The sequence below is a fragment of the Paenibacillus xanthanilyticus genome (assembly GCF_042682185.1).
Lineage (GTDB): Bacteria > Bacillota > Bacilli > Paenibacillales > Paenibacillaceae > Paenibacillus_Z > Paenibacillus_Z xanthanilyticus.
Window position 1 is genome coordinate 2,591,626 of record NZ_JBHUHA010000001.1, and the last position, 230,686, is coordinate 2,822,311.

The 230,686-nt window shown below is 56.8% G+C and carries 198 protein-coding genes and 2 pseudogenes (1 of these 200 cut by a window edge); 59 read left to right on the forward strand and 141 right to left on the reverse strand.

Translation table 11 applies throughout. From position 1 onward, the window contains the following. Positions 1-10: 10 nt before the first annotated feature. The 10 genes from ACFSKT_RS10915 to ACFSKT_RS10960 form a co-directional block, all read right to left on the reverse strand. Positions 11-910, reverse strand: coding sequence for a carbohydrate ABC transporter permease (locus tag ACFSKT_RS10915; protein ID WP_377722763.1), 900 nt, complete (start codon positions 908-910; stop codon positions 11-13). 15 nt (positions 911-925) lie between these two features. Beyond that, the gene (locus tag ACFSKT_RS10920; protein WP_377722764.1) at positions 926-1,891 is read right to left on the reverse strand and encodes an ABC transporter permease; all 966 of its coding nucleotides are present in this window, start codon (positions 1,889-1,891) and stop codon (positions 926-928) included. 641 nt (positions 1,892-2,532) lie between these two features. After that, positions 2,533-4,833: a helix-turn-helix domain-containing protein gene (locus ACFSKT_RS10925; protein WP_377722765.1), complete on the reverse strand. Its 2,301-nt coding sequence runs from the start codon at positions 4,831-4,833 to the stop codon at positions 2,533-2,535. Positions 4,834-5,176: 343 nt separating this feature from the next. Further along, on the reverse strand, positions 5,177-5,611 hold the full coding sequence (locus tag ACFSKT_RS10930) for a helix-turn-helix domain-containing protein (protein ID WP_377722766.1): 435 nt from the start codon (positions 5,609-5,611) through the stop codon (positions 5,177-5,179). Further along, entirely contained in the window at positions 5,586-6,986 is a 1,401-nt protein-coding gene (gene allB, locus ACFSKT_RS10935) for an allantoinase AllB (RefSeq protein ID WP_377722767.1), read from the reverse strand. Before allB ends, ACFSKT_RS10930 begins: the two co-directional genes overlap by 26 nt. Before the next feature lie 60 nt (positions 6,987-7,046). Then, complete coding sequence (locus tag ACFSKT_RS10940; protein ID WP_377722768.1) at positions 7,047-8,090, reverse strand: DUF6282 family protein; 1,044 nt, start codon at positions 8,088-8,090, stop codon at positions 7,047-7,049. A gap of 55 nt (positions 8,091-8,145) precedes the next feature. Beyond that, positions 8,146-9,018, reverse strand: coding sequence for a carbohydrate ABC transporter permease (locus tag ACFSKT_RS10945; protein WP_377722769.1), 873 nt, complete (start codon positions 9,016-9,018; stop codon positions 8,146-8,148). Further along, a complete protein-coding gene (locus ACFSKT_RS10950; protein ID WP_377722770.1) occupies positions 9,018-9,917 on the reverse strand; it encodes a carbohydrate ABC transporter permease in 900 nt (299 codons plus the stop codon). Before ACFSKT_RS10950 ends, ACFSKT_RS10945 begins: the two co-directional genes overlap by 1 nt. Before the next feature lie 27 nt (positions 9,918-9,944). Next, positions 9,945-11,303: an extracellular solute-binding protein gene (locus ACFSKT_RS10955; protein ID WP_377722771.1), complete on the reverse strand. Its 1,359-nt coding sequence runs from the start codon at positions 11,301-11,303 to the stop codon at positions 9,945-9,947. An 89-nt stretch (positions 11,304-11,392) separates the two neighbouring features. Continuing rightward, on the reverse strand, positions 11,393-12,055 hold the full coding sequence (locus tag ACFSKT_RS10960) for a GntR family transcriptional regulator (protein WP_377722772.1): 663 nt from the start codon (positions 12,053-12,055) through the stop codon (positions 11,393-11,395). 231 nt (positions 12,056-12,286) lie between these two features. On the opposite strand from ACFSKT_RS10960, the gene ACFSKT_RS10965 reads away from it, so the two are divergent. Further along, positions 12,287-13,132 (forward strand): manganese catalase, encoded by an 846-nt coding sequence (locus tag ACFSKT_RS10965; RefSeq protein WP_377722773.1) that lies wholly within the window; start codon positions 12,287-12,289, stop codon positions 13,130-13,132. Positions 13,133-13,205: 73 nt separating this feature from the next. Here ACFSKT_RS10965 and ACFSKT_RS10970 read toward each other — a convergent pair whose 3' ends face one another. The 4 genes from ACFSKT_RS10970 to ACFSKT_RS10985 all read right to left on the reverse strand — a co-directional run bounded on the left by ACFSKT_RS10970 (position 13,206) and on the right by ACFSKT_RS10985 (position 16,307). After that, positions 13,206-14,285, reverse strand: a complete 1,080-nt coding sequence (locus tag ACFSKT_RS10970) for a YncE family protein (protein ID WP_377722774.1) — start codon at positions 14,283-14,285, stop codon at positions 13,206-13,208. A 236-nt stretch (positions 14,286-14,521) separates the two neighbouring features. After that, a complete protein-coding gene (locus tag ACFSKT_RS10975) occupies positions 14,522-14,938 on the reverse strand; it encodes a DUF1761 domain-containing protein (RefSeq protein WP_377722775.1) in 417 nt (138 codons plus the stop codon). A 53-nt stretch (positions 14,939-14,991) separates the two neighbouring features. Then, positions 14,992-15,357 carry a YciI family protein gene (locus tag ACFSKT_RS10980; protein ID WP_377722776.1) on the reverse strand — a complete coding sequence of 122 codons (366 nt, stop codon included), beginning with the start codon at positions 15,355-15,357 and terminating at the stop codon, positions 14,992-14,994. 125 nt (positions 15,358-15,482) lie between these two features. Next, complete coding sequence (locus ACFSKT_RS10985; protein ID WP_377722777.1) at positions 15,483-16,307, reverse strand: alpha/beta fold hydrolase; 825 nt, start codon at positions 16,305-16,307, stop codon at positions 15,483-15,485. Between the two features lie 157 nt (positions 16,308-16,464). Here ACFSKT_RS10985 and ACFSKT_RS10990 point away from each other — a divergent pair, with 157 nt between their 5' ends. Then, positions 16,465-16,950 (forward strand): Lrp/AsnC family transcriptional regulator, encoded by a 486-nt coding sequence (locus ACFSKT_RS10990; RefSeq protein WP_377722778.1) that lies wholly within the window; start codon positions 16,465-16,467, stop codon positions 16,948-16,950. Positions 16,951-17,028: 78 nt separating this feature from the next. Here the strand turns inward: ACFSKT_RS10990 and ACFSKT_RS10995 are convergent, their stop codons facing one another. Beyond that, entirely contained in the window at positions 17,029-17,667 is a 639-nt protein-coding gene (locus tag ACFSKT_RS10995) for a hypothetical protein (RefSeq protein WP_377722779.1), read from the reverse strand. Between the two features lie 282 nt (positions 17,668-17,949). Between ACFSKT_RS10995 and ACFSKT_RS11000 the strand changes: the two genes are divergently transcribed. Together ACFSKT_RS11000 and ACFSKT_RS11005 are read left to right on the forward strand one after the other, a co-directional pair. Then, positions 17,950-18,678 (forward strand): polysaccharide deacetylase family protein, encoded by a 729-nt coding sequence (locus ACFSKT_RS11000; RefSeq protein ID WP_377722780.1) that lies wholly within the window; start codon positions 17,950-17,952, stop codon positions 18,676-18,678. Positions 18,679-18,855: 177 nt separating this feature from the next. Then, positions 18,856-20,052 (forward strand): FAD-dependent monooxygenase, encoded by a 1,197-nt coding sequence (locus tag ACFSKT_RS11005; protein WP_377722781.1) that lies wholly within the window; start codon positions 18,856-18,858, stop codon positions 20,050-20,052. Positions 20,053-20,158: 106 nt separating this feature from the next. Here the strand turns inward: ACFSKT_RS11005 and ACFSKT_RS11010 are convergent, their stop codons facing one another. From ACFSKT_RS11010 to ACFSKT_RS11025, 4 genes are all read right to left on the reverse strand, one after another. Next, complete coding sequence (locus ACFSKT_RS11010; RefSeq protein WP_377722782.1) at positions 20,159-20,941, reverse strand: hypothetical protein; 783 nt, start codon at positions 20,939-20,941, stop codon at positions 20,159-20,161. 255 nt (positions 20,942-21,196) lie between these two features. Continuing rightward, complete coding sequence (locus ACFSKT_RS11015) at positions 21,197-21,418, reverse strand: helix-turn-helix domain-containing protein (RefSeq protein ID WP_377722783.1); 222 nt, start codon at positions 21,416-21,418, stop codon at positions 21,197-21,199. Positions 21,419-21,427: 9 nt separating this feature from the next. Then, positions 21,428-21,910, reverse strand: coding sequence for a DUF2975 domain-containing protein (locus ACFSKT_RS11020; protein WP_377722784.1), 483 nt, complete (start codon positions 21,908-21,910; stop codon positions 21,428-21,430). Between the two features lie 294 nt (positions 21,911-22,204). Continuing rightward, positions 22,205-22,528: a cupin domain-containing protein gene (locus tag ACFSKT_RS11025; protein ID WP_377722785.1), complete on the reverse strand. Its 324-nt coding sequence runs from the start codon at positions 22,526-22,528 to the stop codon at positions 22,205-22,207. Positions 22,529-22,739: 211 nt separating this feature from the next. Here ACFSKT_RS11025 and ACFSKT_RS11030 point away from each other — a divergent pair, with 211 nt between their 5' ends. The 5 genes from ACFSKT_RS11030 (at position 22,740) to ACFSKT_RS11050 (ending at position 28,595) form a co-directional block, all read left to right on the forward strand. Further along, positions 22,740-23,249: a TRAP transporter small permease gene (locus ACFSKT_RS11030; protein ID WP_377722786.1), complete on the forward strand. Its 510-nt coding sequence runs from the start codon at positions 22,740-22,742 to the stop codon at positions 23,247-23,249. Further along, positions 23,246-24,541, forward strand: coding sequence for a TRAP transporter large permease (locus tag ACFSKT_RS11035; protein WP_377722787.1), 1,296 nt, complete (start codon positions 23,246-23,248; stop codon positions 24,539-24,541). Before ACFSKT_RS11030 ends, ACFSKT_RS11035 begins: the two co-directional genes overlap by 4 nt. Positions 24,542-24,648: 107 nt before the next feature. Further along, entirely contained in the window at positions 24,649-25,689 is a 1,041-nt protein-coding gene (locus ACFSKT_RS11040) for a TRAP transporter substrate-binding protein (RefSeq protein WP_377722788.1), read from the forward strand. Positions 25,690-25,997: 308 nt separating this feature from the next. Next, the gene (locus ACFSKT_RS11045; protein ID WP_377722789.1) at positions 25,998-27,830 is read left to right on the forward strand and encodes a sensor histidine kinase; all 1,833 of its coding nucleotides are present in this window, start codon (positions 25,998-26,000) and stop codon (positions 27,828-27,830) included. Between the two features lie 21 nt (positions 27,831-27,851). Continuing rightward, positions 27,852-28,595 (forward strand): response regulator transcription factor, encoded by a 744-nt coding sequence (locus ACFSKT_RS11050; RefSeq protein ID WP_377722790.1) that lies wholly within the window; start codon positions 27,852-27,854, stop codon positions 28,593-28,595. A gap of 32 nt (positions 28,596-28,627) precedes the next feature. Here the strand turns inward: ACFSKT_RS11050 and ACFSKT_RS11055 are convergent, their stop codons facing one another. Further along, on the reverse strand, positions 28,628-29,101 hold the full coding sequence (locus ACFSKT_RS11055) for a hypothetical protein (protein WP_377722791.1): 474 nt from the start codon (positions 29,099-29,101) through the stop codon (positions 28,628-28,630). Between the two features lie 285 nt (positions 29,102-29,386). On the opposite strand from ACFSKT_RS11055, the gene ACFSKT_RS11060 reads away from it, so the two are divergent. Continuing rightward, complete coding sequence (locus tag ACFSKT_RS11060; protein ID WP_377722792.1) at positions 29,387-29,710, forward strand: ArsR/SmtB family transcription factor; 324 nt, start codon at positions 29,387-29,389, stop codon at positions 29,708-29,710. Positions 29,711-29,806: 96 nt separating this feature from the next. Further along, the gene (locus ACFSKT_RS11065; protein ID WP_377722793.1) at positions 29,807-30,838 is read left to right on the forward strand and encodes an NADP-dependent oxidoreductase; all 1,032 of its coding nucleotides are present in this window, start codon (positions 29,807-29,809) and stop codon (positions 30,836-30,838) included. 90 nt (positions 30,839-30,928) lie between these two features. On the opposite strand, the gene ACFSKT_RS11070 is transcribed toward ACFSKT_RS11065, so the two are convergent. Together ACFSKT_RS11070 and ACFSKT_RS11075 are read right to left on the reverse strand one after the other, a co-directional pair. Beyond that, positions 30,929-32,554: an extracellular solute-binding protein gene (locus ACFSKT_RS11070; RefSeq protein ID WP_377722794.1), complete on the reverse strand. Its 1,626-nt coding sequence runs from the start codon at positions 32,552-32,554 to the stop codon at positions 30,929-30,931. Continuing rightward, on the reverse strand, positions 32,551-34,932 hold the full coding sequence (locus ACFSKT_RS11075) for a helix-turn-helix domain-containing protein (protein ID WP_377722795.1): 2,382 nt from the start codon (positions 34,930-34,932) through the stop codon (positions 32,551-32,553). The genes ACFSKT_RS11070 and ACFSKT_RS11075 overlap by 4 nt, the downstream gene beginning before the upstream one ends. Positions 34,933-35,535: 603 nt before the next feature. Between ACFSKT_RS11075 and ACFSKT_RS11080 the strand changes: the two genes are divergently transcribed. Next, positions 35,536-36,882, forward strand: a complete 1,347-nt coding sequence (locus ACFSKT_RS11080; protein WP_377722796.1) for a jacalin-like lectin — start codon at positions 35,536-35,538, stop codon at positions 36,880-36,882. A 122-nt stretch (positions 36,883-37,004) separates the two neighbouring features. Beyond that, positions 37,005-40,061: an S-layer homology domain-containing protein gene (locus ACFSKT_RS11085; protein WP_377722797.1), complete on the forward strand. Its 3,057-nt coding sequence runs from the start codon at positions 37,005-37,007 to the stop codon at positions 40,059-40,061. Between the two features lie 153 nt (positions 40,062-40,214). Here ACFSKT_RS11085 and ACFSKT_RS11090 read toward each other — a convergent pair whose 3' ends face one another. The 8 genes from ACFSKT_RS11090 to ACFSKT_RS11125 form a co-directional block, all read right to left on the reverse strand. Further along, positions 40,215-40,730: a hypothetical protein gene (locus ACFSKT_RS11090; protein WP_377722798.1), complete on the reverse strand. Its 516-nt coding sequence runs from the start codon at positions 40,728-40,730 to the stop codon at positions 40,215-40,217. Between the two features lie 12 nt (positions 40,731-40,742). After that, positions 40,743-46,970 carry a S8 family serine peptidase gene (locus ACFSKT_RS11095; protein ID WP_377722799.1) on the reverse strand — a complete coding sequence of 2,076 codons (6,228 nt, stop codon included), beginning with the start codon at positions 46,968-46,970 and terminating at the stop codon, positions 40,743-40,745. Positions 46,971-47,014: 44 nt separating this feature from the next. Then, positions 47,015-48,826 carry a DNRLRE domain-containing protein gene (locus ACFSKT_RS11100; RefSeq protein ID WP_377776314.1) on the reverse strand — a complete coding sequence of 604 codons (1,812 nt, stop codon included), beginning with the start codon at positions 48,824-48,826 and terminating at the stop codon, positions 47,015-47,017. Between the two features lie 314 nt (positions 48,827-49,140). Further along, a complete protein-coding gene (locus tag ACFSKT_RS11105) occupies positions 49,141-49,503 on the reverse strand; it encodes a 4Fe-4S binding protein (protein WP_377722801.1) in 363 nt (120 codons plus the stop codon). After that, on the reverse strand, positions 49,500-51,167 hold the full coding sequence (locus ACFSKT_RS11110; RefSeq protein WP_377722802.1) for an FAD-dependent oxidoreductase: 1,668 nt from the start codon (positions 51,165-51,167) through the stop codon (positions 49,500-49,502). The genes ACFSKT_RS11105 and ACFSKT_RS11110 overlap by 4 nt, the downstream gene beginning before the upstream one ends. 42 nt (positions 51,168-51,209) lie before the next feature. Next, positions 51,210-52,970, reverse strand: a complete 1,761-nt coding sequence (locus ACFSKT_RS11115; protein WP_377722803.1) for an ABC transporter ATP-binding protein — start codon at positions 52,968-52,970, stop codon at positions 51,210-51,212. Beyond that, positions 52,963-54,693 carry an ABC transporter ATP-binding protein gene (locus tag ACFSKT_RS11120; protein WP_377722804.1) on the reverse strand — a complete coding sequence of 577 codons (1,731 nt, stop codon included), beginning with the start codon at positions 54,691-54,693 and terminating at the stop codon, positions 52,963-52,965. The genes ACFSKT_RS11115 and ACFSKT_RS11120 overlap by 8 nt, the downstream gene beginning before the upstream one ends. 54 nt (positions 54,694-54,747) lie before the next feature. After that, on the reverse strand, positions 54,748-55,380 hold the full coding sequence (locus ACFSKT_RS11125) for a nitroreductase family protein (protein WP_377722805.1): 633 nt from the start codon (positions 55,378-55,380) through the stop codon (positions 54,748-54,750). 486 nt (positions 55,381-55,866) lie between these two features. On the opposite strand from ACFSKT_RS11125, the gene ACFSKT_RS11130 reads away from it, so the two are divergent. Further along, positions 55,867-56,193 (forward strand): DUF2087 domain-containing protein, encoded by a 327-nt coding sequence (locus ACFSKT_RS11130; protein ID WP_377722806.1) that lies wholly within the window; start codon positions 55,867-55,869, stop codon positions 56,191-56,193. A gap of 635 nt (positions 56,194-56,828) precedes the next feature. On the opposite strand, the gene ACFSKT_RS11135 is transcribed toward ACFSKT_RS11130, so the two are convergent. The 11 genes and pseudogenes from ACFSKT_RS11135 to ACFSKT_RS11185 form a co-directional block, all read right to left on the reverse strand. After that, positions 56,829-56,999, reverse strand: coding sequence for a hypothetical protein (locus tag ACFSKT_RS11135; RefSeq protein ID WP_377722807.1), 171 nt, complete (start codon positions 56,997-56,999; stop codon positions 56,829-56,831). A gap of 216 nt (positions 57,000-57,215) precedes the next feature. Further along, entirely contained in the window at positions 57,216-57,605 is a 390-nt protein-coding gene (locus ACFSKT_RS11140) for a VOC family protein (protein WP_377722808.1), read from the reverse strand. 26 nt (positions 57,606-57,631) lie between these two features. Further along, the gene (locus ACFSKT_RS11145) at positions 57,632-58,033 is read right to left on the reverse strand and encodes a nuclear transport factor 2 family protein (protein ID WP_377722809.1); all 402 of its coding nucleotides are present in this window, start codon (positions 58,031-58,033) and stop codon (positions 57,632-57,634) included. 531 nt (positions 58,034-58,564) lie between these two features. Continuing rightward, positions 58,565-59,065 (reverse strand): DinB family protein, encoded by a 501-nt coding sequence (locus tag ACFSKT_RS11150; protein ID WP_377722810.1) that lies wholly within the window; start codon positions 59,063-59,065, stop codon positions 58,565-58,567. A gap of 162 nt (positions 59,066-59,227) precedes the next feature. Beyond that, positions 59,228-59,762: pseudogene (locus ACFSKT_RS11155) on the reverse strand (hypothetical protein). Between the two features lie 114 nt (positions 59,763-59,876). Further along, positions 59,877-60,395 carry a MepB family protein gene (locus ACFSKT_RS11160; RefSeq protein WP_377722811.1) on the reverse strand — a complete coding sequence of 173 codons (519 nt, stop codon included), beginning with the start codon at positions 60,393-60,395 and terminating at the stop codon, positions 59,877-59,879. Positions 60,396-60,483: 88 nt separating this feature from the next. Beyond that, positions 60,484-61,050 carry a GNAT family N-acetyltransferase gene (locus ACFSKT_RS11165; protein WP_377722812.1) on the reverse strand — a complete coding sequence of 189 codons (567 nt, stop codon included), beginning with the start codon at positions 61,048-61,050 and terminating at the stop codon, positions 60,484-60,486. 182 nt (positions 61,051-61,232) lie between these two features. Continuing rightward, positions 61,233-61,862: a DedA family protein gene (locus ACFSKT_RS11170; RefSeq protein WP_377722813.1), complete on the reverse strand. Its 630-nt coding sequence runs from the start codon at positions 61,860-61,862 to the stop codon at positions 61,233-61,235. 136 nt (positions 61,863-61,998) lie between these two features. Beyond that, positions 61,999-62,568 (reverse strand): GyrI-like domain-containing protein, encoded by a 570-nt coding sequence (locus ACFSKT_RS11175; RefSeq protein ID WP_377722814.1) that lies wholly within the window; start codon positions 62,566-62,568, stop codon positions 61,999-62,001. Positions 62,569-62,636: 68 nt separating this feature from the next. Continuing rightward, entirely contained in the window at positions 62,637-63,167 is a 531-nt protein-coding gene (locus ACFSKT_RS11180) for a dihydrofolate reductase family protein (protein WP_377722815.1), read from the reverse strand. A 165-nt stretch (positions 63,168-63,332) separates the two neighbouring features. Then, the gene (locus ACFSKT_RS11185; protein ID WP_377722816.1) at positions 63,333-63,683 is read right to left on the reverse strand and encodes a CHY zinc finger protein; all 351 of its coding nucleotides are present in this window, start codon (positions 63,681-63,683) and stop codon (positions 63,333-63,335) included. Positions 63,684-63,842: 159 nt separating this feature from the next. Here ACFSKT_RS11185 and ACFSKT_RS11190 point away from each other — a divergent pair, with 159 nt between their 5' ends. Then, entirely contained in the window at positions 63,843-64,805 is a 963-nt protein-coding gene (locus ACFSKT_RS11190) for an NAD(P)-dependent alcohol dehydrogenase (RefSeq protein WP_377722817.1), read from the forward strand. A gap of 40 nt (positions 64,806-64,845) precedes the next feature. Here ACFSKT_RS11190 and ACFSKT_RS11195 read toward each other — a convergent pair whose 3' ends face one another. Continuing rightward, on the reverse strand, positions 64,846-65,304 hold the full coding sequence (locus tag ACFSKT_RS11195) for a MerR family transcriptional regulator (protein WP_377722818.1): 459 nt from the start codon (positions 65,302-65,304) through the stop codon (positions 64,846-64,848). A 174-nt stretch (positions 65,305-65,478) separates the two neighbouring features. On the opposite strand from ACFSKT_RS11195, the gene ACFSKT_RS11200 reads away from it, so the two are divergent. Together ACFSKT_RS11200 and ACFSKT_RS11205 are read left to right on the forward strand one after the other, a co-directional pair. After that, on the forward strand, positions 65,479-66,345 hold the full coding sequence (locus ACFSKT_RS11200) for an SDR family NAD(P)-dependent oxidoreductase (RefSeq protein WP_377722819.1): 867 nt from the start codon (positions 65,479-65,481) through the stop codon (positions 66,343-66,345). Between the two features lie 119 nt (positions 66,346-66,464). Beyond that, complete coding sequence (locus ACFSKT_RS11205; protein ID WP_377722820.1) at positions 66,465-66,881, forward strand: VOC family protein; 417 nt, start codon at positions 66,465-66,467, stop codon at positions 66,879-66,881. Between the two features lie 80 nt (positions 66,882-66,961). Here the strand turns inward: ACFSKT_RS11205 and ACFSKT_RS11210 are convergent, their stop codons facing one another. From ACFSKT_RS11210 to ACFSKT_RS11220, 3 genes are all read right to left on the reverse strand, one after another. Continuing rightward, entirely contained in the window at positions 66,962-67,387 is a 426-nt protein-coding gene (locus ACFSKT_RS11210; RefSeq protein WP_377722821.1) for an SRPBCC family protein, read from the reverse strand. A 76-nt stretch (positions 67,388-67,463) separates the two neighbouring features. Then, on the reverse strand, positions 67,464-68,420 hold the full coding sequence (locus ACFSKT_RS11215) for a sigma-70 family RNA polymerase sigma factor (protein WP_377722822.1): 957 nt from the start codon (positions 68,418-68,420) through the stop codon (positions 67,464-67,466). Positions 68,421-68,926: 506 nt separating this feature from the next. Further along, a complete protein-coding gene (locus tag ACFSKT_RS11220; protein ID WP_377722823.1) occupies positions 68,927-69,619 on the reverse strand; it encodes a nuclease-related domain-containing protein in 693 nt (230 codons plus the stop codon). Positions 69,620-69,914: 295 nt separating this feature from the next. Between ACFSKT_RS11220 and ACFSKT_RS11225 the strand changes: the two genes are divergently transcribed. Then, positions 69,915-70,367 (forward strand): copper amine oxidase N-terminal domain-containing protein, encoded by a 453-nt coding sequence (locus tag ACFSKT_RS11225; protein ID WP_377722824.1) that lies wholly within the window; start codon positions 69,915-69,917, stop codon positions 70,365-70,367. A 21-nt stretch (positions 70,368-70,388) separates the two neighbouring features. Here the strand turns inward: ACFSKT_RS11225 and ACFSKT_RS11230 are convergent, their stop codons facing one another. From ACFSKT_RS11230 to ACFSKT_RS11250, 5 genes are all read right to left on the reverse strand, one after another. Beyond that, positions 70,389-70,916: an AAA family ATPase gene (locus tag ACFSKT_RS11230; protein WP_377722878.1), complete on the reverse strand. Its 528-nt coding sequence runs from the start codon at positions 70,914-70,916 to the stop codon at positions 70,389-70,391. A gap of 179 nt (positions 70,917-71,095) precedes the next feature. Next, positions 71,096-72,226 (reverse strand): YARHG domain-containing protein, encoded by a 1,131-nt coding sequence (locus ACFSKT_RS11235; protein ID WP_377722825.1) that lies wholly within the window; start codon positions 72,224-72,226, stop codon positions 71,096-71,098. A 57-nt stretch (positions 72,227-72,283) separates the two neighbouring features. Next, positions 72,284-72,850, reverse strand: a complete 567-nt coding sequence (locus ACFSKT_RS11240) for a histidine phosphatase family protein (protein ID WP_377722826.1) — start codon at positions 72,848-72,850, stop codon at positions 72,284-72,286. 212 nt (positions 72,851-73,062) lie between these two features. Next, complete coding sequence (locus tag ACFSKT_RS11245; protein ID WP_377722827.1) at positions 73,063-73,383, reverse strand: hypothetical protein; 321 nt, start codon at positions 73,381-73,383, stop codon at positions 73,063-73,065. 216 nt (positions 73,384-73,599) lie between these two features. Then, entirely contained in the window at positions 73,600-74,526 is a 927-nt protein-coding gene (locus tag ACFSKT_RS11250; protein ID WP_377722879.1) for an AraC family transcriptional regulator, read from the reverse strand. A 188-nt stretch (positions 74,527-74,714) separates the two neighbouring features. On the opposite strand from ACFSKT_RS11250, the gene ACFSKT_RS11255 reads away from it, so the two are divergent. The 4 genes from ACFSKT_RS11255 (at position 74,715) to ACFSKT_RS11270 (ending at position 77,521) form a co-directional block, all read left to right on the forward strand. Beyond that, complete coding sequence (locus tag ACFSKT_RS11255; RefSeq protein WP_377722828.1) at positions 74,715-75,458, forward strand: SDR family oxidoreductase; 744 nt, start codon at positions 74,715-74,717, stop codon at positions 75,456-75,458. A 210-nt stretch (positions 75,459-75,668) separates the two neighbouring features. Beyond that, a complete protein-coding gene (locus ACFSKT_RS11260) occupies positions 75,669-76,658 on the forward strand; it encodes a BadF/BadG/BcrA/BcrD ATPase family protein (RefSeq protein ID WP_377722829.1) in 990 nt (329 codons plus the stop codon). A 206-nt stretch (positions 76,659-76,864) separates the two neighbouring features. Continuing rightward, positions 76,865-77,170, forward strand: coding sequence for a hypothetical protein (locus ACFSKT_RS11265; RefSeq protein WP_377722880.1), 306 nt, complete (start codon positions 76,865-76,867; stop codon positions 77,168-77,170). Positions 77,171-77,230: 60 nt separating this feature from the next. Then, on the forward strand, positions 77,231-77,521 hold the full coding sequence (locus tag ACFSKT_RS11270; protein ID WP_377722830.1) for a transporter: 291 nt from the start codon (positions 77,231-77,233) through the stop codon (positions 77,519-77,521). Positions 77,522-77,632: 111 nt separating this feature from the next. Here the strand turns inward: ACFSKT_RS11270 and ACFSKT_RS11275 are convergent, their stop codons facing one another. Both ACFSKT_RS11275 and ACFSKT_RS11280 read right to left on the reverse strand, forming a co-directional pair. Continuing rightward, positions 77,633-78,196, reverse strand: coding sequence for a hypothetical protein (locus ACFSKT_RS11275; protein WP_377722831.1), 564 nt, complete (start codon positions 78,194-78,196; stop codon positions 77,633-77,635). A 63-nt stretch (positions 78,197-78,259) separates the two neighbouring features. Next, the gene (locus tag ACFSKT_RS11280) at positions 78,260-80,338 is read right to left on the reverse strand and encodes a beta-galactosidase (protein ID WP_377722832.1); all 2,079 of its coding nucleotides are present in this window, start codon (positions 80,336-80,338) and stop codon (positions 78,260-78,262) included. Positions 80,339-80,526: 188 nt separating this feature from the next. On the opposite strand from ACFSKT_RS11280, the gene ACFSKT_RS11285 reads away from it, so the two are divergent. Beyond that, positions 80,527-81,372, forward strand: coding sequence for a helix-turn-helix transcriptional regulator (locus ACFSKT_RS11285; RefSeq protein WP_377722833.1), 846 nt, complete (start codon positions 80,527-80,529; stop codon positions 81,370-81,372). Positions 81,373-81,428: 56 nt separating this feature from the next. On the opposite strand, the gene ACFSKT_RS11290 is transcribed toward ACFSKT_RS11285, so the two are convergent. Next, positions 81,429-81,845 carry a hypothetical protein gene (locus ACFSKT_RS11290; RefSeq protein WP_377722834.1) on the reverse strand — a complete coding sequence of 139 codons (417 nt, stop codon included), beginning with the start codon at positions 81,843-81,845 and terminating at the stop codon, positions 81,429-81,431. A gap of 182 nt (positions 81,846-82,027) precedes the next feature. Between ACFSKT_RS11290 and ACFSKT_RS11295 the strand changes: the two genes are divergently transcribed. Next, positions 82,028-82,876 (forward strand): LysR family transcriptional regulator, encoded by an 849-nt coding sequence (locus ACFSKT_RS11295; RefSeq protein WP_377722835.1) that lies wholly within the window; start codon positions 82,028-82,030, stop codon positions 82,874-82,876. Here ACFSKT_RS11295 and ACFSKT_RS11300 read toward each other — a convergent pair. Then, positions 82,873-83,529, reverse strand: a complete 657-nt coding sequence (locus tag ACFSKT_RS11300) for an NADPH-dependent F420 reductase (RefSeq protein ID WP_377722836.1) — start codon at positions 83,527-83,529, stop codon at positions 82,873-82,875. The genes ACFSKT_RS11295 and ACFSKT_RS11300 overlap by 4 nt on opposite strands. Before the next feature lie 106 nt (positions 83,530-83,635). Further along, positions 83,636-84,049, reverse strand: coding sequence for an Lrp/AsnC family transcriptional regulator (locus tag ACFSKT_RS11305; protein ID WP_377722837.1), 414 nt, complete (start codon positions 84,047-84,049; stop codon positions 83,636-83,638). A gap of 132 nt (positions 84,050-84,181) precedes the next feature. Between ACFSKT_RS11305 and ACFSKT_RS11310 the strand changes: the two genes are divergently transcribed. Further along, complete coding sequence (locus ACFSKT_RS11310) at positions 84,182-84,940, forward strand: MBL fold metallo-hydrolase (RefSeq protein ID WP_377722838.1); 759 nt, start codon at positions 84,182-84,184, stop codon at positions 84,938-84,940. 117 nt (positions 84,941-85,057) lie between these two features. On the opposite strand, the gene ACFSKT_RS11315 is transcribed toward ACFSKT_RS11310, so the two are convergent. The 11 genes from ACFSKT_RS11315 to ACFSKT_RS11365 form a co-directional block, all read right to left on the reverse strand. After that, positions 85,058-85,858, reverse strand: a complete 801-nt coding sequence (locus ACFSKT_RS11315) for a phosphotransferase family protein (protein ID WP_377722839.1) — start codon at positions 85,856-85,858, stop codon at positions 85,058-85,060. 127 nt (positions 85,859-85,985) lie between these two features. Continuing rightward, positions 85,986-87,113 (reverse strand): hypothetical protein, encoded by a 1,128-nt coding sequence (locus ACFSKT_RS11320; protein ID WP_377722840.1) that lies wholly within the window; start codon positions 87,111-87,113, stop codon positions 85,986-85,988. Between the two features lie 522 nt (positions 87,114-87,635). Continuing rightward, a complete protein-coding gene (locus ACFSKT_RS11325; RefSeq protein ID WP_377722841.1) occupies positions 87,636-88,496 on the reverse strand; it encodes a glycerophosphodiester phosphodiesterase in 861 nt (286 codons plus the stop codon). Between the two features lie 12 nt (positions 88,497-88,508). Next, a complete protein-coding gene (locus ACFSKT_RS11330; RefSeq protein WP_377722842.1) occupies positions 88,509-89,252 on the reverse strand; it encodes a glycerophosphodiester phosphodiesterase in 744 nt (247 codons plus the stop codon). Positions 89,253-89,279: 27 nt separating this feature from the next. Beyond that, positions 89,280-90,092: a carbohydrate ABC transporter permease gene (locus ACFSKT_RS11335; RefSeq protein ID WP_452473195.1), complete on the reverse strand. Its 813-nt coding sequence runs from the start codon at positions 90,090-90,092 to the stop codon at positions 89,280-89,282. Positions 90,093-90,215: 123 nt separating this feature from the next. Beyond that, the gene (locus ACFSKT_RS11340) at positions 90,216-91,088 is read right to left on the reverse strand and encodes a carbohydrate ABC transporter permease (RefSeq protein WP_377722843.1); all 873 of its coding nucleotides are present in this window, start codon (positions 91,086-91,088) and stop codon (positions 90,216-90,218) included. Position 91,089: 1 nt separating this feature from the next. Further along, entirely contained in the window at positions 91,090-92,160 is a 1,071-nt protein-coding gene (locus tag ACFSKT_RS11345; RefSeq protein ID WP_377722844.1) for an ABC transporter ATP-binding protein, read from the reverse strand. Then, positions 92,120-93,034 carry an HAD family hydrolase gene (locus ACFSKT_RS11350; RefSeq protein WP_377722845.1) on the reverse strand — a complete coding sequence of 305 codons (915 nt, stop codon included), beginning with the start codon at positions 93,032-93,034 and terminating at the stop codon, positions 92,120-92,122. Before ACFSKT_RS11350 ends, ACFSKT_RS11345 begins: the two co-directional genes overlap by 41 nt. A 105-nt stretch (positions 93,035-93,139) precedes the next feature. Beyond that, a complete protein-coding gene (locus ACFSKT_RS11355) occupies positions 93,140-94,495 on the reverse strand; it encodes an ABC transporter substrate-binding protein (protein WP_377722846.1) in 1,356 nt (451 codons plus the stop codon). A 405-nt stretch (positions 94,496-94,900) separates the two neighbouring features. Then, positions 94,901-95,578, reverse strand: coding sequence for a glycerol-3-phosphate responsive antiterminator (locus ACFSKT_RS11360; RefSeq protein ID WP_377722847.1), 678 nt, complete (start codon positions 95,576-95,578; stop codon positions 94,901-94,903). Further along, positions 95,539-96,381, reverse strand: coding sequence for a metallophosphoesterase family protein (locus ACFSKT_RS11365; RefSeq protein ID WP_377722848.1), 843 nt, complete (start codon positions 96,379-96,381; stop codon positions 95,539-95,541). The genes ACFSKT_RS11360 and ACFSKT_RS11365 overlap by 40 nt, the downstream gene beginning before the upstream one ends. Positions 96,382-96,642: 261 nt before the next feature. On the opposite strand from ACFSKT_RS11365, the gene ACFSKT_RS11370 reads away from it, so the two are divergent. Further along, positions 96,643-97,434: a DUF2935 domain-containing protein gene (locus ACFSKT_RS11370; RefSeq protein WP_377722849.1), complete on the forward strand. Its 792-nt coding sequence runs from the start codon at positions 96,643-96,645 to the stop codon at positions 97,432-97,434. Positions 97,435-97,799: 365 nt separating this feature from the next. Continuing rightward, positions 97,800-99,371: an IS1182 family transposase gene (locus ACFSKT_RS11375; protein ID WP_377776315.1), complete on the forward strand. Its 1,572-nt coding sequence runs from the start codon at positions 97,800-97,802 to the stop codon at positions 99,369-99,371. A gap of 301 nt (positions 99,372-99,672) precedes the next feature. On the opposite strand, the gene ACFSKT_RS11380 is transcribed toward ACFSKT_RS11375, so the two are convergent. Further along, positions 99,673-101,271: a xylulokinase gene (locus ACFSKT_RS11380; protein ID WP_377717376.1), complete on the reverse strand. Its 1,599-nt coding sequence runs from the start codon at positions 101,269-101,271 to the stop codon at positions 99,673-99,675. Between the two features lie 722 nt (positions 101,272-101,993). Between ACFSKT_RS11380 and ACFSKT_RS11385 the strand changes: the two genes are divergently transcribed. After that, positions 101,994-103,469 (forward strand): stalk domain-containing protein, encoded by a 1,476-nt coding sequence (locus tag ACFSKT_RS11385; protein ID WP_377717375.1) that lies wholly within the window; start codon positions 101,994-101,996, stop codon positions 103,467-103,469. Positions 103,470-103,537: 68 nt separating this feature from the next. Here ACFSKT_RS11385 and ACFSKT_RS11390 read toward each other — a convergent pair whose 3' ends face one another. Together ACFSKT_RS11390 and ACFSKT_RS11395 are read right to left on the reverse strand one after the other, a co-directional pair. Next, positions 103,538-103,927, reverse strand: coding sequence for a hypothetical protein (locus ACFSKT_RS11390; protein ID WP_377717374.1), 390 nt, complete (start codon positions 103,925-103,927; stop codon positions 103,538-103,540). Then, the gene (locus tag ACFSKT_RS11395) at positions 103,899-104,525 is read right to left on the reverse strand and encodes a hypothetical protein (protein WP_377717373.1); all 627 of its coding nucleotides are present in this window, start codon (positions 104,523-104,525) and stop codon (positions 103,899-103,901) included. Before ACFSKT_RS11395 ends, ACFSKT_RS11390 begins: the two co-directional genes overlap by 29 nt. 218 nt (positions 104,526-104,743) lie before the next feature. Between ACFSKT_RS11395 and ACFSKT_RS11400 the strand changes: the two genes are divergently transcribed. After that, positions 104,744-106,315: a trypsin-like peptidase domain-containing protein gene (locus tag ACFSKT_RS11400; protein WP_377717371.1), complete on the forward strand. Its 1,572-nt coding sequence runs from the start codon at positions 104,744-104,746 to the stop codon at positions 106,313-106,315. A gap of 77 nt (positions 106,316-106,392) precedes the next feature. Here the strand turns inward: ACFSKT_RS11400 and ACFSKT_RS11405 are convergent, their stop codons facing one another. From ACFSKT_RS11405 to ACFSKT_RS11415, 3 genes are all read right to left on the reverse strand, one after another. Then, the gene (locus ACFSKT_RS11405) at positions 106,393-107,148 is read right to left on the reverse strand and encodes a GNAT family N-acetyltransferase (RefSeq protein ID WP_377717370.1); all 756 of its coding nucleotides are present in this window, start codon (positions 107,146-107,148) and stop codon (positions 106,393-106,395) included. A 210-nt stretch (positions 107,149-107,358) separates the two neighbouring features. Next, positions 107,359-108,981, reverse strand: a complete 1,623-nt coding sequence (locus ACFSKT_RS11410) for a glycoside hydrolase family 5 protein (RefSeq protein ID WP_377717368.1) — start codon at positions 108,979-108,981, stop codon at positions 107,359-107,361. 459 nt (positions 108,982-109,440) lie between these two features. Beyond that, positions 109,441-110,469 (reverse strand): LacI family DNA-binding transcriptional regulator, encoded by a 1,029-nt coding sequence (locus ACFSKT_RS11415; protein WP_377717367.1) that lies wholly within the window; start codon positions 110,467-110,469, stop codon positions 109,441-109,443. Positions 110,470-110,584: 115 nt separating this feature from the next. On the opposite strand from ACFSKT_RS11415, the gene ACFSKT_RS11420 reads away from it, so the two are divergent. Both ACFSKT_RS11420 and manA read left to right on the forward strand, forming a co-directional pair. Further along, positions 110,585-111,502, forward strand: coding sequence for an ROK family protein (locus tag ACFSKT_RS11420; RefSeq protein WP_377717365.1), 918 nt, complete (start codon positions 110,585-110,587; stop codon positions 111,500-111,502). A gap of 22 nt (positions 111,503-111,524) precedes the next feature. After that, on the forward strand, positions 111,525-112,469 hold the full coding sequence (manA, locus tag ACFSKT_RS11425) for a mannose-6-phosphate isomerase, class I (protein ID WP_377717364.1): 945 nt from the start codon (positions 111,525-111,527) through the stop codon (positions 112,467-112,469). Between the two features lie 292 nt (positions 112,470-112,761). Here the strand turns inward: manA and ACFSKT_RS11430 are convergent, their stop codons facing one another. The 3 genes and pseudogenes from ACFSKT_RS11430 to ACFSKT_RS11435 all read right to left on the reverse strand — a co-directional run bounded on the left by ACFSKT_RS11430 (position 112,762) and on the right by ACFSKT_RS11435 (position 116,507). Further along, the gene (locus ACFSKT_RS11430) at positions 112,762-113,772 is read right to left on the reverse strand and encodes a transposase (protein ID WP_465263322.1); all 1,011 of its coding nucleotides are present in this window, start codon (positions 113,770-113,772) and stop codon (positions 112,762-112,764) included. Positions 113,773-113,795: 23 nt separating this feature from the next. Next, positions 113,796-114,238: pseudogene (locus ACFSKT_RS32660) on the reverse strand (transposase). Positions 114,239-114,542: 304 nt separating this feature from the next. Further along, positions 114,543-116,507 carry a copper amine oxidase N-terminal domain-containing protein gene (locus ACFSKT_RS11435; protein WP_377721137.1) on the reverse strand — a complete coding sequence of 655 codons (1,965 nt, stop codon included), beginning with the start codon at positions 116,505-116,507 and terminating at the stop codon, positions 114,543-114,545. A 428-nt stretch (positions 116,508-116,935) separates the two neighbouring features. Here ACFSKT_RS11435 and ACFSKT_RS11440 point away from each other — a divergent pair, with 428 nt between their 5' ends. The 3 genes from ACFSKT_RS11440 to ACFSKT_RS11450 all read left to right on the forward strand — a co-directional run bounded on the left by ACFSKT_RS11440 (position 116,936) and on the right by ACFSKT_RS11450 (position 120,725). Then, positions 116,936-117,319, forward strand: a complete 384-nt coding sequence (locus ACFSKT_RS11440; RefSeq protein ID WP_377721138.1) for a hypothetical protein — start codon at positions 116,936-116,938, stop codon at positions 117,317-117,319. 454 nt (positions 117,320-117,773) lie between these two features. After that, entirely contained in the window at positions 117,774-119,462 is a 1,689-nt protein-coding gene (locus ACFSKT_RS11445; RefSeq protein ID WP_377721139.1) for a methyl-accepting chemotaxis protein, read from the forward strand. A 24-nt stretch (positions 119,463-119,486) separates the two neighbouring features. Further along, a complete protein-coding gene (locus ACFSKT_RS11450) occupies positions 119,487-120,725 on the forward strand; it encodes an extracellular solute-binding protein (protein WP_377721140.1) in 1,239 nt (412 codons plus the stop codon). A 118-nt stretch (positions 120,726-120,843) separates the two neighbouring features. Here the strand turns inward: ACFSKT_RS11450 and ACFSKT_RS11455 are convergent, their stop codons facing one another. Beyond that, the gene (locus ACFSKT_RS11455) at positions 120,844-121,443 is read right to left on the reverse strand and encodes a TetR/AcrR family transcriptional regulator (RefSeq protein ID WP_377721141.1); all 600 of its coding nucleotides are present in this window, start codon (positions 121,441-121,443) and stop codon (positions 120,844-120,846) included. Between the two features lie 171 nt (positions 121,444-121,614). Here ACFSKT_RS11455 and ACFSKT_RS11460 point away from each other — a divergent pair, with 171 nt between their 5' ends. After that, the gene (locus tag ACFSKT_RS11460) at positions 121,615-122,031 is read left to right on the forward strand and encodes a VOC family protein (RefSeq protein WP_377721142.1); all 417 of its coding nucleotides are present in this window, start codon (positions 121,615-121,617) and stop codon (positions 122,029-122,031) included. 38 nt (positions 122,032-122,069) lie between these two features. Further along, the gene (locus ACFSKT_RS11465) at positions 122,070-122,408 is read left to right on the forward strand and encodes a DUF1801 domain-containing protein (RefSeq protein ID WP_377721143.1); all 339 of its coding nucleotides are present in this window, start codon (positions 122,070-122,072) and stop codon (positions 122,406-122,408) included. Between the two features lie 153 nt (positions 122,409-122,561). On the opposite strand, the gene ACFSKT_RS11470 is transcribed toward ACFSKT_RS11465, so the two are convergent. Together ACFSKT_RS11470 and ACFSKT_RS11475 are read right to left on the reverse strand one after the other, a co-directional pair. Then, the gene (locus ACFSKT_RS11470) at positions 122,562-122,759 is read right to left on the reverse strand and encodes a hypothetical protein (RefSeq protein ID WP_377721144.1); all 198 of its coding nucleotides are present in this window, start codon (positions 122,757-122,759) and stop codon (positions 122,562-122,564) included. 22 nt (positions 122,760-122,781) lie between these two features. Next, entirely contained in the window at positions 122,782-123,711 is a 930-nt protein-coding gene (locus tag ACFSKT_RS11475) for a methyl-accepting chemotaxis protein (protein ID WP_377721145.1), read from the reverse strand. A gap of 180 nt (positions 123,712-123,891) precedes the next feature. Here ACFSKT_RS11475 and ACFSKT_RS11480 point away from each other — a divergent pair, with 180 nt between their 5' ends. The 5 genes from ACFSKT_RS11480 (at position 123,892) to ACFSKT_RS11500 (ending at position 129,930) form a co-directional block, all read left to right on the forward strand. Continuing rightward, entirely contained in the window at positions 123,892-124,812 is a 921-nt protein-coding gene (locus ACFSKT_RS11480; protein WP_377721146.1) for a MerR family transcriptional regulator, read from the forward strand. A gap of 94 nt (positions 124,813-124,906) precedes the next feature. Beyond that, positions 124,907-125,899: a dimethylarginine dimethylaminohydrolase family protein gene (locus tag ACFSKT_RS11485; protein WP_377721147.1), complete on the forward strand. Its 993-nt coding sequence runs from the start codon at positions 124,907-124,909 to the stop codon at positions 125,897-125,899. Positions 125,900-126,129: 230 nt separating this feature from the next. Further along, entirely contained in the window at positions 126,130-126,648 is a 519-nt protein-coding gene (gene paiA, locus ACFSKT_RS11490; RefSeq protein WP_377721148.1) for a spermidine/spermine N(1)-acetyltransferase, read from the forward strand. Between the two features lie 212 nt (positions 126,649-126,860). Next, on the forward strand, positions 126,861-128,408 hold the full coding sequence (gene spoVB, locus ACFSKT_RS11495; RefSeq protein ID WP_377721149.1) for a stage V sporulation protein B: 1,548 nt from the start codon (positions 126,861-126,863) through the stop codon (positions 128,406-128,408). Between the two features lie 133 nt (positions 128,409-128,541). Further along, on the forward strand, positions 128,542-129,930 hold the full coding sequence (locus ACFSKT_RS11500; protein WP_377721150.1) for an MATE family efflux transporter: 1,389 nt from the start codon (positions 128,542-128,544) through the stop codon (positions 129,928-129,930). A gap of 15 nt (positions 129,931-129,945) precedes the next feature. Here ACFSKT_RS11500 and ACFSKT_RS11505 read toward each other — a convergent pair whose 3' ends face one another. The 3 genes from ACFSKT_RS11505 to ACFSKT_RS11515 all read right to left on the reverse strand — a co-directional run bounded on the left by ACFSKT_RS11505 (position 129,946) and on the right by ACFSKT_RS11515 (position 133,157). Further along, entirely contained in the window at positions 129,946-130,764 is an 819-nt protein-coding gene (locus ACFSKT_RS11505; protein WP_377721151.1) for a carbohydrate ABC transporter permease, read from the reverse strand. Next, positions 130,765-131,679 carry a carbohydrate ABC transporter permease gene (locus ACFSKT_RS11510; RefSeq protein WP_377721152.1) on the reverse strand — a complete coding sequence of 305 codons (915 nt, stop codon included), beginning with the start codon at positions 131,677-131,679 and terminating at the stop codon, positions 130,765-130,767. A 95-nt stretch (positions 131,680-131,774) separates the two neighbouring features. After that, a complete protein-coding gene (locus ACFSKT_RS11515) occupies positions 131,775-133,157 on the reverse strand; it encodes an ABC transporter substrate-binding protein (RefSeq protein ID WP_377721153.1) in 1,383 nt (460 codons plus the stop codon). Positions 133,158-133,326: 169 nt separating this feature from the next. Here ACFSKT_RS11515 and ACFSKT_RS11520 point away from each other — a divergent pair, with 169 nt between their 5' ends. Both ACFSKT_RS11520 and ACFSKT_RS11525 read left to right on the forward strand, forming a co-directional pair. Next, positions 133,327-134,877 carry a helix-turn-helix domain-containing protein gene (locus ACFSKT_RS11520; RefSeq protein WP_377721154.1) on the forward strand — a complete coding sequence of 517 codons (1,551 nt, stop codon included), beginning with the start codon at positions 133,327-133,329 and terminating at the stop codon, positions 134,875-134,877. Next, positions 134,874-136,484, forward strand: coding sequence for a sensor histidine kinase (locus ACFSKT_RS11525; RefSeq protein WP_377721155.1), 1,611 nt, complete (start codon positions 134,874-134,876; stop codon positions 136,482-136,484). Before ACFSKT_RS11520 ends, ACFSKT_RS11525 begins: the two co-directional genes overlap by 4 nt. Positions 136,485-136,736: 252 nt before the next feature. On the opposite strand, the gene ACFSKT_RS11530 is transcribed toward ACFSKT_RS11525, so the two are convergent. The 6 genes from ACFSKT_RS11530 to ACFSKT_RS11555 all read right to left on the reverse strand — a co-directional run bounded on the left by ACFSKT_RS11530 (position 136,737) and on the right by ACFSKT_RS11555 (position 144,260). Then, positions 136,737-137,306, reverse strand: coding sequence for a YdeI/OmpD-associated family protein (locus ACFSKT_RS11530; RefSeq protein ID WP_377776316.1), 570 nt, complete (start codon positions 137,304-137,306; stop codon positions 136,737-136,739). A gap of 60 nt (positions 137,307-137,366) precedes the next feature. After that, entirely contained in the window at positions 137,367-137,879 is a 513-nt protein-coding gene (locus ACFSKT_RS11535; RefSeq protein ID WP_377721965.1) for a DinB family protein, read from the reverse strand. Between the two features lie 81 nt (positions 137,880-137,960). Next, positions 137,961-138,878, reverse strand: coding sequence for a helix-turn-helix transcriptional regulator (locus ACFSKT_RS11540; protein ID WP_377721157.1), 918 nt, complete (start codon positions 138,876-138,878; stop codon positions 137,961-137,963). Positions 138,879-139,024: 146 nt separating this feature from the next. Next, positions 139,025-140,353, reverse strand: a complete 1,329-nt coding sequence (locus ACFSKT_RS11545) for a type 2 periplasmic-binding domain-containing protein (protein WP_377721158.1) — start codon at positions 140,351-140,353, stop codon at positions 139,025-139,027. A 444-nt stretch (positions 140,354-140,797) separates the two neighbouring features. Beyond that, on the reverse strand, positions 140,798-142,441 hold the full coding sequence (locus ACFSKT_RS11550) for a response regulator transcription factor (protein ID WP_377721159.1): 1,644 nt from the start codon (positions 142,439-142,441) through the stop codon (positions 140,798-140,800). Between the two features lie 7 nt (positions 142,442-142,448). Next, the gene (locus ACFSKT_RS11555; protein WP_377721160.1) at positions 142,449-144,260 is read right to left on the reverse strand and encodes a cache domain-containing sensor histidine kinase; all 1,812 of its coding nucleotides are present in this window, start codon (positions 144,258-144,260) and stop codon (positions 142,449-142,451) included. Positions 144,261-144,409: 149 nt separating this feature from the next. Here ACFSKT_RS11555 and ACFSKT_RS11560 point away from each other — a divergent pair, with 149 nt between their 5' ends. The 3 genes from ACFSKT_RS11560 (at position 144,410) to ACFSKT_RS11570 (ending at position 146,720) form a co-directional block, all read left to right on the forward strand. Further along, positions 144,410-145,297 (forward strand): carbohydrate ABC transporter permease, encoded by an 888-nt coding sequence (locus ACFSKT_RS11560; RefSeq protein ID WP_377721161.1) that lies wholly within the window; start codon positions 144,410-144,412, stop codon positions 145,295-145,297. Then, on the forward strand, positions 145,297-146,127 hold the full coding sequence (locus ACFSKT_RS11565; protein WP_377721162.1) for a carbohydrate ABC transporter permease: 831 nt from the start codon (positions 145,297-145,299) through the stop codon (positions 146,125-146,127). Before ACFSKT_RS11560 ends, ACFSKT_RS11565 begins: the two co-directional genes overlap by 1 nt. A 164-nt stretch (positions 146,128-146,291) precedes the next feature. Next, on the forward strand, positions 146,292-146,720 hold the full coding sequence (locus ACFSKT_RS11570; RefSeq protein WP_377721163.1) for a VOC family protein: 429 nt from the start codon (positions 146,292-146,294) through the stop codon (positions 146,718-146,720). Positions 146,721-146,754: 34 nt separating this feature from the next. Here the strand turns inward: ACFSKT_RS11570 and ACFSKT_RS11575 are convergent, their stop codons facing one another. Then, complete coding sequence (locus ACFSKT_RS11575; protein ID WP_377721164.1) at positions 146,755-147,696, reverse strand: helix-turn-helix transcriptional regulator; 942 nt, start codon at positions 147,694-147,696, stop codon at positions 146,755-146,757. A 1,050-nt stretch (positions 147,697-148,746) separates the two neighbouring features. Between ACFSKT_RS11575 and ACFSKT_RS11580 the strand changes: the two genes are divergently transcribed. Further along, a complete protein-coding gene (locus ACFSKT_RS11580) occupies positions 148,747-149,169 on the forward strand; it encodes a hypothetical protein (protein ID WP_377721165.1) in 423 nt (140 codons plus the stop codon). Between the two features lie 304 nt (positions 149,170-149,473). Continuing rightward, the gene (locus ACFSKT_RS11585; RefSeq protein WP_377721166.1) at positions 149,474-151,762 is read left to right on the forward strand and encodes a preprotein translocase subunit SecA; all 2,289 of its coding nucleotides are present in this window, start codon (positions 149,474-149,476) and stop codon (positions 151,760-151,762) included. Between the two features lie 38 nt (positions 151,763-151,800). On the opposite strand, the gene ACFSKT_RS11590 is transcribed toward ACFSKT_RS11585, so the two are convergent. Further along, the gene (locus tag ACFSKT_RS11590; protein WP_377721167.1) at positions 151,801-152,001 is read right to left on the reverse strand and encodes a hypothetical protein; all 201 of its coding nucleotides are present in this window, start codon (positions 151,999-152,001) and stop codon (positions 151,801-151,803) included. 368 nt (positions 152,002-152,369) lie between these two features. On the opposite strand from ACFSKT_RS11590, the gene ACFSKT_RS11595 reads away from it, so the two are divergent. Continuing rightward, entirely contained in the window at positions 152,370-153,770 is a 1,401-nt protein-coding gene (locus tag ACFSKT_RS11595; RefSeq protein WP_377721168.1) for a hypothetical protein, read from the forward strand. Positions 153,771-153,838: 68 nt separating this feature from the next. On the opposite strand, the gene ACFSKT_RS11600 is transcribed toward ACFSKT_RS11595, so the two are convergent. After that, positions 153,839-154,423 (reverse strand): TetR/AcrR family transcriptional regulator, encoded by a 585-nt coding sequence (locus ACFSKT_RS11600; RefSeq protein WP_377721169.1) that lies wholly within the window; start codon positions 154,421-154,423, stop codon positions 153,839-153,841. Positions 154,424-154,593: 170 nt separating this feature from the next. Here ACFSKT_RS11600 and ACFSKT_RS11605 point away from each other — a divergent pair, with 170 nt between their 5' ends. Next, positions 154,594-155,826: an MFS transporter gene (locus ACFSKT_RS11605; RefSeq protein ID WP_377721170.1), complete on the forward strand. Its 1,233-nt coding sequence runs from the start codon at positions 154,594-154,596 to the stop codon at positions 155,824-155,826. Positions 155,827-155,832: 6 nt separating this feature from the next. On the opposite strand, the gene ACFSKT_RS11610 is transcribed toward ACFSKT_RS11605, so the two are convergent. The 9 genes from ACFSKT_RS11610 to ACFSKT_RS11650 form a co-directional block, all read right to left on the reverse strand. Further along, positions 155,833-156,390 carry a CBO0543 family protein gene (locus ACFSKT_RS11610; RefSeq protein ID WP_377721171.1) on the reverse strand — a complete coding sequence of 186 codons (558 nt, stop codon included), beginning with the start codon at positions 156,388-156,390 and terminating at the stop codon, positions 155,833-155,835. 128 nt (positions 156,391-156,518) lie between these two features. Beyond that, positions 156,519-156,686, reverse strand: coding sequence for a hypothetical protein (locus ACFSKT_RS11615; RefSeq protein ID WP_377721172.1), 168 nt, complete (start codon positions 156,684-156,686; stop codon positions 156,519-156,521). Between the two features lie 263 nt (positions 156,687-156,949). Then, positions 156,950-157,780 carry a carbohydrate ABC transporter permease gene (locus ACFSKT_RS11620; RefSeq protein ID WP_377721173.1) on the reverse strand — a complete coding sequence of 277 codons (831 nt, stop codon included), beginning with the start codon at positions 157,778-157,780 and terminating at the stop codon, positions 156,950-156,952. Then, positions 157,777-158,643: a carbohydrate ABC transporter permease gene (locus tag ACFSKT_RS11625; protein ID WP_377721174.1), complete on the reverse strand. Its 867-nt coding sequence runs from the start codon at positions 158,641-158,643 to the stop codon at positions 157,777-157,779. Before ACFSKT_RS11625 ends, ACFSKT_RS11620 begins: the two co-directional genes overlap by 4 nt. Positions 158,644-158,720: 77 nt before the next feature. After that, positions 158,721-160,064, reverse strand: coding sequence for an ABC transporter substrate-binding protein (locus ACFSKT_RS11630; RefSeq protein ID WP_377721175.1), 1,344 nt, complete (start codon positions 160,062-160,064; stop codon positions 158,721-158,723). Positions 160,065-160,172: 108 nt separating this feature from the next. Beyond that, positions 160,173-161,684 (reverse strand): response regulator transcription factor, encoded by a 1,512-nt coding sequence (locus tag ACFSKT_RS11635; protein ID WP_377721176.1) that lies wholly within the window; start codon positions 161,682-161,684, stop codon positions 160,173-160,175. Then, the gene (locus ACFSKT_RS11640) at positions 161,677-163,446 is read right to left on the reverse strand and encodes a cache domain-containing sensor histidine kinase (protein WP_377721177.1); all 1,770 of its coding nucleotides are present in this window, start codon (positions 163,444-163,446) and stop codon (positions 161,677-161,679) included. Before ACFSKT_RS11640 ends, ACFSKT_RS11635 begins: the two co-directional genes overlap by 8 nt. A gap of 112 nt (positions 163,447-163,558) precedes the next feature. Continuing rightward, positions 163,559-165,139 (reverse strand): alpha-L-rhamnosidase-related protein, encoded by a 1,581-nt coding sequence (locus ACFSKT_RS11645; protein ID WP_377721178.1) that lies wholly within the window; start codon positions 165,137-165,139, stop codon positions 163,559-163,561. Next, a complete protein-coding gene (locus tag ACFSKT_RS11650) occupies positions 165,136-167,640 on the reverse strand; it encodes a beta-glucosidase (protein ID WP_377721179.1) in 2,505 nt (834 codons plus the stop codon). Before ACFSKT_RS11650 ends, ACFSKT_RS11645 begins: the two co-directional genes overlap by 4 nt. A 246-nt stretch (positions 167,641-167,886) precedes the next feature. Between ACFSKT_RS11650 and ACFSKT_RS11655 the strand changes: the two genes are divergently transcribed. Further along, entirely contained in the window at positions 167,887-168,897 is a 1,011-nt protein-coding gene (locus ACFSKT_RS11655; RefSeq protein WP_377721180.1) for an AraC family transcriptional regulator, read from the forward strand. 119 nt (positions 168,898-169,016) lie between these two features. On the opposite strand, the gene ACFSKT_RS11660 is transcribed toward ACFSKT_RS11655, so the two are convergent. From ACFSKT_RS11660 to ACFSKT_RS11720, 13 genes are all read right to left on the reverse strand, one after another. Then, positions 169,017-169,697, reverse strand: coding sequence for a hypothetical protein (locus ACFSKT_RS11660; protein ID WP_377721181.1), 681 nt, complete (start codon positions 169,695-169,697; stop codon positions 169,017-169,019). Between the two features lie 251 nt (positions 169,698-169,948). Beyond that, positions 169,949-171,538 (reverse strand): LuxR C-terminal-related transcriptional regulator, encoded by a 1,590-nt coding sequence (locus ACFSKT_RS11665; RefSeq protein ID WP_377776317.1) that lies wholly within the window; start codon positions 171,536-171,538, stop codon positions 169,949-169,951. A 90-nt stretch (positions 171,539-171,628) separates the two neighbouring features. After that, a complete protein-coding gene (locus ACFSKT_RS11670; RefSeq protein WP_377721183.1) occupies positions 171,629-172,675 on the reverse strand; it encodes a winged helix-turn-helix domain-containing protein in 1,047 nt (348 codons plus the stop codon). A 291-nt stretch (positions 172,676-172,966) separates the two neighbouring features. Next, positions 172,967-174,475 (reverse strand): sulfatase family protein, encoded by a 1,509-nt coding sequence (locus ACFSKT_RS11675; RefSeq protein ID WP_377721184.1) that lies wholly within the window; start codon positions 174,473-174,475, stop codon positions 172,967-172,969. Next, complete coding sequence (locus ACFSKT_RS11680) at positions 174,472-176,547, reverse strand: alpha-L-arabinofuranosidase C-terminal domain-containing protein (RefSeq protein WP_377721185.1); 2,076 nt, start codon at positions 176,545-176,547, stop codon at positions 174,472-174,474. The genes ACFSKT_RS11675 and ACFSKT_RS11680 overlap by 4 nt, the downstream gene beginning before the upstream one ends. A 23-nt stretch (positions 176,548-176,570) precedes the next feature. Continuing rightward, on the reverse strand, positions 176,571-177,464 hold the full coding sequence (locus ACFSKT_RS11685; protein WP_377721186.1) for a carbohydrate ABC transporter permease: 894 nt from the start codon (positions 177,462-177,464) through the stop codon (positions 176,571-176,573). Positions 177,465-177,478: 14 nt separating this feature from the next. After that, positions 177,479-178,441 (reverse strand): ABC transporter permease, encoded by a 963-nt coding sequence (locus ACFSKT_RS11690; RefSeq protein ID WP_377721187.1) that lies wholly within the window; start codon positions 178,439-178,441, stop codon positions 177,479-177,481. Positions 178,442-178,461: 20 nt separating this feature from the next. After that, positions 178,462-180,081 carry an extracellular solute-binding protein gene (locus ACFSKT_RS11695; protein ID WP_377721188.1) on the reverse strand — a complete coding sequence of 540 codons (1,620 nt, stop codon included), beginning with the start codon at positions 180,079-180,081 and terminating at the stop codon, positions 178,462-178,464. A gap of 106 nt (positions 180,082-180,187) precedes the next feature. Continuing rightward, positions 180,188-181,057 carry an AraC family transcriptional regulator gene (locus tag ACFSKT_RS11700; protein WP_377721189.1) on the reverse strand — a complete coding sequence of 290 codons (870 nt, stop codon included), beginning with the start codon at positions 181,055-181,057 and terminating at the stop codon, positions 180,188-180,190. Positions 181,058-181,531: 474 nt separating this feature from the next. Next, a complete protein-coding gene (locus tag ACFSKT_RS11705; protein WP_377721966.1) occupies positions 181,532-182,914 on the reverse strand; it encodes a sugar phosphate nucleotidyltransferase in 1,383 nt (460 codons plus the stop codon). 45 nt (positions 182,915-182,959) lie between these two features. Further along, positions 182,960-184,321: a glycosyltransferase gene (locus ACFSKT_RS11710; protein ID WP_377721190.1), complete on the reverse strand. Its 1,362-nt coding sequence runs from the start codon at positions 184,319-184,321 to the stop codon at positions 182,960-182,962. Between the two features lie 4 nt (positions 184,322-184,325). Then, a complete protein-coding gene (locus ACFSKT_RS11715) occupies positions 184,326-185,225 on the reverse strand; it encodes a DUF6492 family protein (protein WP_377721191.1) in 900 nt (299 codons plus the stop codon). Positions 185,226-185,452: 227 nt separating this feature from the next. Further along, complete coding sequence (locus tag ACFSKT_RS11720) at positions 185,453-186,679, reverse strand: multidrug effflux MFS transporter (RefSeq protein WP_377721192.1); 1,227 nt, start codon at positions 186,677-186,679, stop codon at positions 185,453-185,455. A gap of 372 nt (positions 186,680-187,051) precedes the next feature. Between ACFSKT_RS11720 and ACFSKT_RS11725 the strand changes: the two genes are divergently transcribed. Together ACFSKT_RS11725 and ACFSKT_RS11730 are read left to right on the forward strand one after the other, a co-directional pair. Further along, the gene (locus tag ACFSKT_RS11725) at positions 187,052-187,687 is read left to right on the forward strand and encodes a glycoside hydrolase family 11 protein (protein WP_377721967.1); all 636 of its coding nucleotides are present in this window, start codon (positions 187,052-187,054) and stop codon (positions 187,685-187,687) included. A gap of 141 nt (positions 187,688-187,828) precedes the next feature. Next, positions 187,829-188,740, forward strand: a complete 912-nt coding sequence (locus ACFSKT_RS11730; RefSeq protein ID WP_377721193.1) for a formylglycine-generating enzyme family protein — start codon at positions 187,829-187,831, stop codon at positions 188,738-188,740. 215 nt (positions 188,741-188,955) lie between these two features. Here ACFSKT_RS11730 and nudK read toward each other — a convergent pair whose 3' ends face one another. The 3 genes from nudK to ACFSKT_RS11745 form a co-directional block, all read right to left on the reverse strand. Then, positions 188,956-189,936, reverse strand: a complete 981-nt coding sequence (gene nudK / locus ACFSKT_RS11735) for a GDP-mannose pyrophosphatase NudK (protein WP_377721194.1) — start codon at positions 189,934-189,936, stop codon at positions 188,956-188,958. A gap of 4 nt (positions 189,937-189,940) precedes the next feature. Further along, complete coding sequence (locus ACFSKT_RS11740) at positions 189,941-191,134, reverse strand: MerR family transcriptional regulator (RefSeq protein ID WP_377721195.1); 1,194 nt, start codon at positions 191,132-191,134, stop codon at positions 189,941-189,943. Positions 191,135-191,433: 299 nt separating this feature from the next. Continuing rightward, on the reverse strand, positions 191,434-192,327 hold the full coding sequence (locus ACFSKT_RS11745; protein ID WP_377721196.1) for a LysR family transcriptional regulator: 894 nt from the start codon (positions 192,325-192,327) through the stop codon (positions 191,434-191,436). Positions 192,328-192,486: 159 nt separating this feature from the next. Here ACFSKT_RS11745 and ACFSKT_RS11750 point away from each other — a divergent pair, with 159 nt between their 5' ends. Further along, the gene (locus ACFSKT_RS11750) at positions 192,487-193,326 is read left to right on the forward strand and encodes an SDR family NAD(P)-dependent oxidoreductase (protein ID WP_377721197.1); all 840 of its coding nucleotides are present in this window, start codon (positions 192,487-192,489) and stop codon (positions 193,324-193,326) included. A 135-nt stretch (positions 193,327-193,461) separates the two neighbouring features. Here the strand turns inward: ACFSKT_RS11750 and ACFSKT_RS11755 are convergent, their stop codons facing one another. Together ACFSKT_RS11755 and ACFSKT_RS11760 are read right to left on the reverse strand one after the other, a co-directional pair. Next, complete coding sequence (locus ACFSKT_RS11755; RefSeq protein WP_377721198.1) at positions 193,462-194,037, reverse strand: dihydrofolate reductase family protein; 576 nt, start codon at positions 194,035-194,037, stop codon at positions 193,462-193,464. 166 nt (positions 194,038-194,203) lie between these two features. Next, positions 194,204-194,836, reverse strand: a complete 633-nt coding sequence (locus ACFSKT_RS11760; RefSeq protein ID WP_377721199.1) for an FMN-dependent NADH-azoreductase — start codon at positions 194,834-194,836, stop codon at positions 194,204-194,206. A 134-nt stretch (positions 194,837-194,970) separates the two neighbouring features. On the opposite strand from ACFSKT_RS11760, the gene ACFSKT_RS11765 reads away from it, so the two are divergent. Next, positions 194,971-195,330: a winged helix-turn-helix transcriptional regulator gene (locus ACFSKT_RS11765; RefSeq protein WP_377721200.1), complete on the forward strand. Its 360-nt coding sequence runs from the start codon at positions 194,971-194,973 to the stop codon at positions 195,328-195,330. A gap of 48 nt (positions 195,331-195,378) precedes the next feature. On the opposite strand, the gene ACFSKT_RS11770 is transcribed toward ACFSKT_RS11765, so the two are convergent. Beyond that, positions 195,379-197,499, reverse strand: coding sequence for a GMC family oxidoreductase (locus tag ACFSKT_RS11770; protein ID WP_377721201.1), 2,121 nt, complete (start codon positions 197,497-197,499; stop codon positions 195,379-195,381). Between the two features lie 240 nt (positions 197,500-197,739). Between ACFSKT_RS11770 and ACFSKT_RS11775 the strand changes: the two genes are divergently transcribed. Beyond that, complete coding sequence (locus ACFSKT_RS11775; protein ID WP_377721202.1) at positions 197,740-198,258, forward strand: hypothetical protein; 519 nt, start codon at positions 197,740-197,742, stop codon at positions 198,256-198,258. A gap of 295 nt (positions 198,259-198,553) precedes the next feature. Continuing rightward, positions 198,554-200,728 (forward strand): alpha-glucan family phosphorylase, encoded by a 2,175-nt coding sequence (gene glgP, locus ACFSKT_RS11780; protein ID WP_377721203.1) that lies wholly within the window; start codon positions 198,554-198,556, stop codon positions 200,726-200,728. A 138-nt stretch (positions 200,729-200,866) separates the two neighbouring features. On the opposite strand, the gene ACFSKT_RS11785 is transcribed toward glgP, so the two are convergent. The 13 genes from ACFSKT_RS11785 to dgoD form a co-directional block, all read right to left on the reverse strand. Continuing rightward, entirely contained in the window at positions 200,867-202,021 is a 1,155-nt protein-coding gene (locus ACFSKT_RS11785; RefSeq protein WP_377721204.1) for a family 43 glycosylhydrolase, read from the reverse strand. A gap of 38 nt (positions 202,022-202,059) precedes the next feature. Beyond that, positions 202,060-203,007 carry a glycoside hydrolase family 43 protein gene (locus ACFSKT_RS11790; protein WP_377721205.1) on the reverse strand — a complete coding sequence of 316 codons (948 nt, stop codon included), beginning with the start codon at positions 203,005-203,007 and terminating at the stop codon, positions 202,060-202,062. A gap of 53 nt (positions 203,008-203,060) precedes the next feature. After that, a complete protein-coding gene (locus ACFSKT_RS11795) occupies positions 203,061-204,008 on the reverse strand; it encodes a glycoside hydrolase family 43 protein (protein WP_377721206.1) in 948 nt (315 codons plus the stop codon). Positions 204,009-204,253: 245 nt separating this feature from the next. Next, positions 204,254-206,626 (reverse strand): glycoside hydrolase family 95 protein, encoded by a 2,373-nt coding sequence (locus ACFSKT_RS11800; protein ID WP_377721207.1) that lies wholly within the window; start codon positions 206,624-206,626, stop codon positions 204,254-204,256. Positions 206,627-206,845: 219 nt separating this feature from the next. Further along, positions 206,846-210,241 (reverse strand): cadherin-like beta sandwich domain-containing protein, encoded by a 3,396-nt coding sequence (locus ACFSKT_RS11805; RefSeq protein WP_377721208.1) that lies wholly within the window; start codon positions 210,239-210,241, stop codon positions 206,846-206,848. Positions 210,242-210,453: 212 nt separating this feature from the next. Beyond that, positions 210,454-211,767, reverse strand: coding sequence for an MFS transporter (locus tag ACFSKT_RS11810; protein ID WP_377721209.1), 1,314 nt, complete (start codon positions 211,765-211,767; stop codon positions 210,454-210,456). A gap of 104 nt (positions 211,768-211,871) precedes the next feature. After that, positions 211,872-213,260, reverse strand: coding sequence for an aminotransferase-like domain-containing protein (locus ACFSKT_RS11815; protein ID WP_377721210.1), 1,389 nt, complete (start codon positions 213,258-213,260; stop codon positions 211,872-211,874). A gap of 128 nt (positions 213,261-213,388) precedes the next feature. Then, complete coding sequence (locus ACFSKT_RS11820; RefSeq protein ID WP_377721211.1) at positions 213,389-215,035, reverse strand: GTP-binding protein; 1,647 nt, start codon at positions 215,033-215,035, stop codon at positions 213,389-213,391. 1 nt (position 215,036) lies between these two features. After that, complete coding sequence (cysD, locus tag ACFSKT_RS11825) at positions 215,037-215,960, reverse strand: sulfate adenylyltransferase subunit CysD (RefSeq protein ID WP_377721212.1); 924 nt, start codon at positions 215,958-215,960, stop codon at positions 215,037-215,039. 419 nt (positions 215,961-216,379) lie between these two features. Next, positions 216,380-218,146 carry a hypothetical protein gene (locus ACFSKT_RS11830; RefSeq protein WP_377721213.1) on the reverse strand — a complete coding sequence of 589 codons (1,767 nt, stop codon included), beginning with the start codon at positions 218,144-218,146 and terminating at the stop codon, positions 216,380-216,382. Between the two features lie 58 nt (positions 218,147-218,204). Next, on the reverse strand, positions 218,205-219,047 hold the full coding sequence (locus ACFSKT_RS11835) for an MBL fold metallo-hydrolase (RefSeq protein ID WP_377721214.1): 843 nt from the start codon (positions 219,045-219,047) through the stop codon (positions 218,205-218,207). After that, on the reverse strand, positions 219,044-219,814 hold the full coding sequence (locus ACFSKT_RS11840) for an SDR family NAD(P)-dependent oxidoreductase (protein WP_377721215.1): 771 nt from the start codon (positions 219,812-219,814) through the stop codon (positions 219,044-219,046). The genes ACFSKT_RS11835 and ACFSKT_RS11840 overlap by 4 nt, the downstream gene beginning before the upstream one ends. A gap of 85 nt (positions 219,815-219,899) precedes the next feature. Then, positions 219,900-221,048, reverse strand: a complete 1,149-nt coding sequence (gene dgoD / locus ACFSKT_RS11845; protein WP_377721216.1) for a galactonate dehydratase — start codon at positions 221,046-221,048, stop codon at positions 219,900-219,902. A gap of 240 nt (positions 221,049-221,288) precedes the next feature. Between dgoD and ACFSKT_RS11850 the strand changes: the two genes are divergently transcribed. Then, positions 221,289-221,978 (forward strand): hypothetical protein, encoded by a 690-nt coding sequence (locus ACFSKT_RS11850; RefSeq protein WP_377721217.1) that lies wholly within the window; start codon positions 221,289-221,291, stop codon positions 221,976-221,978. A 126-nt stretch (positions 221,979-222,104) separates the two neighbouring features. Here ACFSKT_RS11850 and ACFSKT_RS11855 read toward each other — a convergent pair whose 3' ends face one another. Together ACFSKT_RS11855 and ACFSKT_RS11860 are read right to left on the reverse strand one after the other, a co-directional pair. Continuing rightward, positions 222,105-223,310: a winged helix-turn-helix domain-containing protein gene (locus tag ACFSKT_RS11855; RefSeq protein WP_377721218.1), complete on the reverse strand. Its 1,206-nt coding sequence runs from the start codon at positions 223,308-223,310 to the stop codon at positions 222,105-222,107. Positions 223,311-223,517: 207 nt separating this feature from the next. Next, a complete protein-coding gene (locus ACFSKT_RS11860; protein WP_377721219.1) occupies positions 223,518-224,045 on the reverse strand; it encodes a histidine phosphatase family protein in 528 nt (175 codons plus the stop codon). Between the two features lie 292 nt (positions 224,046-224,337). Here ACFSKT_RS11860 and ACFSKT_RS11865 point away from each other — a divergent pair, with 292 nt between their 5' ends. After that, positions 224,338-224,964 carry a CBO0543 family protein gene (locus ACFSKT_RS11865; protein ID WP_377721220.1) on the forward strand — a complete coding sequence of 209 codons (627 nt, stop codon included), beginning with the start codon at positions 224,338-224,340 and terminating at the stop codon, positions 224,962-224,964. Between the two features lie 124 nt (positions 224,965-225,088). Here the strand turns inward: ACFSKT_RS11865 and ACFSKT_RS11870 are convergent, their stop codons facing one another. The 8 genes from ACFSKT_RS11870 to ACFSKT_RS11905 form a co-directional block, all read right to left on the reverse strand. Further along, on the reverse strand, positions 225,089-225,442 hold the full coding sequence (locus ACFSKT_RS11870) for a MerR family transcriptional regulator (RefSeq protein ID WP_377721221.1): 354 nt from the start codon (positions 225,440-225,442) through the stop codon (positions 225,089-225,091). 21 nt (positions 225,443-225,463) lie between these two features. Further along, positions 225,464-226,456: an aldo/keto reductase gene (locus ACFSKT_RS11875; RefSeq protein WP_377721222.1), complete on the reverse strand. Its 993-nt coding sequence runs from the start codon at positions 226,454-226,456 to the stop codon at positions 225,464-225,466. Between the two features lie 329 nt (positions 226,457-226,785). After that, the gene (locus tag ACFSKT_RS11880) at positions 226,786-227,367 is read right to left on the reverse strand and encodes a hypothetical protein (RefSeq protein WP_377721223.1); all 582 of its coding nucleotides are present in this window, start codon (positions 227,365-227,367) and stop codon (positions 226,786-226,788) included. Positions 227,368-227,863: 496 nt separating this feature from the next. Beyond that, positions 227,864-228,190: a hypothetical protein gene (locus tag ACFSKT_RS11885; RefSeq protein ID WP_377721224.1), complete on the reverse strand. Its 327-nt coding sequence runs from the start codon at positions 228,188-228,190 to the stop codon at positions 227,864-227,866. Between the two features lie 103 nt (positions 228,191-228,293). Continuing rightward, entirely contained in the window at positions 228,294-228,797 is a 504-nt protein-coding gene (locus ACFSKT_RS11890; RefSeq protein WP_377721225.1) for a DUF3600 domain-containing protein, read from the reverse strand. After that, entirely contained in the window at positions 228,787-229,350 is a 564-nt protein-coding gene (locus ACFSKT_RS11895) for a sigma-70 family RNA polymerase sigma factor (RefSeq protein ID WP_377721226.1), read from the reverse strand. The genes ACFSKT_RS11890 and ACFSKT_RS11895 overlap by 11 nt, the downstream gene beginning before the upstream one ends. A 413-nt stretch (positions 229,351-229,763) precedes the next feature. Then, complete coding sequence (locus ACFSKT_RS11900) at positions 229,764-229,982, reverse strand: hypothetical protein (protein ID WP_377721227.1); 219 nt, start codon at positions 229,980-229,982, stop codon at positions 229,764-229,766. A gap of 575 nt (positions 229,983-230,557) precedes the next feature. Then, on the reverse strand, positions 230,558-230,686 hold the 3' end of the coding sequence (locus tag ACFSKT_RS11905; protein ID WP_377721228.1) for an IS110 family RNA-guided transposase. 1,158 nt of this gene lie beyond the right edge of the window; only the last 129 of its 1,287 coding nucleotides appear in the window; the start codon falls outside the window, past its right edge — the gene reads right to left on this strand; the stop codon is at positions 230,558-230,560.

The following is a 230,686-nucleotide window of genomic DNA, read 5'->3' on the forward strand; positions in this document are numbered from 1 at the left end:
GATTGCCGCGTTACTCCTTGATCGCGCCCAGCATGACGCCCTGAACGAAGTACTTCTGAATGAACGGATAGATGCACAGGATCGGCACCGTCGCGAAGACGACGCACGACGCCTTCAGCACCTCCGGATTGCTCAGCGACACCTGCGTCGCCTCCAGCTGGAAGCTCTCGGTCGCTTGAATAACGAGGTAGTACAGCTTCAGCTGCAGCGGGCGCAGGTCGACGTTCTGCTTAATGTAGAACAGCGCGTCCATGTAGGCGTTCCACCGCCCCACCGCGAAGAACAGCGCGAGCGTCGCCATGATCGGCTTGGAGAGCGGCAGGACGACGCTCCACAGGATACGGAAGTGGCCGGCGCCGTCGATCCGCGCGGATTCCTCCAGGCTGACCGGAATGCTGTTGGTCAGCGCGCTTTTCATAATAAGGAGGTTGAACGAGCTGAACGCGAGCGGCAGGATGAGCGACCATATCGTATCCAGCATGCCGAGGCTGTTGATCAGCATGTACTCGGGAATGATCCCGCCGCTGAAGAAGAGCGGGAACGTGAAGATGATCGTCAGCGCCACGCGTCCTTTGAGCTGCTTGCGGGATAGCGGGTAGGCCGCGCAGATCGTCAGGATCATGCCGAGCAGGGTGAACAGCGCGGTGACGACGACCGACACGTAGAACGAGCGCAGAATGCTCGCGTCGGCGAAAATTTTGCCGTACGCCTCGGTCGTGAAGCCCGCCGGCCACAGAAACACTTTGTTCGCGATGACGTACGCGTCCTCGCTGAACGACTTGGAAACAACGTGCACGAACGGCAGCAGACAGGCTAGCGAAGCGATGATCAGAGTGAGGCGGATCAGCACATCCCATAGGTCGAAGCGCCGTCTGCGAGACGCGATTAACGCGCCGCCGGTTGCTTTCATGGTAACGCCTCCTCTCTAGATCAATCCGTCTTCGCCAAGCTTCTTGGCGATCCGGTCGGCGAGCAGCACGAGCGCAAGCCCGATGACCGCCTGGAATAGCCCAAGCGCCGTCGCGCGGCTGAAGTTGCCGCTCTCGATGCCCCACCGGTAGACAAGCACCGGAATCGTCGTGGTGTATTCCGTCGTGGCCTTGTTCTGCAGCGCGAACACCCGCTCGAACGAGCCGTCCATCACCTTGCCGAGGTTCATGATGAGCAGCGTCACGATGGTGAAGCGAATGGACGGGATCGTCACGTTCCACATTTTGCGCCACCTCCCTGCGCCGTCGACGGTCGCCGCCTCGTACAGGTCGGGGTTGACGCCGCTGATCGAAGCCAAGTAGATGATCGTGCCCCAGCCCATGCTATACCAGACGCCGATCGCCAAATAGCTGATGAGCCAGTTGGTATCGTCCTGCAGGAACGGAATGCGCGTGCCGCCCAATGCCTCGATCGCGTTGTTCACCATGCCGCTGCCCTCGCCGAGCAGCTGGTAGGCGATCGCGCCGATGATGATCCACGATAGAAAGTGCGGCAGGTACAGCAGCGTCTGGTTGACGCGCTTGAACCGGATGCTCTTGATCTCGTTGAGCAGCAGCGCGAGCACGATCGGCATCGTGAAGCTGAAGATCAGATCCAGGAAGTTCAGCAGCAGCGTGTTGCGGACCGCCTTGGCGAAATCGGGCTTGGCGAAAATATCCCGGAACACCTCGAAGCCGACCCATTCGCTGCCCCAGAATCCTTTGGCGATCTTATAATCCTTAAAGGCAAGGACAAGACCGGACATCGGAGCGTATTTGAACACAAGCACGAAGGACAGCGGCAGCAGCAGGAGCAAGTACAGCTGCCAATCTCGCCTTAGATAATGAGCGATCCCCTTGGATTCCTTTTTAGATGGTTTTAAAGCGGTTTCAAAATTCGCTGAAGCGCTTTCAACTTTCACGGACTCACCTCCCCCATCTCGTGCATCTAATCGTTCGCCGCCGAGCCAACAGGGCCGGCGGGTCATGTCTGCATCATAGCCGCTTCATTTCGTCCCCGACAATCGTGAGGTTTGATTCCGCTCGTCATTTTTGATTGCAAAGGCGGCATTTCGCGCATTGGTAAGGCTTACATAATCAATTTTGATGTCCCATAATCAATTTTGAAGCGCGTCTCTCCCTCCCCCTTCCCCCTCCGCCAATGCTGTCAAGTTAAGAGGGCTGCGCCCCGTTGACCCCACTTTTGTTGCTCCCTCCTCCCACCTCCTCCGCCGAGGAGGCTCCAAAGGGCTTTGCCCTCTGGACTCCCTTTTTCGTACTGCCTCAATTGTTCGCGGTCGGCGGGTTGCTTCGAGCCGGCACGCTCTTGTCCTGACGGACAAAGCTTCATGCGTTGGTGCCCTTCCCCTTCCCTGTCCACCACCGGGTGACAGAGCGCTCGGAGCGTCGGGGTAGAACTTTAAGCATGCCAATTAGAAGATATAAATTCTTTCATTTCAAGGCAAAACGGCTGTGGCCGTCTTTTGGCGGCGCATGCAATTAAAAGAAAAACGCCGTCCTTCGTGGCCCGATACGGACCGGAGAGACGGCGCAAGCGGCATGCTTATAGGTGCTCTTCCAATCCGTCTGCGGCCGGCATCGCGGCGGCGCCTCTTAACGCCTTGAAGCCGCTCGGCGGCATGCCCTCGAATTTGCGGAAGAAGCGGTTGAAGCTTTGGACGTTGCTGTACCCTACCTCCGCCGCGATCTGCGTCATGCTTAAGTTCGTCTCCAGCAGCAGCTGCTTCGCGCGCTCGATCCGCAGCGCGTTCACGTAATCGATCAAGCTCTTGCCGGTCACCTCGTACGCGATCTTGCGCATGTACGAATAGCTGATGCCGATTTCCTTCGCCATGTCCTCGTACACGATCTCTTCCCGGAAGTGGGCTTCCAAATAGCGAATAATCCGTTCGCCGTAATTGGCTTCGCCGGAGCTTCGCGCCAGATATTGCGTAATGTCGCGGAAGAAGCCGCGCAAGTAGTCTTCCAGCTCGTCAAGCGTATCGATGGACGCGATGGCGGAATAGACGTTGCCTCTGCCCGCGAATATGCGCGATGTGCTGATGTTGTTCTCCCTTAGATGCTTGATCGTGACGCCGACCAGCTGGTTGTAGATGAACAATATATTGTCGTACGAGATATATTCGGCCGATTCGATCTCGACGCGGATGCTCGCCAGTTCGTCCTCGATACTGCCCAGGTCGCCTTTATCCAGAAAATTAACGATGCGCCGTTCGCTGTTCGTCGGATACATGTACTTCTTGCCCCGGTCGGCCTGCTGCCCCCAGTAGAAAATGCCGCCGCTCCCCGCGATCATGCGATGCTTAATGGCCTCCATCGCTTCTATGGCAAGATCGGACAGTCTGACGCTGTCCTCGGCTTGGCTGCTAACGCCGATGGTGACCGTATGGCCGAGCAGCTCCGCGGCCGAATCCCGAATCGCGGCGAGCGCGTGGTCAATGGCGGCCGACGTCGCTTCCGGCTCTTCGTCGCTATAATTGAACACGATCACGAAGCAGCCGTCCCCTTGATAGACGCACCGCGCTCCGATCGTATCGGGGAACAAGCCGTCGCATTGGGAGATTAGTACGTAACGATGGTAGTTGCGCGTCTCCGGGTTGGCGTGGCTCACGTACCGCCGGTAGCGGTCGATGGAGACGACCGCCGCGCGGAAGCAGGACGCCGGGAACAGCTCGGCGATCTGCTTGGACACGTCGCCGCGCAGCAGGTTGTGGATCGCCAGGCTGCGGGTATCCTGCTCTCGTTCCTTCAGCAGCTGGTAGAGGCCCTCTTCCTCCTCCTGCATCCGCTTGAACGCCGCGTCCAGGAAGAGCAGCTCATTCTTGTTCGAGACGCCGATATGGCCGCGGGCGCTCACGGCCCGCACGAGCTGCCGCAGCGGCTTGGACAGCCACGTCGCCAGCAGGACGGTCAGCACCGCGCCGGCGAATATAATGACGATCGTCAGTCCGATCAAGCCGCGCTGCAGCATGCGTGCCTTGGTCATCAGCTCGTCCGTGGAATACAGGTTCACGTTCCACCAGCCGAGGAGCTCTGATTTGGACCACGTGTAGATCAGCCGCTCCCCTTCGACTTCCCGGAACGCGTAGCCCTCCTTCGAGCCCGCGTCCAGGATCTCCCGAATGTAGGGCTGCTCCCCGCCATCTGTCAGCAGGAGGCTCTTGTCGCTATGCGAAATGATCGTGCCGTCCGCTTCCAGCAGGAAGTAGCCGTGCTTGCCCGGCTCGCTGGAACGGAGATAGTCGCTGATCCGGCTCTCCTGCAAATTCACGACAATCGTCCCGCGCGTCGTGGTCGACAGCCGGTTGAGCGGCATCACGTAGGTCACGACGTTGACGCCCGACGACAGCTTGCGCGGCACCCACACGCCGCTGATTCCTCTTCTGCCTTCTAGCGCCTTCGCCATCCAATCGAGCGGCTCGTAGCGGTCCAGCCGCGTAATGCCTTTGTCCGTCGAGACGACGTAGTCCGAATCGCTTAAGTAGAACATGGACGAATACACGCCGTCGACGCGGTGGTTCAGGTTCTGCAGCTCCGACAGCACGACCAGCGTGCTGCTGACGTTGCCGTAGTTGGCGTTCGCCTCCGCGAACGTCTCGAAGCCGCGTATGCGGTCGAACACCTTGCTCGTGGCCAGACGCACGACGTCTTGGGCCATATTGCCCAGCGCGGTCTCGTTCAGCCGGCGGTTCGCGTTCAAGCCCGCCAGCGACGATTCGGCGATGGCGCTCTCCGAATGCTGCACGATCCGCGCGCTGCTGTACCACGTCAGGATGGCCATCGGAATGGCCATGACGCAGAACAAAATTAGCGTGAGCTGCAGCATCATCGGAAACCGTTTCATGAAACCTCTCCTCTCTACTGTTGGCTTTGCAGCCAAGCAAAACAGACCCCACCCCATAAGACAGCGCTTACATTTCAGTCCGTACCGATTTCTTCCTAGCCTCTGCCGCGTGGCCCCCGACGACTGAATAGGTTCCTGCAGAACGAGAGCCGAGGCGGATCATCGCGCGTTGAACGCTCGCATTCGTCGACTCTTGTCGAAAAATGGATTAATAGATAACGAAATCCAATAACATTATAATAAATCAGCTCGAGGAAATAGGGAAGGGTAAGTTTGGGAATTCAAACAGGCCGATGGTGTCCATCGGCCTGTCTCCCCATACTATGATTACGCGACATCCCTGTCACCGCTTGCCGTCCGCCCTTCTGTCATCCGCCTCTTCGGCGAGCAGCCGCCGAAAGACGAATGCGAGCTTAAGCCTTAGCAGGCTCTCCGTCTGCTTCAGCTGCATGCCGAGCAGCTTCTCCAGCTTCTCGATCCGGTAAGCAGCCGTATTGCGGTGAATGAACAATCGGCTGGACATCTCGGCGATTTGCCCGTCGCAGGCGATCAGCGTCTCGAGCGTAAGCAGCAGCTCCTCCCGCTGTCTGCGCTCATTGCGTTCGCGCAGCGATAATTTTGCTCGCGGATCGGCGGGCGGCAGTGGCCTCAGCGGTCCTAATACTTGCTCCACGTAGGCGCTCATGCTCGCGCGCGGCAGCTGCTCGAACAGCGCCGCCCATTCGCGGATGAGCTGCTCCTCTCCGGCTTCCTTATTCGAGACGGGTTCCAATCGCATCCTGCTCCCTCCCATTGCGTATCGGGGCGAATCCTTCCTGCTCGGCGTATACGATCGTACCCCGAAGCAGCGTCGCCACGACCGTGCAGCCAAATTCCCGGTCGAGGTAAGGGGTGTGCTTGTGCCTATGATGGAGCTGCTCGGCCGTCAAACGGTACTTCCGGTTCAGGTCGACCAGCGCCAGATCGGCGTCGATTCCGACTTTGACCGCGCCTTTGCGGCCGTCCAGCCCGAACCGCGCGGCCGGCGCGCCGGCGAGCAGGCGGCCGATGGCGTGAAGCGGCATGCCGCGCTTCAGATGCCCTTCGTCCACGAGCAGCGTAAGCGAGCTCTGCGCGCCGGCGATGCCGCCCCAAGCGGCGAACAGATCGGGCGATTGCTTCAGCTCGCCCGGGCAGGGCGAATGATCCGAGGCGATAAGATCGATCTCGCCGCGCTCGAGGCATTGCCACAGCTTCGCCTGCTCCCGCGGACTGCGCAGCGGCGGCGCGCATTTGGCGACGGGACCGAGCCTCGCGAGATCCGCATCCGTCAGCGCGAGATAATGCGGGCACGTCTCGAGCGAGACATCGACGCCCGTCCGCCTCGCCTCGCCGATCATCCGCACGGCCGCTTCGCTGCTGATATGGGCGAAATGCAGCCGGCAGCCGGTCTGCTTCGCATAGTCCAGCGCTTGGCCGACCGCCTCCGTCTCCGCGTCGATCGGGCGGGTGCCGGTGTAATCCGCCGCGGAATGCCGGCCTTCCGCGCGGGCGAGCGCGGTTAACCGGGCGACGATCGACTCCTCCTCCGCGTGGAGGACGAGAATCTTGCCCAGCTCGGCGATCCGTTTCATGCCCTCGAGCAGCGTCGCGTCGTCCGAACGCCGGAACGCGTCCGCATCCTCGTCGCCCGGCGACGACATGAACGCCTTGAAGCCGACGACCCCCGCCTGGGCGAGAGCGGGCAGCTCTCGGATGTAGCCCGGCATGAGGCCTCCCCAGAAGGCGTAATCGATCAAGGCGGAGCCCGCGGCCAGCTTGCGTTTGCGCGCGAGCGCCTCGACGGTTACCGTCGGCGGTATCCCGTTCAGCGGCATGTCGATGAAGGCCGTGCAGCCGCCCGCGGCCAGCGCGTTCGTGCCGGTGACGAAGCCTTCCCAGTGGCCGAGCCCCGGTTCATTCAGATGGACGTGCGCGTCGATCATCCCCGGCATGACGACGAGCCCGGCCGCATCGACGATCCGCGCGCCGCCTCGCTCGACGGATGGGGCAATCGCCGCGATGCGGCCGTCGCGGATGCCGATGTCCATCCCCGCGGTCCGATCCTCCAGCACGACCTCCCCGTTCGCGATCACGAGCTCATAAGGCTGCCCCGCAGCGCTTCTCTCTCTCATGCTGCCCTATCACTCCTATCCGGCTTCGACTTGCCTGCGCACCCCGATGTACCGGCCACGTTAATCGTCCAGGCCGATCAGCTTGGCCGGGTTGGTCGCCACCATATGGTAAATATCGTCCGGCGCAAATTGGTAATCGAGCATCGACGCAATCATCGTCCTCATGCCCTGAACCGGCGTGGACGCGGCGCGAATGCCGTAATCCGTGCCGAGCACGAAGCGATCGATGCCGACCTCCTTGATCGTCTTCATCCAGGCGACGGCGTTCGTATGGCGGCCAAGCTCGGCTCCCATATCCATATACTCGCGCTCCACGTAATAGTGGGTGCGCGGCACGTCCGGGTACAGCCAATCGACAAGGCACGCTTCCAGGAAAGCGCCTCGGGCCGCGGCCTCCTTCTGCTGCTCCACCGTCATCTTGCCTCGCACCGGGTGGGCGATGAGCACCTTCTTGATCCCGTATTGCTCCGCCAGGTCGAGCAGGCGCAGCGCCTCCGGAACAGACACATGCCCCGTGTTCAAATACACCTGCGGATGCTGGGCGATCATCGTGAGAATCTCGTCGAGCGCCTCCGGAATGGAGCCGTCGAGCGGCACGGACGTCGCGACCGGCAGCTCCTCCTTGGCGAATTTGGGGAACGCGTCCTTGAACGGAACGAGCTTGCCGTCGATCAAGGTGGACTCCCGCTCCGCGGAGTGGCGGGTACAGTGCGAGCCGAAGCTGATGAATCGGCAGCCTTCCTCCATGTGCAGCGCGGTGCGGATCGACCGCGGGTTAAGACCGCCGTGACAGGAGTTCATCAGATAGCCGCCGTACGTATGGATGCCGGGGACGTGGCGGTTGACGATCCACGCCATGCCCGACGCCCAGCCGAACACGTCGTAGTACACGATGCTGCGCATCCCGGCCGCGGCCGCTTCCTGCGCGACTTGGATCGGGTCCAGATGGCCGGGGTTCGAATTCAGCACCGGCCCTGCGTGTACATGGCTGTCGATCGCGCCGATCAGCAGCTCGTCGGGCAGCTCCATCGAGCGGCGGTAGAACGACTCGTTCCATTTGGACTTATCGGGCGTACGGACAATCGCTTGTTCTTGATTCAACATCTCTTCTTCCTCCTCTGAATGGGGGCTTCCTTGCCGGGGTCGCCGCGGTTTGCGGCTACCCTTTCACCGCGCCGGCCATGACGCCCGCGACGATACGCGAGCTGAACGCGAAATAGATAACGGCCACCGGCAAAATCGACAGCACCATGCCGGCCATCAGCTGCGGATAATTCGTGCTGTGCTGCGATTTGAAAACCGACATGCCGAGCGGCACCGTGCGCAGCGCTTCGTCCTTCAGCAGGACGAGCGCGAACGAGAACTCGTTCCAGCAGGAGAAAAACTGCAGGATCGCCACCGTCGTCAGCACGGGCATCGCCATCGGCAGAATGATGGTGAACATCGTCCGGCTGAAGCCGAGCCCGTCGATCGCCGCCGCTTCCTCGATTTCCTTCGGGATGCCGGTAATGTAGCTGGCGACGAGCAGAATCGGCATCGACAGATTGAACGCCACGTACGGGATGATCAGCGTGTGCCATTGATCGGCCAGCCCCGTTTCTTTAAAGAGCAGATACACGGGGACGAGCAGGGCGTGAATCGGGACGAGCAGGCCGAATAAGTAATAGATGACCATCAGCCGCTTGCCCTTGAACCCGACTCTGGCGATCAGATAACCGGTCACGAACGCGATCAGCACAATCGCCAGCACGGATACGGCGGTGACACGCGCGCTATTCCACGACAGCTGAAGCATGTTGGTCAGCTTGATCGCCTCCGCGTAATTGCTGAAGTGAAGCTTCTGCGGCAGGCTAATAATGCTGTTCGAGAACTCCGCTTGCGTCTTGAGCGACGAATAGCCGATCCAGATCAGCGGGAAAATGCAGCTGGCGCTAAACAGCAGCATGATGCCGTTGAGCAGCAGCTTCTTGATCAACCTGACGGGATTCGCGCTCCCGCGCTCGGCCGCGGCCATGTTCATCGCTTGCTCCATTAGTGCTCCACTCCTTCCGCGCCGCGCCTGCGCTGCAGCAGCGCCGTACTGATCAGAATAATGAGCAGCGTCAGCGCCATGATCATGATGGCGAGCGCCGAGCCGTACCCGTAGCGGAAGCGGAGGAACGACGTCTCGTAGGCGTACAGCGCCATGACCGACGACGCGTTCCCCGGACCGCCGCCCGTCATCGCGTAGATATGCTCGAACCCCCGCATGTTGTTGGCGATGCAGAGCAGCGAGGAGACGATCAGCGTCGGCTTGGCGAGCGGGATCATGACGTACCATGCTTTGCGGAAGCCCGTCGCGCCGTCCAGCTCCGCCACCTCCAGCACCTCTTTGTTGATGGCCGCAAGTCCCGCGAGCATGAGCAGCGTGTAGAACCCGATATTTTGCCAGGAGAGCGGAATGGAGACGAGGAGGACGATCGGGCCGGACAAATCCAGCCACGACTGGATCCACCGTTCAAGCCCGACGATCCGCAGGAACTCATTGAACAAGCCATAGTTGTAGTTGTAGATCAGCGTCCACAGGAAGGCGATGATGATCGGCGCCAAGGTCGACGGGAAGAAGCTGATCGTACGGTGGAATCCTTTCCACTTCACCGCCTTCGACATGAGGAACAGCGCGAAGATGAAGGCCAGCCCCACCTGCCCGACCAAGCCGTAAGCGGTCATGATTACGTTGTTCCAAAACGCGTGCCAGAACACCTCGTCGCGGAGGATCTCCGCGTAATTGTCCAGTCCGATATAGCTCTTCTTCGGTCCGCCCGTCCACGAGAAGAAGCTGTAGCGGAAAGCGGAGAGAATCGGCACGAGCACGACGAACGAATAGATTGCCAGACCCGGCAGGAGATACAGCAGCACCAGCCAGCCGGAAGGACGCAATGCTTTACCCATGCGGTCACCTCCCTCGTTCGAATTCCGTCATGGCTTGGCAAGAAAGGTTTCGTAGGCTTGCTGCGCCGCTTCGGCTAATTGCGCCGGGGTCTTCGCCCCGGACATGACGCCTTGGATCTCCGTATTGATGACTTCAACGATCGACGCATCGAACCAAAGGTCGAAAATCTTCGTCGCATCCGCAGCGGCGCTGGCTTCATAGGCGGCCAAGGCGACCGGGTGCAGCTTGTTCGTATCGAACTGCCCGGGGTCGTATGCCGGGAAGCCCCCGACCTCCGCCATCAGCTTGGCGCTCTGCGAGCCTGTCATATAATCGAGCAGCGTCATGATGGCGTCCAGCTTCGGCCCGGGCTCGATGCCCGCATGGACGCTGTAGTAGACGCCCGCGCCGCCGGAGGATGCGAGCGGATCGCCTTTGCCGCCCTCGACGCCCGGGAACACCGCGACCTTCGTCGCCTCCCGCACCGCTTCCGGCGCGTTGTTCACGACGTTCATCGCCGACCAGATGCCGCTGACGAACGCGGCCGAGCGGCCTTCGAAGTAGTAGGACACCATCGTGTCGCCGTCGACGGAGTTCATGTCTTTGTTCAGATAGCCGGCTTTGGACAGATCGGACATGATGGAGATGGCATTCACGAAGCCCGGATCGGTGAACGCCGCGCCGCCGCCGCTCAGAATCGACGCAGTCCATTCCGGTCCGGTATGGCGGTCGGTCAGGGCGCTAATCCAGCTGGACATCGCATAGCCTTTGGATTTGTCGCCGTAGGAGAACAGGTTGACGCCTTTGTCCGCAAGCTTGCGGCCGGCATCCATCACCTCGTCCCAGGTGGCGGGGAAATGGTCGTAGCCGATATCGGCGAACAGATCGGCATTGTAGTAGATGAGATGGGTCGGGCCGGCCGCGATCGGAATGCCGAACACCTTGCCATCGCGCGTGCCCGCGTCCAGCGTGCCGGCCCGGTAGCCGTCCCGCCATTCGGGCCGCTTATCCAGCTCCTCGCTCAGCGGCAGCACGATCTCGTTGTCCACGAAGTTCGTCATCCACGAGCCCGGCACGATGAATACGTCCGGCATGTCGTCCGCGGCGGCGAGCGCCTGCGCCTTGATCGCGTAATCCTCGTTCTGCAGCTGCTCCTCGACGATCTCGACGTCGGGAAAATCCTTCTTGAACCGCTCCACCCCGTCCAGCACCGCGGTGTCTTCCGGGCTCTTGCCGATATTCGACGCTTGATACCGGTGCATGAGCGTGATCGAGATTTTGCCCGCGCCTTCCGCTTCCCCTTCTCCGGACGACGCTTCATTCGTTGGCGCCGCCTCGTTCGAACAGGCGCTCAGCAGCAATGCCGCGGCAGCGCTTAATGCCAGTACAGCCGACCTTTTTTCCATAGTCCCCACTCCCCAATGGTTTCTCTCCCGCGATCCAACGGCTACAATTTGGCATCCGAAATTGGATACAATCTAGGGCAAAAAAAATGTTAACCTTGAAAAATTTCCGACAAATTGGCCACGCTGCCCGTCGCGATCGAGAAATCCAGCGACCGTTCGATCTGCAGCAGATGATCCGTCATGACGCGGGCGGCCAGATTGCCATCCTTCAGCATAATCGCCTCCACCAGCTCCTCGTGGTCCCCGCAGAATGCTTGGTTCGTGCCATAGAGCGCGATGATGACCGACGTCAGCGAGATGAGCTCCTCCAGGAACGTATAGTAGTAGGAGTTGTGCGCGAGCTCGGCGAGCTTCAAGTGGAAATCGACCGTCACGTCGAGCGCGCCGACGACGTCGCCCGCATGGCTCGCTTGATGCTCCTCCTGCAGCAGCACGCGCAGCTGGGCGATTTGCTCCGTCGAAGCCGCCGCGCATACCTTTCGCACCATGGAAGGTTCAATGACACGTCGCATCTCGAACACCGCTCTCGCGTCTTCCACGCTCGGACACGAGACGAACGAGCCCCGGTACGGAATGACCGTCACCAGCTTCTCCATCGCCAGGCGCCGCAGCACGTTGCGGATCGGCGTCCGGCTGACCCGAAAGGCTTCGGCCAGCGCGTCTTCAATGAGCTGCGTGTTCGGCAGCAGCTTGTGCTGCGTAATCGCCAGCTTGATTTCTCGATAAATTTCCTGTTCCCGTTTGTTGGACATGGCGTCCCTCCTCAGCTGTCGTGATGACCTGCTTGCGCGATTCATGTTAGCTATACTGACATTGTAGGTTTTAGCGTGCCCAGGGTCAATGCTGCAGGCGGTTTTTCGGCAGCGTGCATAAGAAAACGCTTTCACTGTGGAGCGCGCGGCGGCGTCATTACCAGGAAAGTTTTGGGGATTAGCGACAGGGGTAGAAAAAAGAGGACTTTCAAGCAAAAAGGAGGACATGCCATGTTTAGACATCAGAAGCAGCTGCAGTTCGAGGTCAAAGTTGAGCGTCCCGACCCTATGCTTGCCCGGCAGATCCAAGAAATACTGGGCGGACAATTCGGCGAGATGACCGTCATGATGCAGTATCTCTTCCAAGGGTTCAACTGCCGCGGAGAAGAGAAGTACAAGGATATGCTGATGGATATCGGCACGGAGGAGATCGGCCATGTCGAGATGCTCTGTTCGCTCATCAGCCAATTAATGGATGGGGCGTCGCCGGCCGCGCAAGCCGAGGCCGCCAAGGATCCTGCGATGGCCGCCATCATGGGCGGGATCAATCCGCAGCATCTGATCGTCAGCGGATTGGGCGCGCTCCCGACCAGCTCGACCGGCGTTCCTTGGAGCGGCGCGTATATCGTGGCCAGCGGCAACCTGCTCGCGGATATGCGCTCGAATCTGCATGCCGAGAGCCAAGGCCGTCTTCAGGTTGCCCGGCTCTACCATATGACGACCGATGAAGGCGTACGCGCCACATTACGCAAAATGCTGGCCCGCGACCGCTACCACCAATATCAATGGATGGCCGCGATCGCCGAGCTCGAAGAGAAGAACGGCGTCGTCGTGCCTGCGTCGTTCCCCGCCGAGGCCGAATTGGAAGCGCAGCCGCAGGCATACGCATTCTGGAACCTGTCCGAAGGCGTGGAATCCGCCAGCGGTCCGTGGGCGGCCGGGAATGCTCCCGACGGATCGGGCGAGTTCGTCTACATCGACGAGCCGCTGCCGGAAGGACAAGCTCCCGTTGCAAAGGTGCCGGCGCCGGAGCTGCACCATGACCTGGACTCGAGCAAAGTGCTGATCAATAAATAAATCCGCGGAAACGCGGTACCGGCGGCGGACGATGATATTGCTTCATCGTTCGCCGCCGTTCGTTTGCGCTGGCCTAGTTATCCTGAATGACGATCAGCGATTTTTCTCCGCCTTTATAGATGCGGTTCGTCCGCGCGTTGACGGCCGTGCCGCCCAGCCAATCTCGGGGCTCGAGCGCCGCGAGCCGCTTGAGGCTGCTGCCGTTATAGACGGTCAACGGGTCAGCCTCAAAGTCGACATCCCCGTTCAGGTACAGATGATTCGTCCTCGAATGAAGGAACATCCTCGTATACGTCGGAATCGTCTTCCTCCGGACAATGCGGTCCGTAGCTCCGTTAATAACGTACAGCCGTCCCGTGTCAGCCTCCTGTGCCGTCGTGAGATAAATCCGATTCGTCACCGGGTTAAGCGCGATCTCGCTTTGCAGTCGGCCGAGCTGCAGCTTGCGCATCGAACCCGTACGCGTATCCAATATGGAACAGTACCGGCTCAAATTATTGGGGATGTACAGCTGCTTCGTCTGCTTGTTCAAGACCGGCGTAACCACCGGATTGCTGCCTACTTTCCACGTTCGGATAATCTTCTGATTGCGGCCATCCAGCACGGAGACGGTATCCTTGCTCGTATTCGTGAAATAGATCCGATTCGTCTCCTCGTCCACCACGAGCGTAGAGAACCGGCCTTGGATGGAGAGGCGTTTGACGATGGCGTTCGTCTTGCCGTTGATCACGGTCAACCTGCCCATGCTCGACGAGAGCGTGATCGAAGCGACATAGATGAGATTGGTCGCTGGATTGACCGCAATGACGTCGCAGCGTTCGCCGATGGGGATCGTCTTGACGACCCGGTTCGTGCGGCCGTTGATGACCGTCAAGCTGCCATCCAGCCAGTTGGTCACATAGATGCGGTTGGTTCTGGCATTCACCGCCACGCTGTGCGGCATTTGGCCGGTTGGCACGGTGGTCACGATCTTGTTCGTCTTCCCGTCCAAGATGCCGAGCCCGCGTTCCTTCAATGCGAAGTACACCCGGTTCGTCACCGGATTCACCGCTATATCGCCCACTTGCCCGCTAATCGGAATGGTCGCGATGATGCGCGGCTTCGAAGGGGTGACGTTAACCCGCGCCCGTGCATTTAGTAAGGGTCTAGGCAAAGGATTCGCTCCTCCTTTTTATTAGGCATGCGTTCTTGGCATTATATTCGGCGGGCGTTGATCGGTAACCGGGCTGATTGGTTTGCGTACACGGTCGAAACCGGGGATGCAGCATTCAGCCGGTGCTCCGGAATAGGGCACGACCGCCCACATGGGAGGGGACAGGCTTATCCGCGAACGCAAAGAAGCTGCCGGTGCGGCGGCAGCTGAGTGGGGTTGTATTGGAGTGAAGTCCACTAGCTCATCCAGTACAGGATGGCCGCCGTCAGCATCATGCCCACGACATGGTAGCTCCCCGTTACGGCGCCATATAACAACGGCCGAGGGGTCTTGGGGTTAATCGCATTGTTGAACGAAATACTCATGGCATAGCCAACACCTACGATCAAGCCTAGCAGAAGCGCGTCCGACAAATGCACGATCTGAAGCGCATCGACGAATAAGGCGGTTGCGATCGAAGCGGCAAAAGCGCTAACGAGCGGACCGATGTAGTACAGCATGGGCCACTTCTGATTCGGGGATCGCTTGGTATCCAGCGCCTTGTCGTACAGAGCGCCGAACAACGGCGTAAACCATACCGCGCCAAGAACATAATACGCGAGAGCCGCTGCAATAATCGCCAACCCGTTCAGTTCGACGCCTCCATCAAACATGTAAATCCCCCTTTGCGTGGCAAGCGCTTCGCATATCGTCGATTACGCCTCCGTCAGCTCTCCGGATCCTCGAATACTTGACGCAGTTCTACCTGACCTTCCCCATGTCCTTGCGGGTCCGGCATCCGCATGGCCCACTCAATGGCTTCTTCCTTCGACTTCACCTCGATCAAAAAGAACCCGGCGATCAATTCGTTCGTCGCCGCGAAAGGGCCTTCCGTCACCACCGGCTTCTCCCCTGGTCGCACAAACGAGAAGCGCATCCCGCTTGAACTGGGATGAAGACCTTTCGCCGCAACCCGCACGCCTGCCCGCACGAGCTCCTCATTGTACTGCCTCATCGCTTCCATGAGCTCCGCGCTCGGGAGTTGGCCGGCTTCGGAATGGTTCGACGCTTTGATAATCATCATAAACAGCATCCATCTTCCTCCTTATTCTGGAGTCATCCCGAGTGGTTTGCTCCGCGGGCTTGCTGCCTTAACTATACGCTTCCGAGCGACCCATCATTTCTCCTCGATTGCTCTTTTGTCGAGATCGGCACCCCTTACTCTCCCTGCAAAAACGCAATCACGGCCTGCAGAAATTCAGCTTCAAGCTCCACGTTCGGCAAATGAACCGCCGGCAGGACGAGCAGCTTCGCGCCGGGGATGGTCGTGGCGAGGAGCTCGCCGTGCTCCGGCAGCGTGACCGTGTCATATTGCCCCGCGATGACGAGCGTCGGACGGTCGATGAGCGCGGTCGTCCGGCGCATATCCATGTCGCGGATCGCCGCCCAGCTGCCCGCGATGCCCTGCGGACGCGTCGCCAGCACCATCTCGCGAAATGCACCGACAATCGGATTGGCAGATGCCAGCATGTCCGCCGGGAACCAGTTCCGGATGAACCTATCGGCGAATTCCGGCAGCTTCCCCGGCTCCTGCACGCCAGCGATCAAGCCTTCCCATTGGTCCGCGGGCCCTAAGTACGATGAGGTATTGCTCAGAATGAGCCGGTCGACCCGCTCCGGCGCGTAGATCCCGAGCCATTGCGCAATGACGCCGCCGAGCGACAGCCCGAGCACATGCACGCGTTCGAGCTGAAGCGCGTCGAGCAGCTCGATGACATCCCGCCCCAGTCTATCGAACGAATACGGACCGTCCACCGTATCGGAGTCGCCATGTCCCCGATAATCGTAGCGAAGCACGCGGAAGTGTGGGGTAAGCTCGGCGATCTGTCCCGCCCACATGTCCATCGAGGTCGCAATCGAGTTCGCGAGCAGAAGCACCGGCTTCTCGGCCGATCCCTCGATCCGATAGGCAATGCGTACGCCATCGCCGGTCGTTACATAATCCTTCAAACCTTCGGCTTTCTTCGATTCATTCATGATCATGGTCCTCAGTCTCCCTCTCTCGTTCATTTCGTTTATAGTGACATTTTATGGAATGCCCCCTACAATTTGAATAAGAAGATGAAGGCGTTCGGGGCGCAAAACCTTATTTTCATCGCCGTTTCCGAAGCAAACTTTAACAAAATGAGGTGACCTGTTCATGGACCAGATCGACATGAAAATTTTATCCATTCTGCATGATCATGCGAGAATTACGGTCTCGGAGATGAGCCGCATGATCGCGATGTCGCAGCCGGCCGTGACCGAACGGCTTCGGAGATTGGAGGAACGGGAGGTCATCACGGGCTATCGCGCGCGGATCTCCCCGTCCAAGCTGGGCAAGTACACGACGGCGTTCATATTGTTCAAATCGAATGACTGCAAGGCATTCGAAGCGTTCAGCGAAGCAGCCCCCGAAATCGTCGACTTCTACCGCACGAGCGGCGAATACAATTATTTGCTGAAGGTGGTCACCGAGACCGGCGAGACGCTGGAAACCTTCTTGGAAGCGTGCAACGCCTACGGCTTCTCGACGACCCTTGTCGTGCTGTCCACGCGATTCGAGGACAAAAATCCATGGGCCGGCCGCGAAGCCTCGAACATCGTACCCCTGGTTCAGCCCGGGGAAAACGAGCGTAAGCGATGATGGCCGATATCCGAAGCAAACGAGGCTGCCGAGATAAATTCGCGCAGCCTCGTTTTATTTGAGGGCGGCGACCAATCATCAGTGACGCATAAGCCCCCATTCCTGATAGAGAACGCGAAGTTCCTCCGCAGTCCGTAACACAAACGCTTGGATCACGTCCTCTCTCAAGTAGGCAGGGGTGATCCGGGGTTCATGATCTTTATTGCGCAGCCAAGCTAGCTTAACGTCCCGGTACTGGCTCACTTCGTGATCGGTTAATAGCGGTTCGATCGTATAAGCGGCTGCGGTTTGCAGTCGGTTCAGCATGCCATCCGTCCATTCCGCTTCCCGCATAAGCTCGAATTCCACCTGATCCGACTCCGCGTTATAGGTCTTTCTAATCTGCTCGCGATCTCCCTGATACGCCTGCTCGAAGTCCGCGTACACCGTCTCCGTCCACCTGATGTCCGCATAGATATGCGCCAAATATCCGAGAACGTAGTCTTTCCAGCCCGGCTCATGGTGCAAGCTTACATAATGCAGGCACTTCTCCTTCAGCGTTTCAAGGGACGGGAATTGACCTTCATGCACGAAATGAGTTACGCCTTTCTCCTGTCTCGTCACCTGTCCTCGGACATGGACGGCATCCGGCGCAAGGCTTCCGATCAAGAAAGCAGGTGTCGGATTGCCCGAGCAGAGCGCTGAGGCGATTGCAAAATGAACCATGGGATAGGGCATCGATCAGACCTCCGCAGCTTTCTTTTCCTTCATTATCCAGTTATCTATCAGACGGCGGAATGCCTAAATAGTTGCATCACCGTCTGCAAGGACTTGGGGGTTTCCAGCTTTCTAATAACGCTACGATTCATGTCTCAACCTAAGCGTCAAGCTCCATCTCCTTTTTTGGGAAAAACCAGGAAATCACTGCTCCATCTGTACGGCAACGCTTTTCGAAACATCCTTTCAACCCCCGTTATCGTCAACCTATCAGAGAGACGACTACAGAAGAAGGTGAATCCCTTGCATAAACAAATCAGGTTGTTGCGAAGACTGCTGCTCATTACCCTCGGTACGGTCATGGGACTCGCGCTCATCGGCTATGGGCTGATAAAGTTGTCGGGGTCCCGCGAGTTTCAACTCTATGGCGGTATCGTTAACCACGTGGAGACGCCGGAGAAGGCGGTGGCGCTCACGTTCGACGACGGCCCTACCGGCAGGACGGAAGAGATACTCGCGATTCTCAACGAAGCGGATGTGAAGGCGACCTTTTTCTTGACCGGCTCGGAGATGGAGGCCAGCCCCGAGGCAACCAAGCGGCTGATCGAGGCGGGTCACGAGATCGGCAACCACTCGTATTCGCATACGCGCATGATGTTCAAATCTCCCTCGTTCGTCAAGGAGGAAATCGAGCAGACGGACGCTATTATCCGCTCGTACGGGTACGAAGGTCCGATCCCGTTCCGGCCGCCTTATGGGAAGAAGCTGCTGGTGCTGCCTCATTACTTGAAGGAACATGATCGCAAAACGATTCTATGGGATGTCGAGCCTGATTCGATCGGGGAGATCGCCGGCGATGCGCAGCGCATGATCGACCATACTATTCAGCACGCGAAGCCGGGTTCGATCATCCTCCTCCATGTCATGTACGAGAGCCGAACGCCGTCCATGCAGGCGGTGAAAGGCATTATTGACGGGCTTCAGGCGAAAGGGTATGCGTTTAAGACGGTGTCGGATTTGATGGGAAAATAATTTCCAGACTAGATGAAGAACGAGGCAAAGCACACGTACGAGATCACCCGTTATAAGCTGAGAATTCGCGCATAGATTGTATAGGTCTTATACGATGGATGGAACGGACATGAGAGAAACGCGCATCGATAGGACTCCTGATTGGATTTCACGAGAAGATAGGAGCGGTATCGCACAATGTCGATAAAAAAGCGAATTCTGATTTCCGGAGCAAGTATTGCGGGGCCGGCGCTCGCCTACTGGCTGCATCGTTACGGCTTTGAAGTGACGGTCGTGGAACGCGCCCCTGCCCTTCGGCGCGGCGGATACGGCGTGGATATGCGAGGCGCGGCGATTTCGGTACTGGAACGAATGGGGATTCTGCCTCAAGTCCAAGCGGCGGACACGAAGATAACCGGCGTTTATTTTGTCGATCGCAGCGGGAAGGTCAAAGGGCGCATCAGCGAAGCTAGCCTGGGTAACCAGCATGGCGTAGACATCGAAGTGATGCGCGACGATCTGACGGACATTTTGTACAAGGCGACCCAGGATTCGGTTCATTATATTTGGGGTGATTCGATATCCGCCATCGAGGAGTCGGAGGAAGGCGCATTCGTTCAATTCCTTCATGCCGAGCCGCAAAGGTTCGATATGGTGATTGGGGCGGATGGTCTTCATTCCCATGTGCGGAAGCTGACGTTCGGTGAAGAATCGCAGTTTAAACGGACGCTCGGCTGCTACATCTCGATATTCGCCGCTCCCAATTTCCTTAACCTCGACCATCATCAGCAGTTCTATGCCATTCCCGGCAAGACGGCGGGGATGTATAGTACGCAAGCGAACCGCGAAGCGAAGGGATTGTTCGTCTTCAAATCGGCGCCCTTGCCATACGACAGGCACGACATCGAAGCGCAAAAGAAACTCGTCGCCGATGTTTTCGGGAACGAAACGGGCTGGGAAACCCCGCGGCTTCTTCAGGCGATGAAGCAAACGGAAGATTTTTATTTTGACGAGATCTGCCAAATCCATATGCCCGCTTGGTCGAAAGGCCGAATCGCGCTTGTCGGCGATGCGGCGTATGGTCCTTCACCGCTCTCCGGCCAAGGCACGAGCCTCGCGCTCGTGGGCGCCTATGTGCTGGCTGGCGAGTTGAAGGCCGCCCAGGGCGATTATGCCAAGGCCTTCCGCGCCTATGAGAACGAGATGCGCACGTTCGTGGAGAAGAATCAGAAAATCGGGCAGTCTGCGGCCCAAGGCATGGTTGCGACCTCCCGGTTCAAGATTATGCTGCAAGACTGGATGTTCCGCGTACCGTTCCTGATGACCGCGACGTTCAACATGATCGGCAAGATGATCGAGAAGGCGGCTAATGGGATTGAGTTAAAGGCGTATTGAAGGCGGAATGATACAGAGAGCATTACCTTGAAGGTATGCTCTCTGATCTAGTTAACAACGTTAATTGAAGACGTGCGAACATCATACCGTCGAGCCTTGGAGCCCGTCACTCATGTCGTCCAGGCTGCGGCAGCTTCTCTCCCAGCTCTTGCACGCTGGCGAAGAGATAAGGCCAGTCGGAGTATCGATGGTCTCTAACGGTCTCAAACCTTGCCGTATCCGTTGTTCCAACGGCCCGCACCTGTTTCTTGAAGCGTCGAAAACCCTGGGAATAACACCACGAACTTAAGGGAACTGTTCGACCGTTCGGATAAGCGAACTGCATAATCGAAGCACTTGCGAAAATCGCCGCGGAAGGAGGTTCCGAACCGAAGTATTCAAGCGCCACCACGGCGTTTTTCCCGTATTCCGGATCCTTCTCATCCGTCTCGATCACGACGGCCGCCCCATATTTCGTCTCGCTTAGCTGCAAGGACAAACAATCCCCGTCTTGAAACAAAGGCTTGCGGATGACGAGTTTTGGAATTTTTTTCACCTTCGGGTTCGGCTGTCGACATTGCTCCAGGAACGTCTGGAGCGCCTGTTTACGCTTCAGCAGCGCTTTCTCCGATACGTCCTTCCAGCTGTCCAAGCCGTTCTCCTGTTCCAAATCCTGCTCGATCTGCGCGATAATCGATTCATCGACTTTGCCGTAACTCCACTGCGCCTTCGCGATGCCCAGCCATACGAGAGGCCCTTCGTCCTCGTCCTCCAATACGTCCCGGTAATTCTCCAAGCAAATACGCGTTGCTTCGGCGATATCCTGCGTATATTTCAAGATTTGCTGATAGGTTCCGATTACATCTAAAACCACATCGTCTTGCGCGATGCCTTCTCCCCAAGTGCCCATGCTATACGTCCTCTCTAACAGTCGACTTCATTTGCTAGGCCATTCTTATCGGCCTTGGATAACCGATATGATTATAGCAAACTACATAATTATCTCGCACTTGGCGATTTCAGGAGAAAGAGATTGCCGACGGTGAGATTGAAGAGCAAAACGATGCCCGAGATGATGAGAGGCCCAACACAAAACGGCAGCCGGTCCCTTGACCAGCTGCCGCATTCTTATCGCTGCGCAGGATTCCATGCCTCACGCCAGCCGTTAATCTCCGCCATTCTCGTCGCTTCGGTACTCCAGCAGATCCCCCGGCTGGCAGTCGAGCGCCTTGCAGATCGCCTCCAGCGTGGACAGCCGAACCGCCTTCGCCTTGCCGTTCTTGAGGATCGACAGGTTCGCCATCGTGATGCCGACCCGATCCGCCAGCTCGGTGACGCTCATTTTCCGTTTCGCCAACATTACGTCGATATTGATAATAATCGCCATGTTCTCACCTCAGACCGTCAAGTCGTTTTCGGATTTGATATCGATCGCTTCTTGCAGCAGCCGTCTAAGCACGGCGGCAAATACGGCAATGACCAGCGAGGCGAAGATCAGGACCATGCCGACGAGGATAACCCCCGGGGCATCGTCCCGCTCCGCGATCAGGTAGAAGAGCGGCAGGCCCGCCACGAAGATGCCGCTTATGGTCAGCGCGCAGTTGCGAATGTTCTTGAGCGCCAGCACGGACAGGTCCGAGAACGCTTGGTTCGTGTCGATGTACGTTAACAGCTTGAACGACTGGTACAGCGCGATGTAGAACGGAACCGCCGACCCGTAGAACATGAGATACACCAGGTATCGCAAATACCCATGATCCGGATACAATTCGACGATAAAATCCGCAATCTGCGGCACCAAGAAGATGCACAGCGCCAGCACCGGAATACCCATGAGAATGACGGCCGCCTTTAAAAAGAGCGTTGTTCCTCGTTTCATGAAAAGCCCCTCACTTTGCTTGAAGTTAATTTGACTTTACCACATCATTTATCGTTTTACAATAAAAAATTGCTGATGATAAATACATGTTTGCTGTTATAGGTTTATCCCACTTTTAACCGGATTATGCTTCTCCAACACGAAAAGACGCCCCCGCCGAAACGAGAGCGCCTTGCCGAATCTATGCCCAATCTTCATTCTCCGATCCAAATAGCATCTTGAACGATGCCGATCACCCGCGAACCGCCCTGGCGTCTTACTTATCAACTCACAAGCGCCGGAGCATCCTGTCCCTCATGCCCGTCCCAGCAAATCCAGCCGCAGCGGCGTGAACGTATCGAGCAGCTTGCTCGCCACGAGCGCCCGGCAGCCGTGCTTCGCCCCGCCCGGAATGAAGATCGTCTCCCCCTGCGCGATGACGGTCTTCTCGCCGTCTACCGTGAACTCGATCCGTCCCTCCAGACAATAGGAGAACTGCTCATGCGGGTGACTATGCTGATACCCTTCCGCCCCCGCCTCGAAGTGGACCTCCATCATCATGATCGACTCGCCCGGATTAAAAATTTTGCGCTTCACGCCCGGCTCCGCAGGCTCCCATACGTTCAATTCCTTCGCCATCTTCCACTTCCTCCCCTTCGCTTCATCTGCGAGATTATCATACCGTTCGCGCCCGTACCGCACCAGACACTTGGAACAGATCCTAAAAAAGTTACAAAAAAACCTAAAACCGGCCGCATTATCAAAACCGGCGTCCTCCCGTACACTTAGTTCATGTAAGCACTTACATTGAACAAAAGCAAATTGGGACTATCGCAAAGGGGGCATCCGGTTGAAAAAGACCATAAAACGAATAGCGCTGGCGATCGACTCGTTCTTTGAACATTTCGCGTTAATCGCCATCGTTGCTATGGTGGTCATCGTGACGATTCAGGTTATTACCCGCAAGCTGTTCAGCTTCGTCTTCTTCTGGTCGGAGGAGGTCACGCTGCTGCTCATGGTCTGGTTCTCCTTCATGGGCATCGCGATCGGGTTCCGCGAGAAGCTCCATCTCGCGATGGACAGCTTCACCAACCTGCTGCCGAAGAAGGTCAATTGGGTCATCGACAAGCTCATTCTGATCACGGTGTTCGGCTTCGGCCTCTATCTCGTGAAGAACGGTTGGGATTTCACCGTGCTCATGAACGAGTCCACCCTCGCCGCGACGAAGCTGCCGAACAGCGTCATGTATCTCGTCATGCCGATCACAGGCGTCATGATCTGCGTCTACACCCTGCTCCAGCTGATCGGCATCGAGACGATCCGCCATGAGAATATCGACGAGGAGGTGCCGAAAACGTGAACACGATCGCACTCATCATTCTGGCCAGCACGTTTGTCATCCTGCTCCTGCTGCGGTTCCCGATCTCGATTACGCTCGCCGGGTCGGCTCTCGTCACGATGATCTACCTCGACCTGCCGTGGGTCGTCGTCGGCCAGCGCATGATTCAAGGCATCAACTCGTTCTCGCTGCTGGCGATTCCGTTCTTCATCCTCGCCGGGCAGATCATGAGCGCCGGCGGCATGGCGATCCGGCTGGTCAACTTCGCCCAGCTGTTCGTCGGGGCGGTGCGCGGCGGGCTCGCGCTCGTCAACTGCGTCGCCTGCATGTTCTTCGGCAACATCTCCGGCTCGGCCGCGGCCGACGTGTCGTCGATCGGCTCCGTGCTCATCCCGGCGATGAAGAAGAAAGGCTACGACGCGGATTACGCCGTGGCGGTCACCACGTCGGCCTCGATTCAAGGCGTCATTTTCCCGCCGAGCCACAACTTGGTATTATTCTCGGTCGCGGCCGGCGGCGTGTCCGTCTCCAACCTGTTCCTAGGCGGCATCGTGCCGGGCCTGCTCCTCATGTTCACGCTCATGATCATCTCGTATTCGATCGCGGTGAAGCGGAACTATCCGAAGGGCGAGCCGATCAAATGGTCGCAGGTGCCGAAGATCATCGGCGACGGCTTCCTCTCGCTCATGACGGGCGTCATCATTCTCGGCGGCATCCTGAGCGGATGGTTCACGGCGACGGAAGCGGGCGCAATCGCATGCGTGTACGCCTTTATCCTGACGTTCTTCGTGTACCGCGACGTCCCGCTCCGCCATATCAGCATCGTGCTGAAACGGACGTTCCGCACCGTCGCGATGGTACTGTTCCTGATCGCCGCCTCCGACGCGTTCGGCTGGATTCTCGCCTACTTAAAGGTGCCGGTGCTCTTGACGGACATGTTCCTCAGCGTCTCGGATAACCCGTCCGTCATCCTGCTCATGATCAACGTCCTGCTGCTCCTGATCGGGTTCCCGATGGACATGGCGCCGATGATCCTCATCATGACGCCGATTCTGCTGCCGGTCGCCACGGCGCTGGGCATCGATCCGATTCACTTCGGCATCATCATGATCCTGAACTGCGGCATCGGGTTAATCACTCCGCCGGTTGGAACCGTCTTATTTATAGGCTGCGCGCTAGGCAAGGTACCGGTCAGTCAAGCGACCAAAGCCTCCTGGCCCTTCTTCTTCGCCATGTGCGTCGCCCTGCTGCTCGTCACGTATATCCCGGAAATTTCGTTATGGCTGCCGCATCTGGTCAATGGCGCGCCATAAACCGAGGCTTTTCTCTCTGAAATGTGTATCCGCTTTCATTAATATTGGCACCTGACACAGGAAGTTGGACGATGAACGACGAACGATAACTGAGGAGATGATGAACGATGAAGATGAAACGGTTCACTGGGGTCCTTACGGCTGTGCTCGTATCCGGCGCGATGCTCGCAGGGTGCAGCGGCGCGAATAACGCGAATGCTCCCGCTAACGAAGGCGCATCCTCCGGCGATGAAGGCAAGAAGCAGCCAACCTATACGTTCCGCCTCGCCGAATCCCATCCGGCGGATTACCCGACGACGCTGGCCGACAAGAAGTTCGCCGAGCTCGTGAGCGAGAAGTCCGATGGCCGGATCAAAATCGAAGTCTTCCCTTCCGCCCAGCTGGGCGAGGAGAAGGCGGTCATCGAGCAAGTGCAGCTCGGCGCGATCGAATTCACCCGCGTCAGCACCGGCCCGCTGGCGGAATTCAACAAGGCGTTCGGCGTGTTCAGCCTGCCGTATATTTTCGAGAACGAGGAGCATGAATGGAAGTTTCTGAACGGTCCGGAAGCGCAAAAAATGCTGGAAGACCTGAGCTCGTCGAAATTCATGGGGCTCGCCTACTACGACTCCGGCGCCCGCAGCTTCTATACCCGCGAGCCGGTGAAGAGCATCGAGGATCTGAAGGGCAAGAAAATCCGCGTCATCCAGAACAAGGTCAACATCGACCTGATGGACGCGCTCGGCGCCAGCGCCACCCCGATGCCGTACGGCGACGTGTTCAACGCGCTGCAGACCGGCGTCATCGACGGGGCGGAGAACAACTGGCCGAGTTACTACACCTCCAAACACTACGAGCAGGCGAAGCACATCATCGTCGACGGCCACCAGCGCGTGCCGGAAGTGCTCATGGCCAGCCAAGTGACCTGGGATAAACTGTCCGATGAAGACAAGAAGATCATCAAGGAAGCGGCAACCGAGTCCATCGCCTACCAGCGCGAGCAGTGGAAGCAGTTCGAGAAGGAATCCGAGGATAAAGTCCGCGCGGCGGGCGTCACCGTCACGGATGTCACCGACCTGAAGCCTTGGCAGGATGCCGTCAAGCCGATGATCGAAGAGTACCGCGCGGATTACAAAGACGTCCTGGCGGCGATCGAGGGCTCGAAGTAATCGGTTCATTCTCCAGCTCATCACGCATACGCAGCAGCTTCGCTATTCGATCATCGATTCCCCTTATAGCACAACCGTGAGCGGGAGGCCCATGCCTCCCTCTTTCCTTTCGCGCCGCCGCAACGCAAGCGGGTATCGCATCCGGCGCACGCTATTTCCCACCGCGGTCTGTTGCGGGAATTCCTGTCGGCCATGCATAATGAAGGAGAATCGTCACTTTGGCAGGAATGTATGGTGGATAGAATGCGAGTTCAACAAGTTGACCCTTGGCGACTTGTCGAACTTCCTCTTAAAGGAGAGCTGCCCGCATGGTCTGGAACAAAGCGCGCCATTGGTTCATGCACACGGTGTTTCTGCGCGATCATTCGCTCGGCGCGAGGCTGCTCGTCTTCTCCGCCGTGCTCGTCATCATCCCGATGCTCGTCGTCGGCCTCATCTCGTATCAGCGCTCGTCCGGCGTCCTGCAGCACGAAGCGCGGCAGTACAGCTGGCAGATCATCGAGCAGGTCAAATCCCACGTGGAGCATTACGTCCGGGATATCGAGATCATCGCGCTCAAGACGATCAATCACCCCGACATGGGCAAGCTGCTCAAGATGAACAGTCTCGAGGAAATCGAGCAGTCCCAGATTCGCCAGCCGATCATGCAGCTGCTGCGGGATTCCGGCTATTCGCGGTCGGATATCTCCAACATCAGCTTATTCTTAAGCAATATCCTCATTCTCGATCTGCGCGGAGACGACAGTATCGAGCCGCTGGCGCCGCTCATGGACGAATATTGGTATCAGCTCGCGCCAGCCAACGGGGAGCCGATGCTCGTCAGCCGCGTCATTAAGTGGAAGGATCGCGAGGAGCCGGTCATCTCCATCGTGAAGCGCCTCGTCAGCCCCCATACGCTCGAGCCGATCGGGATGCTGATTATCGACGTGAATTACAAGCGCTTTCAGGAGATCGCCGACCTCGTCACGATCGGCAAGACCGGCTATATGTTCATCCTGGATTCGCAGAGCCATTACGTGTACCATCCCGATCTGACGCAGCTGGGGAGCCGCGCGAGATTGGATGGACTGGATCAGATCCAACAGATGGAGAGCGGCTCGATCCTGTCCTCGGACGGGAAGCAAAATTTTCTCACCTTCAGCCACTCCTCCTTCCTCGGCTGGACGCTCGTCACGGCGGTGCCGTACAAGGAGCTGACGTCGGGCATCGGGTATATTGGCCGGACCATTCTATGGACGGTCATCATCACGCTCGGCGTCGCCTACTGTCTCGGGATCGGACTCGCGTCCAGCATTATCAATCCCGTCCGTCAGCTGCAGCGGCTCATGAAGCGCGTGGAGATGGGCGATTTCGAGAGCAAGGCGCACGTCACCTCCAGGGATGAGCTGGGCCTGCTTACACACGGCTTCAACAAGATGGTCGGGAATTTGAAGGAGCTGCTGGAGCAGATCTATTTCTCGAAGCTGAAAGAAACGGAGATGACGCTGCAGCAGAAGGAGATGGAGCTGAAGATGCTCATCGCGCAGATCAATCCGCATTTCCTGTACAACTCGCTGGAGACGATCCGCGGCATGGCGCTCGAGCAGGACATGGACGATATCGCCGACGTCGCGTCCGCCCTCTCCCGGCTGCTGCGCTACAATTTGCGCCATCCGTCGCCTTACGTGACCTTGCAGCAGGAATTAGATATTTGCGACATGTATCTGCGCATTATGAAATACCGGTTCGAAGACCGGCTCGCCTACGAGTTCCACGTGCCGGAGCTGCTCCGCGAGCAGCCCTTCGCCAAGTTCTCGCTCCAGCCGCTCGTGGAGAACTGCATCGTGCACGGCTTCGAAGCCGGCGGCGGCACGAGCCGCATCCGCATTATCGCCCGCGCGGAGATGGACGGGACATGGACGATTACGATCGAGGATTCGGGCGCCGGCATACCGGATGAGCGGCTGGCGGCCATTCAACAAAGCTTGCTGGAGATCGGCGCGTCGCACGATGGCAGCCACATCGGGCTGGCGAACGTGCATCGGCGCATCGTGCATTTGTTCGGAGAAGGGTACGGACTGTCGGTCGACAGCGCATGGGGCGAAGGGACGCGCGTGACGATGCGGTTGCCCTGCGGCCATGCCGAGCATCGGGCCGGTTAATACGACGGAGGGGGTAGCGTTATGCCAAGCATCGTGCTAGTGGATGATGAGCGTTGGGTACGGACCGCGCTAAGGAAGGTGATCGAGCGCAGCGATTCGCCCTATCAGGTCGTGAAGGAATGCGCGAACGGACAGGAAGCGCTGGACTGGCTGGACTACCATGAGGCGGACGTCGTCATGACGGACGTGAAAATGCCGGTGATGGACGGCTTGACGCTCGTGCAGCAGCTGCGCGAACGCCCAAAGCCGCCCGAGGTCGTCATGATCAGCGGGTATGACGATTTCCAATTCGTCCAATTCGCGCTGCGGGCGCAGGTCGTGGACTATCTGCTCAAGCCGGTGGAGGTCGACGACATGCGCAAGTGTTTGGAGACGATCCGCGCCCGCCGGTCGGCAGGCGGCATGAGCGAGGAGCCCGCCCCTGCCAAGGCGGAGAAGGAACGGGAAGAATCGCCGATCAAGCTAGCGGTCCGGTACATCCAGGAGGCGCTGCCCGGCGATGTGACGCTGCAGGAGGTCGCGGCCAAGGTGCACCTCAATCCCTCTTACTTGAGCCAGCTGTTCAAGCAGCAGATGAAGATGAATTTCATCGACTACGTCCTCGAGCAGCGCATGGAGCGCGCCAATCAGCTGCTGTCCCGCACGACGCTGCGCATCTCCGAGATCGCCGAGCGCGTCGGCTACTCGGACCTGGCGTACTTCAGCAACACGTACAAGCGGATCACGGGGATGACGCCGTCGGAGTATCGGAAGGGGCAGGGATGAGGCGGGAAAACCCTCGATGCCGGGAGGTTCATTCAACGACGACTCCCGCTTACCGCCAGCGCTGTCAGCGCCGCCAGAGACAGACCGAACAGAAAGGTGTAGGCGTTAAAATAGAGGGTGTTCGTGTATGGGTTCAACCAGCCGAAACGGTAGATGACCGAGTCGGGGTTGTCCGGACCTCCTCCCAAATGCCGGATTAGTCTGGCGACGAACGCATTTTCGCCGAGACCGCACAGGACGACGAGTATGAGCAGCGCAAATCCCGCTTCCCTCCTATACCGAGCATGGTCCGCGAAACGCCGGCTGATCCGATATGTAAAAATAACGGCTACCAGATAGACGGGGACCGCCGGGAAGACGAACAGAATCGCCGGGTTGCCGTTGCCGGAAACGCCGTGACCCGCCCCCCGATAAGTGAACGTGAGCATATACACAACCAAAAAGAATAGCGCGCTCAATATGGATGTTACCGCAAAGGCGATCAGGTCAACCTTCGTTCGAGACATATCGTGTTTCCCCCTATTCCGTATTCGGGCGATCAAACCAAGCCGTCAGCTCCACGGTGCTCGATGCGAACTACTATTACTATATATATCCTACCTTTCATCATTTTGGATAGTCATTAACCGTGACGCAATCGCCAACGACCGCCCTGCCAAGCCGGCAGGATGGTCGTTTTTTACTCGTTCGTCGTTTTAGTCTACGTAAGGGACAAGGCAGCTTGATTTTAGGAAGCTAATCCTTATAATTAGGTTCAAGAGATTAAACCAATGAACGAATAGGTGGAGGCTATGAACCAACATACCGAGTCCGTTATGCAGCAATTTAAAGATTGTATTCCGCTATTGGAAGTGCTGACGGATGAGAACCGTCAAGCTATTATTTTGCTATTGGCACAGAACAAGTCCGGTCTGAATGTGAATACAATAGCGGGCCATATGAATCTGTCTAGACCGGCTGTCTCCCATCATTTGAAGGTGTTGAAGCAGTCTGGCTATATTCAATCGGAGAAGAAAGGCGTAGAGAACTATTACGTCTTGACTGTCCGCAAACCGCTCGAACAACTCAAAACCTTAATTGCCGCCGTGGAATCCGCATGCAATTCGCCACAATGATCCCCTAAGATTTGAGGCTCGTCCCTCGGCGAGCAGTTTATTTTACGTAATTGGTTCGTTTGTTTAAACCAATAATCATAAATGGAGTGATACGAAATGAAGGCCATAACCATCGAGAAATACGGGAAACAGGTTCCGCTTGTGATGTCAGAACAACCCCTGCCCACGGTCGGAGAACATGATGTGCTTGTCGAAATCCATGCAGCCAGCTTAAATCCGATTGACTTCAAGATTAAGGAAGGCAAGATGAAATTTCTGTTGAATTACAAATTCCCGCTCATCTTAGGAAATGATTTTGCCGGTGTTGTCGTTAAAGTTGGGGATCAAGTGAATACATTCAAGCCCGGGGATGAAGTGTACGGGCGCCCCCGCAAAGACCGAATCGGCACATTAGCCGAATTCATCGCCGTGCACGAGGACGATATTTGGCTGAAGCCGCAGAATCTAACCTTCGAAGAGGCGGCTTCGATTCCGCTGATTGGCCTCACCACGTACCAGGCTTTCGTTGATCTTCTAGATCTCCGGAAGGGTCAAAAAATCTTGATTCATGCCGGTTCGGGAGGCGTCGGAACATTCGCCATCCAATTGGCCAAGTTGATGGGCGCTTTTGTCGCCACGACGGCAAGCGATAAGGGCTATGCATTGGTCCAATCGTTGGGGGCCGATCAGATTATTAATTATAAGGAAGAGCATTTCGAAGACATGCTTACCGGATTTGACGCCGTGTTTGATACTTTAGGCGGAGCAGCCTTGGACAAATCCTTCCGCATCCTGAAGCCAGGCGGACAAATCGTCTCCATCTCGGGCATCCCCAACGCCAGATTCGGCAAAGAAGCGAAATTGGGGTGGATGAAAACCTTCATCTTGTCCATGGCGAGCCGTAAGATCACCGCTCAGGAGAAGAAGAGCCGAACACGTTATCACTTCCTGTTTATGAAACCGAGCGGAGAACAATTGAAGATCTTAAAGGGATTTATGGAAGAGGGTCTTATTAAGCCCGTCGTTGATAAGGTATATCCGTTGAACGAGACCGAGCAAGCCTTTCAATACTTGGAAAGCGGACGCGCCAAAGGAAAGGTCGTCATTCAAATCAAGACGAAGGACTCCGCGACGAACTCAACCATCTAACCGATACCTCGTCTGCGAGATATAGGACAACCAAAGAAGCAGCCTTGGCTCTGAAGTTATTCAGAACCAAGGCCGCCAATGGGCGTACAATTAAGGCTTCAATTGTCCGCCATACCACGCATTCGCATCCGCCACCGCCTGCTTGCCGCCCGCCGCCAAGAACGACTGCACGAACGCGTCGAATGCCTCGACCGGCTGGTCGCCGGTAATAAACGCGATGTACGCCTTGTTGCGCAGCTTGATAAGCTCGGGACTGTTCTTGATCAGCGACGGGAAAGACACCTTGAGCGCATTATAAATGCCGTGCCGGTCGAGCCCCAGCGTAGCCGCCCACTGCTCTCTCCTGCTCGTCGGCGCGGCGGGCACCATCATGCCGATGTTGGCACCGATCTGATTCGTATAGTTCGGCTGCTCGTCGTAAGGCGGCAGCACGACGACATCGTCCTTCGATGCGCCTGGCCACGTCCAATGCTTGTCCTTCACCCCGTATTTCATCGTCATGCTCTCTTCCAGATTCGGATTGGCGCTGACGTAATCGAGGATCTCGAGGATGCGGGCAAGCTTGCCCGGTTCCTTCGCCGCATTCGCCCCGATCGCGGTGTAGCTCATGAGCAGATCGTAGGCTTTCGAGCCGCTCTGTCCGGTTGGTCCGGTGACCGGTGGCCCGAAGGCGATGCGCGCGCTGCCGTTCTTCTTCTTCAGCTCGAGCGCGTTGAACGCCGCTTCCACGGGCACTTCTTCGCCCTGCGCATTGATCGTCTTGTAGTCCCCTGCTTGAACCCAGTGATAATAGTTGCCCATCGAGGTCATGCCGATCCGGCCGTTAATGAAGGCGTGCGATAGATGCTTGTACCCGCCTTTGTTCTCGCCGGTGACGAACTCGGGATCGATGACGCCGTCCTTGTACCATTTCTGCAAATACCGAAGGGCGTCCTTCATCTCCGGCTCCAGCGCCCCGATGACGAGCCCGCCGTTCTTCTCTGCGAAATACAGCTGCTCGGTAAACACCATGTGGCCGAACGCGCCGAACACGACGTTCATCCCCTCGCTCGACAGCCCGTACGTATCGTCCTTGCCATTGCCGTCCGGATCGTTCTTGGCAAAGGCGTACATCACCCGCTCGAATTCGGCCAGCGTGGTCGGCACGGAAAGCCCGAGCGCTTGCAGCCAGTCCTCGCGGTAGACGACCGGCACCCGGAACTTGTTCGTCGCATTGACGACCGGGATGCCGTACTGCTTGCCATCCAGCTGACCGTAAGCGAGATAGCCTGGGGCGTTCTGCTGGAGCAGGCGATTCAGATTCGGCGCATAATGCTCCAGCACCCCGTCGGGAATGTCGGCGAGCACCTGCTGCTCCTGGTATTTGAGCAAATCCTGCGGCTGGCGGATGCGGAACAGATCGGGGATTTCCCCCTGTGCGAGTCTCAGATCGAGCAGCGCCTCGTAATTCGCATTCTCGAGGTTCCACACGTCCAGATCGACGTTGAACTTATCCTCCAGATAGCGGATCATCTCCGCGTCCGCCGGCACGTTCTCGTTCATGTGCATCGTCCACGAGATGGTGTATCGCTTTGCTTGCGCGTCGCCACCTGTACCCGTCGCGGTTGTGGCGGGCGCGCCGCTGCCTGTCTCCAATCCGCAGCCATTCAGGACGAGAAGCACCGTCATCATCAAGAGCGCGAAGGGACGATTGCCGTACCGTTGTTTGTTCTTCATAGGCGCATGACCTCTCCCGAAGCCTCGATGGGCTCCTCCTGCTTCAGCAGGGTGCGGACGTAATTTTTCGGCGTGGCGCCGTACGTTTCCTTGAACTTCTTAATGAAATAAGCCGGTGTGCCATAGCCGACGGCGCCCGCGATCTGCTCCACCGTCAGCTGGCTCGTCCGCACCAGCTCGAGCGCGCGCTCCATCCGCTTGCGGGTCACGTAATCCGTATAGCCGACGCCGGTCTCTTCCTTGAACATTTTGCTCAAGTATTTCGGGCTCAAATAGACGTGAGCGGCCACCGCATCCAGCGATAGATCCTCTCCCAAATGCGCGTGAACATAGGCCTTGACCGCTTCCACGCTATCCGTCGCCCGCTCGTCGCTGCGCTTCTCCATCAGCTCGAAGCACGCCGCGATCGATTGCACGAGCCATTCGCGGAAGCGATCGATGTCGTAAATCTCCTGATACTGCTTATACAGGTCGATCTTGAATTGGGCGGACTGCTTGAACCGCACGTTCTTCAGGAAATCCGAGTACAGCGAGATCAGCTTCATGAGCACGAACCTTCCGTATTCCGCCGTATACGACCCTTCCTTCACGTCGCGCAGCAGCTGGTCGGTCGCCGCGGTCACGCCCTCCAAGCTCCGGGCGTGCAGCTTCTCCGTCCACTTCGGCAGGACGGACGGCGGCAGCTCCAGCTGGCTCTGCTCCCGGTTCAGCAGGACGTAATCCTTCACGATTGGCGATTCGGGATAGAAGAAGCCGTATTGGATCAGCGTCTGCGCGGCCGCGAAGCTCCGATGCACGTCGAGGCGTTCCGGCACCCAAAGCCCGTAAGCAATGCGAACCTCAAGACTGAACTCCGCGCTCACCTCGGCAAGCACTAGATCCGCGATGGCGTCCAGCATCGCGTCGCCCGGCCGGTTCGTACCGACGATGACGGCGATTCGGCGATCCGGCAGCTCCTCCGCGATGAGGCAGGCCTCCTCCTGGACGGCCGCTTCGAGCTGATTGATCAGCTTGTAGATGACGTACTGACTCGTCTTGGGGCCGAGCGCCTTGAAGCCTTCGTTAACCGGATCGATGACCAGGCAGCAGTAGCCGGCGAACGCGAGCGGAAGGTCCAACAGCGCCAGCTGCTCGTACAGTTCGTCGGCGCCGTAGCGGTTGTGCAGCATGTTCAGCACGACGTTGTGCTTGATGACCGGCTTGTTCGCCTGCAGCGTCTCCTCAAGGGTGTCCACCTTGCTGCTCAGCTGATGGATGGCCGTATCGATGAGCTTGAATTCGTTATGCTTCCCTTCGGCGGGATCGTCGAACAATCCCTTGATCCGGCCCACCAAACGCTTGATCGGCTGATAGATGACCGCCGTGAAGATCCCGGACAGCACCAGTCCGACCACGATCGCGAGTCCGCAGATGGCGAGCATGATTTGCTGGAGCAGGATCGACTTCTGGTAGAAGCGACGCTCCGGAATGACATTGTACAGGCTCCATCCGTTCGCGGCGAGCTTGTTGCTCGATACGACGTAACCGGTGTTATCGATGTCCATGCTGAAGCTTTGCGCTTTGGCGTCGGAGGTGAGGAGGCTGTCAATATAAGGCGCTTGCGCCGGCCGTTTGCCCAGCAGCGTTTTGTCGGCCGCGGCAATCACGATGCCGCTTGCGTCGATGACGTAGGTGTTCGGATAGTCGGACGGCATCATTTGCCCGATCATCGCGCTCAAGGCGGACTCCTTCATGTCGATGCCGATGAGCAGATCGCTGTCCTTGCCAGGCGCATTGAACGGATAGCTGCGGGCGTACGTCATGAGCGGCAGCATCGCGTTGCTGCCCGATACGCTTGCGTAGATGTCCTTCGGGACCAGCCGCGGCGCCGTCCACAGCGACGTTTGTCGGCTTGTCCGCATGGCGTCGATCCAGTCCATCGCGCGCGGGGACGCCTCTTCCTTCGCGCCCGCCTCGTATTGCAGTCCATAAAGGGAAGAGATCATGACGCCGGACTTCGGATAGAACAAATGAATGGCGTGCACGAGATCCGCATGTTGAATAACCTCGCGTTTGAGCAGGTTCTGAATATCGATGATCGAACTGCGCTCTCCCTCGAACGCATCGCGCGTATGCAGCTCGACCTCGTTTTTTCGCTCCAAGGTCAGATCCAGATAGATTTGATTGATCCGCTCGACCACGTCGGATTCGATTCGCTGCGCCGCTTTGTCCAATACCATCGTATTGTTGGCCCGAATCTGTTCCTCGTAGTTCGCCGGCACGACCAGATAGAGAATGGAACAGAGCAAGAGCACGATCACGACGACAATCGTCACATACGATATGGCCAAATTGGCCAGCACCGGCTTCGGTCTTCTCATCGCCCTTAACGCGTTCATCGCATGTCCCCCTCCTTCCAATTCCCGATTATACAGCAAAGTTCGCGGCTATTTAGCCGATTAACGATAACTTAACATGGCGGTTCCAGGTGTTGGAAAAAAACGCGTTTGTTGATGTAAGCGCATGCAAAATTGGGGGGTGCCCCCTCGCCCCTTCCCCCTCCGCCGAGGGGAACCAAAGGACTGAGCATATGCTTCCGATGTCGTTTTCCAAACGGAAAACGTTTACCTCTGGACTCCCTTCTTCGTGCAACTTCAATTGTTCGCGGTCGGCGGGTAGCTTCGAGCTGGGCACGCTTTTGTCCTCGCGGACAAAGCTTCAGTGGATTTTGAAGTCTAGCCTAAGTCATAAGCCTGTCCACTTTAGGCCATGGGTGGCTTCATCGGACGCTTTTCCTTGACCTGACAACATTATCCTCTACCGTGGAGGCAAACCAATTGGCATGTAGCCAAATGCTGCCTCCCGTCACCTGGAGGCAAACCAATTGGCGTAGATCGTACCGTTTTCGTATGATCCGGAAATCGTTCTATAGAGCCGCCGCGGCTCGGATGATAGGCTGAGGTCGTAGTCCAAATCGGCATGAAGAAGGGTGATGGAAGAGAATGCGAAAAGGTAGAAAAGCGCTGAATCTGATGCTGGCGTGTACGTTAATGGTACCGCTGGGCGTGACGAGTCTCGTCGGATCGGCGAGCGCGGCGGCGGGCAGCTTCGATGTGCTGTCGTACAACATCGGCGGGCTGCCGGATATCCTCTCGAGCAGCGCGGACCCGGAAGCCTACACGCCGCAGATCGGCGCGAAGCTCGGCCCCTACGAATTGGTGAACGTGCAGGAGGATTTCAATTATCACGCGTCGCTGTACGCGAATGACGCCCATCCTTACCGCACCGCGACCTCCGGAGGCGCCGGCATCGGCAGCGGCCTGAACACGTTGTCCAACTACCCGATTAACGATTTGAAGCGAGTCACTTGGAACAAACGGTACGGACTCTTCGACAACGGTTCGGACGAGCTGACTCCGAAGGGCTTCACCTATTCGCAGGTCGAGGTGGCCGACGGCGCGTATATCGACATCTACAATCTTCATGCCGACGCGAACACGGATACGAAGTCGAACGAAGCCAGACGCGACAACCTAACCCAGCTGGCCGCTTACATCGAGGCGAACTCGCAGGGCCACGCCGTCATCGTGTTCGGCGATACGAACTGCCGGTACACGCGAGCAGAGGATAACTTGAAGGCGCTGTTCCTCGACCGGCTTGGGATGAAGGACGCTTGGATCGAGAAGATCCGCGGCGGCAGCTACCCGGCGATGGGGTCGGCTGCACTGCTCGGCACGCCTGGCGCGACCAGCCCGGACAATGAGGTGGTGGACAAAATTTTCTATCGCAGCGGCGCGGGCGTCACGCTGTCGGCGAATACGTACAAGGTCGAAAATACGTATTTCACCGATTCGGCCGGCAATCAGTTGTCTGACCATTTCGCCATTACGACCAACTTCTCCTTCTCGACGAGCGCAAGCGTTGCATACAGCGACTTCGTTGGCGGCGATGGCGGCACGGCGTTTAATTTCCTGGGAAATGCAGCCCTGGTCTCGAGCATGCCGACCTCCGTTACGCTGCGCGGCGCCAGCCGTCTTGACGCCGTATCGATGACGTACGCGAATGGCACGACGCTGACCAAAGGCGGCACAGGTGGCACGGCGGCGACGCTGACGCTGAATAGCGGCGAATATTTCACGAGCGCGCTCGTCTACCACAACACGTACAACGGCAGCGTCCGCGTGTTCTACGTCGAGCTGACGACGAATCAAGGTCGCAAAGTCGCAGCCGGCACGAAGAGCGGTACAGCTACCACGTTCACGGCTCCATCCGGTAAGTCGATCGCGGGCTTCTTCGGACGCGCCGGCGAGAATGTCGACAAATTAGGGGTCATCTACCGCTCCTTGTAAGGGACGACATTTGATCACGAAGCAGAGAAGCAATAAGCAGCTCGGCATCGAATGCGGCGTTCAAGCCACGCATTGAACGTGCCCTTCTACTAAAAAAGACACAGAGAGGAAGTCACATCCACATGACGATCAAACGTAATTTCGCAACTGCAACCGGACTTTTCCTACTAATGAATACGATGCTTGGCAGCTATGCCAGCGCCGAATCCCTCCCCTCCATCGAGGCGGCGCTTGCCGGTCCGGTGCCCGTTGAACTGCCGGCGGCGCCGGCGTGGGGCTATTTTGCCGATACGTACAAAACGAACCAAGCCGGCAACACCACGGTCGAGGGCAATGCCGCAATCGGCCTGCTGTCCGAGTTCTTGAAGCTGTGGACGCCGGGCAGCTCGTGGGATAACGGCACGAAGCTGAACAGCGCCGTGCTCGACGCCAACATCCAGAAGGTCGTCGATATCGCGAAGACGCGCACCCAAGCCGAAGCCGACCGCGCTTATTTCGACGACCGCCGCAAGCAAAGCTACGGGGCGGCCGAAGGGCTCGGCTCCCTCACGGAGGTGTACCGGACGAAAGCCGGCTCCACGACGACGATCAACGACATTCCAGCCGATGCCACGACGAAGAAATACGACGACGGCGGCACCGACGCGGGCGATCCGGCCTCCGAACTTGGCCGCATCGTGACCCTGGTCAAAACGCTGCGCGGCAACTATTCGTCCACGAATCCGGCAAAAAATTTCTACAGCTACATGCGTCCGTTCCGCTGGGCGAATGACACGTCGGTCATCGTACCGACGCTGGTCCCGGCGATGAGCGCGACGCCTGCGACGGACGGCGGTTTCCCGAGCGGTCATACGAACGCTTCGTACTTGAGCGCATACGCCATGGCCTATGCCGTGCCGGAGCGTTTCCAAGAGCTGCTGACGCGCGCATCGGAGATGGGCAACAGCCGCGTCGTCGCCGGCATGCATTCCCCGCTCGACGTCATCGGCGGACGCGTCATGGCGACGGCGCTGTCAGCGGCGATCCTCTCGGACCCGGACAACGCCGCCGTGAAGCAAGCGGCCTATGAAGAAGCGCGCACGAAGCTGTTGACGCAGACGGGTACGGCGGAAGACCGTTTCACGGATTACGCGAAGAACAAAGCGCAATTCACGGAGCGGCTGACGTACGGCTTCGCCCCGATCGGGGACACGACCAAAGCGATGACCGTGCCGAAAGGCGCCGAAGTGCTGCTCGAGACGCGCCTCCCTTATCTGGACGCCAACCAGCGCCGCGAGGTGCTCGCGACGACGGGTCTGCCTTCCGGCTATCCGGTGCTCGACGATCCCGAAGGCTGGGGACGCCTCAATCTGTTCGCGGCGGCGGACGGCTACGGCGCATTTAACGGCGACGTGACCGTGACGATGGATGCAGCGCTTGGCGGCTTCCATGCGCAGGATCACTGGAGGAACAACATCACCGGTACCGGCAAGCTGACCAAAGCCGGATCGGGTACGCTCGAGCTTCAGGGCAACAACACGTACACCGGCGGCACGGTCGTAAGCGGCGGTACGCTCGAAGGCGAATCCGCGACGGCTCTCGGTGCGGGCAATGTTGCCGTTACGGAAGGCACGCTGGTCGAGCAAGTCGCAGGCAAAATGACGATCGGCGGCAATTTCGAGCAAGCCGCGACCGGCACGCTCGAGTTGAACGTCGGCAGCGCCGGCGACGTGCTTGAGGTGAATGGCTCGGTCAAGGCAGACGGCAAGCTGCGTCTTAAATTCGCGTCGAGCTATGTGCCGGCTGAAGGCACGCTCGCGCTCATCACCCATGGCAGCGGTCAACGCACCGGCCAGTTCGCGGCCGTCGAGACGACCGGTTTGCCAAGCGGCTACACCGCGACGGTAAGCTACCAAGCGGACGGCATCAAAGTCGCGATCGACGACGGCGTCTCCGCGCCAGGCCCTAGCACGCCGACGACGCCGGTCGTCACGACGCCAGCAGCGGATTCGGCAATCGCGGGCGACGCGAATGGTCAGACACTGGCGGTGAAAGCGACTGCCGACGCAGCTGGCAAAGCAAGTGTCGACGTTCAAGACGCACAAGTGAACGCATTGTTGGATAAAGTGAATGCCCTGACGGGTTCCGATCTGACGGCGGAGCTGAGAGTCGAGGCTGCTGCAGAGGCAAAATCGGTCGGCCTCACCCTGTCCAAATCGGCAATCGGCAAGCTGGCCGACAGCAAAGCGAAGACGGTGGAAGTAACGACGCCGTTCGGCATCATCGCGCTGGACAAAGCGGTATTGGAAGGATTGGAGAAGACGACAGGAGACAAGATTCGGATCGAGTTGGCTGCAGCGGGAACAGCGACGCTTTCTTCCGAAGCGGCAAGCCTGATCGGCACGCGTCCTGTCGTAAACGTGTCCATCCAGTCGGGGTCGACGAACGTCACAAGCTTTGACGGCAGCAGCGTGGAAATCCGCATTCCGTACCAACCGACGCAAGACGAAGACATGAACGCGATCGTCGTCAGCTTCATCGACGCGAACGGCAAGCCGCAGATTCTCATGAATTCGAGCTACAACGCGGCCGCTGGACAGGTGATTTTCAGGACGAATCATCTCAGTACGTATGCAGTCAGCTATAACCACATGAGCTTCAGCGATACGACGAACCACTGGGCAAGCAGCTACATCACCTACCTGAGCGCACGCGGCATCGCATCCGGCTCCGGCAACGGCACGTTCGCGCCGAACGCGGACATCACGCGCGCCGAATTTGCCAAGATGCTGGCTGGCATTGCGAATGTGGATGTGAGTGGCTATACGTCTTCGACGTTCTCGGACGTTAAATCTGGCGACTGGCATCTGCCGTATGTTGCGTGGGCGGCGGAGAAAAGCATTGTCAAAGGCAACGAGAAGCAGCAGTTCCAGCCGAACGCGCGGATCAGCCGCGAGGAAATGGCCGTCATGCTGAAGCGGTTCGCGGATGCGACGGGCGTGGCCTTGCCGACTTCCGGCGGCGCGGCGAGTTTTGTGGATCAAGCGAAGATTAGCGCATGGGCGGCTGAGGCTGTGAGCGCGTTAAGTCAAGCGGGACTTCTTGCTGGCAAAGGCAATGGGGCGTTTGATCCGCAAGGCGGCGCGACTAGAGCGGAGGCTGCGAAGGTTGTGGCGGTGTTGGTTGAAAGTCAAGGCTAGGTGAAAGAATGCAAAACCACCTCCATAATTCCCTACAAAGGAATTATGGAGGTGCCACAAAAATTAAACTATTCCTCTGAATCCCAGACCTCGGTAAATAAGTAACCTTTCGCCATGCTTCTAATTCGAATGATATTAGATTTGCCTTTCTTACTAATTAAAAAGCGACCACCGCGGCACCAGTTTTCGTTCCCATTCTGTTAAGAATTTCTTATTCTCTCCTTTTCGTATGGGGTGTACATAAGATTTCCAAAAATCTTTGGCATTCCAAGATTCTGAATGCAAGACCATCTCCGGTAATGCATGAATGGCATCCACCATACCATAAGCGAGTTCAAAGTCTCCTTCTTCTAGCTTTAATATGATATCGCTTGTACCGTCCCTAATTACCTTCAGGTAATTATATACTTCCATTTGATTAATTGGTGTATGAAGCATTGTTACATTGTCAAATACAGATTTAACGGATAAGTTTAACGACTCCATAACGATAATATCTTTTTGTAATTGAGTTAGAATTAGCTCAACCTTATCCGGAGGCGAGTGAAGCATATCATCTAAGCTTTGGATTATTCGTCGAAGTATGCGGACACTTTGCGGATTTTTTATATCTGCTCGAATCAAAACCAGTAATCGGTGTAGTACAATGCAGAATTCCGAAATTCCCATATCAACCCTCCATTAATAACCAACCTGGATATCGACTGCCTTCCCTGTTTGCAAAGCGTACTTTAATCGATGGTGTCCATCAAGAACTCTTCCGCTCGAATCTACGATAATAGTCTTATCTCCTCCATATTGAACAGCATTTTTCAATCTTTGTGAATTTAGCGTGCTCAAGTCCTTAGTTGGCGTAAGCGTCCGAGGATCTATCCCCATCTGGACCTTAGGACCATTAGGATTAAATGGCTTTCCAATCGAGGTCAGACTTGACGCCCGCGTCGTTACTCTCTCTGCCACTATAGGGGCAAGATATAAAAGTTCTATCGCGGACAATCCAACAAATACACCTGAAGCAAATATGGTAAGACCATCTTCAAACACGGGGGCATATAACTTTTGTTTGACCAGAATTTCAATATCTCGGTCATTCTGCGTAACCGTCTTATCACCCATGACATACAGATAATAGAGATCATCGATTGTAACATTGACAACATTGTTAATTAACTCTAACCTTGCCCAACTAGCTTCCCCCCCTTGCCCGTCAACCGCGAGATTGAATAGATATAAGAATTGATTCTTATCGAAAGCACCGTAATATTTGACGCTTTGAGACAGTTCCTTAAGTGCCCAATCACGATTGCCCTCACTGGTACCAGCCGTATTCAATAAATAGTTGACCTGATTTTCATCAATTTCTTTATAGTGTCCCGTTGGATCGATGTAAGCTAATGGATTGTTTTCTACGTATGAATAAAGATTCATACTCAGTGGGTTCATTAATTCCCCTTCATACGTATCCTTATTAATAAACCTACCGACCGACGGGTCATACCAACGCGCCCGGAGATACTGTAATTTGCTGCTGTCATCCCAATATTCCCCGGCGTACTGGAACGGATTCTCGACATTCTCTAGCTTGCTGAGAACTTTACCCCACATGTCATAGTCATACTGGTTCAACACTTGCCCGCCGCTGCCGCGAAGTTCCACCGTATCCCCATGCCCGTTGGACAAGTAGTAAGCCATGGAACCATCCGCCGCCTTACGCGCCGCAAGACCAGTGCCCCTGTAATAACTGGCTTTATGGATTTCGACGCCACTTGCGATCTTACCCTCGGCAATTACTTGGTCGCCATCATAATAAAGGGTGGTCGTCACGCCGTTCTCGTTGCGACTAGTCAGCAGGTCATCTCCATTATAGGCATAGGTGACGATGCCTCCGTCCTTTTTCGTGACCTGGACGAGACGGTTCCACTCATCGTATTTATACTCGACAGGCGATATTTCCTGCGCTTGATCCGTTTTGAGACCGACCCGATTCCCCAATGCATCATAGGAGTAAACTTCGTTGAATTGGCTGTCCGTCTGAATTCGGTTCAATGCATCATACTGCGTGGTATAAGTGGTGCCTTTCGTCTGGTTGCTTCTTGTCAAAATATTGCGATTGGCATCATAGGTGTAACCATAACGATTCAATGCGGTACCTGCTGCATTCTTATGCGTAACCGCCTCAAGATTTAGCCCCTTGTACTGCATCGATTGCGTGATCCCATTCTTAAAGACGGAATCCATGAGTCTGCCATTCTTGTCGTACGTATAGGTCACTTCCCGCGCGGTCGCGGACGTGCCGACCGACTCAAGCAGCCTCCGCTGGCTATTGTACGTAAAATACTGTTGCTGACCGAACGGGTCGACCATGGTTTTTCGATCGCCTGAGTTATAGTAGGTATACGTGATCGTTCGTTTGTTCGGATAGGTTACTTTCTCCAACAACCCGGTCTCCTTGGCATACGCATACTCCGTTTTCCCCGTCTTGTCCGTCATCGACAGTCGACGGCCAGCCAAGTCGTACGCGTAACTGATCGTCTCGCTCGGGGAGATCCGATCCTTCAACTGATTCCGTACGTTGTATACATATCTTAAGTCCGTGCCATTCGCCTTGGTCTGCTTCTCCAAATTACCGTTAAGATCGTAAAACAGCTTCTCTACTTTGCCGGAAGCATCAATCTTCGTGATCACGCGGCCCAGCTCGTCATAGCCCATCGACTTAACGGAACCATCCGCGAACTTGATTTGCGTCAACGTGCCTTGCAAGCCGTACGTATAAGCCGTTTTTTCATTTAGCGGATTCGTCAGCTCGACCAAGCGGTTTAATCCGTCGTATTTGTACGTGGTTACCGCATTTTGGCTATCTTTGCTTTGAACGACATTGCCGACCTTGTCGTAAAGCAGGTCTGCCGCAAGCACCTCTTGAGCCGACTGGACCTCATATTGTTTGATCGTGCGGCCAAGCAGATCCGTCTCGACCTTCGTCACGTTCCCTTCGGGATCTGTCGACTTCTGGATGCGATTGACGTCGTCATACTCCACGGTGCTTACGCTCGGACCATAGGCGGTCTGCAGCAGTCTGCCCCACGCATCATACGTATAGTCCGTTAGACGGGAAGATGCGTCCTTCTCGTAGTCGAGCTGTCCGTATTGGTCGTAGAATAGGCTGCCAAGCGGGTTAAATGCGCCGGTGCTCGTCAGATTGCCTTGTTCGACAAGCCAGCCTAAGGCGTTATAACGCTTCTCCATTATAAGTCCGGTTTCATCCTTGACCCGGACCAGGTTCTGGGCATCCAGGTATTCCATGCTCTGCGAACTTAAATCCGGATGAATGACCTTCTTAATCCGGCCTAGCGAATCGTACTGGTATTCCGTCGCATTTCCTTTGCCGTCGATAAACTTGATCGGAAGTCCGGTAGATTTATCGTATTGGTATTGCACGCTTACAGGAACGGCGTTCCCGCTTGCGTCTTTGGCGGTAATCGTTTCTTTGGTCGGGAAGGCATAGTTGTATTCGGAACTATACTCCGTTACCTTGGTTATATTTCGGTTATTATCGCGTTGCGTCACGCTTAGAATATTGCCCGTATTTGGATCAATGCTGTCGACTTTCACGTCACTCAGCACTTTTCCGGTACTGCCTGTCATTTCTTTAACAATCGCCTGCGTTACGGTTCCTTTGTCGTTACGCGTATAGTCCGTGAAACGCGTCTTCTGGCTATCGATCGGCTGCGTGACCGTATCGAGAAGACCTTTGGCGTCGTAAGTCATCGTCGTTGTCGTCTGATAGGGATCGGTCGAAGTCAGGATATTCCCGTAATCATCGTACGTGACGTTCGTTACAACCGGCGTGCTCGACTGTCCATCTTTACTGGTTACGGTCGAGACCGAATGCGGAACGGGCATGCGTTTCGTTTCGTCATACGTTTGCGTTGTCGTTTGCTTAAGTCCTGCTCCCTCTTTAATGATTTGATCCGTATAATACGCATTCGGCGTCTCGTCATTCGTGTAGATTTTCCGGTTATGATAAGTCGTGGCGGTTCGTCCGTCGGAGATTTTGGTTTGGAATGTCTGCGTGAAGCCGGTCTCCAGCTCGGGTTGCGCATCCATATCCCCCGTATAAGTGAAATCCAGACGGTTGTATGTTTTCCCCGCGGCCAAATCATAGCGGGCTTTTGCTTTATAGACCTGCCTGAATGCCATCGCCGTCGTGAATCGAATTACCGGCCCTTCGTATTCATAGGCCGTGATCGCTCCGGTCGGGTACGTGATCGACTTAAGCAGCATATAGGGGTTGTATCCCGCCTCGTACGTAAACGTTACATAAGCATCTTTGACGTCATATTGGTAGGACGTCAGACGATTGCCGACATCCGTCACCGCGGCCAGCCTTTCCGTCGTTTGCGGAATCGGCACTTCTCTTAATTTCTGGTAGGTGTGGATGTCCTTATGGTAGACGACTTTGCGCGTCCCCTGCATCAAGACAACCTCTTTCTCCGAATACGTGATATCGATGGAATTCCCAATGCTGTCCTTCACGGATGTTAATACTTTCCCGTAGGTAGCATGCGTGGAATAATGAAAATCGATGGAGTTTTTGTACGGATCCGCGATTCGAATTAATTGCCCATCGCTGTCGAAGTAGTGGGTAATGCCTTTATTCGATATAAGCGTATCGCTGGAGTAACGTCCGTTCACGATCACGGAGGAGTCATAACCGATACTCAGGTCTTTCCAAGTGTAATCTTTTAGCTGCGTACCATTGATTTCGTAGATGGAGTTGCCGCCGATATTAATGTACTTCTTTCCCTCGACGGTCTTGATGTAAGGGATGTCCCAGGTCCATCCTTTGCCGAGCGGGAACCGTTTCTCCTCTTCCGTTTTGCCCGTGGAGATCGTTCTCATACCAATATAATAGGTGAAAGAAACATTGAATTGAAAAGTATCGGATGCGATTTCCTGATAGAATCGTCTAAAATAACCCGGTTCGCCTTCAACCGGCAACCATTCCGTTTGGAGATAATGCTTACCGTTCGACGCTACTTGCGAGCTAACATAGCTAGTCCATCTAGAGGCATCCATTAAATCACTCATAAAGTCGTAGTGATTCGCGTCATAACCCACGCTTGAATTACCTTTATAATCTAATGTTCGCGTTTCAGGGATTACGTTTCCTTGCGCATCCAACTTCGCCTTCTCGAACCAGTTGGTCGTGATGAACGAAATTGAGCAATTGCATAAAATATCCGGCTCCGTGCGCGTGTCATACAGGGAAGCCAACGAAGTATCGTAGATTCGGGTCAACGCGAACGACAATCCATTACGCCCCGGCAACGTGATATCCGTCGCCCGGGTCGTGAAATTCCCGCTTACCGTGGAGATTTGTTCCGACTCCGTGTTTACCGAGAACGGCGCTTCGTCCGACTTCACATTAATACTCCGAATGGCATTATCTACCGATGGATCCGTGCCGGCCAAGGCCATTACTTCGGAACCCTCAACTTTGGGCTTCCCCCGCGCCTCGGGATGTTGGGTTAGGAAGGTCTCTTCGTCGATCGGTGCGTCCAGTTCATAAGGCGGATACTGCGCAAACAAGCCGGTACCGGAAACATCCGTTGGCGGAATATTCGGTACGACGTCACCTTCCGTGGACTCTTCAATGGCAACGCCGACTTGTTGCAAGGCTCGTACGGCATTCAGCAAGCCGCTGCCGTACTGTTCTTCGCTCCCCAGATTGATTGCGCCGGCCTTCAATATCCCGGTCAGCTGTTCATTGGTAAGCTCTGATTTCGCTTGCTTGACCAACGCCGCGGCTCCAGTAACATAGGATACAGCGTACGATGTGCCGCTGCCCGTCACATAGCTTCCGCCGTTTGCGGACAAGCCTTGGATGTGCTCGCCCGGGGCGACGATGTCCACTTTGCCTCGGTTCGAGAAGTAAGACAGCTGTTTGTGCTCGTCTACCGACCCTACGGACAGGACTGCGTCATATTTGGCCGGATACCCTACGCTAGATGTTCCTTCGTTCCCGGCGGCGCTGACAAGCAGAATGCCATTGTCGTGCGCCAGTTCGACAGCTTCACGCAGCGCTTCCGATTCCGCCGTGCCGGTAAAACTCATGGCGACGATGTCGATGCCGTGTTCGATGCTCCACTCTAGCGCCTCGATTACGCCGCTGTATGTACCAAGGCCGTTCTGATTCAGCACTTTCACCGAATGAAGATTGACCCCGGGCGCCACGCCCACAAGCCCTCGGTCGTCTTGAGCGGCTGCCAGAATTCCGGCTACCATCGTCCCGTGGCCGTTCAGGTCGTCCGGGTCGACTTCTTCTTCTACGAAAGAGACGGCATTTTGAACCGAAACCTCCGTCGACTGCAAATCCACGCCCGTATCCAAAATCGCGACATCCACGCCTGCTCCGCCTAGTTTGAGCGCCAGCGCTTCGGAAGCATGAACTTGTTTTAACTGGGCGGAAATGATATCGCCGGCTTTGGTAATAGGTTGATCCGGCTCAATATACTGGATGTCCTTGTTCTTTTTCAATTCTTTCGCTTCATTCTCGGTCAAGTTCGCCCTGCTGAACTTCAAATGTTTGAATTCCTTCAATCGCTTCTTTTTCTTGTCTTTCATCAGCTTGTCCAGCTGTTTCTTGCCCTCTTGCCCGTCTTTAAACTTGATGATATAGTCAGTCTCTTCGCCTAGTGACAATTCAGACGGCGCTGCTGCCTTCGCTGTGCTCTCGGCCTCCTCAGAAGCGATGGGTTCGTTACCGGCGGATTTCTCAGGCTCCTCCGCGGTTGTCACAGTGTTTTCGTTCGTTACCGGGTTGTCTTGCTCCGCAAAGACCGGCGCGTTATTGAATAGCAAGCTAACACATAAAATAATAGCTAATAGGGATCGCATCCGTTTATTCAACTTTCTTCCTCCTCGAGCATAATTCGGCGATATGTGCCAAGGCACTATTCCATAGCAACCCGGACTAAATTGCCGTTCAGATCATAGTAATATTTGTACACCTTCCCTTTGGACACCACATAATCCACTTGATTATTCGCATCATAGGCGTAATGGGTAATATCGGCTACTTCGATATTCTTGACCGTGACCCAGTCGCTGTAGGACGACCCGTAATAGACGCGTATGGAAAACTGCCACTTGCCGGTTGGCAATATTCCGGTGGTAAACGTGTTTCGATTGATGTCGTAGGCGTACTGTTCGTACTCCGTCGTCTGCCAATTGTTCCGTGTCCCCCGAATATGGACATGTTGAGCTTTTTTGTTCGGATCTTCGGCGAACGCCCACGAGAACCGAAGTTTCGTTGCGGCCTTCTGGCCGTCTGTGTGCGATAGCAATTTGATGGTCGGAATCGAGCTCGGAACCGTGTACTGGACGGAAATCTTTGGCCGTTGATTCGCGATTGTGGTGGAGTTGGAGGCGAACCGCGCATCGATTAAGTAAGCGCCGTATGAACCTGTCGAGAGCAACGCGATTGGCATCGTCGTCCCGTATTTGCTGCGCTGGTTATTTATGAGCGAGGCATACGAGGTGATGTCCCATTCAAACGTCTGATTTTTGGCCGTATTCAGGATGATGGCATCGCTGCCCACAAAATCAGATGTCACTGTCGGGCGGCTCGTCCACGTAAAAGGTGTCCCTCCACGGCTAGGGTAAGTCGACCAAAGCTCGAAAGACTGAGGCCGAACATTAATTGATGCGGATTTGGCGCCCGGGATGCCGGTGTGGACAGTTGCGTCATACAGATACATAGACAACGTACTGCTTATGACGCTGCTGCCAAGGGGTAATTCAGGAAAATAAAAACGCATGAAGGTTTCTTGAACGCTGCCATAGCGGCCGTACGCTGCGCGAAGATCAAAATAACCGTCGGGGTAATTGTTCGGATAGCGAGAATCTACATAAAACGCATCTTTTGCATTAAAGCTGATGGTAGGATCGATGATGACGGGATACGCAAGACCGCTGTCATCCCATGATAGATCCAAGTACGTTCGCTTATTGGCCGTCCGTATGATGAGCGCGACATCCCGCTTCTCGCCTTTCGCATCCTCTAGCCAAGCCGGCCAAATCTGAATGTCATCGGTGAACAAAGAATCAGATAGAGGGCCTTGAACCTCGAAGGAAAACGAATTGGGGGCCTTGTCATTTTTCAAAATGATATTCTCTTTTATTCCATCCGGCATAACGATGAGCTCCAAATCGGTATTGGCCCAGACATTTTCGTAATATGCTTTGTCCCCCGTTATTTTGGCGATTGCCTTTGGGGAAGCGCTTACTGGTTTGAATACAAAGCTGTTCTGGCCGTAGGTAAGCTGGTAACCGTTGGCTATTTTCTTCGGAATGTCCGCATCGTACGGTACCTGTAGCGGAGTATAAGCCGTCGTCGAAACGTCCAATGTTTTATTTTGCTTCTGGCTCTTGATTTGATTTTTCAGTTTGTTGAATTTATTGGCTTTCGATTTGGGCAATGGCACCTGAACTTGATCCAGTTGATAGGTATCGTACAGACGCGTATCGATATCCTCTAGTTTCCCTGTTTCATCTTCATAATGAACTTCATTCAAAAAAACTTCCGCCAGCCTGGATCCGTCGCCCATTTCATAGTGTTTAACGTTTTTCCCTCTTAACTCCGCGATTTCCCGCTTAGCCGCCCTCGAAGCCTCTGCTCCACTAGCTTCCGCTGTTTGCGTGGTTGCCGCATAGCTTATTGGGGAGCCAACTGCCAAGATTACGGCCATCATCGCGACGATCATCGTTACTATACCGTTCCTGTTTTTCTTCATACCTAACTTCCTTTCGACTTATTTCTTTTAGTCCATCCTTCCTACGACAAACCCACCCAAATATCAACCTCATTTCCTATATATTTACACAAAATGTTAGCACACTGTTTTTGGATGTACATGCCATTTTTTTGTGGTACATGCCAATTTTTTTGCGTTTCCAACTGGAACTGTGTGATGGAATATATAAATAAGCGACAGGATAAAGGTAATAAAAAAACGCCCCACGCAACCCGTCTAGGTTGCATAGAACGCTTTTCGCAGACTCGCTATTCACTTCTACACTAACTCGACTTCCGCTCCGGAACAGCCGGGCGCGGCGGCAAGACCCGGTCGATGAACGGCGTCGTGTCGATCGCGGCCAGCGTCGTCCGGCCGCGGCCCCAGCCGATCGTCGCTCGCCAGCTGCCGAGCGCGCCCGCGGCGGCGAGCGCTTCTTCGTCGCACGCGACGGCCTGCTCGGCGTAGGGCGAGACGTAGAGCGCATCGACCGGGCAGTAGGCCTCGCAGATGAAGCACGTCTGGCAATCTTCCTGCCGGGCGATGACGGGCACCCCGTCCTCTCTCGTTTCGAACACGTTCGTCGGGCATACCTTCACGCACAAGCCGCACTGGACGCAGCGGTCCGAGCTGACCACTTCAATCATGGACGAGCCGCCTCCTTCTTGAAATCGGAATGTTGTTCAGGGCTACTCGTCGGCACAGGGTCCGCGGCGAATCCGCCGACGAGCTCCGGGCGCACCTGGATCATCTCCAGCCCGGACACCAGCAGCCGATATTGCTGCGCGGGGTCGGTCTGCGGATATTCGGCGAACGCATGCAAGCCTCTGGATTCCCGGCGGGCCAGCGCCGCCGTATACATCCACCTTGCCGTTGCCGTCATGGCCGCGGCTTCGCGCGCCCGGACACGCTCCCGGACGGACGCGCCTGTCGTCTGCCCCTTCAGCTGCTCCCACAGCCGATGCAGCCGATCCAGCGAAGCCGCCACGACCGGCTCGCTGCGGAAGTAGTTAATCTCAAGCGGGAACACCTCCCGCTGCACCGCCTCGATCAAGGCATCGGCTGGGAGTCCATCCCCGGCGTCCGCCGCTCCTCCGGCTGCCAGGCCGTAACGGCCGGCTGGCTTGAGATTCCGCTGCGCGGCCAACTTCTCTTGCGACAGCGCGAACTTCGCGGCGGCTTCGCCCGACCAGGTGCCCGACGAGATCGCCCACGAGGCATTGAACGCGCCGCCCCCGGATTTCGCGCCCGTAATCCGCTCACGCGTCGCCGCGTCGCCCGCGGCATACAGCCCGCCGACCGTCGTCGAGCAATCGTCGCCCGCCAGCCGGATTCCGCCGGTCCCCCGGACCGTCCCTTCGTAGCGAAGGGTCAGCTGGAACCGCTCGGTGAACGGATCGATGCCCGCGCGATCGTAAGGCAGGAAGAAGATCGCGTGCGAGTTGCGAAGGATCGTCCGCTTCTCCTCGGTATCCGCTTTGTCCAGCACCGCATAGACCGGACCTTGGCGAAGCATGCGCGGCAGGAAATCCCCGGCGCGCGGTCCGCCGGCATGCAGCACCTCGCCGCTTGCGTTCGTATACGTAGCCCAATTCAGCAGCCGACCGCGCGTCACGGACGCGAAGGAAGCGCTCGGCGCATACTGCCGGGTGAACTCCATGCCCGACAGATCGGCGCCAAGCTCGGCCGCCATGAGCAAGCCGTCCCCGGTCAGCACGTTGCAGCCGAGCCCCTTGCTCAAGAAGGCGCAGCCGCCCGTCGCGATGACGACCGCGTTCGCCCGCACCTCCCAGTCGCGGCCATCCAGCCGCGAGATGCCGCGGGCGCCTCCGACGCCGTGCTCATCCGCCAGCAGCTCCAGCGCCGGCGACTGGTCGAGAATCCGGACGCCCGCGCGGCTGACGGCGCGGCGCATGATGCGCATATATTCCGGCCCTTGGAGATGGTCGCGGAGCGGCGTTCCCGCTTCGTCCCGGCGGAACGGATAACCCCAGGACTCGACTAATTGCAAGCTTTCGTAGACTTGGTCCAACACGCGGTGGATCCAGGCCGGCTCGGCCAGATAGCCACTCTCGCGATAACGCTGCTGCACGGCGGCTTCGCGCTGCGCCGGGTTCGGCGGCAGATAGAGCAGATTGGTTCCGCCCGGCGCGGTCGCCCCGCTCGAGCCGAGGAATCCTTTGTCGGCCAGCACGACCTTCGCCCCTTGCTTGGCCGCGCTCCAGGCCGCCCAAGCGCCGGCCGGTCCTCCGCCAATGATCAGCACGTCGGCATCCAGCCGAATATGACTCTTCCCGCTCTCCACGCTCATCTCATTCCCCCTTGCCCTCTTCCGCTCGCAGCAGGACCGCTATCATCCCGGCTGCTTGGCGTGATGGAGATCATAATAGTACCCTCGTTTCCCGAGCAGCGCGGCGTGCGGCCCTTTCTCCGCGATGCGGCCTTGATGGAGCACGATAATTTGGTCGGCTTGGCGAATCGTGTTCAGCCGGTGCGCGATTACGATGCTCGTTCGCCCCCGCATCAGCTTCGACAGCGCGTCCTGAATGTGGATCTCCGTCACCGTATCCACGCTGCTCGTCGCCTCGTCCAAGATCAGAATCGCCGGGTTTAACAGCATCACGCGCGCGATCGCGATCAGCTGTTTCTGTCCTTCGCTGATACGCGTCCGGTCGTAGCTCACCTGCGTGTCGTAACCGTCCGGCAGCTTCGCGATGAACCCGTGCGCGTTGGCCATGGCCGCTGCGCGTTCGACCTCCTCATCCGAGGCGTCCGGACTGCCATACCGGATATTGTCCCGGATCGTGCCCTCGAACAGGAACGCCTCCTGCAGGACGAATCCCAGCTGGCGCCGGAGCTCGTTGCGTCGCAGCGAGCGGATATCCTGCCCATCGATTAGAATTGCTCCTTCGTCCGCATCGTAGAACCGACAGAGCAGCTGGACGATGGTCGATTTGCCCGCGCCCGTCTGCCCGACGAGCGCGACCGTCTCGCCCTCCGCGATGCGGAAATCGATATCGGCCAGAACGGGACTCCCTTCTCCGCTATAAGAGAACGAGACGCGCGAGAAGCGGATCTCGCCCCGCATGCTTGGCACGCCCCGCGCGTCCCGGCCATCGGTCTCGGCCTCCTCCGCAATCGTCTCGAAGACGCGCTCCGCCCCGGCTACCGCCGACAGCACCGTATTGAACTGGATCGCCAGATCGTTCAGCGGCCTGGCGAACTGCCGGGCATATTCCGTGAACGTCACGATGACGCCGATCGTCACCTGGCCATGCAGGGCAAGAAGTCCGCCAGCGGCGGCGATGATCGCGAAGCTCAGATTATTCAGGACGATCATGAACTTGGAGATGAAGCCCGAATAAGTCTGCGCCCAATAAGCCGATTGCTTATACTGCTCATTCCGCTCGCGGAACTGCTCGATCGCCTGCTGCTCGCGCGAATAGACGGTGATGATCCGCTGACCGCTCAACGTCTCGGCCATGAAGCCGTTCAGCTCCCCGACCCGGGCTTGCTGCTCCTTGAACAGCCGGCCCGTGCGGGCCGTAATCCATCTCATGCCGACATAGACGAGCGGCACGATAATCAGCGTGAGCAGCGTCAAGACCGGGCTCAGCCAGACCATCAATCCGAGCATGCCGGCGAAGGTCAGCAGGCTGCTGCTTAATTGGATGATCGAGGTGTTCAACGTCTGGCTGATGCTGTCGATATCGTTGGTCAGCCGGCTCAGGATATCGCCCTGCTGCCGCCGCGCGAAGAAAGCGATCGGCAGCTCTAGTAGTCTGCGGAACAGCGCGCCGCGGATCGAAGCGACCGTCTTCTGCGCGATGCCGATCATCAGCGTATTCTGAGCGATCGCGCTGACCGAGCCGAGTGCGTAGACGACAGCTAGGAGGATGACCATCCGGACAAGTCCGCTGCGGTCGCCCCCGGCCAGCTCGTGATCGATCGCATAGCCGATCAAATAAGGACCGAGCAAGCTGAGCGCCGAGCTCAGGACGACGAGCCCGACGACAACGGCGAGCAGCCGGCGGTATCCCGCCATGTAGCTCCAGATGCCGCGCAGCGCGCTCATGGACCGGCGAGCGTTCATGGACGGTTTCGGTTCAGGCATGGGCAGCCGCCTCCCCGCTCGCTTGGGAATCGGCGATTCGCCGGTACGCGGACGAGGCCGCCAGCAGCTCCGCGTGCGTGCCGAAACCTTGAATGCGGCCGTCCGCAAGGAGCAGAATACGGTCCGCCTCCCGCGCCGCGCCGACCTTCTGCGTAATGAATAACGTCGTGCACGGAAGCGCGCGCAGCACGTCCAACACCTTCCGCTCCGTCACGGCATCCAGGGCGCTGGTGCAATCGTCGAGCAGCAGCAGCTTCGGCTTGCGAAGCAGCGCCCTCGCAAGCGACAGCCGCTGCTTCTGTCCGCCGGACAGATTAACGCCCCGCTCGCCGAGCGCCGTGTCGTACCCGCTCTCCATCTTCGCGATCGTCTCGTGAATCTGGGCCAGCTTCGCCGCTTCCACGACGTCGGCTTCGCTGGCGTCTTCTTTACCGAACCGAAGATTGTCCAGGACCGTCCCCGAGAACAGCTGCACCTCTTGCGGCGCATAGCCGATCGCGCCCCGCAGATGACCGAAGCGCAGCCGCTTGATCTCGATGCCGTCGATTCGGATGCGCCCCTCGCCCGCGTCATACAGGCGGGGAATGAGCTGCAGCAGCGTTGATTTGCCGGAGCCGGTCGCCCCCATGATCGCGATCGTCTCGCCGGCCCTCGCCCGGAACGACACGTCCCGCAGCGCATGGCCCGAGGAGCCGGCATAGGCGAAGGAGACGCGGTCGAACTCGATTCTACCCGCCGTTATTCGCAGCGCATCATCCGCATCTCCCGCTTCGACGACATCGGGCCGAGCTTCCAGCACCTCCGCGATGCGCCCCGTCGCGGCCCGGGCCCGGGCCAAATTATTGATCATCATCGAGATCGGCGAGAATGCGGCCGTGATGCGGGCCGCGTAGTTGACCACGGCGACCACCTCGCCCATCGTCATGCCGCCGACGCTCATCTGCGCGCCGCCGAGCCATAGAATGGACAGCAAGCACAGGTTCATCGCCAACAGCAGCAGCGGCAGCACGAATTCGACCAGGCGCAGCGCGGCCGTCGTGCTCGCGGCCAACTCGCCATTCGCGTCGTCGAAGCGTGCCCGCTCCCGCTCGCTCCGAACGAACACCCGGATCAGGCGAATGCCCATGAGCGCTTCGCGGATCACGCCGTTCATCCGATCAAGCTTCCGCTGCGCGTGCTCGAACAGCCGCATCCCTTTCTTCAAGGTCAGGTACAAGCAGCCAAGCACGAGCGGCGTCGCGATCGCAAGCGCCAGCGCCAACCGGGCGTTAATCATGACGGCCAGCGCCAGGCTGCCGATAATGAGCAGCGGCGAACGCATATACACGCGCAAGCCGAGGAAGATCGCCATCTGAATTTGATTCATGTCGCTGGTCATCCGGGTCAGCAGCGTCTCGGTCGGGAAGCGGTCGAACGTGGAGAAGGAGAACGACTGGATTTTCTCGAACAACGCCTGCCTCGCGTCGTAACTAAACCCTTGGCTCGCCTTCGACGCATAGAAGGTATTCACGATGCCGCAGCCGAATCCCAGCAGCGCAAGCCCGATCATGACGCTTCCCCACACCGCGACCGTATGCAGATCGCGCGCCGCTACCCCTTCGTCGATGATTTTCGCCAATAACAGCGGATGATACAGCTCCACGAATAATTCGACCAACATCAGCACGAGCGCAATGGCCGATGGTACCCGATAGGGCTTGATGTAGGACAAAAGTTTGCCCATCTGCTCTGCCTCCTTGAATCAGCCCTATGAATGACAGTCCATTCCCTAGCAGGCTTACTCGGCGTCCGCAACCGGGATGGCCAGCAAGCTCTCCTGCAGCGGTCGGCGGGAGTTCGGCTTCTCGCGTTCCTTCTGCGACGGCTCCAGCTGCTCCGCGTCGCCACGATAACCGAGCGCGATAATCGCGTGCAGCTCCAGATCGTCCGGCACCTGGAGCGCCTCCCGGGCCAAAGCCCGATCATAACCGCCGACTGCGCGGGTCGATAAGCCCAATAGTCTGGCTTGCAGCGCGAGAATCGCCCATGCGGCGCCCGCGTCGAAGGCGTGCGCGCCGTTCGGATCGCCGTTTGCCTTCTCCTTCGCCGACACGATCAGCACGAGCACCGGCGCGTGATCGGTCCACAGCCGATTAGCCGGCTTGATGAATGCGCGGAAGGTCTCATGCTCCGCCTCGGTGCGGGCCACGTAGAACCGCCATGGCTGCTCGTTGCTCGACGACGGCGCCCACCGGGCCGCCTCCAAAATCGTGAACAGCGTCTCGTCGGTGACCGGCGTATTCGCATACGCGCGCGGGGACCATCGGTTCAAGATGAGCGGGTGAACCGGATAATCCGGCTTGCGGTGCTCCGCGACCTCGGATTCGTAGCCGTCCGTCAGGGACGTTGTCGGTTGAACGATTTGACTCATGGATATGACCACCTTCTCATAAAGTCGTCTCCCCTTCGTTAGAGGGAATCCGCATACAGTCGGACAGCCGCCGAAAGCTCGTGCTTTCGGCGGCTGCTCGCTTCCTTGCCCGAGTTTCGATGCCCGTCGTAAGCATAAAGCCGTACGCGTCGTCGAACCCGGTTCCTGCCGGTACAAATAAAAAAGGCTTTCGATCGGAACAAGCCATCGAAAGCCACCACAGGTATGGTAGACCAGTATTAAATTAATCCTATCTGATAAGTGTGATATGAGATTAGCATGCGAAATGTTTACCTGTCAAGCTTATTATGGAGACGAGACTCACAAAGGTGCGCACCTCCCTCATATGCGGACCCATGCAAGATTAACAGAGGCACACGCTATTCTTTGGACGCGGCGAGTTGGGTTAATGGGATGTTGACACCGTCACCAAATTTAACTAATATCTAATTAGATTAATATCTAATATCAAGGGAGCGAGTTATCATGTCCGAACCAAACACGCCCGCGCCGTCCAAGAACGATAAACTTCAGCAGTCGGTGCTTCGAAATTTCCTCACCAAGGAAGGCGCCATCACGCATCTTCCGTCCCAAATGAAGAAACGGATCATCGTCCTCGAATATCTCGCTGGCCGGCTGGATGCCGCCAGGACGTACACGGAACTCGAAATCAACGCCTTTCTCAAGCCGCTGAACGAGGACTACGCAACGATCCGACGGGAGCTGTATATCCACAGATTCGTCAATCGGGAAAATGACATTTACGAGGTGAACGAACCGGGAGAATGGCGAGATTGGCGAACGCTTGGGTAGAAATCGGGAGCGGAGGCCGGATAAAGTCGATAAAAAACTGCTTGTTTCAAAATCGCGACACAGATCTGCTGGACAACACAGTCTCGGGCGAGTTGTTTAGCAATTAGATAACGCTGGTATATGTAATTATTAATGTAAATCCGGCTCAGAACCTACCCTTGATTTATCAGAGGATTGAACAAACGATACTGAAAATGGGTAGTCACTGGGGGGAATCTAGGCTTGGTGTTGAGGCAAATACCGATCAATCGATACAGGTGAAGCTTGACTACTAACTGAGAACCGGAAAGGTTGGGCATCAGAATTATGAACAATGATTGGTTTAAATGGGCTACCACTATATTGCTGACAATTATCGCGGCTTGCTTGCTGTACCTTTGTACTAACATGGATGAGTTCATACACCTGATGGAATTAATATCCGAGGCGGTTGCAAACCAATAGTTTAATTACGGATCGTGTTCCGCCGGTTAACTCTATCTTGCGAAGCAATATGTAAATCAACATTCCTTTAAATCACAAATGGCAAGAAACCCATATCTTTTATGAGACACGGGTTTCTTCATGTTTCGATCCATCATTATTGGTAGTTTTGAAATTAAATGGTGGTCCTTCATCGATAGCAAACGTTGCCGTTACCGCTCCTTCAAGTGTTCGCGGTTGACCTGTTCGTTGCGGATCATCTGCTCCAGCTTCTCGATGATTGCGGCATGCTCCGGTGGCGTGCGGCGAAAACGGAGGAATGCCCAGCGGCGTTCCTTTTTCAACAGCTTAAGCAGGTATATTTTTTCTTTCCATGTGAACATAGGTGGGGCACCTCCGACGTCATTCACGACCACGATTATCATACCGGATTCCGTTCGGCGTGTGAATGACAAAGGGCCAACCGCTTGGTCGACCCTTTGTTCCTCTATTCGCTTCGATACGTATTCCCTGAACCCCTTAAAACCTTGCTTGTCATAGAAACGCTTTGAAGGCACCTTTCGAAGTCCTCCTATTGGAAATGGACAAAGAGGTGCTCGTTATTCTGCATAGATCGAATGGATGTTTCCTTCGGGATCGGCAAAAAAAGCGACGGTATGTCCCCATGGCATGAGCGCGGGTCCTTTTATGCCCGTACCGCCATTCGCAATAATGGTCTCATAATCGCTTTGAACCTGCTCGGGCGAATCACATGGAAAACACAGTTCCACGGCTTGTCCCCTAAGCGCTTCGGAATAAGAAGGATGATCATTCGTATTGACGGCCATTAATGGTCTGGCGCAAATGGACAAGCGTACGCCGCTATTGGCAAATTCCACATACTCCTCAGAGTCTACAAGGATGGGGAATCCAAGCACATCGCCATAAAATCGACGCATCTGGGGAATGTCATCGGTTAACAACGTAATCACGGTTACCTGCGCTTTCATAGACAAAACTTCCTCTCCGATATTTATTAACTAAACGCTTCTTCTAATGCAGCCGTATCTTCAAAGATTTGAAAAAATCGTATCTTCCCTTGCTCGACTTCGCAAACCATTGCCCAATCACTGTCGAATACTTTACCGGTTACGTTGACCTTGATGCGGAAATTCCCCCATGCACACGCGGCTTCCTGATTACCGATGAGTTTATACAGCGTAAACCGTTCGATTTGTTCTGTTTCTGCTAAGCGATTTAAATAGGTTCTAACCCCTTCTTTACCATAATAAGTACCGTATAAAGGGATCTTGTCGGAGGGCTCTTGTTTTAGAATAATAAATTTCGCTTCCTCATGAATCAAGTCGACCACTTTATCCATCTGTTTGCTTCCCAATGCTTGAAAATAACTGGTCAACACTTGTTGGGCACTCAGCATCGTCACTGCATCTCCTTTCGAAAATTCTCAAAGTTTATTAAATTATCCAACCAAGTAGTTCTTCGTTCGCTGAATCAAAAACTTAAGCTTCGTTTACATGCTGCCGAATGAGGGGTTCCCTACAAGTCGGTAGCGCAATAGAACCGCCCCTTTGGAGAATGTTCTTGACCCGGGAGATTGGATAACGCCATCCAAGGTCATGAACATATGCACAATGAGTTTTCCCACCTTGCTTATCATCCTTCCTGTTAAAGCGGTTTATGGGGGACCTATATTCCGCATTTTAGGATATTTCAGTTCGGCGTATTTCTTACAGCTTGCTAATCTAAACTGCCTGTTCGTTCCACGACGAACGGCAGCCGATCGTGATAGGCTCCCCCTTAATCATACAGAACGCATGTTCCGTTGTAAATATATACCTTTTCTTACTATCCCGCCCGTTGCTTCAATGAAAAAAGCAGCCGATCGTATGATCAACTGCCAAGGTTCAACATGATTTGCATGGAGTTATCGATCTTCGCTGCGCTAATTTTATACCAGAGGCTGCATTCCACGCTCCAGCCAATATTCTCGGGTCGGCCCATATATGCCCGGGACGGATAATCCCGCTTGGCGCATAAGGATAATCATCTCGCCCCGGTGATGAATTTCGTGCGAAATAAGAAAGCGAAGCGTGTGCGCGTTTACCCAAAGAGCGCCATACAGTTCAGAGCTTTCGGCGAGTGAAGCATCGGTCCACTGCGACTGGATGGCTGCCGCGAGTCCAGCGGAGGCGGTACGGTAGGTGTCCGCAATCGTCTTCGCGGAAGCAGGAGCGTATTCGTCACCTTCGGGCGCATCGAATTTGAGTCCGGTTTGCGAGAGCATCTCGTGGATCATGGTGGCTATATGCCAGGCGATTTGACCCATGGAACGAAAATCCGGTGCTACTCGCTGCTGGAGGGAAGCATCCGTAAGTGTGTCCAGTACGCGCTGGGTCGAAAGCGTTTCGTTGTTCCATTCTTCAAGAAAAGATGGAATGGTTGTAAACATGCGGGGGCCTCCTCAAGGATATGTGCTAGAGTAACTGTAGAGCGTTCTATTCCCGAGTATAGACCCGTGCAACTGACAACATAGTGTCAGTGTTCAGTTGCATATCATGTAGTTATTTGCGTCTACCTCTCTCATCCCAGCAAAGGTGCTGAAAATCCAAAATCAGTATTCGCGCGCCGCATCGAACCAGCGTAGAACCATTTCCTCTTGTATGGGCTGGCCGATCCTGTGATTGGACTGGCTGAGTTGCCATACTGCTTCACCGAGGTCTTCTCTTTCGGTGGTTTCGATCCCCTTGAGGGTGTTAAAGCGCGCGGTGAAGGCAGTAATAGCTGCCTCTGCCTCAGAAAGACTGCGGGCCTGTGCCAAGGAAGCCTCAGCAACATTGTAAGCTTCGTTAGCCAACCTGGTTGCGCGCCCATTCAAAGAAGCCCGCGTCACTGCCTGTATAATGCAGAAATCGCGGCCAGGGCGAGCCCGCCGGTGTGGCAAAGACATCGAATTCGGTCCAATCGATGCGTGCGTCGGATGCGACGATAAGATCTGCCTTTTTGACCAAGCTCGACGGTCCGATCGATAGGCTGCCCACACCAGGCTGAATGACAAGCGCGTGGCTGTGAGGACCCGTCAAATCGATTAGATAACGACCGGCTTCTCTAACAGAAGCTGAGAGGCGAGCATGTTTATCATCTCGCATTTCCGTCATCCTTTCTTCTGATGGTTTAGGGCTCCGCCAAGCAGCGACAAACGGCTCTTGGAAACAGGAAACTAACGTCTTCGTTAGTCGAGCGCCGAACATAATATTTATCGCTCATTGGCTATAGAGCATTGCTGCTCGATCAACGTTTATTGGTTCGTTGAGTGGGATTTCGAAAAAGTATTTTAACTGCCAATGCTGCGTTTTTAGAGCCTGATGGCTTGTTGGCATATCCCATGACGGATAAACTCGTATTCCACGCTTCCCGCCGCTCCCGTTCTCTGAAACAATATTGTGTTGTACTAGCGCATCTTTAGGAAAAACGAATTGACCAAACTTATGACCATCTCGCGTACTAATTACAAAGTAATCCACTTCCTCCGACACATCATACGGTCGGGTTGTACCATCCTCCATTCTTCGCCATAAGGTAACGAATTGCCCAACTTTTGCGGGCGTCACTTTTGCTGCGCGAAATCGAATCAAGCGTGCATTTACTTGAAACAAATAGGCTCCATATTCCGCATTTTGAACTTCTATGCATGGCTCGGAATAATCAAATTTACACACGGTATAAACTAAATCTTGCGTGGCAAGCAGATCATGATGTAAGACGCCTAACTTCCTATTCATTTGAATCACCTACTCTTCATTAATGCCCTGAGCTTAATAAAAGCAGGGAGGTTGTTACGGTCGGTCTTAGAATTGAAAGATGAATGTTTTAGGTAGAGTTCTTAAAGTAAATCAAATTATCCGTCCATTCGCCAAACTCAAATATGAATCCCTTTCGTATACATTCAAATTCCATTCCCACACTTTCCGCCAACTTAATTGAGGGGCCATTATCTACATTGATGTGCGCTTCAATTCTATGGAAACCAAGCTCATTGAATGCTACTTTTATTGCTTCTTTTACGGCTTCCTTTCCGTACCCATTATTCCAATGATGATTATGAATAGAATAACCAATTTTTCCCCACTGGAACACATCTCTCTCTATTGTAGAGAAGTCAATCATACCTAAATGTTTTCCGTCTTCCTTGCGAAAAACGCCGAATATATATGCTTTATCATTTACAGCTAATTCTTGATGGTAGTTAATGAAATCCGAAAACCATTCAACTGTACGTTCACTCATGTCGGAACTTCCTTCATCATATTGATGTTGTGAAGGAAGTCTGCTCTCACATTCACTCAACCAATTATTGTAATCCGCTTTTATCAGTGGCCTTACAACTAACCTTTCTGTTTCAGCAACAATATAGAAACTTTTGTTTCCGAAATCCAATTGCCATCTTCCTTTCAGAAACTGATTCTATTCTAACATATATTGGAAGCGTCCTGCCCGTTCGTTCAACGACAACCGGCAGCCGTCCATTAGCCGGCTGCCGCATGATCGTCACCGATCGCGTTATGATGCAGGTTCTATCCAGTCCCATTACTCGCATCTTTTCATACCCATCGACCCTTTTACGATCCCGGCTGGTCCTGCGCTTGCCGCACCTTCTCCCTAGAAGCTTGCCACGCTCGCTTGATCAGCACGAATGCCGCCAGCAGGCCGGCCATGCCGCACAACGCCCAGAAACCAAACTTCTCCAAGACATGCAGGACATCCTCCATCCGCTTGCCGAGCAATCTTCCCAGCCATACATAACCGGCGACCCACGCGACCGCCCCCGTATGGTTGAAGAGCAGAAACGTGCGGAAACGGAAACCCGTAATGCCGGACACGTAACCGGTGAAATGCCGGAAGCCTGGGATAAAATGGCTGATCAGCACGACGCCGCTCCCGTATCGTTCCATCCAGCTCCGAATTTTGTTAATCCGCTTAGGGTGCATCAGCATGTACTTCCCGTATTTCTCGAAGAAAGGCGCGCCGAGCTTCGCCCCCAGGGCATAGGAGAGCGTCGTTCCGATAATTGCGCCCAGATAAGACAGAAGCATCACGTGAAAGACCGACATTGTACCAAGCGAAGACATATACCCGCCAACGGCCATCGCCAGCTCGCCCGGGAAAGGAACGGCCAACGACTCCAAGAAGAGTCCGCCAAACAAAACAAAATCACCATACTGTTCAAACAGCTGACGCATCCACTCCATCGCTAAAACTCCTCACTCCATTAGTCCTTACATCCATGACGTAAGTGTATAGGAGCAGCAGCAACCGGATAATGGTCCGCAGCATGGTTTTGTTTCCAGACTTTGGTCGAGGCCTCGGGAGGGCTCGTGACGGAGTTCACTCTCCTGTCAAAATCGAGGTCTCAAGCTTCAAGCCGCCTCTCTCATTCTTGCTCACTACCCCATCCTGATCATCTGCGATCTTGATCGCCAGATCGACCTCCCATTTTGACTTTCGAGGCTCGATGTTGGGATTGGTGAGATAGGCTTCATATCGGCAGCGAAACGCGTCGCCTTTCGCATCATCCCAGCGATCCCATCGGATACCGTTTTCTCTGGCCCATCTAAGGAGCGCTTTGTTGCCGCTCATGCCAGAGCCGCGATAGATTAAGTTCGCATAATATCCCGCTTGAAGCACTCCTGGCGTGACGCGCAGATCACCAGGCAGGGTCTGGCTCATCTGAATGCCATATTCGATATCCATCTCCCCGGCCATATCGATGATATGATAACGCAGAAATGCGGGTCCTTCAGGCTCGACACCTTGTACCTTGAACCACGTATGCAGCTCCTTCCGGAGTTTGTCGATCTCGCCAAACATTCCTTTAAACGGTGTCTGTAGGCGTATGCCCATGTAATGCTTCTCGTCGCGATACGCAATGCGGGATTCACCAACTTCGAATGTCATGGGTTCTCCTCTTTTCCTACAGCACGCTGCTGACAGTGCTCTTTAGGCCGCCCGGGTCAACCGCACGACTAAACGGGGACGTAGGTCAATCTGATCACCTGCTCGCCAATTCGATCGCTTGCCACGAGGCGCAGCGGCGGCCGCGGACCGGCGAAGAACGGCTTGCCGTGACCGAGCACGACGGGATGGAGATAGAGGCGATACTCATCAACGAGACCGAGCTCCGTTAGACTGTGGGCCAACTCCGGCCCGGCAACCTCAATCTCGCCTTCATGCTGAGCCTTCAACTCACGTATGGCCGCTGCGAGGTCGCCCTCGATCAGCGAGGCGTTGGGACCGACGGACTTTAACGTCCTCGACACGACCCATTTCGGTTGGCTTCGCCACGCCGCTGCGTATTCTCGTTCCGATGCATCCCATTCCGCGTGGTCTTCGTCCCAATACCGCATAGTCTCGTACATACGGCGCCCATATACGCTTCCCGCCACGCCGCGCACGTCGTCGATGAAATGACGGAACAGCACAGCGTCTGGCACAAATGCCATGTGGTCGACGAATCCGTCCAGTGACTGGTTTAATGCGAAAATAATCTTTGCCATGCGCCTGGCTCTCCTCCCTGGTTTTCTCGCTCATTCATCATCAAGCGTAAACATTCTAGTTGCAGCCTCTTTTATATCTCTATTTTATCTTCCAACTGCATGACCGGTTTCTCATGGATTGCTCAAAAGTCCAGTTCTCGATGATTTCCCGAAATGGGGAAAGCGTCAAATTCGTTGGTTCCCGTCCTTGTCGCAGTCTTCCTCGAAATAAAGATCGTAATGAAGCCGACAACCCGGATTGAACGCCGCTTGGCACGACGGACAGCGGAAGCCGCTTCCCTTGTAAGCCTGAACGGTCATTTCATGACCGCAGGCGCCGCATAATACGGCAGGCTCGTCCGCGCGCGACCTCGGCCATGGCTTCGGCGGATGATCCGCTGCCTCCAGATGGCATTCATAGCATGGATAATAGCGTTCGCAGCACCCGAATTTGAGCGCGATAATGTCCAGATCGGAATGATAATGCTTACACCTCGTCGCCTCGTCGACGACGGGTCCGTAAACTTTGGGCCGCATATCAACCCTCCACCCGTGTGAATTTTACATCTATTTACATACAAGTAACGGTTTTTCTTTCAGAAGGTTGCTGTACTGATCCACGCTTGACTTAAGTCAATGTACGCTAACAACCTCATCGTTACAATGTAATCATAACGTAAACGAGAGGAGAAACCCATGAGAGCCATGGTTCAAATTGCGTATGGTTCACCGGAAGTGCTGGTCCCGCAGGAAATCGCGAAACCGTCGCCAGGACACACTGAAGTTCTCGTGCGTATCCATGCGGCCAAAGTAGGGCCGTCGGATTGCGCTTTTCGCAAGGGCGATCCGCGAATGATTCGATGGGTATACGGATGGTCCAGACCGAACTATGCAATCGGGGGAACCGAATTTGCCGGTGAGGTCGAAGCGGTCGGCAATGAAGTAAAGCATTTTAAAGTCGGGGATCGTGTTCTGGGAATGAGCGTCAAAAACTTCGGAGCGTACGCGGAATATAAGTGTCTTTCCGAAGAGAGCCCCCTTGCGGTTATTCCGGGCAACGTCACCTTCGAAGAAGCCGTCGGAGTCTGTGACGGGGGCGCCACGGCATTGACGTTTTTAAGAGATAAGGCGAAGCTCCGCAAGGGGCAGCATGTGCTGATTCATGGCGCTTCCGGGGCTGTAGGCATCTACGCCGTACAACTAGCCAAATACTATGGCGCGGAAGTAACCGGCGTTTGCTCGGCTGCCAACGAAGCGCTGGTAAGAAAAGCAGGCGCCGATCATGTGATGGATTACAACCAAGCGGATTTTACGAAAGGGGACAACGCGTATGATATCATCTTTGATGCGGTGGGCAAAAGCTCCTTTGTCGCCTGTAAGCGTGTACTTATGAAGAAAGGGATCTATCTGACTACCTCACCCAAGCTGTCGACCATTTTACACATGCTGTGGACGTCCCTCTTTAAAGGCAAACGGGCTATTTTCGCGACAGCCGGCCTTATGCAAAATAAAGCGAATTTGGCGTTTCTCTTGGAACTTACAAAAAATGAAGCGATCTACGCCGTAATCGATCGTCAATATCCGCTGGAGCTCCTCCCGGCCGCCCAGATGTATGTGGAGACCGAACGTAAAAGAGGTAACGTGATTGTGAAGATCTAACCAACTCTCTCACCCACCATAGAGACGAAAGCTTGGCGGGTCACTTGCTCGCTTTGGCCGATAGAGGAAAATAACGCATCTCGACAGGGGAGATAGGCTGCGAGCTCTCTTGCGCTTCATCCGAGCAGACCTGCCGGTATCGCCCCTCCTCCAACTTCATGTCGATAAAATCGACCACCTGCTGCAGCGAGGCGATTTGGCCGACAATATGTTCCCGATGGCTCCTTAAGCGTTCCACCAGTTCGGGATATTCCGCGGGATCGGCATCGGCCGAGACCGTCAAAAAAGGCCGCATTTCCTCAAGCGGCATCCCCGTCTTTTTGAGGCAGGCGATCAGCTGGATTGTAGTGATGTCCTCCCTTCGATAGATGCGGTGCCCGTTGTCCTTCCGCTCCGCACGCGGCAGCAGCGCGATCTTCTCATAGTAACGGATGGTATCCTCCGTAATTCCCGTTTGCTCGGCGGTTTGCTTGATTGTAAAGGATGGCTCTTCCTTCATTCCGTTCCCCTCCGCAGTTTGTTTTTTGCATTATACATCTTGGAGCTGGCTCCAAGTCAAGCGTCCGTTTCACTTGGAAAGTAACGTGTTTTCGCGTCTTGACTTGGAGTCGACTTCAAGTAATAAGATGTGCTCTACTCAGGCAATGCTGCCGTTAATAGGAGGAGAGACACAATGAACGAGAATTCGCATGAATCGATCGCATTCATTACAGGCGCCAGCGCCGGAATCGGGTTGGAATTGACCCGGAAATTGCTATCGGAGGGCTGGCAGGTGGTTGCGCTGAATCGATCAGACTTCCCGGCGGACGATGGGAACCTCCGCAGCGCGGTCAAGAAGGGATCGCTGCGTCCGTACAAAATCGATGATCTTGCCGATTATGCCAGCTTGAGAGGCGCGTTGGAAGAGATCAAACGCAGCGAGCGTCGGATTGATATTTTGTTCAATAACGCCGGAGGCTCCTTCTCCGAACTGAGCTATTCGAAGCAAGGACGCGAGCGGCATTACGAGCTGCTAACGGTCGTACCGTATATTATTCTGGCCGAGTTGAAGGAACTCCTCAAAAGCGGCCGCTTCAAAACGGTCATCAATACCTCGTCATCCGCGTTTAAATTCACGAAAGAGTTCTCGATCGACATCTTGGAGCGTCCCCAAACCTTCCGCAAGCTGCTTGGACCTTACGCCACCTCCAAGCTAGCTCTCTCGCTGTGGACGCAGGCGATCGCACCGCAGCTTGCCCAGGACGGCATCCTGATCCGAAGCGTTGACCCAGGCGGCAACAATACGCTGCGAAAAGGGAAACCATCCGGACTTCCTTTCTTGGTTGAAATCTTCATGAAGCTATTCTTCTCGCCGCCTTCCCACGGCGCCAACAAGCTGTATGAAGGCGCGCTCGGGGAACACCGGCATAAGACCGGCGTGTTTTTGCTGAAGGGGCAGGTGACGGAATTAAAGTTCAACGACCAGGCGATGAACGTGCTGGAGCGGATTCAAGCTATTTATGCGGACGAATTTTTGCAACGGCACGCTTTGCATTCGTGAATGAGGCTACAAGGCTATCTCGAAAACGTATGGGACCGATGAATTCACGGCTCGGCTGTCGTCCATATAAAGGAGGCATCAGTGAACACAAACTAATTTGACGAAGAGGTGTTTTGAAAATGGCATTATCGTCCGCATTCACGAGCATCAACCTGCCTGTAAAAAACGTAGAACAATCGAAAGCGTTCTTCACCGGACTCGGATTCGAGCTCAACCCGCAATTCCCCGACAACGAGCATTCGGCAGCGGTGGTGATTGGCGACAACCTGCAGGTCATGCTGATCAACCAAGCCTTCTTCAATACGCTCACGGAGAAGGAATCCGTCGATACGAGCAAGTATGCGCAGTTGACGATCGCATTGGCCTTCGAGAGCCGGGAAAAGGTCGATGAAATCGTGAATACCGCGGTCTCCTTGGGCGGGAAATTGCACGCTGAACCCGAAGATCATGGGTTCATGTATCATTGGGGCTTCGTGGACTTGGACGGCCATCTGTGGGCGATTAATTACATGAACATGGACGCGGCACAAGGTTAAGGCTAGCGGAGCGCGCGCCGCTCGTACTAGGGTTCACAAAGAAAGACGCCAGGTCTTCCCAGGCGTCTTCTTTGCGATGATTAATTTTGTTCGGTATAGGCTTTGAAATTGTCCAAGATCGCTTGCCAGCCTGCTTGCTGGAACTCCACGGGATTGGAGCTTTCCGCGTCGAACGTTTCCAAGACCTTCGTCTCATTCCCTTGATCGACGAAAGCAATATCCACTCTTCTTCCGTCTTCCATGGTGTAGCCGATCGCCTCATGCCGATTCACGACATCGTAGACGCCGCCAAAATCAAAGCCCATGCTGCCATCCTTCGCTTCCATCCGTGTCAGAAACTTGCCGCCGACCCGCAGATCGTTTTCGGCTCTCGGCGCATGCCACTCCTCGGTCGCTTGATTCCATTTCGTAATGTGATCCGGCTCGGTCCAATAGCGCCATACCTTCTCGACAGGGGCTTGAATGACGGCTTGCACGGTTACTTTCGTCGGTTGACTCGTTTCCATTTTAAATCGACACCTCTCTCATGATATTCGTCGTTTGGTTATTCTCGATCATATAGACGTAAGCCAATGACGAAATTCATCGGTCCATTCGCGCAGGCAGCCCAAATCGTGAAAATAATGGCGTATGAATGAAGTTTTGCACGTGCAGGATTTGATTTTCTTTGGTTTCGATGACATGGATGCCCCAGGGTACCAGGCCAGAGCCCTCTTTGTCCGGCATATACTGGGCCAACGCCGGATAACCGCCATTCACCGTAATGGGCACAAATCGCGAACCTTCGCAATGCCAGCGAGTAAGCGAATAGAAGGCGGACAAATCTTCCTTGCCGCGGATCCACATCTCGAAGGGCGGCATCGACATACAGCCTTCCTCGTGGAACAACGCGACGAGCGCAGCAATATCGAATCGCTCGAAGGCCTCCACATACCGGGACAGCAGCTCCTGCTCCGGTTGAACGTCCATGCTGCTGAGCTCATCCGAGCGAAGCTGCGCCCGGTCCATCGTGTCTCGGGCTCTTTGCAAGGCGCTGTTCACCGCTGCCGGCGACATCGCCAACGTTTCCGCGATTTGCTTGGAGGACCATTCAAATACATCCTTCAAAATGAGTACCGCGCGCTGCCGCGGAGGCAAGGTCTGCAGGAGCGCGATGAAGCACAGTTGAAGGGTATCTCTGCGGACGAGCCGATCCTCCGGATTGCCCCCAAAGTCGGGAGACGGCCAGATCCAGGCAGAATTCGGCCGCGTGTCGCGCGGCTCGACGATGGCGACGGCCGGGTCGAACAGGTCAACGGGAAGCGCCCGGCGTTTGGACTGTCTCAGCTTGTCCAAGCACAGGTTGGAGGCTATCCGATACACCCAGGTTTTGAACGAGGCATCCTGTCTGAACGTGCTCCAGCTCTGCCAGACCCGAATACTCGTCTCCTGCACGGCATCGTCCGCATCGTCCATGGAACCTAGCATTCGGTAACAGAACGAGGTTAAACCCGGCTTCAAGCTTGCAAATAATGGTTCGTCAAATGCGGTCTCGTTCATCGTGGCCTCCCTTAACGATCTCCCCGAAGGGTGGTACCTTCATTATAGGCAATGAAACGAACAGCCTCAATCCGAATAAATACCTCACGCCAGGACCTGAATACGGGAGCGATCCTGCACTTTCGTTCAACGAAAAAAGCCGATCGCGCAGACCGGCTGTCTTTATATCTTTATAGAACTATCGTTTTCCGTTCGTTTAATCGGCCTCTTTATCTTCTAAATCGTTTTTTGATTAACGCAATCGTAATAGCTCCGCCCAATATGGGAAATGTAAATATCAGAATTACGAAAAGAACGAAATGCTGCGATATCCATTCAGAGAATGCCACCATATACGGAATCACTCCCTCAATCACCTGTTACATTAGGTACGTTGGGTTACTTTATTAGATCCCAAATATCCAACAATGTTGTCCATTGATTAACAAACGGTAGCCTTTTGAGCTACCGTTTATGAGTGCTTGTAGAGCTATCGTTCTCTTAGTTTGATAATTGATTTGTGTTGTTTATTCCTTTCTTATCTTATCTACATGCTCTGATCTGAGGGCAGGATCAGTAATATTGGAGTTATGAATGATGTCTTGTATATTCTGCATCTCTACTTCGGTCAAGAGTTCCTTATCTGAAGTTGCTCTAATCCGATTTATCTTACGGTGAATAAACTCTGATAGTTCTGTATCGTAAACAATTAACTCATTAGACTCTATCTTCCTCAATTCTGGGTCAATACTAAAGCGACATCGCATAGTAAATGAGATCATTGAGATATAGAGTAAATCAGGGAATTCTGACAGTACACGTTCAAGTGCTTTAATATGTCCAAAGTTCTGTTTTAAAGGATTGAACATGTTAAATCTATTACTGACCCTCCAGTACTTATCGGATCGGCCCCCTTTAATTTCGCCGTTGTAATTCTTTGTTTCAATGACAAATAATCCGTACGGAGAAACGACAATGTGGTCAATTTGGGAATAACCTGTACGAGATTTGGGGTTTTTAATCATAATATCACTAAGATATTTTGTATCCTTTGGGAGTTGATCCAGTTGAATGTTTATTTTATATTCACCGAGTTCTCCAATCCTAGATGAATCAATTGTTCGTTTCTTAGTTGATTTTGGTGATGAGGATTTCCTAGAAGCCTTTTGGGGATCTTTGTCGTTGGATGACTTGAACCACGATAGTATTTTCTTAAACATCTCGAATAATCTCCTTTATTACGTAGTAACATGCAGTTTCACTTATTACTGCTAATTGTCTAAGCCTAAATACTTCTTAGGAATATTAGTATTTTATTGTTAGTTAATATTCCTAATTATTGTCGGACGTAAGAAAAGGCAACCGCTCATAGTCGGTTGCCTTCAGGTCATCATTAAGCTATAGTCTCCAGATAGAGCTTAAAGAAAGGGGGGGGGCCAAAACTATGCATTAATTGTGCAACCCAAGCGGACGTATAGTCGTCTGTACTTTTAAAAGAAAAAAGGAGAATAGGTAATGAAAAAAATTCTCTTGTCCATGATGGCCTTTGCCTCTATTTCACCTTTGACAGTCGTGTCAGCAGCGTACCCGGCCCCTCCTTTTATCCCTCCTATTAGTGTCGTTCTTAATGGCAGTCCTTTAGACTTTTCCCCCGCACCGTTTGCTCGTAGTGGTGTAACGGTAGTACCATTTCGTCAACTATTTGAGGCCTTGGATGCTGAAGTCGATTATATTGATGAAACACAAACCATTATCGCTAAAACAGAGACCACTACCATTAAACTTACTTTAGATTCTTTCGATGCCTATGTTAATGATCAGAAACATACATTAACGCGCACTCCGTTCTCCTTAAATGGAACTACCTATGTTGGTCTGCGATTTATTAGCGAGACCTTGGGTGGTAGTGTCGGCTTTATTAAAGGTTCAAAAGAAAATGTTATTACAATTGACTGGGGGCCTAGGTGAAGTCAGTCACTTCGACGAATTTCATTCATCATTGTTGTGTACTCTCTTCAAAATAAGATCTATAATTTCAGTGGGTTTTAAGTGATCCGTAATTACATGCTCTTGAAAAATGTCCTTCCTGAAAGCTTCGACACAGGTAGCTGTCCGTTGGAATGACCATCCTCCTACTTTGTCGCCGCGCTTGACTAATCTGTTATAAAGGGTGTTCTCTGAAGCGACCAAACAAAAATGATACAGTTCTTCATCCAGTTCTTTAAATCCATTGTAAATGTAATTGAAGTTTTCCTCTTTATATAGGGTCATGGGTACAATTAAGTGCTTTTGATACTTCTTCTTTATCTCTCCTGCCACCTGTACGGTCAACATTCTCCAAAGCTCAATATCCTGGAAATCATCCGTTAATTCATGGATGGGCCTCATGGATTCCGGTATCAATTTCCAAATCATAAGTCCAATTTCTTCAGGATCGAATATCATGCTATTGGCAACTAACGGTTGTAGCATTTGGGCTGTGGTAGTCTTACCTGAACCAAAAGCCCCGTTTATCATGATAATCACGTGATATCACTCCTCTTATTAAGTCTATTAATAAGCTGGGGCTGATTTCATCTAAGGTTATCGTTAGTTCCCTTCAGCTTGTTGCCCGTTTGTTAGGTGCTGACTGGTTTTCTCCAAGCAATCAGAAAAGCTGTTTCCGTTTGTCTAACTTTCACGCCATCATTTACCGTCTAGTCATATAAAATCAGCCCGTCAAAAAATCTACTATGTTCAACGTACTCATCGCCCATGGTGTACCAGACTTCTTTGCCTGTGCTCGTCTGGAGCATGATATGGCCGAGCTTGTCATCTCCTAGGAACATCACGTCTTCGCCGGGTTCCAGCGTAACGGCTCCGTCCGTGCTACCTTTACGAATCTGCACGGTAATTTCCTCTTTGATCGTCAAAGGCGTCGGTGGTTCCATCGGATAAAAATCCAGTTGTTCTTCATGGAGCGTATGGTCAGCATCTAGCTGGAACACGACGTCACGGAACCAGGTTTGGAAGTCCTTGCTTTCTTCTGCGCTAACAACGCGTCCATGACCGTCAAACATCGAACTGTGTGCCGAGAAATCGGGAAGCTCACCAATCTGCTTGAGGTTCTGGCCATCATAGGCATAGAAATACGTGGCTCGTAGAAAGTCCATTTGCGAGTTCATTTGAAGCGCAATCTCGAAATATGGATCGTCGATATTCAAATCCACAATATCAAGGTAAGGAAGAAGCTCGCTGGCCACCTCCAAACGAATGTCGTTCACTTTCAGCTCGAATGCGCCTAATTCCGTTAACGGCGGAATCAACTCGATCGCTTCATCACGGCCATCCCCGTTCAGATCCACTTTCACCTGTTTCTGTTTAAAGCTCGAATCACCAGTATAATGCCGCAAATGGACATCATCCGCATGGGCTGGATCGAGCTGATAGGCAGCATATTTGGCTTCGTAGGTGCGAAGGAGCGCAACGTTCTGCTTCTCCACCGCGTTGAGCTGTTCCCTATAGGCAGGATCTGCTTGATACCAGGGCTTGGCTGAAAAATAGTCCTTCAAATCCTTCCGCTTAAACACGTACCCGTGCCTCGCGTAAATCTCATTGCGCGCCAGCTCCAGAATACGGCTGTCCAGACTGCCGATCTGATCCGGGGTCAACACCGTTATTGAGCTGTCCTTCAGAATATGCTCCCGTAATGCAGCAGTGGAATGAACAGCGGCCGGCTTACTGGCTGCTCCATGATCGGCTTTCTCCTCTTCCGCTGACCCACAGCCAGAAATGATCAATGACAGGGCGATTCCCCCATAAACAAGCCGAACCTTCCGAAAACTCATCGTTCTGACACCCTCTACCCCATCTGAATCCCATTAGGTAAACGCGCATAAACCTAATCAAAAATCCCCGTTCCACAGTCTTATTACTTCTTTTAGTTCTAAATTTTCAAAACTTAATTTATAAATATCTGGTTTCTGCAGTTGGTTTAAAAAATCCAAACCATAACTTGAATCAAAATAATTCATCATCAACGTCATGACAAGTCCATGTGTTCCAATAGCTACTTTTTTCCCAGCGTGTTGTTTTAAAATGTTTTTTATCACGGATACCGATCTATCCTGGCATTCGAAATTAGACTCCCCACCCGGTAAAGAATAATCAAAATCATCAAATTTCTCACTAATGACGGACATTAAATTATCAATCATTTCTTCAGCAAAATGCCTTTCCCGGAGATCTTCAAATATTTCGATATCTAATCCCAGGTGTTGCGCCAATCCCTCAATACTCTGAATTGCTCGGTTATACGGGCTAGATACAAGGACATCAATTCCTTCTTCTTTAAGAATTTCTGTAACTTGTTTAACATCGCCCTTGCCCTTAGCGGTAAGTCCCCTTGTTCTTTCTGTTCCTTCATTGTAGGGTGATTCGGCATGCCTAACCATATAGATGATGGTGTTCATATAATCCTCCTTGCCGCGATGGCAAACTACTCCTGGCCGGCTCTGAACTTCAACTATCCTGCCCCGATTCCTTCATGCGAAAAGGGAGCAGTTGCACGGCAAACTGCTCCTTGAGCATAGAACTAAAGTTCCTAGATTGAATTCCTGTAAGAGGGAGCTTAATTCCAACTTATACCGATCTTTACCTTTTTGTCGGATTGATTCAACTTCAACTACTTGTACACGATACTAGATTTATCAAAAAAATGGTTGAAAACCCCGGTAGCGCGGACAGTATACGCCATGTTGTCGTCAGCGTATTTATCTTCAACCTGAATGTAGAACGGGAGGGTTCGAACGTGTTTGCTCTCCCATTCTATAGGAGCTTGACCTCGTGTACATAAACGAATTTGACTTGGACCGCCTACTTCACACGTAATACCATGCTCCTGTTCAAGCCATAATTTATAATCTTCCTCATCTGGACATGTGAAATAAAGCAAACCTAATACGAGCAACAGGATACCTGTTATTGCCTTTACGTAGCGTTTCACCTGGCCCTCCTCGACTAATCCTGAAGTGGAATTAAATAGTAAGCCAAGGTCCGACCCTCTAGCATCACCAAGAGTGATCCTTAGTTTCAATAGACCGCTATACGCTCACTATACCACATATTGGAACCACGCTTACTGGTCCCCTCATAATTGTGCGCGTACGTTATGTCGTCTAGACGTACCCTGATGTGCCAAAGTTACAGCTGCACGCCAAGTTCAGCCGCGCACATCGGAGCTTGCAATAGAAGCACGAAGCGTCTGTACGTCCTGCATCGGCGGCCGTCCATACATTCGCGCATATTCCCGGCTGAACTGGGACGGGCTTTCGTAACCGACTTGGAAAGCCGCATCTGCGGCTGGCAGGCTCTCTGCCAGCATGAGACGCCGGGCTTCCTGCAGCCGCACCGTCTTCTGGTATTGCAGCGGGCTCAGTGCCGTGACGCGCTTGAAGTGTTTGTGGAAGGCCGAGGTACTCATGCGGACGGACTTGGCCAGCTCCTCGACCGCAAGCGGCCGGTCGAATTGCCGGTTGATCGACTGGATCGCCTGCGCGATGGCGTTGGCTTGGCTGCCGTGAATCGCGAATGGATGAATGAGCGCGCCTTGTTCACTCTGCAGCACCCGGTACAAAATTTCGCGAATCGTCAGCGGCGCGAGCACCGGAACGTCGTCCGGCTCATCCAGCAATTGCATCAGCCGCACGATCGCTTCAAGCAAGGCGGGAGACGTCCGATGGACGGTTATTCCGCGCGGCATCTCCGTTGTCAGGGTGGGCGGCCGATTCGTCTCCCGGACGAGGTCCAGGATGACGTCGGCGTCGAAGCTCAGCTTCAAGCTCAAATACGGCACCTCGGGCGACGCCTCGACGATCCGGCCGATGATCGGCAGTTCGACCGAGGTGACCAGGTACGTCGAGGGATCGTAGCGGTACGTCTCGTCGGCCAACGCGGCTGTCTTGGCGCCTTGCGCCACAACGCAAATCGACGGCTTATACACCGATTCCAGCGGTTCCGACGTCCGATCGGCATGCATAAGGGACAATCCGGGCACAGCCGTCCGGTATGTGCCGGTTGAAGGCGCATGCCGACGGATCAGGCTCGTCATTTCCCGCAACACCCGGGACGGGTACCTGTCATCATCCATCATCTTTTCTTCCCTCCCCCGCAGTCATTCCATTTTACGCTTATCATAGCGGGCCTGAAGAGGATTAGGCAAGGATCGGAGAGATCTATTCTAACGGTCGGCCCCAGGCCTTCGGTAAGATAAAAGCACAAGGACCGGGCACACGAACGAACGACGGTTCCATTTCCAAAATAAAGGAGCGTATGTACATGAACACGAACTTACAGGGAAAAGCAGCCATCGTCACGGGAGCGTCGCGGGGCATCGGACGGCAGATCGCGATCCAATTGGCGCAATCCGGCGCCAAGGTCGCCGTCAATTACACGTCGAACCCGGCGAAAGCGGATGAGGTCGTCGAGGCGATCCGGAACGCTGGCGGAGAAGCCGCCGCCATCCGCGCGGACATCGGCCAAGTAAAGGAGGTCGAAGCGCTGTTCGCGGAGACGCTCGAACGATTCGGCGCCGTCGACATACTCGTCAACAACGCCGGAGTCATGACATGTACAGCCATCGCCGACGTGACCGAGGAGATCTTCGACCGCCAGTTCGCGATCAATGTGAAAGGGACGTACTTCGCCTGCCAGCAAGCGATGCGGCATATGTCGCCGGGCGGGACGATCATCAACTTCTCCACCTCCGTGTCGGGCGCGATGATCCCGACGTACAGCGTCTACGCGGCCACCAAAGGGGCCGTCGAACAGCTTACCCGCCAGTTGGCTAAGGAGTTTGGTCCCAAGGATATCATCATCAACTGCATCGCGCCGGGGCAAGTGGCGACCGAGTTATTTCTGACCGGCAAGTCGGAGGAGCTCGTGGATTCGTACCGCCGGATGAACGCGTTCGGGCGGCTGGGCGAAGCGGAGGATATCGCGAACGCGGTCGAGCTGCTCGTCAGCGGCCAAGCGCGCTGGATCACCGGCCAGACGATTCGGGTGAACGGCGGGTTTAATTAAACCAGGCCTCATAAAAATACGAAGGCAGCCGTTCGTCGCGATCGGCTGCCTTCTCTACGCCCTAGCGGTCAGGCGGACGAAAGATTCGTTTTGGCTTGAAATAATCGGCAGGAAAGTCGAGTCACGCTGCGAATATGGTTACCTGGTAGGTTCGATACGGTCAAGGAATGAAGAAACCGAATGACCAGAATGGAATGGAGGCGAGTTGGAGTGTCGAGCGGAAATCTAATCATCGGAATCGATGGAGGCGGGTCCAAGACTCGCGTAGCCATTGCGGACATGGCGGGCAGCCTTCTGCTTTATCATGAATATCCGCGAGCAGCTTCGCGTTATAAAGACCACGCGGCTCAAGAGAATGTTCATACCGCGATTCATGCTGCGCTAGCAAAGGCGGGCCGTTCGCTGTCCGACGTTGGCGGCATTGCGGCTGGGGTAGCCGGGTTCGATAAGGACGAGGATCTCGTGTGGGTGCAGGAACTCACGAACTTGCCCGGCCTCTCGTGTCCGCGGTGGCATGTGAACGACGCGATCGTCGCCCACTACGGAGCGCTTGTCGCCAAACCCGGAATCGTGGCCATTTCCGGTACCGGCTCGAACATTTTCAGCATCAATGAGTCCGGCGCCCATTTGCGTAATTACGACTACTATCATTACGCTCCCAGCGCAGCCCGATTTTTATCGTACGAGACGGTCTATGAAGTTCTCGCGGGCCATACCGACTCTTCTGACCAGCCGCTCATCGATGCCATGCTCAGGTACTGGGGCGCAGCGAGCCTAATGGAATTGAACCGGATCGGGCTGAATGGGTTTCGACTTGGCGAGCAAGAGCGAAATCGGGTATTCGCTTCCTTTGCCCCGACCGTGACGCAAGCCGCTTTGGAAGGCGGCTCGCTGGCGCAGCGCGTATGTAACCGCGCCATCCATCAGCTTCTCGTCGGCATCAAACTGCTTGCCCGCAATTTCTCGAGCGATCCCGTTCCGGTCGCCTGCATCGGGAGCGTCATCCTGAGTCCCTACTTTCAACATCGGCTCGTCGAACTTTCAGGCGATTCGGCAGACGCCGGCTTCGAAATCGTAACTACCCAATTCCCGCCCGCCATAGGCGCTATCCTCTATGCCATGGAGCAGCTTCAGATCCCGATAAACGACGAAGTCATAACCACACTTGAACAAGCCCGTAACCTATATGAGGAAGAATAACGTAATTACGCTGCACCGACGCATCAAACGACAATGGCGCGACAAGGTTCATTCCTTGCCGCGCCCTTTTTGCCGTTCGCCATCTATTGCGCTTCGCGAAATGCTCGCCTCTTTCCATAATAGGCACCTAACCAGCGCGCCGCTTAGGCTTCCGCATACAATGAGGTGTACCTTTAAATGAGAGATGGAGGGCGTTAGCTTTGAGCATGCATTCACCTGGTCTTCAAGAACAGACCATTTACCACGCGAATCCGAACGTAAACCCTACGTTGAAATCCATTCGGGATCATATCCACCACGTATGCAGACAGCATGTGAATCGTTATGTGCGCGTCGAGACGATGGATGGCGATGTGTTCGAAGGCATCATCGTTCATTGCGACAAGGGCATTCTGTACCTCAAGCAGCCGGGGAAAGGCATGGGGCGCAGCTTTTCGCAAAACTACTATAACGACGTCATTTTGCCGCTTGTCCTATACGAGCTTCTCGTCATTACGCTGATGCTGCTGTAACGGTTGTCCGCTACTACACGACTGATCGGAATTCGTGATCCTTACAAAGGAGTGGTTAACATGGCATTCATGCCGCCGCAAGGACCGCCGGGCATGCAGCAGGGGCCCACGGCTCCTCCCCCTCAGTTCGCGCCGCAGCAGCCGGCCGCCTCGACGTTCGCGGTCGATCCAGGCGCCATATCGGGCTGTTTATACCGGAATACCTACGTCTGGCCGAGATTCGGGAACGGATTTTGGTTCTACCCGACCTTCGTCGGCCGCACCTCCGTGTCCGGCTACCGATGGAATGGACGCTTCTGGGTGTACTCGGGCCTTAGCTTGAGAAGCATCGAATCCTTTACCTGCTTCTAGCCGCATAATCCCGCTCGGTGCCGAAGCTGCCCGCGTCGAACAGCAAAAGCCGCCAATTCGGCGGCTTTTGCTCATTGCATCTTGCTTCTTGTCGCGGCTCGGTCAATAAACCTACCGCAGCCGGATCGTCAATCTTGCGGCTACGCCCGCCGGATTGGCCGGCGTACGCGGAGCGCCGAAGTTGAACGCGATGATGACGATATCGTTGCTGCCTCTTCTCAAGAAGCTCGCGATGTTCAGGGACCGGCCCGGATTAAAGAAGGACGGCGTGTTCTGCGGCTGGTCGAATACGACGGCTCGCCCGTTGATGAAGACGGCCGCGTAGTTGTCTACGGACAGCAGCAAGCGTGCCGAGTTGATCCGTCTCGTAATCCGGAACGTATTCGATATGATCGCGGTCTGGCTCCCAAGATCGCGGGCATTCCACACGTAATTGGCGCCGGGAACCTCCACCCAAGCCGGGTCTCTCGTGATGACGGCGGCATTGAACCACGTGTCGTCCGTGCCGATGATCGTCGTCGTCTGGTTGACCTCGATCGGACGGGCCGCGCGAGCTGCCCGCAAACGGCTGACATGACGGCGGTACATGCCCATGATTTTGTTTTTCGCTTCCGCACTCCGCTTCAACTTCACGACCTTGCTGGGGATGGCTCTACTCTTCTTGACATTTGCCAATGCACTCAACTCCTTAAAGGGAAGATGGTAGCATTGTATGTCTGATCGAAGATTTCGAAAGTGCTAGTGTCTATGAAACTCTGAAACAGGCTTCTCCAACACCCACACCCCGAACGCCGGCAGCTCGACTTCGCCTTCCAGCCAAGCGCCTGTCAACACATCCTGCACCCGCTGCTTGAGCAAGGCCGCCACCGGACGATCCGAATAGTTCAGCAGGAACACGTATGCGCCCGCATCCGAAGCGCGAATGCCAAGCTCCACTTCGGCCGGCACGTCCAGCCAGTCCGCAACCGGGGAGACCAGTCCAAGCTCGTCGATCAGCGCATCCACCACTTGCTCGCTGTATGCCGCGCCATAGTACCAGGCTTCGCCGCTGCCCGCCTTGCGCCGGGTTAATGCCGGCTCGCCTTCATAGTATTCGCTCGCGTATTTCGCCACGACTTCCACGTCCGGATGGTCTACGCGCAGAATTTCGTTAAAGCCGACCGCTTTCGTGCCCGCGGCAAGACGACCATCGGCGCCCTTAATGTCCGCTGCCTTCGCCGTGCCTTTGATCATCGTGTAATCCTCGACCGTCACGCCGCACAGCTCCGCGACCGGACCCGGCAATGGACGCATGTTCACTTGGCCGGTCGGATTTTTGTACCCCGTGCGCGCGCCGAAGAAGAGCTTGCCGCCCTGCTCCACGTACCGCTGCAGCAGATCCGCCGTCTCCTCCGTCATGATCGCCGCATGCGGATAGACGATGACGTTATACTTCGCCAGATCCGCTAGCGTCGTCGCCGGACGCAGTGTGATGCGGTCTACCGGAATGTGCCGGTATTGCAGCTGTTTGAACCAAGCGCGCTGGCTCTGCCATTGGAACGGTCCGTGCCAGACGTCGAATTCGCCGTCCCAGTGGTTGTCGTAGTCCGACAGCAGCGCGATGTCCGCCTGGTACGTCGTCCCCGCGATCGCCCCGCCGATCTTGGCGAATTCCGCGCCTACCTGCCCGACCTCGCGCACTCTGCGGTTCGGCTGATTGTGGTGGTCGTTAATGCCGTGCCAGTAAATCTCGGTGCCCATCGTCGCCGTGCGCCAGCGGAAGTAGACGAGCAGGTCGCAGCCGTGCAGCACGGATTGGTATGACCAGAGCCGGATTTGACCCGGTCTCGGCGAGGCCATCTCCATCCGGTTCACCCAGCCGCCCGGGCCGGATTGCTGCTCCATGACGCAGAAGTTCGGCGAGATCGAGCGCACGTTCGCGAGGTTCATGCTCCACGCCCGGTCCTTGAGCGGCTTCTCGTCGTCTCCCTGGAAGATCGTCGAGAACTGCGGATATGAATCGTACGAGAAGAAGTCCAGCACCTCGTCCGTCATCGCATGGTTGTCCAGATGGCCGAACAGCCCGTTCGTCGTCACCCAATGCTGCGGCGCCAGCTCGCGGATAATGTCGCCCTGCAGCTTCGCGAACGAGATCGTGTTGTCCGAGATGAATCGCTTCTCGTCCAGCGCGAGATGCGGATTCGGCGACGGATTCGCCATTGGCCGCGTCAGGTAGACCTGCTCCCAATCCGAGTACGTCTGACTCCAGAACACCGTGCCCCATGCTTCATTCAGCTTCTCCAGCGTCCCGTAGCGCGCCTTCAGCCACTGCCGGAACGCGACATGGTCGGCCTCGGCATAATACACGTTCGATTCACAGTTGAACTCGTTGTCGATCTGCCAGCCGATGACGGCCGGATGGTCCTTGTACGCCTCGACCATGTTCCGCGTGATCCGCGCGCACAGCTCCCGGTATTTCGGACTGGAGTAGTTATAATGGCGGCGCATGCCGTGCCGGTGCAGCGTGCCGTCCACGTCCGCATTGAGCACCTCGGGATATTTGTGCGTGAGCCATGCGGGCGGCGTCGCCGTCGGCGTCCCCAGAATGACCTTCAATCCATATTGGTGCGCCAAGTCCATGACCCGCGTGAAAAAGCTGAAATCGAACCGCCCTTCCTCCGGCTCCATGATCGCCCACGCGAACTCGGCCATCCGCACGACCGAGATGTTCAGCTCCCGCATACGGCGAAAATCGTCCTCCCACAGCGCCTCCGGCCAATGCTCCGGATAATAACATACGCCTAACGTTAATTCGTCCACCTGTATCGATTTTGCCATCTGATGCGGCCTCCTTATCGGTTCTCGTACCTTCATTCTAGAGGACGCCCCTGTCGGATGGATATGACAAATTCATGCGAAAGATATGAAATTGTTGTCATGCATGATAGCGGAATGCTTGCTATAATGTCGGGTAGAGTGGTTATCGTTGAAAATTATTGCGTTTTCTTCTGGAGGTGCAGCACCGTATGAAAGAACACCTTTTCCTCCCCAAGCCGATCTTCCCGCGGCATGTCTGCTTCCCGGATTTCATCGGCGGGTACAGCGATTTTCCCGAGCATACCGTCCATCGGGAATTCGCGACCACGGACGTTAATTTGGACCGCTGCTATAACCTGCACATCGTGCTCGAAGGCAAAGGATATGTGCAGGAAGGCGGCACAACGTACGAGCTGACGCGCGGGCAAGGCTTCCTGTACGGTCCCGGCCTTCGGCAGCGGTATTACGCGGACGCGCGGGAGCCGTGGAACATTCGGTGGGTGCACTTCTATGGCTCCCGGGTGGAGGAATTGCTGAATGGCAAAGGGTTGGACGAGCCGTGGCTGTTCGGACTATCGGAGCTGGATCCGATCGCTTCGTCGGTCGAGCGGCTGCTCGAATTGGGGAGGACGTACGAGGTGGAGGACGAATACGCGGTCGCCGGGACGCTGTACGAGCTGCTCACCCGGCTGCAGGCGATGGCGACGCGGCTCAACGTCCCGGTTAATCTGGCCGCGGACAAAATCCGGGCGGCCGCCAACTACGTGCGCGCGCACTGCCATAAGCCGTTCACGCTCGAGGAGGCGGCGGCGATCGCCGGCTACAGCCCGCATTATTTCAGCCGCAAATTCAGCGCAACGTTCGGCATGTCGTTCCCCGATTTCGTGCTGGAAGCCCGCATTCTCCAGGCCAAGCGCCTGCTCGCCTCCACCCGCCTGTCCGTCAAGCAGATCGCGATGGAGACCGGCTTCTCGCAGACGAGCTACTTCAGCAAATGCTTCCGGCGCGCAGAGGGGATGACGCCGCTGGATTTTCGGAGGCTGCATCAGGAATAACGTGAAGGCACCCTGAAGGGAGATGCCCGATCAGAGTGCCTTGTCTCATCTCAACGTTATGGAGTCGCTTGTTCGTCGTCATAGCCGAGAATGATCTTGTTGATCGGATCGAAATAGATACCGATCGCGCCTTCCTCGTCGCCTTTCATCGACTTGAAGCTGACTTTATAAATGGGCTGCTCGGTTAAAATGCCCTTGATGCGGTCCGGGACCTCCGCCCATGAAATCACGGCAAGGTAAGCCCCTCCGCTTCCGCCGACGACCGTTTGCCGCTCTTCATCGGACAGCGATTCCCATGCCATCACCTTTAACTGTTCCGAAATTTGATAGAACTTTTCCTCCCAGTTGCCGTGCGCGAGTTGATAGAGCTCGGCTTGCGTTCGGCCCTTGGGCTCGCCTGAGGTGCAGCTGCTGGCGAGGAGACAAATAAGCAAGAGGAAACCGACCTTGTACCGTAGATTTACGCGTCGCATTTTATCCTCCCCGAGATTCAAGTAAAGTGATTTTTGCCCTTTCTTTTCCATGGTACAGCACTTAACCGATCATGTTAACGCGTGTCATCAACTCGTTTTTATATAAATCAATTCCTGTTCGCCCGCCACCGCACCGAGATTATGGTACGATAGCAATAAATGGATATCGGAGGCGCACGAACGTGAACACGGATTTTCTAATCGGTTTTATGGAGACGGCCCGCACCAAAAGCATCGCGAAAGCGAGCGAGGCGCTGCATCTGTCGCATACCGCGCTCAGCAAGCAGCTGCGCAGCTTGGAGCAGCAGTTCGACGTCCAGCTGTTCACCCGTTCTTCGCAAGGGGTGGAATTGACGGAGGCCGGGAAGGTCTTGTACGACTCCTCGACGGTACTGCTGGAGCAGCTGGCCGTCCTGACCAAGGCGCTGGAGCCCCATAAAGTGTGGAAGCAAATTCGGATCGGGACGGTGCCGGATATCGCTTCCCGGTATCTGTTGCCTTCGCTTCACAAATTGGAGGCGCATGGTCATCAAGCGGAGTTGGTCTATCGGCAGTCTACGGCGGAGGCCTATAAGATGTTGATGAACGGGGAAGTGGACTTGCTCGTGGCCGAACGCATCTCGATGCACCCGGCATTATGGATGGGGGATCTGGATCGGGAGCCGTTATTCGCGGTCGTGCCCAAGGCGCACCCTTTCGCAGCGCAAACCGCCGTCGAGTTGGACGAATTAAGCAGCGAGCCCCTCGTCCTGTACGCGGAAGGCTGCACCATTCGCGCCAAATTGACGGACTTATTCCTCACCCTGAATCTCCCCATGCACATCAAAACCGAGGTGAGCTTCAAAGAAGTCATCCTCGGTTATGTGGATCATGGCGCGGGACTGACCGTGCTGCCGGAGTCCCATATGAGCTCGCTGCCTGCGGAGCGATTAGTCGGCGTTCCGCTCGGTCATCCGGATGCCGTGCGCACGATCGCCGTGTTCAGCACGAACCGGCAGAAAGGCAAGAAGATGGTCCAGCTGCTCCGTTAAATCACGGGGACGGCTTCCGGAATCCCGAACACTTGGAGCGAAATGTATGGATACGTGCCATAGCGGACAGCCAGTTCGAGCTCCAGCAGCGTGAATCGTTCGATCGTCCGGTTGTTGGCGAGCGGTCCGGCATGCAGGAAACGGAACGGAAGCGGGTTGAACCGCTGGATGAACTGCTGCACTGCATCCTCGTCATCCCCGGTGACGAGCACGTCGCTTTGGCGATCCTGGAAGACGGGATTGTCGAAGACATGGAAGAACGTATTCTTGAAGGCGCCGATGACGATCGACTCCGGCAGCAGCGCCTGCAGCCGTTCGGCGGAGGACTCGCCCCATGCCGTCGTGAAGCCGCTGAAGTCGGCGTTGAACGGATTGGCGATATCGACGACGATTTTATCCTTCAGCCGATCTCGATTCGCTTGCGCCCATTCCATCATCGCCGCGGCCGGGAAAGCCGGAATGATGATGTCCGCCTGCAGCGCGTCCTCATACGTGCCGGTTACGATTCGTTCCTGCCGGAAGCTTTTGGCCAGCTCCCCCGCTTCTTCCGGATTGCGCGAACCCCAGAAGACTGTTCCTTCCAAATTCGCCGCCGCTTGTTTCACCAAAGCTTTGCCCATATTGCCTGTTCCCAGTACGCTGATTGTTTTCATGTTTATCACTCCTTCTCTGAATTGATTTCAGCTTATCAGAGAAAGAGAACCCTTCGAAGTTCCGCGATTTCGTACCCCTCCCACTTTTGGTTTCGGCGTCGCCTCCTCACTGCTTCTTAATCACCATCGAGATCTTATAATTCGCATACTCGTTAAGCCGCACCAGAAACTCATCCAGCACCTCGTTGGACGGAAACCGGCATTCCAGCAAATAGCAGCCGTCGCCGCTGATTTTATAGTTTCGCAGCACGTGAGCCTCTTGCGTCTTGATGAAGGAGAGGAACGGCTCGTGCTGTACGTTTTTGGTGAAGATCGTAATGAACGCGTGCATGAAACACCCGATCTTGGCTTGATTGACTTTAATCGTATACCCTTCGATAACCCCGTTATCCTCCAGCTTAGCCACGCGCGACGCGGCCGCTTGCCCCGTGAGATGAACCTTCTCACCCAACTCCTTCATCGTAATCCGGCTGTTCTTCGCCAGCTCTTCCAGAATGCGTCGATCGGTCTGATCTAACACGCCATCACGTCCTTATCTTGAATCGATACTTTCAAAAATCAAGCCAAATGCGCAAATGACTTGATTCGTGCTCTGTAACAGTCTGCCGTTCCTCGTGTACACTCTACATATAAAAATTCAGGAGCTGATAAAATGAAAGTAACCCAAGTGAGAAATGCCACGTTGATCGTCGAATATTCCGGAAAAACATTCCTCATCGACCCCTTCTTGGCGGAGAAAGGCGCCTATCCGCCAATTCCCAACTCGGTCCGTCAAGATCAACGGAATCCGTTGTTCGACCTGCCGCTTCCCATCGACACTATTATAAAGGCCGATGCCATCCTTGTAACCCATCTCCATCAAGACCATTTCGACGATGCGGCCAAAGCGGCGCTGCCCAAGGATATCAAGCTGTTCGTGCAAAGCGACGCGGATGCGGTTGAAGTTCGCAAAGCCGGTTTCCAGAACGTCGAGGTGCTCACGGCGAGTACGATTTTCGAGGATATCCAGCTTATTATAACGAAAGGCGAACACGGCAGAGGCGCGCTCGTCCAACTCGCCGGTCCCGTCAGCGGCGTCGTATTCAAGCACCCGAGCGAGAAAACGCTCTACGTCGCGGGCGATACGGTCTGGTATGAAGGCGTACAAGAGGAGATCGCCGCGCATAGGCCCGACGTCATCGCGGTCAACGGCGGCGACAATCAGTTTCTGCAGGGCGGCTCGCTCGTCATGGGCAAGGAGGATATTTACGAGGTTCACAAGGCTGCGCCCGAAGCGACGATTATCGCCACCCATATGGAAGCCGTCAATCATTGGACGTTGTCGAGAGCGGAATTAAGAGACTTCATCGCGGAGAAAGGCATGACATCGCGCGTGCTCGTGCCGGAAGACGGGGAGTCGTACGTGTTCTGAAAAATAGGTAGGGGCCATGCCGATCGTCATCGCCGATGACCCCGGTATGGCCCTTCCTGATTAGACGACAAGTAGCGTTCCTTGGTTAGCCGGACTTAATCCCGTCTCCATTAGCGCTCAGCTTGGATCGATCGCCGCTTGCAGCCGATTCACGATCTCGACTTGTTCCTCGCCACGCAATTCGCAGATCCGTGCCGCCAATGTCGGTGCCAGCCAATCATCGAGCAAGCTTCGATCGATCCCTGTCAGTCTGACATATTCGCTTACATACGCTTCAGCGAATAGGTCGCGCAGCGCCCGCTCCGTCAACCACACGGGAGCCTGCGGCGGCTGGGCGCTCGAGTTGATCATCATGTACGATCGGGCGACATCCGCGAGCGGATCGCCGACCAACGCGTTCATCCAATCGATGATGACCGGCCCGTTCGGGGACAGGATAATGTTGCCTGGATGGAGGTCATAATGGCAGAGCGCATTGCCATCGGGCAGCGACTCCAGCTTGCCGAGCACGACCGCTTTGTCCGGTTGGGCGATGCCCGCCTTATGGTGAATGCGCGCGGCCAATTCGAACTTTAAATTGGAGGAGATGTCCAGCTCTGCCGCATGCAATTCCGCCTGCAGCCGCGCCATTAGCCGGGCATATTCGGTCACGCCTGATTTCGTCGGCTGTATGCAGGCAAGCATCGTCGGCCCATCGATCTTCTCGTAGAGGAGACACGTCTTGCCCTCGTACTCTATCATTCCGGAGAACCGAGGCGCCTTGACGACAAGCCGGCTAACGAGCTCCGCATTTCGCGCTTCCTTCATCGCCTCTTCCCGTGAACCCTCCCGAAGATGAAATATTTTGATTACTTCGCTCGCGCCCCATTCATACACATGTGCCGTATTCCCGACGCCCAAGAGCTGACCTGTTCTCATCGCGAGGTCTCCTTTCCTGCAACTCTATCGCCGCATGCGATCGTCTTTGATTCATCATACCACATACTGGAAAGGAGCAGCCCGTTGCAGGCTGCTCCTTCTTTTCGATCCTCGGACATCGCTGTCGCTATTTCCCCGTATACGCATATTCAGCGTCGCTGATCATCAGGAACTCCACCAGACCGTCCCCGGATTCCGTGAACAGCGGGCTAATAATATAAGCGGGCTTGTTGTCCATCAGATTGAAAGGATCGGCGTCCCCTAGCGGAACCAGCTTGTCCCCTGCCCCTGGCGACGGAATAAGGACATACGTCAGACTAGAATCGTCGCTATGCTTGGGTTGACCGTAGAGCGCTTCGAAAACCGTTCGGCTCGTCAGCAACCCCGCTCCCCGCGGCGTCTTATACAGCGTCTTCGCCTCGGTCAGCTGCAGCATAAGCGCGACGACCCGGTCATTCCGGTAACCAATTCTAATGCCGTCGTACCATGTGCCGAACAGCGACTCGTCGGTAGGCTTGCCGATAATCGCCTCGGCTTCCTTCCTCGTCATCCCCAAGGACACGCGGGATTGCGTGCCTTCTTGTACCAAAGCGAGATCGGCCATCGTCATCGGCTTCGCGGCCTCTGTCGGCATTAACGCCTTATTGTTGCGTTCGATACGTGCTTTGGCCTTCGCTGTGTAATCGCTACGCGTGAGCTGAATGCCGTACAAGTTCCCTAGCCCATTCACGGACAGCTCGAGCAAATAAAAGTCCGATCGGCCCGCATATCGCTGCAGCTCCTGCGCCCCTTTCAGCAGTACGAGCGTCCCCAACTTCGCATCCCGACGGTAACCGTAGGTCAGCGTATTCGGAACGGAAGGCGCGCCAAGCTTCTGGGACGCGTTCGCCAGACTGGTGTTCACGCTCACGCCGCTTGCGAGCGACGACGCCTCACCCAGCGAGAACAGGGCCAACCGGCCGTTCATGTACCCCGCCATGACATCGCCATACATGTAATAGTCGCCGCCGTCCGGAGAACGGTACGCTTCCGGCTCGCCGAGGAGCCTGTCGACGCTCGCCTTGGTCATACCCATTCGGATGACCGCCGTTCGGCCGTCTACGCGATGCAGGACCGTCAGCTTCAGATCGCGCACCACCCTGCCGACTTGAGCTGGATGCATGCTCGGTTCGGCTGCAGTTTCCGGGGGCAAGTTAACGAATAACAACGCAGCTAGAATGGATAGGATGAACGTTCTTACGTTTACTCGTTTCACTACAGACCCTCGTTTCTACGAGAGGACTCTTCTTTTAATTGGGTTCTCGTCATGTATTCCTCGTACGCTTCTTCAACTTTTTCTTTACACACCTTTTGCCAAGTATCCTTAAGTTTGGCAACCAGTTGTTCATTATAGGGTTCTGGTTCCATATCACCGCCGAAACCGATCCAACAATCATGCCCGACTTCCCCATTTTCATGAGCGTAGGCAATTTCGTTTGGTGCAGGAACATGCCCTGCGAACTGACATTCATTTCCCAAGCAATGATAACCTGGTCTTTTTATACCGTATTCGCAGAATGCAGGGACAGGTTCTTTCTCCTCCGTGTCACCGATTCCATACAAACAATGCAGTTCAATAATCAGATGGGTGAACGCGATGAGAATCCCCTTCTTTCAAAATCAAGTCTTGCTCACAAGTGTAACATGAATACTTGAGTCTTTAACATGACCACGCCAAAACAAAAAAGGCGCCAGCCCCCTCCAGGCCCAACGCCGATCTTGCCAGATATTCGCTCTACTACTTCCCCTCATACCCCCACACCGGGTAATCCGTAATAATCCCGTCCACGCCCAGCCGCGCGATGCGCTCCATCTCCCGCTCGTCGCGGAGCGTCCACGCCATCACTTTACGGTCTAGCGCATGAATGTCCCGGATGAGCTTGCGGTCGAGCACCTCGAAATAGCAGTTGATATAATCCGCGTACGTCGCCAGGTCGGCCAGCGTGCTTGGCGAGAGCGGATGTTCATCTGGATGGATGAGCACCGCCCGCGGGATATCCGGCAGCCGCTTCGCCAGCAGCCGAACCGACTCCCGGTCGAACGACTGGATCATGATCGGCGACGCTTGCCCCGCTTGGAGCGCCCGTGCCGCAACGTCATAATCCTCGATCAGCTCCGCCAGCTTCTCCTCGATTCCCGGATAGAGCGCCGTCTTCTTCAGCTCGATCAAGATGCCGATCCGGCCCGCATAGCGGTCCAGCACCTCGCGCAGCAGCGGGATTCGTTCGCCCGCGTAGGCCGGATCGAATTTGCCCCCGGCATCGAGCGCGCTTAGCTCCGCCCACGTACGCTCCTTCACCATCCCGGCGCCGTCCGTCGTCCGCTCCAGCGTCTCGTCGTGCAGGACGACGAGCTCGCCGTCCTTGCTCAGGTGCACATCGAGCTCGAGATAGTCCGCCTTCATCTCCACGGCCAGCTCGAAGGCGGCCATCGTATTCTCCGGCGCGTACCCGGATGCGCCCCGATGCGCGATGACGGTCATCCCGTCGGACAGGCGCGGCGACAGCATGAACGAGGTTAAGACGAGCACGGCCGTCGCGGCCGCAAGCCCCGCCGCCCCCGCGCGCAGCAGCGACATCCGCTTCGCTCGGCGCGTCATGACCCGCCTCCGTTAGCGGACGCTCGCCGCTTGGGCGCCGATCGCCGCCAGCAGCCGGTCCGGATAGTTCGTCGTGATGCGCAGCTCCGGGTAGCGGCCGACCAGTTGGTTTAATTGATCCGGATCGTCCACGGTCCATACGCCGGTATCGATGCCGGCTTCGGTCATCTGCGCGAGCAGCTCCGGCGTCAAGAATCCATAGTGGATGGACAGGCTCGTCGCGCCGGTGAACGCGAGCTGCTCCAGCAGCAGCGTCGGCTTGCCGAGCATAATCAGCCCGGTCGTGATCTCGGGAGCAAGCTCATGGGCCAGCTTCATCGAATCGTGGTCGAAGGAAGAGAGCACGACTTGCTCCTGCATCCCATGCTGCCGGATGAGCGAGACGACTCTCTCCTCCAGCCCTCGGTTCAGCTCGCCCATCGTCTTCAGCTCGACAGCCAGGCGCACGCGTCCTTTGCACAGCTCCAGCACTTCTTCAAGCGTTGGAATCCGCTCCCCCGCGAATTCCGGCGCGTACCAGCTGCCGGCATCCAGCTGCGCAAGCTCCGCATACGAAGCTTCGCGCACGGGACCCGACCCGCTCGTCGTCCGGTTCAACGTATGATCGTGTATGACGACCGGCACGCCGTCCGCCGACAGGTGCACGTCCAGCTCGATGTAATCGATTTTCGGCTCCTTGAGCGCCAGCTCGAAAGCGGCCATTGTGTTCTCGGGCGCTGCGCCCGACCAGCCTCGATGCGCGACGATAACTGTCATGGTTCATCCAACCTTTCCGTTATGGAGTTATTTCACGCCGCTGTAGACGAAGGCGCGGATAATGTGACGCTGCGAGAAGAAGAACGCGACGAGAATCGGCGCCACCAGAATGAGATTGCCGGCCATGAGCACGTTCCACGTCGCGACGCCCTCGACCTCGCGAATCTTGGCGATGCCGAGCGGCAGCGTGCGGGCGGTCTCGTTCGTCGTCATGACGAGCGGCCAGAAGTAGTCGTTCCAATGCGCGATGAAGCTGAACAGCGCGAACGTGACGAGCACCGGCTTCACCAGCGGCACCATGAGCCGCACGATGATTTTCCACTCGCTCGCCTGGTCCAGCCGGGCCGCTTCGATCAGCTCCTCCGGCACCTGCATGAACCCTTGGCGCAAGAGGAAAATGCCGAAGGCGCTCGAGGCGAAAGGAAGGATGAGGCCGAGGTGCGTGTTAAGCAGCTTCAGGGCGCTGAGTTCCAGGTACACCGGCAGGAAGATGAGCTGCGCCGGAATCATGAGCGTGATCATGACGACGCCGAACAGCAGGTTCGAGCCGGCGAATTGGTAACGGGCGAACGCGTAAGCGGCCGGAATGATCGTCAGCGCCTGACAGACCAGAATGCCGATCGCCACGATGAAGCTGTTCATGAAATATTTCAGGAACGGGCCGGTCTTCCATGCCTCGGCGTAGTTCTGCCACACCGGCTCCTTCGGAATCCACGCCGGCGGGAAAATCATCGTCTCCGGCAGCGTCTTCAGCGACGTCGAGAGCATCCATCCGAACGGCATCGCGAACACGAGCACGAGCAGCAGCAAGCAGAGGACGTTGAGCACGCGCAGCGCCATGCGGCCGACTCGGGCCAGGCTAGCCGGGGTCTCTGCGCTTCGCTCCATGCTCCGAGTCAGCGCGGCGTCGCCGCTTTCGGCGAGAATGCCGGATTTGGTTGCTTTCACTTGATTCACCACTTTCTAACGGTAATGAACGCGGCTGGACAGCAGCCGGAAGTAGACGATGGTCAACAGCCCGACGATCGCCAGCAGAATGACGCCCGCCGCCGAGGCATAGCCAATCTTAAAGAAACGGAAGCCGTTCTCGTAAATGTAGTAGACGAGCGTGTTCGTCGAGTTGACCGGTCCGCCCTGCGTCATGATCGCGATCGTCTCGAACACCTGGAAGGAGCCGATCATGTTGATGATGACGAGGAAGAAGATCGTCGGCGACAGCATCGGCAGAATGATCCGGCGCAGCGTCGTCCACGGCTTAGATTGATCGAGCGCGGCCGCTTCGTAGATGTCGGCGGGGATGCTTTGCAAGCCCGCGATGAAGACGAGCGTGTTATAACCGATCCCTTTCCACACCGCCACGATGACGAGCGATACGAGCGATGTGCCCGGATGCGACAGCCACTGCAGCTTCTCGAAGCCGAACAGCCCGATCACCCAGTTGAGCAGCCCGTACTCCGGGTCCATCAGCCAGCTCCACAGGAGCGAGATGGAGACGAGCGAGATGATATGCGGACTGAAAATCGCGCCCTGCACGAACGCATGGAACACGCCTTTGCGGTTCAGCCACAGCGCCAGGAAGAGCGCAAGCCCGGTCGTAAGCGCCACGGTCATGAGCGTATAGAGCGTCGTGTTGGAGAGCACCTGACGGAAATCCTCGTCGGTCAGCAGATCCTTGAAGTTCTGCAGCCCGACGAACGTTTTGTCCGGACTGACGAAGTTCCAATCGTAGAAGCTCAGGTAAATCATGTAGAAAATCGGATAGATGAAGAACATGCCGAAAATAATGATCGACGGCGCAACCATGCCATACGGACGCAGCTTCTCCCAGACGGTCATCTTACACGCCTCCGGCCGCCGCGAGCTGCCGCTCGCGAATGCGCACGCCATACAGGCGCTTGCCCTCCGGCCCGAAGAAGTACAGCTGCTCGTACGGGACGACGACGCTGACGGTCTGCTCTTCGCGCAGCGGCTCAAGGAACGTCTTGACGAAGAATATGCCGCCGGACGCCTTGACCTGATAGATGTTCTCCGCGCCGAGGCTCTCTCGCGTCATGACCTCGCCCGTCAGCCGATAGCCCTCGTGCATGCCGCCCCAATCGAACACCGCCTGCTCAGGCCGGAACCCGATCTTCGCGACCGTGCTCTCGCTCTCGAGCGCAAGCCCTGCCGCGTCGCGCGTATCCAGCACGTTCATCGCCGGCGTGCCGATGAATTGCGCGGTGAACAGATTCGCCGGTTCGTGGTACAGCTTCATCGGCGTGTCGGCCTGCTGGATGACGCCCTTGTGCATGACGACGATCTCGTCGCCCATCGACATCGCTTCCACCTGATCGTGCGTCACATAGACGAACGTCGTGCCGAGGCGGCGGTGCAGCTGGATCAGCTCCGTCCGCATCTGGTTGCGCAGCTTCGCGTCGAGGTTGGAGAGCGGCTCGTCGAGAATGAACACCTTCGGCTTCTTCACCATCGCGCGGGCGAGCGCCACCCGCTGCCGCTGGCCGCCGGAGAGCTGCTGCGGCTTGCGGTCGAGCAGCTGGTCGAGGCCGACGATCTCGGCGATCTCGGCAATGAGCTTCTCCCGCTCCGCCTTCGCGACGCCCCGGTTCTTCAGCCCGAATTCGATGTTGCCGCGCACGGTCATCGTTGGGTAGAGCGCGTAATTCTGGAACACCATCGCCACGTCCCGGTGGCCGGGCGCCGTGTCGTTGACGCGCTTGCCGCCGATGCGAATCTCGCCGCCGGTCGCGGTCTCGAGGCCCGCGATCATGCGCAGCGTCGTCGATTTGCCGCAGCCGCTTGGGCCGACAAGCACGGTGAACGAGCCGTCTTTGATCGTCAGATTCAAATCGTCGATGACCGTCTCGTCTTTATATTTCTTGCAGATGTTGATCAGCTCGATTTTGGCCATGATCCGCCATCCTCCTTGTCGTTGCCTGTTGTACCTGGCGAAGCAGCTGTTCCAGCTCCTCCAGCTCGGTGAGACGAAGATCCCAACGCATGGACTCGGCGCTTGCGTACGGGGAGATCAGACAAGTGCGGCCGCCCAGCCGATGGACCGGCTCGAGATCGTTCCACGCGTTGTCGCCGACGGACAGAATTTCCTCGGGCTTATAGCCCTGCGCCAGCAGCTCCTTCATATATCGGGCAATGCCCTCGGGCTTCTCGGCCCCGCAGTATACCTCGTCGAACAGATGATGAATGTCCATGAAATGAAGGAACGCCAGCCCCGATTCGAGGTACGTATTCGTCATGACGACCTTCTTCTCGATCGCCGTCAGCGAGGCGAGCGCGTCGAACAGGCTGCGGCTGGTCGGGAAAATGTACGGCTCCCGCACCATCTCCTCGCGCACCCGCCGGAACGCTTCGAGCCGCTTCTGCTCCGGCAGCTTGTAGCGTCGGCCCATGATCGCCGCGATGCCCCACGGGTCGCCGAACGGGATCAGCTGCTCCGGCAGCGCCGTATCGCCGGCCGGCATGGCCGCCATCGCGGCGTCGATCGGCAGCGCCGCTCCGTCCCAATTCAACGCATGCACGAAGCGATCGGCTTCGCGCACAAGCACCAGATCCCGCGCTTCATCGTAGAAATAGCCGCATTGCACCGGATGCTCGCCGGCGAGAATCGCCATGCCCAACGAGACGGCCGCCTCGGTATGCGCATCGGCCTCGGTATCTTCCAATAGATAACGAATGTAGCGTTCCATGAACGTATGATCCTGGTACAGGGTGCCGTCCATATCGAAAATGATCACTTTGAGGTCGGACAACCAACGTTCCGGCTCCATCTGAGCACCCCCGTAAGATGTAGTGTGCAGCAGCGCGGCGGCCCCGAAGTCGAACAGCAACGACGGCGCCGCCCGCTTGCTTGCCTATTTCGAGCTTGCCTTGGCTTACTTGGACAGCAGCTTATTCGCTTTCTCGGCCGCTTCGTTCAAGGCGTCCTGCGGCGTTACCTTCGCGTCGAGGATCGCTTCTTCGATCGCCGTCTTCAGGATGCTGGCCACTTCCGGATAGGCCGTCTCCATCGGACGCGGTCTTGCGTATTCCAGCTGGTCTACGGCGACTTTGTATTGCGGGAATTGCTTGAAGTGCTCCTTCAGCTCATCCGTCTCGAGCGCAGACAGACGCGTTGGCAGGTAGCCGACATGCTTATGCTGGTAGATCGTGCTTTCCGCCGTCGTCATGAATTGGACGAACTCCCAAGCCGCTTCCTTCTGCGCGTCGTCCAGCTTCGAGGTGATGACCAGCTGACAGCCGCCCGTCGGCACGCCGTAGCTTTTGTTCGCCGGCATGAATGACGTCTCCATCTCGAAGTTGTTGCCTTTGGCGATCTCCAAGCTGCCGGATACGCCCGCCGTGGAGCCGAATTTGAACGCGGCCAGCTGGTTCGACCAATCCTTGTCCGCGGTCGCACCCGCTTCGTCGCCGACCGGAATTTTGATCAGCCCTTCGCTCGCGAGCTTCTTCCAGAATTCGACCGGCGCCACGCCCTCCGGCGAGTTGAACGCCGCCGACTTGCCGTCTTCGCTCAGCATCGTGCCGCCGCTTTGCGCCACGAGTCCCTCGTAGTACCAAATATCCGCCGGCATCGTCATGCCGACTTTGCCCTTCTCCTTCAGCGTGCGGGAATATTGCTCCAGTTCATCCCACGTCTTCGGACCGGCCGGGTCGAGCCCCGCTTCCTTGAGCATCGTCACGTTCTTGTACAGAATCGGCGTGCTGCGCATGAACGGAAGACCGTACAGCTTGCCGTCCACGTAGGCGTTGCCCATCAGCCCCGGGTTGAAATCGTCCAGCTTCAATTTGTCCTTGTCGCGCTCGGCGAGCTCGGTCAGCTCCTGGATCATGCCCGAGCGGGCGAATACACCGGTCGACGCGATTTCCAGGTCCGTGATGGCCGGCGCGTTGCCCGCCGCGAACGCCGCCTGTACCTTCGCGTGCAAATCTTCATAGCCGCCTTGATGCTCGGCGACGATCTCGATACGGTCCTGCGATTCGTTGAAGCGCTTGACGAGCTCCTTCTTTGCTTCCTCGATTTTGCCGCCGAACGCGTACCAATATTTGAGCGTGATTTTCTCGCCGCCCGCTTCCGTCTTCGCCGCATTGCCCGCCGCGCTTGCCGTCTCCGCGGCATTGCCCGCGCTGCCCGCATTCTCCGCGTTATTCGTGTTGCCGCCGCCTCCGCATGCCGCCAGCAGGACGGACATCGCTACCGGCAGTGTTACGCTTGCAATCTTCTTGTTCATCTTCTAAACCCTCCACATGGTCCAAATTGAGGTTTGGGGCGCAGCAAAAAGAAACCTGAATCAGAACTGCGGCGACAGCGCCTACAGCCCGATCAGGTTTCTCCGTGAACTCCAACCTTCATTGGTTATTTACTTGTCACCTTGAATACTACCGGACAACTATTAAACGAGCGTTACCGAATTGCGAAGAATATATGAACATGTGTCCCTCCCCCTTCCCCCTCCGCCGAGGGGAACCAAAGGACTCCGCCCTCTGGACTCCCCTTTTCGTGCTGGCACGTTTGTTCGCGGTCGGCGGGTGGCTTCGAGTTGGGCACGCTTTTGTCCTCGCGGACAAAGCTTCATTCGTATGGGGTGCTCTCTTGACAAGAAGCAAAGCAGATTGGTTTGCGTTCAGCAATCCCCCTACGCCATCTGTCTGACGTTGCGGCCGGCCCGCAGCTGATGGACCGCCGTCCACAGCTCCGGCTTGGACGCGGAGATCGCGGTCGCGCCATACCTTAAACATTGCTGCGCGTGCTCGGTTTCATATAACAGCCCGCCGGTAATGATCGGCAAGTCCGTGAAGCTCTTGACGAGCCCGATCATCTCCGGAATGCGCGCCGGCATCAGCTCGACGATGTCCGGCTCCGTCTGACTCAAGCTCTTGGCGATATTGTCCAATCCTTCCGAATCGACGAGGAAGAAGCGCTGAATCGTGATCAGCCCCATCTTCTTCGCGGTGCGCACGACGCTCGTCTTCGTCGTGATGATGCCGGCCGGTTTGATCGTCTTGGCCAAAAAGTCGAGACCGTGGTGGTCGGTGCTCAGTCCCCCGATTTTCTCCAGATGAAGGAAGACCGGCAGCCCGTGCTCATTGAACAGATCGACGTAGCCCTTCAGCACGCCGATGTGCCCGGTCAGCAGGAAGACGCCGCTCAGCATCTGCCGATGGCGGAGCGCCACCTCGATATGCTTCGGCTCCTTAATGGAAGCGATCATCCGGTTCGCGGCCAGCCGGTCGTAGAAGTCGGTCGGCATGGCAGGCTGCTTCATCCGCTGGCTCATTGCGCGTTCAGCGCGGGCGCGCACGCGATGAGGCATTCGCGCTCCTCCGCCTGCCCTCGCGCGTTCGGGTTGTGCCGGAAATGCGGCATATGGCCGTGCAGCGTCCGCGCATGGGCCGCCATGTCGGCATCATCGCAGTCGATCGCCGCGATGCGGATGTCCCGCTCGCCGAGCTCGACGACGCGGAAGCCGTGCTGATCGATGCAGGCCGACAGCTGCACGAACGTCCAATTCTCCTGCTGGACGATCGAGTCGACATGCGTATGGCCGTTGAAGTAAACGCCCGTTCCTTCCTTCTGTCTTAGGATGCGCCACATGTCGATGCTCGGGTGAATGGAGCCTTTGTCCGTCTCGGAGCGCGTCGTCGTTTGGTAGACCGGGTGGTGGCCGAAGACGAGCAGCGGCTTCGCGCCGGACGTCTGCACGATGCCCTCGAACCACTGCAGCTGCTCGTCGTCGAGCCAGCCGCCCCAATCCGCATGATCCATCTCTTTGGCGGTGTCCAGGAAGACGAGCATCGCTTCCTCCGTGTCGATCGCATGGTAGCGCCGGCCGCCCGTGATGGCCAGCACCTCGCCGCGGGTCTGCGCATATAGGTCGTGATTGCCCAGCACATGGATGAAATTGCGGTCCTTGCGGCGCAGAATCTCATACACTTCCGTCAGCTCCGAAGTCGTGCCGTAATTCGTCAAATCCCCCAGCGAGATATGGAAATCCGCATCAACCTCCAGGAACCGCCCCAGCACCGATTCATAAAAACCGGCCCGCGCTTCCCGCCAACCTTCGACCGACTCGTCGATGTCATGAAAATGCAAATCGCCCATCAACACCAATTTCATGCGTTCATCTCCCCTTTCGCTCACCGCGAATAAGATTGTCCACCGCCTATATTACCGGGAAAACGTCGTCGTTTCGTTAGATTGGTCCGAATATTTTGTAAAGCTGGGAACAAGCGGCACGACTACTGAGATTCAATTCCCTCATAGTCAAGCTCGCTCCTACCCGAACAACGTATATCCCCTGCGGCCTCTTCATAGTGTAGCTATGGAAACAACGGCGCGCCTCTCCATTCGAGAGGCGGCGAAAGGGGAGACAACCGATTGTCCAAGCAAGCATGGTTCGAGCATCGATTCTGGCTTCAAATTCTTGGCGATCATGCGCGGTTCATCCTTCAATCTCTGGCCCCGAACGAAAAGCCGGATATCGAGAGGGCCGAGGCGTTCAAAAAAAGTTTCGACGATCTCCTGGCCCAGTCGAGGCAAGGCGGCCTTCCGCTGGAAACCCTGAACGCCCAAGCGGACGAAGCCGTCACGGCTTTTCGCGCCTTCAAGCTGAATTTGCTGGACCGCCGGCTGCTGAACCGCATCCAGCTGGCGCTGACCCCCACCTTTCTCAACCACATGGTCAACGAGCTGGACGAATACGCGAAAATCCTGCAGGCGCTGCGAAGCGGCCAGGAGGTTCCGGTCTATCATCCGCTCCATTACGATCTCGTCTGGCTCCCGGATGCCGCAGGTCATGCGGGAGCGATCGCCAGCGACCTTGACGGCGTCGAGAAGCGGCTCATGAAGAAAAGCAAGGAATTCGAGAAGCATTTCGAGCAATTTTATTTGAAGGCCGTCGAACTGGCCGGCTATTTGCGGACGATGAGACAACACTATCCCGCCATCGCCAAATTTCACCGCGACGTGGATATGGAGATGAACGTCTTCAAGGGCTTTCTGCAAGAGATCGAGCAGCTCGACCTTAGCGCCGAGGTGCTCAGCCGCATCAACCCGCTCATGCCGGATCATATGTTTCGCGAAGAATGCTACTACTTGATGAAGCTCGCCCAAAGCGGAGCCGTCCCGCCGCCGTCCTGCGATCCTGCCAAGCCTCGAATCGAGGTTTGACCAATTTAAGGGCTTCGCCCTTTGAGAACCCATTCTTTTCACCCTCGCCCCTTCCCCCTCCATTGGAGGGGAACCAGAGGGTTTGCACCCTCTGGACTCCGCAATGAAGCGTGACTCGGTTCGCGGCCGTCTTCGATGTGTCCTTTCGGCGGGAGCCCGGGGGTGTCCCAAAAGTCATCAAAAGATGACCTTGGGATACCCCCGTTTTTTAAAAACAATGTCTGGGTTACCGCACCCACTGCGCGGTCACATGTTCTTCCGATCGCTGTTGTTCCCGGATTCCCTGAATGTAATGGGCGAAGGTAGGAATCCGCTCACAAAGGCGAACGCTGACGCTTCTCCAGAATCATGCGACCTGCTCCGTTTTGGCTAACCATTCATTAAAATTTCAAAACAAAAGAAGCCTGTCCTTGCCAATGGACTTGCAAGAAGATATCCCTCAAAACCATCTCGTTCGCATCGTCAATGATGCGGTCGACCGCTTAAATATGAACCTCTTCACTAAAGCCTATCCCGGCGGCGGTCGGGACAGCTACCACCCCAAAATGCTGACGAAGATCATCATCTACGCTTACACGCAGCAGATTTACTCCTCACGCCAAATTGCCAAAGCCGTTCGGGAGAACATCATGTTCATGTGGCTGGCTGCGCGGCAGCGCCCAGACTTCCGTACCATTAATCGCTTTCGTTCCGAGCGCATGAAAGACGTATTGGAATCCATTTTCACCGCCGTTCTTCAGTTTCTCATCGAAGCGAAGTACGTCAAACTCGAGCATTACTTCGTAGACGGGACCAAGATTGAAGCCAATGCGAACCGCTACACCTTCGTCTGGGGTAAGGCGGTCATTAAACACAAAATGAAACTGCAGGAGAAAGTACAGACCTTGTTCGCGACCATCGAAGAAGCGGAGAAGCAGGAAGATCAAGTCCTCCGCGGTCTGGATCTAAGTGAGCTTGGTGAAGCAGCAGACATGACGAGCGAAAAGCTGGAACATGCGGTGCAGCAGCTCGAACAACGACTCGAAGCGAAACCAAAGGACAAGCCGCTCAAGAAAACAGTTCGCATCCTTCGTAAAGACCTGCTGCCGCGACTCCAAAAGTACGAATCCCAGCAAACCATCTTGGGGAGCCGCAACAGTTTCAGCAAAACAGATCCAGACGCCACCTTCATGCGCATGAAAGAAGACCATATGCGAAATGGTCAGCTCAAACCCGGCTACAATGTACAGATCGGAACCGAGAACCAATTCATCCTAGGGTACAGCGTTCACCAGCGTCCAACGGACACCAGATGCCTGAAGCCGCATCTGGAGAAAGTGAAACACGCATTAGGTGTACTACCTGGCACGATCATCGCGGACGCCGGCTATGGCGGAGAAGAGAACTACGCGTACCTGGAGCAAGAAAACGTGGAAGCCATTGTGAAGTACGCAACGTACCATCGCGAGAACACCAAGGCTTGGCAGCAAGACGTGAGCAAACTAGATAACTGGACGTACACCGCTGAAGAGGACAGCTGGGTATGTGTGGCGGGACAAACGCTTACCTTCCGCAGAGAAAGCAAAGAACGTACGGAAAGCGGTTATGAACTTCGCCACCGTCATTACCGTAGTGCCAGCTGCGAAGGATGTCCGCTAAAAGTAAACTGCACAAAGGCAGCTGGTGACCGCGAGATTAAAGTGAGCTTGGATTATCTTCGCTACAAGCAACAGGCACGTGAGCGCTTGAAGAGCGAAGAAGGCTACGCACTCTCGGTTCGACGAATGCATGAACCCGAGAGCGTATTTGGACAGATGAAGAACAACCGGGGATTCCGAAGATTCCTGCTTCGGGGCTTGCCAAAAGTGAGCCTGGAGGTCGGGTGGCTTTCGCTCGCCCATAATTTGCTGAAGAAAGCCGCAATGGACCGAAAATGGCAAATGGCGTCACAGGCATAAGACCCTGTAACGCCATTTTTTGTGCAATTGGAGGCCATTCGCGAGTTAGGAGTCACTTACTTCAACCCTTTTGAGACGGCCTCTTCTGTTCTAGCTTCGTTCGAGACGGTTGGGCTTGGGGTGTAAACCTGTCGCTTCGAGCACGTGGCGGGACATCGTGCTGGCCTTCGCTTTCGTCCGCTCCGGCGGACACGCTTACGTTTTATTTCCTAAACAACTTAAAGCCCGAAGGAGCGTAACGATACGCTTCTCCGGGCTTTTAGCCATACTGTATGTTATCATTGCAACGCCGATGAACGTTCTACGCCAAATGCGTAACGGCCGCTCTCTCGATCGCGAGTCCTTGCTTGTAACGATCCATGAACACTTCGAAGCCTTCCACGTCCTTCGCGTCCGGCGCGATCTTCTCGCCCGTCTGACCCGCGAATACGCGCTCGTTCAGATATTGCTCCAGCGTCTCGCCCTCGCCTTTGTTGACCATGTACGAAGCCAGCAGGGCGATGCCCCAAGCGCCGCCTTCGCCGGCCGTCTCCATGACGGAGACCGGCACGTTCAGCGCGGCCGCCATGATGCGCTGGCCGACGCCCTTCGTCTTGAACAAGCCGCCGTGGCCGAGAATTTCATCCAGCTTGACCGCCTCTTGCTTGAGCAGAATATCCATGCCGATCTTGAGCGCGCCGAGCGCCGTGGACAAGTGCACGCGCATGAAGTTCGCCAGGTTGAAGCTGCTGCCCGAAGAACGCACGAACAGCGGACGGCCTTCTTCGAAATGCGTCATATGCTCGCCGGAGAGATAGCCGTACGCGAGCAGTCCGCCGCAATCCGGATCGCCTTGGAGCGCGAGGTTGTACAGCGTGCCGTACAGCTCGTTCTTGTCCAGGTTCATGCCCATCGCCTTGCCGAATTCCTCGAACAGCCCGACCCATGCGTTCAGGTCGGAGGAGCAGTTGTTGGAATGCGCCATTGCAACCAGGTTGCCGGTCGGCGTCGTCACGAGATCGATCTCGTCATACGCCTTGGACAGCTCCTTCTCCAGGACGACCATCGCGAATACCGACGTGCCTGCGGATACGTTGCCGGTCCGCTGCGCGATGCTGTTCGTCGCGACCATGCCCGTGCCCGCGTCGCCTTCCGGCGGACTGAGCGGAATGCCGGCTTGCAGCTCGCCCGACGGATCGAGCAGCTTCGCGCCTTCCGCCGTCAGCGCGCCCGCGCGCTCGCCCGCAGACAGCACCTGCGGCAGAATATCCTGCAGCTGCCAAGGCAGATTGCGGGAGGCGATCAGCTCGTTGAACTGATTGATCATCGCCGTGTTGAACGTCTTGGTATGAATATCGATCGGGAACATGCCGGATGCTTCGCCGACGCCGAGCACCTTCTCGCCCGTCAGCATCCAATGAATGTAGCCGGCCAGCGTCGTCTGGAAGCTGATGTTCGCGACGTGTTCTTCACCGTTCAGAATCGCCTGATACAGATGCGCGATGCTCCAGCGCTGCGGAATGTGGAAGTTAAACAGCTCGGTAAGCTCCGACGATGCCTGCTCTTGCAAATTGTTGCGCCACGTGCGGAACGGCACGAGCAGCTCGCCCGCTTGGTCGAACGCCATGTAGCCGTGCATCATGCCGCTGAAGCCAATCGCCCCGATCGTCTGGAGCGTGACGCCGTACTGCTGCTTCACCTCGGCGGCCATTTTGCGATAGCTGTCTTGAATGCCCTTCCAAATGTCCTCGACGCTATAAGTCCAGAAATTGTTGACGAGGCTATTCTCCCAGTCATGGCTGCCGGACGCGATCGACGTATGGTCCTCGCCGATGAGCACCGCTTTAATGCGCGTGGAGCCAAGCTCGATGCCAAGTACGGTTTTCCCGCTCAGAATGGCGTTTTTTACATCAAGACTCATGCCTAATCCCCCATCATCGTTCATGATTTCCAATCCAATTAACTGATTAATATATTAGCAAATATACAACTCATATTACCATAGAATCAGATTCTAGAAAATTGTATTTTTTTTCGATTTTGCGAGGATCATGGGCTATTCGACCTCTTACGCCGCTCTCGGCTGCCGCTCCTTCCTCGCCTGCCACAGCAGCGCAGGAACAAGAACGCGAACATCGCACATACTTATGCCACATGCGGTCTCCTACCATTCTACCTCGTTTGGAAGATGCTTGCTATTTCCGCGGCGCACTTCCTTACAATCGAATAAATGACGCTCGGGCTTGTTTCAACCTCAAGTGCCCGCGGTTAAAGATAACCATATTCGATCTTCGATGAAGGACTGATTCCGCCTATGCGAACAAACCAGAAGATACGCATTTTGGAGACGGTAGAAGACTCATTCTTGCAGCACCTGTTAACGCGCACCCTGCACAAAAAAACGCAGCCCGCGTTCCTGGCCATCATCCTCGAAGAGCTATATTATCGAGACATGACGCCCATGCACAGAACAAGCCTTGACTAAACTAGCACAGAGCAGCCTAAGCGGGCTGCTCTTTTTTCGCCATTAGGAGCAACAACTTTTTATGCGATTATCCTAGTGACTGGGAACCTTTTGACGGGTCGAAGCGTCTATTCGGTGTTCCCGTTATTCCCATGTACAGAAGGAGGACAATGTTTCCCATGAAAAAACGCATCTTTTCCCTTATAGCCACATCCGCGATCGCGCTTCAAGCCGCGGCATCCGTATCCGCTGCGCCCGCCGGCGGGACGATTCAAGATTACGAACCGAATGCCATCGTCAAGCATAACGGCACTTTCTGGAACTGGGGCGTCTGGGGTCTCGCGCAGCGCGCCGTGCCGACGCAGGTGAACGCGCTCTCCGGCGTGAAGAAAGCATTCCGGAACGGACTCGTCCTCAAGCAGGATAATACCGTATGGCACTGGACGATCGACCCGCGTACCGGTAAGATCGCCGTCTCCGAAGTCACGGGGGTGAGCGGCCTCACCCTCTCCATACGGTCAGGCGATCTCTTCTACGTCGTCGACGGCGCCGGAGCCGTCTATACGATGCCGCTCGATCCGGATACTTATGATCCGATTCCGTCGAAAGCCTCCAAAGTCGCTGGCCTTGAGGGCGTGACGGACATCAGCGTGTACAGCGAGAGCGACCCGGCGGAATGGCGCGAGCAGTGGCTGTTCTTGAAGAAGGGCGGCACCGTGCTGCGCAAGCTCAGAGAAGAGACGACCGCCAAACCGGTAGCCGGCTTAAGCGGCGTCGTCGACCTGCAAGATAACTTCGCGCTCAAGAACGACGGCACGGTTTGGCGCTTCGCGACCGAGGTGGCCAAGTCCGACGCGAAGCCGGAACAGGTCAAGGGCTTGTCCGACATTCGGTCCTTCAATGCCGCCGTGGCGATCGACGGCAAGTCCCAGCTGTGGTTCTGGGGTCAGACCCGAACCGGCTGGTCGGATGCGACGACCGTGCACAGCCAGGCGCCAGTTCGCATCACGTCGATCAACGACGTTAAGGCTGCTTTTGCCGTCGAGCGCGCGCTGCTCGTCCTGACGCATAGCGGCAAGCTGTACATGACGTCGGTCGAGACGGAGAAGCTGCCGGCCAACCCGTCCTTCAAACTGATCGCCTCGGACGTGGATTCCGCGGAAGCCACCCCCCGTCAGCTGTTTTTCCAGAAGACGGACGGCTCGCTGTGGGGCGTTGGCGTTAATAAAAGCTCCGAGCTCGGTTACGGCGATTACGAATTCGAGCATTGGACGCCCGTGCCGGTGCAAAAGCCAATCGAGGTTATTCTAAATGACGAAGCCGTGGAATTGACCAATGGCGTCGTCTCCCGGTCGAACCAGACGTTCGTGCCGCTCCGCTCGATCTTCGAGAAGCTCGGGGCGAAAGTGACATGGAACAACGACGAGAAGCAAGTCACCCTCCAGGGGGGGAATGAAGCGTCCGGCCCGCTAACCATCACGATTAACTATATGACGGGCGTTACGACGCTGAATGGCAAAGCAGTCGATACCGGCACGAAGCCGTTCGGCCTGGCCGGCACCTCGTACCTGCCGCTGCGCTTCGTCAGCGAGCAGCTGGGGGCCAAGGTGGATTGGAACCAGCAGGAAGAGAAGATTACGATTACGTATAAATAAGCAAACCGGTAAGCGGGGCAGATAAGCCTCGGCTTGCCGGTTTCTTTTTGATGGGGCGCGGCTTACCGTCATTCTAGCCAGGAAGGCACACATGTGATCAGCACAGTCCATGCCAGCGACGACAGCAACCACATTTTAGAGCGGGCGTTCTTTAGGACCATGGCTCCCAAGACAACCAGTAGCGCAGGCACGCCCCATAGGAAATGAACGAGGAAGGTCGTTCCGAAGCTCGGAAGCGAGGCGAACGTGTTCATGTAGATCGGAACCCCGAACAGCACCCGCAAAACGGCGCATGCACCTCCGATAAGCAAGCTTGGCAGATAAGCGTTTATCAAGGGTCTCACCTCAATCTGTTCCGTGTTCCGATCTTTATCGGCGAATTTGATGAAGAACTCCGTATCCATACCGCTACCTAGTATTTCAATGACTTCACCGGTCCCGCCTACCCAGATCATCATAACGAATCCAGCTCATTTCCTTCATATCAAGCAGTTCCTTAAACTCCCTCACCAGCTGACGATAGGAGCCCAGCGTCCTGTAGTAATCCGCATTCAAGATTGCCCGTAATTGCTCGATACCCGCGTCGTCCACTTCGAACCAACGGAACTGTTCCACGTTGCGATTGGCGAACTGGTTCGCTACCGCCTCTTCATACGACGGCCAACCATTGATCTCCTGCGCCAATTGGTTATACACCGTCTGACTAGGATCAACATAGACCCGTTCGAACAGATCTTCATCCGGATACCGCTCGGCGGCTAATTTTAGGATGAATTCGTCTTTTAATTCATACGAGACGTGAAGAGCGGCCAACTCCTCGCCTTGATTAACGATCCGATACCCCCACGCGTGATCCTCGAAATTGTAAAAGTAGAGCACGGGCATCGCGGCCGATAGCATCCGCACCTGTTCCGGCAGCTCTTCGCCGACCTCTGTATCTGCGGTCATAAAGAGCACCCATTTGTCGTTCAGGTCCCTTATATAGCCGGGGTTCAATTCGCCCAACTGCGTCTTATAACGCTGGATCGTCAAACTGCCTGCGGTAAACTCGCTCATCGTTTTGCTCCCCCTCGTCTTTTCGCACTCCCTACGTTTTCTAGCCATTTCCACATTTTCCTGCAAGCTTGCTCGACGCGCCTCCGCCGCCCTTAACAAAGCTTTTAGGTCCGCCCGGTTCGTCCGCGACGTCTAATCGGCCCGCGCCGATAATACAATCGTTCAGGACTGATTTCTGCCATCGGTTTCCACGCAGGAATAACGGAAGGAGGCGTTTTATGATGAATGTAACGATCAGGAACCCCGGGCTGTGGCGGTTCCTTCACCGTTTGCTCGTTATTGCCCTTGCCATCAGTCTGTGCGGTCTGCTGCAGAGCCCTGCGGCCGCGGCCGGCGAGCCCGTCGCGATGGACCCGCGCATCATCGCCGATACGAACAAGCCCGGCGTCGTGATGATCGCCACCCTCTATTCCGCGAACATCTCCATCCCGGATGTGACGATGTCGCAGGAGGCGCTAACCAAGCTGCAGAATAAGCTCGCGAACGATATCGTCAGCGGCGCGCTCGCCAACGATCCGAACGCCGTGATCGACGCGATCTTCAAGGAAATGTTCAAGGACCCGCTCCTCTACCTCATCCCGACCGATACGTACACGACCAAGGAGGTGCAGGCCGGCGCGACCGGCACGGGCTTCATCATTACGCCGGACGGCTATATTCTGACGAACGCCCACGTCGTCTACACGCCCGAGGACCAGCTGAAGGAGACGCTCATCACGACCGGTCTGCAGGAGCTGATCGAGCAGGACGTCACGGCCTTCATCGCGGAGGTCAAGGCCAGCAACTACACGCCGACCGAAGAAATATTGCGGCAGCTGCGGCAAGCGGCGGCGAGCTTCTACGTTCGTTACGCGAAGCTGAGCGAGGTGCAAACGCAAGTGTACACCGAGATGGGCGTGGCGATCCCGGGCGTGCAGACGATGCAGAAGGGCTTCGCCAGCGAGATCAAGAGCCGCGGCGAGCCGAGCCCAGGCAAGGACGTGGCGATTCTGAAGATCGACAAGGAGAATCTGCCGACCGTCCCGCTTGGCGACGACGGCGCGCTTCGGACCGGCGATCCGATCTACGTCATCGGCTATCCGGGCGCGGCGACCTTCAACCCGATGCTCGCGGAGGAGAGCGTCGTCGAATCGACGCTGACGTCCGGACTCATCAGCGCGCGCAAAACGATGCCCGGCGGTTGGGACATCATGCAGGTCGATGCCGCGATGACGCATGGCAATAGCGGCGGGCCCGTCTTCAACGACAAAGGGGAAGCGATCGGCATTGCGACCTTCGGCAGCATCGACTCCAGCGACGGCACCGCCGTGCAGGGCATGAACTTCGTCGTGCCGATCAGCATCGCCACGCAATTCCTGAACGAGCTGAATGTCACGCCGACCGAGAGCCAGCTGACGACGCTGTATAAGGAAGGCCTCACGCTCTATAATCAGGGGAAATACGCCAAAGCGCTCGATAAATTCCGCGAAGTGAACGAGCTGAATCCCGGCTATCCGTACATTCAGACGTTCATCTCCGACTCGCGGATGGCCGTGAACAACCAGCCCGCCGACTCCGGCATCAACTGGCAGCTGTACCTGATCATCGCCGGCGGTGTCCTGCTCTTGGCCATCCTGGTCGTGCTGCTCCTCCTGCTGCTGCGGAAATTCAACTTCAAGGTGGAGCGCAAGAGTTCCCCTCCCGCTCCCGAACCCGCTGCCCCGACTCCGGCCGCGAACCCGCCGCGCGTCGAAGGCGAGACGGCCGCGGAACCCGCCCAGCCAGACAATGGCGATCCATCCGACCGATAACATGCCAAAAAGGAGAGGGCCGCGCGCCCTCTCCTTTCGTGTTGCAGCCGGTACGCCACCCAGCGCTCGATCTATCGCTAATCGCCCGTCCCGCCGCCCGCGACTTCCACATGCAGCAGCCGAGTCTTGGTCACCATGCCGGCGCGCTCCAGCGTCCGCTTGGACGCCTCGTTGTAATACCAGCAGCCGCTGAGCGGACGTATGCCGTTCGCCCTGCACCAGCGCATCAGCTCCCGGATGACGGTCCGGCCGACTCCCTGCCGCCGGAATGCCTCGCTTGCGAACATCCCGATGCTGGCCGCGTCCTGAAGCAGGCCGGACCTCTCGACGATCCCGAGGCCGACCAGCATGCTGTCCCGCTCGTATACGAACAGCTCGCCGTCTCCGATCCGCCGCTCGTACGCGTCGAGGAAATCGCCGCACATCCGACGGATGCCGACCGCGTCCGCCATGACCGCCGGGCGGAACGTTTCGCCATCCGGCAGCCCTTCCCCATCGATCGCCGCGCCTGAATCCTGGAAGAAATACGCCTGCTTATGTATCGTCAAATCCCGGTCCAGCGCCATGCCGAGCAGCAGCTCGTCGCCGGTCTGCACGAATAAGGAGGCGACCGCATGTCGCTCCAGCACCTCCCCGAACACGCGCTGCGCGTGCATGAGGTACGCCGGTCTCATATAAAACTGCGTTAACCGTTCCTTGTCGTGAATCGCGTAATAACCCGCCTGTTCTCCGCTGTCGGCTTCGAGCACGTAGAACGCCGAATCCCGAATATACGATTCCAGGAACGAATCGAACGGCGAAGCTAGCCCTCCAACCCACTCATCGAGTAGCATACGCGCCTCTTCTAGCTTGCACGATATGGCCTGCATGCCGCGTCCCCGCCTTTCCTCTCCAAATTACCCAGCTCTCGCAACCCATCAAGCGCCGGTTTATCCGTCACGACGCATTGTCCCTATCATACGCATTCCCCCGGATAGCTGTAAACATCTCCCTCCGCGCGCAAAGGGAGCAAACTGCCGCGGCAGCCTGCTCCCTTTCCCTAACTAGTTAAAATGAATCCGCTCAAGCTGCACCGTACCGGACAGAACGGCAATTCGAACGGTCGATTCGCTGCGTGCCCGCAGCGGAATCGCGGCCGACCGCTGTTTGCCGTCGCCCGGTTCCAGCGTCAGCCTGCACAGCTCGCGGCCGTCCTGCGCCACCGCTACCTCCGCAGGCGTCAGGCAGCGGTAATCGAAGGCGACCGTGCTGTCCGCCGTCGTGTCGTTAATCGAATACGTCGCGAATTCCTCCGGCCCCATCTCCAGCAGGAACCGATCCCACAGCACGTCGAAGAAGAAGCGCTTCTCCAGCTGCTCGATCGGCGTGTCTTCCACGATGCGCATGCCGGTCTTCGACCGGTACCGGTACGGATTGCTTTCGGCGCGCAGCCCGCTGTAGGCTTCCCCTCGTCCCGGCAGCTCGTCGAAATCGGTCGCGCGGACGGTGCAGCCCGGCGTGCGGAAGACGGCCGAGGCGACTTCGGCGTTATAGACGCAATTCGCCAGCTTGATGTTCGCCAGGTAGTCGTCGAGAATCGCGCGCGCCTGCTCGTGCCCCGGATGGACGCCGCCTTTGGTATAGTCCATGATCTTATCCCAGCCGTCCGGCAGCGGAATCGAGTACGGCGAGTTGGCGCAGTTCATTTTCTTCCACGGCCACAGGTTGTACCCGATGTTCAGATCTGCGGCCAGCGGATACATCGCCGCGAACCACTCCGTCACGTTCTCGCCCGTCTCGCCGAGCCAGAGCGGCTGGTTCAGGCGCTCCGACAATGCGAGGAATTCCTCATAGGCGGAGATGTCGGGCAGACAGGCGTACCGGTGAAAATGAATGTGCATGTTATCGTCGTAGCGTTTGAAGAAGATGCTCGTATTCGTCGCCCAATGATGGCCTTCGATCGAGAGCATGTGCTTGGTATCGATGGCGCGAATGGCGGCGATCGCTTCCTCGTAGAATTGGATCAGCTTCGGCACGAGGTAATCGACGCTCTTCTCGCCGCCGTACGTCTGCTTGAGCGGCTCGTTGAGCAGGTCGTAACCGCCCACGATCCAGCGGTCCTTATAACGCTCGGCGAGCGCCTCCCACAGACGGATGCCCTTGTCCCAGCTGTCCGCATCAGTGAATAGACGCGGCACATCGTCGATCGAGTCGTCGATGTTCGCCCCGGTCTGCCCGCCCGGCGCGCCGTGCAGGTCCAGGAACGCGTACAGCTTGAATTCTTCGCACCAGTCGAGGCAGCGGTCGATCAGCAGGAAGCCTTCCTCCTTCCAGGCGATGCCTGGCTCATCCTCCATCAGAAGACGCCAATTGATCGGGATGCGGACCGAATTGTAGCCTTGCTCGGCCATCGCGCGTATATCTTCCCGGGTGACGTAATGCTCGCGGAATTCCGCCCAGAACCGCTCGGCGTAAGCGCTGCCCGTCAGCTCGCGGATGACGGCTTCCATGCGCCGCGGACGGTCGAACCGGCCGTTGTGCGCGGTCCACATATAGCCCTCCGGCAGCAGCCAGTTGCCCAAGCCCCAGCCCGCGAGCAGCACCTCCTCGCCGTCCTCGTTCACGATCGAGCGGCCTTCCGCCCGCAGAAATCCTTTCACTCTTGACCTGCTGAATTTCTCGTTCATCGTCTGATCACCCTTTATGCGAAATGAGTGGTTAGCGGGGTTGCTTTTGGTACATGCGCTTCGATTATATGACGGCGAGGACGGGACCGTAAGGGTGGGGATTTCAGGTAAGGTGCGATTATTTTGGATGCGGGCAAGCACAGGAAAGGCTCCGCAACCTGAAGGTCGCGGAGCCTTTGTTAGTGGGAAGCGCAATCAATGACGGCTTAACAAGCTATTGTCCAACTGCTAGGGTGCTTTACCGGAAAAGTATCGAAGAAATCTCGACCGTTTCGTCCTTCTTAATGTTGGGCTCATTGGAAATCAACAACCTTTCGGAATGACGCGAGGGTCATGTGCTCCTGACGGTGTTTCTTTAACCACTTCCCACTTGACTACTATTAACCCGGACGGACAAGCCCGAAACAGGCCGAGCCGGAAAATATTGCGAAACTTTCGTAAAGGCTGCCGCGGCCGTCACTAGCCGCCGATGCGCCGCACGGAATCGCGCTCCACCAGCTTCGGCTGCACGTATAAGCGCAGCATCTCCCGGCAGGGCTCCTTGAGCGACAGCAGCAGATCGGCGGCCGCTTCGCACATGCGCTCCTTGTCCACCCGCATCGTCGTCATCGCAACGCCGCCGTCTTCCTCGTAACGCAGATCGTCGAAGCCGACGATCGACACCTCCTCCGGAATCCGCAGCCGCCGCTTCCGGAGCTGTCTGGCCAGCAAATACGCGATCCGGTCGTTGCCGCAGAAGAACGCCGTCGGCAGCCCGCCCATGCGGTCCAAGAAATCCTCGATATCCCGCTCCGTGTCGCCGAAGCCCGCCGAACGGACCAGCACCTTATCCGGATCGATCGGCAGCCCGTGCTCCTGCATCGCGGCCCAGTAACCGAGCCAGCGTTCCTCGTGGCTGGTCGTCAAGTTAGCCGGACCGATGAAGCCGATGCTGCGGTGACCGTTACGGATGAGCGTCCGCACGGCTTCGCCTGCGCCTTCGACGTTGGCGGACGCCACGACCGGGCAAGGCAGCTCCCGGTGATAGGAGTCCAGCAGGACGAGCGGCGTATCGAGCTTCCAGACCTGCTCCGCGTAGGCTTTGTCCACGATGCCGAACAGAATGATGCCTTCGTACGCGATCTCCCGGCAATGCCGAGGCAGCTGAAGCGCGGCCTCCATCTCGGCGTCGATCGGCGCGATGACGGCATTGCGCCCCCGCTTGCGGATGCTCTTCTCCAGCCCCCAGATCATGTCGTGGAAGAACTGGAAGTGATCGTTGTCCTGGTAGCTCATGATCCGCTCCGGCACGAGGACGAGCACGTTCCCGCTAGACGCGGGCTTCTCCGCGTAGATGCCGTAACCTAGCTCCTTCGCCGTCTGCAGCACGCGGTAGCGCATTTCGTCGCCGATGCCCTTCTTGCCTTGCAGCGCCAGCGAGACGGCGTTCTTCGAGATGTTCAGCCGATCCGCGATATCTTGCATGGACACCTTTTTTTTGCGCGCCATTCGTCTTTTCATTCCTTCCGAACCGTGATAAACTTATCGTAATTTTACTTTACACAATTTAATTTTGTCAAGTTTGTCAAGTAATGACGGACTATTAGGAGGAGGAACTAGATTTATGACTACTGCCATCGGCATTGACATCGGCGGCACCAAGACCGCCATCGGCCTCGTCGCTTCGGACGGAGCGGTGCTCGCCAAAACTTCGCTGCCAACGGATCTTACCATCTCTCCCTATGACATGGTAGACCGGATCGCCGAAGCCGCTAACCGGCTCATGGCCGAGAAGGAGCTGCGTCCTTCCGACCTTCTAGGGATCGGCATCGGCGCCCCGGGACCGCTCAACACGAAGCTGGGCCAAATCGCCGAGCCGCCGAACCTCCGGGCATGGTGGGGCTTCCCGGTCGTGAACGCGTTCAAGCGCCATTACGACGCGCGAATCGTGCTTGAGAACGACGCGACGGCCGCGGCGCTCGCCGAGAAGCGGGCCGGAGCCGCCAAGGACGCGGAGCACTTCGTCTACGTCACGATCAGCACCGGCATCGGGGCGGGGATCTACAGCCATGGCCGGCTCATCACCGGGGCGACCGGCAATGCCGGCGACATCGGGCATATGGTCGTCGACCCGGCCGGCGGCGACTGCCCTTGCGGGCAGCGCGGATGCTTCGAGCACATCGCCTCCGGAACCGCGATCGCCAGGGAAGCAAGCGTCCTGCTCGGACGGCCGGTCTCCACGAAGGAAGCGTTCGAGCTGGCGTTCTCCGGGCAGGATGCCGCGATGGAGCAGCTGGTTCGTCGCGTCTTCCGCCACATCGGCGTCGGTTGTGTGACGCTGATCAACACGTTCGATCCCGAGCTTATCGTCATCGGCGGCGGCGTCTCCCAGGTGGGCGCGCCGCTCTTCGACGCGGTGAGCGGCTATATTCGGGACCACGCGCTCAATCCATCCGGGCGGCGCACGCCCGTCGTCCCCGCCGCGCTCCATCAGGACGCCGGCTTGATCGGCGCCGCCGCGCTCGTCTTGACCGACTATTAATCCGCCAAAGGAGCCATAAACCATGAATCAACCGATCTTTCTCCAGCCCGTCTTTCAAGAGCGAATCTGGGGCGGCACGAAATTAAGCGACCTGTTCGGCTATGCCATCCCGAGCGACCGTACCGGCGAATGCTGGGCCATCTCTGCGCATCCGAACGGCCAGAGCGTCGTGAAGGAAGGTCCGTATCAAGGCATGACGCTCGGCGAGCTCTGGACCTCGCATCCCGAGCTGTTCCGCTCCGCGTCCCCGGTGTTCCCGCTGCTTATCAAGCTGCTGGACGCCTCGGATGATCTGTCCGTTCAGGTGCATCCGGACGACGCCTACGCCGGCGAGCACGAGCAGGGCGAGCTGGGCAAGACGGAATGCTGGTACATCGTGGACGCCGAGCCGGGCGCTTCGATCATCTTCGGCCATGAAGCCGCCTCCAAGGAGGAGCTTGCGCGCATGATCGAAGGCGGCCAATGGGATGCGCTGCTCACGAAGATCCCCGTCAAGCCGGGCGACTTCTTCTACGTCCCGAGCGGCACGATCCACGCGCTGGGCCGAGGCATCGTCGTGCTGGAGACCCAACAAAGCTCCGATACGACGTACCGGGTGTACGACTATGACCGCCGGGACAAGGACGGCAACCTGCGCGAGCTGCACTTAGCGAAAGCGATCGACGTTACGACCGTCCCGCAAGCCTATGAACCCGCCGCCTTCGAGACGCGGACGCGCGATGGCTTGAACGTAACCTCGTTCGTGTCCAACTCGTTTTTCACCGTCGAGAAATGGGACGTGTCCGGCAGCGCGCAGCTGGCTGCGCATGAGCGCTACACGCTCGTTAGCGTCATCGCCGGCCGCGGTACGCTCCGCGCCGAGGGCAGCGAATATGCGCTGCGCATCGGCGACCACCTCATCCTGCCGGCCGGCTTCGGGCCTTATGAGCTGGACGGCGAGCTGGTGCTTATTACCTCGCACGAATAGACTTATCCCTCCCCCTTCCCCCTCCGCTGAGGGGAACCATAGGACTTTGCCCTCTGGACTCCCTTCTTCGTGCGAGCTCGATTGTTTGCGGTCGGCGGGTGGCTTCGAGCTTGGCGCGCTTTTGTCCGGACGGACAAAGCTTCATGCGTGCGGGGAACATCTAAAAAACGAGGCCGTCTCAAAAGGGTTGAGTAAGTGACCCCTACCTTGCGAATGGTCCCCCAATGCACAAAAATGGCGTTACAGGGTCTTATCCCTGTGACGCCATTTGCCATTTTCGGTCCATTGCGGTTTACTTCAGCAAATTATGGGCAAGCGAAAGCCACCCGACCTCCAGGCTCACTCTTGGCAAGCCCCGAAGCAGGAATCTTCGGAATCCCCGGTTGTTCTTCATCTGTCCAAATACGCTCTCGGGTTCATGCATTCGTCGAACCGAGAGCGCGTAGCCTTCTTCGCTCTTCAAGCGCTCACGTGCCTGTTGCTTGTAGCGAAGATAATCCAAGCTCACTTTAATCTCGCGGTCACCAGCTGCCTTTGTGCAGTTTACTTTTAGCGGACATCCTTCGCAGCTGGCACTACGGTAATGACGGTGGCGAAGTTCATAACCGCTTTCCGTACGTTCTTTGCTTTCTCTGCGGAAGGTAAGCGTTTGTCCCGCCACACATACCCAGCTGTCCTCTTCAGCGGTGTACGTCCAGTTATCTAGTTCGCTCACGTCTTGCTGCCAAGCCTTGGTGTTCTCGCGATGGTACGTTGCGTACTTCACAATGGCTTCCACGTTTTCTTGCTCCAGGTACGCGTAGTTCTCTTCTCCGCCATAGCCGGCGTCCGCGATGATCGTGCCAGGTAGTACACCTAATGCGTGTTTCACTTTCTCCAGATGCGGCTTCAGGCATCTGGTGTCCGTTGGACGCTGGTGAACGCTGTATCCTAGGATGAATTGGTTCTCGGTTCCGATCTGTACATTGTAGCCGGGTTTGAGCTGACCATTTCGCATATGGTCTTCTTTCATGCGCATGAAGGTGGCGTCTGGATCTGTTTTGCTGAAACTGTTGCGGCTCCCCAAGATGGTTTGCTGGGATTCGTACTTTTGGAGTCGCGGCAGCAGGTCTTTACGAAGGATGCGAACTGTTTTCTTGAGCGGCTTGTCCTTTGGTTTCGCTTCGAGTCGTTGTTCGAGCTGCTGCACGGCATGTTCCAGTTGCTCGCTCGTCATGTCTGCTGGTTCACCAAGCTCACTTAGATCCATGCCGCTTAGCGCATGATCTTCCTGCTTCTCGGCTTCTTCGATGGTCGCGAACAAGGTTTGCACTTTCTCCTGCAGCCTCATCTTGTGCTTGACGACTGCCTTACCCAGACAAAGGTGTAGCGGTTGGCATTGGCTTCAATCTTGGTTCCATCGACGAAGTAATGCTCGAGCTTGACGTACTTGGCTGCGACGAGAAACTGAAGAACAGCCGTGAAGATTGATTCGAGCACGTCTTTCATGCGCTCGGAACGAAACCGGTTAATGGTACGGAAATCTGGGCGCTGCCGCGCGGCCAGCCACATGAACATGATGTTCTCCCGAACCGCTTTGGCAATTTGGCGTAGGAGTAAATCTGCTGCGTGTAGGCGTAGATGATGATTTTCGTCAGCATTTTGGGATGGTAGCTGTCCCGACCGCCGCCGGGATAGGCTTTAGTGAAGAGGTTCATATTTAAGCGGTCGACCGCATCATTGACGATGCGAACGAGATGGTTTTGAGGGATATCTTCTTGCAAGTCCATTGGCAAGGACAGGCTTCTTTTGTTTTGAAATTTTAATGAATGGTTAGCCAAAACGGAGCAGGTCGCATGATTCTGGAGAAGCGTCAGCGTTCGCCTTTGTGAGCGGATTCCTACCTTCGCCCATTACATTCAGGGAATCCGGGAACAACAGCGATCGGAAGAACATGTGACCGCGCAGTGGGTGCGGTAACCCAGACATTGTTTTTAAAAAACGGGGGTATCCCAAGGTCATCTTTTGATGACTTTTGGGACACCCCCGTCTTTTTAACTTCAAATAATGGATAATTGCCTATAACCTGAATCGCTAGCTCTTGAGCGCCGGCATCGGCAGGAAGACCATCGCCAGCGGCAGGAAGCTGCCCGACGCAAGCGTGAATTTGATCTCGACCGATTCCTCGGTGCTGCCCGTGCGGTACAGGAAGCCCGCTTCGTTGTTGTTCAGCAGCACGGAGTTGTTCGTGACCGTAACCAACTGGCCGTTCACGAGGAACGCGCCCGTGTACATGCCGCCGCGCGGATTGAGCGCAATGACCGTATTGGGGGCGACCCGATCGAGCTTCATCGTATACATGACGCCGAAGTTGCCAAGGTTCAGCTCGTTCACGCCGCTCGAGTAGTCGTAGCCGAACAAGTACGGGTCCAGCTTGCCGTCGCCGAACGTCATTTTGGCCGGCTGCTCGCCCAGCAGCTCGCTCGTCTGAAGCGTCCGGTTCGCGTTATTGAACGTCCCGCGGACATGCTTGCCGTCGCGCGGCATCACAGGCAGCAGCGGCATCTCGGCCTTCGGATCCTTGTCCGCGGCCACGACGACGACGTAGTAATACAGCTCCTGGTCCGAGTAGAGATCCGCGTAAGCCGAGAAGACTTGGTTCGGCTTAATCGGATACTTGCTCAGCTCCGGCAGCACCTCGATCGTCTCGCCCGGCTTCACCGTCATCGCCTTCGGCGGCGCGCCGTCCTTGATCGCCTGCAGGTATCGGACCGCGGCCAGCTTGGCGGAGTTCGCCACGTATATGTCCGGACCGCCGTAACCGTAGGTGCTCGTGTTGACATTGACCGTCGTATTGCCCTTGTTCGTCGCCATCAAGTACATGCGCACCGGATAGCCGACCTGGTTGACGTTGTGGAACAAATACCGGACGCTGCCCGTCAGCTGCTCCTCGTACGCGACCCCTTCGCTCACGAACACCTCGGGGCTGTTGCTGCGGATCAGCTGCGCCGTATCCGATTCAATGTTGTATTTCATTTCCGGGTAATTGCGAATCTCCGCGCCGCTGACCGTGAACTTCTCGCCGGCGACCGAGAAGAGAAGGCCGTATTCCTCCTTCGTATAGAGCACCTCGCTCGTCACCGTAATCGTCTTCGTCACGGAAGCGGTCAAGCCGTGGCTGTCCGTCACTTCGAGCGTCACGGCATGCTCGCCCGCTTCGAAGAACGCGTCGCCTGCCGGACGTCCGGTGTATTTCGCCTTCGTGATCGCGTTCTCGTCATCCGTGCTCAGGTCGGTGAACGTAATCCGCTCGCCGATCCGATAGGCGTCGCGGTCCACCTGGAAGTTCGCCACGGGCGGCTGATTCGGCATAATGACCTCGACCGTGACGGAATACGGATCGCTCCATTGGCCCGCCGAATCCTGCACTTGCCGGGTTATCGTATACGTGCCGGGCTCGGCGAACATTTCCTGCCGGCCGGTCCATTGCTCGTTCACGAACGGCTCCCCCGTCTCGTTGGTCGAGCGGTCGGTATAGGTCACGAGCGTCTCGCCCGCATAAATCACGGCCGGCGTCACTTCGAACGTCGCCGTCGGCTTCGTGCCCCAGGCGAGCGTGATCGTCGTGCCCGTCAAAGTCAGCTTGCTATCCGTCATGTTCGACCATGTGCGAATCGGCACCATCATGGAGCCCTTCAGCGCGAACGGCGCGAGCGGGGCGCTCACCGCCTGGCCATCCCGCGTGATCGTCTTCCGGTCCGCCTTGAAGCGGAACTCGTGCTGCTCGTTCTTCACGACGGATTCCTTCGTCTTCGCGTCGAACGATACTTTATAACCGTATTGGTCGGCGACCGACTTGAGCGGAATGAACGACGTGCCGCTCTTCGCCGTGACCGGCTGCGCCGTCAGCGAGCTGACGCCGTTCTTGATCATGACGTTGCTGTTCAGCTGCAGCGTCAATTGATTCAGCGCTTCTTGCGCTCTTGCTTCGTTGGCGCCGATGCCCCCGATCGGGGCGGCTAACAGCGACAAACTCAGCACCCATTTCAAAGCTTTCATGTCTCGTCTCCTTCTGCTTCTGCTTCTGCTTGCGCGATCTGAAACTTTCCTTGCCTCTTGCCGGCGGGATGGCTGATCTCCGCCCGTTGAACCCACGCCATCTTAAACGCCTGCAATCGCGAAAAAGTTTCTCTGTCTTATCCAAAATTTATAAAATGCTGGAAGCCGACTAGGGGGCGGACTGCATGTAGAGGCGAATCCAAGCAGGGTCGGAACGATCCTCGTGAAGTGCCGGCGGAGCAGACGGACGCGCTGCAGGAGCGGAATCTTTAGGCAGAACGCTTGATTCCAGTAATCCCCTTTTATGTTAAAATGGAAGTGTTGAGGAGGTGTCGGAATTGGAAACGGCGAAGCACGCTATTAGGTATCCCTCTAGGGTCGGAGCTACAATCGGGGTGATGTTCTGCACGTTTTGGGTGTTGTTCTGGATGTTTATGTTTATACGCGGTGAAGTTCGCGCGGTAGGCGTTAGGGTGCTTCTGGTACTGGCGTTCGTTGCCATACTCGCCAACATTGTCCTATGGATCATCGCGCTATTCAGAACGTCCAAGTTGGGGGATAACCTCCTGTTCGACCGCGACCAGCTCGTCATCTATGACCGCACCGTCCGCCCGGAGGACATCAAGGCGATCATGATCAAAGGGTATTTCAACCCGATCGTCGGCTTATTGCCGCATGGCAAGAGGATCGTTCCCGTCGAGATGGTGTTTCGTTTCACGTCGGATGAAGACAAAGGCTTCGCGGACTTGAAGAACTGGGCGGAACGCAATCAGGTTCGCATCGTCCATCGATCGTTTCAACGATGGATTTAACGGGATTCCGTTATCCTTTCGGAAAGCTCGCAGCCAACGAATTCCGAGCAGCGGATATCGTTGGCTTGAATTTTTATCAGGCACGATCACTTCAGACGCGTTTTGCCACGGGAAATTGGGTCGTTTTTAAATGCAAACGTTTGCATTGTTTCTCCTCTCTATGATTCTCACCCTCCTTTCGCCGACTTCCCAAACCGTCCCAGTTAAATATTTGACAGCAGATGCCGATAACCAGAATATCACTTCATAGCGAGGGGAACCCCCGTCCGTACTAGACATTTGTTGGTATATCGGCTTCGGCGCGTCATGGATGCTCCGACTTCAACGTCTATTGCCGTTCAATACCTATTCATGTCTAATCCATGGCTATTTGCGCATACGTTTGCACAAATGACGATTGAACGGGATTCGCTCGCCATTCATCCATTTATTCCTACAACGAGGGGGCATCGCATTGGCACTCAAACTACGCACCAGATTGTTGTTCAGCTTTCTTATGATTATCACCGTATTCCTCGTCACCGTCACGGTAACGACGACCATGAGTCACCGCATTACCTCGCTTACGGACGACATTTTCGCCTCGCAGCAGCGGATGGAGGTCGTGCAGCGGCTGAACTTGTTTGCGCGAACGGCCAACGATAACGGGGCGCACTATTTGCTGGCGCCCAACCATTTGATGGGCAATTATAAAAGCCGTTTCGAGGAAACCGTCAAGTTCCTGGATGAAGAGCTCGCCAAGCTAAAAAGCATGACGACGGATCCGGAGAGCTTAAAGCAGCTGGAAGCCTTCAGCGCCCTATGGGCCGAGAACGTGGCGTATAAGACCAAGATCATGGAGCGGAAAGCCGCCGGGGAGATCATCCCCGCGCAAGAGCAGTACACCAAGGATTCGTTCGACCCGGTCGCGTTCGCGCTGCTCGCCTTTATGAAGGATGAGCAGGCCAAAATCGAAGCCTACAAGGCCGACATCACGACCAAAAATAAACAGGTAGCGCTGGTGAATTACTCGCTGGTCGGCATCGCGATTCTGCTCTCGCTCGTCATCGCTTTCATGCTCACCCGCTACTTGCTCAGCCGCACGAACAAATTGATTCAGTCCGCGAGGGCCGTATCGCAAGGGGATCTGCAAACCGAGCCGCTGGCGTTCAAGGGCAAGGATGAGCTTGCGGAGCTTGCTGCCGCGTTCAATACGATGACGCAGTCGCTCCGTTCGGTCATCGGCAGCGCCGACTCCGTGTCGCTTCAAGTCGCCGCTTCGTCAGCCCAGCTTCAGGCAAGCGCGGAACAAACAAGCCAGGCAACCGAATACATCGCCTCCATTATGCAGGACATCACCGAGGGCACGCAGCGTCAGGCGGAGCAGGTCGGGGAGAATATGACGACCATCACGCACCTGTCCGAGAAGGTCCGTGCTATCGCGAGCAACGGCGAAGCCGTCCTTCGCACCGTTACCCATACGTCCAACACCGCGGCGCAAGGGAAGCACGATTTGACCAACGCCATCCAGCAGGTCCGCATTATCGAGACCAGCACGGACAAGCTAGCCGGTGTGATCGAACAGTTGAAGCAGCAGGCCTTGCAGATCGGTCAAGCGATTCAGTTAATTACGGACATCGCGAGGCAGACCGACCTGCTCGCGCTGAACGCGGCTATCGAAGCGGCTAGAGCCGGGGAACAAGGGCGCGGGTTCTCGGTCGTCGCGCAAGAGGTCCGCAAGCTGGCAGAGCAATCGCGCGTATCCGCGGACCAAATTCACGGTCTAGTCGCGGGCATTCAACGGGAAGCTACGGTCGCCGCTTCCGAGATGGCAAGCGGAACGTTCGAGGTTCGGAAGGGCATTCAGCTGATCGAGGTGGCCGGCGAGTCGTTCGAAGGCATTATCGCGCTCATTCGCCAGGTTGAGGAGGACGTGCAGGGCGTGACCGAATCGACGACCAACATTCTGGCCGATACCGAGACCGTCGTGGACGGCATTACCGTCATCTCGGCGATCGCCGGCACGAATACGTCCGGCACGCAAAGCGTCGCGGCTTCTACCGAGCAGCAGCTTGCTTCCATGGAGGAGATCGCCGCATCCTCCAACGCGCTCGCCAATCTAGCGGACGAGCTCAAGACGCTTATCGGCAAATTTCGAGTATAATTCCTTGGCTAAGGGGGATAAAATGTGTTAAAGCAAATCCTATCCGTGTTCATGGTCATGTCCTTAACTGTCACGGCCGCATGCACCAAAGCAGAGAACGAAGATACGGTGACGTTAACCTTCGTGAGCACCTATGACGGCAAGGAGGCCGAGCTCATCAAAGCCCGCGTGAAGGCTTTCGAGCAAGAGAATCCGGGAATCAAGGTCAATGTCGAGGAAGTGGCCTTCGGTTCGGCGTCTAATTACTTCAAGACCGCCCTGCTCGGCGATCAGACGCTCGATGCATTCCGTTCCGATAACTCGTGGGTGCCTGAATTCGTCGAGCTGGGACTTCTCCAGCCGATCGACAGCCTGATTTCGCCCGAGGATGCGGCGGACTTCAATCCAACCGCGCTGCAATCCGTCACCATCGGCGATAAGCTCTACGGCATGCCTACGGTAATGGAAGCGCCGGCCCTTCTCTACAACAAGCGGCTTCTTCAGGAGAACGGATATGCCGCGCCGCCCAAGACGATGGACGAATTGATGGCCATGGCCAAGCAAATGACGGCTGGCGGGCGCTACGGCATTTATGTATCCGACAACTCTTACTTCGCGCTTCCTTACGTGTGGGCTTTCGGCGGCGACACGATGACCGACGAACGCAAATCGCATATTGCCTCCGCCGAGTCGGTACAAGGGCTGGCGTTCATGTATCAGCTGCGCAAGAGCGGCGCCGCGCAGCCTTATTCGGATTTCGCCGACGACTATAACCGGATGATGAACGACTTTAAGGAAGGCAAGAGCGCGATGATCGTGAACGGTCCATGGGCGGTAAGCGATCTGCTGAACGGGACCGAATTCAAGAATGCCGCGAACCTCGGCATCGCCGCCGTGCCTGCGGGCCCGGGCGGACAAGGCTCTCCGGCCGGTGGCCATAGTCTTGTCGTATCCAAGTACAGCAAGCACCCGAACGAGACGTACAAGCTGATTCACTATTTGACGAACACCGAGACCCAGACGAGCCAGGCGAAGGAGCTCAAGACCTTGCCGAGCCGGCTGAGCGTCTATGAAGATTCCGCGCTCGCCTCCGATGCGATCGTGCAGGACTTCAAGAACGTGCTCGAATTGGCCAAGCCGCGTCCGCGTATTTCCGAGGGGGCTCAAATGTTCGACGACTTCTCGCCCAACCTGGGACAGATGCTGCTAGGTAAGATCACGCCTCAGCAAGCCGCGAGCAACATCGATGCCGCGTGGCGGGGGTTATTGAAGCTGGACCGTTGACGACAACTACGCCGCACATCGCGGCACGGCGGCGGAATGCCCCCTGTTGTCTCTAGTATGCGAAAGAACCCGGAACATCAAACGTTCCGGGTTCTTTTGCGCATCTAGATCCACTTCCTTATGGCCGATGCTCGAACAGCCGCTCGCTGATCAAGCGCAGGAATTGCCCCCACTTTGCTTGAAATTCCGGCTCCTCGGCGGCATGTCCCGTAATCATGCGCGTCACATTGCTGTACAGCAGCGGATAGATCGTCAGACTCGAGATCATCAATGTGATCAGAGCAGGATCCAGCTCCTTCGGCACCAAGCCCTTCTCCTGCTTCTCCTGCATATCCGCCACATACGACTGGAGAATCGCTTTCCTTCGCTCCTCGCCGTTGCTGTTCTCCGGCACTTGATCGATCGCTTCCCAAGCGGTGAACTTCAGAAACTCCGTCAGATGCTCCAGATTGACCTTGTACCGGAAATCCGCGATATGGGCCGGGTCCGCCGGCAGGACGAAATTGCCCGACGGCAGCGAAGAGATGAAGCTGTCGATCACTTCGTTGATCAGCGAATCTTTGCCTTTGAAGTAATGGTAGATCAGCTGTTTGTTGATGCCTGCCCGCTTCGCGATCGATTCGATGCGCGCGCCCGTGTAGCCCTTCTCGAAGAACTCTTCCTTCGCCGCCTGGAGTATCGTATTCCGCGTGCGTTCCGCATTTCGTATTTCACCCATGCATGACCCTCCGGCTTATCGTTAGATTATATGGTAGTTGGAGATGGCGTCGAAGTCAATTTTAATGCGACGGAACCGTTGATACAACTTGACAGTTGGTAAGTTAGAATTTATAGTAATCTCAATAACTTTATACTTGTAAAGTTAATTTTCGATCGAGGTGACTTTCATATGGCGCTCCAACTCGGCAAAACGTTCATTAATCTGCCCGTCAAAGATTTGCAGAAATCGATGGACTTCTTCTCCGCAATCGGCTTTGAATTCAATAAGCAATTCACCGACGATAAAGCCACCTGTATGATTATCAACGAGCATTGCTATGCCATGCTGCTCGTGGAGCCCTTCTTCCAATCCTTCACCTCCAAGTCGCTGGCCGATACGACGCGCAGCACGGAGGTTATCGTGGCGCTGGCGGCTGACAGCCGCGAGCAGGTGGACGAGATCGCCGACAAAGCGATGGCGGCGGGCGGCCTCCATTCCAATGATCCGCAGGATCTGGGGTTCATGTATACCCGCAGCTTCCAGGACATTAACGGCCACCTATGGGAAGTCTTCTACATGGCGGACCCGGAATCCCATCAAGCCTAGTTCGCGCACGAAACAGCCCGAGAGAGGAGTTTCATCCTATGAGTCAGGAAGTCGCCGCTTACCTGGACGCTTTGCAAGAGCCCTGGCAGCGGGAGCTTGCCGCGGACCTGCGCGCGCTCATCCACCGGACGATCCCGGAGGTTCAAGAGCGGCTGCAATACAAGAAGCCGCATTTTTTGAAGAACGGCAAATACGCCGCCGTCGTCTCCGTCTCGAAGGACGCGGTCAGCCTCACCCTATTTAACACGGCCGACCTCGCGTTGCCGGAAACGTTCGACGGGCCGCCGGAGCGAAAGACGCTTAAGCTGCGCAAGGGCGATGCCTATGATGCGGACGCGCTTGCCGCTTGGCTGCGGGAGGCATCGGCCTCGCTATAATGGGCGGCAGCTCCGACAGGGCAACGCATATACGACGAACAGACTGCTCATCGCGAGCAGTCTGTTTTGCATGCTAACTCCATACCGGGGAGACGGCGAGACGCTGTCTCTTGTCCCCTCAGATGCGTACAATTCAGTCTTCCGCAGGCCCGGTCATCTCTTTCCGATCATCATCGCCTCAATTTGACTGTATGTCCGCCGCACGTGCTCGTCCTCCATGACGGCAGCGCCGAATTGACCTTTCAGATGAGCCAGCAATTCCCGATAATGACGATCTTTCTCCGTAGGTTCAAAACTTGAGCGGCTTACGGCCAGCGCATCTTGAATGTATTGTTGAAGCGTCCTTCTCACAACGAGCGCTCCCCTTTCGCGATTACAGGATTTCGGCAACCTTCCTGGCCTGCCGCTCCAGCTCGCGGGCGGCGAGGCCGATATCCGAAAATTCATCGACCGCCTGCCGTATCCGCTGCTGACTTCCCGTAATCGCGGACTGCGACCGCTTCGCGCGGCTGGCGATCTTCTCCGTCTGTTCGGTAATGCCGGCCAAGTGCGTCCGTACCTTCCTGGTCGATTCCTCGGCCTGCTTGGCGAGCTTGCGCACCTCCGCTGCCACCACGCCGAAGCCTAATCCATGCTCTCCCGCATGCGCGGCTTCGATCGCCGCATTAAGCGAGAGCAGGTTCGTTTGCGAAGCGACCTCGCGGATCGTGGCCATAAGCTCGCGGGCCACGCCGGCATTCTGCTCCAGCGTGGACAGAACCTTGATATTCTCATCCATGTCGGCCACCAAGCCGTTGATCGCCGCTTCAATCGCTTGACTGCTCGCAATGCCGCCTTCGGCGCGCGTCAGCAGGCTCTCCGCCATGGCTTGCAGGCGGCCGATCACCTCGACCGCCGCCTCTTCTCTCGCCGTAATATCGGTCGCCACTTTAATAATGCCTTGCACGCGGCCGGATTCATCGAATACCGGCGAATAAGTCGCCTCGAACCATAATACCCGCCCATCCTTCGCGACGCGCATCACTTTCTCCTGAAACGAACGTCCGCTGTTCAGCTCCTGCCACAGCTTCCCGTATGCCGGGCTGTTCGCGTATTCTGGCGTGCAAAATTGACGGTGCTTCATGCCCGGCAGCTCGGAAGGCGAGTACCCCATCGCCCGCGCGAAGTTCGCGTTCGCCCAGAGTACGTTTCCTTGATGATCGAACTCAATCATGGCAAGGGTATGTTCGACCGCCGCCATGGCCGCGCCGAGATCGAATACCTGCGTGCTGACATGCGGTTTGGGATGGATTAGACCCAACATGGTGCATCTCCTCTTAATTTAAGCAATTTTGTATAGATTGTGTATAGTATTTTGTGTAAAATTATACGTAAAGGCCTTTCGTTTAGCAAGCATTTCTTGTCTTCGATCGTTTAAAATGGCTCATTTGTGGGGAGACCGGATTTGCGAAGTTTAGGTATAATAGCATGGAGGTGAACGTGCATGTACAGCATCAAGAAGGTGTCGGAATTGACGGACATTCCGATCGTCACCATCCGGGCATGGGAGAATCGATATCAGATCGTTACCCCTTTGCGTACCGGCGGGGGACACCGTTTATATAGCGAGGCCGATATCGAGACCTTGAAGTGGATCAAAGCCCAGATGGAGCTCCATCAGCTCAAAATCAGCGAGATTGCGTTCCAGCTCAAAAATAACAAGACGGCTGCGACGACCGCGGATTTCGGCGTTCAAGCGGAACCCGGGATGGGATCGTCCTATTCGGAGCTCGGCGAACGGCTTTACCAGGAGCTGACCGCGCTCGACGCGGTTCAAGCCCATCGCACGATCGACTTCGCGTTCTCGATTTCTCCCTTCGAGGATGTGTTCCATCGCTTGTTGGCTCCGGTTCTGTACCGCATCGGCGATGCTTGGGAGAGCGGGCTGATCACGGTCGCGCAGGAGCATTTCGCCTCGCAGCTCGTCATGGAGCGATTCAACCAGTTTCACCGGATTCTGCCCGTGCAGGCGCACTTGCCGGCGGCGATCGCGTTCTGCCCGGAGGGCGAGCATCATCATATGGGGCTCATGCTCTTCAGCCTGTTCATGCGCCGCAAGGGGCTCGACGTCGCGTACTTAGGTCCGAATACGCCGCTCGCCGGACTATCCCAGCTCATTGCGTTGAAGCGCGCATCGATCGTCGCGGTGTCGGTCAGCGACCCGCGTCTGCTGGCGAAGCTGGAGGCATGGATCGAAGCCTGCCGGGCCGAGCATCCCGGCATCGCGTTCGTCTTGGGCGGGCAAGCGTTCCGCGATTGTCCGCCTTCGCTTGCCGAATACGCGCGATCCGGCGATCCGGCGGATTGGGAATCCTGGTACCAATCGACCGTGCTCCCGATTCGGCAGCGGGATGTTCGGGTGTAACAGACGCCGCGAATTTATTTCGCGAATTTATTTTATGAAATCGGGCTCCCCGTGGAAACCTTTACTAACGTCGTTGGCAAAGGAGAGCCGGAGCATGTCCCATTCTTATCCGCATCTATCCCGCAAACTCGTGAAGGAAGCCTTCCATGATTCGTGGCTGCAGCAGTCGATATGGGGTCAGCGCTGGGGCATCGACAACCCCGTCGGCCAAATCCAGCGGGTGCTCATGCATAAACCAGGGAAAGAACTTGCGGTCTTGCACGAGGCGGCTGATAAAATTGAAGCCGGTCCTCTGCTGCTCAACCGGATGAAACGCAACTCCGCTTCCGACCGGCCGTCCCCCTTGCCCGATCTCGAACGGGTGCACGCGCAGCATGCCGCCCTCGTTCGGGCGCTGGAGCAGAACGGCGCGACGGTCGATTTCGCGGACGCCGCAGATCGTACCGACTGGCCGGAGCGGATCTTCACGCGAGATTGGGGGATGATCGTCCCGGGCGGCGTTATCCTCTCCCGGTTCGCGCTGTACATTCGTCACGGTGAGACGCCAATAGCGGCGCAAGCTTTTGCCGGAATCGGCATCCCGATGATCGGGATGGTACAAGGACATGGTTTCGCCGAAGGCGGCAGCTTTATTATGCTGGAACCCGCCACGGCCGTCATCGGACGCTCCGAGCGCGTCAACCCCGAGGGCATCCATCAGATCCGGCAGCTGCTGGCGTTCCAAGGCATCGAGCTCATCGTCGTCGATCTCCCCGCATCGATCATTCATCTGGACGAAGCCTTCCTGATGATCGATCGGCATCGTGCGCTCGTGAACATCGCCCTGCTCCCCTTCTGGTTTCTCGAGGAGCTTGATCGCCGCGGCATCGAGATGCTGCACGTCGATCCGAGAGATCCGCCTTTGACGATCAACGGTCTGGCCGTAGCGCCCGGCCGCGTCTTGTTCGCCGAAGGGGGTGCCTACACGATGGACCTGCTGGCCCGCAATAACGTCGAGGTCATTCCCGTGGACGTGAGCGAGATTCAGAAATTAGGCGGCGGCATCCACTGCTGCACGCTTCCGCTGAAGCGGGCGGCGCTGCAGTAGCGGGTGCGGCCCGAACCAGCCCGCTCGGATGACGCGCAGCAACCCGGAACGCAGACGCGTACCGGGTTGTTTGACGTTGGGCCGAATCGATGCTCGCTTGACTGCGCATCACAAGCTTAGCGCATTTTTTTGTTGTAAATGCAACAATAATCGGGTATGATTTTTTAACCGCCGCTGAGGCTGAGTCTATCTATTTTCAAGAATACGCAACGACATGGAGGCCACAAATCGTGACGATTCACATCCAAGCATGCACCTTATCCGATCTTCGCTTGCTTCAAAATATCAGCATCGAGACCTTCCGCGACACGTTCCAGCACCAGAATTCGCCCGACACTATGCAGGCCTATTTGGATCGAGCCTTTAACGACAACCAGTTGGAGCACGAGCTGCGCCAGCCTTCTTCGGCCTTCCATCTGATTTACGCCGATGACGATATCGCCGGATATATGAAGATCAATCTCGACGCGGCGCAAACCGAAAACATGGGTTCTGACGCGCTTGAGATCGAACGGATTTATATCCGGAAGCAGCATCACGGTCAAGGGCTTGGCAAGCACCTCATCCATTATGCGACCGACATCGCCAGAGCACGGGGCAAAGCGAAAATCTGGCTCGGCGTGTGGGAGCACAACGAGCGCGCGATTGCCTTTTATAAGAAAATGGGCTTCGAACAAACGGGCGCTCATACGTTCCTCATGGGCGATGATGAACAACTGGACTTGATTATGACCAAGACGCTGGAATAGAACTGCGAGGGCGCTAGCGTCGAGCTGCCGGGTAGGTTTGCGTGCGAAAGTCACCGGAAGCATTTGGCTTTTCTGGCTTTTGGCCAATGCATTCACATAAGGGGATAGCTTCCGATCCGATACCGTTCTTCAGGGGGAGAAAAGGGATGTCCGCATGTTCGCCCAAGCCCGCGAATACAATGAAGTATTTGATCATCGGGAGGGTATGCCTAATGCCGCAGCCGTCGTCATCCTTCATCCAAGGAACGTTCGTGTTGTCCGTCGCCGCGTTCATCAACCGCATACTCGGGTTCGTCAGCGGGATGTATGTCGCCCGCCTGTTGGGCGCGGAGGGAATCGGTCTGCTCATGATCGCCCATCCGCTCGTGCCGCTCGTCATCACCCTTACGGAGCTCGGCCTGCCGGTCGCGATCTCCAAGCTCGTCGCCGAAGCCGACGCGCGCGGCGAGCACGCGAAGGTGAGACGAATACTGCGCGTCTCCCTCGCCGTCACCGGCTTCTTGAGCCTGACGCTGACGACGATTTCCCTGCTCGGGTCCGAATGGATCGCCTCCATCCTGCTGAGCGACCAGCGCGCTTATTACGCCATGCTCGCGATTACGCCGATCGCGCCGGTCGTCGCCGTGTCCGCCGTGCTTAAGGGCTACTTCCGCGGCAAACAGCGGATGCAGACCATCGCCGTGTCCGACGTGCTGGAGTATACCGTGCAGATCGCGTGCGTGCTCGCCTTGGTTCACCTGCTGATGCCGTACGGCATCGCCTACGCCGCGGCCGGCGCGATGGCCGCTTCGGTCATCAGCGAAGCGTTCAGCTTGCTGTTCCTCCTCGCGAGCTACAGACTCAGACGCGATGCCCCTTCGCCCGGCGAGACGTGGTCGAGCCATCTCAAGCAGGGCCGCCCCACGCTCTCGGAGCTGCTTCGCATCGGCCTGCCGACGACCGGGCACGGGGTCGTCCAATCGCTGTACGGCGCCTTTCAGCCGCTGCTGATTACGACCAGCCTGGCGCTCGCCGGGATCGGCACGGCGATGGCGACCCAGCAGTTCGGCATGCTCGCCGGCTTCGCGTTCCCGCTGCTCTTCATGCCGAGCTTCATTACGCATTCCTTGTCCACGGCCCTCATTCCCGCTATCAGCGAAGCGGCCGCGAACAAGAACAAGCTGCTCATGCATGAGCGAATGGAGCAGGCGATGCGTCTGGGCCTCCTAATCGGAGCGCCGGCGACCGTCATCCTATTCGTCTGGGCCACGCCGCTCACCACCCTCATCTACCATGCGCCGGAGGCCGGACCGCTGCTCCGCATCCTAGCGCCGATGTTCTTCCTGCACTATTTCGATGCGCCGCTGCACGCCATTCTGCTGGGTCTGGGCCGCGCCAACGCGTCGTTATGGAACTTCGTTATCGCCACGGCCTTCAAGACGGCCGCCATCTTCGTGCTGGGCAGCAAGCTCGGCATCGAAGGCGTCGCCTACGGGCTGGGCATCGGCATCGTGGTGCAGACCATCCTGAATTTCTTCTCCATATCCGGCGCGATCGGGTTCTATTGGAATATCCGTCCTTATTTCCGCGTCGGCCTCTGCATGATCGTCATGGCGCTGTGCGGCCAGGCGGGCATGCGTTATCTGGGGAATCTGGGACTGCCCATGCTGTGGTGCGTCATCGGTTCGATCGCGCTCTCGCTGCTCGTCTATCTCGTCGCCCTGTTCTTCTCGGATCCGCCGGAGCGCAATCGCAAGGCGCAATTCTCGTGGGGCGGATAAACGCTCTCTCCGAACCCGATCGGCAAAAGATCTAAACAATCTACCGGAACATCTTTAGTTCTTCCCTTCGATCGGGGCAGCGGACCTGTTAGTATAACGGGTAAATCCGATCGTGAGGTAAAGGAACCCAACCATGACCGCTCTCACCGAACAACGCCACGCCCGCATGTCGACTCTATTCGCCTTGACTTGGCCGATCTTGATCGAGCTGGCTCTGCATATGCTGATGGGCATCGTCGATACGTATATGCTCGGCCAATTCAGCGACCAAGCCGTCGCGGCCGTCGGCGTCGTGAACCAGCTCAACAATACGATGAATCTGCTGTTTACTGTTGTCGCGGCAGGAACGACGATCGTCATCGCGCGCCGCATCGGGGCCGGCGAACGCGCCGGCATTCCCCGGTTTGCGGCGGCGGCGCTGACGATGAACCTTGTATTCGGCCTCATCATCAGCCTGCTGCTGCTGGGCGCCGGAGGTTTCTTGCTCCGTCTGATGGGGCTGCAAGAGGAGCTAATGCCCTACGCGATGCCGTATTTGAACCTCACCGGCGGGTTTATTTTCGTGCAAGCCTTGCTGCTGACCGCCTCGGCCGGACTCAAGAGCCATGGCATGACGCGGCACGTCATGTACGTCTCGATCGCGATGAACGCGATCCATATCGCGGGCAACTATATCGCGCTGAACGCTCCTTTCGGCCTTCCGGTGTACGGCGTGCACGGCGTAGCGGTATCGACGGTCGGCAGCCGCGCGATCGGATTGGCGATCATGCTCGTCTTGCTGCTGCGGGCGCTCGATCGGCTGCCGGACTGGTCCGATTTCGTGAAGCTGCGCATGGAGCCGATCAAACAATTGCTCGGCATCGGCATCCCCTCGGCCGGCGAACAGCTATCGTACAACGTCTCGCAGCTCGTCATCACGGGGTTCATCGCCACGCTTGGCGTGACGGCGATGGTCACGCGCGTGTATACGTTCCATATTATCTATCTGATCACGCTGTTCTCGCTGGCGATCGCGCAAGGGACGCAAATTTTGGTCGCCCGGCTCATCGGCGCTCGCGATCATGGCGGCGCGTACCGGGTCGGCTTACGCAGCCTCGCGTGCGGCATCGGGATTAGCGTCCTGATGGCCGGCTTCTATAATCTGATCGGCGGCTTCCTGCTCGGCTTGTTCACGAACGATCCCGAGGTGATCGCGCTCGGGCGCAAGCTGCTGCTGCTCGCGTTCCTCCTGGAGCCCGGGCGCGCCTTCAACCTGATTCTGATCAGCGCGCTTCGCGCCGCGGGCGATGTCCGGTATCCGGTCTATGTCGGCATTATCTTCATGTGGGGCCTTGCGGTCCCTTCCGCTTATTTCTTCGGGATCCATATGGGCCTCGGACTGCCGGGCATCCTAGCCGCCTTCGTCGTGGATGAATGGACGCGGGGTCTGATGATGGCGTATCGCTGGCGGAAGAGGAAGTGGGCCGACCGGCTAACAGTACGGGCGGCCCTACCAGCGAGCAGACGAACAATCGAACGTTGATGCCGTGCCCGTGTCTTACCCTTTGACCGAACCGGCCGTCAAGCCCCGGATGAAGCTTTTCGACCCGAGCGCGAACAAGACGAGCACCGGCAGCGTGCCGATCGACAGGCCCAGTATTTGCGCCGCAAGGTCGGTTCGGTACGCGGAGCCCAGCGTCGTGATGCCGAGCGGGATCGTGTACATTTCCGGCTTGTTGATGATGATGAGCGGCAGCAGATAGTTATTCCACGACCAGAGGAAGACGAGCAGCGACAGCGTCGTGACCGCGGGGAATATAAAGGCCAGCACGATCCGGAAAAAGATCCCGAGATCCGAACAGCCGTCGATGCGCGCGCTCTCCATCACCTCCGCCGGAACCGCGCCGCGGATGAACTGCGTCATCCAGTACACGCCGAACGCGTTCGCCACCCAAGGCAGGATAAGCGGCATCAGCGTGCCGGAAAGGTTGAGGTAACGCATCTCGATGACATAGGCGACGAGGCCGAGCTGCCCCGGAATCATCATCGTCAGCAGCACCGCCGCGAAAATTTTGGACTTGTACCGGAATTCGTACTTCGCGAACGCGAATCCGGCGAACGCGCTGACGAACACCGACAGCACCGTGCTGGCGGCCGAGACGACGATACTGTTCCAGTAGGCCAGATCGAAGCGGCTCGCCATGACCGTCTTCAGGTTCTCCATCAGGTAGTTGCCCGGGATGAGCACGATTTGCGCGAAGAGATCCTCGTTCCGGTACGTGCCCATGACGACCATAATATAGAAAGGCAGCAGCGCGATAACCGACAACAGCGCAATGCCGGTCGTCGCGATCAACGTGCGCGATCGTATGCTCATTTACGACTCCTCCTTGTAAAACTTGGTGCCGAGAAACGAAAACGCCGCGATAATGACGCACAAGCCATAAGCGATCGCCGAACCAAGCCCGTAACGGGTCGTGCTGCCGAACGCCGTGTCGTACATGTTCCAGACGGTCGTCAGACAGCAGCGCTCCGGGCCGCCGATGACCGCGGAAGCCGAGCCCATGCCCGCGCCGCCGAGCAGCAGCATCGGCTCCTCGAGCAGTTGAAATCCTCCGATAATGCCTGTGATGGCCACGAAGGTCGTGACCGGACGAAGCAGCGGCAGCGTAATGGTCCAGAACGCTTTCATGCCGGTCGCCCCGTCGACGGCCGCCGCCTCGTGCAAATCTTTCGAGATATTGGCCAGACCCGCCAGGTAAAAGATCATCGTGTAGCCGAACCCTTTCCAAAACAGCATCAGCACGATGACGATGCGCGCATAGAGGGGCTCGCCGAGCCAATAAATGCCTTCGTCGATAAGGCCGAATTCGAGCAGCACCTTGTTGACGAACCCCGCTTGCCAGTCGAACAGCAGGTTGAACATGAGGCCGACCGCGACCGGCGTCACGATGTAAGGCAAGAAGTTGACGAGCTGGAAGAAGGCTCTCCACTTCACGAATTTGCTGTAGAGCAGCGCGGCGAGCGCCAGGCCGAACGCCATCTGCAGCGGCAGCGACACCGCCACGAACAGCAGCGTGTTCCCGACCGATTGGAAGAAATAAGAATCGGGGTTGAATAGGAACGCGTAATTATCCAGCCCGACGAACGTCTTCTCGCCGATTCCGTCCCAGCTCGTCAGACTCACGTAGAACGAGAACAGGATGGGAATCAGGCCGAAGGCCACATAGAACAGCATGTACGGCGACAGAAACAGGTAGGGCACCCATCTTCGCTTCGCGGCATTCATCATTCCCCACTCCGATCATTTGTTTGTTCGTTGGAAGCTGCGCCAAAGAGCGGCCGCCCGGCCGCTCCCAGCGTCTCCTTTGTGTATATGGTTCGCCGTTATTCGAACGCGATATCCGGCGCTTTCGCTTTCAGCTCTTTTTGGATCCGCTCCATCGCCTGCTCCGCGCCGAATTTCTTGTCCTTCGCGAGCGTCTGCAGCACGATGTTCATCGCTTCGTCGAGCACCTGGTCGTTCACGTTCTCGGCCACGTCGGTCGTAACCGCGGAGATGTCGTTGAAGAATTTCTCCCCGATATCCTGGCTGCCGAAGTTCGCCCACGTCCAATTCGAGAACGCCGGATCTTGGTACGCCGCCTTGAAGTGGGTGAATACGCCGTCTTTCTTCTGCGCTTCCGCGCCTTTCTGGGTCATCGAAGTGAATTCAATCCACTTCCATGCAAGCTGGGCGTTCTTCGCGCCTTTCGGAATGCCGTGCGACGAGCCGCCGCGGATGTAGCCGCCTTCGGGAGCGACCATGAGCGCCCAACGGTCCGGCTTCTTGTCGTTCGGACTGATCACGTATTGCGGCATCCAGACGGGGCTCGGCGTAAACATGTATTTGTCGCCGCCGAACGACGCGTTCCAGGCCGGCGTCCATTGATCGAGCTTGTCGACGATTCCCGCGTCGCGGAACTGAACGAGCCGCGTCACGATTTGCTGCAGCTGCGGGACGTTCAGCTTGTTGCCGTCGAAGTACGACGCGTCCCGCTGGCCTTTCAGAATATCGTAGACGCCACCGAGGCTCGGGAACATCATGACCTTGCCGCCGCTCTTCTCCAGCACTTCCTTGCCCTTGCCGATGAATACGTCCCAATCCGTCAAGAGCGCTTCCAGCTCCTCGGGATTGTCGGTGCCCAGGTACTCCTTCGCCAGCGTCTTGACGTAGGCTAGACCGGCGACGCTCATATCGTCCGGAATGGCGACCAGGTGGTCGTCCACCGCGAATACCGGCGCGTCGTATTCGAACAGCAGGTTCCGGTCGGCCTTATACGGCTCGGCTTCCAGGTTCTCGAGAATATCCATATTGAAAATCTTGGCCTTCTGGCCGCGCTCGATCCGGATCGCGTCCGGCAGCTCGCCGCCCGAGGCGATCGTCGTCTGCAGCTTCTGCGGCACGTCCGCCGCTTCGACCTGCACCCGCTTGATCTTGATGCCCGGATACTGCTCCTGGAATGCGGCCAGCGCGGTCGGATGTTCCGGTTCCCACGTCCAGAGCACGAATTCCCCGGACAGCTCGTTCCCGCCGGCTTCCGCCCCGCCGTTATTCGCGCCCTCCGCCGCCGGCGCGTCAGTCCCCGCGTTGCCGCCATTGCCTCCGTTATGGCCTCCATTATTGGCGGCATTCCCGCCGCTATTGCCCGCGCATGCGGCAAGCAAGCCGGCAAGCATCAACACGGCGATGGCCAGCGCCATGCCCCTGCCCCATTTCGATTTACGCATCCCCAATCCTCCCCGCAGCTTTTGGTTACGTTTACAAGCATACCGGAACCGTCATGAAAGCGTAAACATTGCAAACCTGCACTTTTGGTCGAGATCCTGCACTTTGCTTCAACGCCCTAAGCCGCTGCGGTATAATCAACCTACATGCTGACGCGGGAGGTCGTAATAGATGAAGGTCGTATTGGTGGATGACGAACGCATCGCGCTGGATCACATGCGAACGCTGATTCCGTGGGAAGACATCGGCTACGAAATCGCGGCGGCGGCCACGAACGGCCGCAGCGCCTTGCGGCTCTGCGAAGAGCATCGGCCCCAGATCATGGTCGTGGACATCCGAATGCCGGTCATGGACGGGCTCGAGCTGATCCAGGCGGTAGCCGAGCGCGGCTGGGGCGTCAAATTCATCGTGATGAGCGCTTACGAGGATTTCAATTACGCCCGGCAGGCGATTTCGCTCGGCTGCGTCTCAAGCTATCTCGTCAAGCACGAGGTCGATCGCGAGAAGCTCGTGCGCGAGCTTGCGAAAGCCAAGCACGCTTGGGAGCTCGACGAGCGGCAGCGGCAGCTCGCCCGCTCCGAGCAGCTCAAGGAAGCGTTCCTCCGCGGCGGCCGCGCATCCCGCGAACCGTTCGGTAGACCGCCGCTGTGCGCGCTGTTCCTGCAGGCGGACGCGCCGTTCGCGCCGATTCCAACCGCCGCCGAACCGCAGGACGCCGGCGGAACCATCGGCTGGACGGAAGCATGCAGGCAGATGGCGGAGCAGAGCGGCTGGGCGCGGATCGGGGAATTCTCGCACGGGGCAGGCCGGTTAGTCGCGCTGTTCGAACAGCACGACAGAGGCGCCCCGCTGCAGCGAGACGCCTTCCGCGCGTTCGCCTCGGCGCTGCAGCGCAAACTCTGCGACCTGCATAGCCGCACCATATCGCTCTACTATGCGTTCGAATGCGCCGACGGCGCGCACCTGCCCGAAGCGATGCGGAAGGCGGAATACGCGGCGCGGCACGCCGTCTTCGCCGGCCGGGGCGCCCTTGCGTGCGCAGACGATCTGCCGCTGCCAAGCGCCGCGACGGCCATGGACGTTCATGGTCGCAGCCGCTGGCTCGACGAGTCGGCCTCCTGCCTCAAGCAAGACGATTTCGTCGGTTTTGAAACCGCTGTCACGAAACTGTTCGACGACCTTGCGCGGCCGGTATGGGACCTGCCCGGCCTGTACGAAGCCGTCGGCGCGCTGAGCGTCTTGTACCGCGATCGGCTGGCGGCCGCCGGACTGCCGGAAGCCGATCCGCTCGATCCTCGGGTCGCCGGCCCCCTGTACGACGCGGCCGCGATCCGAGAACGGCTTATCCAAGCGTTCGGCGCGCTGCGCGAGCAGGGCACGGCGGCCCTCAGGCGGTTGTCGCCGAAGCTGCTGCAGGCGCTGCGCTTCCTCCATGCCCACTTCCAAGACGACATCGGGATCGAGGACGTCGCGCAGGCGAGCGGGATCAGCGTAAGGTATGTGCACGATCTGTTCAAACGCGAGCTGTGCCGCACGTTCCTCGACTATCTGACCGAATACCGTGTCAAGCAGGCCAAGCTGATCCTCATGCGCGAGGACGCCAAAATGACGGAAGTGTCCGCCCGCGTCGGCTACCGTTCGCCCCAGCATTTCAGCCAGGTGTTCAAGCGGCTGACCGGTATGCTCCCCCATCAGTTCCGCGCGGAGGAGCGTGCCCGATGACCCGGCTGCGGACCGTCATCTTCCGCCGTATCGTGCTCGTCGCGGCCATCAGCTTCCTGCTCTCGGCAGGTTTCACGTATTACTACTACAATCATATTCTGATCGGCCAGATGATGCAGGAGGACAAGGCGAAGCTCAGCCAGACCGTCCGCCAGCTCGACTATATGTCCGATGACATCTCGAATTTCACGCTGACGCTGATCATCGCCGAACGGGTGCAGCAATTCTACAAAACGTACGATCGTCTCGACACGTTCGATCAGTTCAAGTCGCTGCAGGACACGTTCACGTTCGTGGACGGCTACAAGGGGCTGCGCAAGGAAGTAACGAGCTATGCGCTCGTGCTCCCGGACGGGCGCGCGTTCTGGAACGTGGCGGGCAACGACGGTTATTTCGGCGAGCGCTTGAAGGAGCCGTGGTACTTGAATTTCATCCGCTCCGACGCCGAGTTCGGCTTCACGCGGCCGCACCGGATGCTCGCGGACCAGACGCCCGATTCCGACACGGCCATCATCAGCTATGTCGTGACAGTACGCGACATCGAGAAGCCCGGCCGGACGATCGGCCGGTTCATCGTCAATCTCGATTACAGCCACTTTCAGGCGCTGCTCGACTTTAGCCCGTTCGGCAACCTCGCCTGGCTTGACGAATCCGGCGGCGAGCTGTACGCCAAGCCGAGCCGCGGCGAACCTTCGGCCGTCGATCTCGTGCGCGAGCTGGGGGACGCCGCCGAGAAGGAAGGCGCCTTCCGCGTGAGCAACGGCTATCTGCTCGTCGAGCGATTCGAATCGACCGACTGGCGGCTGGCCACGTTCATCTCGCAATCGTCGTTGTTCGATCGGGCCAAGATCGTCTTGTACCTGCTCGCCTTCTTTACCTTGGTCAGCACCTCGCTCATCCTGGCGCTCATGATGCCGGCGATCTTCCGCATCACGCGGCCGATCATGCGGCTGTATCATGCGATGAACGCCGTGTCGAGCGGCAACCTGCAGACGTTCGTGCGGATCGAGACCGGGGACGAGCTGGAGAAGCTCGGCACCGGGTTCAACCGGATGACGAGCCAGCTGCGGACGCATATCGAGGAGTCGATCCGCCACGAGAAAGACAAGCGCGAGCTCGAGATGGAGCTGCTGCTGTCGCAGCTCAATCCGCATTTCGTGTACAACACGCTGAACGCCGTCATTTACATGGCCCAGAAGCAAGGCAACGCGGACATCGCCCGCATGGTCTCCGCTTTCATTCGCGTGCTGCAGGACGCCGTGAAAATAGGCGGCGATCAGTCGCTCGTCCCGCTGAGCGAAGAAGTCGCGCTGCTGCGGAGCTACATCGAGATCCAATCGTTCCGGTACGCCGACATGTTCCGGGTGGAGTGGGCCTTGGAAGAGCGCTCGCTCGATTGTCTCGTGCCGCGCGTCCTGATCCAGCCGTTCGTCGAAAACGCCATTTTTCACGGCATCTGTCCAAAGGATGAGCCGGGCACGATCCGAATATTCGCTTCGGAGGCGGATGGGGCGCTGCTGATTCGGATCGAAGATGACGGCATCGGCATCGAGCCGGATCGGCTGCATACGATCTGGGAACCGCGCGAGAAGAAGGGCAGCCCCTGATTAAGGCACATCGGCCTCGGCCACACGAAGAAGCGGCTGGAGCATTGGTTCGGCAGCCAGGCGTCCGTCCAGATCGAGAGCGCCATGGGTCAAGGCACCTGCATCATGATCCGGCTTCCGAAGCGGAGCGACGGCATAACGGCATAAAACGGGATATGGAAGTGTGAACCCCCGAATCGGCGGCCATCATGCCCAAAGAGGCGTCGCGAACATCATCCGAGATGATGTTCGCGACGCCTCTTCTATTGCGCCTCAATAATCGAGAAGCCGCCCAGAATCGTGCCATTGACCAACCATTTTATTAACCTTCGTATTCGCGATCAATTTGTCCAGCCGCCGCTGGAATACATCCGGCTCGTGCTTCATGCTTTGGATCGTGTCGATCCGAACGCGTCGATAGAGCGCGGGGAAGGCAGAGAAATTCGCATAAACCTGCCGGTCCTCTTTCAGCCTCTGTTCGATCACCCGATCGATTTCGAACGATTCGAGGCGCATGTCGGGAAGAACCTTTCTTCCTGCATCGGTCATATGCCCCAGCTTCTCGAGACGGCGGACGCGTTCTTTATTCAATTCCGTCCACGAGCTTCTCTTGCTCCTCGGAGACAGCCTCTGCGCGGTCTGCCCGCCCGGCAGCTTCTTCTTGACGCTATCGATCCATCCGAAGCACAACGCTTCTTCGACCGCGTCCAAGTAGAGCAGCGTCTGCGGGCTTGGCGTCATGCGAACGGCGACCCAGCAGCATGCGGCGGTCCGGCTGTTCGCCTGCAGCCAGTTCCGCAACTCTTCTCTCGACGCGACGGTCAGCAGCGGATCCGTTTCCATTTGCGCGCATCTCCTCTCTAGGCTTGGCGTATCCTTGCTGCCCTCTTCCGGCACCCTCGACTAGATGGACCGCGCAGGCTCCTGATACCAGAAAAGCGCATAGTCGTGCATAACGGAGGCATGGCCGAGCTGGCGCAGCATGGTCGACACGTTGCCTCTATGGTAGGTCCCGTGATTGACCAGATGCAGCACGATCTCCGATAAACGCGTCTGGCGCAGACCGGCGAATGGATTGTCCAGCAGGATCGTTCGTTCCAGATCGGCCTCGCTTTCGAACCATGCGCCGAATTGTTCCGATAACCGGGCGAAGAGATCGACGTATTCGTCTACCGTATGCAGGATGTTCGCATTTAGCGGCATGCCGGTTTGCACCGCCTCTGGCATGCCCATGCCCGTTAACACCAGATACCATGTACGATCGACCGCATAAATATGGGAGAGCGCGTGGGCAATGGTAGGAAACGAGCTGTTCACCTCTTGACTTAGCACGGAGGACGGGAGTTCCTTGAGTCTCTCCAAGATCGTTTGGTTGGCCCATGCGTGATAGCGATACATTTCCGCGGGATGATTCATCATTTGGTAACCTCTCCTTTTGACTTGCGCTGAATTTGCTCTACGTGATCATTATAAAAAAAGAAGTATGACAACAGACTGTCATACTTCTTCGTAATGTTTCAGCGCGGACTGCAGCCGTTCTTTCAAGATGCCGCGCAGCGCACGAGGCTCGAGCACTTCGGCATCGCCGCCGAAGCTGAGCAGGATGGACCAGAGCCATCGTGCCTGCAAAGGCTGGTATACGGGAATCCGTATCGTCATGCCGCCATCGGCATGGAATTGCTTATCCGCCCGGGAGAACTGATCCATCGCTTCCGCCAACCCTTCGGGTCCCACCCGGATGACGACGCTCTCCACCTTCTCTTGCCATGCCCCATCCGTCCATGCGGTCTCGTTCGGCGCCTCTTGATGCGGCTGGAACGTATCCGGCGTCGGCGCCAAATGCAGCATCCGGGATAGCCGGAACTCCCGGTAATCCCGCCGCGCTCGGCAATACCCATATACGTACCACTCGCGATGCTTAAAAAGAAGCCGCACCGGTTCCATCTCGCGCGAGGTTCGCTCATTCTTCGCATTGATGTAATCGAACCGGACGACCGTCCGCTCGGCAATGGCCGCCCGCAGCCGAGGCAGCGCGCCCGGCTCCGTGCGACGGGTCTCCAGATCCACCGCCAGACCGGGAATCCGGTGCTCCGTCTCGATCGCCTGCAGCCGATCGATCGTGCCCTGCGCGCGCTCGTCTTCAAACACGGAAGAGAGGCTGCCGAGCACGGTGACCAGGGAAGCGACATCATACGAACCGAGCAAGCTGCGGTCCATTTTGAACCCGTCCATCATGCCGTACCCGCCATTCATCCCTTGATACGAGACGATCGGGAAACCCGCGGCGCAGATGACATCGATATCCCGGTAGATCGTTCGGGGCGACACGTGAAACTCTTCGGCCAGCGCGGTGGCCGAGACGACTTCGCGGTTCAACAGCTTGTAGATAATCGAGATCAATCGTTCCAATTTCATGCGCATCCCCGCCCATTCACCCGTTATAGCTCACTCGCCCTATAATAGCACAGGCTAGTCGGGGGATGCTCCCCTGCTTCTTGCCATGTCCCAACGGCAAAACACTCCAGCCCGTGACTCGGGCAGGAGTGTGTGCTCATCGCTTGCTATTGCGCGGAACCCAGCTGAATCCACGCTTGCTGGATTTCCTCGACCGCTTGATCCTTCGTCTTCGACTTGCCGATATAGGCTTGCATGATCTCGCCGAATTTCTGATGGAACGTATCGAGCGAGTAGTTGACGGACAGATCGCCGGACTTCTCGGTCTTCAGAATCTCGTCCATTTGCTTCGGCATGTCGAGCTCCGGCAGCGGCGCGTCCTTGATCGGCGGGATGACCTTCGCCACTGTGGAGAACCAGCCTTTGCCATAGTCGGACGTGTACAGCCAGTTGAAGAATTCGATCGTCTCTTTGGCTACCGCCGAATCCTTGTTGATGCGAAGCGCTTGGTCCGCGCCGGTAATGATCTGCGCCTGCTCCGCCTTGTCGCTGACCGGATAGCCCATGATGCCGAGCTCGAAATCCGGCGTGATTTTCTTGATCGCTTCTTCGTCCCATGCGCCCTTGCCCGTCAGGATCGCGGCTTTGCCGGCCGCGAAGTCGCTCACCTGGGCGTTGCTGTCGCGCTCAAGCGGCTTCGGCGTGCCGTGCGCCACCGTCGTGTCGATGAAGCTGAAGAAGTTGTTGTAGAGCAGCGGATGATCCTGGAACTTCGCTTCGCCGGCGATGAACGCCTTCACGAGCTCCTGCGCGCTTTGGCCCGCGTCCTGCGCGGCCGCGTCGACGTAGTGCTGGAAGATGTGCTTCCATACCCACCACTCTTTGTAGGCATTCGCGAACGGCGTGACGCCTTTGGCTTCGAGCTTCGCGATCGCGTCCTCCAGCTCGGCGGTCGTCTTCGGCGGCGCCGCGATGCCCGCGTCGGCGAACAGCTTCTTGTTGTAGATCAAGGTGAACAGATTGCCCTTCACCGGCAGGCCGAGCACTTTGCCGTCCGTGGACGTCATATTCGCACGCACCGCGTCCGTCATCGCCGCAGCCAGCGGCTCGTTCGTCAGGTCGGCGCTGTATTCGGCGAACGTATCGATGTCGCCCCCGGCCGTCGTCTGGAACACGTCCGGCGTGCTGCCGGCCGCGATTTTGGATTTCAGCACCGTATTGTAGTCGGCCTGCATGATCTCCAGGTTGATCGTCACGTTCGGTTTGACTTTCTTATATTCCTCGATGTAAGCGTTGAAGGCCTGCGTATATTCCGGCGATGCGGTAAACATATTGATCGTGACCGGCTTGGACGCGTCCGCCGCTTCGCCCGCATTGGCACCCGCATTCCCGTTCGCGCCCGCCGCGTTGCCGCCGTTATTATTGCCGCCGCAAGCGGACAGCAACGCCATCGTCATCGCCATGCTCAATGACAGCGCCATCATTTTGTTCTTCATGTCTACGCCCCACTTTCGTTATCGGTTGAACCTCTCGATGCCTATTCTAAAGAAAGCGGCGCGCGATCGAAATGCACATAAGTGAAGTGTTAAGGGTAAAAAAGTGTTCTCCCTCTTCCGCCCTCGGCTTAGCCGTCAGGTTAAGTAGGGCTCCGCCCCTTTGACCCCCCTTTTGGTGCTCCCTCCCCCTTCCCCCTCCGCTGAGGGTAACCAAAGGACTAAGCGTAAGCTTCCGAAGCAGTTTTCCTCCGGAAAACTTTTACCTCTGGACTCCCTATTTCGTGCTTGCACGTTTGTTCGCGGTTGGCGGGTAGGCTTGATCGAGGCACGCTTTTGTCCTGTCGGACAAAGCTTCAGTGGGGTTTTAAGGCAATTATTAGACATAAACCTGTCACGGATGGCTTCACCCGACTTTTTCCTTAACCTGACAGCATTGCTCTCGGCTTAGCCGTCGCAATGGGCGGCCCGGTAGTCGGACGGCGAAAGTCCGAAGTAATTGCGGAACGCCTTGCTGAAATAATTCTTGTCCTTGTAGCCCAGCATCTCGGAAATCTCCTGGATCTTCAGCGCGGGATCGCCCAGCAGCTCCTTCGCCTTGTCCATCCGCACCTTCTGCATATATTCGTGAATGCCGACCCCGTACTGCTGCTTGAACAGCTTCATGAGGTATTCGCGGCTGAGGTAATATTTCTCGGTGAACATGGAGATCTTGATATCCTCGAAATAATACCGGTCGATATAGTCCCGCACGTCCGCGATCTGAAAAGGCCGGCTGCCGGACGTCCGCGCCAGAATGCGCTCCCCGTACTGCCGAAGCAGCTCCGACATGGCTTCCTCGTATTGCGCGAAATCCGCGAAGTCCGGTCCGCCGCCGCCTTCGGCGCGGCCGCCGGCTCCCGTCCCCGGCAGCGGCTCCGACCCCGCGCCGAGCTCGGCGGCCAGATCGGCGAGCAGCACCCGGAACTCGCGGAGCCGCACATCCGCCTCGGCCAAGGGGAACGATGCGGCTTGCCGCAGCTGCCCGAGATAATCGGCCAGCACGCTTCGCGCCTGCGGCAGGTTGCCCGACTCCAGCGCGCCGCAGATTTGGCTCATCCGGCTCGCGAGTCCCAGCGTCGCGCCTCGAGCCTCTCTCTCGGCGGCCCCGCCGACCGCTTCCGCGACCGCGACGGGCTTCAGCAGATTGATCCGATTCAGCGCGGATTTGGCTTCTTCATAGGAACCGGCGAGCTCTGGCACCTCCGTACAAGGCGAGCCGAGCCCGGCGGCGACCTGCATCCCGAATAGAGCGGCAAGCGTCGCGACGGCCTTCTTCGCCAGAATGCCCGCCGTGAAGGCCAGCTCGTCCGCGTAGCCGCCATCGGCGGAATAGACGACGATCATCTCCCGCGCGAACGCCGGGTCGGCGAAGCTGAACGCCTGCAGCCGCTCGCCGCCTACGTCGCTCAGCACGTTGGCGACGGCGAACTGCAGCAGCGCGTTCTCCTTGTTGAAGCGCCTCGCGCACACCTCGTCGAAGTTCATCACCCGAAGCACCGCGGCCATATGGCGACCGTTCGTCTTGTCCGCGCCGATGAGCGGCAGGAACGCCTCGTTCGGCTGCCGCTTGAAGCTGCGCTCGAAGATCGACAGATACAGCTTCTCCTTTAGCTTCGGCAGCGACATATTGAGCGTAATGTTGCGATTGACCAGCTCGCTCTGGCGCTCGCGCCTGGCTTCGAGCACCTGTACCGCCTTGCGCAGCGCCTGATTGAGATCCGCGCGATTCACCGGCTTGAGCAAATAATCGGCGACCTTCGAGCGTATCGCCTGACGCGTAAACTCGAAATCGTCGTAGCCGCTGATGACGATCGTCAGCAGCTCCGGATAGTCCCGCTCCACCTCCCGAAGAAACTCGACTCCGTTCATCTCCGGCATCTTCATATCCACCATGACCACGTCCGGCTTATGCGCCGCCAGCATGGCGAGCGCGCTTCTGCCGTCCGCCGCTTCTAGTATCCGCTCGACGCCCAGGCCCTTCCAATCTCCGAGGATGCGGATCGCTTCCCGGACGTGCTCCTCGTCGTCGATGATCAAGACCGTTACCATCTCGTTGTCAGCCTCCTATCGGCAGCGTCATCGTCATGCGGACGCCGCTCTCTGTTGCTTCGATCGTCAAATCCGCCGCCTCGCCGTACAGCAGCTTCAAGCGCATATGCAAATTGTGCAGGCCGATGCTGTCGCTCTCCCGCTCGTCCCAATCGGCCGCGAGCAGCCGCCGGACTTCCTCCAGCCGCTCCGGCGTAATGCCGGGGCCGTCGTCTTCCACGACGATGACGGCTTGCTCGTCCGCAAGTTCCGCGCGGATGACGACGGTTACGGGCCGGGATACGCGCTCGACGCCGTGCTTGATAGCGTTCTCCACGAGCGTCTGCAGCGACAGCTTCGGCATCCGCAGCTCCTTCAAGACCGGCTCCCATTCCGTCGCGACGAGCAGCCGGCTGCCGAACCGCGCTTTCTGCAGCGACAGATACCGTTCCATATGCCGCAGCTCCTCTTCGGCGAGGACGATATCTTTGCCGCTAATGCAGTACCGCAGCGTCAGCGCGAGCGCGTCGACCATATCCGCCACGTCGTCCGTGCCTTGCTTCAGCGCCTTGGTCGAGATCGCCTGCAGCGCATTATACAGAAAGTGGGGATTGATCTCCGCCTCGAGCGCCTTGAGCATGGCGTTCTTCTCCACCAGCTTCATCCGGAACCGCTCATTGATCAGCTCGTTCGTCCGCACGACCATCTGATTGAAGCGCCGGGTCAGGAACGCGATCTCGTCCCGGCCCTTCACCTGCGCGGCCGCGTCGAACGTGCCTTCGCCGAATTTGCGCATCTGCACCGACAGCTTCTTCAGCGGCAGCGTGATGGCGTTCGCAGTCAAGGCGACGAGAATGACGGCGATGACGAGGAAAATCAGACCGATCATATAACTGACATTGCGCGTGGTCGTCGCCGCCGCGTAGATCTCGCGGTACGGGATCGGCTTGACCAGCGACCAGCCCTCCACCTGTCCGGCATTGTGGACGACCATATACGGGTCATCCGCCCCGTCCCAATCGAACTGGCCGTCGCCGCTGCCGGGCAGACGATCCGTCAATCCTTCCTCGCGCGCTTGCCGATAGAACAACGCGTCGTCGACGTAGAAGGGCGTCCGCGACGGATCGAGCAGCATGACATGCTCGCCCTCGCCGAGCGGCACGTCCTTCATCGTCTCCGCGATTGATTTATCGTTGAAGTAGAATGACAGCACCGCCTGCGGCTCGCGGCTGGCGATCGAGCGCAGCACTTTGTGGAACGCCATGAACACTTTGTCGGTATGGACGTCGTAGCCGGTCGTCTCGCCGGGCAGCACGAACGACTGGAACGCGCGGTTCTGCTTGCTCGCCATCATCTGCTTGTACCAGCGCTGCCCCTCGATCGACGCATCCGTGCCGGTCCGGCTCGAGATCGTGTACGTCTCCCGGTAGATCGCATAATATTTGCCTTCTTCCACGAGATAGAGATAGATCGCCTCCAGATCGTTCCGGGAGAAGAACAGGTCGCGCAGGTAGTTCTCCAAATACTGCCTCGACGCATAATTCTCGGCTTCGTTCTTGATCGCATGCACGATCTCGTCGTAGCGCAGCTGCGGCTGGGATAGCGCTTCCATTCCAGCGAGATAGCCCTCGATGTTTTTGTTCACCAGATATAGATTGTTCGTCGTGCTGGCGATGCTGCTCTCGACCGACTCCCGCTGGATCATCTGGTACGAAATGACGGTCAGGCAGCCGACGACGAGGATAATAATGCTCGTAAACAGCAATATCAGCTTGTTGACGAGTCGACGTGTCGCCCGGTCGACAACAGCTGTCAGGCCTCTTTTGATGCGGTCGATCACTCGCTTCGCCCCTCTCATTGCCCGTTCGCACAGTTCACCTTTTTACCCTTAACAGTCCCCTTTCCTCCATTCTGCGCGCCCGGCCCCCTAATTTATAATCCATTATAACGAAATCCATCCCGAAGCAAAGACAAAAAAAGAGGTGCTCTATGCGCAGACTAGGTAGAAAATGGGGCGACAAGCTCGAATTCGGCATCTTCACGCTGCCCGTGCTAATATGCGTGGCCATCGCGTTCTACATTCCGTTCGCCATGACGGTGCGCTACTCGCTCACCAAGTGGAACGGGATTTCCAAGCACCCGAAATTCGTCGGTCTGGACAATTTCAAGCAAATTTTCCTGCACGACGCGAACTTCGCCAACGCAGCCTGGTTCACGGTCAAATACGCGGTGCTGTACATCGTGCTCGTCAACGTGCTGGCGATTCTCTTGGCGCTCGTGCTCGATATGAAGCTGAAGTCGTCGACATGGCTGCGGATGGCGTTCTTCACGCCATATATTCTCAGCTTGGTCATCGTCGGCTTCATCTGGAAATTCATCTTCATGCAGGGCTTCGAGTCGCTCGGCGCCAGCACCGGATGGGGCATCTTCGGCCTCAGCTGGCTGGGGGAGCCGGGACTTGCCTTCGTCTCCATCCTCGGCGTATCCATCTGGCAGTCGATCGGCTTCTATATGGTCATCTACATCGCGGGTCTCCAATCCGTGCCGGACGATCTGAAGGAAGCGGCGGTCATGGACGGCGCCGGCCCGATCCGGCGGTTCTTCAGCATCACGCTGCCGCTGCTCGCCCCGTCGATCACGATCTCGGTGTTCATGGCGCTGACGAACTCGATCAAGATCTTCGACGTCATTCTGTCGCTGACCGGCGGCGGACCGGGCGGCACCACGTACAGCGTCGCCTACGACATCTACCGCGACACGTTCCAGAACAATCTGTACGGCTACGGCACGGCGAAGGCGCTCATTCTGTTCGTGGCGGTGCTGCTCATTACGATCGTCCAATTAACCATCTTCAAACGCAGGGAGGTTGAAGCCTAATGAAGCGCAATAGAACCGGACGTCTCCTACTCGAAGTCTTCATGGTCCTCCTGTCGCTCGTCTTTATTTATCCGCTCTTGCTGACGATCATCAACGCGTTCAAAAGCTTCCAGGAGGTCATGACCGACGTCATTGCCCTGCCGAAGAAGCTGTCGTTCGCGAACTACGCGTACGTCTGGGACTTCATCGATTATCCGCGGCTGTTCCTGAACAATACGATCATTACCGTGCTCGGCTTGGCCGGCATCGTCCTCGTCTCGTCGATCGCCGCCTACAAGCTCGGCCGGACGAAGACGCGGATCAGCGCGTTGATCTACATGCTCTGCATCATGCCGATGCTCATTCCGTTCCAATCGATCATGCTCACCGTGCTGCAGCTGGCCAAAGACCTGCATCTGTCGGAGAGCACGTGGGGGCTCGGCCTGCTGTACTGGGGCTTCGGCGCGCCGCTGGCCGTATTCATCTATCACGGCTTCGTCAAAGGCATCCCGCTGGAAATCGACGAGAGCGCCAAGATCGACGGCGCTTCCGGCTTCCGCCTGTTCTTCAGCGTCATCTTCCCGCTGCTGAAGTCGGTGACGACGACGATCATCATCATCGACGTCATGTGGATCTGGAACGATTTCCTGCTGCCGCTGCTCATGGTCAACGGCTCCCCGTCCACGAAGACGCTGACGCTGGCTGCCTACACGTTCGTCGGACAATACACCTCGGATTGGCAGTACGCGATGACGGCCATGGTGATGGCGGTCCTCCCGTCCATCGTCGTGTTCATGCTGCTGCAGAAGTATATCGTCAAGGGCGTTGTAGCCGGGGCCGTGAAGGGGTAAGTCTATGACGCAGAAAAAGGATCCGAACGTCATCTTGGATGACGTTCGGATCCTTTTCTCTTTTAAAAGTCTATGACAAGAGCTGTCACCATTAGCGGATACAATAGACCTCGAGCCCGGCATAATGGTCCGAGCAAAACGAATCAAGAGGAGTTGTTGTGAGGATGACGTTTCAGGTTACGCCTTTCATTACGCTGAACGGAACGGCCAGGGAAGCGATTCGATTTTACGAATCCGCGCTGGAGGCCCGCGTTGTATTCCTGCAGACGTACGGAGAAGGACCCGAGGATCCGGCGCACCCGCTGCCGCCGCACGCCAAGGACCGGGTAGCGCACTCGGTATTACGGATCGGAGAGGCGGAATTATTCGTGGCGGATTCGATCTCGGACGAGCCGAATGCAGCCGGCGACCGCCTGCAGATCTGCATCACGACCCCCGATACCGCCACATCGGACCGCTTCTTTAAGGCGCTCTCGGAGGGGGGCCAAGTCGTCATGCCTTTGCAAGAAATCTACTTTAGCCCGGCTTTCGGCGTCCTAACAGACCGGTTCGGCATCACGATCCAGATCTTTACCCCAAGAGAACAAGCATAGGACCGGGCGGTACGATAAGGACCACCGCCCGTCTTCATTCCGGATAGCTCTCAAGCAGCTCGAGCAGCCTTCTGCGGATGGAAGCTCTCAATTCCGCCGGCTCGTACAGCTTGACCTCGTCTCCCAAGGAGATGAAAAAATCGGCGTAAAACGGAATATCGCTCCGGTCGACGTCCGCATCAATCGCTGCAGTCCCGTCCTCGCGCACCTGAAGCAAAGGGGAGAGCCAGAGCTCGGCTTCGCAGCGCTGGGTGCCGGTGCGGGTCAGCTCGGCGCTCAACCTTACGGCATCCGCCGGCGACGCCGCCTCGTGCCGGATCAGGCGGATATCGCTCAGCTTGAGCGGCTCGGTCGGATCGTCGGCCGCGTCGCGAATCCGGTCGCAGCGGAAGGTGCGGTAGTCCTGGCGCATAAAACAATAAGCCGTACAGTACCAGAGACCGTTGTGCGCATACAGGAATACCGGCTGAATCCGGCGACTGGCCGCGCCCTCTTCCTTCGTCTCATATAAGACAGCCAGCACCTTCTGCTTCACGGCGGCATCCAGCAGGGCGGCCAGGAACGGGGCATCGGACCGCCGCGTCGGCGTTATGAAATCAACCCGCTCCTTCATGCCGTCGATCTGGTCCCGAACGTCGCCGGGCATGTGCAGGTAAAATTTGCTCAAGGCCGAGGCGGATTCCGCATCGAACGGCAGCGAGGAATAGTGGCGAAGGGCATGCACGGCAAAAAACATGGCGCTGGCCTCCCCTTCCGTGAACGCGATCGGCGGGAGCACCCGTTCCCTCACCACCTGATACCCGCCGTGCGGCCCCACCTCCGAATACAGCGGCACGCCAAGCTCGCTCAGTTCCTGCAAATCCCGCAAAATCGTCCGCGCGGAGACGCCAAATTCGTCCGCCAGTTCTTGAACCTTGAAGCGCCGTTTACGGTTCACCGTCATCATGAGCTCCATGAGCCGTCTCGACTTGGGCATCGCTGCACTTCCCTTCGTTGCGTAAATTGTCTGCGTAACGTATTCGCCAGATGAAGGAAACGAACCTGCCGGAAGCATCCTTCTTGATTCAGGATTCAACTATCTCTCCTTTGCATGAAGGTAGAGTTGCAAACTATTAAAATATGTCATCTCAAATGAAAGAGTGTGGGATATCGTGATAGAACACCCCCCTAGCATAAACCCAATTTCCAATAATTAGTTATCGGTCTAGCCGATGACGAGCTATTCGTCCATGCTTAAAAAAAGCGACTCGCGTACACTGAACCATCTTATGGGGAGGTGTCGTAGTTGAGTTGTCCCGATATAAAAAAACGGTGTAAAAAGAAAACCATAATTGTGTGTCGTCCAAAAAGAAAAAAAAGGAAGCTTCGTGTTCGGGTGATTAAGAAGATTATTTATAAAAAGTGCCCCCCTCCTAACGGACGGCAGCTCCTTCGAGGACTTGCGGGTGCAATTGCAGAAGCCGGACCTCGGGGACTCGCAGGCGCGCTTGGGCCGCAAGGGCTAACTGGGCTTGTGGGCGCGATTGGCGCGCTTGGACCCCAAGGCATCGCAGGCGCGCTTGGTCCTCAAGGAGCAGCAGGCCTTCTAGGAGCGATTGGCGCGCTTGGACCCCAAGGCATCGCGGGCGCGCTTGGTCCTCAAGGAGCAGCAGGGCTTCTAGGAGCGATTGGCGCGCTTGGACCCCAAGGCATCGCAGGCGCGCTTGGTCCTCAAGGGTTAACTGGGCTTGTGGGCGCGATTGGTGCGCTTGGACCCCAAGGCATCGCGGGCGCGATTGGTCCTCAAGGTGCAGCAGGGCTTCTAGGAGCGATTGGCGCGCTTGGACCCCAAGGCATCGCGGGCGCGCTTGGTCCTCAAGGAGTCGCAGGACTCGCAGGAGCAATTGGCGCAACTGGACTGACGGGACCAGCTGGACCAGCTGGACCAACCGGACCAACCGGACCAACCGGGCCAACCGGGCCAACCGGACCAGCTGGACCAGCAGGGGATGTGGGGCCAGCAGGACCGATTGGGCCGGCAGGCGGCGTGTTAAGCTTTGCGGATTTCTTTGCTTTGATGCCTCCTGATAATGCAGCCACCGTTGCTCCCAATACGGACGTAAGTTTTCCGCAAGATGGTCTAATTAGCGGGACTGCCATTACCCGTTTAACTGCAAGCTCTTTTAACTTGGCTGAAATTGGCGCTTACCAAGTATTGTTTCAGGTCAATGTAAGCGAAGCGGGCCAATTGATCTTAACGCTAAATGGCGCCGACCTGGCCTATACGGTGGTCGGGCGTGCAACGGGAACCTCTCAGATCGTAGGAATGGCGCTTGTGCAAACAACGGCCATTAACTCAGTACTCACGGTTCGAAATCCTGCGGGCAATTCCACGGCGCTCACCATCACCCCATTAGCTGGAGGAACACGGGCAGATTCCGCGCACCTTGTTATTATGCAGATCGCATAGAGGGGATACAATTATCTGAACGTGGTCCTCGGTTACTGACCATGGCCGCTGGCGGTATTCATCTACCACGGCTTCGTCAAAGGCATCCCGCTGTCGATTTGGGCATCTGTCATCCTCATACAGGCAACGAAATGAAGCCGGTTTCTCCGCGTTGGAGATGACCGGCTCTTCGCGTTGACGTCGAAGCCTTTCAAACCGAGTAATTATAAAAGTTTCCTACAATACAAAATATTGGATCTGAGTGTTATACTAAAAAACAGTAGAGAGAATCTTCGCGTTGCTATCGAGGAGGGATCAGATTCCGATGAAATTTGCAAGCCAGTTGCTGCATAGATTCAAAGACCGCGATTACCAGAATAAGCTCAACGACTATCGAAACAAAACGGAGCTCATCAAGAAACGGAATTTGGAAGCAAGGGACGACGGGCAGCTTCGAGCGGAATCCCTTCGGCTGCGAAAAGAAGCAAAATCGGGCACGTCCTTGGATGAGCTCCTTATCGATGCGTATGCGTTAGTCTGCGAAGCGGCGAAGAGAACGCTCGGATTACAGCCTTACGATGTCCAGATCATGGCGGCCATCGCGCTGCACGAGCGATTCTTGATCGAGCAGCATACGGGCGAAGGAAAAACGCTCTCCGCCGTTATGCCCGCTTATCTGAATGCGCTGACCGGCGAAGGCGTCCACGTGCTGACGTTTAACGATTATTTGGCCAAGCGGGATGCGGAGTGGATGGGTCCGATCTATCGTTTCCTCGGGCTGACGGTTCACGCGGTTCAATCGGGCATGAGCCTGATCGACAAACGGGAAGCGTACGACAAGGATGTAACCTACGTGACGGCCAAAGAGGCGGGATTCGATTATTTGCGCGATACGATCGCGCTCAACGAAGCCGATACCGTGCATCGCCCTTTCCACTACGTCCTCGTCGACGAAGCGGACTCGCTGCTGCTCGATGAAGCGCGGGTGCCGCTAGTCATCACCGGCGAGTCGGACTCTTCCGGCCACGACGGCATCCGTTTCGCGGATGTGGCTCGGCAACTAGAGCCGGCTCTGCACTACGACTTCGACGAGTTCCGGCGCAACGTGTACTTGAATGAAGCAGGGGCGCTGAAAGCGGAGTCGCTGCTGGGATGCGGCAATTTGTACGATAGCCAGAACAGTCATTTGTTAACGTCGCTGAATTGCGCGCTGCATGTGGAATCGTTATTGAAGAAAGACGTCGATTACCTCGTCCGGGACGGCAGCATCGAGCTGATCGAAGAATATACCGGCCGCGTGGCGGAGAACAAGTATTTGCCGGACGGGCTGCAAGCCGCGCTTGCGGCCAAAGAAGGACTGCAGTCGACGGCCGGCGGGAAAATTCTCGGGACGATCACCCTGCAGCACTTCATTCGCCTGTATCCGGGGATTTGCGGAATGACGGCTACGGCGCTCGCTTCCGCGATGGAATTCGAGGCTATTTATGAACTGCAGGTCATCCCAATCCCGCCTCACCGGCCGAATATACGGATCGACCATCCGCACCGCATTTTTACCCATCAAGAAGCCAAGCTTACAGCGCTTGTACACGAAATCACGTCCGTCCATGCGACGGGACGACCGATTCTGATTGGCACGTCAAGCGTCGAGGAGTCTGACAGACTGGCTGCGGCGCTTGCGGCTGCCGACGTCCCTTGCCAGGTTCTGAATGCGAAAAACGACGCAAGAGAAGCCGAGATTATCGCCAGAGCGGGAGAAATCGGCGCCGTCACGGTGTCTACGAACATGGCGGGACGCGGCGTCGACATTCGGCTCGGCGGCGGCAATCCCGCTCAAGCCGAGGCCGTCGCCAAGTTGTGCGGGTTGTACGTCATTGGAACGCATGTGAATGAAAGCGTGCGGATCGATGACCAACTGCGCGGGCGTTCCGGCCGCCAAGGCGACCCGGGAGCTTCCGTCTTTTTCGTAAGCTTGGAGGATGAGCTGATGATTCGGTTCGGCATCCATAACCTGGTTCGCGCTTCTAGGCAGCAGGAGGCTCTCGAAGATTCGGCGCTCCGCGGCAAAATCGCGCATATTCAGCGCGTTATGATGGGTCAGAACTTCCAGCTCCGCCAGGAACTGCACCGTTATTCGGATATGGTCGAGGATCAGAGGCGAATTCTATACGAGGAGCGGCTCGGCATTCTGAAAGGCGCGCAGCCGATGAGCCCGTCGGAGCAGCGGGTACGGCTTTTTTATATCGACGAGTTCTGGGCCGACCATCTGGCATACGTGTCTTACCTTCGCGAAGGCATTCACCTGGAGAGCCTGGCGAGCCGAAGTCCGATCGACGAATTCCATGTGCAAATCACCGAAGCCTTCGAGCAGCTTCCGGATCGTATAAATCGGGCATCGACGCTTATGCTTGCAAGGCTAGGTGGTTCAAATGATCCGGCGCAGTGGGAAACGTTCGGTCTGAAGAGTCCTACGTCCACTCGGACCTATATCATCAACGATCAATACATCCAGAACAAGCGCAGCTCGTGGACCGCGGAAACCGTAATGGCGTATTGGATTCGCAAGCTGTTGAGACTGGCTTTGCGGCCGGTATTCAAGCTGTCGAAATTTTGATGCGGCGTATTGTTACAAAGAGGAACGAACCGTGGATGTCACCGAGCAGCAGCCGCTAGCATTTGGAGCTGGTAGAGGCGGTCGTCGGCCGCGGCGATGCTCTGCTGGAGCGCCTGCTGCCGGATTTGGCCCGCTTGGCTGATGATCGTCTTCTGTGCGAAATAATACCCCGCCCAGCCGATCAACTGCATCGGCACGATGCCGACGACCAGCAGCACCAGAATAAACTTTGCCCGCAACGTAAGCTTCCTCGCATATCGCATCCTCATGCCCATGCCGCGCTCGCCTCCATGTTCGCCAGACACCTGTTCAGGCGTCGCTATTGTGTTGGGACTAATTGTACTGAGAATTAATAGATTCGGCTAGGCGTTTGTGGGGACGCAGCTCAGAGTAGGGGCAATCAAAAGAACCCGCATGGAGTGGTGTGCTCACATGCGGGTTAAAGGTCATGTCTATCGATTGTGGCTGGTCTTTCCCCGGAAACAGCCGGTACTTAGTCAAGCTATGATCAATTTATATTGACAACCATTTTTGACCAGTGATAGAATGCTAGCAACAAATTCCTACATTTTTAGTCGGAATAATAAACGCTCAGGAGGCATGTCCGATGGTCCATCCGTTCATTCGTTCGAAGAAAGCGCTCGCCGCCGCTCTTTCGCTCTCCCTGGTTGCCGCGCTTCCCGCGCAAGCCCTGGCAGCCGAAGCTGCCGCAAAGCCAATCTCATCTCCATCCGCAGCAGCCCATCCTTCCAGCTCCAAAGCCGCATTGACCGAGAACTATGCACTGTTTCTGCAGGACAAGTTCGGCATTCAATTCGATTCGAGCCCAACGCGCGGCAGCTTCATCCTTGCCCTTGTAACCGCCCTGGAGCTGACGGCGAAGAGCGAAGATGCAGCAGCCGACACCGATGAAAGCCGCCTAGCTTCGGCCATCGAAGCGCTTCGTAAGAACGGGATCGTCAGCACGACGGACATTCAAGCCGATCAAGCGCTGACTTCCTTGCAGGCCGTATTTCTAGCCGTCAAAGCCGCGGAGCTGAAGGAGTTAGCCTACACGTATCCGAAGGAGAAAGCAGCCGCCTCGCTGAAGCGCGCTAAGCTCAACCTCGCGCAGTTCGGCACGCTCACGGCTGCTCAGGAAGTCGCGGCCGCGATCGATACGGGACTCGTCGACCCTGCATTCTACAACCAGCTGTCGCCGGGGACGAAGGCTTCCGCCGCTTTCTCCGCAGCGCTGCTCGGCCGCGTGCTTGAAGCGAAAGGCTTGTACAAGCACTACCTCGGCGAGACGTCCGATTACGATATTTATGCGAAGCTGACCGATGCGTACCGCACGTCCGACATCCTGGATGGCGGCGAACTCGAGGAGATCGCAAGCGGCGCTCTCAAGCAAGGACTCGTTACGGGTTATAACCTGAAGGACAGCCGCTACGACGCGAATTTCGTGGATGCGCTGTCGCTGACGTACGGGCATTCCGATCTCAAGCATGCGATCCAGCTGATCGGTCTGCTGCGCAGCGAAGGCATCGATGCGAAGGTGCAGTTCGAGCCGAAAACCTCCGCGTTCGTCCATCTCATCGAATGGGGCGAGCCTCAGCCGTCGGAGGATTACCAGTACGAGAAGCTGGATAACGGCAACTATATCGCCTCTGCCAAGGAATACGATATCGCCTTCGAATTCGAAACAGCCGCGGATAAGGAACGCTTCCAGCCGGTTATTTTGAAGTATGCGAAGAAGAACAGCGAAGACGCGCAAGGGCTCATCAGCGGGTCCTGGTGGCAGCCGCTCTACTACTCCCATACAAAGCTGGCCGACTACGACGTCATCACGAATAACAAGCTGCTGGGCGACGGGTATGTGTATGCCCAATCGTTCTCGCTGAACAAAGATTCCGCGGCCGTCATCGCCGGTTTCAAAAAGCTGAATCCAAACGCGAACGTCATCTCCTACGAGTTCTGGGTCGACCATCCGTTCCATAACTATCTGACAGGCGAATCCCATCTGTAAACGAAAAAGGCATGTGTTCTGCCAGCCGGGCAGCATACATGCCTTTTTCCCTTTCCACGAATCGGGCTTCACTTAGCCCGCGCTTGAATTCCCTCGAGCACATGCGTCACCAACTGCTTCACGTAAGCATCGTCTACCGGGTCGCCCGATACCAACAGCCGGTAGAAGATCGAGCCGTAGATCATATCGGTAATCAAGGCCGCGTCGAGGCTGGCCGGCAGCTCCCCGCGCTGCATCCCCTTCTCCAGTATGCCGCGAAACTCCAGCCGGCGCGGTTGGATGTATCGGGTTCGTAACGCTTCCGCCAAGGAAGCGTCGATCTGTCCTTCCCCGATGATCTCCAGCAGCACAACGCCTTCCCGGCTTCTCGTGAATCGGGCCGTGTTGGTCGCATGGGCCAGCACGTCGCCGCTGACCGACCCCGTATCCGGCACGGGCAATCGCGCGGTCGCCGCGAATAGGAAGCCGTCCATGACGACCGCCGCCTTGTTCGGCCACCATTTATAAATCGTCGCCTTGCTCACCTTAGCCCGCTCGGCGATCTTCTCGACCGTAACCTCTCCAAAACCGCTTTCGAGCAATAGATCGTAGGACGCGGTTAGAATCGCGTCGTGCGTGTCCATATTGCGAGGTCGTCCTCTTTTCGCCTGCACTGCTAGTCCTCCCTGCTTCATTCCGTCTGCTCTTCATCTAAACGATACGTTTAGTATACGAAAGACAAGCAGCGAAAAAAAGCCTATTTACAAAACGATACGTTCAGTATATTGTTTAGAACAAAGAATTACTGAACACTGCGTTCAGTATATTGCGGAGGTAGATGAGAATGCGAAACGAATCCGGAAATCAAGAACGTCGCATTTCGAAATGGATGGTGCTGCTGCTGGCGGCCGCGTGCGGACTGATCGCCGCCAATCTGTATTACGCGCAGACGCTGGTTGGACCGATTCGCGATGCGATCGGCCTGTCTTCTACGGCTGCGGGACTCATCGTGACCGTGACCCAGATCGGGTACGTCATCGGTCTGCTGTTCATCGTGCCGATCAGCGACATCGTGGAGAATCGGCGTCTCTCGGTCGCGATGCTGCTTATCGCTGCGCTTGCGCTATTAACGACCGCTTTCGCCGCCACCGCGCCGCTGTTTCTCCTCGCCGCGCTCATCATTGGCGTAGGCTCGGTAGTAGCGCAAATTCTCGTCCCGCTGGCCGCCTCCTTGGCGGCGGAGGAACAGCGCGGACGTGTCGTCGGCAGCGTCATGAGCGGTCTCTTGCTCGGCATTATGCTCGCCCGGCCGGCCGCCAGCTTCGTCGCCGACTTATGGGGTTGGCGCGCCATCTTCGTGCTGTCCGCCGCCGTAATCCTCCTGTTAACCGTTCTGCTCGCTTACACGCTGCCGGCGCGCAAGCCGACCAAGTCCGTTCGTTACGGCAAGCTGATTGTCTCCCTGGGGGCCATCTGGCGGCAGACGCCCGTGCTGCGCCGCCGCGCGTTGTATCAGGCGTCCATGTTCGGGGCGTTCAGCTTGTTCTGGACCGTCGTGCCGCTGCATCTGGCCGACCGGTTCGGCATGTCCCAGCAGGGCATCGCCTGGTTCGCGCTCGTCGGGGTCGGCGGCGCGATCGCCGCGCCGATCGCGGGACGATTGGCGGATCGCGGCTGGAGCAAGGCGATGACGGGGAGCGCGATGGTCGTGGCCGTCCTTTCGTTTTTGGCGATTCATCTGTTCGACCGTCACGCTACACCGGCGCTCATCCTTCTCTTCATCTCGGCCTTTACGCTCGACATGGCCGTATCCGGCAACCTGGTCGTCGGACAGCGCGCGATTTATACCTTGGGCCATGAAGCGAGAGGACGTCTGAACGGCCTGTTCATGTCGGTGTTCTTCACGGGCGGCGCGATCGGATCTTCCGTAGGCGGGTGGGCGTATGAACAAGGGGGCTGGGCGCTCGCTTCGTTGATCGGAACGGCGCTGCCGCTGATGGCGTTGGGGTACTTTCTGACGGAGAGCCGGATCACGACGAACAGCGAGGCAGCCAAAGGCATCTCTTCCGCCGGCTAACCCCGCTCAACTTATCTTATCGAACTCGTTTCTCTTCGACATATAGTGCGCCGCTAGATAAAGGACAAACTGAATGGGCACGGAATAGGTGTATCTCCAATTCACAGGGTTATAGACTAAGAGCCATTTAAAAAAGGGCTCGGCCACATAAGAAGTTAATAAAGCAAATACCGCCGCTTTAAGGTAAGGGCTCACGCTTGGTTTGAATTGAATAAGCCAAATAATGGTAACGGGCATCAAAGTAAAGTCCCAAGGTAAATAGGTAGGCACCACAGGAATGACGTTAAACCGGTAGTGCCAAAAGCCAAACTGATCGCCAACTAAATCTAAGGCAACTGCTACAAGGGAAGCAAAGAATCCGGCATAGAGCAATCGATCCGTGCTGCTCTTTTTGCGGTAGAGTATCCAAATTACCCAAGGGATAATCGACAAGATTACGCCCATCCACCATAGATTCGAGAATACAACCTGATCAGTCCATATTTCTATTTTTTCTTTTATTAGTTTAGAAATCTGGTTCACATTCTCGTCGATTAATCGCGCGGTTTCCTTTTTATCATTCATGATCGTCGGCCTCGAAAGTTTTTTCTTTAATTTTCCCTGACGATTGGATTTTATTCCTAACTTAATCGTGCCAGCAGGGAAGAACGAAGGCGCTGAAAATAAAAAAGAAGAGGATGCTCGTCCTCTTCTTAGGCTCCTCTACCGCGGGAAGCTCTCGATTTGCTAAAGTCTTGGCCCTTGGTCACGACGCGGCCGCCCTGCACATCTTCCATTTCATTCTCCGAAAGCTCTTGGGAAATATCTTCAATCTCTGTCGTGCTTGGCTGCTGTTCTTCATGTTTTTGACTATCAGTCATGACGGTGCCTCCGTTAAAGTTAAGATTCTATGAGGCCATTCTACCATGATTCCATACGCAAAATGTATACCCCGAAGGGGTGATCCATTAGGCCGGAGCTGCGGCTTAACCGCCAACCGAAGCCCGCTAACCAATGTGCCGCGCTTGTAAGCTGGCTGCCCTTTGATCGGAATGCGATCCCCGCACATAGGCAAAGACCGAGGTGGCTTTCCCTTCGGTCTTCTGCTTTCTTGCCATCGCTTCAGCAGACGGATTGGTTGCGTTTAGCCCTTCACGGATCCGGCTGTCATGCCCTCTACGATTCGCTTATTAAAGATAACGAACAGGATCAGCATCGGCAGCGTAATGACGAGAATATTCGTGAACAGTAGGTTCCACTGCGTGACGAACTGACTCTGAAAGTTGTACAGCGTCAGCTGTACGGTGGCGTTTTTCGCGCCCGGGAAGAAGTAGAGCGGATTCGTGAAGTCATTAAAAATGAATACGGATTGGGTAATGACGATCGTCGCCGTCACCGGCTTCAACAGCGGAAGAATCATCCGATAGAACAGTCCGAAGCCGGAGCAGCCGTCCATGATGGCCGCTTCGTCGATCTCCCGGGGAATGGTCGCCATGAAGCCTTTGTAGAGCAGCACGCAGAACGGGAAGCCGAGCGCGACCTCAACCGCTACTAGCCCCGTCATCGTCTTGAATAGGCCGAGGCCGTCCAACACCCAGATCGTCGGCACGATCGCCGGCGGAATAATGAGACCGGACAGCACGAGGAAGTTCAGCCATGGCGTCGCTTTGCCCGTACGGCGCTGCAGGATGAAGCCGGCCATGGCGCAGATAACGATGAGCACCACGATCGAGAAGACGGTAATCAGCGTGCTGTTATAGAAGGCGCGCAGCAGCATGTAATCTCTCGCTTCGATCACCGTCTTCATGTTCGCCCACAGGTGGATCGTCGACGGCCATCTCAGATTGAGCAGCGAGGATTCCTTCTCGTCCTTGATGGCGTTCACGATAATGAAGTAGAACGGAATCCAGAAAATAACGACGGACAGCAATATGGCAGCGGCTTCGACGGTAAACTGCCGGATTCCCTTCTTCATAGGTCAACCTCTTTTCTGTTCAGGAACATATACAGCGGGAAGGCCAGCACGCTCACGAACAAGAACAGGATGACGTTGCCCGCCGTCGCCAAGCCGTAGAATCCGCCTTGGTATTGCTTATAAATAATCGAGGCAATGAGGTCCGTCGTAAATCCGGGCCCCCCCTTGGTCATCGCCCAAACCAAATCGAAGGAACGCAAACCGCCGATGAATGCAAGAATAATAACCGAGTTCGTCGCCGGACGGCTTAGCGGCACAATGATGTTCCAGAACTTCCGGAACGCATTGCCCCCGTCGATTTGAAGCGCCTCGTAGTATTCAGCCGGAATGGATAAAATGCCCGCCATATAGATGACGGTCGCAAAACCGACGCCTTTCCAAACATCGACGAACGCAACGGAGAGAAGCGCAATGCTTGGATCGCCTAACCAGTCCGGACCATTGATGCCCAACCAAGCAAGCGTCGTGTTAATCAAACCTTGAGAAGGATGCATCATCATGCTGAACGCGAGTCCGACCGCAATCGTACTGACAAGCGTCGGGAAGAAAATAACCGACCGCAGGTAACCTTTCGATCTGATCTTGGAAGTCAGAAATACGCCCAACAGAAGACCAAGCACGACTTTCAGCACGCACGTCACCGCCGCATAAATAAACGTATTCTTGAAGCCGATAATCAGCGATGGCTCCTCGAAGAACATGCGGAAATTCTCAAGGCCGATGAAATCCCATTCTTGAAGCGACCATCTCGTCATGCTGAAGAAGAAGGACATGACGGTCGGCACCAGGAAGATGATCGTATAAATGATGGCTGCCGGCAGCAGGAAGTAATACGAGTATGTGTTCTTGAAAATTTTTGTCATGGTTTAACCTCCATCCCACCAATGAAACTCGGCCGGCCCTTCGTTGGTTTGCTAGGGCCGGCCGGTTCCGTTTCTATTTACCAGCCGGCAAGACCCAACTGTTTGGCCTGTTTCTCGACGTCTTTGTCGTATTGCCCGGCACCCTCTTGGGCGGATTTAAAGCCAAGACCGACTTCGGCCGTAATCTGCGGCAGGCTTGGACCTTTGATCGGCGAGAGGAATTCCAGCGCCGCTGCCGTGTTGTTCTGATCGAAATACGGCATCATGTCTTTCACGGCTGGCGCTACATTGTCCGGAAGCGAAGCGTCTTTGATCACATACGGACCGCTCGGCGTCGAAGCCGTCGAGATCGCTTCCGTACCTTCTACCGATGCCATAAACGCTAGAAATTGCTTCGCTTCTTCAACATGCTCGGTATTTTTATTAATATAGGCTGCTGCAGGCATCCACACGGTCAGACCGTTTTGATCCGCGCCGTCGCCTGGCTGCGGGAAGAAGCCGATATCGTTCAGTTGATCCGGATAGTTCTGCGCCCAAGCCGGGATGGCGAACGTCAGCATCGGATAGTGCGCGCCTTTGCCTTCGGCAAGCATCTTCATGCCCGCATCATAGGTCGTAGCCGTCGCGTCTTCGTTCATGTAGCCTTTGGCTTGAATTTCGGCGAGCTTCTCGAAGCTGCGAAGCGCTGCCGGGGTCGTCGCGTATTTCGCTTTGCCTGCCGTGTAGTCGTCCGCGAACGTAGGGACTTGCGCCTGCACGTTATAGTAGTCCGCCAGCACGATGAGCTGGGACGTCCAATCGTCTTTATAAGAGCCGATAACCGGCGTAATGTTCGCCGCTTTGATTTTCTCGTTGTTTGCCAGCAGCTCGGCCCATGTTTTCGGCACGGACAGCCCGAGATCGGCATAGACTTTTTTGTTGTAGAACCAGCCGCCCGCCATCGAGGATGCCGCCGGCGCGCCATATACTTTGCCGTTAAAGGAAACGGTCGGTTTGTACGAATCGAGGATATTGCTCATGAACGACTCGTTCGTCAGGTCAACCAGGTTTTGCTCCGGGTTAAGCGCTTGCATAAGCGAGCCGGAATTGTAGAAGAATACGTCGGTCATATCGCCGGTCGACAAGCGCGTCTTCACGAGGTTGTCGCCTTCCGCGCCGCCCGGACGGGTTTCCGTCTCGATGTGAATGTTCGGATTTTGCTTCTCGAATGCTTCCGTCAGCGCCTTGGCGATATTGACCGAATCCTGCGTGTTGTCGACGAGCAGGGAAAGCGTGACTTTTTCGGCCGTCGCGTTGGTGTTCGCATTGCCGGACTGATTCGTGTTATTGCCCTCGTTTGCGCCGCCGCATGCGGATACAACGCTTGCCAAGAGTACGCAGCATGACAGAACGGAAATCTTTTTTGCGTGTCGTTTCCTCATCTTTTATGCCCCCTATTTGCTTTCCTCGTGTGCAGGACCGGTCCCTGTGCTTTTATTGTAAGCGTTTCAAGTTGCTTGCGGCAGTGCGTCATTTTTTTGATTCGCGTCTTAATTTTTTGGGTCGGGTGACTGTTCCTTGTACTGCCCCGGGCTTACGCCGGTATATTTCTTGAACACATCCGAGAAATGCCGATAGTTCACATAGCCGGTTTTCTCGCTGACCTCGTTGACTTTCATCCCCCTGGCCAGCAGCGTCTTGGCCTTTTCCATCCGCAGGCGGGTCAAATACTTGATGTAGGATTGTCCGACGACGTCCTTGAATAACACGCTTAAGTAGGTCGCATTCATCCCGACATGATCGGCCACCTCTTGCAGCGAGAGATCTCTTCCCCCGTTCTTCTCGATATAGAGCAACGCTTGCTCGACCGCCGCGTGCCGCGACGGCTCCATTCGCTCGATAGCCCAATTCGATAGCTGTTTCGCGCTGTCGCGGAACCAGTCGAACAACCGCCCTTTAGCCGCCGCTTCCCTGACCTCGACATGGGGAAGCAGATGCGCGTTCTCCATCTCCGCGAGGAGCTTGTCCGAGCCGGCTTGTCTGAACCCCTCGACGATCAAATAAAAGACGCGGAGCACTTCGCGCTCCGCCACCTCGGGCTCGAGCTTGCAGCATTGCAGCCACGCGATCGTTCGCTCGACCTGCTCCAGCAGACTCGCTTGGCTGCCCGAGCGAATGCTGAGCAGAATCCCTTCTTCGTATTCGGACATGCCCGTCGCCGCCGTGGCCAGGTCGCCTAATTCTTCGTAGCGCACGATTCCTTTTTGCCCGAGGTATTCACCGACCTTCAAGGCACGCTTGGCCTCGACGAAGCTAAGCTTCGCATCCGTTAATTGACGGGTCATGCCTGCTCCGATCGTGCGTGCCGCGCTATCAAGTTCGCTCTCGATAAACGCCCACAGATCGGAAGTCGGCGTTTCTTTGTAGTAGACGACAAGCACGAACAGCTCCTCGATCTGAATGTGCACCTGTTGGATAGCGGCATGCAGGGGCAGGCTATATACGCCTTTATCCCAAGATACGAGTATGGTCACGCCTTTATTTTTCGCCGCCTCTTCGCCAAACGTCCCTTCCCATTTGGGCAAAGCCGCTTCGCCGCCCATAAGGAGCAGATCCATGGCAGCTTTCTCCAACAGATCCTGCCGGTTCTTCACCCACTTCTGCCCTAAGCTTTGCATATCGCGAATTTTCTGAAGACGCTCCGCCATTTTCCGGATCGCGTTCTCGATCGCGTCGATCGTGATGGGCTTCTCCAAATAATCCGACACGCCTAATTCTATCGCGCGCTTGACGTACTCGAATTCGTTGAACCCGCTGAACACGATGCAGTACGTGCTCGGCGCCTCCTTCAGCACTTGCTCGATCAGCTGTAGGCCGTCCATGCCGGGCATCCGAATATCCGTTAAGATCAAATCCGGCTGAGTCTGACGAAATAGCTCCAGCGCCGATAGGCCGTCCGATGCCGTCCCGGCAATCTCGATGCCGAATTGGGTCCAGTCGATCATTCGTTGAAGACCTTCGAGCACGATGTATTCATCATCGAAAATCAAGGCTTTAAGCATGCTTATCCTCCCTTATCGGCTGCGGGCGAAACCGAATCACGATCCGGGTTCCCTTATTCACTTCGCTGAACACTTCGAAGTAACTGGACGGGCCGTAAAAGAGGTGCAGACGCTCGCGAACATTACGCAGCCCGTAGCCGCGCTCCAATGCGGACATGTCGGCGATGCCCACCCCATCATCCTCGACGATGAATTGAATGAATTCACCCTCTCGCATACCCGTAAGCCGGATCGTGCCCTTCCCGACCTTCTTCTCGAGACCATGATAGATCGAATTCTCGACTAATGGCTGCAGCAGCAGCTTCATGATTTCCACGCTCTTGATGGCCGGATCCACCTCCTCGATGTAGGCGAACCGGTCTTTGAACCGGATGTTCTGAATCGTCATATAATGCTCGATATGCTTCAGTTCCTTGTACACCGGGATCTCCTCCCGCCCTTTGTTCAAGCTCAGCTTGAAGCTCTCCGAGAGGGCGACGGCCATTCGCGCGATCTCCTGGTTGTTCTGTATGGCGGCCATCCAATAGATCGAATCCAGCGTGTTATATAGAAAATGCGGCTTGATCTGCGCTTGCAGCGCCCGCAGCTCCGCTTCTCGCTCCTTCAATTCAGATCGAAGCAGCCGCTCGACGAGCTCCTCGTTCTCCGCCGCCACCCGCTTGAACGTCTCGCCGATGACGCCAACCTCATCCGGACCGAACGTCTCCTCGAAGTTGCGATTCCCTTTCGTCCACTCCACCATCATCTTTTTCAAGCGCAGCAAAGGACGCGTGATCCCGCCCGAGACGATGTAGGAGATGAGCAGCGCCACGAAAGCAATCGTCGAGGCGATGACGGTCGTGGCCGTTCCGATGCGGTTCGACTGCTTGAGGAGCGTCTTCTCCTGAACGGTATGGACGAATACCCAATGCGTGGTTGGATTGCGATAACGCGAAACCAGGTAACCTTCGTCCTTCAGCGACTGGGCGAAACCCGATTCATTCTCGTAAGCTTCGGTATGGATGCCTTTGCGCGCGAAGACGCTTTCCATGGGCGATCGCGAATCGTTCAACACGAGGAATTCCCCGCTGTTATCGCTCTCGCTGAAGATGTTATCGAATATCGTTTTATTAATATTGATGATCAATACGCCGATGGCCTCGCCGGCCGCGGTCTCCGAATTGCGAAACAGCTTGATCGTGGAGAAGGATTTTTTTGCGGGCTCCAGCACGTTATGACCATAGAAAATGACGCGTCCTTGGGCAGCGACCGTTTTCTTGTACCAATCCGATTGTTCGATAGCCTGATGCTTCTGCTCTCCCTCGTAGATGCCCGCATTGTCCGATCTCCCAATACAGTAGGGCGTGAATGCAATGTCCAGTAGACAGACGGAATCAATATGCCTTAGGTCCAACAGGTTATGATTAATAATCGACTTCAGCCGGTTAATCGTACGCGCCCGGACTTCCGCTTCGTTCCGCACCGCGTTCAACGAACTATCCATTAGATCCTTGCGGACGTCTTCGTTCAGCACGAGCGACCGGCTTAAGCTGGTAATATTCCGAAATAACAAGTCCGCGACTTCGCTTGAGGTTTGCAGATGGTCCCGATACACATTCGAATTGGTTTCGGTTAATGTCTCCTTCGAAATATTGAACGACACATAGCCCAGTATAAAAAGCGGCGGCAGGGAGAGGGCAATCATCATCGCGAAGATGCGCGTTCGTAATTTGCGAAAGCGAAAGCGCGTCAACCAGCCCTTGACCTTGGGAGACTTGTTCATGAGAGCTTGCCCTCCTTATGAATGAATGATTGATTGCGTATCGGTAACGCCTCGCGATAGCAAAAAACAATGGCTGACGAGCAGCCATTGTCTAATGCGCGATTGCGAACCGCTATAACCCATATCGCCGGATCAAGTACGTCGGCGTGCAGCTCCAGGCATGGCAGTAGCTGTTGATCAGCGGGCTGCCGTAAGGCGAGAAGCTCTTGTCGTTCGGATCATACAGCTCCCAGAACGTATCCGCCCCGTCCTGCGCCATCTCGCCCCAGTACGCTTTCATCTGCGCGATCGCCTCCTCCTTGCAACCGGCGATCAAGAGCGCCTCGACGAAATGGTGCACCATGTACGGCGTCGTCATCCCGACCTCCGGATTCGCGGCTTGCAGCCGCAGCAGCAGGTCGCGGTTGTCCGCAGGAGGGAGAATTTCGGCCAACGCCAGCCATACTTGACCCGCCCACGACACTTGGCGCAGCGCGCCGCTGACGAAGAATTGCTGCTCCGCGTCCCATAATTCTCGCAGCGTGGCCGCCGTCAGCGCGGCGATGGTCTCCGTGAGCTGCGCCGCGATGCTCGGCTCGCCGACGGCTTCCGCCAGCAGAACCGCGCGCTTCAACGTATAGAGCAGCACGCCCTGGGAAGGCGCTTGTTTGTTCAATTGGTCATGCCAATCGATGAACGACCACCATGTCTCGTCGTCGCGGACAATCCCCGTCTCATCCACCCGCTCGAGCGCCAGCTCCACCTGCCTGTACGCGGTCGGCCACAGCTCGCGAAGCGTCTGCCGGTCGTTCGTGGCGGCGAAGTAATCGTACAAGCTCGCGGCGAAGAACAGCGAATAATCGAACAAGTACGTGTCGTCCGCGATGACCGTCGGCTGGATGAACAGGTTGGCCGATACGCGGCCCTTCTCGTCCGGCACGCCGGCGAACAGATATAGGCACCGCTTCACCAGCTCATTCTGATTGAACGTCTCGTAGTTCGCCAGCGCCTGCAGCCGAAGATCCCCTAACCATAGTCTGCGGTCCCGCTTCGGTCCGTCCTCGAACACGTCCTGCATGCAATCCTCCAGCGTCCGAATGCTGATCCGGTCGAGCTGCTCCAGCACCGGGTCTGCATGCTGCAGCGGGGTCAATTGACCGCTGTCGGCGGAAGTAACCGTCCGGCACGCGAAGTCATGGAACGAGACGGCGTACTTCTGCGAGGTAGCCAGCACCTCCACTTTCACATATCGGAAGCTATAGCGGCGGGGCAGCTCGACGCGATGCGGCATGACGTCGACGAATAACGTCTCCTCCTGCAGCCAAGCGCTGCTAATCCATCCGTCATAGGTTTCGAAAGGCACCGCGACCTCGACCGGCATTTCGCCGAAGGTCAGCTTGACCTTGAGCGGGGCGTCGGGCGGGCTGCCGACCGTGCGGATCGCGAAGGAAAGATAGCCGACCCGATGATCGCCAAAGTCGAGAATGAACGATTCCCCTCTGCCGAAGCTGCGTTCTTCCAGTTCGGCGGCATCCGCGACCGGCCTGCTGCGGTACCCATGCACGGCGGTCGAATCCTCTTCAACCTGGACGAGCTGCCCCGGCCGAACGGCTTTCTCGCGCAGCTCCGGCTTTAAGCGGTCCGCTTCTGCCAGAAAAGCTTCGTTACGTACGATAATGGCGGTTGCGGTTTGCATTTTGGCCTGATCGGTCACGGCGCGCTCACTTCCTTCTCCATCGATTGCGCTGTTCCATCCAGCACGGTATCGCATTGATTAGCGGCTTCCCTTATGGCAAGGGACGGGACGATCTCGGCTTCCAACGCGAACTTCTCGGACGACTCTCCCACCAGAATGCGGAACGCGCCTGCCGGGACGACCCATTGGTCCGTCGACGTATCCCAAACGCTGAACGCTCTTGCGTTCAAAATCAAGTCCACGGTCACCGTCTGACCGGACGCCACCGACACTTTCGCGTAATTTTTGAGCTGCGCCGGCGGCTCGCCAGTCTCGGAAGGGAAGGCGACGTATAGCTGCGGCACTGCCTTGCCGTCTCGCTCGCCATCATTGTTGACATCGAAGCTCACTTGCAGACTTGGCAGCCCCTTGATGCTCGTCTCCCGCACCTGCAGGTTGCCGTAACGGAAATCCGTATACGACAGGCCGTGTCCGAACGGGAACAGCGGCCGCTCGCCATTGGCGGCGAACCACCGGTAGCCGACCTGCAGCTTCTCCGTGTATGCCGTATCCTGTCCAATGCCGGGATATTGCCCCGTCGTCTTCACGGGACCTTGACGCTCCGACCGCGGGAAGCTCATCGGCAGACGCCCGGACGGATTCGTCTCGCCGAACAGCGCCTTGGCGATCGCTTCGCCGCCCTGCGCCCCCGGATACCACGCTTGGACGACGGCCGTCACGCTGTCCAGCCAAGGCATGACCACCGGTCCGCCGGTATTGAGCACGACGATCGTCTGCTTATTGGCCGCGGCTACCGCTTCGATGAGTCGGTTCTGCGAACCCGGCAAGTCCAGGTGCGGTTTATCGAAATTCTCGGTCATATAGTCGTTCGCGAACACGACCGCGATATCGGCCTGCGAAGCCATCTCGACGGCTTGCGCGATGAGCGCTTCGTCCTCGCCGGCGAACCATTCCAGGGCGATCGACGGCAGCTGGGCTTCGCCGCCGCCGGATGCGTAATGCACTTCGATCGCGACCGGCCGCCCGGCTTCAAGCCGCTTGACCCCCGTCTTGTAGAGCGAGCGCGATTCCCAATTTTCGATGACCAGCTCCCCGTCTATCCAAAGGCGGGACGCGCCGGAAGTCGGCAGGTAGAACGTATGCACACCCGTCTCTCGCGGAAGGAGCGTCCCGGTCCACTTGGCGGAGACAGGATGCGGTACCCCGGCGAACTGCCAGTTGATGTTCAAATTCGACACGGTATCGACGCGAACCGGCTCGCCGCTCAGATCGGGCGTATCGTACGATTCGGCGAGCAGTCCGTGCTCGAACGCTTCAGCCGGTACGGTGAGGAATGCGAGCGGCGAAGGATAAATAAAAGACGGACCCGTCGGGACCGGAGCCGTGCCCGGCGCGTACTGCGCCTTCGCGCGGCGTTCGATTCCCTGCAGCGGCGTCACGACGGCGCTGCAGGGAACATGCGCGCTGCCGCCTCCGGACGCGATGGGATTGACCGCCGCTTGCCCGATTACGGCAAGGGTCGGCTCGGCGCCGAGCGGGAGCAATCCTTCGTCATTCTTCAGCAGCACGATAGATTCTTCAGCCAGGCGCAGCGCTTCCTCGTCGCGCGATTGCAGCTGCCCGGCCGGCACGATCCCTTCGCCCGGCGCGCGGTCGAACAAGCCGATGCGGAACATTTCCTTCAAGATGCGGCCTGCGCTCGCGTCGATCATCGGCTCCGGCACGAGGCCGCCGGCGACGGCTTCCTTGAGCGGCTGGCCATAATAGCGCTTGAACGGGATCGTCAGCTCGTAATCCAATCCCGAATGAATCGATTTCACCGTGCTTTGCGTGGCGAGGAAGTCGGAGACGACGAACCCTTCGAAGCCCCAATTGTCCTTCAGAATCCGCGTCAGCAGCGGCTGGTTCTCCGCGCCGTGCGTGCCGTTGATCTTGTTGTAGGACGCCATGACCGAAGCTGCGCCGCCTACCTTCACCGCCGCTTCGAAGGCAGGCAGATACATTTCGCGCAGGGTCCGCTCGTCGATAATGCTGTTCTGCGTGAAGCGGTCGGCCTCCTGATTGTTCGCCGCGTAGTGTTTCACGCACGCCATGACGCCCTGCTCCTGGATGCCCCGGATGACCGCCGTCCCCGTCGCGGCCGACAAATACGGATCCTCGCCATACCCTTCGAACGTCCGGCCGTTCAGCGGCGTGCGCGCGATATTGACCGTCGGTCCGAGCAGCAGCGTGGTTCCTCGCTCCCGCGATTCTTTGCCGACGATCTCGCCATATCGATAGGCGGCGTCCTGATCGAATGCGGCGCCCAGCGCGATCGGCGCCGGGAGCTGCGTGCCCGCCGTTTCCTGCGGACCGGTTACGCCGCCGGGACCGTCGTTCAGCTTGAGCGCCGGGATGCCGAGCGCGGCATCCGGCGTGCCTCCGTGCATCAACGCCAGCTTATCCTCTAACGTCATGGCCTCCAGCAGCAGCTGCACCCGCTCATCCAATGACAGTAACGCGTTCATCCAAGGCTTCATGCTTCATCCACCCTTTCTCTATTGACGACTTCTCTGTTTACAGTCTTGCAACAAACCTTTCTATTCACATGAACGCTTCAACCGTTCAAAGGTCATTCCATAACTCCGCTTACGGTTGTTGCAAGCGTCGACTGTTTTTGTTAGTATCGCGGTATCTTTATTAAAACGCTTTCGCGCGCGGACCACAATTCCGCTTCTACGGCTTTCATTCTTCTTTTTACAGATTCGTTGGGACGGAGGATATTCGTGGATCACGACATGCTGGATCAGTATTTGAGGGAAATCAACGAGACCGAAGCCGAGCAGCTTGCCAGCGGGGAGAACGTGAACGACCTGCCGTTCCCGAATCGGCCGGGTGACGGAGAAGCTTATTTTCGCATGCCGGATACGCCCTTCTTTCAGAACGGGCCGATCCATGTACGCAAGCACAACCGCTTCGCGCCGATGCCGCCGCACTATCACAGCTTCATTGAACTGAACTATATTTATTCGGGGACATGCGTGCAGCACATTAACGGGGAGAAGGTCGTCTTGCGGGAAGGACAGGTGTGCCTGCTGGATTCCGAGGTCGTCCATAGCATCGAACCGATGGGCCAAGGCGACATTCTGATCAACATCATTATGAAGAAGAGCACGTTCCTGTCCTCCTTCCTCAGCCGCTTCGGCTCGCGCGGGATCGTCTCCGATTTCCTGGCGAACGCCATCGCGGCGAATACGAACCACAACCGCTATATCGTGTTCGAGTCCGAGCAGCACGCCGATCTGCAGCTGTTCATGCGCCACATGATGTGCGAGGCGTTCGGCAGCCGCGCCTATGCCCAGGAGATGATCTACAACTACATGATGCTGATCTACACCGAGCTCATGCGGGTCTATACGTACCGGTCGAACGACGAGCACCGGCAGCGCCACTCGCGGTCGGACCTGATTCAGATCCTCGACTACATCGAGAAACACCATCAGACCTGCACGCTCACCGAACTGGCGAACGCCTTCAACTTCAACGCCAACTATCTGGGCAATCTGCTGAAGAAACGAACGGGCAAGACGTTCATGGAGCTCGTGAAGACGCAGCGGATGATTCACGCCGCCGGTCTGTTGGCCAATACCGAACAGTCCGTCGCCGATATCGCGCATGCGGTGGGCTATCAGAGCATGGGGTTCTTCTACCAGACGTTCGCGGACCACTACCGCATGACGCCGTTGGCTTATCGGAACCAGAACCAGCTGGCGGGGCAGCGGGAAGGCGAGCGTTAGGGGGCGGCAGAATACGCGAGCTTAGCGCCCATTGCTTCTAAACCAAAAAAACACCAACAAAGAGGTTGTTGGTGTTTGGTCGCCCGGTCGAATACGCTGTCCATGAACGGATGAGGTTATTAGGCGTTGCGCTTCGCGGCGCCTCTTGCGGTTCCTGCCCGGTAAGGGGAACGCGCATGGCTTGACCGCCCCGACCAAAGCGCATAGCCGAGCCATGCCAACGCCAATCCCATCGGCACCGCCAATAACCGGTCGAGCGGGTGCGGAATGAGCGAGGAGGCGAGCGTCGACGCGGCGGCGGCGGCAAGGAGAGCGCCAGCCCCGCGAGGCAGGACGCCGGCGCGGAGCGTCGCGACGCCGAACAGCAGACCGCCCAGAATGTAGACGACGCCTGCCAAAGGAGCGATCGCCGGCAGGACGCCAAGATTCGCCTCGCCCGTTCCTCCGCTGAAGATGCCCAAGTAGCCCATTACGAATTCAGGCGCATCGCTGGCCAGCAGCGGCAAAATAAACGCTTCGACGAAGGTAAAGGCAATCGTGGCGATCCAGAAGAGGCTGAGTAGGGAAAAGCCGGCCAAACCAAGCCATCCGGCCTCCTTCGCTTGCTTGGCATAGAGCCCCGTTATGCCGATCAACCCGAAGATCGCCATGGCGATGGTCAAGTAATGAACGACGGCCCACGTACCGGTCGTGACGGACGAAATGGTTTCGGGCGGATGGACCGCCTGGATGCCGATGAAGAGGATTCCGGCCGACATGGCGGCTATTCCCGCCAAGCGGGCGAAATTCGAAGTTTTCATTGTGATTCGCTCCTTAATGTCCCTTGACCCAAATTTCGTACGCCCTTGAAGCGTGCATGTCTCTCATTCCGAGCCTCCGAATCCGGCCGTTCTCGGGCTCAACTTCCTTTGCTTAATTCGAAGATACACGAGCAGGTGGGGAGCTGGCATCACCATATGTGGTGATTTAGGCGGTGATCATTCATTCCGGCGGCGTTCGTTCGGAAGATAAAAAGCCCCTGCACGGTCGTTAAACCTGCAGGGGCGGGGCGCTATTCGATGGGGGGTACGGCTTGCCGCAGCAGACCGAGTTCCTCGGCCACGCGGACCGCCGCGCGCCGGTTGTTCACCCCAAGCTTGTCGTAGATGTTCTTGGTGTGCGTCCGCAAGGTGTTCAAGGACACATGCAGCCGGCGGGCAAGCTCCGGGCCGCTCATATCGGTCTCGAGCAGCTGAAGCACCTCGCGTTCTCGTTCGCTCAACTGCTCGATCGGCGTTGGGCTGGCGGCCGCCCGGGTGTCGGCCTTGCCGAAAGCGGCCAGAAGTCTGCGGATATAGCTCGGCGCGATCCCCTGTTTGGCGGCCGCGTCGAGGAGCATGGCAATAGGCCGGCCTTCGTCCGCGAACGCGCGAACGCAGCCTTCCGGCTCGGCCAGCGCCAGCGCGCGCTTCAGCGGGGCGAGCGAAGCCGGGACGTCGCCTCGCGCATGATGAGCCAGCGCCTGAACGATAAGGATATCGAGTACGCTTCCCATTCTCCCGCCTTCTTCGGCTGCCTGGAGGAGACGCGCCGCGAATCCCAAAGCTTCCCGCATTCCGCCCTCCTCCCCATCGCGCCGGTACCGGGCTATCAGTACTCTGGCGAACGTCATGTGCTCGTATTCTCGCAGGTAAGATAGGTCATCGCGGACGGATAGGCTCCGCTCGCGCGCCCAGTCGAGCGCTTCGTCCAGCCTGCCCTGCGCGAGCCACGCGCGGGCCTTCAAAGCCGCGGCCGGACGCGCATTCGGGAAGAGGCCTCCGGCATAACGGCGTTCGGCTTGATCAAGAAGGTCGAGCGCGCCGCCCAGATTTCCTTCCGCTTGCCGAAGGCGAGCCATAGCGACGAGCCAGCGATACCGGACTTCGCCCTTCTCACGGCTTCTCGACAGAAGGTCCATGGCGGCCGTCCGATCGTCGCGTTCCCGATAGAGCTCGCTCATGCCTGCGTAAATGTCCGCCGTTTCGTGGAATACTTGCCCGTCATGCTCCTCCGCAAGTTCCAATCCGCGCTCGTAGGTGCGCATCGCCTGGCGAAGCAAGCCTTGCGTGATCCGGATATCGGCCAACGCGGCGACGCCTCCGATAGCGTCGCGGATATTGCCGGCCATCCGTACGCCGGCGATGCCATCGGAGAACGTGCGGTGCGCCGCTTCGAGATCCCCGCTCGTCCAAGCCGCGAGCCCCAGCAGCGCATTCGCCGCTCCGCGCCGAAGATGGTCGTCTTCGGGCACAAGTTCGAGCGCCAGACGCGCGTGGCGCACGGCGGCAGGGATGTCCCCCCTCGCCTGGGCCAGCGCGGCGCGATAGCCGGCTATCGTGCCCGGGAGACGAAGGAATTCCTCTTCGTCCGCGACAATCATTTCGCCCGATAGGTCGCTTGGCCCTGCTGTCGGGCCCTGCTTCGCGGCCAGCCATCGCTCGGCGTCCCGCAACCGGTCCTGAGCGGCTTGAAGATCGCCGCCGGCCATCAACGCCCAAGCGTATGCGGCGCCGAGCACGGGTCTGCGGCGGACAAGCTCGTCCGGGAGCGGCTTCAGCCAGCCCAGCATCGCCGCCCCCCGCTTCCCTCTGCGCATGACAGGCCACGCCAGCTCGGCCAAGTCTGCCGCCCGCGCGTAATCCGCTCCGGCCAGCGCGTGACGGATCGCTTCGTCGCCCGAGCCGTGGCGTTCGTGCCACGCGCTCGCGCGTCAATGTAGCTCGGCTGCCCGCTCGGGCCGGTCCGCCTTCAAATGCGCGGAGAGCACCTCGGCGAAAAGATGATGGTAGCGATACCATTGCCGCGCGTCGTCCAGCGCGACGACAAAGAAGTTTCCCTCCTCCAGATGCCGGAGCCTCGCGCTTCCGCCTTCCTGCCCGGTAACGGCATCGCACAGCGGGCCGTGCAGCCGATCGAGGATCGAGGTGTGAAGCAGAAAATCCCGCATCTCTTCGGGCAAGCGCTCCAGAACCTCTTCGACGAGATAGTCCACGATGTAGCGGTTGTCCCCGGCGAAGGCCCGAATGAAGGCGGTAATGTCCTCGCGTCCCCGCATCGAGAGCGCCGCCAGCTGAAGACCCGCGATCCAGCCTTCGGTTCGGCTTTCCAGCGAGGCGATTTGTCCGGCCGTAAGGCTGAAGCCCACCATCTCCCGCAAGAACTCGGCCGCCTCTTCCCGCGTGAAGCACAAATCGGCGGCGCGCAGCTCGGTCAAGTGCCCCCGGGCGCGCAGCCGTCCTAACGGGAACGGCGGATTTTCACGCGTGACGATGACCAGATGCATCGACAGCGGCGCATGCTCAAGCAGAACATTCATGCATTCGGTGACCGGCCGCGCGCTTAGGACGTGATAATCGTCCAGCACGAGCACGAAGGGAAACGCAAGGCGAGACAGGTCGTTCAGCACCATGGCGAGCATCGATTCGGCCGAAGGCGGCCGCTCCGATTGGAGCAGGCGCAGGACGTCGTCTCCGATTGGCTCCGAGATCGTCTTCAGCGCGGCGACCACGTGGGTCAAGAAACGCGAAACCTCGTTGTCTCCTTCGTCCAGCGTCAGCCAGGCGAGCGGCCGCGGACAGCCGGCGGCCCACGCGCCGGCCAGCGTCGTCTTGCCGAAACCGGCGGAGGCCGAGATCAGGGTCAGCTTGCGATCCAGCCCTTCGTTCAATCGTTCGATCAAACGCGGTCTATGGACGGCCTTCACCCTTGGCGAGGGAATATAAAGTTTCGCGGCCATTACTGGAGTTGGCGGGTTCATCGCGTCGCACCCCCATGTAGACCGCGTTTTCCGGCATTTACAAGCATCGCTGACGGCTCCATTCCATGAGATTCTAATTCTCATGATAACGGCCGTTTTTACTTTTCACCACTGCGATTTGGTTGAATGGCCCACACGGGGCTGTAGGACGCTTACGTCTGCTTCATCGCCGTCCCTCTTGTCATTTGCCCGCAAAATGATGGCCGTATGGCCAAAGAGGCCGTCCAAAGCGTGCTTGGCGACCTCTTGAAAAAGCGCTAACCCTTGACTGCTCTAGTCTGTCCCCCCCGCCTACGCATGCCAAATGCGCGGCATCGGCATCGCTTCCTTGCCAAGCTCCGCCCAGGCGTATTTTAGCAGCAGCTCCGACTTCAGCGCGGCGTAATCCGGATCGTCCCACCGGTTGCGGAGCTCGCCCGGGTCCTCTTGCAGATCGAACAGCTCGCCATACGTCTGGCGGTAGTAGACCGTCAGCTTATAGCGGGCGTCGACGTACGTCTTCTGATGAATCGTCGTCGGCTCGTGTCGGAATTCGCACAGCACGTGGTCGCGCGCCGACGATTGGAACCCCCGCCACACGGCGCTCTGATCGACGCCGGTCATGCCGGGCGGCGGCTGTATGCCGCACAGCGACAGGAAGGTCGGCGCCAGATCGACCAGCGACTGGATCGCCGGATTACGGGCGCCCGCCGGCACCTGTCCGGGATACCGCACGAGGAACGGCAGCCGGATCAAATCCTCGTAATGAAACCCGCCTTTGTGCTGAAGCCCGTGCTGGCCGAAGAAATGACCGTGATCGGTCGTAAAGACGACGATGGTATTGTCGGCGAGTCCCAGCTCATCGAGCTTGTCGAGAATCTTCCCGATATATTTGTCCATCAGGCTGATCATGCCATAGTAGGTGGCGACCAGCTGCTTGGCTTCGTCCTCGGGCACCAGATGCGAGCGGTAGCCGTGGATGCCGTGCCCGGTCTCCTTCAAGTGGTCGAAGTCCGGCTCCGACTCCTGCGTCATCCGAAAATGCGGCGGATTCCGGTCATGCTCGCCGTCCGAGACCGCGGGGATCGTCAGCGCATTCGGATCGTACAGCTTATCCCAAGGCTCGGGGACCAAATAATCGGGGTGCGGATCGAAGAAGCTCGCCCACAGGAAGAACGGCTCCTCTTGATCGCGATAATGCTCCAGCCGAGCGTTCGTGCGCTCCGCGATCCACGTATCGTAATGGTACGCCTCCGGTATCGCCCACGTGTGCGTCACGGAAGGATCCATCGTGCCGGTCGGCGGCAGGAAATAATCCCGCCAATTCGTACAGCCCTTCTCCTCCATCCAAAGGGCGTAATGCTGGCCGACATGCGCTTCGTTCGTATGATTGCGCGCCAGCTCCACATGATCGAAGCCATAGTATGGCCCGTGGAAGGAGCGCCAGAATTCCAAATCCTGCAGCAGCGGATACGCTTCCAGCGACGGATATTCATCGGTCCCCATGAGCGGCTGAAAATGTGCCTTCCCGATCAGCGCGGTCCGGTAGCCGCTGGCCTGCAAGTCCTCGCCTACCGTATGACGGTCCTCGAGCAGCTTCGTTCCGAGCGTCCACGCGCCGTGCTGGCTCGGATACATGCCCGTAATGATCGACGACCGGCTGGGCGTGCAGACCGGGCTCGGACAATACGCCCGGTCGAACGTCGTCCCTTCCCGGGCCAACCGATCCAAATTCGGCGTCCGCAGCTCCGGATTGAATGCGCCGATCGTATTCCAATGCTGCTGATCGCTTGTGATCAACAGAATATTCGGTTTGCTCATGCTTGTGTCCCCCTCCGTTCGCGCGTTCCTCTCCGCCATTCCTCCGCATCTCCTCCCCCGTTCTTCGCTCTAAGCTCGAGCGCATACACCGAGGCGGGGCGCAGCGGGTATCCGCCGCGCGTCCAGGTCTCTACCGACACGACGCGTTCCCGCGCATGGATGCGATCGGGGGCGAAGACGGAGTTGATGTCGTCGACGGACTCGCCCGTTATCTCATGCAGCACCGCGTCGGCCTCGGGCTCGAGGCCGCGCAAGCTCAGCTCGGCCGTCACCTCCCGCAGGCTGCGGTTGACGATGAAGACGGTGACGACGCGTCCGTCCTCGCTCGCGCAGGCGGCGACGTCCAGATCGGGCAGCGCGTCCAATGCGACCGGCGCCGGCTTGGCGGTCTGGACCGCGAACGTGCCGCAGTCGGCTTCGGCGTGCAGCATCCGCCGGATGTCCCGGCCCGCATACAGCTTCAGCACTTCATAGGTAGGCGTCCCGTATACGGTCAGCGGATGGCCGCTCCACCCCGGCACTTTGCCGCAGTATTGATCCGCATAATAGTCGCCTACCCGAATACAGCCTCCGAGCCAACCGTTCACGAGATCGGAGAAGCTGCCGATGTCGACGATGTCGCTGCATCGCAGCATCTCGTTCAAATTCGCCGCGTTCGCGACCGCGGCTCCCAGCGTGTGCTCGTCCGGCAGCCCCTTGCGGATCGTGTTCGGATAATACATCGTGTTGTACTCGGTAATAGCCAGCTTCACGTGACGGTGCTTGGCATGCGCGCGAATCTGCGTCTGCGTCTGGCGAATGTTGTCCCGGGTCCATTCCGGATAGGACGCGATCGCCTTGTACCGCTCCTCCGCGTCGGCGTCCCGGTTCATCCCGAACCGTCCGTAGCCGTGGTACAGATGCAAGGTCAAATAATCCATATACTCGCCGGCGATGTCGAGCAACGTCCGGTTCCACGCCTGGTCGGTGTGCCCGCAAGCGAGCAGAATAACCGAAGGGTCTGCCGCCTTCATGGCCTGCGCGAACGAGAGATAGCGTTCCGCGAATACCTCCGCGGAACATGTCCCGACCTGCCACTCTCCCCACACTTCGTTGCCGATCTCCCAATACCGGACGTTGTACGGCTCGGGATGCCCGTTCGCCGCGCGGCGCGCGCCCATCGGGGTATCGGCGCCGCCGTTGCAGTATTCGACCCACCGGGCTGCTTCCTCCGGCGTACCGGAGCCGTCATTCACGCAGATGAGCGGCTCGACGCCAAGCACGCGGCAGAACCGGATGAATTCGTCCGTGCCGAAATATTTGCTCGCCCATCCGCCCCACGCTTCGTTGTAATTGACAGGCCGCTCCAGCACGGGACCTACGCCATCCTCCCAATGGTAGGCGCTGATGTAATTCCCCGCGAGCCGCATCATGCCCGCGTTCAGCGGCCGGGCCATCTCGACGACCTCGCGCTTCACCTCGCCGACGTGATCCTCGGGCAGCAGCGACACATGGTCGAGCCAGAGCATGCCGGTCGACACGTGATCGCGCCACCTCGGGTGCTCGGCCGGCACATAGACGCGGAGCTCGGCATCGGCACAGGCGCGGACGATGTCCAGCCTAGCCTCGTATGTCCGCCAATTATGGCTGCCCAGGTCGATGCGGACCAAGCCGAGCTGCTCCTCCGAGCGCCGGTCGACCGCTTCGACGAGCACATAGCGGAGCTCGATCGAAGCTCGCGCGACCAAGCGTACCTCGTAGGCGAGCGGCCCCTTAAGCGCGACGCGCTGCGCCAGGCCGGCATACGCCTCGTCGTCGCTTCGGATGTGAATGCGCTGGGCGCGGCCCGAATGCCGAGGGGCCGGCGATTCGAGGGCATAGCGCGTATTCCGTCCGTTCGTATAGGCGCTCCAGCTGCCGGATACCAAGGCCCCCGCGCGGGCTTCGCTTTCGAAATCCATATCCTGGAGCGGATAAGCGAGCATCGCGTCCATATGGTCGCGAATATCTTCCACGAAGTGGCCGAACAAGAACGGGTTGATCGTATGCCCGCTCCTGGCCCCGCCGTCGATCGTAATTCTCGCGTTCGTCATGAACCTCTACCTCCCGAAATGTGTTAGCCTTTGACCGACCCGATCATGACGCCTTTGACGAAGTGGCGCTGCACGAACGGATACATCAGCCAGACCGGCAGGCTGGAGATGATGATGACCGCGTATTTGATGCTTTCGGCCAGCAAAATTTTGTCCTCCAGCCCGACGTTGCCGTCGATGGCGTCGGATTGGCTGATCATCAAGATTTCGCGCAAAATGAGCTGCAGCGGATATAACGATTCATTGCGAATGTAGATCAGCGCGTTGAAGAACGAATTCCAATGGCCGACCGCATAGAACAGCGCCATGACGGCGATAATCGGCTTGGACAGCGGCAGGATGATGTTCCACAGCAGCCGCCAGTTCGTGCAGCCGTCGATGAGCGCCGCTTCCTGCAGCTCCCACGGGATGCTCGACTGAAAATACGTGCGCATGACGATCAGATTGTACGTCGAGATCGCGCCGGGGACGATGAGCGCCCACATCGTATCGACCATGCCGAGCGACTTGACGAGCAAGTAAGTCGGGATGAGCCCGCCGCCGAAGAACATGGTGAGCGTAATGAACAGCATGAGCGCCTTGCGCCCCGGCAGATCCGGCCGCGACAGCGGATAAGCCGCCAAGATCGTCATGATCAGGTTGATGGCCGTGCCGACCGAAGCGTAGAGGATCGAATTGCGATAGCCGATCCACAATTTCTCGTTCTGCAAAATATTCGTATATGCCTCCACCGAGACGCCCTTCGGGAGCAGCCAGACCTCCCCGGCGAGCACCTTCGCCGGATCGCTGAACGAGGCGCTGACGACGAACAACAGCGGGTACAGCACGACGGCGATAATGATGCATGCGACGGCATACACCGCCGCGTTGAATATCCGCTCCTCCGACTGGCGGCGGACCGCAGTTGGCTTAGGCATGGGGTCGCCTCCTTTTACCACAGACTCGTCTCGGACGTCTTGCGCGCAAATCGGTTCACCAGCAGCAGCAGCGCGAGATTAATGACCGAATTGAACAGTCCGATCGCCGCCGTATAGCTGTATTCCCCTTTGAGAATGCCCGTCGTGTACACGAACGTCGAGATGACGTCGCTCGATTCGAGATTCAAATTGTTTTGCATGAGCAGCACCTTCTCGAAGCCGATATTCATGAAGTGGCCGATGTCTAGGATGAGCAGAATGACGATGACCGGCACGATTCCGGGCAGCGAGACGTGCCAGATGCGCCGCAGCCGGGAGGCTCCGTCCATCTTGGCCGCCTCGTACAGCTGCGGATTGACGCCGCTGAGCGCCGCGATATAAATAATCGACTGCCACCCCATGTTCTGCCAGATGTTCGAGCCGATGAAGATCGTCTTGAACCAGCCCGCTTCCTCCAGAAAGCGGATCGGCTCGCCCCCGAACGTCTCGATGAGCCCGTTGACCGGCCCGCCCTTGGGCGAGAGGAACAGCGTCAGCATGCCGACGATGACGACGATCGAGATGAAGTGCGGGAGGTAGGTGATATTTTGCAGCCACTTGCCGAACGCCTTGCTCGGAATTTCGTTGATCAGCAGAGCGAGGAAGATCGGGATCGGGAAGGCGATCAGCAGCGAGAACAGGTTGATGGAGAGCGTATTCCACAGCAGCCGCCAGAAGTAATACGAGTTAAAGAACCGTTCGAAGTGCTCGAAGCCCGCCCAGTCGCTGCCCATGATTCCTTTCGCCGGATTGAAATGCTTGAACGCGATCTGCAGCCCGTACAGCGGCCCGTAATGAAAGATCACGTACCAGGCGACCGGCAGCAGAAGCATCAGGTAGAGATCGTATCGCTTGGCCGCCTGCTTGAGCAGCCGCGGAGCGGATCGCGAACGGGATGGTGCGGCGGCGGTTGCCCGCCCGGCCTGCGCCGTCTTCATAGGCTTGCTCCTCCCGTGGTCTATTTCTTCATGGCGTCAAAGGCCGTCTGGTAAAGCTGCTCCAGCTCGTCGAGGTTCATCTTGGCAAGCGTCGCCTCGAATTTGTCCCATTCGTCGAAGCTGATGGCGCCCGCGATGAATTTGGTGCTTTGCTCCTCGTAATACTTATCGATGTCGGTGCGGAGCACGTCGACCTTCCGGGCCGTCTCTTCGTCGAACATCGGGGCGGCGTAGCGGATCTTCGGCATGTACGGGTCCAGCTTCTTCTGCGCTTCCTGCACCTGCGGCGGGTTAATGAAGGACGCGACCTTCTCGCTGATCAGATGCGGCGCCCCGCCGCCGGCATACGGCGTGATTTTCGCCTGGTTGCCCGACTTGAGGAACTCCTCTTTGTAGTACGGCATGCCGTTCTTCAGCTCGTAATGCTCGCCCTCCCGCCCGAACCGGAGCAGCGTCGAGCCCTCGTCGCTATAGAAATAATCGACCCAGCGCAGCGCGGCTTCCGGCGTCTTGTTGACCGAGGTGATCGCGAACGAGCCGAAGTCCCGCGGCACCGGCGCGCCTTGGCTCTGCAGCCGGTCCCCGTGCGGACCCTCGAGCGGCGCGATGCCCGTATATTGATCGGCGATTTCGAGGAACGGATTGTTCGTCTGGTCGAAGAAGAAGCCCGCGTTGCCCGATCCTTGCTTGGCGAGATAATCCGCTTCCTTATGCGAGAACACCTCGGGATCGAGCAGCTTCTCGCTGTAGAGCTTGTTCAAATATTGCAGCAGCTCCTTGTTGCGCTCGCTGCCCATCCAGATGTCCACCTTGCCGTCCGTCAGGTTGATGTTGTAGCCGAGCTGATTGTCCAGGCCGAACGATCCGCTCATCATGGCGACGACCGGCAGACCAAGCCCCGGCCCGCCGCTCGCGCGCGCCGTCATCGGAATTTCGTCCGGCTTGCCGTTGCCGTTCGGATCGCCGTCCCGGAACGCGACGAGCACGTTGTACAGATCCTCCGTCGTCTCGGGCTCCTTCAGGTTCAGCTTCTTCAGCCAAGCCTGATTGATCCACTTCTTGTCCGTCCGCGCCGCGCCGAGCGTCACGATCGTCGGGAGCGAATAAATATGGCCTTCCGGCGTCGTAATGGCGGAGCGGATCTCCGGATATTGGTCCATCAATTTCTTGAAATTCGGCGCGTAATCGTCGATCAGCGTCTCCAGCGGAATGAGCTGGCCGGCCGTGCCGTAACGGATCGTCTCGAGCGGCGTCAATCCGGCGCGGAACAGGACATCCGGGAGCTCGTTGGCGGCGAACAATAAATTCTTCTTCTCCTGAAAACCGTCCGTCGGCACCTCGGTGAAGTCCGCCTGCACGTAGCTCAGCTTCTCATAATCTTGGAAAACGGGCATATCCTTGAACGGACCGTTCACCGGCGCGATTCGGGCGAACATCTTCTGCACGATCGGCTGCGCGACGATCGGGAAGCCCGTTTTGCTCACGTCCACCGCCGCCTCTCCCTTAGGCTTGTTCTCCCCGTTCGCATTCGCATTCGCATCCGCCTTCGCGTCCGTGTTCGACTCCGAACTGCACCCCGCAAGCACGACACCGAATGCGATCACCGCGCCTAACGTCGTTTTTCTCCAATGGCTGCTCATCTACTGCCGCCTCCCCAATATCATAGTATTCTAAGTTATATAGTAGGTTTTAAGTACTATATTTAGCATAATGTACCGGGCGGTAAATAGAAATGACATTTCGTTGTCACTCATTTAGCATTTTGTTCGGTTGGAAGAGCTGTGCGCGGTATTTCGAAGGCGACATCCCGTAGTACGTGCCGAACGCCCTTGAGAACGTATACAAATCCGTATAGCCGAGCGAATGCGAGATTTCGGTGACGGACAGCGTCCGGCTCCGCAGCATGTCGCCCGCGCGCTCCATCCGCAGCTTGATCAAATAATCCCGCGGGCTCATGCCGACGCTGTCCTTGAACCGGCTGGACAGATGAGAGCGGTTCATCCGGGCGAATTGCGCGACGTCCGCGACCGTGATGCCTTCGGCGTAATGCGTCTCCATGTGCCGCAAGCAAGCGTGCAGCCAATCCTTGTCCTCTACCGCATGCGGGAGCGGCCGCGACAGCAGCTCGAACAGCCGGTACAGCATGATCTGCAGCTGCAAATCCCCTTCGTTCTGCGCGCTGTTCATCCGCTGCATGCAGCTCTCCAAGAGCTCGGCCAGCTCGGCCGTGAGCTTGCTGCGCATATACGGCTTGCGCTCCGTCAGCCCGATTCGCCTCACCAATAGCTCCGCCTGCGCGCCCGTGAACGCCAGCCAGCGCAGCCGCAGCGGCTGTTCGGCGTCGTATCGCGACACCCAGTAGCTGTGCTTCACGTCCGGGAAGAGGCAGAACATGCTGTCCTTCGTCAAGGTGACGGTCTCTCCCGCCGTGGACAGCGTAACCGCGCCGCTCAGCACGAAATGAAAGGAAAAACATTCGATTACCCTCGGCCCCACGCTGTAGTTGGCCTTTGCCACGTTGTGCCCGGTGCGAAGCGGCCACAGGCCGCCCAGCTTCTCAAACTCGCTCGGCGTGTAGAATAGAATATCTGCGTATTCGTGACCTAGATCCTTCATGCTTTTTCTCGCTCCCCCTTTGATCCCACTTTTGTTGCTCCCTCCCCCTTCCCCCTCCGCTGCAATGCTGTCAGGTTAAGAGGGCTCCGCCCCTTTGATCCCACTTTTGTTGCTCCCTCCTCCCACCTCCTCCGCCGAGGAGGCTCCAAAGGGCTTTGCCCTCTGGACTCCCTATTTCGTGCTTTCACATTTGTTCGCGGTTGGCGGTGGCGTCCGTGTTGGCACGCTTTTGTCCTAGCGGACAAAGCTTCAATGGGGTTTGAAGTAGTTACGTTCAGCCTTGGGATGGTATCATGCAGGTTGTCCGCTTGCGCGGACACGCTTTACGTTTTCCACTTATCTAAATCAATCATAGTTACTTAAACAATGAAAAAAGACATGGCAGAATAGACCTGCCATGTCTCTAGTTTTCTAGTCGACACTTGGAAGCGATGGAGCTAGCTCGATCGATATGCTTGTATTATATCTCGACCTCTACCAGGTCGTCGACAGCCGCACGATGTCCGTGTCGTCCCGCACCTGGCCGATCTCGACCTGCACGCACAGCAGCGCCGTGTCCGCCTGTACGCCATGGCGCGCGCCGGGCGGGAATCGCATGACGTCGCCCGGGCCTACCGCGTGGATTCGATCCTCCAGGATGTAGCGCCCCTGCCCGGACAGCACCGTCCACACTTCCTCTTTCCCCGCATGCGAATGGTAGCTGGTCCGGCCGCCCGGATGCAGCTCGACCCGCCGCGTGAGCACGCCGCCCTGCGCCGTCTCGACGTAATCGAGCGTCCGGCAGACGCCCCATCGTTTCTCCTCGTACATGGGCATGCGCGCTTCCTCGCCCAACAGCGATTTGACGAGATTGGCGTCGCTCTTGCTCGCGACGAGAATGCCGTCCGGACTTGCCGCGACGATGGCGTCCGGCACCCCGACGACATAGATCGGACGATCGAGCTCATTGACCAGGTGCGTATTCGGCGAATTCTCGCCGACGTGTCCCGGGCCGATCCGCCGCGCCTCCATCTGCCGCGCGAACGTCTCCCAGCTGCCGAGATCCTGCCATGGCCCCTCATAGACCAGCGCGATTCTGCGCGCGGATCGCTCGACGACTTTCTCGTCGAAGCTCGCCTCGGGCAGGCCGGCGTACTTGTCCGCCCACTCCCCCGGCGCCGTCGGCAGTCCTTCCCCTCGCATTCGCTCCAACATATGCTCTAACCGAAAGGCGAACACACCGCAATTCCAGAGCGCGCCCTGCTTCATCAGCTTGGCGGCGGCAGGCGGTTCGGGCTTCTCGGTGAACCGCTCGATCCCGATCCAGCTTAGCGCGTCCGTACTGCCCGCTCCGGAGGACGCGGGGACGGTACGCCCCCTGCGTCCGGAAGCCGATCTGCGCTTCGGCACCATGTAGCCGTATTGGCTTGAAGGATGGGAAGGCGGGGTGCCGATCAGCCCGATGTCGGCATCCGCCTGCCGCAGCGCTTCCGGAAGCTGGCTCAGCACGCGGAAGAAGGACGGCTCCACGAACAGATCGACCGGCAGCACGAGAATCGTCTCGTCCGGCGCGGCATTCATCTTAGCCGATAGATACGAACAGGCCAGCGCGATAGCTGCATACGTCCCCCGCTTGAGCGGCTCCTCGATAATCGGGATGTCTGCCCCGGCGTGTCCGCGCGTGATCTCCGTCTGGCTGCGATGGGTCACGATGACGGCCCGCTCGAGCAGACCGGCCGCCGCAAGCTGACGGCAGACGCGCTGCATCATTGATTCCGCCTGGCCATCCTCGCCCGGCAGCAGCTTCAAGAACAACTTGGACCGAATTTCGTTGGACAGCGGCCACAGCCGCTTGCCCGATCCTCCGGATAACAGCACGATCCGCAACGTTATGCCACGCCTCCTTTCTCTACCTGACCGCGCCTAGCGGGGGGACTGCCTGAAGCGGCTGCCCATCCACGGGCGGCGGTGCTGTGCCGGCTCCCCTGCGCGATCTCGCCCGGCCCTTACTGCGTTCGGCACGGCCGTCTTCTTCCTGGCCTGCCGCTTCCGCGCCGTCCCGTCGGCCAGAGGCGCCTCCCGCCGACTGACGGCACCCGCCGCGACCCGGTCCAGCGCGGATGCCATGGCGCGCCCGGCCGCTTTCCAGCCAAGGGCCTTCATGTCCCGGCGCGCCAGCCTTCCCTTCTCCCGGCAGAGCGAAGGATTCGCATAGGCGCGGCGCATTTGCATCTTCAGCATGCCAAGGTCGGCCTCGGCCCACAGCTGATCCTTCTCCGCGAATATTTCGCGGAAGGAACGGGAAATCGCGGACCGCTTGCCCATGGAGACCGCGGGCCGTTCAAGCCGGTAAGGGACGAGGAAGGCATTCGATGGCGTCAAGAAGTCCATCTGCCCGCCCCATGCGGTCGCGACCGCTGGAATGCCGCTCGCCATCGCTTCCATGAACGGCATGCCGACACCCTCGCCCCGGGTAGGGAGCACGAATGCATGCGCCGCGGTATAGAGACCTTTGAGCTCCCGGCTGTCCAGATGACGGGTCAAGAGCAGCAGCGGCGCCGTGCGATGGGGTATCGAAAGCGAAGCACGGTAACGGCTGATCCGGCTCCGGATCCATGTGCCGTCCTCGCCGGGGCCGCACCCGTTCGTCTTGATAACTAGCAGCACGTTGTCCGCCTCCGTAAATTCCTCCCAGTACGCGCGGAGCAGCGCTTCCGGATTTTTGCGATGCTGGAAGCCGAAGACGGAGAGGAACACGAACCGCCCCCTGCCGCCGGGCAGTCGGGCAGGCGGATTGGAGGGGCGATAGGCCCGGGTATTTACGCCGTGCGGCGCCACATACACGGGTACTTTGACGCCGCTGTCCTGCATCGCCCTCAAGTTATGGCGACTCGGCACCAGCACGGCGTCATAGCGGTTCATCGCTTGGCGCCAGCGGGCTGGAATCCGCGTCGTCTCCCACACCGTGTTCAGCACGACCTTATTGTAGCCAAGCCCCTTCGCGCGCGCGGGGTTCATCGTATGCGGCGGATAGTGATAGACCAGCACGCGCTTCCCGCGATCGGCGGCGATCGGCCGCTTCACTTTCCGGGATGAGCTGGCGCGAACCGGTATGCCTTGCCGTCGAAGCGCCCGCGCATAAGCCTTGCTGGCTCCGCCCAGCCCTCCTTTGCGGTGAAGGGGGCCGTGCCAGTACACCCGGTAGCGCGGCGATCGCCCGGAACCGCCCGACTCCGCCACGCCGCTGCCTGCCACTCTCGCTTTGCCAGGTTTGTTCGTCGCCATCCGCTCAGCCCCTGCGCGCGGCTGCCGGCTTGGCCGTCTTGCCGCGCATCGCCCGGATTGCGCTCTGAGGTCGTGGGCGAGCCGCGGTACGGGACTCCGCGCTCCGGACATAGCCTTTACGCTCATGGAAGCTGACAGATCGATACCGCGCCGCCAGTTTCTTATAGCGCCGATCCGTCATCCGGTCCACGCGGGCTTCAAGCGCGCGGTTGCGGGCCGGAAGCAAGCGGACGCGATCCGGATAACGGGTATACACGTAGTTGCCGTAAGTCTCGTATTCGCTGAAGCCGAATTGCTTAGTCCGGTCGATGCTGTCGATGATGGCTCTGTACCAGGGCGCGCCGTGTCTGGCTTCGATGATGCGCTTCAGCTCGCGCAGCTTGCTTTTCTCGAACAGCATGTAATGGGTGACCAAGGACCGCGGCGACGAAGCCTCTCTTCCCATCAGCTTCCGGTAGGTGCGGAAATATTCCGGCTGGCTCCAGCCCCGCGTGTAGAACGTCGTGCGGCCTCCAGTATGGAATCGGTGCGGCCTGATCAGCACCGTGTCCGCGTCGATGACGAGAAAATGCTCCGATTGCACAAGCTTATCGCCGCTTAGCTTCAGCAGCTGCTGGAAGAGCCAGCCCGAGCGCTCCCAGCGTGCCGAACGGTAGTGAATGTGCTTCTTCGTAATCGGCAGCACCGTATTCTCGTCCACGAATCGCCATCCGTGAGCGCGGCAGGCGGACACGATGGATTCCTCGCGCGGCGCGACGATGACGACCTCGCCGATCGGATGACGCGCGTGGCGGCGCACCGCCTCCACGACGTGCGGCAGCGTCTTCAGATCTTTGCTAATCGCAGGAATAAGAACGTCGATCCGGATGCCTGACGCACCGGCTCCCTCTGATTGATTCGGCATGCTGTCATCTCCATTGGTCTATGAATGTATGAATCTTCCTATCTCTGTCACTAGCATATGCCAGAGACGGAGAGGCGATTGGGCCAACCCCGGGAAGGGGCAGACGTTCCCTTCAGGAAGAATCCGACACCTACCTCTAGCCGCTCGATAACGCAAAAAAAGAGACCGCCCTCAAAACGAGGTCGATCTCTCACGCCGATCGGCGAATTGCCGCCTTCATGAAACGGCTATGCCACCGCTTGCTCCTTCGCAGCCTTCACGGTCGCCTTCCCGGCCAAGCCGAAGAACGCGAGCAGCGCGAGCACGCTCGTGCACACGATGATGACGCCCATCGGCACGGCGGAATACTCGCCCGCGACGCCGACGAGCGGCGACGTGATGGAGCCGATGACGAAAGGCAGCAGCCCCAGCAGCGCGGAGGCGCTGCCCGCCCGTTCGCTCTGCGAGCCCATCGCCAGCACGAACGAAGCGGTCGCCGTCATCCCGATCGAGGCGACGAAGAAGAACAGCGGGATGACGAGCGCGAACAAAGGCCCCTGCAGCAAAATGACGAGCAAGGCCGTCAAGCTGGCCGCGCAGGACATCAGCAGGCCGAGAATGACGAAATTCCGCTCCGAGAACGCCCGGCTGAACCGCCCGACCACCTGCGAACCGATAATCAGGCTGATGCCGTTGGAGGCGAACAGCAGCGCGAAGAGCTGCGGCGACGCGCCGTAAATATTCTGATACACGAACGGCGTCCCGGATACGTACGCGAATACGCCCCCGATCATAATCCCCTGCGCGAGCGCGCAGCCGATGAAATGCCGGTCTTTGATCAGCTGCCGAATACCGCTCACCAATTCGCCGAAATTGCCGGATACCCGTTTCTCCACCGGCAAGGTTTCCTTCAAGTTCGTCGTGGCCAGAATCGTAAGCCCCAGTCCGACGACGCTCAGCACGATAAACACGCCGACCCACGTCGTAAACGAGATGACGCCGCTGCCGGCCATCGGGGCGATCATCGGGAACAGATTGTTGACCAGCATCAGCATGGAGAAGAACTTCGTCAACTCCGTCCCGCTGTACAAGTCGCGCACGATCGCTCTCGAGATGACGATGCCCGCGGAGGCCGCGAACCCTTGCAGGAATCGCGCCGCGATGAAGAAGTAAATGTTCGGCGAGATCGCGCAGAGGAATGATGCGATCAGGTAGATCGCAAGCGAAATAATGACGGGCTTGCGTCTGCCGTGCACGTCGCTCAGCGGCCCCATAATGATTTGTCCTAAGCCCAGCCCGATCAGACAGGCCGTCAAGCTAAGCTGCACGAGCGAAGCCTGCGTCCCGAAATCGGCCGTAATCTCCGGGAACGACGGCAAATACATGTCGATCGTCAGCGGGCCGAGCGCCGAGAAAGCGCCTAATAACAACACTAACCGCAAGCGGTCCAGCTTGCTTGATTTTGCCACAGTCATGGTTTTCTCCTCGTCTCCAATATCCACCTACTATAGCAGAATTAAGTTAGAAATGAACTAAACAAAACTAACTAAATTTTCATAAGGCTCATACCTGCCAGGCGCAGCTCTCGCCCCATAAGCTCCTTTTTATGTCTACGACTCCCCCCTACCCGATCCCATGATCTGTAAAAACTTAAATAAGTATAGGTTAATCTTTAATTTCTCAAGTTCAACTGTATGCGCTTTCTTTTATCATTTTCCTAGCGAGGAGGTGATCGTAACCGGCGACGGACGCCGGCGCAAGGTTCACATGTATTGCAGCGCGAATCGGCAGATGAATCGAAAGCAGGCATGTTGTTCCAACCCAACCATATTAGGAGGTTATTGATGATGATGAAAATGAACAAGAAAATGTTGACGGGCATTATGGCGGCTTCCATCGGGTTTAGCGCGTTCGCGGCTTCCGCGAGCGCTGCGACGGACTACTGGCAGAACTGGACGGATGGCGGCGGCACGGTCAACGCGGTCAATGGATCCGGCGGCAACTACAGCGTCAACTGGTCGAACACGGGCAATTTCGTCGTCGGCAAAGGCTGGAATGCCGGGACGCCGAACCGCGTGGTCAACTACAACGCGGGCGTATGGGCTCCAAGCGGCAACGGGTATTTGACGTTCTACGGCTGGACACGCAATTCGCTCATCGAATACTACGTCGTCGACAGCTGGGGCACGTATCGACCAACGGGCACGTACAAAGGCACCGTCACGAGCGACGGCGGCACGTACGACATCTACACGACGATGCGCTACAACGCCCCTTCCATCGACGGCACGCAAACGTTCCCTCAGTACTGGAGCGTCCGTCAATCGAAGCGGCCGACCGGCAGCAACGTGGCCATTACGTTCGCCAACCACGTGAACGCTTGGAAGAGCAAAGGCATGAACCTCGGCAGCAGCTGGTCGTACCAGGTATTGGCGACGGAAGGCTATCAGAGCAGCGGCAGCTCGAACGTCACGGTGTGGTAATCGACCGCTATCCGCAAGCTTGGTAACCACACCGGCGACGGAAGGTCCGTTTTCGGGAAAGGGAGATCGAGCGCGTCTTCAGGTATAGGCTGTCATGGCCTATACCTTTTCCCATCCGTACGAAAGGAGGGCGATCCATTCATGAGAGGGCAAATTCTGTTGGTTCTCGCCGCGACGACGATAGTCGCCAGCGCCTGCTCGTCCAGTAAAGCCGCGCAGACGCCCGTCCCCCCGCCGCAGACCGAACAGACGCACGTGGAACCAACGTCAAAAGCGCTGGTCAAGGCGGACAGCATGGTCCTCGTCGAAGGCGGCGCCTTCAAGCATGCGAAGTCCGAGCACTATGGCAAAGCAACGAAAATAGCGAGCTTTTATATCGGGAAATACGAAGTCACGCAGCAAGAATGGACGGCGGTCATGGGCGGCAATCCTTCCGCCTTCAAGGGCGACGATTTGCCGGTCGAGATGGTCAGCTGGTACGACGTCGTGGAATACTGCAATAAGCGGAGTCTGCAGGAAGGCCTGCAGCCTTATTATCAGATCGACAAGACGAAGACAGATCCGAATAACAAGAGCGAGCACGATGTGTTGAAGTGGACCGTCACGATCCAGGCGGACGCGAACGGCTACCGCCTGCCGACCGAAGCCGAGTGGGCGTACGCCGCTGGCGGCGGGCAGCTCAGCAAGAGCTATACGTACAGCGGAGGCAACCATGTCGACGAAGTCGCCTGGTACTGGCGCAATGCCGGCGATAAGTACTTATCCGGCGACTGGAGCTGGCCGATCATCGAGAGTAACCACGGCCGAACGCACGCCGTCGGCGGCAAGAAGCCGAACGAGCTGGGCCTCTACGATATGTCTGGCAATGTGCGGGAATGGTGCTGGGATTGGTATGCGGAGACGGGTGCCTCTGCCAGCGACGGCTCCCGGCGCGTGAATAAGGGCGGCGGCTGGATCGGCGACGTCAAGAGCAGCGAGCTCGCGTACCGCGGCAAGTTCGAAGCCAACGGCTTTGGCCCGGACCAGGGGTTCCGCGTGAGCCGGAATGCTTAGATGGGCGTAGGCATGGTGAACGTAGGCGAGAAGCGAATAACCCACATCCTGGAGAGGAGTGGGTTATTTGGCATAATCAGCGATAGATGTCGTCGCCTGATTCCTTTTTGAAAGGCGTATCCACGGTGACCGTATCCCGCTTGGGTATGTACTCATTCGGCCACCCTATCGCGCCGATTAATACGACCAGCATAAGCAACGATATCGGGCATCACTCATGCGTGCAGCTTCGGGATGTCCTCCAGCTTTTCGAAGACGCGCTTCCCCATCTTCTTCGCGGCATTCACCATGTCATCCGCTCCCGAAGACGGACCGCCTACTCTCACGACGGCGTCGCAATGCCGGAGCAGTCTTTCGGACGACGGGTGGAAGATGCGATTGAAGATCTCGTCCCCTATTCCGGCCGAACCAGCAGTCGCGATGAGCGGCAAGGCATACCATTCCCCTAATACCGGCATATGACCCGCTTCGTAAAGCTGCAGGGCGATTCGGTTCATGAACCGGACGTTCTGCTCGATCTTCGCCGGATCGTCGCCGGTTCCCGATCGGTAAGGTCCCGCGACGAGAATATGCAGCGGTTCGCCGGCCGCTTCATCCGGTATTTCCTCCCGTTCCAGCAGCCCTTGAATCTTGGCGTATTGCAGCAGCAGGATGGTCTTCCCGTCTCGGATTTCGCCGGTCCGGATCATCTCCAGCGCCTGGTCGAATGGCAGCTCCAGCACCTCGATGTTTTCCTGCTCCTCGTCGAGTCCCCCGCCTTTACCCGAGGCCATCGTGTCGTCGTACTCGCCGACGTAGAAATGAACGATCTCCGTTACCGACCCTGGAGACATATAGGCTTCGCCGACTTTGTGCACCTTCGCGAGCTTGTAGCCCGTCTCTTCTTCCGTCTCGCGAATGATGCTGACTTCCGGCGTCTCTTGATCCAGCAAGCCCGCGCACGTTTCGATCAGCATCCCGGATGAATTTTGGTTTTTGTACGTCGGCATCCGGAACTGGCGTGTCAGCACGACCGTTCGTTTGTTTCGATTATAGAGCAGAATGGTCGCGCCGTTGCCGCGGTCGTAAACTTCGCGCGCCTGCTTCTCCCATTCCCCGTTATCTTTGCGGTACTCGAACGTCACTTTCTTCAGCACATACCAATTGTTCGATAGGACTTCCTCTGTTAGGTTGCGAATTCGAGGCTGATTCTCCATCCTGTTATTTCCTCCCTTTGTACATGCCGTTTTCTTTCGTAACCCGCAGCGGGCCTTCCTTCTCCAGCCTTTGGCCGACATAGGCGCGAAAACGTTCCAACGACGCTCCCTGCAGCCGCGATCTCGCATTCATAGGCGTAGAGATGATGTAGTCGATCAGCGGCTCCGCTTCGGTGATGGTTAGGCTGTCTTCATAATCGAGCTGTTGGACCTCATCGAAGAACGGCGCGAGCTGATCGGCCGCGTTATCCAAGTGGAATCGTTCGAGCACGCGATCCAGCACCTCCATGGCCGGGTCAAATTCCGTCCCCAGCCGCTCCACCTCCTGCAGGTGCCGCAAGCTCATCGTCGTCGCGCAGCATTGCCCGCCTTTTTTGAGGACGCGGTGGATTTCCTGAATTGCTTGCGGGATGTTCCGCACATGGTAAAGCATATTGTTCGCGATGACTTTATCGAATTGCTCGTCATGGAAAGGGATGTCCTGCGCATCAGCCAGCAGGAATTTGAACTGGGGCAGCCCTTGCAACCGGTTCCGCGCCTCCTCCAGCATGCCCTGGGAAATATCCGTCAAGGTGATGCGCCAGCTCGCCGGAATGCGGTCGGCATTGCGTAGCCACAAGGAACCATCCCCGCAGCCGACCTCGAGCACATGAACATTCCGTTCCGTTCCCAGTTGTTCGAATACCCATCTGTGCCAGCCGTGCCGATTGGTCGAGAATCGGTCATATAAATGAATGCGGGATTGCAGCCGACCGGCACTCCGATATTGTTCGCCCCACGACTGCTCCGTCTGTACGGCCTGAATAATTTCCGCCAGATGCATCCAGCCTCTCTCGCCCAGCCCATCGCCATCTGTCAATGCCCGCCGGATCGCCTTGACGACATTCTCGGCATGCACAATCTTCTGCCGCAGCACGTCCAGCTGAGCACGAAGCGAATCCCGCATCTCAAGGCCCGAGTCCGCCTCGCCCGCAAGAAGTTGTCCGATCTCCTCCAGCGATAGCCCTACATACTTGAGCGTCTGGATTTGCTGGAGCCTTCCGAGGTCGTTCACGTTGTATCGCCGCGCCGCCCCGATTTGGTCCTTGTCCGGACGCAAGAGTCCGATCTGGTCGTAATACCTTAACGTTCGCAGCGTGAGCCCGGTCCGCTTGGCCAGCTGTCCTGTCGTGAAATAAGTCGGCTCGCTCAATTCCATCCTCCTTCCGTTTGGTTTACATGTCAGCTTCGTCAAAACCAGTATAGCGGGTTACGCAACGTCATCTGCAAGCATCCCAGAAAAAATGTTTGACTCCATTCCTGTCATAACGAAAAAGGCAGTCTGCAGACTTAGAAAACAAGTCGTAGACTGCCTCTTATTGTTGAGCTGTCGTTCTCCCGATAGCATTCAAAAAGAAGCAGCTGGGCAAACTGCTCCCTGATCATTGAACTAAAGTTCTCCGTTAGCCATCCATGCCCCTGGCGGGGCAGTGTCTACCTGCTCACCAACGTTCATATTTATCTTGGTACTTGCATGTCTTTTATGATTTCTAAGAAATGACCAACTTCCTTGGATGGATGTAATGGATATATCAAACCATATGGAACCTCGAAATCTAAATCACTAGGGATCGTCACCAAGGATGGATGAATATCTGCCCACGCCTCTAAAGTTAACATAACCGTATTGCTTTCCTCGCAGCGATTAAACACATCAAGATCATAGAGACGCGGAACATCCTTAATTCGTATTTGAGGATGATTCATGATCAGGAAATCACGTAGGTCATGAATGACGGCACTTTCCCCACCGTTCACTAGAGCCAGCCTTTCCCCATACAAATCTTTGACAGAAAGTGTTTTTCTTGAAGCCAGCCTATGATGCCGAGATACGGCAAAGCAAACGCGGTAACTCCCCAGTTCAAGCAAACGGTAGTAATCCTTCAAGTTATCTGTAAGAAATGGCCCCGCAATGATATCGAGCGATTGGCCGATCATGCGGTAAGTCGTTGGGAGTGTATGTGCGTCATCTTCGAAATGAACGATGTTTATTCCGAATTGCGGGTATAGGTCGCTCATTCCATTCCACAAATCAATCAAAACCTTACAGGGGTTAAGCATAGAAGTACCCACCCGAACAATATGCCGATTGGTCTGTGCGGACTGCTGCATGCGGATAAGAGATTCTTGAAAATATCGCAGCATATATTTCGCATCTTTGATAAAAGCAGTTCCTGCCTTCGTGAGGCTGACACCGTGGTTGGTACGGATAAAAAGCGGGACTCCGGCTTGCTTTTCCAACACATTCATTTGCTTCATCACAGCGGTTGAAGAAATAAAAAGCTTTTCGGCTGCCTTAGAGAAGCTTCCGGACTCCGCCACTTGAACAAACGTCTTCAGCTGCTCAATCATTCAGACAGCCCACCTTTTGCATAAACCATAAGTTAATACCATGCTAACTTATTTGAAATTCCGTATCAAGCTGCTAATCCGTAACATTAGAGAAGAACGAAAGAGAAAACAGAAGCTTTAAAAAAGCTGCACACAGGAACTGTATTGGAGGAGAAAACGATGGAAAGCAAAGTCTGGTTCATTACAGGAGCCTCTCGCGGATTAGGGCGCATTTGGGCGGAGGCCGCACTCTCTCGCGGGGATAAGGTTGCCGCGACCGCTCGCACACCGGAAAGCATCGCCGAACTTAAAGAACGTTTTGGAGATGCTGTTCTCCCTCTAGCGCTCGATGTAACCGATTCCCGGCAGGTCGAGCATGTCGTTCAGCAGGCTCATGCGCATTTCGGCAGGCTGGACGTCGTCCTAAACAATGCCGGTTACACACTGGTTGGCACGACTGAGGAGGCTGACGAATCCGACGTCCGCGAACTATTTGACGCCAATTACTTTGGTATGCTTCGTGTCATCCAAGCCGCCCTGCCTCTGCTTCGACGACAGGGCAGCGGGCACATTCTCGGCGTCTCAAGTGCCATGGGGATTGTTGCGGCGCCGCTCATCGGCTTCTATTGCGCTTCCAAATGGGCAGTCGAAGCACTGCACGATAGCCTCGCTCAAGAGGTGAAAAGCTTCGGCATTAAGGTCACGTTGCTGGAGCCGGGCGCCTTTGCAACCGACTTTGGAAGCCCTCTGTCCATGAAGACATCGCAGGGATTGGAAGTCTACGCTGAACTTCGAAATCGGGTGTCCGTTCGGTTATCGACAGAAGAACGAGGCGATCCGAATGCCACGGCCGAAGCGATTCTTCAAATCATAGACGCCGAGGACCCACCTCTGCGGTTTGCGGTCGGCGCAGGGGTCTTGCCATTGGTGCGCGGAGTCTATGCGGATCGTTTAGCCACTTGGGAGACATGGGAAGCTATTTCGAACGGAGCGCAAGGAACGCCGGTTAGCCGCCGTTAGATTTGGAATTAGCAGAAGGTAAGGAAACAGGGGGCAGCTGCCAAGGCAGTCTGTCCCCTGTTTTTTGCCATGCTTCCAACTGAGCCGATACGTAGACTTCAATTCAACTCTTTGCAAACTACTTTACGAGGCAAGTCATCTAACCGTCTTGTAATAGAGACCAATGGCTCCGGAGTCGAATGTTTTGTTCTCGATAAGTTTAAGATGGGTCTTCTCCTGAAGTCCTTGAAATAAAGGCAGCCCGCTTCCGATCAGGACAGGAGAAACCGTAATTTTGTACTCATCGACTAGATCAAGACCCATCACGTGGTGCGCAAACCTGGGACTACCTAGGATGACAATATCCTTGCCTGGCTGCTCCTTCAAGTTCAGGATTTCTTCCTTGACATTCTCTTTCACCAATCTGGAATTGCTCCATTCCACGTTATCAAGCGTCTTGGAAAAAACAACTTTCGATGTTTGCTCAATCCATGCGGCATGCTCCAGTTCATGCTGCGAGCTTGAGGGGTTCGACGGCACCGTGGGCCAATAGTCGAACATCATTTGATATGTGCGCCTACCCCAGATGACGGTGTCGGCCGTACTCAAAATTTGCGCCGCGTGTTTCGCTAAATCCTCATCGTAAGAAACCCAGCCAATATCCATTGCGCCATTGGGGCCTTCTACAAAACCGTCAAGAGACGCATGCAAAAATAAAACAAGCTTTCTCATTGAAATTCCCCTTTGATAATAGGATGTCATGTATTGACTATAAGGTACCATATAAAGGTTAGCGATGTTTCTTACGAATTGCTAACGAACTCAAATTAAGGTAGAAGAAGCGATTTGAGTAATCCATTCCTTTTGAGTAGAATTCATCTTGATATCAAACTCCCTATTAGAATCGTGTGGCAGCTTCCTTAGCCTGTGCAATTGCTTTTTCTTTAATAACCGGAAGCTGCTCTACGGATGCCGTTCCTTCGACAAGAATAGCCTCCATAGATGAAATCCCATAGAACTGTAAAACCTTTTTCAAAAAGTTGTATCCCATTTCAAGCGGGGCCAGAGGACCTTCCGAATAAACGGAACCGCTAGCTTGAATATGCAAGGCTTTCTTGCCGGGCAACAAGCCTATCGGACCATTAGGGGTATATTTGAACGTCTTCCCCGGAATTGAAGTGGCATCAGTGTATGCTTTCAAAACCGGCGGGATCGAGAAATTCCACATCGGGGAAACATACACGTACTTATCTGCCTTTACGAATTGATCCACAATCGATTCAAGACGAGCCACTTTTGACTTCTCCGCATCAGTCAGCTGATCGAAATCCGTACCTGACCGGAGCTTTTCCCAACCTCTTAAAACATCCGCATCTATCTGCGGAATATCCTCTTTGTACAGATCCAACAAAACAACGTCATCTGCCGGATTGGCTTCGCGGTACGCGTCAATAAATGCTTCTCCTACCGCGAGGCTAATAGAGGCTTGAGGATCAAGCGGATGTGCGGTGATGTACAGTACAGTTGCCATGAATCAAATCTTCCCTTCTATAGTCAGCGTAATTTCACTTCTCGTTGTGATCTTACAGCATTAACTTACTTATGTTAAGTAGGAACATAAATGTGCTATAGTATGAAAAAAGGTACTGTAACGGAGGCCAACGTATGTCAAAGAAATCCGACCAATGTCAATTCGTTGTGACGCTGGATTCGATCGTCGGCAAATGGAAGCCGATTATCCTGTATCATTTGCTTCAAGGTAAACCACTGAGGTTCAATGAGCTGCGAAGATTGCTGCCCGATATCACGCAAAGGATGCTTACGCTCTATCTGCGTGAATTGGAAGAGGAAGAGATCGTCAAACGCGTCATTTATCCGCAAATCCCGCCGAAAGTGGAATACTCCATCACGGAATACGGCATGAGTTTGTCTCCAATTTTGGAAACCTTACATCAATGGGGAGTAGCTCATATCGAGCGAAAGCAGCGCAAAAAGGAGAAAAATGAACAAACAGAAACGGACTAGCGAGCGACCTCGCTAGTCCATTTCATTCTGCTCAAAGTACGGAATGGTTCACTTCGTCTTCACCAGATTCTCCGCCGTCCGGAACGCCAAGGCGAGAATCGTGAGCACCGGGTTCACGCCGCCGTTGGTGACATGCACCGAGCCGTCGCTGACCCAGAGATTATCGTAGCCATGCACGCGGCCCGACGGATCCGTCACGGACGTCGAAGGCTCATCGCCCATGCGCAGCGTGCCCGCCTGATGCTGTCCGGCGCTCAGACCGCCGCCCGGAACGGTCCGCCATACCTCGCGCGCGCCCGCCGCCCACAGCCACTTCTCCGCTTGCTCGGCCAGCATGGCCGAAGCCCGCAGCGACTCGGGGTGCACGCTGCCGGAGAGCTGCGCGACGGGGAGGCCGAATCGGTCCCGCACCGTTCCGGATAACCGCACGCGAGAATCCGCGTTCGGGATTTCTTGAATCGGCCCCTGAATGTGGCTCGTGCGCAGGTAGGTCTCGCGCATCGTCGCCTTGCCGGCGCTTCCCCATCTGGGCGCGCTCGGCGCCAGCGCCCGATACCAATGCAGGATCGGCAGCCGGGTGAACTCGTTGGCCAGCAGTCCGCCCCCGATGATGCGGCTATCGGAACGATGATCGAAGCGGAAGGTTGCGATGCTGACTCCCGGACCAAGACCGTCCTGCACCGGGTCATCGAACAGTCCGTATGCGCCGGAATACACATGACCTTGAAGATGACGCCCGACCTGCCCGTACCGGTTGCCAATCCCGTCCGGCTCCGAATCGCTGGCTGAGTTCAGCAAGAGGCGCGCGCTCTCGATCGCGCCCGCGGCCACGACCACATGGCCTGCCCGCACGCTCCGCCGCCGGATGACGCCCTTCCGTTCCTGAATAAGACGTACGCCGGTCGCGCGCTTGCCCCCTTCGGTATCGATGGCGGCCACGATTGTATCGCAGATCAGATCGCAGTTGCCGGTTGCCATCGCCCGCACCAGCATCGTGTTATGTCCGCCGTTCTTGCTGTTCGTCGGGCAGGCGAATCCGACGCATTGGCCGCATCGGCCGCACGCCGGCCGGCCGTCTCGCTCCATAGAGTTGATGAGCAGCGGCACCGCTCCCGCATCCCACCCTAATTTGTCTGCCGCCCGGGCCAGCCGCTGCGCTTCCAGCGTGCTTGGCAGCGGCGGCATCGGATACTGGCGCATCCGCTTCCCGCGGCCAGGGTGAGCATCGCCATCGCCGGAGACGCCCACTTCCCATTCGGCCCGCTCGTAATAGGGCTCGAGATCCTCATAGCGAATCGGCCAATCGCTGAGCGAGCTCCCCTCCGGAATCCCGTAGCGGCTCGCCATGCGGAAGTCATCCGGATGGAAGCGCCATGCCTGCGCCCCATAGATTCGCGTCCCGCCGCCGACCGTCATCACGTTGTTATGGTAGTCGCCGTCGATGGGCGAGGTGATCCGCTCTTGGCCGCTTGCGAGCACAATCGTCCGCGGATGGCCGTCCAACCCCGGTCCCGTGTTGTGCCCGTATTGGGCGAACCGATGGTTGCGCAGATGGTCGCGGCCGATGTCGTCGTATCGAAGCCAGCTGCCGCGCTCGACGACCAGCACGCGAAGCCCCGTTTCGGCCAAGACCGCGGCCGCGACGGAGCCTCCTGCTCCGGCCCCCACGATGACGGCGTCATACGCATCGCGAAGGTCGTCGAGCGAGGTTTGTTTAAGCTCCGTCTCCGGAATCCGCGGCTGCTGTTCACCGACGGTCCCCGGACGAAAGCCGATCATCGTCCACGACTTGGTCTCCCGATTCCCGCCCGAATCCGGGCTCCCATAGTAGCCTTCCATAATCAAGGACAATAGAGTATTGAAGAAGCTCCGGGAGGAAACAGGCCAATTCCGCATCGCGTCCCGCTCCGCTTCCTGCAGCAGTCCCTCCTGCTCGCTTGCGGTCAACGCCGCGAAGGAACGGGCATAACGCGCGATCGCCGCCTCTTCCAGCGCACGAAGTCCGGGGGCGATCACCTCGCTCCAGATGCCGGCAGCCTCGGCGGCATGGCGCTCCAGATAGGCGAGCACGCCGCCCTCCGTACCCGATGGCCAATCATCCCCCGGAATCATCCGGTCGGTAACCGCTTCCAAGATGGGACGAAACGAATCGAATCGCGGATTGTTCATCTACCTTCCACTCCCTATTACCGTTCTACCGGCAGCTTTTCGTAGATATACGATACACGCACGGTGCGTTCGTTTACCTACGTCCATTATACGTCTCGCGTATCTCCAGCACAGTCGAAACTTGTCTCCTCCTAATAGAGCGTTCGCCACTCAGCCTGGCGCTGGCGAATTGCGACCGCTTCGGTTAACATGGTGGCATGCCCCTCGGTCGGCGCCTTTTAATGAATAGGAGATGTACGCATGGATATAACTCAAGACCCGCTCGTCCGGAAAGCGCTCGCCGTCCCTCGTCTCAGGCAGCATATCGTGAACAAAGGTACGATGTATCTCTATTGCGATTACGCCGGCTTCGCCGAGCGGTCCGCGTTCGGCACGGCCGTCTGCATGGTGTACAATCGGACGATCAACGTCGCCGCCCGGAAGCTCCCGATCGGGCAAGACCTCGGTTCGAGCTACGGCGAGATGATGGCGATCATCTTGAGTCTCGAGATGCTGGCCGCCGCGCTATCGGAGCATCGACCGCACAATGCCGTCATCTATACCGATTGCAGCCGCATCTCGCGCCTGCTCGACCAGGACCGCTTCGCGCATCCGCACGACGAGCAAGCTCGCGATCAACTGCTAGCCGCGCTTGCCGAACTCCGCAGCCAGTTCCCCGAGGTTGAGGTGCAGATTACGTATATGCGCAGCCATCGGAAGAACAACTTTTTGCATCGCATGGCGCACAATGCGGCCAGGAAAGCAGCCGAGCCATCTTGAATGTACAACGAACATAAACCGGCTTCTGTCGCATGGCAGAGCCGGTTTATTTCCTTTTTGCGCATGCGTCCGGGTCGCGCCTATCCATAAGCCGTTGCCGCTCCCTTTCCCCTTCTTCCAACACCGATAGGTACAGCCCGCTGTCGAATTAGGGGCACTTGCACCGGATACCGGCATATAGTTATAGGGGCATCAAGGTGAAACGGCTGTCGCCGTCTTTAAGCGGCACGGCGTTTCATGCCGGGAAGGCGCTTCCATGGCGAAGCGCGATTTTACGTGAAAATGAGGTGGGATCATGCCAAACGGCGGCGTGGCGTATTTCTCCGCGGAGTTCGGAATCGACGAGTCCTTGCCGATCTATTCGGGCGGTCTCGGCATCTTGGCAGGCGACCATATCAAGGCAGCAGCAGACCTGAATATTCCGCTTACGGGCGTCGGCATATTGTATGGCAAAGGGTATTTCCAGCAGCGCATTAACGAAAGCGGATGGCAGCAGCATCTCTACCCCGAGGTCGACCTTGAGGCAAGCGCCTATCCGGTTCGTCTGGCGCGGGATGCCGAAGATCGTCCGGTCGTCATCCGCGTGACGTTGGCCGGCCGGCAGGTGCATGCCAAAGCGTATACCGTGCAGATGGGCACGGTGACCCTGTATCTGCTCAATACCGACATGGATGACAATGGCGACGAGGATCGCCGCTTGACCGACACGCTCTATCCGAGCGATCCGGATGTCCGTATCCGCCAGGAGCTTCTCCTCGGCATCGGCGGCGCGAGGCTGCTGGTGGCGCTCGGCATCCAGCCGGACGTCTGGCATTTGAACGAGGGGCACTCCGCCTTCTTGGCGCTGGAGCGCATCCGGATGCTGTCCGCCGAAGGCGTGCCGTTCGAGACGGCGCTCGAGGCGGTCAAGGCGAGCACCGTCTTCACGACGCACACCCCGGTTCCGGCGGGGCACGACGTCTTCTCCGTCGAGATGATGGACCGCTATTTCGGCGACTATTACTGGCAGCTCGGGACGGACCGGGAGCGCGTGCTGTCGCTCGGCCGGCTGGGCGGCGCGTTCAACATGACGCGGCTGGCCGTCAGCACGTCGTCCAAGGTGAACGGGGTGAGCAAGCTGCACGGCGAGGTAACCCGCGATCTGTTCCACGGGTGGACGCCGCATATTCCAAGACAGGATATCCCGGTCGATTCGGTCACCAACGGCATTCATATCGGGACATGGCTGGCGCCCGGCATCAAGGCGCTGTACGATCGGCACCTGCCGTCCGACTGGGCCGTCCGCACGGCGGAACGAGACATATGGACCGCGGTACGGGATATTCCGGCCAAAGAGCTGTGGGAAGCGCACCAGCAGGCGAAATCCGACATGGCGGAGGAGCTGGGCCTGCCGATCGCGTCATCCGGCGAAGGGCCGCTCGTCATCGGCTTCGCCCGGCGATTCGCGACGTATAAGCGGGCGTTGCTCATCTTCCGCGACTTGGAGCGGCTCGAACGCATCCTGCGCGATCCCAATCGCCCGGTAAGTCTCGTCTTCGCGGGCAAAGCGCATCCCGCGGACGGACCGGGCCAAGAGCTGATCCGGCGGCTCGTGGAGCTGTCCCGGGAGGAGCGGTTCAAGGGTCGCGTTCACATCGTGGAGAATTACGCGATGGATAAGGCGAAGAAGCTCGTGCAAGGGGTCGACGTCTGGCTCAACACGCCCGTGAAGCCGATGGAAGCGAGCGGCACGAGCGGGCAGAAAGCCGCCATGAACGGCGTGCTCAACTGCAGCGTGCTGGACGGCTGGTGGGTGGAGGGCTACAACGGACGGAACGGCTGGGCGATCGAAGGCGCGACGGACGTCGACGCCGAGCACCAGGCGCGGCAGGACAGCGAAGCGCTGTACCGGCTGCTCGAGGACGAGATTGTCCCGCTGTTCTACCGTCGGGACGACCGTGCCATCCCGACGGAATGGGTCGGCATGATGAAGGAGTCGATCTGTACGCTCGCGCCCGTCTATAACACCCACCGGATGGTCAGCGATTACTGGCACAAGGTGTACGTCCCCGCGAGCGCGAGGGGCAATCGGTTCGCCGCGGATGACTTCGAGGTCGCCTCCAGAGTGGCCGCCTACAAGCAATTCGTTCGCGACCACTGGCCCGCCGTGCGCGTCCGGAAAGTGGAGATTCTGGCTGACCACAGCAGCCGGATCGGGCTGTCCAAGACGGCCTTCCGCGCGGAGATTCAGCTTGGCGCCATCTGGCATAAGGACGTCCGCGTGGAGGCGGTCGGCTCCGACGGTAAGCAGGGCATCTGGAGAGCGAAGCTCGAGCAGGTCCAGCAGCAGGCCAAGGGCGTGTACGTCTACGAGGGCGTCTCGCCCGACATCCCGAGCCACGTCTGGCGGTCGAACGTCAACGTCCGGGTCACGCCGGTCAGTCCGGATTTCGCGAGCGACTTCGAGATGGAGCTCGCCGCTTGGGGGTAATGTAAGGAAGACGGCTTCATCTATCCAAGAAAAGGCTCCCGATTCTCGCCGGGAGCCTGTCTTCGCTAGATAACGGAGCATGAATCGCAGCCTCATGACCATAACCCGCCTCGCGGCGGACAATCGATCTGCTGTCGCCTATTCGACGGTCACGCGGCAGGTTACCGCGCAGCCGGCGGGAACCGGTCTCCAGCCGGGCGCGCCGAAGAAGGGCGTCCCGTCCGGCTTCCAGAAGAGACGCTGCACGCGGGCGTGGCGATTGGGATCATACAGCGGCTCGCCGGCAATCTCCCGGTAGGGACGGGCATGATAGACGAACAGATCGGCCGCGCCGTCCTCGGACACGGTGAAGCTGTTGTGGCCCGGGCCGTATTCGGACGCGGCTTCGCTGCTGACGAACACCGGCTCTAGCGATTTGGTCCAGGAGGCCGGATTCAGCAAGTCGCTCTCTTCATCCGCGGTCAGCAAGCCCATGCAGTAACGGTGGTCGGTGCCGCTGGCGGAATAAGCTATGAACACGCGCCGGCCTCGCTTCAGCACGGCCGGCCCTTCGTTCACGCGATGCAGCTGCGTCTCCCAGTCGTATTCCGGGGCCGACAGCTTCACGGGCTCGCCCGCGATGGACCACGGCGTATCCATCGGCGCAAGGTAGAGGCAGGAGTCCTCGATAATTTGTGCCCATGCCAAGTACCTGCGTCCGCGATGCTCGAAGGTCGTGGCATCCAAGGAGAAGCTTTCGACCGGCAGCTCGATCCTTCCCTTCTCGGTCCACGTTCCCCGAAGCGGATCCTCGTCGCCGCATTCCAGCACATAAGGCCGGATCGCCCATTTGTCCTCCGCCGTGCCGGCCGCGAAGTAGATATACCATTTCCCTTCCATCCAATGCAGCTCCGGCGCCCAAATATGGTTGCCCATCTCGCCCTCATCGTGCTTCGTCCAAATGACGGTCTCTTCGGCCGTCGACAGTCCGGCCACGGTTCGGGACCGCCGCAGCGCCAGCCGGTCGTACTCCGGCACGGAACCGGTGAAATAGTAGTAGCCGTCCGCATGCTGCAGCACGTAGGGATCGGCCCGGTTCGGGACCAGCGGGTTCGGGTAGTCGTCCCCCGCGGTCACCCCTTCCACCGTGAAGCGTCCCGCCTTCCCGGTCAGCGCCGGATCGAATGGCGCCCAATCGACCGGACAGCTCCCGGTGATGCCTCCTTCGAGCTCGACCTCGACAGACGGCGGCAGCAGCAGGCGCTCCCCGGCCGCCAACCGAATATTCGGATCTTTGACCCCGACCAGCTTCATCGCTTCCCCAACCTCCTTTCACTCCTCAACCCGTGGCGCTAATACTCCGAAGGCATCTTCTTGAATGCCTTCAACCGGTCATACTCTTCCATGGAAATCTTCAAGATCGTGCCGTGCTTAAAGCCATAAGGGATCGTGAAGGCTTGGTCTGAACGCACGAACTTCCCGTCCGCCAGCTTCTCCGCGATGAACGGCACGTACCCTTGCTTCTCCGCGGAGACGCCAAAGTGGTCCGCGAACAAGCACCACCGGCCATCCGCCAGCTGGACGGCCGTCGGCGCCTCGTAATGTCCGCCTTCCAGCGCCGCCATGCTGTCATCGAACGCCGTAATCTTCTCGTACGGTCCGGTGATGTGCTCGGATGTCATCAGGATGATGCCGGTCGGGTTGTTCTCGCTCTTGAGGAACAAATAATACTTCCCATCTTCCTCGTATATAGCCGAATCGATAATGCCGCTGTCTTCCTTCTGCATGAGCAGCCGCGCTTCCGAGAAATGCACGAAATCTCGGGTCCGGGCATAGTAGATGCCCTTCTCGCCATAATCATTGCTGCGATGAGAGGACGACCAATGCACGACATAATCGTCGCGGTGCTTGTCGTAGATGATATCCGGCGCCCACAGACAGCCGAAGTCTTCATTGCCCAGCTGGACCATCCGCTGCTCCGACCAATGAATCAGATCGTCCGACTCCCAGAGCACCAGACATTTGCTGCCGTTCCGGGAAATTTCCGCCCAGGAATGTTGATACTGATTCAACATCCCGTACGCCAAGCTCAAGTCGGTCGCGAGGATGACGAACTTGCCTGCCTTGGTGCGCGTAATCGTAAAATCCCGGACGCCCTTATCGCCGTAGTAGCTCCACAGCACGGGATTGCCCTCGTTCACCGTTTCCCACTGAAAGCCGTCCTTGCTGATGCCGAAATAGACTTGTTCGCCGTCCGGCGTGCGCTTCTCCTTAAAATGGACGAATAAATACGCTTGCATGATCGTTCATCCCACCCTATCTAAAGTTGGATCGATGGCGTGCTTCTATCCGATCAACGCCCTGCGGGCTGGACATCGCCGTACGCCGCCAGCAGACGGTCCCGCTCGGCAGCGGTAATCGGGATGACGCCGCCGTGGCGCTTCTTCGTGCGCCCCAGATCGAATTCCCCTTCCGGCACGACCGTGAATTCGCCGCTTTCCAGATTCGTCGTTAACAGAGGCAAATACCCTTTGCCTTCCATGAAACGGTCGACGATGAGGCACCACGCCTCGCGGTCGTTCAGCTTGAAAATTTGCGGGCCTTCCACGCCCATCAAGGCCTCCAGCTCCGGCGCATGCAGCGGAACGAACGATTCGCTCGCCAGCGTAGTGCCCCGCTCGGCCCGGATATTCTTGGTCGTCTCGTCCTTGGAATACCGGTAATAGGCGCCGTCATGCGCGATGATCGTCGTGTCGATGATGTGGTTGTCTCGTTCGATATACTTCTCGGTCTCGGTGAAACGGCGAAAATCCTTGGTGCGGGCGCTGTAAATTTTCTGCTTCCGTTCGTGCTCCTGCGGCTCCTGCGTGGCGGAAGCCCAGAACACGAGAAACTCGTCCGCGGCTGCGTCATAGACGGCCTCCGGCGCCCAGACGCAGCCGGCGTCCGGCACGCCTACCGTGACCGCCCACGGCGAAGACCAATGCACCAAATCGGCGGATTCCCAGACGATGATGTCTCGGCTGCCGTCATTCACCGCGGCGGACCAGCCCTTGCCGCTGGCAATGCGTAGATCCGTCGCAATCAGGTAAAATTTGTCCGCCTTGGGCGAGCGCGCGAGGAACGGATCCCGCACGCCCTTCTCCCCGAGCTCGGAGCGCAGCACCGGCAGCCCTCCGTTCAGATCCTTCCAATGCAGGCCGTCCTCGCTGCAGGCGAAATACACCTGCTCGCCGTCCGGCTGTTCGCCAATGAAATGCGCCAATAGATAACCGGCATAATCGTAATTCGGTACGGACACAAGAAAGCCCCCTCGACTAAATTAGCTGCTCGGAATCTTGAATTCATAATATAGTTAATTCAGTGATAATATCATTAATTCAAGATTAATATTAAAATAGATAGGGATGGAATGCAATGCTAAATCGGCCGCCCCTTCAGCAGCGTACCGATCCGCAAACGACAAAAGGACAGGCCCGCAAAGCAGACCTGCCTTCAAGTAATCGCTCCCTCTTATCTTCGCTGCATGGTCCGCTGCTTCGTTCGTTACTTGGCCAAGATTCGATACCGCTTCCCCGCCTCGACAGGGAATTGGACAAGTCCGTCCAACGTCCGAGCAAGCTCGATTTGGCGCTGATCCTCCCACACCTCGAAGCGTTCGCCGCCCTTCAGCGTGCACGCTTGGTCGCGGCTCGAGACGATCTCGGCCTCGGTCAGCTTCCCTTGCGCCCACCGGAGACCCGCTTCGAATCCGCCGCGGGCTCTCAATCCGGCGACGAAGCCGCTGGGCCAGGCATCGGGCAGCGCCGGGAGCAGCTCCAAATAGCCTTGATGGGATTGCAGGAGCATCTCCGCGATCCCGGCGGTCGCCGCGAAGTTGCCGTCGATCTGGAACGGCGGATGCGCGTCGAACAAATTCGCATACACGCCGCCTCGTTCGTAGTTGTCCGGCTCGTCTTCTCGGACGAGCGTGAGCAAATTCGAGATGAGCCGATGCGCGCGGTTCCCGTCCTTGAACCTCGCCCATAAGCCGATCTTCCAGCCCAAACTCCAGCCCGTGCCGCCGTCCCCTCTCCGTTCAAGGGAAGTTCTCGCCGCGGCGAATAGCTCCGGCGCGGCCTCTTCCGTAATCTGCCTTCCGGGATAGACGCCGAATAAATGGGAGACATGCCGATGATGAACGTCTTCCTCCTCGAAGTCCTCATACCACTCCTGCAGCTGACCGTGCTTGCCGATTTGCAGCGGCAGAAGTTGGCCGCGCGCCGCAGAGAGTCGTTCGCTGAACGCCTCGTCGATGCCGAGCACCGCGGAGGCTTCCATGCAATTGCCGAACAAATCCCAGATTAAGGACAGATCCATCGTCGTCGCCGCGCTGACCGCGCAGGTCTGCTCCCGGTGGATGAATGTATGCTCGGGCGAAGTGGACGGAGCCGTAATCAAATGCCCGTCTGCATTCGGTATCAGCCAATCCAGGCAAAATTGCGCCGCGCCCTTCATGATCGGATACGCTTGGTCCCGGAGATACGCTTGATCTTGACCGAAGGCATAGTGCTCCCACAAATGCTGGGCTAACCAGACGCCGCCCATCGGCCATAGCGCCCACGCCGGGTCGCCGTGCCCGTAATCGCCGACGGGAGCCGACTGCGCCCATAGATCCGAATTATGATGCGCCACCCATCCGCTGGCGCCGTAATTCACTTCGGCGGTCTTGCCGCCATTGACCGCTAGCCGGGCGATAAAGTCGAGCAGCGGCTCGTGCATCTCGGCCATATTGCACGTTTCCGCCGGCCAGTAGTTCATTTGCGCATTGATATTCAACGTATAATTGCTGCTCCACGGCGCGCGCGTATGCTCGTTCCATATGCCTTGCAAATTGGCAGGCTGCGTGCCGGGACGGGAACTTGCAAGCAGCAGATAACGGCCGTAGTGAAACAGCAGCTCCACCAAGCCCGGATCGCTGCCGCCGTAGGCGGCAATCCGCCGGTCCGTCGCCATGTCCGCCGGCGCCAGGCTTTCGCCGAGACGCAGCGCGACGCGGTTAAAGAGCTGCGCAAAGTCGGACGCGTGATCCTGGCGAATGTCCGCATAGCGCTTGGTCGTCGCGCGTCGCACGTACTCGGCCGCGATCTGCGCTGGGTCGCGGTCCTCGCGGCCCCTTCCGGTCCTCGCGTCGAAATTGGTCGCGGCGCTGAAATATAACGTCGCGCTCGTCGCCCCGGTCACGTGAATGCCGTCATGCCCGACGTGCATTCGGCCGCCCTCGTGCGCAGCGGCCAACCGTCCGTGGAACCGCAGCGACTCTGTTCGCGCCGGATCGCCATACCGGATCGGGGCGTCCGCCGGATAATAATTGGGGGACACATGCTCCGGGGCAATGCCGCCAATGGTATAATCGCCATCCATGACCGCGGATTCGCAGCGGAGCGGACTATCCAGCTTCGCGCGGAAGTTCAACAACCCGGGCTTGCTGCAATGAAGGCGCACGACAACGACCTGATCCGGGTGAGAGACGAACATTTCGCGGGAATAAGCCGCATCGCCAATCTCGTATTCCACCGCGCAGATGCCGTGCTCAAGCGATAGACTTCGCCGATACGACCGGGACAAATTGCCGTGCTCCATGAACAGCCGCAAATCCCCGAACGGCAAATAAGACTGCGTATAGGGCCCCATCATGTGCTTGGACAGCCGATCGGCTTCCCCGTATTCGCCCTGCGCGACCAGCTCCCGTACCTTCGGCAGCACCGCCCGGGCTTCGGGGTTGTTCCCTTCCTTCGGGTATCCCGACCACAAGCTATCCTCGTTCAACTGAATTCGCTCGCGCTCCACGCCGCCGAATATCATGGCGCCCAGCCTGCCGTTGCCGATTGGCAGCGCCTCTGTCCAATAGGTTGCCGGCGAGTTGTATTGTAGTTTCATCCCGATCACGACCTTTCGCTTCCATCCAATCGATTTTATCCTACCAATTGTGGGGCGCACGGAAGAATAGCCGATCGTAACTTCTTGTTGGATAAAACGAACTACGTCGCCCCTTTTGCTGCTTCGATAAATGAAGAGGCCTATGCGCGCGTGCGCATAGGCCTCTCTCAGATCCGTCCGGCGCCCGAGGCATCACCCTCGCACCCGCATCCTTGAAAATCAGTTGATGAACTGCTCTTTGCCATCTAAACCGATCTTATAATCGTGGTTCACCGAAGCTTCCTCAATCTCTCTGAATGCCCAGTGTTGCGTAGAGACGTCCTTCCAAGAAGGGGTATTGATTCCGTAAAGCGGGCCCCGATTTAGAATTCGATTAAAAATGGCTACCGTCTCCGCTCGGGTAAGTTCTTTATTCGGCTGGAATTCCCCCGTAGGCATCCCTTTCATGAAGCCGGCCTTCTCCACGAGCAAAATGTCTTTCGCAGCCCAGTTTTCCTTGATGTCGGATAGGGCGAATGCCTGATTCTCTCCGCTTAATTGAAGCAAACGCGAAATAATCGCCGCCATCTCCGCTCTCGTAATCGCTTGGTCCGGAGCAAACGCGCCGTCCGTATATCCCTTCATCCAACCCGCGGCCGCGACTTGCCGGATCACATTGGATGCCCAATAGCTGCGCGATACATCCTGGAAGTTCCCCGCGGATCCGTTGCTTGCCATCGTCGTGCTCGTACGTGCCAAGAGTGCCGCGATTTCGGCGCGGGTCACGCTTTTCTCCGGTCCGAACGTTCCGTCAGGCAGCCCAACCACATACGCTTGGTGGGATTGCTTTGATCCTGCTTTCGCTTCCTGTTCGCTCAAGTATTCTTCCCAGTTCTCCATGTTCAGAATGGTGAACGTGCTGAATTTCGTTACGCCGAATGCCAACCCGAGTTGACCCGGTTTATATTCGACAACCTCGGGCTTCACCAGCTCTCGTTCTCCGTCGCTATGTTCAATGAATACCACGAGATCGTTCAAGAACGCTTCCTTTTCCTTCGCATCGGTTGGAAGTTGCACATCTCGGAGAGGCAAGATCAGATTCACGGGTCTGCTCGTCAGATTCGTCTCGATCGTCATCGGACGCGCGACCACTTCAACCTTCTTGTCTCCCGCCGCTTCTTTTACCACTTTTTCTACCTTTGCGCGCTCTTCGACTTCAAGCTGCTTCGTTTTTTCTTTAATGGGAACGAGGCGGAAATAGATATCCTTCTCGAATCCTTCCATGGAAGAAGACGGCAAAATGATTCTCACGTTCTCCGTGTACAATTCCAGGTTCAGTGCCGCATTCGTCAGTTCATTCGTCGAGACCTGCGGAATCTTGACATCGACTTGTTTGACTTCGTCTTTGGCATCCGGAATGACGATGCGCGCCGTTTTTTGGTTGGACTGTATCGTTTTCTCTACCGTTTCGATGGCTTTATTCAGACCGAAGGTGATGTCGTCCGATTTTTGTCCGCGTTCGTCCGTGGTACGAAGGATGGTCGCCGTCGAAATATCCTTGCTATCGCCCAGTTGGCCGGTTTCGACGATCACTGTCACTTCCTCGGTTGTGTTCGACGGCGTATCGTTCGTCGGTACGGACGGGGCTGCGGCCGCCGCTCTCGTGACCGTTACCGTGTAAGTCTTGGTCGTTCCGTCCTGTGCGGTCGCGACGACCGAAATCGGGTTCGGGCCCACCGCCAAAAGAATATTGACCGCTTGTCCGCTTGATGCAGGCAAACCATTGACCGTCAGCGTCGCCGTGGCATCGGCAACCGTCGTCGTAACGTCCACGTTCGCGATCGCATGCTCCACGCTCGCGGCGTAGGATGAGGTTGCCGCCGCGAACGCAGGCGACAGGGTTCCTTTGCTTATCGCAAGGTTGATCAGATCCGCATTCGCGGATGGCGCCGCGCGCGTAATTTCGACGGTATACGCGTTCCGCGTCGTGCCGTCTTGCGCCGCGACGATGACGTCGATCATATTCACGCCTACGTTTAACGGTACGTTCACCGGAACACCGCTCGCCGCCGCTCTGCCTTCGATCGTTAATGTCGATGCGGCATCGCTTACCGTAGCCGTCACATCTGCGTCGGTAACCGTGGTCCCAACGCTAGCGGCATAAGACAACGTTCCGCGAGCAAATGCAGGGGAGAGCGTCCCTTCGCTAATGGCCAAATGGATCAGATCCGCGTCGGCGGAAGGCGCGGCCCGCTCGAATGTAACCAAATACGTGCGCTGCGTCGTCCCGTCTTCAGCCGTTACGACAATCGTGACCAGGTTAGATCCTACATTCAAGTCGATCGTCTTGGAAGTGACCGACTCCCCGTTGATGGTGATCTCGGCGTTTGCATCCTCCGGTGTCGGAGTCAGGGTAACGCTTGTCGTCGGATAGCCGACATGCACCGTATATTCCGTTACGCTGGAAGAGAATCCGGGGCTTAACGTGCCGGTGGTCATATCGATTTTCTCTAAATCCGCATTATTGGAATAAAGCGGAACGGGACCGACATAATTGCTGGCCGCCGGCTGTCCTCTCCGGGTTCCGACCAACGTATCCGGCGTCACTTCGAAACCGATGTACTTGCCTTTATCCTGGTTCGTGACCACATACGTCAAACTTCTGTTAAGCGTATAGATAAGCTGTTTATTCGTTCCGGCGCTGTCATCCGCGCGGTACCAATTATACGTCGAGTAGCCCGACTCCGGGGCACCTTCAAAATCGCTATATGTATACGATGCCGTCAACGCGGACCCCACCGCCGCATCGCCCGTAAGCGTCACGTTGCTGGCCACCGGGGCGCGGTCTTCCACGATCAGCTTCTGCCCGTTCTGGGTATAGGCCAATTTATCCCCGGGCATGAAAGCAATACCCGTCATCCGATCTGCAACGACTTGCTTCGTTACTTGACTGAAGTCGATTTGGTCATCTGTCAGATCGGCATGCGGCACTTTATAATATCCATTGTCCAGCCACCCCAAGAAATACAGGTTATCCATGGAATCGAAGGCGATATCGCCGGCTGATTGGATCGAGTCCGGGAGCGTGCCGAGATGTTTGACTTTCGTTGCGTCGCGCATATCGATCGGGAAGTTAGTCATATCTTCTTTGTTAATCTTGTAAATCTCCTTGAAGCTCCCCAATACGAAATAGAAATTGCCCTGCGAGTCGAAGTCGAGGCCAAAAACCGTCATCGCGTTGCCCGTTGCGGGATATACGCCCATATCGACGACGGCCGTTACTTTGTCGGCATTCGAAGCCACGTTGAGCAGCCCGTTCGCCAGATCGGTCTCGGCGATGCGATAGATATGCCGATTGTTATCGATCGAATAATACAAATATCCGGAATCGAAGGTCAGGCTAAGAAGGCCGACAAAGCCGTTCGCTATAGGCTCTCTATATCCTCTGTTCCCGCTCTCCGTTATTTTCGTTATTTGTTGGCCCTCGGTCACGTACATATTACCGCCATGGTAGGCGATCCCGAACCCGTTTGAGACCAAGACTTCCTGATAAGCGAAGGTTTGCTGCGCAAATCCCGTTACCAGCATCAATGCCGCCAATAAAAATAACGAGAAACGTTTTACATTTTTTTTCATTTTTTTGCTCCTCTAGATGGTTTTCAACCTGTTGTCAAAGTATCATTACGATTATACTATACTTCCATGTATATAGAGATATAGAATTCTCGCCAAAACCAACTAATAGATGCATAGCTTATGGATTATAAACAAAAGAAACCCAAGTCTCGTAAATAGACATGGGTTCTCGATTACTTATTCATTTGCGGCAGCAGCATAGGAATACATCATCACGCCTTCCTCCGCGACCACAGTACGATCGGGATCAGAAGCAAGGACAACACGCCGCCGGCCAAGGACAGCGTCGAGTAGCTCGAATGCGCCACAACCATGCCGGACAATGCGCCGCCGGACGCGCCGGCCAGCGCGATCAGCACGTCCACCGCGCCTTGCGTCTTCGCGCGAACGTGCGGGGGCGCGGCGTCGACGATCGCGGCCGTCCCGCTAATCAAGCCGAAATTCCATCCTAATCCAAGCAGCGCAAGCGCGAGCAGGAGAAGAACCATGGAATCGCCGGGCGCGAATGCGGCGAGCAGCCCGGCCAATAGCAGCGTCACCCCGGAAACGTAAGACATCGGCAATCGTCCGTACTTATCGACGAGAACGCCGGTGAGCAGCGAAGGCAGGAACATCGCCGCGACATGGACCCCGATTACGATGCCAACCTCGCCCAGTCCGTGTCCGTGATGCTGCATATGAACCGGCGTCATGGTCATGATGGCGGTCATGACGATTTGGGTTAATACCATGACCGACGCTCCGACCGCTATTCCCCGTTTATTCACGCGGACTTCCGTCGGCTGCGCTTGCGATTGCGGCGCGCCGTGCCGAAGCGCTTGGTCGGCCTGCGCTTCCGCGATGGCTTTGGCCGCGAGCAACGGATCCGGACGAAGGAATACGAGCAGCACCGCGCCTGCGGCAATATAAGCGGCAGCCGCCAACATGAATGGGCCCGACAGCGTGGGCGCCCCCATCGATTCGGCGAACCGGCCGGTCAGCTTGACGAGATTCGGCCCGGCTACCGCGCCGAACGTCGTGAAGACCATGGCGGCGCTGATCGACTTGGCCCGCTGTGTCGGGAGCGCCAGATCCGTGCCGGCGTATCGGGCCTGCAGATTGGTCGCGGAGCCCGCTCCATACACGAGCAGCGATACGAAGAGCAGCGGGATGCTGTCGATGATCGCCGCGAGGACGGCGCCCGCGGCGCCAAGTCCGCCGGCGATGAAACCCGCCGCCAAGCCCATGCGCCGCCCCGAGCGCTGGGACAAGCGGCCGACGAGGAACGCCGCGGCGGCAGAGCCTAGCGTAGACAAGGCGATCGGAATGCCGGCATAGCCGTCCGTGCCGAGCATGTCCTGCGCAAGCAGCGCCCCTACCGTGATCCCCGCGGCCAAGCCCGCCCCGCCGAAAATTTGGGAAGCAATGACGATGATCATCGTTCTTTTATACAAATGACGCCGTTTCTCCGGGGAATCGATCGCCTTCCTTAGCGATTCGTCCCTCGTTTCCGATTTCGCTTTTCCAACTGCCGTCTGATTCGACAAGCCGCCACCTCCCTTACGCTCTGCCAATCCGTTGCAACAAGATTTGACCCATCATATCACGCACAAAAAAACCATACAATATTATAATTGTATGGCAAACAATTTTATGCGAGCTCGCGCAGCAAACCTTGAAGGATCGATAACCCTTCCTCCAGCTCTTCGACCGTCTCCGGCGCGCAGACGGCAATCCTTACTGCCCGCTCCGGCGTACTGTTCCCCACTACAAATCGGTCAGCCGCATAGACTTGCACCCCTTGCTGTGCGGCCAACGCTTCAAATTCGGCGCCCGTAATGCCGCCCGGCAAACGCAGCCAGCGGAAGATGCCCGTATCCGCGCCCGCGCACGCATAATCGCCCAAATAGCGATTGACGGCTTGGTTGCGGCGAATGTTCTGCTGCCGATGACCCTCGATCAAGGCTTCCAATTGATGCGACACGATCGTGCGCGCGGCCAGCTCCGCAAGCAGCGGCGAGACGGACACGTTCAAATTATAGAGCGCCTTGGCCATGCGCTCCTTATATTGGCTCGGCACCGCCGCATAAGCGAGCCGCAGCCCCGGCGCGATCGTTTTGGACAAACTCGCGATATAGACGGCTTGCTCCGGCGCGAAGAAGGCGACGGCAGGAAGCGGATTTTCGCTTAGAAGACTATACGACGCATCTTCGAGCATGAATAGATTATACGTCCGGGCCACGGCCGCAATCTTCTGGCGAGTCGCTGCCGACATCGTGCCGGCCGTCGGATTATGGTAATCCGGAATCAAGTACACGCCCTTAATATGGTCATTCTTGCACGCATGCTCCAAGGCCGTTGGAGTCATTTCGTCGTGCTCGGATTTGATCGGCACGATTTGCACGCTAAGCATGGCCGCGGCCGTCTTCAAGCCGGGATACGTATGCGTATCGGCGCCGATGCGGTCTCCGGGCTTGCACAGACTTGCTAGCGCGGCCGCAATCGCATTTTGGCTGCCATTGGCAAACAGAATCTGATCCGCGGTTGTTTCCAGCCCGCCTCTGCGGATGAGCTTGATCGCCGCATCCTTTTGCCAGAGGCTCTCGCCGGGCCGGCCATAACCAAACCATTTTTCATAATCCGTCTCTTGCACCATGCTTCGCAGTTGAACCATCAGCGGCTCGTAGGAAACCCGATCGGGCAGCGTGGCGCCCATTTCGATCAAATGCGCCGGCTTCGCGTCTTCCAGCAAGTAGGCATTCGATAACGCATCGTACGCGACGTATGTTCCGCTTCCGACTGACGCGCTTAACAAGCCTTTCAGTTCGCACAGCTTGAACGCCTTGGAGATGGTGCTCAAATTCAAGTCTAAATAATCGGCCAGCTCGCGCTGCGAGGGAAGTTTGGTTCCGGGCAGCAGCACCTCGTCCAAGATATCCTGCTGCAATTGATTGGCGAGTGTCTTGTAAATCGGTTTCCGGGTTCTATCGATCGACGGCTTCCAGCTCATGGGAGAGTTGTCATAGGAATTTACCGGCATGATCCGCATCCTTCTTCATCGGGCTCGTGATAATATCGCTTCTGCCTCCATTATAACCTCGGTCTCATCGACTAATCAGCAAAAAAAAGAGCACTGCGCTAACGCAGTGCTCGGAGCGTGTCATGCAACTAGACTTGAATAAGAGCTTTTAAAACACGCTTCACGGCATCTTTGGCCGCTTCCTCGATCGAAGAGCCGTTTGTCACCTCGATTGGCAAAAAGGCCTGACCAATGATTTCTTGCGCGATCGCTTGGTCGTTGTCGTTCGCGGCGCTGGACGACACTACTGCAAGAAGTCCCGCATCGTTCAGCAAGGTGGCATAAGCCGCGGTTTGCCGCACCGATTCTCCAGACTGGTTATGAAGAAGCATCGTATGATAGCCGCTTGCCACCAACCGTTTTTCGACTTCCTTCGCAATCGCCGTGTTGTCTACGGAAGATCCCTTAAGCCAGATCGTTAATGGCTGCTGACCTTTTTGCTGGGCACGAACCTCTCGGGTAACCTCCGTATCCGTACGGACGACCTGGTTAGCGCTTTGAAGAGCCTCGTCAATGACGCCGCAAGCGGATGTCATATTCGTGACACGATCGATGAGAATAAAACCGCCGATGCTTTTATTTCGATCGAACGCGTCAAACACAATGCCGTCCGATAACGAAAATTCACATTTCGCCAATTCATTCTTAACCAGATGGTCGGCCGAAACCGTGCTGCCGGTATTAATATCGATTTTATAATTGATGGCCGTTACCGTACCGGGAAGAACCTTCGTGCCGACCTTCACGAGCACGTTTTTGCCCGGCGTCAGGACAGAATCGTCCATCCACAGAATCGTGGCGCTGAAGCTGTCCGCTTCTTGAATCTGATCGTCCTTCGTAAACACGCAGCCGCGTGAAACGTCGACTTCCCGATCCAATTGAATCGTGACAGGTTGTCCGGCATGAGCCGCATTGCGGTCTTGATCGGTGACTAAAATACGTTTGACGTTCGCCTTCTCACGGCTAGGCAGAATGGTCAGTTCATCGCCAACCGCGATGCTGCCGGCTTCAACCTGGCCTTGGAATCCGCGGAATGTGTGATCCGGCCGGCATACCCGTTGAATAGGCATCATAAACGGCTTATCGTCGTCGCTTGCATGAACATCGACATTCTCCAAATACGGCAGCAAAGGAAGACCCTCATACCAAGGCGTATTCGGCGATTTCGTCGTAATATTGTCCCCTTCTGTCGCCGAAACCGGAATCACCTGAATGCTCTCAAACCGGAATTCGGTCGTGATGCGGGCGAATTCTTCTTTGATGGCATCGAATTTCTTCGTGTCGAAATCCACCAAATCCATTTTGTTCACGGCCAACACCAGATGTTTGATCCCCATGAGGGCGCAAATCCGGGTATGGCGTTTCGTTTGCGTAATGATCCCTTTGGTGGCGTCCACCAGAATAACGGCAAGATCCGCAAAGGATGCGCCCACGGCCATGTTGCGCGTATATTCTTCATGCCCCGGCGTGTCCGCTACGATGAACGAACGGTGATCCGTCGTAAAATATCGATACGCCACATCAATCGTGATCCCCTGCTCGCGTTCCGCAAGCAGTCCGTCAAGAAGCAAGGAATAGTCGATTTTGCCGCCGCGGCTGCCCAGCCTGCTGTCCAGCTCGAGCGCTCTCTCCTGGTCGGCGAACAAGAGCTTCGCCTCATACAGCATATGGCCGATCAAGGTGGATTTGCCGTCATCGACGCTTCCGCACGTAATAAATTTAAGCAGACTCTTCATCTTAGAAATAGCCCTCCCGTTTACGTCTTTCCATGCTTCCCGCTTCTTCCTGGTCAATCACCCGCGTTGTCCGTTCGGAGGATACCGCGCCGAGCGTCTCCTCGATGATCGCATCCAGCGTGTCCGCCTCGGATTCGGCGCCGCCAGTCAACGGATAGCAGCCTAAGGTGCGGAACCGCATCTTCTTCATCTCAATCTTCTCATGGGACTCGAGCTTCATCCGCTCATCATCCACCATGATCATCTGGCCATCGCGAACGACGACAGGCCGTTCTTTCGCAAAGTAGAGGGGGACAATATCAATGTTCTCTCTGCGAATGTATTGCCAGATATCTTTTTCCGTCCAGTTGGAAATCGGGAAGACGCGAATGCTTTCGCCTTTATTGATTCGGGTGTTGAACAGCTTCCACATTTCTGGCCGCTGATTCTTCGGATCCCAGGCATGATTCTTATTACGGAAGGAGAAAATCCGCTCTTTCGCGCGCGACTTCTCTTCATCACGTCTTCCGCCGCCGAAGGCAGCCGTAAATCCGTACTTATCCAAGCCTTGCTTCAGGGCTTGGGTTTTCATAATATCCGTGTAGGAGGAGCCGTGCTCGAACGGGTTGATGCCTTGCTCGATTCCTTCCTGATTGGAGTGAACCAGCATTTTGATGCCGAACTCTTTCGCCTTGCGGTCGCGGAATTCAATCATCTCTTTAAACTTCCACGTCGTATCGATATGCAGGAAAGGAAATGGCGGCTTCTCCGGATAAAATGCTTTCAGCGCCAAATGCAGCATCACAGAGCTATCCTTACCGATGGAGTACAGCATGACGGGATTTTCGCATTCCGCCGCTACTTCTCGAATAATGTAAATCGCTTCCGCTTCGAGTTGATCCAGATGTGTGGTTGCATCTATGGAATCAAGCGTCAATTTGTCCATGAAAAGTGCCTCCCTTTAATCCTTACTAAATCTATAGACTATATCCTATATCGTATCAGATTTTCACTTTTTAGCAAAGTGGAATAAACAATTTCTTGTATTTTTCGAGGATGTGATTTTATCGAAAAGCGGGGACGAAACCGCCCCAAAGTCTGCCTAAACATAATTCCATTTTAGGAAAAAGCATGGGCGAAATCGAAAAGACAACGGCGGCGTTCAGATCACCCGAAGGTCAGCGCTAGCCCAAGTCGTTGGTAACACCATTAGATTCATTATGCAGATAAAAAGTACCATGTACAATAACCGCCTCTTTGAAAACGACAATTCACCCCCTCTATCCTGCGTCTTCGAACGACAAAAACCGTCAAGTCAGCTCGACTTGACGGTCCTGTTCGGTTCGGAATAGCCGTTCTCCCCTTCTACTGAAAAACAAATCTCAGCTCCGCCGTGAACTGCTTGCTTGTCCTCGGTTTGGCGATCAGCTGGAGGCGATAATAGCGCTCCTGCACTCCATAATGGTTCGCGAACATCCGCTCCTCCACAGCCGCCTCGAACACGCCCGCCTCATATTCCAGGATGGCCGTGTGCCGCGTGCCTGCAAGCGTGATTCGGCCGTCCGCGAGAATCCGCGGCTGGCAGCGGGTGACGATGCATTCCGTAATTGGCTTGGCATATTCTGCGAATTCGTACGTATCGATCAGCGTCAGCTGCGGAGGACTAGACTTGACCCAATGGAAGCTTCGTTGAAGCGAAGCTAATCCGCTGGATGGGTAACAAGCCGCCAGCTCGAGGACGAAGCGGTCTTCCAGCTCGCTCGTCGACGCTTCGAGCACAACCGCGCGGCTCGCCGCGCCGGACGCCTGAAGACGTCCGTCGATCGTCGGGAGCGAGTGCCCGTGGGCACCGGCGCAATCGTACGCGTATCGGTCCGCGCCGAAATACCCCGCCGTATATTCGCCGCAGCCTAGATCCGCGGCATAGGCCGGATCGTCATCCGCGAGCAGGATGAAATGCCCGACGTCGTTATGATTGTGCGGCTCGTCATTCGTGCCGCCCTTGGCCGCGAAGCCGAACGTCCCGGCATCGGCCGCGCGGCGCGAGATCATCCATTGCGCGTCAGACAAATACCAACTGCCCGGCTGCCAGTCCGCGCCTCTTGGCGCTTCCGGCCGAAACCAGATCACATTCCGCAGCGCCGGGGCGAAGCGCGCGCAATGATCGTCCAGGAAGGCGGCCCGGACCGCGAGAGGCGGATGCTCCATGTCCTCGTACACGGCGGCCAAATAATCCGAGAGCCCCAGGTGGACGTTGACGCGCGGCATCGCATCCGAGAAATTGGCGGGCCGGTTGCCCGACAGGTAGCACTGCTGTTGGAACAGCGCAATCCGCTTCACTTTCCCATCCTCGAACAAGTCCGCGCGCCCGTCCGTCGCGCGGCGCAGCAGATCGGCGAAATAGACATAGTAGCCGAAGCCATAATTCCAGTACCCGGGTCCTTCCAGACAAGCGCCGTCTTCACCGAAGCCGGACAAATAATGATTCATCGTGCCGACCGCCTTCGCGCACATCGCCGCTCTTCGGGCCGCGTCGGGCTCGATCAGCAGCGCGGCCGCCCCGATGGATCCGGCGCACACGGCCGCCCAGTTATGGTCCGCCGTCTCCCAATGATAGGGACCGCGGCCCAAGTACGGGTCGAATAGGCGGCGGTTTACTTGCGCCTTCATCGCGTCCGAGAGCTCCCGCGGCAGCCGCTGGCCGGTCAGCGCCGCGACTTCGCTCAGCGCGAAGCCCGTCTCGGCCGCGAACAGGTCGATGGCGCGGTCGACCGACTGTCCTTGCATATGCGCGGGCAGGCACCACGTCGTTTCGTCCAGGATGGATGCGATGATTTCTTCTAAGTGCTGCGCGTAGGAAGGCTCCTCCGGGAAAAGCAAATTCAGCAGCGCGAAGGTCGTCAGACGGCGGCGCCGCTCGAAATAGACGCCCTCGTACGCCAGCCGGTTCCCAGTCGCCTCGAACAGGCCGTACAGCTCCTGCGTCAGTTCGGGGATCGGCCGATCCGCAAGCCTTCTTCCTTCCTCCAGCAGCTCCTGCTTCATCTCGTCATAGCTCGGAGATGCCCCGATCGCGGCCCAATCGATACGCCCGCCCCATGCCGAGCTCGCATAGAGCCTGCTTGCAGGCATGGGCTGACTTTCCAACCACCCTTGCAGCTGCTCCTGCTCCCAATGAAAACGATGCATGTTAACGCAATGCCGCGGCAGCCACGTATACATACCGCTCGAACCGCGCCATGACATGGCTCTTCTGCGTCGGATACCGATCGTACAGATAGTCGACGAAATAACCCGGGTGCTCCGAGTTGCCGGCGAACATATCGTAATGCAGCGGAATGACGGTATCGAATCCGGCCGCGACCGCGAGCTCCGCCGCTTCCCGGTAATTCATATTGCCCACGATATCCATCGCATTGCGGAACGGGTCGCGCCCGTTGATGGGCAGCAAGCCCAGCTCGATCGATTCGGCTTGCAGCGCTTCGATCAACCCGGGGTAGACGATCGTATCTCCGGCGTGGTATAGGGTCACGCCGTTCAGTTCGATCACGTAACTTACGAACCGATGGTCGAGTTCAGGATCATACTCCAGCTCCTCATGCGCGGCGGGCAGCGGCTTGATCCGGAAGCCCGGGCCCTCCCACCACGCATTCGTCTGAGCGCCGATCAGCTTGTCCGGTTGAACGCCGAGCCCCAGCATCGTATCCCGGCAATATCCCGGCGCCATATATACCGTGTCGCCATGCGTCTTGGCCAGCGCCGCGATCGTATCCGAATCCAAATGATCCATATGCTCGTGGGTAATCAATACATAGTGCGCGTTCGTCATGTGTTCCGGCGTCATCGGCGGCTCGAAGGCCCGATGCGGCGACGGGGACAAGTACGGGTCAATGTAGATGACCGTATCCCCTCCTTTCACGACGATGCTGCATTGGCCCAAAAACCAGATCGCCAGCATACCATGCGGTACGCGAGTCTCGTCAATCTCGCGGATCAGCGCTTCTCCGATCCGTGTATGCGGTTTGTTCGTCATAACCCTATCCCTCCGTTGATGTGCAGCTCGGTGCCGGTCACTTGGCTTGATTCATCCGATAATAAATAGACGGCGCCATACCCGATATCCTCCGGCGTCTGCATGCGGCCGGAAGGAATATGAGACGCTGCCCGCTTCCGCAGCTCCGCCGGGCTAACGCCATTGCTTTGGTGAAGTTCGATCTCCCCATCCGAGGCCACCCAGCCGACGGTAATCCAGTTCGAGCGAATGCGGTCTTCGCCGTAATGGGCCGCAATGTGGCGGTTCAACGTCAGCATGGCCCCCTTGGAACTGGAATACGCGGCCAAATCCTTCGGGCCTTTGTAGCCGTTCGTCGAGCCGATATGAACGATGGAGCCTCCGCCGGATTGCCGCATCGCCTGGATGGCATGCTTAGAACAGAAGAAGGCGCCCTTGATATTGACGGCAAAAATCGAGTCGAACAGCTCCTCCGTCGTATCCGTCATGGAGCCTCGCGGGAATATGCCCGCGTTGTTGACCAGCCCGTCGAGTCGGCCGTACCGGTGCACCGCCTCCTCGATGAGCTGCTTGCATGCGGCTTCCCGGCTGATGTCCCCTTGAACGAACACCGCCTCTCCATGATAGGACGCTTCAATCTCCCGGACGACGCGCGCGCCGTCCTCTTCATTCCTCCCGCCAAGCACTATCGTAGCACCCTCTTGCGCGCACAACAATGCGATTCCTTTGCCGATGCCCTTCGTCCCGCCCGTGATGACGATGACTTTGCCCTTCAGCCGGCTTCCCACGCTTTCCGCCACCTTTCTATGTACGCTCGCTTTGCAATCGCTCTACCATCAACTACCCGTTATCGCGGATGACGAACAGGAGCCCTCACCATTCCGCCACCGTTCCGTCCGCATGTCTCCACAGCGGATTCCGCCAGCGATGACCAGTTTGCGCCATTTTGCGAACAACGTCCTCATCCACCGCTATCCCTAAGCCGGGGCCGCTCGGAATCCGGACATGCCCGTCGTGGTAGTCGAATACGGTGGGGTCTGTCAAATAATCCAGCAGGTCGTTGTTCGCGTTGTAATGAATGCCCAAGCTCTGCTCCTGAATCACGGCATTATAGGCGGTCGCGTCGACCTGCAGACAGGCGGCGAGCGCAATCGGTCCAAGCGGGCAGTGCGGCGCCACGGCGACATCGTAGGCTTCCGCCATCGCGAAAATTTTCTTGCATTCCGTAATGCCGCCCGCATGCGACAAATCCGGCTGGATAATATCCACGTACCCGCTCTGCAGCAGCGCCTTGAAATCCCATCGGGAGAACATCCGCTCGCCGGTCGCGATCGGCGTGCTCGTATGCATCGCGATATCCCGAAGCGCCTCATTGTGCTCCGGCAGCACGGGCTCTTCGATAAACATAAGCCGGTAAGGTTCGAGCGCCTTGGCCAGCGCCTTCGCCATCGGCTTATGGACGCGCCCGTGAAAATCGACGCCGATGCCGAAATGCGGCCCCGCCGACGCCCGAATGGCAGCTACCCGTTCCACCACCCGATCGAGCTTCTCGTAGGAATCGATGAACTGCAGTTCTTCCGTGGCATTCATCTTCACGGCGGTGAAGCCCGCCTGCTTCTTCTCCAGCGCCGCCCGGCCTACATCGTCGGGGCGGTCCCCGCCGATCCACGAATAGACGCGCATCGTATCGCGGCAAGCCCCGCCGAGCAATTCATGAATCGGCGCATTGTAATATTTCCCTTTGATATCCCACAGCGCCTGGTCGATGCCGGCGATCGCGCTCATGAGAATGGCGCCGCCCCGGTAGAAGCCGCCGCGGTACATCACCTGCCAATGGTCCTCGATGCGCAATGGATTGCGGCCGATCAACGCGTCCATGAGCTCGTCCACGGCGGCTTGAACGGTATGCGCTTTGCCCTCCACGATCGGTTCGCCCCACCCTACGATCCCCTCATCCGTTTCGATCTTCAGGAACAGCCAGCGCGGCGGTACGATAAACGTCTCGTAGCTTTTGATTTTCATCGCCTGATCATCACCTTCGTCTTTTCTCAATTAAACGCTTTCATTATAGTCCCTCCCTTACTATTTGTTTGTCGCATTATACAGCAGAACGGCACTTATTTTGTCGACTCTCTAGCGGATCATTCTACTTTCTACTATCAGCGGTACCTCGAATTGGGCCATCGGTTCAGGCAAAGCAACCATGCTGATCACCCGGAGTTTTCATAGCATATCCTATTCTAGCAGTGGGGAGTGAGACGCTTGAGAAAAAGAGTACAAGCAAAGGCTATCGTGCGGGGCGGGATTGATTTCAGTCAGCAGTACGGCAATCGGAATGAAATACAGTTCGTGCATTGCGGCGGGGCTCCGCAATCCAGCTTCGACGTGGACGCCATCCCGAACCTGACCCAAGTTACGTTGGTTCGGGGAAACACCCGCGTGAAGGTCATTGTACGCGAGTCCGAAGGAACGTTCGAGTGTAACTACAACGCGTTTGATGCCAGTCCGAATGTCGTTCAACAGCTGCGGCTTAGAAGCGGAGCGAGATACGCCTTCACGTATGACAGTGTGGCGAAGATCATCCGAATTCGAAGAAAACCGGTCTCGACGGAGCGCGTGCTTGTCATTCCCGACCAGACCTATACCTTCAATCAGATCGGCATCGGCGATGGACTGAAAGAACAGCTTGGTTACAACTTGGCGGACCAGACCTCGATCTCGGTACGAGGCGGGGGCTCGAGCAAACAGCTGCGCGTCAAAACGATCGCAGCGGGCTTCGACGAGCTATTCCGATACGAAATCCGGCTCCATCCCCAAAATTTCAATTTGTTCGGGCTTGGCAACCAGCAAGGCGTGTTTTTCGTTGCTTACGATCAAATCGACCGCATTCTTCGATTCGGCCGGAAAACCGTCCTAAAGAAGAGAATTGCCTCTCGCAAGCGTAAAAAATAAGGCAGTCTAGTTCCATCCGATTCACAAAAGGGGAGCGACTGCCGCGGCGGCCTGCTCCCTAACCCGTTGAGACAGGGGAGCGAGAATCGCCAGGGCCCGCGCTTGAACCGCCGAACTACCGCCGAACTATCCGTTCATAGACGCTGTCGATATCGTCTCGCATCCGTTGAATAAGGCGAATCTATGGATACAATGGTCCACGGCTGTTCGCAATGGCTTGGTTGGCTTGATGTCGTTCTCGTACCAGATGTTTTTAACTACGAGCGTCCCGGATTTTCGCTCCGCGATTACCTCGGCTCGTCCGATGAAGCGTTCCCCGTATAGGAGCGGCAGCACATAATAGCCGAATTTCCGTTTGGCTGCAGGTATGTAAATCTCCCAGGTGTAATCGAATCCGAACAATTCGCGGATCAATTTCCGGTCCCACATGAAGTTATCGAGCGGGGCAATCAGCTCGCAGCGCCATTTGGGCGTAGGATCTTGCAGGACGGTTTCAATAAGCGGCAAGTCCTCCACGCGGCAATAAAGGGGATCCTTCAGATGTTCCACGGCAACAGCCACAATGCGAGCTTCGTGCAGCAATTGGCGGAATACCTCGTTGCGCTGCTCCGCTTTCAGTCCCCATATGTTCAGCAAGGCATCGGATGCGCGATTCCACAGCAGGCCAACGGCGCCGATTCGGCGCAGTACCCGCCACTTGTAATGGTCAAGCTCGCTCTCCAGCGGCTCCGGGGCATTCAGCAGATCCGGCGGGACGTGCTTCTCCGCGATATCGTAATATTTGCGCGTTCCTTTTTTGTGATGGATAATCAATTCGCCTGTCGAGTACATCTGCTCCAGCACCGACCGGGAGGAATTGTTGCCCCCGCTCCAGTGGATGGCCGATTGCCAAGCGAATTGACCGTCCAACGTTAGATCATCCGAACTTAGCACACCGTGATTGCGGATATGGGCTCGTACCTGCTCGATCAACGCTTCCATTTCGGGATAGCGCTCGGCATGCTGCCTCGCGGCCTGCCTGTACCGCTCAAAATACGGCCAGTCCTCAACGGGGATAATGGCCAAATTTTTGTCGGGATAATCGACCAGCATTCGATCTTGATACAGCAGTTCGGCGAGCATGTTCTTCGTAAATCCGTTGATTCGCGACTGCAGCACCAGCTCGGCGTTTTTTCCGCACACATCGATGGGATCGTATTGAATGCAGCCGACCTGCCGCACGAAATCCATGACGCCCTGCTTTCCGGTAAAACGATAGTCGCCCAACAACCCGTGCTTCAATAGCAGAAATTGCCGTGCCTGGCGGTTGGTCAATTGGATCCTATCCACCATTCCGATTCCCCCTTCGTCATTGGAAAACACACCCAACAAACACATGTTCCCGTAAAATGTTACCATTTGCTTGCGCACAAACACAAGAGCTATTGCGCCTTTCTTCCCCGAAACTTGATTTCGTCCCCGCGTTAACCAAACAAAAAAAGCCCCGATGATGAGGCGGGGGCCGTAATCCAAAGCTCAGCATGTGCAGCTGCGGACAAGTTATGATAGCGAATAGACTTTGTATTCTCCGTTACCGGATGAATATCGCAATAGGTTGCCGTCATGGGGGATTCCTTCAAAATAAGCGCCGATGCAGCCTGTCGTGCATCTGTGTCCGGATATGAATATATTTTTACCGCTGTTTCCATGCCTAGCCTGCAGCTCCTCCAGAAAGGAGAAGATTCGATGGATAAAGTTGGGGATCTCCTCCACTCCTTTATAGATCTTGGCGTCCGGCACGATGCCGTTCATGCGGACTTCGTCTCTTTTTAACAGATCGGCCTCGCCCAAATCAAATACATCTAGTCGGTTGTCTATCACGGGTGTCATGCCCGTAGCGATTTCTGCGGTTTGGATCGCTCTTTCTTGAGGAGAGGCATAGATGAAATCGAATGTTATAGGTTCAAGTCTCTCTCTCAGCAGCTTGGCTTGCTCGACTCCCGTATCATTTAGGGGCAGCCCCCTCCTGCCTTGAAGCTTTCCTTCTTTGTTTAGATTCGTTTGACCATGGCGTACGACATAAATCAAGCGAAAGCCCTCCTTGGTCTATCATTTCCCCCAATATACCACAAATTGGAACAAGATAGATCACCGCGGCGGCTGATGCCCTTTCCTTCACGCGCCAGATTCAGTGAGCGCTGCGGCCGCTGCGGCCGCTTCTTGATAGGCTTTCTGCAACACGACGCTTCGATCCCAAACCGCATTCCCCTGCGCAACGAAGCACCTCATCCGTTTGTGACAACCATGCATCCTTTACGCGAATGGCGTTGTAATACTGCTGCCAAGAGTTGGGAAACATAGGGGTAAAGGAGCTGACACCATGAATGGCGAACAGAAAAAAGAACTGGATCACATTATTCAAAGCTACCGCGAGACGAACCTGGACTCCATCCACTATTGGTTAAAATACTCTGCCTTGGATTCGTGGCAATTCTGGCTGACGGTTGTTTTGCTGATCGTTCCGCTCGTGATTCTCTACTTCAAGTTAGACCGCAGGCGGGTGTATCAGATCGGCTTTTACGGTTTTGCCATTCATGTGCTTGGCCTCTATGTAGACGCTATCGGTACGAACTATGGGTTCTGGTCCTATCCGTACAAAACGATCCCGGCATTGCCCACCAGCTTCACGCTGACCAGCTCCATGATCCCTGTTGGATTCATGCTGATGTACCAGTGGCAGTCCGGCAAACGGATCAATTATTATCTGTGCGCGGCTGGCGTGTCCGCGGTATTCGTTTTTATTATCCATCCGATCCTCATGTGGCTGGATCTGTTTAACATGTATCGCGGCTTCAACTACGGGATCATGTTCGTGAATTACTTTACGGGCTCTGTCTTGGCTAAGCTCGTGCTAGATGCCTTCGTCAAACTCAACCAGCAGGATGACACGAGGAGAATCCGCTATACCCCTTCCTACAAAGCTAGCGGCGGACGTGCGCGGCACTGAACGATCGGTGCGATCGACAGCTTTCCCCGTACATGCCGTGTGGGCACGATTTTGATTAAAAGAACAAGCAGCCGGTCCAATTTGATCGGCTGCTTGTTTTTTGTATGGAGTTAGCCTTCCTACGTTAGCGCAATGACTGATCATATCTTTCAATTTTCTCGTTCATACGCGCTAACACTTGATTCATCTCTTCTATTTTGGTTAGCAGTTGCTTACGCTGCTCGGCTAGAAGTTCTCTCCGTGCGCCTATGGTATCATCACCTTGCTGATAAAGCCCCGCGTACTCAATTAAACCTTCAATGGGAAGACCGATACCTCGCATACATTTTACATGTTCGACCCATCTGCAGTCTTCTTCCGTATAATCCCTGATTCCGCTTTTATTACGATTTACACGTGGTATAACCCCGATGCGCTCGTAATAACGGAGTGTATCCGGCGATATGTCGTATTTTTCGCTAACTTCTGCAATGAGCATTGGAGTTTTTCACCGTCCCTATCAATTAAATCCGACATTAAATCCATATACAGGGTGAGGTACATATGACGCTTCCAGAAACGAAATTTCTTCTGGCGTTAACGCAATCGCAAGCGCTGCTGCTGCATCTTCGAGATGCGATATTTTCGTAGCGCCGATAATGGGGGCTGTTACTGGTTCTTTCTGCAGTATCCAGGCAAGCGCGATCTGAGCACGGGGAACACCGCGTTTTTCCGCAATGGCCGCCACTCGCTCTACAACTAATCGATCGGTGTCTGCAGTCGCATCATATTTGGCTTTTTGAACCTGATCGGTTTCAGAACGGGTCGTTGTTTCCGACCAATCGCGTGTCAATCTTCCTGATGCGAGCGGACTAAACGGAATTACGCCAATTTTATCTTCCTTACAAAGCGGCAGCATTTCCCTCTCATCTTCACGATAAATAAGGTTATAATGGTTCTGCATCGATACAAATCGGGTCCAGCCATTTTTCTCGGCGGCATGCTGCGCCTTCATAAACTGCCATACATACATAACGGAAGCGCCAATGTACCTGGCTTTACCAGCCTTCACAACATCATGAAGAGCTTCCATCGTTTCTTCGATGGGCGTATTGGGATCCCATCGATGAATTTGGTACAAGTCCACATAATCGGTTCCTAGTCTCTTGAGGCTCTTATCAATTTCACTCATAATTGCCTTTCGTGAAAGACCGGCACCATTAGGACCGGCATGCATACGTGAATAAACCTTTGTCGCAATGACAATTTCATCTCGATGCGCATAATCCTTAAGCACCCGGCCAACAATCTCTTCGCTTGTCCCTCCAGCATATACATTCGCCGTGTCAAAAAAATTGATCCCCAGTTCAAGAGCCTTTCTTATGACCGGCCGACTATGCTCCTCATCAAGCACCCATTGATGCAACCCCTGAGCTGCCCTACCAAACCCCATACAGCCCAGACAAAGGCGAGATACATCTAACCCGGTATTTCCAAGCTTCGTATATTCCATTTCGTCAATGCCTCTCATTCCCTTTGGTTTGTTGTGAAACATGATCTTGAAGCTGATATTCGATATTATTGCATTTGGAGTTCACTCCAAGTCAATCGCTTTTGTAATCCTTAGTTGAGCGTCTTTAACGTAAACTGCCGAAATTATATTTCATATTAAACCACCTATTGGAGGTCAACTGCCGGTTCCTTCAATGAACAGCGGCAGCCGATCTGTGACCGGCTGCCGCTGTATTCATTTAGCAATAGTTCCCCCGTTAGCGCTATAAGAAATGCAGTCGGTCTGTGTGGCCGGCTGCTGCTTTGTCGGTGTCGAATTCGGGGGTGCCGTTATCTTAGTGCGTATATCGTTCTGTTTAGAACAGTATTCCAAGGTCGCGATTCAATTAACTTCATGCCGTTACTTTTACAAGTTTCCGCGATCCAATTATTATAGGACGTGCTTATTTCCGCTCTGAATTCTTGAAGTTCGCCGCCTTCTCTTGCTAAATAATTCTGTACGATTTGATTTTTGTCGGATTCCTGGATAAATATCGATTTCACTTCTGCACGATCGAAAGATGCTGCCAGCTCGGGCGAAATAAAATCACCTTCAATAATAATCGGTACGTTATCCTCAATATGCCTTTTTGCGATTTCTTTTAATACGGGAACCATTTCCTTGCTTACATCAATCAACCAATTTACATTACCGTTCACCCCAAGATCTTTCCAATCACTACCGCTATCAAAATAATGAATGGCCGGAAAATGATCCCTTGTTGTCACTGTTTTTACGGATAGGTGAACATCATCCACCTCCATCACATTCACACCATAATGTCGGCCAATTTCATAAGCAATACTTGATTTACCTATTCCGGATGCTCCACCAACAAATAACACGGTCCAGTTCCTATCGTCATTTTTCATCTTTTCAACCCCTTTTGAAGCCGCCGATCGCACCGAATAGCTCTCCAAATCTAATAAAACTATACAAACTTGATATTAACATAATTGGGATTATCCTACCCGTTCGTTCAGTTCCGCGGCCCCTATCAAGAGCACGATTGACATCCTCCTGACCAACATATCGTCGTAAAGCAGCGATGTACCTCCAACAACCTTGCACATCCGTTGGCCATCTGCCGCATGCAAAAACAGCCGATCATAATCGGCTGCCATCGTGTCTTTATTTAACTAACTTTCTTGCGTGAATTGATAACGACTATAAATACGTTAACCATGGTAATCCTTCTCCGTACAAGTCATCAATTGCTTCAATGATTGGCTTTTCAGTGGCATCGTAAGCCGCGGCGATGTTTTCAATCTGATGATCAACGTCGATTTGTCGAGTACCCGGAACGGCTTCATGTCGGCGTGAGAGGATGGCAACTTAAATTCATGCTTCCATAGCGGCCCTTCGATGCTACCTACGTGCTTGCGGAGAATAAGGGAAGTCAATGTTGGCTAAATTATCATTTTCATAGAATACTCGTACGATTCGTTCACCATTAATCATTTTCTCGTAAATGGCTGCTGCTTCGACCTCATTGGAAGGAGCCGCAAATACGCGCTCATGATAAATTTCACCGATTGACCCCAGCAAGTGGCGTTCCCCTTCATTCAGCTCCAATTGCGGGATACCGTCTGCGAGATCACCGAACTGCCCGATAGCCCTACGACAAAAAGGAGCAGCTGCACAGCGGGCAAACTGCTCCTGGATGGCTTCGAGCCATAGTCCCCCGCTAGCCATCCATGCCCTCACGGGCATCATAGAATTCGTGCTGCCTTTTTGGGTCTGAGCTAAGTGCAATTTTCGGGGCAGCTCTATGGTCTTTAGGGTAACACTGGTCCTCCTAAGGTTTTGGGGTTCCGTTTATCTTCTCGAAGTACGGGGCAATTTTGGAGGCAAGCTGTTCAAACTGCTGCTGCTCTTCTTTGGTCAACTTCTCCTCATGTCTGATCCCATTTTCATCGGTGATCTTCAGCTTTAATTGCATCAACTGCTTGCTCAGTTCCATATACGTCTTGAATTCGTCTTCCGTGAGCTTGCTTTTGGCTTTCTGCAGCGCTTCTTCAATTTCTTGATAATCTTCCTGCGTACCACCGTGCTGTTCAATGGTCGCAGAAGAACCGAAAATCTCATCGGCCAGATAGGGAGCAGCAACTACGGCAGAAGGAATCAGGATTGCTGCCGCGACAATGCCTGCCAGGAGGCGTTTTTTCATAGGAGATCGACCTCTCTTTTCGTGTACATAATGTTGATAGGACTGTTGGACACGTCCATATAGATCGGGTGGGCAGCGCATGGAATCTGCCGCCTGACGGAGTCCTTCACGCAATTCCTTGTCAATGGACATACGCGTCGCCTCCCGTCATTTCGTAACGTTTCCGGAGTTCTTTCATCGCCAAATGATGCCTGGATTTCACGGTGCCCACGGGGATCTGCAGCATGTCTGCGATTTCTTCCAGCGCATAGTCGTGAAAATAGCGCAGGATAACGACCACGCGTAGTTTGTACGACAATTGACGGACAAGGTTGAACAGATCGTGCTGCATTTCGGACTGCAGGACGGCTCTATCCGTCCACTCGAGCGGTTCGCAAGTCAGCTGGCGGTTCCGTTCAAATAGGCGAATGCGCCGCCAGGCTTTTCTTTTCCAATCCTGGACCTGACGTATGATGATCCCGTGCAGCCAATACCGGAACGGCCGGTTCGGGTCGTACGTGTGAAACGAGCGCCACATGCGCATGTAAATTTCATTCACGATATCCTCAATGTCCGGTTTGTTGTAAACGAGAAAAGCAACCGTTCGATAGACGTCTTGATGAGTCGCCTGATAGACGAGCTGGAAAGCCGATTCGTCGCCTAACGTTGCTTGTTCAAGCCACGAAAGTAAATCTTTATCATTCATGGGGGCCCCTCCCTGACGTGTTACACCCCTTAATTCGCTCTCGCGGGGAAAAAGGTTCAGTACGCGAATAAAATTATTTATGAATATACTCGATGGGAATGCTCCAGGTAAATCGCCAAACAGCCAACCGCCGGTTTCCCGGTTGCTGGCTGTTTTGCTTAGCTGGTATTAAATGTGCGTTCACAGTCGCTAAAGGCCTTGTTTTCAATGATACTCCCACAAACTTATCCCTTTGAACCTTTACCATTCCACCACTTTCAAATTACACTAACCTGTTACTTCAACGAGCAAAGGAGCAGCACCGCGGCGGCCTGCTCCCTGTTCTGGTTGAGCTATCGTTCTCAATTAGCGCAATGGCAATGTCTTGATTAAGCTACAGTTCTCCGTTCGTATTTATGAGCTGTGCTCTTCGCTTACGGGCTTTGCCACTTCACTTCTGCTCTTCCAATCCCGCTCTGTCCATTGTCAGGCAACACTTTTATCTCCATCTTCCCAGGCACTTCATGAATCTCGGTTACTATTGGTTCGGACGAACCGAGGAATAGGATGGTAAGGCAGAGGGTAACAGTAAGAACAAGGGCGAGAGCCAGAAATAATATCCACTTGGGCGGCTTCGTCACGCCTTTCATCATAAAAAAAGCACCTCCTAAAGTAGACTATTGCAAAACTCCCCCTCTTTTGTGTTGGTCTCCCATTAGTCAACACTACTGCTTTTCATTAACCCGTGAAACCATCTGGGATAAATTGTATCAGATGAGAACCATAAATCCATCTATTAAGTTGCGTTAAACTCCCTCTATGGAGAATCGCTTTCCTCTTAAATACGCTTGTTTTCTTAGATTTTGAACGTTTTTCTTCCGTACGAAACAATAACTGAATGGAACAAGGTTGTAGAAGATGCAGAATATGAGGCGGAGAAAGTAAAAAGAGCATACCCACCCAGACCACTGGCTTAAAAAAAGTGGTCGATCTGGAGATTTATGGTCGCACCTTTGGATCTCCACATTGCCTCATGGAGGTCAACCCTCCCATGTCTCACAGAGTCTTCGCTCCCACATTCCTTCATTCAACCTGTCCATGAGGTGGAGGTCGGATATGCTGCCCGGCAGGATCTTCGTCCGCATGATAGTTCTGTTCCGACTCATCCGTGCTTCAATTGTTTGTACCTTTGTTACGCTAACGTTCGTCTTCTAAGAAATGCATGAATTTAAGCTGCTAACGAAACTTCCCTAAACTGAGGGATATCCTGCAACATCTTTACTTCACTGAACGGATGACCTTTTTTCAAGACACCAAAGAGAATTCGAATCAGCTTGCCGCAAAGCGCAATGAGCGA

Coding starts and splice junctions, on each gene's coding strand:
- ACFSKT_RS11875 (WP_377721222.1), bottom strand. CDS start 226,456: ATGGAATATACGAAGCTTGGAAATACCGGGTTAGATGTATCTCGCCTT.
- ACFSKT_RS11535 (WP_377721965.1), bottom strand. CDS start 137,879: ATGAATCATCCCGCGGAAATGTATCGCTATCACGCATGGGCCAACCAA.
- ACFSKT_RS11815 (WP_377721210.1), bottom strand. CDS start 213,260: ATGCCGGTAAATTCCTATGACAACTCTCCCATGAGCTGGAAGCCGTCG.
- ACFSKT_RS11065 (WP_377722793.1), top strand. CDS start 29,807: ATGAAGGCCATAACCATCGAGAAATACGGGAAACAGGTTCCGCTTGTG.
- cysD (WP_377721212.1), bottom strand. CDS start 215,960: ATGGACAAATTGACGCTTGATTCCATAGATGCAACCACACATCTGGAT.
- ACFSKT_RS11615 (WP_377721172.1), bottom strand. CDS start 156,686: ATGACTGATAGTCAAAAACATGAAGAACAGCAGCCAAGCACGACAGAG.
- ACFSKT_RS11045 (WP_377722789.1), top strand. CDS start 25,998: ATGGTCTGGAACAAAGCGCGCCATTGGTTCATGCACACGGTGTTTCTG.
- ACFSKT_RS11335 (WP_452473195.1), bottom strand. CDS start 90,092: ATGGCGCTGCGCGTGCTCAACGTCCTCTGCTTGCTGCTGCTCGTGCTC.
- ACFSKT_RS11400 (WP_377717371.1), top strand. CDS start 104,744: ATGATGAATGTAACGATCAGGAACCCCGGGCTGTGGCGGTTCCTTCAC.
- ACFSKT_RS11520 (WP_377721154.1), top strand. CDS start 133,327: ATGAAGGTCGTATTGGTGGATGACGAACGCATCGCGCTGGATCACATG.
- ACFSKT_RS11805 (WP_377721208.1), bottom strand. CDS start 210,241: ATGAAAAAAAATGTAAAACGTTTCTCGTTATTTTTATTGGCGGCATTG.
- ACFSKT_RS11385 (WP_377717375.1), top strand. CDS start 101,994: ATGAAAAAACGCATCTTTTCCCTTATAGCCACATCCGCGATCGCGCTT.
- ACFSKT_RS11530 (WP_377776316.1), bottom strand. CDS start 137,306: ATGGAAACGGATCCGCTGCTGACCGTCGCGTCGAGAGAAGAGTTGCGG.
- ACFSKT_RS11500 (WP_377721150.1), top strand. CDS start 128,542: ATGACCGCTCTCACCGAACAACGCCACGCCCGCATGTCGACTCTATTC.
- ACFSKT_RS11340 (WP_377722843.1), bottom strand. CDS start 91,088: ATGACCGTCTGGGAGAAGCTGCGTCCGTATGGCATGGTTGCGCCGTCG.
- ACFSKT_RS11465 (WP_377721143.1), top strand. CDS start 122,070: ATGAGTCAGGAAGTCGCCGCTTACCTGGACGCTTTGCAAGAGCCCTGG.
- ACFSKT_RS11635 (WP_377721176.1), bottom strand. CDS start 161,684: ATGCTTAAAGCCTTGATTTTCGATGATGAATACATCGTGCTCGAAGGT.
- ACFSKT_RS11160 (WP_377722811.1), bottom strand. CDS start 60,395: ATGAATAGGAAGTTAGGCGTCTTACATCATGATCTGCTTGCCACGCAA.
- ACFSKT_RS11640 (WP_377721177.1), bottom strand. CDS start 163,446: ATGAACAAGTCTCCCAAGGTCAAGGGCTGGTTGACGCGCTTTCGCTTT.
- ACFSKT_RS10990 (WP_377722778.1), top strand. CDS start 16,465: ATGGACCAGATCGACATGAAAATTTTATCCATTCTGCATGATCATGCG.
- ACFSKT_RS10940 (WP_377722768.1), bottom strand. CDS start 8,090: ATGTTGAATCAAGAACAAGCGATTGTCCGTACGCCCGATAAGTCCAAA.
- ACFSKT_RS11675 (WP_377721184.1), bottom strand. CDS start 174,475: ATGAGCAAACCGAATATTCTGTTGATCACAAGCGATCAGCAGCATTGG.
- ACFSKT_RS11140 (WP_377722808.1), bottom strand. CDS start 57,605: ATGAAAGCGCAGGTAACCGTGATTACGTTGTTAACCGATGACATTCCC.
- ACFSKT_RS11890 (WP_377721225.1), bottom strand. CDS start 228,797: ATGTCCATTGACAAGGAATTGCGTGAAGGACTCCGTCAGGCGGCAGAT.
- ACFSKT_RS11625 (WP_377721174.1), bottom strand. CDS start 158,643: ATGACAAAAATTTTCAAGAACACATACTCGTATTACTTCCTGCTGCCG.
- ACFSKT_RS10925 (WP_377722765.1), bottom strand. CDS start 4,833: ATGAAACGGTTTCCGATGATGCTGCAGCTCACGCTAATTTTGTTCTGC.
- ACFSKT_RS11075 (WP_377722795.1), bottom strand. CDS start 34,932: ATGAACGCGTTAAGGGCGATGAGAAGACCGAAGCCGGTGCTGGCCAAT.
- ACFSKT_RS11235 (WP_377722825.1), bottom strand. CDS start 72,226: ATGAGTTTTCGGAAGGTTCGGCTTGTTTATGGGGGAATCGCCCTGTCA.
- ACFSKT_RS11130 (WP_377722806.1), top strand. CDS start 55,867: ATGTCCGAACCAAACACGCCCGCGCCGTCCAAGAACGATAAACTTCAG.
- ACFSKT_RS11355 (WP_377722846.1), bottom strand. CDS start 94,495: ATGAACAAGAAGATTGCAAGCGTAACACTGCCGGTAGCGATGTCCGTC.
- ACFSKT_RS11630 (WP_377721175.1), bottom strand. CDS start 160,064: ATGAGGAAACGACACGCAAAAAAGATTTCCGTTCTGTCATGCTGCGTA.
- ACFSKT_RS11830 (WP_377721213.1), bottom strand. CDS start 218,146: ATGCCTGCAAGCAGGCTCTATGCGAGCTCGGCATGGGGCGGGCGTATC.
- ACFSKT_RS11510 (WP_377721152.1), bottom strand. CDS start 131,679: ATGATGAATGCCGCGAAGCGAAGATGGGTGCCCTACCTGTTTCTGTCG.
- ACFSKT_RS11230 (WP_377722878.1), bottom strand. CDS start 70,916: ATGATAAACGGGGCTTTTGGTTCAGGTAAGACTACCACAGCCCAAATG.
- ACFSKT_RS11550 (WP_377721159.1), bottom strand. CDS start 142,441: ATGGTAACGGTCTTGATCATCGACGACGAGGAGCACGTCCGGGAAGCG.
- ACFSKT_RS11265 (WP_377722880.1), top strand. CDS start 76,865: ATGCATTCACCTGGTCTTCAAGAACAGACCATTTACCACGCGAATCCG.
- ACFSKT_RS11750 (WP_377721197.1), top strand. CDS start 192,487: ATGGAAAGCAAAGTCTGGTTCATTACAGGAGCCTCTCGCGGATTAGGG.
- ACFSKT_RS11740 (WP_377721195.1), bottom strand. CDS start 191,134: ATGGAATTGAGCGAGCCGACTTATTTCACGACAGGACAGCTGGCCAAG.
- ACFSKT_RS11420 (WP_377717365.1), top strand. CDS start 110,585: ATGACTACTGCCATCGGCATTGACATCGGCGGCACCAAGACCGCCATC.
- ACFSKT_RS11180 (WP_377722815.1), bottom strand. CDS start 63,167: ATGGCAAAGATTATTTTCGCATTAAACCAGTCACTGGACGGATTCGTC.
- ACFSKT_RS11680 (WP_377721185.1), bottom strand. CDS start 176,547: ATGACGAACGCGAGAATTACGATCGACGGCGGGGCCAGGAGCGGGCAT.
- ACFSKT_RS11360 (WP_377722847.1), bottom strand. CDS start 95,578: ATGCCTCATCGCGTGCGCGCCCGCGCTGAACGCGCAATGAGCCAGCGG.
- ACFSKT_RS11620 (WP_377721173.1), bottom strand. CDS start 157,780: ATGAAGAAGGGAATCCGGCAGTTTACCGTCGAAGCCGCTGCCATATTG.
- dgoD (WP_377721216.1), bottom strand. CDS start 221,048: ATGAAAATCAAAAGCTACGAGACGTTTATCGTACCGCCGCGCTGGCTG.
- ACFSKT_RS11250 (WP_377722879.1), bottom strand. CDS start 74,526: ATGGATGATGACAGGTACCCGTCCCGGGTGTTGCGGGAAATGACGAGC.
- ACFSKT_RS11280 (WP_377722832.1), bottom strand. CDS start 80,338: ATGGCAAAATCGATACAGGTGGACGAATTAACGTTAGGCGTATGTTAT.
- ACFSKT_RS11395 (WP_377717373.1), bottom strand. CDS start 104,525: ATGAGCGAGTTTACCGCAGGCAGTTTGACGATCCAGCGTTATAAGACG.
- ACFSKT_RS11345 (WP_377722844.1), bottom strand. CDS start 92,160: ATGGCCAAAATCGAGCTGATCAACATCTGCAAGAAATATAAAGACGAG.
- ACFSKT_RS11050 (WP_377722790.1), top strand. CDS start 27,852: ATGCCAAGCATCGTGCTAGTGGATGATGAGCGTTGGGTACGGACCGCG.
- ACFSKT_RS11120 (WP_377722804.1), bottom strand. CDS start 54,693: ATGGGCAAACTTTTGTCCTACATCAAGCCCTATCGGGTACCATCGGCC.
- ACFSKT_RS11195 (WP_377722818.1), bottom strand. CDS start 65,304: ATGAAGGAAGAGCCATCCTTTACAATCAAGCAAACCGCCGAGCAAACG.
- ACFSKT_RS11695 (WP_377721188.1), bottom strand. CDS start 180,081: ATGAGCAGCCATTGGAGAAAAACGACGTTAGGCGCGGTGATCGCATTC.
- ACFSKT_RS11770 (WP_377721201.1), bottom strand. CDS start 197,499: ATGAACAATCCGCGATTCGATTCGTTTCGTCCCATCTTGGAAGCGGTT.
- ACFSKT_RS11270 (WP_377722830.1), top strand. CDS start 77,231: ATGGCATTCATGCCGCCGCAAGGACCGCCGGGCATGCAGCAGGGGCCC.
- ACFSKT_RS11900 (WP_377721227.1), bottom strand. CDS start 229,982: ATGATGAAAGGCGTGACGAAGCCGCCCAAGTGGATATTATTTCTGGCT.
- ACFSKT_RS11200 (WP_377722819.1), top strand. CDS start 65,479: ATGAACGAGAATTCGCATGAATCGATCGCATTCATTACAGGCGCCAGC.
- ACFSKT_RS11745 (WP_377721196.1), bottom strand. CDS start 192,327: ATGATTGAGCAGCTGAAGACGTTTGTTCAAGTGGCGGAGTCCGGAAGC.
- ACFSKT_RS11485 (WP_377721147.1), top strand. CDS start 124,907: ATGTCCCATTCTTATCCGCATCTATCCCGCAAACTCGTGAAGGAAGCC.
- ACFSKT_RS11255 (WP_377722828.1), top strand. CDS start 74,715: ATGAACACGAACTTACAGGGAAAAGCAGCCATCGTCACGGGAGCGTCG.
- ACFSKT_RS11085 (WP_377722797.1), top strand. CDS start 37,005: ATGACGATCAAACGTAATTTCGCAACTGCAACCGGACTTTTCCTACTA.
- ACFSKT_RS10930 (WP_377722766.1), bottom strand. CDS start 5,611: ATGCGATTGGAACCCGTCTCGAATAAGGAAGCCGGAGAGGAGCAGCTC.
- ACFSKT_RS11170 (WP_377722813.1), bottom strand. CDS start 61,862: ATGGAGTGGATGCGTCAGCTGTTTGAACAGTATGGTGATTTTGTTTTG.
- ACFSKT_RS11585 (WP_377721166.1), top strand. CDS start 149,474: ATGAAATTTGCAAGCCAGTTGCTGCATAGATTCAAAGACCGCGATTAC.
- ACFSKT_RS11100 (WP_377776314.1), bottom strand. CDS start 48,826: ATGATCGTCGCGATGATGGCCGTAATCTTGGCAGTTGGCTCCCCAATA.
- ACFSKT_RS11725 (WP_377721967.1), top strand. CDS start 187,052: ATGATGAAAATGAACAAGAAAATGTTGACGGGCATTATGGCGGCTTCC.
- ACFSKT_RS11790 (WP_377721205.1), bottom strand. CDS start 203,007: ATGCAAGCGTATTTATTCGTCCATTTTAAGGAGAAGCGCACGCCGGAC.
- ACFSKT_RS11650 (WP_377721179.1), bottom strand. CDS start 167,640: ATGAAGCCTTGGATGAACGCGTTACTGTCATTGGATGAGCGGGTGCAG.
- ACFSKT_RS11765 (WP_377721200.1), top strand. CDS start 194,971: ATGTCAAAGAAATCCGACCAATGTCAATTCGTTGTGACGCTGGATTCG.
- ACFSKT_RS11760 (WP_377721199.1), bottom strand. CDS start 194,836: ATGGCAACTGTACTGTACATCACCGCACATCCGCTTGATCCTCAAGCC.
- ACFSKT_RS11310 (WP_377722838.1), top strand. CDS start 84,182: ATGAAAGTAACCCAAGTGAGAAATGCCACGTTGATCGTCGAATATTCC.
- ACFSKT_RS11785 (WP_377721204.1), bottom strand. CDS start 202,021: ATGAAGCTGGTCGGGGTCAAAGATCCGAATATTCGGTTGGCGGCCGGG.
- ACFSKT_RS11880 (WP_377721223.1), bottom strand. CDS start 227,367: ATGAAAAATGACGATAGGAACTGGACCGTGTTATTTGTTGGTGGAGCA.
- ACFSKT_RS10945 (WP_377722769.1), bottom strand. CDS start 9,018: ATGGAGCAAGCGATGAACATGGCCGCGGCCGAGCGCGGGAGCGCGAAT.
- ACFSKT_RS11870 (WP_377721221.1), bottom strand. CDS start 225,442: ATGCTCATTGCAGAAGTTAGCGAAAAATACGACATATCGCCGGATACA.
- ACFSKT_RS11190 (WP_377722817.1), top strand. CDS start 63,843: ATGAGAGCCATGGTTCAAATTGCGTATGGTTCACCGGAAGTGCTGGTC.
- ACFSKT_RS11015 (WP_377722783.1), bottom strand. CDS start 21,418: ATGGCGATTATTATCAATATCGACGTAATGTTGGCGAAACGGAAAATG.
- ACFSKT_RS11440 (WP_377721138.1), top strand. CDS start 116,936: ATGTTTATGTTTATACGCGGTGAAGTTCGCGCGGTAGGCGTTAGGGTG.
- ACFSKT_RS11525 (WP_377721155.1), top strand. CDS start 134,874: ATGACCCGGCTGCGGACCGTCATCTTCCGCCGTATCGTGCTCGTCGCG.
- ACFSKT_RS11325 (WP_377722841.1), bottom strand. CDS start 88,496: ATGACGCGCCGAGCGAAGCGGATGTCGCTGCTGCGCGCGGGGGCGGCG.
- ACFSKT_RS11895 (WP_377721226.1), bottom strand. CDS start 229,350: ATGAATGATAAAGATTTACTTTCGTGGCTTGAACAAGCAACGTTAGGC.
- ACFSKT_RS11545 (WP_377721158.1), bottom strand. CDS start 140,353: ATGAAGAACAAAATGATGGCGCTGTCATTGAGCATGGCGATGACGATG.
- ACFSKT_RS11480 (WP_377721146.1), top strand. CDS start 123,892: ATGTACAGCATCAAGAAGGTGTCGGAATTGACGGACATTCCGATCGTC.
- ACFSKT_RS11405 (WP_377717370.1), bottom strand. CDS start 107,148: ATGCTACTCGATGAGTGGGTTGGAGGGCTAGCTTCGCCGTTCGATTCG.
- ACFSKT_RS11730 (WP_377721193.1), top strand. CDS start 187,829: ATGAGAGGGCAAATTCTGTTGGTTCTCGCCGCGACGACGATAGTCGCC.
- ACFSKT_RS10980 (WP_377722776.1), bottom strand. CDS start 15,357: ATGCTGTTTATGATGATTATCAAAGCGTCGAACCATTCCGAAGCCGGC.
- ACFSKT_RS11315 (WP_377722839.1), bottom strand. CDS start 85,858: ATGAGAACAGGTCAGCTCTTGGGCGTCGGGAATACGGCACATGTGTAT.
- ACFSKT_RS10955 (WP_377722771.1), bottom strand. CDS start 11,303: ATGGAAAAAAGGTCGGCTGTACTGGCATTAAGCGCTGCCGCGGCATTG.
- ACFSKT_RS11720 (WP_377721192.1), bottom strand. CDS start 186,679: ATGACTGTGGCAAAATCAAGCAAGCTGGACCGCTTGCGGTTAGTGTTG.
- ACFSKT_RS11610 (WP_377721171.1), bottom strand. CDS start 156,390: ATGAATGATAAAAAGGAAACCGCGCGATTAATCGACGAGAATGTGAAC.
- ACFSKT_RS11240 (WP_377722826.1), bottom strand. CDS start 72,850: ATGAACACCATCATCTATATGGTTAGGCATGCCGAATCACCCTACAAT.
- ACFSKT_RS11715 (WP_377721191.1), bottom strand. CDS start 185,225: ATGCCGAATCAATCAGAGGGAGCCGGTGCGTCAGGCATCCGGATCGAC.
- ACFSKT_RS11605 (WP_377721170.1), top strand. CDS start 154,594: ATGCGAAACGAATCCGGAAATCAAGAACGTCGCATTTCGAAATGGATG.
- ACFSKT_RS11885 (WP_377721224.1), bottom strand. CDS start 228,190: ATGGCTAGCGGGGGACTATGGCTCGAAGCCATCCAGGAGCAGTTTGCC.
- ACFSKT_RS11300 (WP_377722836.1), bottom strand. CDS start 83,529: ATGAAAACAATCAGCGTACTGGGAACAGGCAATATGGGCAAAGCTTTG.
- ACFSKT_RS11205 (WP_377722820.1), top strand. CDS start 66,465: ATGGCATTATCGTCCGCATTCACGAGCATCAACCTGCCTGTAAAAAAC.
- ACFSKT_RS10960 (WP_377722772.1), bottom strand. CDS start 12,055: ATGTCCAACAAACGGGAACAGGAAATTTATCGAGAAATCAAGCTGGCG.
- ACFSKT_RS11220 (WP_377722823.1), bottom strand. CDS start 69,619: ATGTTTAAGAAAATACTATCGTGGTTCAAGTCATCCAACGACAAAGAT.
- ACFSKT_RS11670 (WP_377721183.1), bottom strand. CDS start 172,675: ATGAACCCGCCAACTCCAGTAATGGCCGCGAAACTTTATATTCCCTCG.
- ACFSKT_RS11040 (WP_377722788.1), top strand. CDS start 24,649: ATGAAGATGAAACGGTTCACTGGGGTCCTTACGGCTGTGCTCGTATCC.
- ACFSKT_RS11570 (WP_377721163.1), top strand. CDS start 146,292: ATGACGTTTCAGGTTACGCCTTTCATTACGCTGAACGGAACGGCCAGG.
- ACFSKT_RS11415 (WP_377717367.1), bottom strand. CDS start 110,469: ATGGCGCGCAAAAAAAAGGTGTCCATGCAAGATATCGCGGATCGGCTG.
- ACFSKT_RS11055 (WP_377722791.1), bottom strand. CDS start 29,101: ATGTCTCGAACGAAGGTTGACCTGATCGCCTTTGCGGTAACATCCATA.
- ACFSKT_RS11380 (WP_377717376.1), bottom strand. CDS start 101,271: ATGAGTCTTGATGTAAAAAACGCCATTCTGAGCGGGAAAACCGTACTT.
- ACFSKT_RS11115 (WP_377722803.1), bottom strand. CDS start 52,970: ATGCCTGAACCGAAACCGTCCATGAACGCTCGCCGGTCCATGAGCGCG.
- allB (WP_377722767.1), bottom strand. CDS start 6,986: ATGAGAGAGAGAAGCGCTGCGGGGCAGCCTTATGAGCTCGTGATCGCG.
- ACFSKT_RS11540 (WP_377721157.1), bottom strand. CDS start 138,878: ATGAAATTGGAACGATTGATCTCGATTATCTACAAGCTGTTGAACCGC.
- ACFSKT_RS10995 (WP_377722779.1), bottom strand. CDS start 17,667: ATGCCCTATCCCATGGTTCATTTTGCAATCGCCTCAGCGCTCTGCTCG.
- ACFSKT_RS10985 (WP_377722777.1), bottom strand. CDS start 16,307: ATGATCATGAATGAATCGAAGAAAGCCGAAGGTTTGAAGGATTATGTA.
- ACFSKT_RS11005 (WP_377722781.1), top strand. CDS start 18,856: ATGTCGATAAAAAAGCGAATTCTGATTTCCGGAGCAAGTATTGCGGGG.
- ACFSKT_RS11390 (WP_377717374.1), bottom strand. CDS start 103,927: ATGATGATCTGGGTAGGCGGGACCGGTGAAGTCATTGAAATACTAGGT.
- ACFSKT_RS11460 (WP_377721142.1), top strand. CDS start 121,615: ATGGCGCTCCAACTCGGCAAAACGTTCATTAATCTGCCCGTCAAAGAT.
- ACFSKT_RS11330 (WP_377722842.1), bottom strand. CDS start 89,252: ATGACAGTTATCGTCGCGCATCGAGGCTGGTCGGGCGCAGCGCCCGAG.
- ACFSKT_RS11855 (WP_377721218.1), bottom strand. CDS start 223,310: ATGGTGGATAGGATCCAATTGACCAACCGCCAGGCACGGCAATTTCTG.
- ACFSKT_RS11755 (WP_377721198.1), bottom strand. CDS start 194,037: ATGAGAAAGCTTGTTTTATTTTTGCATGCGTCTCTTGACGGTTTTGTA.
- nudK (WP_377721194.1), bottom strand. CDS start 189,936: ATGGAGAATCAGCCTCGAATTCGCAACCTAACAGAGGAAGTCCTATCG.
- ACFSKT_RS11225 (WP_377722824.1), top strand. CDS start 69,915: ATGAAAAAAATTCTCTTGTCCATGATGGCCTTTGCCTCTATTTCACCT.
- ACFSKT_RS10965 (WP_377722773.1), top strand. CDS start 12,287: ATGTTTAGACATCAGAAGCAGCTGCAGTTCGAGGTCAAAGTTGAGCGT.
- ACFSKT_RS11185 (WP_377722816.1), bottom strand. CDS start 63,683: ATGCGGCCCAAAGTTTACGGACCCGTCGTCGACGAGGCGACGAGGTGT.
- ACFSKT_RS11505 (WP_377721151.1), bottom strand. CDS start 130,764: ATGAGCATACGATCGCGCACGTTGATCGCGACGACCGGCATTGCGCTG.
- ACFSKT_RS11080 (WP_377722796.1), top strand. CDS start 35,536: ATGCGAAAAGGTAGAAAAGCGCTGAATCTGATGCTGGCGTGTACGTTA.
- ACFSKT_RS10915 (WP_377722763.1), bottom strand. CDS start 910: ATGAAAGCAACCGGCGGCGCGTTAATCGCGTCTCGCAGACGGCGCTTC.
- glgP (WP_377721203.1), top strand. CDS start 198,554: ATGCCAAACGGCGGCGTGGCGTATTTCTCCGCGGAGTTCGGAATCGAC.
- ACFSKT_RS11105 (WP_377722801.1), bottom strand. CDS start 49,503: ATGATTGAAGTGGTCAGCTCGGACCGCTGCGTCCAGTGCGGCTTGTGC.
- ACFSKT_RS11125 (WP_377722805.1), bottom strand. CDS start 55,380: ATGAGTCAAATCGTTCAACCGACAACGTCCCTGACGGACGGCTACGAA.
- ACFSKT_RS11575 (WP_377721164.1), bottom strand. CDS start 147,696: ATGCCCAAGTCGAGACGGCTCATGGAGCTCATGATGACGGTGAACCGT.
- ACFSKT_RS11690 (WP_377721187.1), bottom strand. CDS start 178,441: ATGAAGACGGCGCAGGCCGGGCGGGCAACCGCCGCCGCACCATCCCGT.
- ACFSKT_RS11210 (WP_377722821.1), bottom strand. CDS start 67,387: ATGGAAACGAGTCAACCGACGAAAGTAACCGTGCAAGCCGTCATTCAA.
- ACFSKT_RS11060 (WP_377722792.1), top strand. CDS start 29,387: ATGAACCAACATACCGAGTCCGTTATGCAGCAATTTAAAGATTGTATT.
- ACFSKT_RS11090 (WP_377722798.1), bottom strand. CDS start 40,730: ATGGGAATTTCGGAATTCTGCATTGTACTACACCGATTACTGGTTTTG.
- ACFSKT_RS11135 (WP_377722807.1), bottom strand. CDS start 56,999: ATGTTCACATGGAAAGAAAAAATATACCTGCTTAAGCTGTTGAAAAAG.
- ACFSKT_RS11290 (WP_377722834.1), bottom strand. CDS start 81,845: ATGCGACGCGTAAATCTACGGTACAAGGTCGGTTTCCTCTTGCTTATT.
- ACFSKT_RS11010 (WP_377722782.1), bottom strand. CDS start 20,941: ATGGGCACTTGGGGAGAAGGCATCGCGCAAGACGATGTGGTTTTAGAT.
- ACFSKT_RS11685 (WP_377721186.1), bottom strand. CDS start 177,464: ATGCCTAAGCCAACTGCGGTCCGCCGCCAGTCGGAGGAGCGGATATTC.
- ACFSKT_RS11365 (WP_377722848.1), bottom strand. CDS start 96,381: ATGAAATTGGTGTTGATGGGCGATTTGCATTTTCATGACATCGACGAG.
- ACFSKT_RS11865 (WP_377721220.1), top strand. CDS start 224,338: ATGAATGGCGAACAGAAAAAAGAACTGGATCACATTATTCAAAGCTAC.
- ACFSKT_RS11455 (WP_377721141.1), bottom strand. CDS start 121,443: ATGGGTGAAATACGAAATGCGGAACGCACGCGGAATACGATACTCCAG.
- ACFSKT_RS11515 (WP_377721153.1), bottom strand. CDS start 133,157: ATGCGTAAATCGAAATGGGGCAGGGGCATGGCGCTGGCCATCGCCGTG.
- ACFSKT_RS11070 (WP_377722794.1), bottom strand. CDS start 32,554: ATGAAGAACAAACAACGGTACGGCAATCGTCCCTTCGCGCTCTTGATG.
- ACFSKT_RS11110 (WP_377722802.1), bottom strand. CDS start 51,167: ATGAGCGTGGAGAGCGGGAAGAGTCATATTCGGCTGGATGCCGACGTG.
- ACFSKT_RS11820 (WP_377721211.1), bottom strand. CDS start 215,035: ATGAAGAGTCTGCTTAAATTTATTACGTGCGGAAGCGTCGATGACGGC.
- ACFSKT_RS11025 (WP_377722785.1), bottom strand. CDS start 22,528: ATGGCGAAGGAATTGAACGTATGGGAGCCTGCGGAGCCGGGCGTGAAG.
- ACFSKT_RS11835 (WP_377721214.1), bottom strand. CDS start 219,047: ATGACGAACAAACCGCATACACGGATCGGAGAAGCGCTGATCCGCGAG.
- manA (WP_377717364.1), top strand. CDS start 111,525: ATGAATCAACCGATCTTTCTCCAGCCCGTCTTTCAAGAGCGAATCTGG.
- ACFSKT_RS11560 (WP_377721161.1), top strand. CDS start 144,410: ATGCGCAGACTAGGTAGAAAATGGGGCGACAAGCTCGAATTCGGCATC.
- ACFSKT_RS10950 (WP_377722770.1), bottom strand. CDS start 9,917: ATGGGTAAAGCATTGCGTCCTTCCGGCTGGCTGGTGCTGCTGTATCTC.
- ACFSKT_RS11410 (WP_377717368.1), bottom strand. CDS start 108,981: ATGAACGAGAAATTCAGCAGGTCAAGAGTGAAAGGATTTCTGCGGGCG.
- ACFSKT_RS11800 (WP_377721207.1), bottom strand. CDS start 206,626: ATGAAACTACAATACAACTCGCCGGCAACCTATTGGACAGAGGCGCTG.
- ACFSKT_RS11775 (WP_377721202.1), top strand. CDS start 197,740: ATGGATATAACTCAAGACCCGCTCGTCCGGAAAGCGCTCGCCGTCCCT.
- ACFSKT_RS11285 (WP_377722833.1), top strand. CDS start 80,527: ATGAAAGAACACCTTTTCCTCCCCAAGCCGATCTTCCCGCGGCATGTC.
- ACFSKT_RS11565 (WP_377721162.1), top strand. CDS start 145,297: ATGAAGCGCAATAGAACCGGACGTCTCCTACTCGAAGTCTTCATGGTC.
- ACFSKT_RS10975 (WP_377722775.1), bottom strand. CDS start 14,938: ATGTTTGATGGAGGCGTCGAACTGAACGGGTTGGCGATTATTGCAGCG.
- ACFSKT_RS11215 (WP_377722822.1), bottom strand. CDS start 68,420: ATGAACGAGACCGCATTTGACGAACCATTATTTGCAAGCTTGAAGCCG.
- ACFSKT_RS11595 (WP_377721168.1), top strand. CDS start 152,370: ATGGTCCATCCGTTCATTCGTTCGAAGAAAGCGCTCGCCGCCGCTCTT.
- ACFSKT_RS11660 (WP_377721181.1), bottom strand. CDS start 169,697: ATGAAAACTTCGAATTTCGCCCGCTTGGCGGGAATAGCCGCCATGTCG.
- ACFSKT_RS11020 (WP_377722784.1), bottom strand. CDS start 21,910: ATGAAACGAGGAACAACGCTCTTTTTAAAGGCGGCCGTCATTCTCATG.
- ACFSKT_RS11475 (WP_377721145.1), bottom strand. CDS start 123,711: ATGTTGGGTCTAATCCATCCCAAACCGCATGTCAGCACGCAGGTATTC.
- ACFSKT_RS11150 (WP_377722810.1), bottom strand. CDS start 59,065: ATGTTTACAACCATTCCATCTTTTCTTGAAGAATGGAACAACGAAACG.
- ACFSKT_RS11350 (WP_377722845.1), bottom strand. CDS start 93,034: ATGGAGCCGGAACGTTGGTTGTCCGACCTCAAAGTGATCATTTTCGAT.
- ACFSKT_RS11700 (WP_377721189.1), bottom strand. CDS start 181,057: ATGAAGGATCTAGGTCACGAATACGCAGATATTCTATTCTACACGCCG.
- ACFSKT_RS11175 (WP_377722814.1), bottom strand. CDS start 62,568: ATGACATTCGAAGTTGGTGAATCCCGCATTGCGTATCGCGACGAGAAG.
- ACFSKT_RS11145 (WP_377722809.1), bottom strand. CDS start 58,033: ATGCTGAGTGCCCAACAAGTGTTGACCAGTTATTTTCAAGCATTGGGA.
- spoVB (WP_377721149.1), top strand. CDS start 126,861: ATGCCGCAGCCGTCGTCATCCTTCATCCAAGGAACGTTCGTGTTGTCC.
- ACFSKT_RS11710 (WP_377721190.1), bottom strand. CDS start 184,321: ATGGCGACGAACAAACCTGGCAAAGCGAGAGTGGCAGGCAGCGGCGTG.
- ACFSKT_RS11435 (WP_377721137.1), bottom strand. CDS start 116,507: ATGAAAGCTTTGAAATGGGTGCTGAGTTTGTCGCTGTTAGCCGCCCCG.